Here is a 230,686-nt window from a genome sequence, read left to right as displayed (position 1 = left end):
GAACGCATGGCCGCGCTGGAATCGTTCAAGAAGGGCGAGATCGACATCCTGGTCGCCACCGACGTCGCCGCGCGCGGCCTCGACATCACCGACCTGCCGTGCGTGATCAACTACGACCTGCCGTACAACGCCGAAGACTATGTGCACCGCATCGGCCGCACCGGCCGCGCCGGCGCCTCGGGCGACGCGCTGTCGATCTATTCGGACAAGGATGAACGCCTGCTGGCCGACATCGAGAAACTGATCAAGCAAACCATCCGTCGCGGCGAACTGGACGGCTTCAACCCTGCCACTAGCTATGGCGGCGACGAGCGCGGCGAACGCCGTCCGCGTCGTGAAGAGGGTGGCCGTGGCGCCTCGTCGTCGGCGCCTGCCGGCCGTGGCGAACGCAGCGACCGCTCGTCGCCGCGCGCTCCGGGCGCACCGGCTTACGGCGCGCGCCGCGAGAAGGTCGATCCATGGTTCCTGAAACCGTACGAGCCGGCCAAGGCGCCGGCCCCGGCGCCGACCGCCGCGCTGGGCAGCGCGGCAGCGGCCAAGCCCAAGCAGAAGGTTGCCTTCCTGCTGGGCGGCGCACCGAAGCAGTAAAAAGCCTCAGCCCCGGCGCTCAGGGTTTGCGGTAGACGCAGACCACGATGTCGCTGGGGAAGGCGCGCAATACCGGTATCGTCATCATGACGGCGGCGTATTGCGCGTAGATGCTGAGCCAGGTTCCCTGGCCGGCACAGCGCAAGCGCTCCAGCATGCTCTTGGCGCGCACCGCGGGCAGCTCGGCCTTGAGCCGCAGCTCCAGTCCCTGACCACCGACCAGCTTGCTCAAATTCCCGGCTTCGAAATAGTGCACATGCGGCGACGGCAAGCCCTTCTGCCACAGCCGCTCGAACGGCGCCCGCCAGCCGACGCGCGCGAACAGCTTGGACAGGCGATAGAAGAAGCCCCGGCTGTTGGGCAGGTTGAGTATCAGGATGCCGCCCGGCGTCAGCCGCTCGCGGCAGGCCGCCAGCGCCGACTCGATGTCGGGGATATGCTCGATCACATCGTTGAACACAATCACATCGAAACGTTCGTCCGCCTCCAGCGCATCGGGGAAGAAGCCGTTGCGGACCGGCAGGCCGCGCGCGGCGGTCTTGAGCGCCACCGCCGTGTCGGGCTCCATGCCCAGCACGTCGAAATCGTCGCGGGCCGCTTCCAGGAACCAGCCGTGGGCGGCGCCCACGTCCAGCAGGCGGCGCGCGCCGGCCGGCGCCAGTTGTTTCGCATAGCCGACGATGGTCTTGAAATTTTCCTGGCGTATGGCCTTCAGGCCGGCTTCACGCTGGGCCTCGTCCACGTGCACATGGACTTCGGCGTCGTTGATGGTGGGCAGCAGCGCCGCGCTCTCGTAGCGGCAAGACGGACAGACACGGTGCCAGGCGGACAGCCCCGGCGCCGTTTGATGTTTGCAAACCAGACAATCCATGTAATCCCCTGTTTGAACCCGCAGGCTAGCGAGGGGTTAAATGTATAGCAAGATTGGGTGATAGGCCAGCGCTTTCAGGCCCGGCGCTTGATCGGCTGCGCGGGAGCGGCTTGCGTCGGCGCTTCGGCTCGCCGCGTCAGCAGCCGCAGCAACAGCTTGCGGACCTTGTTGGACAAGCCCTGCTCCAGGTAGTGGTGCGATAGCGCCGCCACCGACAGCGCGCACGCGGTCGACAGCAGCACCGACCACCAGCTGGACCACAAGCTGTTGAGGCCGGCCATCTGCAAGGCCTTCAGCTCCAGGCCCTGCGCGATCGGATGGGTCAGGTAGAGCGAATAGGAAATCGAGCCCAGCCAGATGAACAGCGCCGGCGCGCGTATCTCTACGGTCTTGCTGGCCAAGGCCATCGCCAGCACCATCAGCGCCAGCGGCCAGCCGTAGTGGGTCGGGCCGTGGCCATCCACCGCGCGGCTGTAGACGGCGAACACGGCGAACGCCACGCTCAGGCCCAGCACATGCCAGGCCAGCTGGCGGCCGGGGATGCGCAGCCACGGCTGGCGGTGCGCCCAGCCGATCAGCACGCCGGCCAGGAATTCCAGCACGAAGGGATTGGTGGCGATGCTCATGTAGCCGGCCGTGAAGCCGTGGTCGCGGACGACGCTCATGTCGAAGCCGGCATGGCCCAGCGGCAGCAGGATCACCGTCAGCAGCACCCACGACGCCAGCACGAACCAGCGCAGGCGTTTGAACAGCATGCTGGCGGCAAAGATCAGATAGAAATACATTTCGAATTCCAGCGTCCAGCCCACCGCCAGCGTCAGCCCGAAGTAGGGCGCCTGGTGCGGATCGGCCGGCAGCATGGCCAGCGTGTGCCAGAAGGCCAGCCGGTTGGCGGCCACGTGGAAATAAGCGGTGCCGCCGTTGAGCACGTACACCGCGGCCAGCGTGACCACCGCGTACGCCGGCCACACGCGCGCGAAGCGCTTGATGAGGAAGCGCGCCGCCTCGCCCGCGCCGCCGGGGTTGCCGGTGGTCGAGTAGTACATGATGAAGCCGCTGATGATGAAGAACAGGTCGACGCCCATGGCGCCGGGCGTCATCAGCTGGTCGGCCAGCGGCCAGGAGGGCGTGCCGAGCAGCGCATACCTGCCGTGGGTCAGTACCACCAGCAACGCGGCCACGCCGCGCAACAGCTGCACCCAGTGCAGGTTTTTTTCTTGGTTCATTACGGCGTACTGCTTTCGGTGTTGTGAGGGCGCCGCAATTCTAACCGTTTGCTAATGAAATAATCTCACCAAATTCCACCGGCGCGTGAAGCTCAGCGCGCCAGCCAGTGCGCCATGTCCTGCCGCATCGCCTCGTAGGTGTAGAAGCGGCGCTGCTCGTAGTACAGCGGGCCGGCGTGCGGGCGCTGCGCCAGCCGTTCCAGCGCCACCGGCTGCAGCTGCTGGCTGCCGTGGCGCAGGTAGTGCCACAGCACGAAGGGAAACAGGCCGACCCAGGTTTTCCACTGGCTCGGATAGCGCAGCAGCCGGCCCAGGTGGCGCAGCCGCGCGTCCCAGGCGATGGCCGTGCGTTCCACCGCGCCATTGGCCGCCAGCGGCGCCAGCACGTTGAACCACGGCGCCTTGCGCTGCCAGGCGTTGTACAGCGAGTACTGGCGCAGCCGGGGCAGCAGGCCCAGGCGCTGCGCCGTGTGGGCCGCCAGGAAGTGCAGGGCGTCATGGTCGTGATGGCCGCCTTCCCAGGCGGTCACGCAGACCAGCTCGACCTGGCCGAAGCCGGCCAGCCAGTCGTGCAGCCAGCGGCCGGCGCCGTCCATGTGCTGCGGCAGCTTGCCGTCGACGATGCCGAGGCCGTCGCCGGCGAACACGATGTCGCGCGCGTCCACGCCCATGCCGGCCAGCACCGCCAGCGATTCGGCGTTGCGGCGCGGGCCGGAGCCGGCCGCGCCCTCGGTCAGGTAGGCGCAGGCCACGCGGCGGCCGCGCCGCAGGCAGTCCTCGATGGTCTGGAACACGCCGTACTCGTCGTCCTGGTGGGCGAACAGGAACAGCGCGGCCGGGGCGTCGGGCTTAGTAGGCATCGAAGTCGAGGAAGCTGAAGCGGATCGCCGCCGGGTCGAGCCGGGCCACGCGCCCGGACAGCGAGCGGTAGATCAGGTTCAGCGGCGACGGCCGCAGGCGCTGCGGGATAGCTGGATAGCCGGTGTAGCGGCGTTCGCTGTCCGGCACCAGGCCCAGGTAGAGGCGCGCGGGCGCCCAGGCGCCGGCCACGTGGTTGTGGTCCGGCGTGCCGCCGCCGGCCGGCAGCGCCAGTTCGCCGTAGGCGCGCGCCACGCTCAGCGCGGCGGCGTCGAACTGCCACAGCGCGCCGCGCCGGCGCATGCGCACCGGATTGTCGGGATTGGCGCAGCGCCAGGCCAGCGCGGCCGGGCTGCGCTGGCGTTCGAAGCTGGCCGCCGCGCCCTGGCCGTGCAGCCGCGTGCCGACGCCGCCCCAGCCCAGCCGCGCCTCCAGCGGCCGCACCAGCTGGAAGCCCAGCTTGCGGATGAAGCCGGGCGTGCTGTTGGCGTTGGCCACGCCGTACACCGCGTCATAGCCCTGCTCGCGGGCCGTATCGTAGGTCAGCGCCGCCAGCCTGGTGAACAGGCCCTTGCCCTGGTAGTCCGGATGGGTGGCGGTGTTGAGCGACAGCAGCACGCGCACCTCCTCGCCGCCGATGCGCGCCACGCCGGGCACGCAGACGTAGTGGGCCGCCAGGCGCTCGCCGTCCCAGGCGTCGTAGCCGGCCGCCGCGCCGTCCGGATTGTCGGCGTACAGCCAGCGCAGATAGGCCGGCGTGAACTTGCTGGCGTCCGGGAAGCAGGCGGCGAACAGCGCGCCGTACTGGGCCAGCGCGGCCTCGTCGTAGCGCACCGGGGCGAAGGTCAGCGTGGGAGTGGCAATGTCAGCAGTCATTTGAATACCCAGAATTTACTCAACAGGAAACCGTTGGCGGCCACCACCGGCAGCGAGACCAGCTTGCCGGCCAGCGGATTGCCCAGCAGCGCCTGCGCCAGCGCCACCAGCAGCAGGGTCAGGCCGTAGTTGACGCCGACCACCACCAGGTAGCGCCACATGCTGTGGCTTTGGCTCAGGCGGGCAAAGGTGACGCGCGCGTGGAAGGCGTAGTTGACCGCCAGCCCGGCGACGAAGCCGATGCTGGCCGCCGTCAGCGAGGGCAGGCCGGCGCGCAGGGCCAGCTGCATCAGGCCGATGTCGATCAGCGCCGTCAGCAGGCCGCCGGCGACGAATACCAGGAACTGGCGTTGCAGGAACAGCCGCTTATACATGGGAGATCAGGTGTTTCATGCGGCAGGGTTGTCCTTGATGGTTGATGGCGCCGAAGGGCTGCCATTTTAGCAGCGTCCGCCGGCCACGGGGGCAAAGCGGGGGCGGCTGCGGTGTGCGGCGCGACCGGACTCCTGTACAATTTCGCCACCGACACTTACAGATGCTCAATTGAACACCTTTCCCCAGCACCGTATCGCCATCGTTGTCCCGTGCTACAACGAAGCCCTGACGATCGCCGCCATCGTACGCGACTTCAACGCCTGCCTGCCCGGTGTGCCGGTCTACGTGTTCGACAATAACTCCAGCGACGACACCCAGGCCGTGGCGCGCGCCGCCGGCGCCATCGTGCGCAGCGTGCGCCAGCAGGGCAAGGGCAATGTGATCCGCCGCATGTTCGCCGACGTCGACGCCGACGTCTACGTGATGGTCGACGGCGACGACACCTACGACGCCAGCGTGGCGCCGCAGATGGTGCGCCAGCTGCTCGACGACGGCCTGGACATGCTGGTCGGCACCCGCCATACCGACGAGCAGGAAGCCTACCGTTTCGGCCACCGCTTCGGCAACCGCCTGCTGACCGGCTGCGTGGCCGCGGTGTTCGGCAACACTTTCACCGACATGCTGTCGGGCTACCGCATCTTCTCGCGCCGCTACGCCAAGTCCTTCGCGGCGCACGCGGCCGGTTTCGAGACCGAGACCGAGCTGACCGTGCACGCGCTGGAACTGCGCATGCCGGTGGCCGAGGTGCCGACCCGCTACGGCGCGCGGCCGGAAGGCTCGGTCAGCAAGCTCAACACTTACCGCGACGGCATCCGCATCCTGTGGATGATCCTCAAGCTGTTCAAGAATGAAAAGCCGCTGCCGTTCTTCGCCATCGGCGCCGGCGTCAGCGCGCTGCTGGCGCTGGTGCTGGCCGAACCGCTGGTCGCCACCTATCTGCAGACCGGCCTGGTGCCGCGCCTGCCGACGGCCGTGCTGTGCACCGGGCTGGGCATGCTGAGCGTGCTGTCGCTGTCCTGCGGCCTGATACTCGACACCGTCACCAAGGGCCGCATCGAGCAGAAGCGCTTCGCCTACCTGGCGGTGCCGGCGCCGACGCCAGCCTCCGACGCCTGATGCATGCTTAAGCCGCACGTCCGCATCCAGCTGCTGCGCTTTGCCGTGGCCGGCGTCGCCGGCCTGGTGGTCGACGTGCTGGTGCTGTACCTGGCGCTGGCGCTGGGCACCGGCTTCCACGCCGGCCGCGTGCTGTCCTTCCTGTCGGCGGTGTGGGTCACGTGGCAGATCAACCGCCGCTACACCTTCGACGCCGCCGGCGACTCGGCGTGGCGCCAGTGGTGGCGCTATGTCGGCGCCATGGCCTTCGGCGGCGCCGTCAACTACGGCGTCTCGGCCGCCGTCATCGCGCTGATGGCCGGCTGGCCGGCGGCCGCGCCGCTGCTGCCCGCCGCGCCATTGCTGGCGGTGTGCTGCGGCACGCTGGCCGGCCTGGTGCTGAACTTCCTGAGCGCCAAATTCCTCGTCTTCCAACGCTGACCTACCGCCTATGATTAAGTTGTCGCGCCCGTTTGCCGCCTTGTCCGCCGTAATGGCGCGCTGCCTGACCCTGCTGGAAACCCGTCCGTGGCTGCTGCCGCTGCTGTTCGGCCTCCTGTCGCTGCTGCTGGGGCAGGACGACAACTGGGACTTGCGCAACTACCATCTGTACAACCCGTTCGCCCTGCTCAACGGCAAGCTCAACGTGGACCTGGCGCCGGGCCAGTGGCAAAGCTACTTCAACCCGACGCTGGACCTGGTCTACTACGGCCTGCTGCGCGCCTTGCCGGCGCCGCTGGCCGGCTTCGCCATGGGCGCCTTGCACGGCCTGAACGCGCTGCTGGTGCTGGCCATCGCGCGCCGCCTGCTGGCGCACTTGCCGCAGGCCGCTTCGCCGCGCCTGCCGCTGTCCTTGCCGCTGCTGCTGGCGCTGGCCGGCTGCATGGGTTGCGCCTTCTTCAGCCAGCTGGGCAATTCGATGGGCGACAACCTGACCGCGCTGTCCGTGCTGGGCGCGCTGGCGCTGGTGCTGCGCCACTGGGAGGCGCTGGCGCGCGCCGGCGGCCGCGGCCTGGCGCTGGCCTTGCTGGCCGGCCTGGTGATGGGCGCGGGCACCGGCCTCAAGCTGACCAACGCCACCTACGCGCTGGCGCTGTGCGCGGCGCTGCTGCTGCTGCCGGGCGGCTGGTGGCGGGCCGTGTCGCGCGCCTTCGTGTTCGGCGTCGGCGTGCTGTCCGGCATCGCGCTGACGGCGGGCCACTGGTTCTGGCGTATGTGGCTGGAGTTCGGCAATCCGCTGTACCCGCAATTCAACGACATCTTCCGCTCGCCGCTGGCGGCGCCGATCGGCATCGGCGACACCCACTGGCTGCCGCAGGGCTGGACCGAGAAGCTGCTGTGGCCGGTGATCTTCGCGCTGCATCCGGAGCGCGTCACCGAGATCCGCATGCGACTGCTGTTGTGGCCGTTGCTCTACCTGGGCTTCATCGTGCTGGCCGTGGCGGCGCTGCGGGCCTGGCGCCGGCCGCGCGCCGCGGGTCAGGCGGCCTTGCCGCCGCAGGCGCGCTTCGTGCTGGCGTTCTTTGTGCTGGCTTACCTGAGCTGGCAGGCGCTGTTCAGCATCTACCGCTACCTGGTGCCGCTGGAGCTGCTGGCGCCGCTGGTGCTGTGGCTGCTGGCGCATCGCTTGCTGGCGCCGCCGGCGGCCCGCCGCGTGGCGGGCGGCGCGGTGCTGCTGGCCGTGCTGCTGGCGCTGCCGACGCCGCACTGGGGCCGCGCGCGCTGGAGCAGCGAGGCTTTCCGCGTGACGGTGCCGGAGATGGCCCATCCCGAGCGCAGCCTGGTGCTGACCACGCAGGCGCCGGTGGGCTGGTACACGGCCGGCTTCCCGGCTTCGCTGGCGTTTGTGTCGATCAGTGGGGGATTCCCGGGCTCGCCGTTGTACGAGCAGCGCGTGGCGGCCATGATGGCCGAGCGCAGCGGGCCGTTCTATGTGTTGTTGACGTCGATCCAGCAAGACCCGGCGGAAAAGCCGCGCGCCGAGCGCCGCCGCCAGGGCGACGAAGCCGACAGCGCGGTGCGCAGCGACGCCGCCGCCATCCTCGACCGCCACGGCCTGCGGCTGGACCCGGCGTCGGGCTGCCGGGTGTATCCGGCCTACATCGGCCGCAACTACCTGCCTTACCAGTTCTGCGCCGTGGTGCGGAAGTAGCGCGGAAGTAGCTTAGGGGCGCGGCGCGGCCGCGTCGATGGTTTCCATGCTGTACAGGCCGATGCCCAGCTTGCGCTGGTCGCCGCCGAAGCCCAGTTCCTGCGGCGAGGTCGGCTTCGGTATCTTGATGGTGATCGCGCGCGCCGTGCCGTCGGTGCTGAAGCGCAGTTCCTTCACGCCGTGCGAGCCGTCCGCGCGCAGCGGCACGGTCTGGCCGCCGATCGTCACTTCGAAGTCCATGCCGGTGTTCGGTCCGTAGGCGGCCACGTCCAGGCGCAGCAGCAATTGCTTGGGCAGCGGCTGGGCAAAGGTCAGCGCGACCTGGCCGCCCTCGGACCAGCGGCCCCAATCTTCCATGAACGACAAACCGGTGCTGCGCATGCTGTCGTCCTCGGTCTCGGCGAAGCGGTGCAGCCTGGCCTCGGCCGGCGGCTTGACGCGCGCCAGCGTGTACTCGCGGAAGCCGCTGTGGCGCACCGCGCCTTCCGGCAGCGGATAGTCGCCCACCACCAGCAGCCAGCCGTTCGGATGCGCCAGCGAGGCCAGCGTGATCGGCTGGCCGGGCGCCAGCAGCAGCAGGCTGACGTCGACGTTGTCGACGAAGAAGCGGCTCTTGAACAGGTTGGCCATGTCGTTGCCGACGATGGTCAGGCGCTTGGCCTCTTCCTGGGTCAGGTACTGGTGGGCGAACAGGCCGGCCTTGACGTAGGCGTCCGGGCGCTGCGCGATGCGGGCATACAGGTTGACGTTGTCGCCGGAGATGATCAGCGTCACCGGGATCACAATGTAGACGAACCAGCGCGCCGCCAGGCGCGTGCTGGCGACCCACAGCAGCACCGCCGCCACGCTGAAGCCGATCAGCGCCTGGTAGCTGCCGCCGTCGTGCACCATGCCGAACAGGGTAGGGCTGTCGATGTGGTTGGGGGTGTAGCCCGGAATCAGGTAGCGGCTGGCCGCCCACATCGCCGCCAGCAGCGGCAGCGCCACCGCCAGGCGGCCGCGCCACGCCACGCCGGGACGCTGCGTCACCAGCTGCGCGCCGGCCAGGATCAGCAGCAGCGGCAGGGCGAAATCGTAGTAGCGCATGTGCAGGCGCACGCCGCTCTCATTGCCGCCGCCGGCCACCAGCGCCGTGAACAGCGCCGTCACCGCCACCAGCGACGGGATCATCAGCGCCGCGTAGGCCAGCAGCGTGCTGCTGCCGCGCGCGGCGCCGTGGCGCTGCTTGCGGCTGGCGCATTGCAGTGCGGCGGCGGCCAGCGGCATGCCGAACATCAGCACCAGCGCCATCAGGTGGCCTTGCAGGCTGACCAGCGCCAGGCGGATCAGCACGCCCAGCGCGGGACGGGCCTGGGCCTGGTTGGAATAGATGGTGCCCAGCAGGTAGAGGCCGTTGCGGCCGGCGTACAGATAGCCCACCGCCAGGCGCACCACGGCGGCCGTGGCCAGCGCCACCGCCACCAGCAGCAGCGCCTGGCGCAGCCAGCGCCAGTTGCCGCTGGCGCCGCGCTGGGCGAAGGTGGCGTAGGCCAGGTAGACCACGTAGCCGGGAATCAGGAACAGCGCGTGCACCTTGACCATGGCCAGCAAGCCCAGCACCGCCGAACTGAGCATCACGGAGCGGACATCGACCCGGCCCAGCCCGCGCAGCACGCTCCAGCTGAACACCCAGAAGCCCCAGAAGTACATGGCTTCCGGCATGAAGTAGCCGGTGTAGGTATTGCTCGGCGTGAGGATGGCCAGCACGGCGATCACAATCGCCATCTGGCGCGTCATGTACTGGCGCGCGATCAGGTAGATGAAGGGCGCGGCGCCGACGAAGAACACGGCGTTGATCAGCCGCGCGCACTCCAGGTAGCCGTCGCCGCAGAAGTTGGTCAGCCGGTACACCGTGTAGAACAGGTAGGACGGCACTTGCGTGTCGCGGAACGGCATCAGGCGGGTGAAGCTGCTGTACGACCATTCGTCGCCGAACACGGTCGGATACAGGCCGATGTTGCGCAAGGTGAAGTAGAGGAAGACGGCCAGCAGCGCGATCAGGAACAGGGCCGAATTGGACAGGCGGGGAGTGTAGCGTTGAAGTAGGCGCATGGACTATGGAGTAGGGTTGGGTGCCGTCAGCCGCGGGCGATGATGCTGCGCACCAGGCGGCCGCGGTTCTGCAGCGGGCGGCGCGGCACCGAGGCGATGTCGTAGGCCAGGAAGGCCAGCAGCAGCTGCATGCCCATCAGGATGGGCATGGCCGACAGCATGACGGTGCCGGCCGCGGTCGGCAGGCCGGCGCGCGCCGAGTCGATCCAGTGCAGGCCGCCGTAGACGCTGCCGCCCACCACCATCAGCAGGCCCAGCGGCAGCTCGATCGAGGCCAGCGACATATTGCGCAGATAGTAGTTGTAGAACACCCGCTTGCAGAAGTTGCGCACGTGCTTGGCCATGAACTCGGTGACGATCTTGGAAATCTTCAGGTTGCTGACCTCGTCGCCGTAGACCGCGTCCATCGGCACGTCGTGCACCACGGCGTTCAGGGTGTTGAGGCGGAACAGCATGTCGGTCTCGAAGAAATAGCGCTTGCTGATCTTGTGGAACGGCAGGTGGCGCGCGGCGTCGCGGTGGATCGCGGTGTAGCCGTTGGTCGGGTCGAACAAGTCCCAGTAGCCGGACGACAGCTTGGTCAGCAGCGACAGCATGGCGTTGCCGAACAGACGCATCGGCGGCATGCTGCCGATCTGCTCCAGGTCGAAGAAGCGGTTGCCCTTGGTGTAGTCGGCCTCGCCGGCCAGGATGGGGGCGATGAAGGCTGGGATCAGCGACGGATCCATCTGGCCGTCGCCGTCGACCTTGACCATGATGTCGGCGCCGTCGGCGATCGCGGCCTGGTAGCCGGTCATGACGGCGCCGCCCACGCCCTGGTTTTCCGCATGCTCGACCACCACCACGCGCGGGTCGGTGTTATGGGCCCGCACATAGGCGCCGGACTGGTCGGGGCAGCGGTCGTCGACCACGTAGATGCGGTCCACTTCAGGGCCGATCGCCGCCAGTACGCCGAGGATATGGCGCGTCACTTTGTAACTGGGAATGACGACGGCGACGGAAGGGGTTTTGGTCTGCTGCATATTCTTCGGTGGTTGTTGTTGCGCGAGCACGGGGGCGTGTAAGGTAAGCGGCGGTCATCGACGCGGCAAGTGCCGTTACAGCCAGTTACATATAAGGCAAGTATGCCGGCGTGATTATACGGCAGGTCTGAGATAATGTTCACTACAGCAATTTTTTTGTCCGGTTGGCGGTGCTGCGGGGGTTTTGGTTTATGATGCCCCCCTTCCGTTATATAAATGCCACTGCAGCGACACGGCCGGTCTCTTTGAGGTTATTCATGGTTTTCAGTTCCGCCACGTTCTTATTCTATTTTTTCCCCTTATTCCTGTTCTTATACTATGTGCTGCCGTGGAAAAACGGCGTACTCCTGATCGGCAGCCTGCTGTTCTATGCCTGGGGCGAGCCGCGCTTCGTGCCGCTGCTGCTGGCGTCGGCGCTGCTGAACTACGGCGTGGGCTGGCTGATCAACGCCGCCCGGGGCGAGCGCCGCCGCCAGGCCATGCTGGTGCTGGGCGTGCTGGCCAACCTGGCGTTCCTGATGTACTACAAATATATCGGCTTCTTCGCCGGCATCTACAACCAGCTGGCGCAGCCGCTCGGCCACGGCGTGACGGTGCCGGCCGTGGTGCTGCCGCTGGGGATCTCGTTCTTCACCTTCCAGGGGATTTCCTACCTGATCGACCTGTACCGCCGCGACATCGAAGTGCAGAGCAGCTTCTGGCGCTTCGCCATGTACAAGGCCATGTTCCCGCAGCTGATCGCCGGCCCCATCGTGCGCTACCGCCAGATCGCCCACGAGATCGAGCACCGCGACCTGCCGAACGCGCGCCTGTGGGCGGGCTTCCGCCAGTTCATCATCGGCCTCGCGCAGAAAATGTTGATCGCCAATACCGTGGCGCTGTCGGCCGACCGCCTGTTCGCGCAAGACCCGTCGCAGCTGACCACGGCCGGCGCCTGGATCGGCATCGCCTGCTACACCATCCAGATCCTGTTCGACTTCGGCGGTTACTCGAACATGGCGATCGGCATCGGCCACATGCTGGGCTTCACCTATCCGCCCAACTTCCAGCGCCCGTACGCCTCGCTGTCGATGACGGAATTCTGGCGCCGCTGGCACATCAGCCTGTCGTCCTGGTTCCGCGACTACCTGTACATCCCGCTGGGCGGCAACCGCCACGGCCCGCTGCGCACCTACCTGAACCTGGGCCTGGTGTTCCTGCTGTGCGGCCTGTGGCACGGCGCCGCCTGGACCTTCGTGATCTGGGGCCTGTGGCACGGCGCCTTGCTGGTGCTGGAGCGCCTGGGCCTGGGCGCGCTGCTGGCGCGGCTGCCGTCGCTGCTGTCGCAAGCCTACACGCTGCTGATGGTCATGCTGGGCTGGGTGTTCTTCCGCGCCGATAGCGTGCCGCACGCGCTGTCCTTCCTGCGCACCATGGCCGGCCTGCAGGGCGAGGCGGCCGTGCCGCATCCGTGGCAGATGGACTTCACCGCCTCGTCGGCGCTGGCGCTGGCGATCGGCACCTTGATCGCCACCGTGCGCCTGACGCCGGCCACGCTGCGCAGCCGCGCCGCGACGCTGCTGCAGGCGGCGCCGCTGCGCTCGGCCGCGCTGGCCGCCGCCTTCATGCTCTGCGTGCTGAACATGGCCGCCGGTACCTATAACCCGTTTATTTATTTCCGTTTCTGATGATGACGTCCGCTACCCCCGCCGGCCCGCTGCGCCGCCACGCGGCCAAGATCGCGCTGGTCGCGCTGCTGGCCATCCCCGCCATCGTCGGCGCCAACCGCGCCGTGGCCGACCGCCGCGGCGAAAACCGCGTGCTGGCCTCGCTGCCCGACCGTCCCACCGACTGGGCCACGGCGCTGGCGCTGCCGGCCAAGCTGGACGCCTGGATCAACGACAACTTCGGCTTCCGCGCGGCGCTGCTGCGCGTGCACAACCGGCTGCGCTACCGCCTGTTCCATGAATTCCCGTCGGTCCAGGTGACGGCCGGCCGCCACGGCCGCATGTTCCTGACCGCGCATGGCACCAATGTGCCGCCGTTCTCGGCGGTGACGTCGGTGTGCGCCGGCGACGCCGTGGTGCGCGCCGGTACGCCGGAATACATCAACCGCCTGTTCCGTGACTTCCACGCCCAGGGCCTGGACCCGCGGATGATGATCGTGCCGTCCGGCCCGGTGGTCGAGTACCAGGATTTGCCGCGCTGGATATCCGACCGCTGCGCCGCCACCGATACGCCGATGGGCAAGCTGTTGGCAGGCAATGAGCTCGACCCGCTGGTGCGCCAGTCGACCATTTATCCGCTCAAGGAAATGCGCGACATCCGCAGCCGCATGATGCTGTTCCCCAAGCACTGGTTCCACTGGAACGGTCCCGGCCTGGCCGAGGTGGCCGAGCTGACCTTGCCGATGTGGGGCAAGCCGCGCGGCACGCCGGCGCCGGCCTTCGGCATCGTCAGCACGCAGTTCCGCTCGGACGTGCATAACCTGTTCGAGGGGCTGGACATCAAGAACACGGTGGAGGAGGCCGACTTCGCGGCGGCCGGCGTCGAGTCCTGCTACGGCGGGCGCTGCTTCCCGGAGTTCAAGGAGTACGCGGAAACGCTGTACGATATCTCGCGCTTCCGCAATCCGAAGGCGCCCAAGCGCCGGCTGGTGATGTTGACCGATTCCTTCGGTTCCAAGATCTCGGGCTGGTATGCGCGCTACTATTCGGAAGTGGAGCAGGTGGCGACCAACAATATCTCGCAGCTGAGCACGGACCAGATCCGCCGCTTGAAAGAGTATCTGTTCCGCGACCGCGAGAATATGGATTTGCTGATCCTGTACCACGACGGCGGCGCCACCACGGGCACGTTGCAATACGGTCTGGAACGCTTCCACGAAAAGCCCTAGACCCAGGCATGTCGTTCCCGCGAAAGCGGGAATCCATACGGCGCATGCAAGCAAGCTCAGTATGGACTCCCGCCTTCGCGGGAGCGACGGGTTGCTAGCGTTCCCCGCGCAGCACGGCCAGCAGTTCGACTGCGTTGTCGGCCCAGGTCTGCCACGGCATGCCGGCCGATGAAGGCGCCTTGCCTTCCGCGTCCAGCGCCAGCCAGGCGCGCACGGCCCCGGCCAGCGCGGCGCCGTCGGCGCCATCGAAATACTGCGCATGCCCGCCCGCCACCTCGCGGAACACCGGCAGCGCGCGCGCCAGCAACGGCAGCCCGTGGCTGGCCGCTTCGATCAGCGGCAGGCCGAAACCTTCCCCCTCGCTCGGCACCAGCAGGCAGGCGCTGTCGCGATACAGCTGCTGCAGCGCGTCGTCGTCCAGGCCTTGCAGCCAGAACAGGCGCTTGCCCAGCTGCGGATGCTGCTGCAAACGCTGCACGATCTGCGGAATGGTGCGGCGTTCGTGCGCCGGCAGCGGCTTCCAGCCTTCCGCGCCGACGATGACCAGATTGGCTTGCACGCCATCCGCCCACAGCTGCTCGAAAGCGTCCAAGGCTTGCAGATGGCCTTTGCGCGGCTCGATCGTGCCCACCATCAGGAAGGCCGGCAGCTCGGTGCAGCGCGCCAGTTCGGCGTTCTGAACCTTGGTCGCGGACGGCGCGGCGGCAGCGCCGATGTCGGCGCCATGGTGCAGCACCGCCAGTTGCGGCAGCGACGCCTGGGCGTCCTGCTGTTGCAGCCACAGGCGCAGCTCCTGGCGCACCGCGTCGGAAATGCAGAGGATGCGGTCGGCCTCGGCGGCGATGCAGCGCAGCCAGGTGCCATGGCCCTGGGCGGCGCCGGACGGGAAGAATTCCGGACGCAGCACCGGCAGCAGGTCGTGCACCAGGAAGTTGACGTGCACGCCGCGCGCGCGCCAGTGCGCGTACAGGCCGGCCTGGGCGGCGGCAACCACCGCGCCCGGCGTGTAGTCGGCGCTGTAGAACACGTCGCCGGCACTGGTGTCGGCCACGCTGTCGTGCAGCTCGGCGCTGATGCCCAGCAGCTGCGCCGTGTAGCGGCGCGCATAGCGGTAGTGCCAACGGCCGCCTTCATCGCTCAGGTACACCGGCTCCACGCGCCAGCCCGGCAGCGGCGAACGCAGCAGCTCGGCCGCCTGGGTACGCACCACGCGCTCGATGCCGGTCTTCAAGTCGTGGCGGGCGATGGCGGTGACGTCGACCAGCAACTGGCGCGCTTGCGTCGCGTCCGGTGCGCGGGCGATGGCGGACGCCAGCTGCTGCAGCGAGGCTTCGTCGGCCGGCAGATCGTCGCGCGCGGCCAGCGCGTGCAGCAGCGCCGGACGGTCGCTGCGCGCATCGATGGCGGCTTCGGCGATCGCGTCGGCGTACAGCTGCGCGCACTGCACCGGGCTGTGCGCGGTATGCAGCAGATGCGCGGCGGCCGCGCCCAGCGTCTGGCGGCGGCCGGCGTCGTCGCGCAGGCCATCCAGCGCGGCGGTCAGCGCCGGCAGTTCGAAGTGGTCGGCCAACTGCCAGACGGTGTCGGTCGGCAGCGCCGCCATCGAGCCGTTGGCGTTAACGATGGTGGCCAAGCCGTAGTTCATGCAGTCGAGCACGGCGGCCGAAGTCTCGCCGCGCGATACGCTGCGCAGCTGCACGCCGATGTCGGCGGCCTGCAGATACTGGTGGTAGACGGCTTCGTCGGTCCAGCCGGCGATGCGGATGCGCTCGTGGCCGGCAATCGCGGCCGTCACCTCGGCGCCGTAGTCGCCGCCGTGGTTCTCGCCCACCAGCACCAGGATGCAGCGCGGGTCGGCGTGCAGGCGCGAGGCCAGCCAGGCCTGGATCAGTTCCAGCGTCAGCTTGGTCGGCGCGATGAAGCCGAAGCTGCACACCAGCAGCGCGTCATCGGCGACGCCCAGCGCCTTGCGGGCGGCGGCGCGGTCCTGCTGCGCCGGCAGCGCGCGCGGCAGCGGCACCACGTTCCAGTTGGCCGCCGCCTGCGCGCCGTACCACTGGCGTGCCAAGCTGCGCGCGTGCTCGGAATGGACGATGACGCGGGTGGCGTCCTGCAGCACCGCCAGGTTGCACGGATAGACGCGCATCGCTTCGGCGTTGTCGGGGTTCTGGCCGGCCAGCAGGGCAGGGTAGCCGTGGCTGTCGAACAGCGCCTGCGACCACACGCCCGGCATGTTGCCGGTGCGCTGTTCGTAGGCCAGCACGCCGCTCAGGAAGAAGTCGTGCAGCACCACCACGCCCGGATGGCGGCGCAGCAGACCGAACATGTGGCTGTGGAAGGGGCTGTTGCCGAACTGGTAGAGGATCTGGTCGTACTCGTCCGCGTGCTCGTCGAACCAGGCGACGCTGCGTTGCGGCAGCGCGGCCAGTTCCGGCGCCAGCGTCAGCTTGTCCTGTTGCAGCACCAGTTCGATGTCGAAATGGTCCAGCATGGCCGGCAGCAGTTGCGCGGCGTAGTCGGCGATGCCGGTGCGCTCGGGCGGCAGCGGCGAGACGAAGGCCAGCTTGGGTTTGCGTGCCGGCTTGGCTGGTGCAGCGACGGCGTCGGCCTGGCTGCGCCACGCTTCCAGCGCGCGCACGGTGCGCTGCGCCGTCACGTCCCACGAGAAGCGCCGTGCTTGCTGGCGGCCGTGCTCGCGCAGGCGCTGTTGCAGCGCGACGTCGGTCAGCACTTCGGCGATCTTGGCGGCGATGGCGGCCGGGTCGTCGGCGTTGAACATTGCCTCGTCGCAGCCGATCACTTCCGGGATGCTGGTGTTGTCGGCGCCGATCACCAGCGCGCCGCAAGCCATGGCTTCCAGCGCCGGCAGGCCGAAGCCTTCGTGGCGCGACGGGAAGACGAACAGCGCGGCATTGCGGTACAGCTCGATCAAGTCGGCGTCGCTGACGTAGCCGGTCAGCACCAGCTCGCCGGCGGCGATGCCGGCGCGTGCCGCATGCGCCAGCAGCTGGTCGCGGTCGTGCTGGCCCAGCTTGCTGGCGATCAGCAGTTGATGGCTGGCCCGCACCGCTTTCGGCAGCAGGCTGTAGGCGGTGATCAGGCCGTCGATATTCTTGCGGGCGTCGAAGCCGCCGGGCGCGTACATCAGCATCGCCCGCGTCAGGCCGAAGCGGCTGCGCAGCTCGCCCCAGCGCTGGGCGTCCGGCGCGGCCGGGTGGAAGCTGTCGTCGACCGCGGTGGAAATGGAGACCACCTGTTCCGGCGCCAGTTGCAGCGCGTCGACGGCTTCCTGGCGCGAGTAGTCGGAGATGGACAGCAGCAGGCCGGCGCGGCGCAGTGAGGCGATCTTGCGGTCGTAGTACTGGCGCTGCGCCGGCGTGCCGAGGTAGGCGTCCGGATTGAGGAAGGGGATCAGGTCGTACAGCACCACGGCGGTGCGCTCGGCGCCGGCGAAGCTGCCGACCGAGACCACGGCGTCGTCGACATAGCCTTCGAACAGGCTGGTGACGAGCACCGCGTCCGGCCGCAGCTGGGCGATCGCGTGTTCGCGCAGCAGCTCGGCGGCGCGGGTGCGGGCGCTGTTGTCGGTGTGCAGCTCGGCCAGCGGCACCGGCACCTCGAACACGCAGATGCGTTCGGGCGGCACCAGGCCGGCGAAGGCGGTGCGCAGGTCGGCGATGGCGTCGGCCAGCGCGCCGTTGAGCAGCAGCCAGACTTCATGCTGGCCGGCGTTGCGCGCCACGCCCAGCGCCAGCGCCAGCGAATAGCGGCCGATGCCGCGGAAGCGGCTTTCGGATTGGGCTCCCTGCAAATCGATGACGATACGCATCAATGTTTCCTTGTCTTCTTGAGCGCGGATTGAAGATCGCGGTAGGCGCGCAGCGCGCGCGGCGACATGTCGCCCAGCGGCGCCTGGGCTTCCGGCGGCATGGCCTGGCTGGCGGCGATGCTGGCCTGGTAGATCCGGGTCATGCCCGGTATGCGCAGCAGCAGCGGGCGCAGCAGGCGCTTGACGCGCGGCCAGCGTTGCAGCGTGCGGGCGGCGCCCAGCAGCGCGGCCTTGGCGCGTGCGCGCAATGCGGCGCGTGCGGCATGCGCCCAGCCGCCGACCATGCGCCACGGCGCGGTGATGCGCCACGAGCTGCTGGCCAGCAGCGCGGCGATCTGCCGGCGCGCTTCCTCGGCTTGCGCCTGCGCCACCTCGGTGGCGTGCACGCGGTTGCTGAGCTCGGCCAGCGCGTGCGCCAGTTCCTCGCTGCGGGCGGCGTTGGCCTGGCTCAGGCGGGTCACGCCTTGCAGGCCGGATTCGGCGCCGGCCAGGCGCAGCTTGCTGTCGATGGTGTGCTCTTCCAGCTGGGCCAGCGCGGCGCGCAGGGCGTCGTCGCGGTCGACCAGGCGCTGCTCGAAGCGTTGCGCCAGCTGGCCCAGCGCCAGGCCGTAGCCGGCGTGGAAGGCGGTTTCGAACGGCGCCAGCACGGCGGCCTCGCCATCCTTTTGCGCGACCACCGCGTAGTCCGGGCTGACGCCGTCGAGCACGTTGATCAGGGCGATCGGCGTGTCGCCGCGCAGGCCGGCTTCCTCCTGCAGGCGCACCACCTTGTGGCGGCCGAAGCCGCCGAACTCGGTGACGAAGGCCAGCAGCTGCGGCGGAATCGGCCGCAGGTGGGTGGGGTCGAGGTAGAAGCTGGAGGCGCCGACCACCAGGTTTTCCGGGTTCGGCGTTTCCATGATCAGCAGGCCGCCCGGCAGCAGCACGCGGCGGGTTTCCGCCACCAGCGTTTGCAGCAGGTCGAACGGGATGTGCTCGACCAGGTGGAAGGCCGACACCACGGCCAGGCTGTTGTCCGGCAGCGCGCGCAGGCAGGCGATGGCGTCGCCCAGTTCAACGTCCAGGCCGCGCTCGCGGCAGGCCGCCAGCATGCCGTCGTCGAGGTCGACGCCGTGGGCGCGGAAGCCCTGTTCGCCCAGCAGCTCCAGCCATTCGCCGCGGCCGCAGCCGAGGTCGAGCGCGGCGGGCGGGTCTTGCAGCGTGCGCAGCGGCGCGAAGAAGGGCTCGTAGGCGCGCAGGCGCTGCTTGATCAGCTCGCGCGAGCCGCGGTAGCGGTCCTCGAAGGCGCGGTAGAAGCCGGCGCTCATCGGGCGATCTCGATCGCCGGTTCCATCCAGCTGGTGCCGGCGAAGGGTTTGCGGTTCATATTCATGACGAGGAACAGCAGCGCCAGGTCGCGCCACTCGTAGTTGTCGGCCAGATGGGTTTCGCTGCTGGTCAGCGCGGTCGTCACCGAGTAGCTGCCTGGGCCGAGGTTAAGCGGGAAGCGGAAGCAATACTCGATCTGTTCGCCGGCGCGCAGATCGGTCAGCGGCTGCTCCATGTGGTGGGTGTTGGTGCCATAGATGTGCTGGCCCAGGCGGTCCTTGATCAGGTAGCCCAGCACCAGGCGCGGCAGGTCTGCGTGTATCCGCACCTTGATGCGCAGCGTGACCGGCACGCCGACGTTGACCGTCTCCACCGGATCGCCGTCGGCGTTCTCCAGGCTGATGGCGGTGACGGTGGCCTTGCCGTTGCCGGAGCTGGTCTGGGTGCGGCCGTCGGCGCCGGTGGTCTGTTCGATGTTGACGCCGTCGCGCTCGGCGATCAGGGCGTTGTAGTAGTCCATCACTTCTTCCGGCTTGCCCTGGAAGGCCAGGTGGCCGCGGTCGAGCAGCAGCGCGCGGTCGCAGATCGACTGGATCGCGGCGCGGTCGTGGCTGACGATCAGCAGCGTGGTGCCGAGCTTGCGGAACTGGCGGATGCGCTCGAAGCTCTTGTGCTGGAACCAGGCGTCGCCGACCGACAGCGCCTCGTCGACGATCAGCACGTCCGGGCGGCGCACGGTGGCCACGCTGAACGCCAGCCGCATCTGCATGCCGGACGAGTACACGCGCACCGGCTGGTCGATGTATTCGCCGATGTCGGCGAAGGCTTCGATCTCGGGCATCAGCGTGCTGATTTCCTCGACGGTCAGGCCCAGCAGCTGGCCCGCCATGTAGGCGTTCTGGCGGCCGCTGAATTCGGGATGGAAGCCCATGCCCAGTTCCAGCAGCGCGGCCACGCGGCCGGTGATCTGCACGCTGCCGGTGGTGGGCTGGGCGGTGCCGGTGATCAGCTTGAGCAGCGTGCTCTTGCCGGCGCCGTTGATGCCGATGATGCCGACCGCTTCGCCCGCCGTCAGTTCGAAGTTGATGTCCTGGATCACCCACTTGAGGCGGTGGCGCTTGCCGAGGGACGGCAAGACCCATTCCGCAAGGCGGCCCCAGCGGTTGCCGTATTGTTTGTAGGCCTTGCCCAGTTGTTTGACGCTTATGGTGCCCATGGTGTGCTTTCGGTGTGGCGCTTACAGTTCATCGACCATCTCGCCGGCGCGCTTGCGGAACAGTTGCAGTCCCAGCGTGCAGCAGACCAGGCCGGCGATGGCGACCGGCAGCAGGCTGCCCCATTGCGGCATCTGGCCGTTGACCAGGATTTGCTGGTAGGCGCCGATCACGGCCGCCATCGGGTTCCACACCAGCAGCTCGCGCACCGGCGCCGGCAGCGTGTTGGCCGGGTAGACGATGGGCGTGAACCAGAACCAGAATTGCAGCACGATGGTGAAGAACTGGCCGACGTCGCGGAAGAAGACGTTGAGCACGCCCAGCACCATGCCAAGGCCGATGGCGAAGGCGATCTGCAGCAGCAGCACCGGGAACACCGCGAAGTAGACCCAGCCGGGGAAGCTGCCGGAGATCACCAGGAAGGCGGTGAACAGGCCGAAGATGATGGTGAAGTTGACCAGCGCATTGAGCACCACGATGATGGGCAGGCAGATGCGCGGGAACTGGAGTTTTTTGATCAGGTTGGCGTGGTCGATGAAGACCGACTGGCTGCGCCCGGTGATCTCGGCGAACAGGCCCCAGGTCAGCGCGCCGGCGCACAGGTAGATGCTGTAGGCGAAGGTGGCGGTGCTGCCCTGCAGACGGCTGCCCATCACCTGCGAGAAGATCACGGTGTAGACCACGATCATGGCCAGCGGGTTGAGGATGGTCCAGGTGGCGCCCAGCAGGGAGTTGCGGTAGCGCGACTGGAACTCGCGCTGCACGCTGCCCAGCACGAAGCCGCGGTAGCGCCACAGGCCGCTGAACATTGCGCGCGAAATCATCGTGCCACTCCGCTCTGGCTGGTGGTCCGGCGCGGGGTGCGGCGGTGGAGCGGGCAGGTGATTTTCGTCATGGTGCGGTGGCGCGCGGGCCGGGTGGCAAAGCTGCGGATTATAACATGGGCAACTGTACGCCCGAGCGCGCCAAACGGGGCGGCGGCCCAGCAGGGACGGGGCGAACTGCTATATAATCCCCGTCATACAGATCGCGGATAGAATTTGTATCCAGATGTTTCCAGCCACCCGTCCCAGCCGCCTCCCATGATCAAAATCCATCTCCAAAACGACAGCGCCGCCGCCGCTCCACCGCTGCCCGTGACGGAAGCGCGGCCGGCGCCGGTCAACGACTGGGCGGTGCAGCCGGAGGTGTTCTTCCTGGAGCTGACCAACCACTGCAATATGCACTGCACCTTCTGCCCGTCGGACTACCTGAAGAAGGAACGCGGCAACGCGGACGACGAGCTGGCGGTGCGCTTCATCGAAGAGGTGCGCGACCTGGGCTTGAACAAGCCCATCCAGTTCAACGTGCTGGGCGAGCCGTTGCTGAACAAGAAGATCTACAAGTACATCGACCTGTGCGAGCAGTACGGCATCGAGGTCTACCTGATCAGCAATTTCGCCATCCTGGACGCCGAGCGCGCGAAGAAGATCTTCCAGCACGACAACGTTGCGCTGGTGCTCAGCCTGCAGACGCCGACCGAGGATTCGTACAAGCGCATGCGCGGCTACGACAAGCTGAACTTCGAGCAGTATTTCGACCGCATCTTCCCGGCGCTGCGCGAAAAGTTCGCCGCCGGCAGCGAATCGCGGGTGGAGGTGCATGTGACGTCGACCTCCAATATGCGCGCCGATTCGACCATCCAGTCCGACTTCGACCTGAATATGTGGGATCCGTTCGATGTCGAGGACAAGGATGCCTTCGTGCTGAACCTGCTAAATCGTTTTGATGGTTTCTCGGAGCAGTTGCGCGCGGAGTTCCCCGAGCAGTTCGAGGCCGAGCGCGTGCGCTCGCTGGAGCAGTATGCCGAGCAGTTGGGTCGCAACCACCTGGCCGCCAGCCGCGACACCATCCCCGATGGCGCGATCGACATGACCGAGGACCAGTTCTGGGGCTATATGTTCGCGCCGAACTGCTTCATCCGCTTCAAGACCTTCGGCCTGTGGACCAAGGAAGAAACGTTCATGAAGACCTTCCTGCCGAAGGAATCGGTGGTCTACGTCGAGGAGCGCGAGGAAGCGCTGGATTGCTCGATGGCGCACAATGTGTCGATGCTGGCGGACGGTCAGATGTCGCTGTGCTGCCTGGACTACGAGGGCGAGATGGGCTTGCCGAATATGCGCGACACCTCGATCGTCGAGCTGCTGCGCGCGCCCGAGCGCGAGGCCATCGCCAAGGATTCGATGAAGTCCGAGGTGTGCCGCCGCTGCCAGGGCAATATCTTCGTGTTCGACAGCGAAGCCAAGGACGAGCGCGCCACCAAATTCGACAAGTTCGGGCGCGGCTGGCATCCGTTCGAGCCGGACATGAACGGCGTCGGCGGGCGCTGGTCGAACGGCAACGGCTGGTTGTACTTCCTGGCGCGCCAGGACAGCAATCTCCTCAACCTGCGCATCATGAGCATCTACGACAGCGCGACGCCGCTGACGGTGCAGGTGCGCGAGCATGACGAGGCCAGCAAGCAATTCGGCGAGGTGTTGCAGCAGCAGGTGTTCTTCGGCGTGCAAAACCAGATGATCGATGCCCAGCTGCCGGTGAGCTTGAAGCAGGGGCAGCTTTATCGTGTCGACTTGCTGTCGCCGACCTTTGTGCCGGCCGAGGCCAACGGCGGCGACGACCGGCGTTCGCTGGGCATCATGCTGTTCGAGGCGGGCGTGCGGCAGGGGGAGTTGCAGGTGGCGGCGCCGGTGGCCGAGCCTGAGCCGGTACCGCAGCCTGAGCCGGTGGTTGTGGCGGAAGCCGGCGTCGCCAGCGGCGGCCGCTTCAAGCGCTGGCTGTCGGCATTGACCGGCAAGCCTTGAAATGTCGGCCCGGACTAGCTCTGGGCCAGTTTCTGCAGCGCGTCCGGGTCGACGATGATGAGCCGGTGCGTGCCTTTCTTGATGATGCCTTGCTGGGTCAGCGACAGCAGCGTGCGGGTCACGGTCTCGCGGCTGGTGTTGATCATGTTGGCGATATCCTGGTGGGTCGGCAGGTTCTCGACCACTTCTTCATCGTCCTTCTGTTCCTTGACCAGTTCCAGGAAGCTGTAGATGCGCTTGGCCGTGTTGTGAATGCTGAGCAGGGCGCGGAACTCCGAATCGCGCTGCACCTTGGCGGCCAGGAAGCGCAGCATCTGGTTGGCCACCGACGGCGAGTGCGAGAACAAATGCAGCGCCGTCGCGCGCGGCAGCAGCGCCACCAGCACCGGCGTGGTCGCCACCACCGAAGCCGAGCGCATGGTGCCGTTGATGACGGCGATTTCACCGAAGAAGTCGCCCGGCGCCAGCATGCGCAGGCCGATCGCGCGGCCATCCTCGGTGATGTCGACCACCTGCAGTTGGCCCTGCACCAGGAACAGCAGGCTGTCGCCGGTCGCGCCTTTTTGCAGCACCACGTCGCGCTTGGCGTAGTGGCGGACGCGGATGTCGGCGCGGACCTTGACCATCTCTTCGTCGGTCAGTTCCGACAGCAGCGGAATCTTGCGCAGATGGATTTGTACATCGATCGTGGCGCCAGCCTGCATGGCGGCCATTGCCTGATCGCCCGTCACCTTGATCACCGAGGTCTTCGAAGGCGTCGTCATGCCGTACCCGTGGCGCAGGCTGGAGCGGCGCCCGTGATGATCCCGCCAAATGTAATAGATTGATACGCCATATGCCTTGAGAGTGCGCCTGGCTCCGGCGTCGATGGCCGGAGGTCGGCGTTAAAAGTTGTCCCAGCGCCAATTGAGCTGGATAGCATGGCTATTATATTGAAACAGCGGGATGTTTTCCTGATTTCTTACCGCGCGCCATTCCAGCTGCAGGCTCTGGTGCGTACCCAGCGGCATCTGTATGGCCGCCCGCAACTGCCGCATGTTCTGGCGGCGGACGATGTCGATGATGTTCTCCGAGTACACCTCGCTGCTTTGCCAGACCTGGCGTGTCCAGCCCAGCTCCCCCTTGAGGTTGTAGGGCAGCGGCTGCGTCAGTTGCAGCGAACTGTACCAGCCGTGGCGGTCGCCGCCGAGACGGCCGTTCTGTCCCTGGTCCGACAATCCGCTCAGCGAGAACGATACCTGCTGCGCGCCGCGCCAGTACAGATTGGTGCCCAGCTCCAGCGTGTTGGAATCGTATTTGGTGCGGGTCGGGTAGCGCACATGGCTGACGCTGGCCAGCAGCGACCATTGCAGGTTTTCCGGCAAGTCCAGCGGCGGCGTGGCGCGGACCTGCAACTGCTCCTGGCGCTGGTAGAGCTGGCGTTCCAGTTGCAGCGCGCTGACCGCGACCGTGCCGTAGCCGCGCCAGCCGCCCCATTGCCACGGCCGCTCGTAGCCCAGCAGCAGCGAGCCGGTGTCCTGCGTGTGCACATTGTCGTTCTGGCGCATGCGCAGCTGGGCGATCAGCAGCGAGCCGGTCTCGTCGAGCTGCTGCAGATAGTCGACCCCGGCCGTCGTCAAGTGGTCGGGCTTGGGCCAGAATTCCGGGTCCAGTTCCCATTGCGTCTGCGTGCTGCCGCTGCCGATGAAGAACTGGTTGCTGCTGGCGCCCTGGTTGATGTTGTTGTCGTAGCCGCGGCCCAGCGACACCGCCCACAGCGGCCGCCACGACGGCTTGGTGTTGCAGCCGCGCGCGCGGTGCTGGTCGATCAGCTCCTGGATGGCCGGCGGCGGCTTGAAGCGGGTTTCGATCTCGCGGAACAGGCGCTCGGCCTCGGCGCCGTGGCCCAGCGTGCATTGGCTGAACGCCAGGTCCAGCCAGGCGCCGGCGTGGCGCGGTTCGCCTTCCAGGAAGCGCAGCAGCAGGGCGTTGGCGCGCTCGGGCTGGTCGGCCGCCAGCGCGCGCATCGCTTCCAGATACAGCTCTTCCTGCTGGATGGGCGCGTACGGCGCCGGCTCGGCATTGGCGCCGGCGTCGGACGAGGCGACCACGATGTCGCGCTGCGGCGCCGCGGCCTGCGCCTGGGCGGCCGCCGCCGCGCCGCTCCACAGCAGCGGCAGCAGCAGCGATAGCAGCAGCGGGGGGCTTACGGCGCGCATGGCGCGTCCTCAAGGGTGTACAGATTAATCGGGTGCTCCTTGCCGCGCAATACGCGCTGGCCCAGTTGGCGGAAACGGTGGCGGCTGGCGCGGCTCACCGTGCCTTCGCCGATGATGATGTCGTACGGGTAATCGCGCGCCGCCTGCTCCAGTCGTGATGCCGTGTTGACGCTGTCACCCACGGCAGTATAGATGCTGCGCATGGCGGTGCCAAAGTCGCCCGCCATCGCCAGCCCGCTTTCGATGCCGATGCGCACCCTGAGCGGCGGCAGGCCGTCGGCGGCGCGGCGCGTGTTCAAATGCTGCACCGCCTGCAGCATGGCGCGGGCGGCGTCCAGCGCCAGGTTGGCGTGGTCGGGATTGGGCAGCGGCGCTCCCCAGAACGCCACCATGCCGTCGCCGGTGTATTTGTCGAGGGTGCCGCGCATCGCCAGCACCGGGCGGGTCAGGCAGTCGAGGAATTCGGTGGTCAGGCGCGCGGCCTCCTCGACCGGCAGCGATTCGACATGGGTGGTGTAGCCTTCCATGTCGGCGATCAGCGTGGTCACGTCCAGCTGGCGCGGGGCCAGCGGGTCTTGCAGGTTGCTGCGCAACAGTTCGTCGACCACGTCGCCCGCCACGTACTGGCGCAGCGTGTCGAGCAGGCGGCGCGAGCGGGTCTGCGCCTGCTGCCAGTGGAAGGGCACGGCCACCATCAGCAGGAACAGATTCGACAGCAGCGGGCCGGACGGGCCGAAGCTGGCGTCGTGCGGGGCGATGGCGTAGGCCAGCAGCAGCCACAGCGCCGAGCTGGCGACCAGCAGCGTGACGTTGACGGCGGCCGTGCGGCGCGGCAGCGTGTAGCTGGCCAGCGCCGTCACGCCGAGGCAGAACAGCAGCGCGATCAGGCTGCCGGGCCAGGGCGCGGGGGCCAGGCCGGCCTGGCGGTCCAGCAGGCCGGTCAGCATGGAGGCGTGCACCATCAGCCCGGCGCTGAGCGCGCCCAGCGGCGTGGCGACGCGGTCGCCGATGCTCAGCGCGGACGAACCGATCAGCACCAGCCGGCCCTGGATGAACTCGGGCGGCACGCGCTGGTCCAACAGGTCGGCGGCCTTGGCCACTTCGTAGGCGGGCCAGTCGCGGGTGTAGGGAATGCGCACCCAGCCGGTGGCGGTGTCGGGCAGCGGGCGGCCGCCGGCGCAGCAGTCGAACAGCGCGCGCGACAGCGTCGGATAGCTGTGGCCGTTGAACACGGTTTGCATCGGCACGCGGCGCAGCACGCCGTCGGGGTCGGGGGCGACGCCGATGTTGCCGAAGTGGAGGGCCTGCGCCAGGCCGGCGTGGTTGGCGATGTAGCCGTAGGCCGGCACGCCGCCGGGCACGGCGCCCGGGGCGCCGCCGGCCAGCGTGCCGCTGTGCAGCGGATCTTCGCGCTGGCCGAAATCGAACAGCTGGGCCACCACCAGCGGCGCGTGCTGGGACAGCATCGTCATGCGGGCATCGCCGGCGGCGTCGGCCGGTTTTTCCTGCAGGATGTCGAGTGCGACGCCGCGGGCGCCATCGGCCAGCAGCGCTTCCACCATTTCCGCCATGCGGGTGCGCGGCCAGGGCCAGGGGTAGCGTTCCAGGCTGGTTTCGTCGATGTCCACCAGCAGCATGCGCTGTTCCGGCTGGGGGCTGGCGCGCAGCAGCGTGGAGCGGTCGCGCAGCCAGTTGTCCAGCCGCTGCGCCGCGCCGTCGTGGTCCCACTGGACCCAGGCGGTGATCAGCAGCGCGGCAACGGCGATGCAGCCGCGCGCGACAGTGGTGGAGGGGAACGGAATGCGCAAAATAGCCGGTGATCCAGGTGGGGCGGCCGCTGGTGGGCCGCGCAAAATAAAGTAGTTGCTGCGGTAAAATAATCGCCCAGTATAACGGCTTGTGCTGGGAAGGAATAGTGCGAATTATTTTTTTTATATTGTTTCCAAACGCACAGCGGCCGGTGTGGCGGCGGCCTCCACTCAATTGTATCCAAATGAAAGAATGTGACCCGAGTCACATACTTTCAAGGAGGATAGCGGAGAATGTAGGCTGAGGGAGAAACTTATTATGCGCAATCAATTTCACACCATATTAGCGGCCATGATGCTGGGCCTGGGACTGCTGGCATCCGCCGCCCAGGCCGGCGAAGCCGGGAAGGTCGTGTTCGTCGCTGGCCAGGCCAGCGTCGGCGCGCGTCCTGTCGCGCTCGACGCGGCCATCCAGGAGGGTGACGAATTGACCACCGGCGCCGACGGCTACGTCTACGTCAAGACCGTCGACCAGGGTTTCCTGGTGCTGCGCCCGAACAGCAAGGCGCGCATCGTCGCCTACCATATCGATGCGCAAAACCCGGCCAACACCCGCGTCAAGCTGGAGTTGCTGCAGGGCGTGGCGCGCAGCATTTCCGGCACCGGCGTCAAGCAGGCGCGGCAGAACTTCCGCTTCAACACGCCGGTCGCCGCGATCGGCGTGCGCGGCACCGACTTCGTCGTCTACACCGACCAGCAGACTTCGCGCGTGACCGTGGTGTCGGGGGGCGTGGTGGTCAGCGGCTTTGCCGGCGGCTGCGGCCCCGAAGGCGGCGGCCCTTGCGAGGGCGGCGCCAGCCGCGAGCTGTTCGCCGGCCAGGCCGGGCTGATGCTGCAGGTGCAGCGCGGCCAGACCAGCCCGCAACTGTTGCGCAGCCCGGTGATGTCGCCGGCTGATCAAGGTGCGCCGGCGCGTCCTGACGAGCCTGTGGGTAAAGTAGGTGCGACCAGCCCGAGCGGCGATGTCAATCTCGATGCGCAGAAGTCCAACAATGTACTGAATAACAGTAAGCAGATTACACCGAATAACGTCACCACTCCGGGCGGTGGTACGCCGCTGCCGCCGTTGGTGGATCAGAAGCCGGAAGTGCCGGTGGTGGTGCCGCCTATCGATGTGACGCCGCCCGTGGTGGCGCGTTCCGAGCCGGAAGTTTTCTGGGGCCGTTACCAGGCGATTGCCGGTACCACGGTGGATGCGGAGTTGCAGGCCAAACTGAAAAGCGGCAAATACGAGGCGCCGATGTTTGCTGGCGGCTATCAGATTACCCGTCCAAGCTCGTACACGCTGACGATGCCCAAAGAGGGGAATGTGTCGTTTGCCTTGACGGGCAGCGATGCGACGCTGCAACGAACCGGGAAAGAGGCGGTCATAGCATCCGTGGAAGATGCGCGCCTGAATGTGAACTTCGCTACCAAGACCTTTGATACCGGCCTGACCGTGGTCGGCGATGGCTTGCGGGTGCCGATTAATTCCACCGGCGTGGTAACGAATAAAGGCATGCTGACCAATCCGACACTGAGCGGCACTTTCGTTCGCGGTTATCTGGGAGGCGTCAACGCTACTGAGGCCGCTTATATCTTCCAGAATATCCAGCCTGCCGTAACGGTAACGGGCGGGACCAGCTGGTCGCGCTAGAAATGATGTGTATATATTAGGCGGCAGGGAAGAATTAATGGCCGCTGCTTAATTTGCTGTCAGTATTAATAATCGGGTAATATCGCATGCGCGACATTATCCGATTTTTTTTGTCTGATGGCGTCGTACTGCATGAGCGGATAGAATGATGCCCGCTGTCGGTTCAGCAGTAGTTTTTTTGACCTATTTGCATAATTATTGAGCAGTTGGATACAAATAGTTTCAAATTGGACGGAAAAACTTTTTGATTTGTGATGCCCGTCACAAACTTTGTGGCGTGGTGTGGCAATATACCCCCACCTCTGCAAGAAGTGTTCAGTGTGATACGGCGCTGTATGCTCTGAACAGCAGAATTTATGGTTTAAACCAAAACTTTTTAAGGAACTATCTATCATGGCGGCAACTGATTACGCAGCAGTAGTACAACAACTGTACATTTCCTACTTCGGTCGTCCAGCCGACTACTACGCTCTGCAGAGCTTCACCGCTCAACTGGCAGCAGCTGACACCGGCGGCACCCTGGTAACCACCCCACTGCTGAGCGCCTACGCTCAAGCCAACCCAACCTCCGCAGTTGGCAAACTGGTTGCCAGCTTCGCAGGCAAGCCAGAAGCAGTTGCTCTGTACGGCACGGGCACCGACATCCTGTCGATCTCGAAGTTCGTCAACGCCATCTACCAGAACGTTCTGCACCGCGATGCTGACACCGACGGCGGCACCTACTGGATCAACAACATCATGGCCGGCAACGTCAGCAAAGAAAACGCTGCCCTGGCAATCACCGAAGGCGCACTGGGTAACACCTCGCCACAAGGTCTGATCGACGCAGCCCTGGTGAAAAACACCGCAGCGATCGCTATCGACTTCACCAACTCGCTGGACACCATCCCTAAGATCAACGCTTTCTCGGGCGACGCTGCTGCTGCTGCTGCACGCACCCTGCTGTCGCAAGTGACCGCCACCACCGACCTGACCGCTTACCACGCAAGCGTGGTTGCAGCCATCACCGGCCTGATCACCCCACCATCGACCGTTACCGTTCTGACCGACGGCGTTGACAACCTGGTAGGTACCAGCGGCAACAACGTATTCAACGGTTCCGACAAGACCTTCACCGGTCTGGACACCATCGACGGCGGCGCAGGCAACGACACCCTGAACCTGTCCGACGTGACCGGCGACGCTATCGACGTTTCGATCGCTACCGTCAAGAACGTGGAAAACCTGGTTCTGACCTCGACCAAAGGCCTGAAAACCGCAGCTGCCGACGTATCCGGCTGGGCTGGTCTGACCTCGGCTACCTTCAGCCTGAACAAGATCGACACCGCTGACCAAACCATCACCGCTGCCGGCACCACCGCTCTGGCTGTTAACGCCACCGGCAAGATCCTGACCACCGCGCTGAACGTCAACGGCGGCTCGACCAGCGCTGTTACCCTGGCTAACGGCACCAACGACAACTCGGGTCGTTCGATCAACGTCAAAGGCGCTGCTGGTGCGACCACTACCGTGTCCGTCACCCAGACCGCAAGCACCGGCGGCAAAACCGCGGCTGTTGCTATCACCGACCCGAACGCAGCCGGCGCCAAGGCCAACACCATCGCCAACGTGACCATCGACGGTATCGTTGACGCTGCTGCAACCGTAACTTCCAATGCGCTGACCTCGCTGACCCTGGCGAACAGCTCCAAAGGCGTTACCGTTACCGCTGCTGCTGGTACCCGTGCCCTGGGCGTGACCCTGAACGGCGACACCGCCGGTGCAGCTGTGACCGACGCAACCGCAACCACCCTGAACGTTACCTCCTCGGGCACCAAATCGTCCAACGTGGTTCTGACGGCTGGCGCCGCTACCAAAGTTGGCATCACCGCTGGTGTTGATCTGTTGGTCGACACCCTGACCGTTGGCCAGGCAACTGCCGCGACCGTTGCTGGCGCTGGTAAAGTCACCGTGACCACCCTGACCGCTGGTTCGCTGGCTTCGATCGACGCATCGGCCAACACCGGTGGCGTGACCATCACTTCGGCTCTGGGTACTGGCGTAGCCTTCACCGGCGGCGCTGGCAAAGACAGCATCACCATCGGCGCAACCACCAAAGCAATCGCAATGGGCGCTGGCGACGATACCGTCACCATCACTGCTAGCGCAGGCGCTACCACCGTTGATGGCGGCGCAGGCATCGACACCCTGGCCGGCGCTACCGCTGTCCTGAGCACCCTGACCAGCGTTCCTGCCGACGCAGCCAAGTACACCGGCTTCGAAACCCTGAAAGTCACCGACGTGCTGACCAACGGTTCGTCGATCGACGTATCGAAGATCGCTGGCGTGGTTAACTTCACCTCGACCGGTGTTGCTACCGCCGGTACCTCGACCGTGAACGGCCTGGGTGCAAACGCCAACGTTTCGCTGGAAGGCGCAGTTGCCACCACCGCAGTGGTTGGCGTTGCTGAAGTCTTCACCATCGACGTAACCGGCACCACCGCTGTTGGCGCTGACACCTACGCATTCGACGGCACCACCATCACCCTGGCTGATGCCGACAATGCTGCTGCCATCGCTGGTAAGATCAATGCTGGTGTCTACGCCAACTGGACCACTTCGGTGACCGGCAATGTTGTTACCTTCACCGCTAAAGCTACCGGCGTTAAAACCGACGCTAGCTCGGCCAACTTCGTCTTCACCGACGTTGCTGGCGCAACCACCCACGTTGAAGCGTTCAACACCACCACCCAAGGCGTGACCGCAGTTTCGCTGCTGAATGGCGGTAAGCTGGCACTGGTTCAAGCAGTTGACACGGCTAACGACGTAATCAACCTGAAGCTGAACGCCAACTACACTGAAAGCAACGACGCTACCAGCACCATCACCGCTATCACCCACACCGTTGACGCCAGCCTGGTTGAGACCCTGAAAGTGAACAGCACTGGTAACGCCAGCGCCACCCTGTCGGCTGGTAACTCGGCTGACGGCGTGAACAACACCCTGGTTGTTACCGACGTAGCTCTGGTGAACCTGTCCGTGACCGGCGACCAAGCCTTCACGTTCGCATCGGCTGCTCTGCAGACCAAACTGGCAACCATCGACGCATCGGCTCTGACCGCCGGCGCAACCATCGACGGTTCCCTGTCGGCTGCTGGTTCGGCTGCTCTGACCATCAAAGGTTCGGCAACCGCAGCTAACAGCCTGACCGGCGGCGCAGCTAACGACACCATCACCGGTGGCGCTAAAGCTGACTTCATCAAAGGCGGCGCAGGCGGCGACACCCTGACCGGTGGTGCTGGCAACGACACCTTCGCTTACGCTACTGGCGATTCGTCGATCGGTACCGGCAAGTTCGATACCATCACCGACTTCAAAGCTAACACCTACGGCACCGGCACCGCTGGCGCTGCTGGTATCAGCGCAAACGCCTCCGCTTCGAAATGGACCGGCGACGTTCTGCAATTCGCTAAACTGGGTTCGGGCGCTGGCGGTGTTATCGTTGACGTGTTCACCTCGGCAGCTGATGCTTCGACCTACCTGGCTAACCACACCGGTACCGCAAACACCGTTGTAGCAGCTCTGGATTCGACCGGCAACAACCTGTACGTTGACAACACCGGCGACGGTATTGCTGACTTCTACATCCACCTGACCGGCGTGACCACCATCACCGCCGCTGCTTTCACCGTAATCTAAGAAAGCAACTGGTTGATGTAACTGCATCGGAATGCCCGGCGTAAGCCGGGTACTCCGAAGTCAGTCACCAGAACACCCCGCTAGCCTCGTGCTTGCGGGGTGTTTTTTTATTAACGGAATGTGCACTATGTTGTGCACGAGTTGTAAAAAATGTGACGAGGATCACATTTTTTGAGGAAATTCAGCGATAATGTCGGCTATCGTCGAAATTGCGGCGATCCCTTTTTTGTAAGGTCGTGCAGCGCACGAAATGACATGAAAAACAAATTACTCGATTCAAAGAACGAAATTGCTCAGGTGCTGCGCACCTTCAAGAGCACCTTTGTCACGGTCGGCGTGTTCAGCGCGATCAGCAACCTGCTGATGCTGGCGCCGTCGCTGTACATGCTGCAGGTCTACGACCGCGTACTGGCCAGCCGTAACGAAATCACCTTGCTGATGCTGTCGCTGATGATCGTCGGCGCCTATCTGTTTGTCGGCGCCCTGGAGCTGGTGCGTAGTTTCGTGCTGGTGCGCGTCGGCGCGCAGTTCGACATGAAGCTCAACAAGCGCATCTACAGCGCGGCCTTCGAGCAGAACCTCAAGCGCAGCGGCGGCAACGCCGGCCAGGCGCTGGCGGATCTGACCAATGTGCGCCAGTTCCTGACCGGTAACGCCTTGTTCGCCTTCTTCGACGCGCCATGGTTCCCGGTCTACCTGATCGTGATCTTCGTCTTCGAACCGTCGCTGGGCCTGTTCTCGCTGGTCGGCACCGTCCTGCTGGTGATCTGCGCCTACGTCAACGAACGCGTGTCGCACAAGCCGCTGAGCGAAGCCAACGCCATGGCGATCGCTTCCAACACGCTGGCGACCAACAATCTGCGCAACGCCGAAGTGATTGAATCGATGGGCATGCTGCCCAACCTGATGAACCGCTGGTTCAAGCTGCACGGCAAGTTCCTGCACCTGCAGGCGGAAGCCAGCGAGAAGGCCGGCGTGATCGGCGCCGTCACCAAGTTTGTCCAGGTGTCGCTGCAATCGCTGGTGCTGGGCTTTGGCGCGCTGCTGGTTCTTGAAAATAAAATCTCCCCGGGCATGATGATTGCCGCCTCCATCCTGGTCGGCCGCGCGCTGGCGCCGGTGCAGCAGGTGATCGGCGTATGGAAATCGTTCAGCTCGACCCGCAGCGCCTACGAGCGCCTGACCATGCTGCTGGCCGCCAATCCGGCCCGTGCCGCCGGCATGGAACTGCCTAAGCCGCTGGGCAATGTGTCGGTCGAAGGCGTGACGGCGGCGCCGCCGGGCTCGCAGGCGCCGGTGCTGCGCGGCGTGAATTTCTCCATCGCCGCCGGCGATGTGCTGGGCGTGATCGGCCCCAGCGGTTCGGGCAAATCGACGCTGGCGCGCTTGCTGGTCGGCGTGTGGCCGGCCGGGCTGGGCAAGGTAAGGCTGGACAGCGCCGATATCTATACCTGGAACAAGAGCGAGCTCGGGCCGAGCATCGGCTATCTGCCGCAGGATATCGAACTGTTCAGCGGCACCATCGGCGAGAACATCGCCCGCTTCGGCGACGTCGATCCGGAAAAGGTGGTGCAGGCTGCCAAGCGCGCCGGCATCCATGAACTGGTGCTGCATTTCCCCGACGGCTACAACACCATGCTGGGCGACGGCGGCGCCGGACTGTCCGGCGGCCAACGCCAGCGCCTCGGCCTGGCGCGCGCCATGTACGGCGATCCGTCGTTCCTGGTGCTCGATGAACCGAACTCCAACCTGGACGATGTCGGCGAGGCCGCATTGGTGCAAGCGATTAACGACCTGCGCGCGCGCGGCAAGACCATCGTCCTGATTACCCACCGCACCAGCATCATCGCCGCCACCAGCAAGCTGCTGATGTTGCGCGACGGCCAGGTGGCGGTGTTCGGTCCGACCAACCAGGTGCTGGCGCACCTGCAGGAGAACAACCAGAAGCAACTCGAAGCGCAGCAAGCGGCCCAGCAACAGCAGGCCGCGCAGCAGGCGGCCCAGCGTGCCGAGGTCGATGCACAGCAGGTTGCGCAACAACAGCAGGCAGCTGCTGCCGCTGACGCGACGGAACAGGAGTAATGCGATGAATATGATTAAAAAGCAGGAACCCGCGGCGGAGGTCATCACCCATGATGTGGCGCCGCTGACGGTCAATACGGATGCCTCGTCGTACGCGCGCATGGGCTGGATACTGGTGCTGGTCGGCTTTGTCGGCTTCCTGGTCTGGGCTACCTTCGCACCGCTCGACAAGGGCGTGCCGCTGTCCGGCACCGTGGTCAAGGAAAGCAACCGCAAGGCGATCCAGTATCAGGCGGAAGGCATCGTCCAGGATATCCTGGTCAACGATGGCGACCACGTCAAGCAAGGCCAGGTGCTGGTGCGCATGAACGGCACCCAGGTCAAGTCGAACATGGATGTGACGATCGCCCAGTACCTGGGCGGCCGCGCCGCCGAGGCGCGCTTGCAGGCCGAGCTGGCAGGCAAGTCGCAGATCCCGTTCCCGTCCAAGCTGCAGCCGTACAAAGACGATCCGCGCGTGCCCGGCATTATGATGCTGCAGGAACAGTTGCTGACGTCGCGCCAGTCGGCGCTGCGCAACGAGCTGGCCGGCTCCGATGAAAACATCGCCGGCATCACCTCCCAGGCGCGTGGCCTGGAAGAGTCGCGCAACGCCAAGAAGGAACAGCTGGCCATCGCCAAGGAACAAATGGACAGCACGCGCGAGCTGGCCGCCGAAGGTTATGTCGCCCGCAACCGTTTCCTCGATCTGCAGCGCACCTATTCGCAGCTGATCGGCCAGATTGCCGAGGACGTCGGCAACCTCGGACGTTCGCGCCGCCAGATCGCCGAACTGAATCTGCGCAAGATGCAGCGCACGCAGGAATACCAGAAGGAAGTGCGCACGCAGCTGGCTGAAACGCAGAAGGAAGCCGAGGCGCTGGAAGGCCGCCTGAAAGGCCAGGCCTTCGAAGTCGGCAGCATTGAAATCAAGTCGCCGGTCGATGGCACGGTGCTGGGTTCGACCGTCTTCACCCGCGGCGGCATCGTCAGCCCTGGCGCGAAAATGATGGAAATCGTGCCGACCGACGATTCGGTGGTGGTGGAAGGGCAGCTGGCTGTCAACCTGATCGACAAGGTGCATCCGGGCCTGCCGGTCGAACTGATCTTCGCCGCCTTCAATTCGAACAAAACGCCGCATATCCAGGGTACCGTGATCCAGGTGGCGGCCGACCGCGCCGTCGAGGAGCGCACCGGCAACCCGTACTACAAGGTACGCGCCAAGGTGACGCCGGAAGGCGCGAAAATGATCGCCGCCAAGAAGATGGCGGTCGTGCCAGGCATGCCGGTCGAGATCTTCGTGAAAACGGGCGAACGCAGCATGATGAGCTACCTGCTGAAGCCAGTGTTCGATCGTGCAAAAACCTCAATGTCGGAGGACTAACGTGGCACACATCCTGAAACGCGCGCAGCGCCTGACGGTGATGGCGTCCGCCGTGGCGGCTGCGGCGCTGCTGTACACCCCGGCGGCCGGCGCGCTGGGCCTGATGGAAGCGTACCGGGCCGCGCTGCAGAACGATGCGACCTATCGCTCGGCATACTATGCGAGCGAGGCCGGCAAGGAAAACCGTGCGCTGGGCCTCTCCAACCTGCTGCCCCAGGTCTCCGCCAACTATGGCTTGACCCAGGTACGCAATACGGTCACGCAAGCTCCGCCGCTGCCCGTGCTGCCGCAGCAGATCTATGCGCGCGATTACCTGAGCCGCTCGACCGGCATCCAGGTCCGCCAGAGCCTGTTCAATCTGGACGGCTATGCGCGCTACAAGCAAGGCGGCTATCAGGCCGACTACACGGCGGCGCAGTTCGAGAGCCAGCAGCAGGAAGTGGTGTCGCGCGTGATCAGCGCCTATCTGGACACGCTGTACAAGGGCGACCTGCTGATGCTGGCGAAAGTCGAGCGCGATGTGTACGTCGAGCAGCGCAAGGTCAATGACCGCCTGTTTGAAAAAGGCGAGGGTACCCGCACCGACATGCTGGAAAGCCAGGCACGCCTGGATTCGTCCGAAGCCGCCGTGCTGGAAGCGCAGGATGCGCTGGCACTGTCGCGCACCACGCTGGGCAGCATCATCGGCGGCGATGTCGGCGAGCTGGACAAGCTGGTGCCGGACTTCCAGACCCGCCCGCTCGACAGCGTCAGCTTCGAGGAATGGAAGCGCATCGCGCTGGAGCGCAATCCGGATATCAAGACGCTGGGCTACGGCGTCGATATCGCGCGCCTGGAGGTGCTGAAGGCACGCGCCGGCCATGCGCCGCGTATCGATCTGGTCGGTAACTACAGCCGCAGCGCTTCCGATTCGATCCAGACTTACGATCAAAGCACGGTCTCGCGCAGCATCGGCATTCAGGTCAACATTCCGCTGTACTCTGGCGGTTCGGTCAATGCGCAAAGCCGGATGGCCGTCGCGAACCAGGAAAAAGCCAAGGCCGACTTGCAGATCCAGATCGACAAGACCGTGGCCGAACTGCGCAAGGACTTTGACTTCATGCTGAGCGCGATCACGCGTGTCAATGCCTTGCAGAAGGCGGTGGCATCGTCCGAGCTGCTGATCAAGGCTACCCAGCAGAGCGTCAAGGGCGGCGTGCGCATCAACCTGGACGTGCTCAATGCGACCCAGCAGCTGTACGTCAACAAGCGCGACCTGGCCCAGGCGCGCTACAACTACCTGATCACCATGCTGCGCATGCGGGCGGCGGCGGGTACCTTGTCGGAAGCCGACGTGCGGGAAATCGCCCCGTATTTTCGCGGGTGAGCATGATGGACGGCAGGCAGTAACGGCCATCGCCATGAAAAAAAGCCGCGCATCGTTGGATGCGCGGCTTTTTTTTATGGGCGGTGCTTACGCCGCCTGGTCCTTGCCGTAGCAATGCGGGCACGATTTCTCGTACACGTATTCCGGCGCCAGTTGCTGGCGCGGCGTCACCACCGAGCGGCAGACGAAGCATTGCACGGTCTCGGTCGGTTCCAGTTTCGGATTGAGCGCGGTGCGGTAGTCGAACACGAAGCAGTCGCCGGTGTAGTGGGCGCCGCCGACTTCCTCGAAGTACTTGAGGATGCCGCCTTCGAGTTGGTAGACGTTGTCGTAGCCGATGTTCTGCATGTGGATCGCGGCCTTTTCGCAGCGGATGCCGCCGGTGCAGAAGGTCACCACGGTCTTGCCGGCGAAGTCGTCCTTGTGGGCGGCGATCACTTCCGGGAACTCGGTGAACTTCTTGATGCGGTAGTCGACCGTGTGGTCGAAGGTGCCGACGTCGACTTCGAAATCGTTGCGGGTGTCGACCATGACCACCGGGCGGCCGTTGTCGTCGACGCCGCTGTCGAGCCAGCGCTTGAGCGTGTGGGCTTCGACGAAGGGCGCGCGGCCTTCTTCCGGCTTGATCAGCGGCATGCGCATGGTGATGATTTCTTTTTTGATCTTGACCAGCATGCGCTTGTGCGATTGTTCGGCCGAATAGCTTTCCTTCACTTCCAGGTCGGCGAAGCGGGCGTCGCTGCGGACCCAGGCCAGGAACTCGTCGATGTGCGAGCGCGGGCCGGACAGGAACATATTGATGCCTTCCGGCGTCAGCAGGATGGTGCCTTTCAGTTCCAGCCGCTTGCAAATGTCCTGGTACAGCGGGCGCATCGCCTCGGTGTCGTCGAAGGTGACGAATTTGTAGGCGGCGATGTTGACGTGAGCGGCAGCGGCAGCGATGGCGGCGGCATGCGCTTCAGCTTGTAAAGCAGTATTAGCGTGCATGGTGGCAGGATCAAAAGAAGTAAGGAGCCGACATTATACGCAAGGTTGAGCAATTTAGCTCAAGATGTGCCTAAAAAACGAGCACACTGGTTGACGTTCTTAGTTGTCAATGTTGCTGGATCGATTGATATGACTGCCCAAATCCAACCGAAAAATTCAGGATTCACATGGTGCTCCGCGAAAGAGCGTGCCGGTGGGGCGCTACCGCCATCCTCTATCACCGTCGCTAGCCAGAGTTCTGCAGCTTCACGAGCATTGTCGATAGCCTCATCCAGGGTGTCGCCTGCGGAGAAACAACCTGGAAGATCAGGTATGACAACGCCAAATGCATGGGTTGCGTCACCAGGCTCAATTGCGATCGGATACCTCATGATGATGTCCTATTTCAGTCCAGCTTGCTTGAGTAGTTTTTGAACCAAGCCTACCCCGAGATCTTTTTTAGGATGCGGTACGCTGATGTGTCCGCCTCGCTCCGGGTGCGAGTAGATGTGGTGGGATCCCCTGACGTTGCGGAGTATCCAGCCGGCTCGTTCTAGTTGCTTGATCAGGTCGGCGCTATTCATTCGCCTATCGTACGTATAGCGTAACACCGCACGCCGAGCTGGCGCAAATGGGGCTGCAAATCAGATTCATCGCACCCGGCCGCCGCACGGTAAAATAGCTGGTTATTGAACCAGCATTGAGCGGCGTATGAACATGGTAGCAAACGAACAAGAAGTGGCGGCACCGGCAGCGGCTCTCCCGACCGGACCGGATTTCGTCCATCTGCGGGTGCACTCGGAATACTCCATCGTCGACGGCCTGGTCCGCATCGACGACCTGGTCGGCAGCGCCGCCAAGGACAAGCAGGCGGCGCTGGCCGTCACCGACCTGTCCAATATGTTCGGCATGGTCAAGTTCTACAAGGCCGCGCGCGGCAAGGGCATCAAGCCCGTGGTCGGCGTCGATGTCTGGATCACCAACGACGACAACCGCGACAAGCCGCACCGCCTGATGCTGTTCGCCAAGAACCACATGGGCTATCTGCAGCTGTGCGAACTGCTGTCGCAAGCCTGGCTCACCAACCAGTACAAGGGCCGCGCCGAGATCCGCACCGAGTGGCTGGCCGAGCTGACCGCCAAGACCTATCCGCTGCTGCCCGACGTCAATCCGGCCAACGGCCTGATCGTGCTGTCCGGCGCGCACTTCGGCGACGTCGGCATGGCGATTGAAAACGGCAATCCGGCGCTGGCCGAAAAGAACGCGCAGAAGTGGGCGCAGATCTTCCCCGGCCATTTCTACATCGAGATCCAGCGCGCCGGCCAGGCCAACCAGGAAGCCCAGGTGCGCCACGCGGTGGCGCTGGCCGCCAAGCTGGGCCTGCCGGTGGTGGCCACGCATCCGGTGCAGTTCATCAACAAGGACGAGTTCATCGCCCACGAGGCCCGCACCTGTATCGCCGAAGGCGAAATGCTGGCCAATAACAAGCGCGTGCGCAAGTTCAACGAGCAGATGCGCTTCCTGTCGCAAGCCGAGATGCGCGAGCTGTTCCACGACCTGCCGGCCGCGCTGCAGAACTCGGTGGAAATCGCCAAGCGCTGCAACCTGACGCTGACCCTGGGCAAGCCGCAACTGCCGAACTTCCCGACGCCGGGCATGACCATCGACGAGTTCCTGCGCGCGGAAACCCGCAAGGGCCTGGAAGAGCGCCTGGAGCAGCTGTATCCGGACCCGGTCAAGCGCGAGCAGCAACGGCCGCGCTACGAGGAGCGGCTGGAGTTCGAGAACAACACCATCATCAACATGAAGTTCCCGGGTTACTTCCTGATCGTGGCGGAGTTTATCCAGTGGGGCAAGAACAACGACGTGCCGATCGGGCCGGGCCGGGGTTCGGGCGCGGGCTCGCTGGTGGCGTATGCGCTGAAGATCACCGACCTCGATCCGCTGAAGTACAACCTGCTGTTCGAGCGTTTCCTGAATCCCGAACGCGTCTCGATGCCCGACTTCGACATCGACTTTTGCCAGGAAAAACGCGACCTGGTGATCCAGCACGTCAAGGACTTGTACGGCCGCGACGCGGTGTCGCAGATCGCGACGTTCGGTACCATGGCGGCCAAGGGCGCGATCCGCGACGTCGGCCGCGTGATGGACTTCGGCTACAACTTCTGCGACGGCGTCTCCAAGCTGATTCCGTTCAAGCCGGGCAAGCCGGTGTCGATCGCCGAGGCGATCGAAGAAGAACCGATGCTCAAGGAACGCCAGCAGAACGAGGAAGAAGTGGCGCAGCTGCTGGACCTGGCGCAACAGGTCGAAGGCATCACCCGCAACATCGGCATGCACGCCGGTGGCGTGCTGATCGCACCGGGCAAGTTGACCGACTTCTGCCCGCTGTACACGCAGGGCGGCGACGGCGGCGTGGTGTCGCAGTACGACAAGGATGACGTCGAGGCCGTGGGCCTGGTGAAGTTCGACTTTTTGGGCCTGACCACGCTGACCATCCTGGACCGCGCAGTCCGCTACATCAAGATGCTCGATCCGAAAGAGGCCGAGTTCGACCTGGCGCGCCTGCCGCTGAACGACCGCCCGTCCTACGAGCTGCTGACCAAGGCCAAGACCGTGGCCGTGTTCCAGCTGGAGTCGCGCGGCATGCAGGGCATGTTGAAAGATGCCCGTCCCGACCGCTTCGAAGACATTATCGCGCTGGTGGCGCTGTACCGTCCGGGCCCGATGGACCTGATCCCGGACTTCTGCAAACGTAAGCACGGCGAAAAATTCGACTATCCCGATCCGCGCACCGAATCGATTCTGTCCGAAACCTACGGCATCATGGTGTATCAGGAGCAGGTGATGCAGATGGCGCAGATCGTCGGCGGCTACTCGCTGGGCGGCGCCGACATGTTGCGCCGCGCGATGGGTAAGAAGAAGGCCGAGGAGATGGCCGAGCACCGCGAGATCTTCCGCGCCGGCGCCGCCAAGGATGGCCTGACCGCGCAGAAGGCCGACGAGATTTTCGACTTGATGGAAAAGTTCGCGGGCTACGGCTTCAACAAGTCGCACGCCGCCGCGTATGCGCTGCTGTCGTATCACACGGCTTACCTGAAGGCGCACCATCCGGCCGCGTTCATGGCAGCCAATATGTCGCTGGCGATGGAGGATACCGAGAAGGTCAAGATCCTGGTCGAGGATTCGATCGACATCTGCGGCCTGACCATCCTGCCGCCGGACATCAACAAGTCCGACTTCCGCTTCATGCCGGACGGCCCGCCGCCTTCGGTGACGGGCAAGAAGGTCACGCAGATCCGCTACGGCCTGGGCGCCTGCAAGGGCGCCGGCCAGAATGCGATCGAGGCCATCATCGCCGCGCGCACCGCCGGCGGCCCGTTCACCAGCCTGTTCGATTTCTGCAAGCGCGTGGACAAGAAGCAGATCAACCGCCGCACCATCGAATCGCTGATACGCGCGGGCGCCTTCGACTGCCTGGCGATCGACCGCGCCATCCTGCTGGCCTCGGTCAGCTTCGCGATGGAGTGCGCGGACCAGGAAGCCAAGGCGGCCAACCAGGTCAGCCTGTTCGGCGGCGACGATTCCGACCTGGTGGCGCCGCCGGAGTACGTGAAGGCCGCGCCGTTCACCGACCGCCAGAAGCTGGCCGAGGAAAAGATCGCGCTGGGCTTCTACCTGTCGGGCCACATGTTCGACTCGTTCGCGCCGGAAGCGCGCCGCTTCGCCCGCACCAAGCTGTCCGAGCTGGAGCCGTCGCGCGAGCCGCGCATGTTGTGCGGCGTAATCACCGGCATCCGTCCGCAGATGACGCAGCGCGGCAAGATCCTGATCGTCACGCTGGACGACAAGACGGCGGTGGTCGAAGTGACCGTGTATTCGGAAGTGTTCGAAGAGAACAAGCGCATGTTCAAGGACGACGAGTTCCTGGCCGTGGTCGGCAAGGTGTCGGAAGACCGCTTCTCCGGCGGCCTGCGCATCTCGGCCGAGAAGGTGTTCGACATCGTCACGGCGCGCATCAACTACGGCAAGCAGCTGGGCATGGCGCTGCCGGCCTCGGTGGACGTGCGCAAGATGGCGGAGGTGCTGGCGCCGCACCGCAACGCCGACGGCTTGCCTGTGTCGGCGCGCATCACGCCGCAGGGCGTGGGCTGCGTGGTGCAGCTGGGCGAAGCGTGGCGCGTGGCGCCGTCGGACGAGCTGCAACTGGCGCTCCAGCAGGTGCTGGGCGCCAAGGACGTGGCGATCGAGTACTAGCGTCACTCCCCCGGGGGGATGACGCTACATCTGTTCGCTGATGCTGGTGATGGCGTAACCCTTGGCGCCTATCTGCTCCAGAGGGTGGACGATGTGGTAGCGCGCCAGGTCGTCGCGCTCGTCGTCGACTTCCACCTGCCTGGCTTCGGGATGCCAGTCGGTATTGGTGGCTTCTTCGGGGATGGGCTTGCCCTCCGGCACGGCCAGATAGCTGTGCTTGCCCATTGCTTCATCTCGGCAATAAATATCCACACGCATGGTATTTCTCCTTGGACGAAAAAGCCATGGTACCGGATTTTTCAGGCCAGTGCGTATTCGTCGCCGTCGCGCGCACCCAACGGCAACGTCGTGTAGTGCTGGCCCAGAGAGGTCGGTACCGCTTCGAAGCGCGGCGCGTGCAGGCCGGCGCGTACTGCCACGATCAGGGCCGCCAGCGTTTCATGGCGCTTGCGTGCTTCCGAGCGTTTTTTCGAGGCGATCGCCGCCAGGTCGGGCGCGGCCAGCGCTTCGCACGGCAGGCGCCAGTCGCCGTCGGCGCGGCGGCTGGCGTCCAGCTCCTGCCACAGCGTGTCGTAGTCGGCGTGCACCTTGCCCTGGCGGGCCGCGCCGCAGACCACGCGGTTGGCGTTGCTGACCAGGCGCAGTTCGACGCAGCCGTAGTCGTGGCCGATCTGGCTCAGCAGCTTGACCATCAGATTCTTCGGCCGCAGGCCGTGCAGTTCGCGCGTGGCGTCCTTGATCACTTGCAGGCCGTGTTCGCTCTTCGATCCCTGCATGCAGCCTATGCCCAGCTGCATGCCGCGCACGCCCTGCAGGAAGCTGAACGCGCAGCTGTAGACCAGCTCGCCGTCCTGCTTGAGTTGCAGCACCAGTTCGCCCTCGCGTTCCATCGGCTCGATGGCGCGCAGCTCGATCTGGTATTGCACGCCGGACTTGCCCTCGACGCTGCCCAGCACCACGCCGCCGCGCGCGGCGCGCACCGTCAGCGGCCCCAGGCCCTGGCGGAAGATGAAGCGGTAATGCTGCTGCAACAGTTCGACGCGCTGGGCGCAGTCCATGGTGTTGCTCAGGTAAGGGCGGTATATCTTGTAGACCAGGCGCGGCTTGGCCTTGACCAGGTCCATGAACAGCGGGTGGGAGTTGAGCAGTTGCAGCCAGCCGTAGGTGGCCTGGCGGTGCAGGAAGGCGCGCAGCGACAGCTTGAACGTCTCGCGTACTTGCTTCAGGCCGTGGAAACCGGCGGCGCCGGAGCGGATGGTGATTAACTGCGACATCGGTCGTCTCTCAGGAAAAACGGGCTGCAAGGGGTTGGTGTGGCGGCAGCTGCACGGGAGACATCAGTCACTGGCCGACGAGGATGGGGGCGGCACACTTGCTTTAGTGTCTTCTCGTCAATGGTAGGTGCCATTACGACATGTGTGCATCGTAAATCCTGTGTAACGTATTGTAAATTGGGGTAAAGGCTTACGGTTTTCCCTTAATAATTGCTGCTTCGGAAAAGTAAGTGTTGTATAGAGGCGAAAGCGCCGGCATAAGGGGAACGCGTAGTAGCGAAAAGCAATGCGCGATGAATTATGGCAATGCATAATGCTACATAACGATACAAAGCCACCATGCCACTGACTCCTAAGCCGTCGCGCCTGTCCTACCTGGAATTCCCGGCGTTCATCGCGCTGTACCTGCTGTTCGATTGGGCCACCTATATCGATCCCTTGTACGGCTTGAACATCACGCCCTGGAATCCGGACCCGGCGCTGGGCCTGGTGTTCTGGCTGCGCCATGGCTGGCGCGCGGCGCTGCCGTGGCTGCTGGCCCTGATCGGCGGCGAACTGCTGGTGCGCGGCATGCCGGCCGGCTGGACCGTGAGCCTGCTCAGCTCCTTGTGGCTGGCGGCCGGTTACGGCTTGCTGGGCGCGGCGCTGCGGCGACGCTTCGGCGACGGCGGCGTGTTCGACAGCCGCGACCGCCTGTTCCAGTGGCTGCTGATCGTGGTGGTCGGCACCCTGGTCAACGATATCGGCTACATCACCGTGCTGTCGGCGGCCGGCTTGATCCCGGCCGGGCAGTGGGGCGAGGCGGTGCTGCGCTTCGGCATCGGCGACGTGGTCGGGGTGCTGGTGTCGATGCCGCTGATCTGGATGCTGTCCAGCCCCAGCGGCCGCCAGCGCCTGAAGGCGACCGTGTGGCGGGCCGAGACGCTGGCCTATCTGGGGCTGGCGATCTGCGTGCTGTACATGGTGTTCGGCACCATCGCCACCTCGGAGTTCAAGCATTTTTACTTCCTGTTCCTGCCGGTGATCTGGGCGGCTTTCCGCCAGGGCCTGTTCGGGACGGCGCTGATGGTGTTTGTGCTGCAGGCCGGCATTGGCGCGCTGGTCAAGTGGAACCATGCGGTCAACATCGCCGTGCATGAGTTGCAGATGCTGGACGCGGTGCTGGCGCTGGTGGGCTTTTCGATCGGCATCGCGGTCGACGAGCTGCGCAAGGTGGCCAGCGAGTTGAAACAGACGCTGCGCCTGGCGGCGGCCGGCGAGATGGCCGCCGCGCTGGCGCACGAGTTGAACCAGCCGCTGACGGCGCTGGGCGCCTACGGCAAGGCCTGCGAGTTCCTGCTGGAGCGGGGCGAGAGCGGCGAGGTGCTCAAGGGCGCGATCCAGCGCATGATCGCCGAATCGGGCCGGGCCGCCGACGTGGTGCGGCGGCTGCGCGATTTCTTCCGCACCGGCGCCATGAAGCTGGAGGCGGTCGACGCCGGCCAGCTGGTATCGGGCATCAGCCAGCAGTTCTTCGGCCAGATGCGCGAGCACGGCGTCGAGCTGAAGGTGGGCGAGATCCCGCCGCTGGCCATCCTGGCCGATCGATTGCAGCTGGAGCTGGTGCTGCGCAACCTGCTGGCCAACGCGCTGGAGGCGGTGCAGGAGCGGCCGGCCGGCGCGCGCCGCATCACGCTGTCGGCGCAGCGGCTGGACGGCAAGCGCCGCCCCGGCCAGGCGCCGCTGCGGGGCGGCTGTTTGCAGCTGTCGGTGGAGGATAGCGGCACGGGCGTGTCGGCGGCGCTGGCGGCGCGCTTGTTCGAGCCCTTCGTCTCGTCCAAGGCCAGCGGCCTGGGGCTGGGACTGGTGCTGAGCCGCGCCATCATGGAGGCGCACGGCGGTTCGCTGTGGGCCGAGGTGGGCGAGCACGGAATTTTCAGGTTGGCGCTGCCCTTGGCACGCCCGTTGGAGCAGGATGGAGAACACTATGCAGCATGATTTGACCGTATTCATCGTCGACGACGATCCCTCGGTGCGCGACGCGCTGGGCCTGCTGCTGGGCGTGCGCGGCTACCGCACCGCCATGTTCGCCAGCGGCGAAGCCTTCCTGCAATCGTGGCAGCCGGCCTGGAGCGGCTGCATGCTGATCGACATCCGCATGTCCGGCATGGACGGCCTGAGTCTGCAACTGGAGCTGCAGCGGCGCGGCTGCCCGATCCCGGTGATCATCATGAGCGGCCACGGCGACGTCAGCATGGCGCGCGCGGCCTTCAAGGCCGATGCGGTGGACTTCCTGGAAAAACCCTTCGACGACGCCAAGCTGATCGGCGCCATCGACGAGGCGCTGGCGCGCGCCCGCAGCGTGCACAGCGAGCAGCAAAAGCGCAGCCGCAACGTCACCCTGCTGAGCGAGCTGACGCCGCGCGAGCGCGAAGTGATGGAGTTGGTGGTCACGGGCCGCCACAACCGCGAGATCGGGCCGGCGCTGGGCATCAGCGTGCGCACCGTGGAAGTGCACAAGGCGCGGCTGATGGCCAAGCTGGGGGTCGACAATGTCGCCGACCTGGTACGGATTACGATGCAGGATTAAAGGACTGGCGCAGGCCCGGCCTGCGCCGTGTTTCAGGCAGGTACAGTCTCGACCAGCGCTTCCGCGCGCCATTCCATCACCACTGCCAATACCTGCTCCGGCGTGATCGCCAGCATGCAGGTGCACAGCGCCGGATCGGCGCACTGGCCGCAGGCCGGCGACGTCACCAGGCTGCGCGCGCGCGGACCCAGCGCGCCCCAGCGCACCGGATCGATAGGCTTGAGCGGCGGGAACAGCCCGGCCGCCGGCCGTCCCAGCGCCGAGGCCAGGTGCAGCGGCCCGGTGCCGCTGGCGATCAGGCCGCCGCAGCCGCCGATCAGCGCGGTGAAGCCATCCAGGTCCAGCTTGCCGCACAGGTTTTCCACATTCGGCAAGGCCAGCAGCGCCGGCGCCTGCTGCGCCAGCAGCTCGCCCTCGGCGGCGCTGCCCGTCACCAGCACGCGCACGCCGTCCACCTTGCCCAGCAGCGCGGCCAGCGCCGTGTAGTGCTGCAGCGGCCACTCGCGGCCGTTGCCGTTGGACTTGGGATGCAGGATCACGCTGAAGCCGGGCTGGGCCAGCACGGCGTCGGCGGCCGGGTGGCGCGGCGTGTTCAGGCCGTACATGGTCTTCAACTGTTCCAGCGGCGGCACGTGGTCTATGCCCAGCGGCAGCAGCAGCTTGAAGTTCAGCTGCGCCTCGTGCAGCGGCGAATCGGCGCGGCTGAAGGTGGCCAGGCGGTTGCAGTGGTACCAGTGGTGGATGCGGTGGCTGCTGCCGATGCGGCGGTTGATGCCGGCGCGGCGCGCGGCCGCCGCCAGCGTGCGCATCGGGAAGGTGAAGATCATGGTGTCGCAGCCGCTGCGCGCCAGGCCGTGGGCCCAGTCGTCGCCCAGTTCTTCCAGCGTCAGCACCTGGTCGACGTGGCGGCACTGCGCCACCACGGCGGCGGCGTAGCGGCGGCACAGGAACACCACCTCGGCCTGCGGATAGCGCTGCTTCAGGTAGCCGGCCAGCGGCAGCGTCAGCACGACGTCGCCGATATTGTCGGTGCGGGCGATCAGGATGCGGCGCGGCACCGGCGCCGGATACTGGGCCGCCAGGCACAGGCCGACCAGGCTGCACACCATCATCACGTAGAACACCTTGGGCATCATCAGCCAGAACATGACGTCGGTCAGGCCGAAGCCGAAGAAGGCCACCACCACGATCACGCCGGCCAGGGCCAGCGCGCGCTGGCCCTGGTCGGGACGGCGCAGCTGGCCGGAGAAGAAGCGCAGCGGCGCGATGTACATGGCCAGCAGCAGGCCGAAGTCCAGCAGGCCGCCGGTGGCCAGGCAGTGCAGCATGTCGTTGTGGCTGCTGCTGTAGATCAGCGCCGGCGATTGCTGCAGGCGGCCCTGGGCCGCCAGCGCGTGCAGCGCGACGTCGAACTGTTCGCGGCCCACGCCCAGCCATGGGTGTTCGGCGAACATCATCAGCGAGGCCTTCCACAGCTCCAGGCGGATGCCGACCGAGGTGGTGGCGTCGCCCAGCGTCAGATAGCTATGGATTTCAGCGAAAGCCTGTTCGATCCGCACCGCCACGCCGGTGGCCGGCACGGCGAAGGCCAGCACCACCACCGCCAGCAGCAGCACGCCCACCAGCAGCAGGCGGCGGCCGTAGATCTGCACGCCGTAGCGGGCCACCGGGATCAGCACCAGCGGCAGCGCCAGCCAGCCGCCGCGCGAGGCCGACAGCATCGAGGCCAGCAGGCCGCACACCAGGCCCAGGCCGGGCAGCCAGCTCATGCGCGTGTGGCGCAGGTCGGCCAGGCCGCACAGCGACATCAGGCCGCAGGCCAGCGCCAGGTCGCCGAAGGTGATTTCGTGGTGGGTGAAGCCGATCGCCCGCTCCATGCCGCCGAACGTGACCTGGTACAGCGCCACCACCGCCGACAGCACGGCGGCAAAGGACAGGCCCAGCCAGAAGTGGCGGGCGCGCGGACGCAGGTAGTAGACCACGCCGATGCAGCTGAGGCCGAACAGCAGGCGCGACGGGCCGTCCAGGGTGTGCAGGCTCTGGCGGTCCAGCAGCAGGCGCAGCAGCGACACCAGGAAGTAGCCGCCGAAGGCCAGCACCACGCCGCCGATGTCGCCCCAGTGGCGCCGGTACAGCGCCAGCAGCGGGCGGCCGCGGCGTATCAGCAGCAGCAAGATCATCAATTGCACCAGCCCGAGGCCGACCTTGCTCGACAGCGCCAGCGCCGGCAGCAGGAAGATCATCGTGGAGGAGAGCGGACCGCCATATTCAATTTGCGGCGTCGAGGGGCTGGCTGGAGTCATGGTCACGCGAGAGGGGCCTGGGGCCGGAGCAAAAGCCCCGATTATAGCAGCACGCCATAGCGCCAAGGCCGCGGTATTTCGGGCCGCCCGGCAGGGCGCCGCCGCTTGTCGCTGGGCCCGCGATGGGCGATAATCGGTCCGGCATGGGCCACCGGCCCGACGATGATGAAAGAATCCGTGTTGCCAGAAAAAAACGTCACCGCCGGGACCGCAGAGCGCATCCTGGTCATTTCCCCCAACTGGATCGGCGACGCCGTCATGGCGCAGCCCCTGCTGCAGCTGTTGCGCGCGGCCCATCCGGGGCGGCCGATCGACGTGCTGGCGCCGCCGGCGGTGTCGCCGGTGTGGCGGCAGATGGCCGAAGTCGACGAAGTGCTGGAAACCCCGTTCCGCCACGGCGCGCTGCAATTGCGCGAACGCTGGAAATACGCGCGCCTGCTGCGCCGGCGTGGTTACGCCGAAGCCTACGTGCTGCCCAACACCATCAAGTACGCCTTGATCCCCTGGCTGGCCGGCATCCGCCGCCGCGTCGGCTACAAGGGCGAAAGCCGGCACGGCCTGATCAACGTCATGCACCGCGACGAAACGCCGCCGCGGCCGATGGTGGCGTTCTACGCCGCGCTGGCGACGCCGCCGCAGGCCGTGCAGTCGGCGCCCGAGCGCGCCGCGCTGCCGCGCCCGCGCATGGCGGCTGGCGTGCAGCAGATCGCCGCCGTCTGCGCCCGCCTGGGCCTGGATCCGGCGCGGCCCATCGTCGCCTTCGCCCCCGGCGCCGAGTTCGGCGGCGCCAAGCGCTGGCCGGCCGCGCATTTCGCCGGCCTGGCGCGCGCCGTGCTCGAACGCGAGGGCGCGACGCAGATCGTGCTGCTCGGCTCACCCAAGGACAAGGACGCCTGCGCCGACGTCGCGCAAGGCGTGCCGGGCGATGCCGCCTTCAACCTGGCCGGCGCCACCAGCCTGGCCGACGCCGTCGCGCTGATCGCCGCCAGCGCCGCCGTGGTCGCCAACGATTCCGGCCTGCTGCACATTGCCTCGGCGCTGAACCGGCCGGTGGTGGCGCTGTACGGCCCCACCGATCCCGACCACGCGCCGCCGTTTGCCGACCTGGCCGCGTCGATCTCGCTGCGCCTCGATTGCTCGCCGTGCCGGCAACGCGAGTGCCCGCTGGGCCACCAGGACTGCATGGTCAAGCTGACGCCGGAACTGGTGTGGCGCAGCCTGCAGCCCATGCTGGCCGCGACGCCGGGCCATGCGCGGGGCCATGCTCAGGGCCATGTTTAAGCGCTACACCATCACCTTCTGGGCGACGCTGTTCGTCGGCGTGGTCTGCCTGTCGCTGATCGCGGTCGACGTCTGGCGCAGCCTGATCGCGCGCGACGCCCAGGTGCAGGAAATCCAGCGCCTCACGTCCAACGTCGCGCGCGCGATGGCGCAGCACGCCGACGACACCATCAAGGCGGCCGACACCTCGCTGGCCGACATCGTCGAGCGCATCGAGACCGATGGCCTGGGCGCCCCCGCGCTGGCGCGCGTGCACCGGCAGATGCAGGCCCAGGTGGCCAACCTGGCGCAGCTGGCCGGCCTGTTCGTGTACGACGAGGGCGGCCAGTGGCTGGTCAACTCGCGCGCGGTGCTGGGGCCGTCGCTCAACAACGCCGACCGCGAATACTTCGTCTACCACCGCACCCACGACGGGCGCGGGCCGCACGTCGGCGAGCCGGTGATCAGCCGCACCAGCGGCAAGTGGATCATCCCGGTGTCGCGCCGCCTGAACAAGGCCGACGGCAGCTTCGGCGGCGTGGTGCTGGCCACGCTGGACATCGATTACTTCAGCCGCTTCTACCAGAGCTTCGACATCGGCGCGCGCGGCGCGGTGGCGCTGATCTCCAACCAGGGCGTGCTGATGGTGCGCCGGCCGTTCGACGACAACCGCGTCGGCACCAGCCTGCGCGACAATCCGCTGTTCCAGGCCTACAGCGCGCGGCACGGCAGCGGCAGCGGCATGTTCGTCTCGCCCTACGACGACGAGCTGCGCTTCAATTCCTACCGCGCGCTGGAGCACTATCCGCTGTTCGTGACGGCCGCGCTGTCGCAGGAGGAAATGCTGGAGCACTGGCGGCGCGACAGCTTCACGCGCTCGATCGGCGTGATCGTGCTGGCCGCGCTGCTGGGCTTTTTCGGCAAGCGGCTGGTGGGGCAGATCAATCTGCGGGTGCAGGCCGAGGCCGAGCTGCGCCAGGCGCGCGACCAGCTGGAGGGCGCCAACCGCACGCTGGAACGGCTGGCCATGCAGGACGGCCTGACCGGGCTGGCCAACCGCCGCCAGCTCGACGTCACGCTGGGCAATGAGTTCAGCCGCGCCGTGCGCCATGCCGACACGCTGTCCTTCGTGATGATCGACGTCGACTACTTCAAGCAGTACAACGACCTGTACGGCCACGGCGCGGGCGACGATTGCCTGCGCACCGTCAGCAAGCTGATACGCGTGCTGACGCCCAAGCGCGCCGGCGACGTGGTGGCGCGCTACGGCGGCGAGGAGATCGGCATCCTGATGCCGAACACCGAACTGGCGGGGGCGCTGGCGGTGGCCGAGCGCATCCGCCAGGCGATCGAGCAGCTGCAGACCGCGCACCGCGGCAGCCCGTTCGGCGTGCTGACCATCAGCGCCGGCGTGGCGGCCATCACGCCGCGCCGCGGCGAGCACGCGGCCGGCATGCTGGTGGAAGCGGCCGACAAGGCCCTGTACGCCGCCAAGGCGGGCGGCCGCAACCAGGTGGTCGCCGCCGACGGCGTTTAGTCCGCTAGCGCGCCGCCAGCTGGCGCAAGGCCGCGTGGGCGATGGCCGGTTCGACCAGGTGGGCGCCGTTGAATTCCGCGTAGCGCACATCGTAGCCTTCGCCGGCCAGCTTCAGCGCGATGGCCTTGCCCCGTTCCACCGACAGCACCGGGTCTTGCGTGCCATGGGCGATGAACACGCGCGGCATGCCGCTGCGCCGCAGCGGCGCAATAAAGCCCGGCGAGAACGCCAGGATGTCGCCGAACAGCTCGCCGTTCATCAAGCCCACCGACAGCGCATACGAGGCGCCGTCGGAAAAGCCGCCGATGGTGACGGCGCCGGCGTCGACCGGGTAGCGCTGCATGGCCCACGCCAGCAGGCGGTCGATGAAGGCCAGGTCGGCGCCGTAGCCGCCGCGCAGCACGTCCCAGCTGGTCGATTGCGCTTCCGGCAGCAACAGCAGCGTGCCATGGCGGGTCGCATGCGCGAGCGCGATGGCGTCGCCGCCGCCGTGCTGGCCGCCGGCGCCGTGCAGCAGCACCAGCAGCGGCAGCGGCGCGGCGCCGTCATGCGGCGGCACGTACAGGCGCGCATGGCGGTGATTGGGGAAGGCCAGCATGTGGGAGCCGGCCGCCAGCGGCAGGGGGCGCGGCAGCACCGCCGGCCGCTGCCGCCAAAGCGCCGGCCGCGCATGCAGCCGGCCGTCGGCATAAGGCGACGGTGGCGCCGGCGGTGCGGGAGCGGCTGGCATCGTGGCTCCCGGTTGCGCGCCTACTTGCGCACGAAGGCGGTCAACTCCCAGCTGTCGCGGTTGAAGATGCGGCCGTTCCAGTCGGTGTCCCGGTAGTCGAGTTTGACGAAGTTGTTCACCGCCGGCGCGAACCACAGCGTCTCGGTCAGCTGGCCGCTGCCGCCGGGGCTGTTGGGCTCCTCGCCGTTGTACAGCGCCTGCACCTCCACCTTCAGCGCCTCGAACTCGCCGGCCGCCACCGTGATCTTTTCCCAGTTCAGCACCTTGCCCTTGATGCGGTAGCGCCAGTGCTTGCCGGACTTGGGATTGTCGCCGGTGGCGTCGGTGGTCCATTCCTTGCCGGGCGCCAGCGGGAAGGCGTAGCGCGCGAACGACGGCGCGAAGTGCATGGCGCCGCGGTCGATGGGATTCATCTCGGCGCTGAACAGCTGCCTGGTCAGCAGCGCACCGCTGGCCGCGCGCTTGATATCGACATGCACGCCGGCGGCGTCGACCCCGGTCACTTCCATGCGGTTGAGGTTGCCCTTGGCGCCTTTCCACACATCGGTGTATTGGTAGGTCCACGAATCGCCGACGGCGGGCGAGGGCGCCGCCACCGGGCTGTGGTCGTCCGCCAGCGTGCACGGCGCCGCCAATATCAGTCCGAGTACCGCCAGGTAATGCCGTGCAGCCATGTCGCCTCCGTATGCGTTGAATATTATCATTATGCTATCACGATACAAGGGGCGCGCGGCCGGAATCCGCCGCCCTGTGGCGTCGGCAAGACAGCGGCGGCGTTCAGCGCATGCCGGCGTCCAGCGTGGCCAGGATGCCGGCCAGGACGCCGGTGTCGGCCGCCGTCAGCGGCTGCAGCGGCGCGCGCGGCACGCCGGCGTCGAAGCCGCGCAGGCGCAGGCCGGCCTTGATGGTGGTCGGCAAGCCGCCCTTGACGATGAACTGCAGCAGCGGCAGCTGGCGGTAGAACAGCGCGCGCGCCGTCGCCAGGTCGCCGGCCGCCACCGCCTCGTACAGCGCCAGCGGCAGCTGCGCCTGCAGGTTGGGCGCGGCGGTGCACCAGCCGCTGGCGCCGGCCGCCAACGCCGCCAACGCCAGCGGATTGCTGCCGTTGAAGAAAGGCACGCTGCCCTCGGTCAATTGCACCAGGCGGTGCATGCGCTGGATGTCGCCGGTGCTTTCCTTCACCATCGTCACCGCCGGCACCTCGCGGCATATGCGGGCGATCAATTCCGGCGCCAGGTCGATGCCGCTGGTGGCGGGATTGTTGTACAACATGATGGGGATATCGACCGCGTCGCCGATGGTGGCGTAGTGCCTGACGATTTCATCCGGCGTCAGCTTCCAGTACGACACCGGCAGCACCATCAGCGCGTCGGCGCCGGCTTGGCTGGCGTAGCGTGCGCGCCGCACCGCGCCGCGCGTGGTCAGGTCGGAAATGCCGACCACGGTGGGCAGGCGCCGGTTCACCGCCTGCAGCGAGGCTTGCGCCACCGCGTCCCATTCCTTGTCGTCGAGGTAGGCGCTTTCGCCGGTGCTGCCCAGCGGCGCGATGCCGTGCACGCCTTGCCGGACCAGGTCGTCGATCAGACGCGCCAGCGTGGGCAGGTCGACGCGGTCGTCCTGGGTGAACGGCGTGACGGGATAAGCGATGATGCCTTTGAATGCAGTGGTCATGGAGAGCTCCGGTAAGGGTTAGATCAGACAGTCTTGATGGCTGCGCAATGCGCGGCGGGCGTAGTAGGCGAACGTCACCTGGTCGCGCCTGGCGGTGGAAATCCAGTCGTGCGCCTCGGCCGCCAGCCGGGGCGGCAGCGGCTGGATGGCGCCGGCGGCCATGGCCAGCAGCTGCAGCCGCGCGGCGCGCTCGATCAGGATGGCCAGCATGCAGGCTTCCTCGATGGTCGCGCCGACCACCAGCTGGCCGTGGTGGGCCAGCAGGATGGCGCGCTTGGCGCCCAGCGCGCCGGCGATGATTTCACCTTCCTCGTTGCCGACCGGGACGCCCGGCCAGTGCGCCAGGAAGGCGCAGTCGTCGAACAGCGGGCAGGTGTCCATGTGCGAGATCTGCAGCGGCGTTTCCAGCATCGACAACGCGGCCACGTGCAGCGGGTGGGTGTGGATGATGCAGTTCACGTCGGGACGCTGGCGGTAGATCCAGGTGTGGAAGCGGTTGGCCGGATTGGGGATGCCCTGGCCGTTCACCACCTGCAGGTCCTGGTCGACTTCGATCAGGCTGGCGGCGCTGATCTCGTCGAAGCCATAGCCCAGCTGCTGGGTGTAGAAGCGGCCCGGCTCGCCGGTGCGGCAGGTGATCTGTCCGGCCAGGCCGGAATCGTGGCCGCCGTCGTACAGGATGCGGCAAGTCAGCGCCAGTTTCTGGCGGTCGCTCCATTCGCCGGGCCGGACCTCGCGCTCCAGCCGCTGCTGCGCCAGCGTAATCAAATCCGCCTTGGACATGTCCAGTGTGTTCATCGTGTGGCCTCCTTGGGTGAGTGAATGACACAAAGTGAATTATAGGATACAAAGTGTCATGCGGTACAATTATTTTTATCCATGAACCGAGCGCCTATGACTATTCGCCTGAAACTACTGAGAAAACAAAAAGGATGGACGCTGGAGTTCCTGGCGGAGCAGACCGGGCTGACCAAGAGTTATCTGTCGAAGATAGAGCGCGGCATCAGCGTGCCGTCGATCGCGGTGGCCTTGAAGCTGGCCAAGGCCTTGCAGGTGAGCGTGGAGGAGCTGGTGTCCGACCGCCGCAACCAGGAATTGGTCAGCATCACCCGCGCCGCCGAACGGGCGTCGATGGATGGCGGCGGGCGGGCGGTGGAAAGCATCGCGGCCAATCTGGCGCCGAAGCAGATGCTGCCCTTCATGTTGCGGCCGCCGCTGGATTTCGTGGCGTCGGCGTTCAAGGAGCACGAAGGGGAGGAACTGCTGTTCGTCCACCAGGGCCGGATTGAAATCGAATTCCCCGACCAGCTGGTGCAGCTGGAGGCCGGCGATTCGCTCTACTTCAACGCCGTCATCCCGCACCGCATCCGCAGCCTGGACGGCAGCGAGGCGCAGGTGCTGGTCGTGGTCAGCGATCGCGACAGCGCAGCCTGATCGCCGGCCTGATCGCCGATTGGCCGCTGGGGTCAGTCTGCAACGGCACACCGCCGCGGCGGACGGTGCTAGCATGAGGCCATGGCTGCACTCAAGCTCAGGGACCTATGAACCTCACACGGATTTTCTCCAGCATGGCGCTGTTCGGCTCCCTGTTCGGCGCGCTGTCGTCGGCGCACGGCGATGACGCGGCGGCCAGGCTGCGCACCCTGAACGACGCCGAGCTGCGCGGCGTCTCGACGCCGATCCCGGCGCCGGTGGTGCGCCTGCCGCCGCGTTCGCTGCATCGCGGCCTGTTTCCCTTGCACGGCCTGTTCGGCGGCATGGGCGGCGCCGACGCCAAATCCGCCGAGATGGGCACGGCGCTGTTTCCGCTGCTGGGCGTATTGAGCGCCGATGTGACGGCGCGCGACGTGGTGTACGGGCCGAACGGCAGCGCGCCGCGCATGAACGCCGACGGCTCGATCAACCTGGCGCTGCCGGCATCGATAGGCGAGCTCGATCTGCAGAACATCCGCACCGGCGCCAGCGACAACGCCAACTTCGGCTCGGTTCAGATCCGCGGCATAGACCTGAGCCGCACCGTCATCACCGTCGCGCCGACGCGCTAGCTTGTTCCGCCTGCGGCTGGGCCAGGCGCACGGCGTTGCGGCCCTCGTGCTTGGCCGTGTACAGGGCGGCGTCGGCATCCGCCAGCAGGGCCTCCACGGTCGGCCCGCTGCCGTCGATGCAGGCGCAGCCGATGCTGGTGGTACAGGCCGGCAAGCCCGCCTCGACGATCTGCCGCTCGACGACATGGCGCACCCGTTCGGCGGCGACGGCGGCGCTCTGCAAATCATTGTCGGGCAACAGGACGACGAATTCCTCGCCGCCATAACGGCCCAGCGTATCGATGGAACGCAGCGCGGATTTGACGCTGTCGGCAAACCGCGCCAGCACCTGGTCGCCGACCGCGTGGCCGTGGCGGTCGTTGATGCGCTTGAAGTGGTCGATGTCGAGCAGCAGTATCGAAAACACCCGGCCGGTGCGCCGCCAGCGCTGCACTTCGCCGTCGAGCGACTGCATGATGGCCCGCCGCGACGCCGCGCCCGTCAGCGGATCGACGTTGGCCATGCGTTCGAATTCCGCGCGCACGCGTTCGCTCGCCAGCAGGACGAAGCCCAGGCAGGTGAGCATGCCGCCCACGCTGAACGAGCTCAGATACAGCATCTGGATCAAGGTCGGGCCGTAGCGGGTGGCGTCGGCGGCGTCGATGAAGGGCGCGCTGCCGGCGCGCAGCAGCAGGATCAGGCAGCGCAGCAGCAACAACGCCGCCAGCAGACGGCCGGCAAAGCTCAGGCCATGCCGCCAGTGCAGCGACGCGTGCATGCCGGTGTAGACCGTCATCGCCAGCGCAAACACCAGCACGCGCATCCGGTAGTCGGGCCAGACCAGCATGAAGCAGGCGATGACGCCCAGCACGGCCAGCGTGAAGGCCAGCCAGCGGCGGCCGTTCAGCGGCTGTTCATAGAACGCCGCCGTGCCGAACAGGTTCATCGCGGCGCTGGCGTAGGCCAGCGCATTGCCCAGCATGGCCGCCAGCGCGGCGGGCAGCACGCCGTCGAGGCCGTAGGCCAGCGAGGAGCAGCCGCCGACGATGGGCGACAGCGCCCACAACAGAGTCCCCTTGATGCGGCGCGGATAGTAATGGCGCATCCCCAGCAGCACGAAAGCCATAAGCAATGCCATCATGCCGGTGATGGAGTTGATGGTGCGGAGGTCGAGCATGACGCTGCCGGGGTTGTTGTGATAGCCGAGCATTATACGCAATTGACAACACTGGCCTCAGCGGGATGCTGCGCCCAGGCGCGGGGCTTCCTTCTCGTAGCCGTAGCGGGTATAGATGTGCTGGATGGTGCCGTCGCGGTACATGCCGTGCAGGACGTCGTTCAGGCGCGCGGCCTCGGTCGCATCCATGCTCTTGTTGCAGCTCAGGTACATATCGGCCTGGATGAAGGTCAGCACCGGTTCGACGTCCATGATGCCCATTTCGCGCAGCATGGACAGGCCAGGCAGCCGGCCTATCGACCATAACTGGATACGCCCCATCTGCAGCTTGGCGGGGTTCAGGCGCTCCGAGGAGGTGAGGGTGAATTGCAGCTGGTGTTCGCGCAAGACGGAGATCGAGGCGTCGTCGATGGAGGTGCCGATCTTGTAAGGTTTGGCGTCGTCCAGGTTGCGCAGGACGATGTGATCGCTGCGGCGGGCAAACAGGACCCAGTCATTGCGGTTGATCGGGCCGATCCACTGGAACTTTGCTTCGCGCTCCGGCGTGCGTGCCGTGATGTACAGGCAGGAGTTGGGGGTGATGGCGGTCTGCCTCAGCGCGCGAGCCCACGGCAGCAGGAATGGTCCGGCAGTCGCCACGCCAGCGCGCCGCATCAGTTCGGCGACGATGTCGACCGACAGCCCCGTCACCTTGCCGCTGGCTTTGTCGGCCCAATTAAAGGGCGGGTAATCCTCGGTGTACAGGGCAATCGGTTCCGCCGCGCAGGCCGATGCCTGCAGCAGGGTGGCGGCAAGCGCCATGGCTGAACGGACGCGGAACATCGTGGCTCCCCATACCTCACATCAAAATGACGTCGTACTGCTCCTGGTGATACGCGGTTTCCACTTGCAGCGAGATCTTCTTGCCGATGAAGTCGCCCAGCATCGCCAGATGCTGCGACTCTTCTTCCAGGAACATGTCCACCACTTCTTGCGAAGCGAGGATGCGGAACTCGCGCGGGTTGAACTGCTTGGCTTCGCGCAGCAGTTCGCGCAGGATTTCGTAGCAGATGGTGCGCGAGGTCTTGACCTGGCCCTTGCCGGCGCAGGCCGGGCAGGGTTCGCACAAAATGTGCGCCAGCGATTCGCGGGTGCGCTTGCGCGTCATCTCCACCAGCCCCAGCGCCGAGAAGCCCGACACCGACACCTTGGTGCGGTCGCGCGACAAGGTCTTCTTCAACTCCTGCAGCACGGCGTTGCGGTGCTCGGTGTTTTCCATGTCGATGAAGTCGAGGATGATGATGCCGCCCAGGTTGCGCAGCCGCAGCTGGCGGGCGATGGCGTGCGCCGCCTCCAGGTTGGTCTTGAAGATGGTGTCGGCGAAGTTGCGCCCGCCGACGAAGCCGCCGGTGTTGACGTCGATGGTGGTCATCGCCTCGGTCTGGTCGACGATCAGATAGCCGCCGGATTTGAGGTCCACGCGGCGGCCCAGCGCGCGCAGGATTTCCTCTTCCACGCCGTACAGGTCGAACAGCGGCCGCTCGCCCGTGTAGTGCTGCAGGCGCGGCAGCACGCCCGGCGTGTAGGCCAGGCCGAATTCCTGCAAGTTCACATAGTTCTCGCGCGAGTCGACCTGGATGGTGGCGGTGTCGTCGTGCACGAAGTCGCGCAGCACGCGCTGGGCCAGGCTCAAGTCCTGGTGCAGCAGCGTGGTGGCCGGCTTGGTCTTGGCGCCGTGCAGGATCGCGCCCCAGGTCTTGCGCAGGTACTCGACATCGGCGGCGATGTCGGAATCGGAGGCATCCTCGGCCTGCGTGCGCACGATGTAGCCGCCTTTTTCCTCGGCCGGCAGCAGGCTTTGCAGCCGCACGCGCAGCGCCTCGCGTTCCGATTCCTTTTCGATCTTCTGCGAGATGCCGATGTGGGTGTCCTGCGGCAGGTAGACCAGCATGCGGCCGGCGATCGAGATCTGCGTCGACAGGCGCGCGCCCTTGGTGCCGATCGGATCCTTGATCACCTGCACCGTCAGCACCTGGCCGTCGAACAGGATTTTCTCGATCGGCGTCGGCGCCGCGTTCTGGCCGCCGTCGTGCGGACGGGCTTCCCAGATGTCGGCCACGTGCAGGAAGGCCGCGCGTTCGAGGCCGATGTCGATGAAAGCGGACTGCATGCCCGGCAGCACCCGCACCACCTTGCCCGAATAGACGTTGCCGGCCAGGCCGCGCGTGAGCGTGCGTTCGATGTGCAGCTCCTGCACGGCGCCCTGCAGGATGAGGGCGACCCGGGTTTCTTGCGGGGTGATGTTGATGAGGATGTCTTCGTTCATTTGTCTCAGGGGCCGCTGGTTTTTGAAAACTGCGGCTTCTGTAATCGCTGTGGCTGAACGACGATCATACACGCCGCTCAGGGTAGCGGCAAACCCGCCTGCCGCAGCAGCTGTGCGGTCTCGTACAGCGGCAGGCCCATGATGCCCGAATGGCTGCCGGTGATGTGTTCGATAAACTGCGCGGCCGGACCCTGGATGCCGTAACCGCCGGCCTTGTCGTAGGGTTCCGAGGTGGCGCAGTAGGCGGCGATGGCGGCCGGCGACAGCACGCCGAAGCGCACGTCCGACACTTGCGTGATCTGGCCGGCGAAGTCGGGCGAGTGCACGGCGATCGCGGTCAGCACCTGGTGGGTGCGGCCGGACAGCTGTTGCAGCATGGCGATGGCTTCGTTGGGTGTGGCCGGCTTGCCGAGGATGGCGCCGTCGATGGTGACGGTGGTGTCGGCCGCCAGCACGGCGCGCGGCGCCATGCGGCGCTTGACCACCAGGTCGGCCGCAAAGGCGGCTTTTTCACGGGCCACGCGGGACACGTAGTCCAGCGGCGCTTCGCCCGGCAGCACCTCTTCGGTGACATCGGGGCCGCGCGGGCCGTCGCTGCGCAGCAGCAGCAGTTCGAAATCGATGCCCACCTGGCGCAGCAGTTCGCGCCGGCGCGGGCTTTTTGAAGCGAGGTAGATCTTTTTGTCGACCGGTTTCATATGATTTTGTTTTAAACGCGGTGATACGGGTGGTTTTGCGTGATGGACCACGCACGGTACAGCTGTTCAGCCAGCATTACCCGCACCATACCATGCGGCAGCGTCATGCTGGAAATACGTATCAAACCTTCGGCTCGGGCCTTCAGCTCGGGATCGAGGCCGTCGGCGCCGCCGATCAGGAAGGCCGTGTCGCGGCCATCCTGCTGCCAGGCTTCGAGCTGCTGCGACAGACCGACCGAAGTCAGATCCTTGCCGCGCTCGTCGAGTGCGATGATGCGGACGGATTTGGGCAGCGCCGCCTCGATGCGCTCGCGTTCGAGCGCCATCGCGGTGGCGGCGGTCTTGCTGCCCGAACGGTCGACCGGCTTGATTTCCTTCAGCACGATCTTCAGTTCAGGCGGCATGCGCTTCGCGTATTCGGCGAAACCCGTTTCTATCCAGGCCGGCATTTTATGGCCGACCGCAGCGATGATCAGCTGCATCCTCGATTACTCTTCGACTTTTTTGATACGCTTGATGACGGTCTTGACCGGCGCTTCGTCGGCCTTAGGCTTGGCGACCTTGCGCTTAGGCGGCAGGGCCTTCAGTGCATCGGCTGCGGCAACGGCGGACTTGGTCTTGCCGACCTTGATGGTTTTACCGGCTGGCACAGCGGCCTTCTTGGCGGCTGGCTTTTTGGCTGCGGTGGCGGCGGCCGGCTTGGCGGCAGCGGCTTTGCGCGCCGGGGCTTTCTTCTCGATGACCGGGGATGCGTCGACGGCTTTTTTGCCGGCGGCCAGGTGGCTGCTGACTTTCTTCGGCGCGTCGGCTTCTTCGCCTTCCTTGGTCGACTTGCGCTTGGCGGCGCCCAGCTTGACTGGCTTGTCGCCCCAGATTTCTTCCAGGCGGTAGTAGGCGCGGATCGGCGCCTGCATGATGTGGACGATCATGTCGCCCAGGTCGACCAGCACCCATTCACCGGTGTCCTCGCCTTCCATGCCGTAGACGTCGCCGCCGGCGGCCTTGACCTTGTCGCGCACCGAGGCGGCCAGCGCCTTGGTCTGGCGGTTGGAGGTACCGGACGCGATGGCGATCCGGTCGAACAGGCTGGTCAGGTGGGTGGTATCGAACAGGGCGATATCTTGGGCCTTGACGTCTTCGAGGGCGTCAACGACGAGGGATTGCAGTTTTTTGATGTCCATTTAGCTTTTGTATAGATTATGTTGTTCAATATAGTCTAGCACTAGCGGCGGGATAAGCGAGTTTGCGCTATCCCCCCGTTGTAATGCCGCACGTATTTCGGTGGCGGAGATATCCACCGCGAAGTCTTGTGCCAGATAAGTCAGACCGTGCGGCGTGTTGCGGATTTGTTCAGGCGTTCCCAAACGGCGGGAGAACGCCTCGGCCACTGCCGGCGGAAGGCCGGCGGCGGCCAGGTTAAAGCCAGGGCGGGCGGCTACGCAGATATGGGCGTAGTCGAACAGCGCCTGCCATTCATGCCAGGTATCGAGCCGTTGCAACTGGTCGGCGCCCATCAGGAAAGCGATGGAGGCCGACGGGCCCAGTTCGGCGCGCACCTGGCGCAGCGTGTCTATCGTGTAGGTGGCCAGACCCTGCGCGGCGCGTTCGATCTCCTGCAGATCGACCACGACGTCGTAGTCGGCGCCGGCAAACGCCAGTGCCGCCATCTCGGCGCGCTGCTGGGGCGTCGCCTTCAGGTTGGACTTCTGCCATGGCAGGCCGGCGGGGATCACGCGCAACTGGTCGACCTGCAGCAGGTGCGCAAAATGCGCGCCCAGTGCGACATGACCATGGTGCACCGGATCGTAGCTGCCTCCCAGCAGTGCGGTTCGGTATGCCATCAGCAGGCCATCGTCACGCGGCGAGCCAGTCGCGGTGCGGCAGGAAGTCGCTGTACAGCGCCGCTTCCGGGCTGCCCGCTTCGGGCTCCCAGCGATAGCGCCATTTGACGATGGGCGGCATCGACATCAGGATCGCCTCGGTGCGGCCGCCGGACTGCAGACCGAACAGCGTGCCGCGGTCGAACACCAGGTTGAACTCGACGTAGCGTCCACGGCGGTAAGCCTGGAAGTCGCGTTCGCGTTCGCCGTACGGCGTATCCTTGCGGCGTTCCAGGATGGGCTGGTAAGCCTTGAGGAAAGCATCGCCGGCGCTGCGCATCATGGCGAAGCTCTGGTCGAAACCCGCCTCGTTGTAGTCGTCGAAGAAAATGCCGCCGACGCCGCGCGCTTCCTGGCGGTGTTTCAGGTAAAAATATTCGTCGCACCACTTCTTGAAGCGCGGATGCAGCTCGTCGCCGAACGGCGCCAGCGCATCATGGCACACCTGGTGGAAGTGCTTCACGTCGGCGCGGTCGCCGTAGTAGGGCGTCAGGTCCATGCCGCCGCCGAACCACCACGCCGGTTCGCCGTCGGCGGTGGTCGTGGTGAAGAAGCGCACGTTCATGTGCACCGTCGGCGCATACGGATTACGCGGATGGATCACCAGCGACACGCCCATCGCTTCCCACGGCTGGCCGCCCAGATCAGGACGGTGCGCCGACGCCGATGGCGGCAGTTTCGCGCCCATCACATGCGAGAAGTTGACGCCGCCGCGTTCGATGACATTGCCTTCTTCGATCAGGCGCGAAATGCCGCCGCCGCCTTCGGGCCGGTCCCACGCGTCGCGCAGGAAAGGCTTGCCGTCGACGGACTCCAGCGCCTGCACGATGCGGTCTTGCAGATCGAGCAGGTAGGCCTTGACGGCTGCGGGATGCGGAACGGACGCCATCTTATCCTAATGCTTCAGGCCGCGCCAGCCGATATCGCGGCGGCACTGCATGCCGTCGAACGAAATCTGGTCGACCGTCTCGTAAGCCTGCTTCTGCGCCAGCTTGACGCTGTCGCCCAGGCCGACCACGCACAGCACGCGGCCGCCCGTGACCTGCAACTGGCCGCCCACTTCGGCGGTGCCGGCGTGGAAGGTCACGGATTCCGGCGTTTCGGCCGGGATGCCTTCGATCACGGCGCCCTTGAGCGGCGCGTCCGGATAGCCGGCGGCGGCCAGCACCACGCCAACGGCGGTGCGGCGGTCCCACTCCAGCTCGACCTGGTCCAGCGTGCCGTTGACGGCGTGTTCCATCACCGCCACCAGGTCGGTCTTCAGGCGCGACATGATAGGCTGCGTTTCAGGATCGCCCATGCGGCAGTTGAATTCCAGCGTGCGCGGATTGCCCTGGGCGTCGATCATCAGGCCGGCGTACAGGAAGCCGGTGAAGACGATGCCGTCCTTCGCCATGCCGGCGATGGTAGGGTTGATGATCTCGCGCATCACGCGGGCGTGCATGGCCGGCGTGACGATAGGGGCAGGGGAGTAGGCACCCATGCCGCCGGTGTTCGGGCCTTCGTCGTTGTCCTTCAGGCGCTTGTGGTCCTGGCTGGTGGCCAGCGGCAGGATGTTCTTGCCGTCGCACATGACGATGAAGCTGGCTTCTTCGCCTGCCAGGAATTCCTCGATGACGATGCGGGCGCCGGCGTCGCCGAAGCGGTTATCGGCCAGCATGTCGTCGACTGCCTGGTGCGCTTCTTCCAGCGACATCGCCACCACCACGCCCTTGCCGGCGGCCAGGCCGTCGGCCTTGATGACGATAGGTGCGCCGTTGGCGTCGATGTAGGCGTGCGCTTGCGCGACGTCCGAGAAGGTCTGGTACTTGGCGGTCGGGATGCCGTGGCGCTGCATGAAGGCCTTGGCGAAGTCTTTCGACGACTCCAGCTGTGCCGCTTCTTTCGTCGGGCCGAATACCTTCAGGCCGCGCGCGCGGAACAGGTTGACGATGCCGCCGGCCAGTGGCGTCTCAGGGCCGACCACGGTCAGGCTGATGTGCTCTTGCTCGACGAAGTTCGCCAGTTCATGCAGGTCCGTGATGTTGACGTTGACCAGGCGCGCATCGCGCGCCGTGCCGCCGTTGCCCGGAGCGACATACACCATCTGGATGCGTTCCGATTGCGCCAGTTTCCAAGCCAGCGCATGTTCACGGCCGCCGGAGCCGACTACCAATATTTTCATAATTCCTCAGTCTTCGATCAGCGTGTTGGAATAGACTTCCTGGACATCGTCCAGAGCTTCCAACGCGTCCAGCAGTTTTTGCATCTTGACGGCGTTATCGCCGGTGAACACGGTTTCGGTGGCTGGCTTCATGATGATCTCGGCCACTTCGGCCTTGAAGCCGGCGGCGTCCAGCGCATCCTTGACGGCGGCGAAGTCGTGCGGGCCGCACAGTACTTCGAAGCCGCCTTCTTCATCGGCCACCACGTCTTCGGCGCCGGCTTCCAGCGCCACTTCCATCAGCGCGTCCTCGTTGGTGCCGGGCGCGAACAGGAACTGGCCGCAGTGCTTGAACATGAAGGCGACCGAGCCTTCGTTGCCCATGTTGCCGCCGTTTTTGTTGAAGGCGTTGCGGACTTCGGCCACCGTGCGCACACGGTTGTCGGTCATGCAGTCGACGATGACGGCCGCGCCGCCCACGCCGTAGCCTTCGTAGCGTACTTCCTCGTAGGCTGCGCCGTCTTCGCCGCCGGTGCCGCGGGTGATCGCGCGCTGCACGTTGTCCTTCGGCATATTGGCGTCGGCTGCCTTGTCCACGGCCAGGCGCAGGCGCGGGTTGGAGGTCAGGTCGCCGCCGCCCATGCGCGCAGCAACGGTGATCTCCTTGATCAGGCGCGTCCAGATCTTGCCGCGTTTCGCGTCAGTTGCTGCTTTTTTGTGCTTGATGTTGGCCCATTTGCTGTGTCCAGCCATGTTCGATCTTCCTTCGGCGGTAAGTCATTGGTGTGCGGTGAGGGCGGTATTCTATCATAGGGGCCAACTCAAAACCTTTTCCATCACCTCTGGCAGCTCGATTTTCGTCACCCACGCGTCCATTTCCTTGACCAGGATGACGGCGCTGTTTTGTTGATCGATAGGCACCCATTCCGGGTTGTTTTGACGCATCAGGGCGATCACCGGCACGTGCACGGCGTTTGCCAGGTGCATGACCGCGGTTTCCACGGTGATGATCAGGCTGCACAGGGCGAGCACGGCCGGCAGCTGGAAGAAGCTCTCTTCCGCCGAGAACAGATGGGTATTGGGCGGCGCGGCGCTGGCATGCAGCGCGCGCGCGGCCTGCAGTTCTTCCGGAACAACGTTGACAACAAAGCCAGCCTCGCGCCACTGCGGGTGCTTGCGCATCTCCTTGATCAGCTCGAAGCCGCGCTCCAGCGGCCAGCAGCGCTCCTCGCCCTTGGAGTAGACATTGATGAAGACCACGTTTGCTGGCAATCCCCAGGCGGCGAACTGCTCGCGCGCGTAAGTGGTCCACTGGTCGGGAATGTGGATGGTCGGGTAGCGGTCCGCCTTGGGGATGTCGAGGCCGAAGGCGTGCGTGAACCATTGCGCGTAGATGTCGCTCACGTGCGGCACATTGTGTTCCTGCGACTCGTACAGCGGAATGGTGGCGTTGAATTTGAGGATGCTGAGCTTCTTGGACAATTCAAAGAAACGGTATTTCTGTTTTTTCAGGCCGACGATGAAGCCGCGCGGGCTGATCTCCCGCGTCAATCGCGCATAGCGGTGGCAAGCCATGTGCGTCAGCGACACCACCAGCGGGTAGTCCTCGCGCTGGGCCTTGGCGATGGATTGCGCATGCAGGGCGGGGCTGTAGTTCTGGGCGTAGACCTCGTCGATGTAGGGGCTGGCGGCGAGCCAGTCGTACAGCGAGTAGTTCTTCAGGTGCGGCCAGTCCGCCGGGTTGGCCGAGCGCCGGCGCTCATCGACCCACAGGTGGATTTCCAGATGCGGGTGGGCGCGCTTCAAAGCCTTGAAACACATTTGCATGTAAGTGAAGTCGCCGATCGCCATGTGCGTGACGACCAGGATTTTTTTGGCTTTTGCAAGCAGCGGAGCTGGGATCAGTTGGTTCAATTGGATGCGGTGCAGAAGTGGAAATTAAACTAAATGAACAGTTTAGCGTAAAGTCCACACTAGAGGCCTTCCTCCACTTTTTGTAGGGACGCTGTCATATCCTGCTGCTACGATTTATCTTTTAACATCATCGGCAACGCGGAGCAGACATGGACAGAAGGCAGTTTCTCAAGTACGGCAGCTTTATCACGGTATCGGTCGCCTCGGGCGCCGGACTGACAGCCTGTGGCGGCAGCAGCTCCGCATCCGCCGATGGCAGCGCCACCGATCTGCCGCTGGCCAGCGGCGCCTGGAAGTTCCCGCAGAGCGTAGCCTCCGGCGACCCGCGCAACGACAGCATCATGCTGTGGACCCGCGCCGTGCCGGCAGCGGCCGACGGCGTGGCCCCCGCGCCGACCGCATCGGACAGCGCGATCCGCCTGGTGATGACCGCCGCCGACAACAGCACGGCCCTGGGCAGCAGCACGGCCCTCAGCGGCGCCACCGTGGTCGACATCAAACTGCCTTTGCAGTCGCAATTTGACAACACCGTGCGCCACAAGGTCACGGGTCTGAATCCCAACACCGTCTACTTCTACCAGTTCGTCGCCGGCGACACGCGTTCCAACGTCGGCCGCTGCAAGACCGCGCCGGCCGCCGACGCCGACGTCTCGCAACTGCAGTTCGCCTACATGACCTGCCAGGACTGGAGCGTAAACCACTGGGGCGCGATGAGCAGCATCGTCGGCGAGAACCTCGACTTCATCGTCCATCTGGGCGACTACATCTACGAAACCGTAGGCGAAGACTTCCAGCTGGGCGCAGTGGAAACGCGCCACGACGCGCTCACGCTGCCGGACGGCGCCTTCAAGAGCGGCACTTCGGGCGCCAAGTACGCCACCACGCTGGCCGACTACCGCTACCTGTACAAAAAGTACCGCACCGATACGCGCCTGCAGGCGCTGCACGAGCGCTTCGCCTTCATCGCCATCTGGGACGACCACGAGTTCTCGGACGATGCCTGGCAGGATGCGCAGACCTACGACGGCACCTTCAGCATCACCGACGGCTCGGACCTGCACCAGACCGGCCGCCGCCGCAACGCCAACCAGGCGTGGTTCGAATACATGCCGGCCGACGTTAACCTCGACACCGCCACCACCAGCTTCCAGAACATCAAGATCTACCGCGACTTCCAGTTCGGTAAGCTGATGCAGCTGGTGATGACCGACGAGCGCCTGTACCGCAACGACCACGTGATTCCTGAGTCGGCGGTCAATCCGGCCACCGGTCTGCCGCTGGGCCGCATCGGCTCGCGCTACCTGGTGCCGCAGGACGTGTACAACACCGTGGAAGCGCAGAAGATGGCCGGCGCCACCACCATCGGCCTGGCCTCGCCGCTGGACACCGTGTCGATCCTGGGTTCGACCCAGCGCCAGTGGTGGATGGACAAGATGAAGACCGCCACCGCGACCTGGAAACTGTGGGGCAATGAAGTATCGCTGCTGCGCATGGGCCTGAGCGGCGTCGACGCCATCGCCACGCTGCTGGCGTTGAACGCGGTGCCGACCATCGCCGCATCGATCGGCAGCACCATCGCCGCGACCGGCGGCAACATCCCGCTGGCCGGCGCCATCGTCGCCGCTGCGACCGCTGGCGCCACGCCGGCGCTGGCGCAAGCCGGCGCCGTGGCTGCCTTCACCAGCTACTCGACCGGCGGCGACGCGGCGGCGCAAGGCGCGGCTGCAGTGGCGGCGGGCCTGAGCGCGGCGCAAGCCGGCATCGCAGTGGCCACCCTGAAGGCCATTATCGACGCCAATCGCGGCATCGCTGGCGCCACGCCGGCGCAGCTGGCGGCGGCCGGCGCGCAGACCATCGCCTTCGGCTACATCAAACCGGACATCCAGGCCAAGAAGGCTGATTCGGCCTTCGTCGCCGCGTCGGGCAAGAAGGCCCAGCTGGCGCCGTTCTTCGCGCGCTTCCTGCTCAACTGCGACCAGTGGGACGGCTACAACAGCGAACGCAAGGCGCTGATGGCTCACCTGAAAACCAACAGCATCGGCAACGTGGTGGCGATCACCGGCGACATCCACGCCTTCTTCGCCGGCACCGTCAACGACGACTTCGACGCCACCGGCGGCGGCACGCCGGTGATGGTGGACCTGGTCTCGGCGGGCATCAGCTCGGACTCGTTCTTCAGCTATCTGCGCGACGCCGCGTCGGCGCTGGGCGATATTGCGACGCTGGTGTCGTACCCGCTGGCGATCCCGGTCACGGGCCTGGGCACGTTGAGCATCTCGATCAACCTGCTGGACTACACCATGGGCAAGGCCGCGCCGACCGTGGCCAGCCTGCTGGAGCAGGTACGCGTGCAGGTGCGCGGCGCGCTGGGCGCCAAGGGCTTGCCGGAAGCGCAGCTGGATCCGACCACCAGCGCGGTGCTGGCCGGTTTGCAGGCCAACAGCGATTTCAACACTTCGCTGCTGGCGCTGGCGCAGCAGTTGTCCGGCCTGGGCAACAACCCGTGGATCAAGCATCTGAACACCGATGCGCAGGGCTTCACGCTGGTGACGCTCACCCCGGGCAAGCTGGTGGCGCAGTTCAAGCAGGTCAACAAGCTGGTAGGCGGCAACGCACCGACCAGCGTGGTAGCCCGCGTCACCACCGCCACCGTGACGGCTGGTGCGGCGGCTGTCGCTATCAGCTAGTCCCTAGTCATTCCCGCGAAAGCGGGAATCCATACGTCGCGTCCAGTCAAGCGCTCTATGGATTCCCGCCTGCGCGGGAAAGACGTTTTGAGCGCCGCCAGCGGCGCTGTCCGTTTGCCCGTACAATTCCGGTATGGACAAAAGCATCACGGACAGCGCGCCGGCGCGCGCCGCCTATTTGGGCGGCTTGGGTATCGCCATCGGCGGGGCGGTTCTGTTCTCCACCAAGGCGGTGGTGGCCAAGCTGCTGTACCGCTATCAGATCGACGCCGTCACCCTGATCGCCTTCCGCATGATCTTCTCGCTGCCGGTGTTCGCCGCCGTCGCGCTGTGGAAGATGCGCACCGAAGCGCCACTGTCCAACGCCGACCGCTGGCGGATTGTCGGCCTCGGACTGGTCGGCTACTACCTCTCCAGCTTCCTCGACTTCCTCGGCCTGCAATACATTTCGGTTGGCCTTGAACGGCTGATCCTGTTCCTGACGCCCACCTTCGTCCTGCTGATCTCTTCCACATTGCTCAAGCATCACATCAGCCGCAAGCAGTGGCTGGCGCTGCTGACCTCCTATTGCGGCATCGTCTTCGTCTTCCTGCATGACCTCAACAGCGGCAGCCGCAACGTGATGCTGGGCGCCACGCTGGTCACAGGTTCGGCCGCCGCCTACGCCGTCTACCTGCTGCTGTCGGGCGAAATGGTCAAGCGGCTCGGCGCGCTGCGGCTGGTGTCGTATGCGATGTGCGTCTCCAGCGCGGCCTGCATCGGCCAGTTCTTCCTGCTGCGGCCTGCGTCCGGCCTGGTCCAGCCGCTGCCGGTGTACGGCCTGTCGCTGGTCAACGGCATCCTGTGCACGGTGATGCCGGTGTTTATGACCATGGCCGCCGTCGAGCGCATCGGCCCCGGCACCGCCTCGCAGGCTGGTATGATCGGCCCCGTTTCCACACTGTTTTTGGGTGCGCTGCTGCTGGGCGAACCTGTCACCTCCTGGCAGTTGGGAGGCACCGTGCTGGTGCTGGCCGGGATATATCTGCTGTCAAAAAAATAGGATCAGAACATGAAAACCCGCATTGCCCTGATTGCCCACGACAAGAAAAAAGACGACATGATCGCGCTGGCCGGCGAGTACAAGGCCTTCCTCTCGACCTGCACGCTGACCGCCACCGGCACCACCGGCGGCCGCCTGGCCAATGAGCTGGGCCTGACGGTGGACCGCAAGCATTCGGGGCCCTTCGGCGGCGACCTGCAGATCGGCTCCATGCTGGTCGAAGGCGAGATCGATTGCGTGATCTTCCTGCGCGACCCGATGACGCCACAGCCGCACGAACCGGACATCAACGCCCTGGTGCGCGCCTGCGACGTGCACAACACGCCTTGCGCCACCAACGTCTCGTCGGCACACCTGGTGCTGTCGCAGCTGCAGTTGCGCGCCGCAGCGGCCTGACCAGCGCTACACTCTTCGCACACCGAATACAGCACACGCATACTGGAGGCAGACATGACCAAGGCAATCCGCATCAACCGCGTCGGCGGCCCGGAAGTGATGGAACTGGTGGACGTGGAACTGGGACCGCCCGGTCCCGGCGAAGCGCAGGTGCGCCATGAGGCGATAGGCCTGAACTTCATCGACGTCTACTTCCGCACCGGCCTGTATCCGCAGCCGCTGCCCGGTGGCCTGGGCATGGAAGGCGCGGGCGTGGTCGAAGCGGTGGGCGAGGGCGTGACCGAGGTGCAGGTGGGCGACCGCGTGGCCTACGCCGGCCGTCCTATCGGCGCCTATGCCGAGGCGCGCAATATGCCGGCCTCGCAGCTGCTGGTGCTGCCGGAGAAAATCGGCTTCGACACGGCGGCAGCGATGATGCTGCAAGGGCTGACGGTGCAGTACCTGTTCCACCGCACGGTGCCGCTGAAGGCCGGCGACACCATCCTGTTCCACGCGGCGGCCGGCGGTGTCGGGCTGATCGCCTGCCAGTGGGCCAAGGTGATGGGCGTGACGCTGATCGGCACCGTGGGCTCGGAAGAGAAGGCGGCGCTGGCCACCGAGAACGGCGCGCACCACGTCATCAACTACAACAAGGAAAACTTCACCGAGCGGGTGAAGGAGATCACCGGCGGCAAAGGCGTGTCGGCCGTATATGACTCGATCGGCAAGGACACCTTCATCGGTTCGCTCGATTGCTTGCAGCCGCTGGGCACGATGGTCAGCTTCGGCAATGCCTCCGGACCGGTGCCGCCGTTCAGCCTGGGCGAGCTGGCCAGCCGTGGTTCGCTGTTCATCACGCGGCCTTCGCTGATGTCCTACATGGCCAAGCGCGAAGATCTGGAAGCGGCGGCGAAATCGCTGTTCGGCGTGGTCGCCAGCGGCGAGGTCAAGATCGACATCCGCCAGCGCTACGCCTTGGCCGACGTGGCCCAGGCCCACACCGAGCTGGAAGCGCGCAAGACCACCGGCTCCTCCATCCTGCTGCCATAAAAACAAACCGGGGGCGCTGCCCCCGGAAGTTTAGCCTGCCGTCTTCGGCTCTATCGTCAGGTCGACCCTGCGCGGCACGCCGCTCTGGCCGGGGAAGCCGGTGAAGGCGCTCTGCACCAGTGCAGGCATCACGTGCGGCGTGGCTTGCACGCGGCTGGTGTTCTGCACCGTCACGTCGTACAGCTTGCGGCCGTCGGTGCCGTTGATGGTCACGCGCAGCTGGCGCTGGTATTCATGCTTGACGCGCTCTTCCACCACCAGCGGGCCGCCGTAGTAGCGGAACGGATCGTAGAAGTACGGACGATAACCCCAGCGCGAATAACCCCAGCCACCCCAGCCATAACGGCCGTAGCCCGGGCCCCAATACGGACCCATGAAGGGATCATCCGCCTCCAGCACCCGCACCGCATGGTCGATGGTGCTGAATTTCATGCTGACGAGCAACTTCGGCTGCTGGCCGTCGCCGGCCTGGCGGAAGCCCAGCTTGGCCAGTTCATTGCTCACGAGCACTTGATAGTTACGGTATTCCAGCGTGTCGTCCGCGCCCTGCGGGGCTTCGAACGCATAGGACTTGTCCTGGATGTCGGCAGGCCAGGCGTTGAAGGCGGTGACGTCGCTGTGGATGGTGGTGGCGCAGCCGCTCAGCAGCACCACGGCGGCAGTCGCCAGTATGGCAAGATATTTCATGATGTTGACCCTCTCGGTTCAGACGGTGTTTTCCAGTACTAAGTTTACGACGCTAGCCCCGGCCCTGCACGATTATTACAGATTGTTACGGCAAGGTGGAAACCAGCAACTTATCGGGCTTATTCCCGGCTTATCTGGCCCCCTTGCGGGCAATTCGCCCGTCCTCCTGCTGCCGGTATTGGTAAAATAGGCTTTTGCCTACGTCACCAGAGTCCACCAATGCGCACAGACAGCAGTCCACAGACGATATACCGCAAAGATTACACCGCTCCCGCCTATCTGGTCGAAACCGTTGAACTTGGCTTCGACCTCGACCCGGACCGCACCGTGGTCGCCAACCGCATCACGCTGCGACAGAACCCGGCCAGCCGGAGCCATGACATCGTGCTGCACGGCGAGGAGATCGAACTGGTGGCGCTGCGCATGAACGGCAAGCCGCTGGCGCCGACCGAATACCAGGTGGACGGCAGCACGCTGACCATCCGCAAGGCCCCGGCCAAGGTGGTGCTGGAAATCGAAACCCTGTGCGCGCCGGTGCAGAACACCACGCTGTCCGGCCTGTACGTCTCGAACGGCAATTTCTACACGCAGTGCGAGGCCGAAGGCTTCCGCCGCATCACCTATTTCCCCGACCGTCCGGACGTGATGGCCAAGTACACCGTGATGCTGCGTGCCGACAAGGCCGCCTATCCGGTGCTGCTGTCGAACGGTAACCTGATCGAGGAAGGTGAGCTGGGCGACGGCCGCCACTACGCCAAGTGGGAAGACCCGTTCAAGAAACCGTCCTACCTGTTCGCGCTGGTGGCCGCGCGCCTGGTGTGCCAGGAAGAGCGCTACACGCTGCAGTCCGGCCGCGAAGTGCTGCTGCAAGTGTGGGTGGAAGAGGGCAACCTCGACAAGACCGACTACGCCATGCAGTCGCTGAAGAATTCGATCCGCTGGGACGAGGAACGCTTCGGCCTGGAGCTGGACCTGGACCGCTTCATGATCGTCGCCGTCGGCGACTTCAACATGGGCGCGATGGAGAACAAGGGCCTGAACATCTTCAACACCAAGTTCGTGCTGGCCAACCCGCGCACCGCGACCGACATCGACTACGCCGGCATCGAAGCGGTGGTCGGCCACGAATACTTCCACAACTGGACCGGCAACCGCGTGACCTGCCGCGACTGGTTCCAGCTGTCGCTGAAGGAAGGCCTGACCGTGTTCCGCGACCAGGAGTTCAGCGCCGACATGATAGGCACCGACAGCGGCCGCGCCGTCACCCGCATCGACCAGGTGCGCACGCTGCGCCAGGCCCAGTTCCCTGAGGATGCAGGCCCGATGTCGCATCCGGTGCGTCCAGATTCCTTCGTCGAGATCAACAACTTCTACACCGTCACCGTGTACGAAAAGGGCGCCGAAGTCGTGCGCATGTACCAGACCCTGGTGGGCCGCGACGGCTTCCGCAAAGGCATGGACCTGTACTTCAAGCGCCACGACGGCCAGGCCGTTGAATGCGACGACTTCCGCGCCGCCATGGCCGACGCCAACGGCCGCGACCTGCGCCAGTTCGAGCGCTGGTACTCGCAGGCCGGCACGCCCATCGTCACGGCGCGCACGCGCTACGATGCCGTCAAGCGCCACTTCGACATCATCCTCAGCCAGCGCTGCCCGGCCTCCGCCGGCCAGGCCGACAAGCTGCCCTTCCACATTCCGGTGGCGGTTGGCCTGCTGAGCGCCAGCGGCAAGGATCTGCCACTGGTGCTGGAAGGCGGCAAGCACGCCAAGGGCGCGACCACGGTCGTGCTGGAGTTGACCGAGCAGGAGCAGATCTTCCGCTTCCGCCACGTCGACGAACGGCCGACGCCATCGATCCTGCGCGATTTTTCCGCGCCGGTGATACTCGAATACGATTACACCGACGACGAACTGCTGCACCTGTTCAGCCATGACAGCGACCCGGTCAACCGCTGGGAAGCGGGCCAGCGTCTGGCGATGGAACGCCTGTTGAAGCTGACCGCGCAAGTGGCGGCGGCCGGCGGCAGCGACGCCAACCTGAAACTGGATGCCACCTTCATCAACGCCCAGCGCGCCGTGCTGACCGACGAGACGCTCGACCCGGCCTTCCGCGAACTGGCGCTGATACTGCCGTCGGAAATCATCATCGCCGAGCAGATGGACGTGGTCGACCCGCAAGCGATCCACACCGCGCGCCAGTTCATGCGCCGCACCATCGGCGCGGCGCTCAAGCCCGAGCTGCTGGCGCAGTACCACGCCAACCAGACGCCCGGCGCCTACAGCCCGGACGCACTTTCGGCCGGCAAGCGCGCGTTGAAGAACCTGTGCCTGTCCTACCTGATGGTGGCGCCCGACATGGCGGAGCTGAAGCTCGCGCAGCAGCAGTTCGAAAAGGCCGGCAACATGACCGACCGTTCCGCCGCGCTGGTATCGATGATCCACAGCGGCGCGGAAGCGGGCCCGTACCTGAAGAACTTCTACGAAGACTTCGAAAGCGAAGCGCTGGTGATCGACAAATGGTTCGCCATGCAGGCCGCCGCACCGACCACCGACGTCGCCGCAGTACGCAAGCTGATGCAGCATCCGGCCTTCACGCTGAAGAACCCGAATCGCGCGCGCAGTTTGATCTTCAACTTCACCAGCAACAACCCGTCGCAGTTCCATGCGGCCGATGGCAGCGCGTATGAATTCTGGGCCGAGTTCGTGATCAAGCTCGATGCGATCAATCCGCAGGTAGCGGCACGCCTGGCGCGCGGCATGGACCGCTGGCGCCGTTACGCGCCGGCCCTGCAGGCGAAGATGAAACGCGCGCTGGAAAAAGTCGCCGGCCGCGCCAAGCTGTCGAACGACGTGCTGGAAGTGGTAACAAAAGCACTCGAAAACTAACGTCATTCCCGCGAAAGCGGGAATCCATGCTGACTATCCGCAGCCAATAAAAACAATCTAAACAGTTTATATTCACCTCAAGGGAAGCCATGAAACGCATCAGCCTCACACAATATCTGGTGGAAGAACAGCGCCAGAACAACTCGATCCCGGCCGAACTGCGCCTGCTGATCGAAGTGGTCGCGCGCGCCTGCAAAACCATCAGCCACTCGGTAGGCAAGGGCGCGCTGGGCGAAGTGCTCGGCACCGCCGACACCGAAAACATCCAGGGCGAAGTGCAGAAAAAGCTGGACATCATCTCCAACGAAATCCTGCTGGAAGCGAACGAATGGGGCGGCCACCTGGCGGCGATGGCGTCGGAAGAGATGGAATCCATCCACCCGATTCCGAACCGTTATCCAAAAGGCGAATACATGCTGCTGTTCGACCCATTGGACGGCTCGTCGAACATCGACGTCAACGTCTCCATCGGCACCATCTTCTCCGTGCTGAAGGCGCCGGATGGCATGGGCCAGCCGACCGAAGCGGACTTCATGCAGGCAGGTAGCAAGCAAGTGGCAGCAGGCTACGCCGTGTACGGCCCGCAGACCATGCTGGTGCTCACCACCGGCAACGGCGTCAACTGCTTTACCCTGGACCGCGAGATGGGTTCGTGGGTGCTCACCCAGCGCAACATGCAGATCCCGGCCAAGACCAAGGAATTCGCGATCAACATGTCGAACCAGCGCCACTGGCATCCGCCGGTGCAGCGCTACATCAGCGAACTGCTGGCCGGCGACACCGGCCCACGCGGCACCAACTTCAACATGCGCTGGATCGCCTCAATGGTAGCGGACGTGCACCGCATCCTGAACCGCGGCGGCATCTTCATGTACCCGGCCGACACGCGCGACACGTCGATGCCAGGCAAGCTGCGTTTGATGTATGAGGCGAATCCGATGGCCTTCATCGTCGAACAGGCAGGCGGCGCGGCCACCGACGGCCAGACCCGCATCATGGACATCCAGCCGCACAAGCTGCACCAGCGCGTGCCGGTGTTCCTGGGTTCGCGGGATGAAGTGGCGGTGGTGACGGGCTACCACGCAGGCTGAGAAGCTTCAAAATCGCACAAAGCAATGACATTTTTGCAGCATGGCTAAAATTTATCGTGTTGGGACTAGCGTGTAGCAAGAAATATTTGTTAGAATGTGCGACTTCGCCGCTTTAGCTCAGTTGGTAGAGCAGTTCATTCGTAATGAAAAGGTCGCCAGTTCGATTCCGGCAAGCGGCACCAGAACACAGCAGTAAGAAATACCAAGAAGTACCGAAACCCGCTTTCCTCATAGGAGAAGCGGGTTTTTTTGTTGTCCCAATTTTCCGAAGGGGTAGCATGAAATTTGGGAGAGATGTGGGAATTTTGCGGGCAACGACCTGTATTTCCTCTAGGTAAATCCCTCACAATGGGAGGTTTCCATGGTACTCACAGAGGCATTTTTCCGGAAGTCCAAGCACTCAGGCGCACCGAGCGGGGGAAAACACAGCGACGGTCGTGGTCTTTAGCCGCTGCCTCGAACGTAGCGCGGATCGACGCGCTGAGCCAGCAGGTTGAACGTTTACGGCAGACGAAGCTGAGCAGCGCGGAAGAACTGGCCGCGATCTTGGAGCCACTGGCGCAGGCCATGGCCGCGCTGACGGACGAGACGCGCGCAAGCCTGGTGCAGAGCAACCAGCGCAGCTTGCAGTGCTCAATATTCTTTGAGGAATCACAATTTTGACGCTAAGCGCTTGACATCACGCCGCGACCGGAAAATCTATACTGTTGTAGATTACAATATTCCAAGGGCATAGCGACCATTTTAATTCTCATGGATAGGTAACGCCTGAACCCATGCCCTACTGAACGGAGATAGTAATGCCACTAGTACAGGATAGCCCGCTGGTAATTTCAATCGCTACCAAGGTTCTCGATATCGAAACTAACGATGGCCGGTTTGAAAACTTCTGCCGTGAGGCTGTAAGCGCCATGGAGGGGGGGGCGTTAATTCTGAGTACGTCAGCGTCCTGGGATCTGGGGCGTGACGGGGTTGGCTACGGGCGAGCTGACGGGATCTACCTGTGTGCAAGTCTACGTGACGACGTGGACGCTAAGGCACTTAGCGACATCGAAAGAATTAGCTCAAAAGCGGCAAATATTAAGCGCGTATATTTTTGCTCTAGCCATGAACTTAGCGAACATAGGCGAAATGAGATAGCTGCAGCGCTTGAGGCCGAAGTTGAACATAAATTTTCAATTACCGTTTGCGGTAGTAGACAGTTAGTTGAAGCGGTTGCGTCTAACGTAGAAATCCTGAATCGGTTCTACGGCGCCGAGATTGAAGACTGCATTCGTGTTATCACTGAAAGAGATGAAAAAAACCATGATGTACGTGGGTTAAAGCTTGCCCTCATTTCATTGGACGAGGATTCAGTCGCAGTAAGATCGCACATCTATCGTTCCGTTATCCTTGAGATCTTAGGATCGGATGGTGCTATCACCATTGAAGGCCTTGCCAAGCGAATTTCTGATCGGTTGCATCTGTCTAGTGTAATCGCGAAAGAGGCTCTGGTAGCCCCTGTTTCAATGCTCTCTGCTGATGGTGTGATCTCAAATGATCAGCGATTAATTAAGATTACTGAGGCTGGGAAAAGCGAACTGGTGCAGAACACGGCAGACGCGGCTACGAGGCTGCTGGATGGTCGCGCAGTCATTCGAAGTGCTATAGAAAATGCGATTGGTGGTCGTCTTGCAGAAGACCACTACAGCAAAATCTGGAGCATCTTTCAGGACCGACTTGTCGCTTACTTTATTTCCCGAGGGGAGACGCTAGTCTTTGAGGTCAGTGAACTTCTTGGCTTAGACGCGACTGGTGAAAAGCCGGAATCAATCAGACCATTTTCGTTTGTTGAGGAGGTGGCTAAAGCAGTTGCGGATACGAGCTCGTCTTCGCAGCAGAGAATTGAACTGGATCAAGCGATAAAGGACATATTCTTAGAACGAACGGGCCCTGCAGCGGAGTGGTTAGTTCGTCTTTGCATGAGTTTTATCGCTGCTTGTACTTTGGGGATGGAACACTCCGCTGGTCAAGAGATCGAGCGCGTCTTGCGAAAGACGAGCCTGGTTCTGGACACCGATGTCGTCCTCTCGCTGTTGGGAGAGGGCGAAATTGACCATGAAGGCGTTACCGCAATTGTGGATCGTTGGCGAAGGATTGGTGGAAAAATTCTTGTTGCCGAGCCGGTCTTGGAAGAAACGGCGTATCACGCTTCCATTGCACACTTTGACTACGATCAGGTACGCCATTGGTTGCCAGGGGCCCCGCATGAGCGTCAGCAACTTATCGAGAATGTCTTTGTTCGCTCGTTTGCAGAAATGCTCACGAAGGATGCTAAACCGAGTCATTGGGGAAGATATATTGCCCAATATGTTGGAACTTCAAATTATGACTGGTCAAAGGTCTTCGATGATCTACGTGCAAATTACAACATAGAAAAGCTTCCCGCCCGGAGGACTACCGATGCTGCTCTAGAGGAGCGTGTTCGCAAGTTTCTAATCGAGCAGAAGCAGGCGGTGTCCATTACTGATACCGCCCTAAGAAACTTGCATGATAAAGCCCGTCGTGATGCTCAGCTTTATGCTGCAATGGTTTCTTATATTCGATATTTGAGGGATATGGATACATCTTCCACTTGCCTGCTCATGAGCTCTGCGCGAAGACTTGCTGTCGCGGAGAGCGAGTTCAAGGAGGCTGCGGAACCTGAGCTGGTTACATCTATTTCCACTGTGCTGCAGTTACTGACCTTGGCTCCGAATGTTCGGCTCGGAGCAACGGCTATGAAGGCGTTTCTTTTCGACGAACGCCCTATTGGTTTTACGTCCGCATTTGAGCGCACCGTGATGCGGATTCTTCACGCAAGTGATGAGGCGTCAGTTCCTTGGGCTAAACGTGGTGCCATGATGAGGGAAGTACGTCAAAAGCTGATGCAAAATGCTAAAAGCCAAGGCGAGAAAATGCGGCCTGATGAGTTGGAACGTCGCGCCCTTTATCCTGAAAATCAAGCCAACACCATTCAGATGATTAAGCAAGCCTTTGATGCAGTTGCTTTGGATACTGAGATGGCTAAACAAAACACGGATTTGAAGAAGCGCGTTGCCGAGCTTGAGGATAAGTTGCGGCGCACGACAGAATCTAACCGGAATGCAAAACCACCGAAGCGCAGATGAGCAGAATTTTGATGACCACATTTCTTTAAAGTACTGGTGTGGAATCGAACGGGCGAGCGTTTTTACAAGTGGGGGATTTGGTAGGGGTTTGACCTTTTTTCATAGAGAATTCGATCCCGGCAAGCGCACCAGAATTAGCAAAAAAACGCTTTTATCTCTGGGAGGAACGGGTTTTCTGTTGTCTTTGCGGGGGCTAGGGAGGTTGGCGTCACGCGATGAGGACTTGGGTCTGTCCTGGCGTGCGTCGAGTGTTCTTCCTCACCACTATATCGACATCGTAGCCGAGCCGGTTCAGGTACTCGATCATCTTGGCCTGGCTGATGCCACGGAACTTGCCGCGCAGCAGATCGGAGAGTTTAGGTTGCGATATGCCAAGTAGTTCGGCCGCGCGTTGCTGTGTCAGGCGCCGACTCTTCAGGGCCAGCGCGATCTCCAGCACGAGCCCCGCCTTTACAATCATTTCGCCGGCATCCGGGCGGCCGAGGTCGGCGTAGGCATGGTCACTGCCTGCTTCGATGGAAATTTTATCGATGATTTCGGGTGTATTCATGCTGAGGGATCATTTTCCAGGGCTACCACGGCCTTCAGACGAGCCGCGATCAGTTCCATGTCCTGTTATCGGAAGCTCCACTTACTTATCGCGACCAGGGCCGTATGGCATCTGTCTCGATATCTCCAACTTCTCGAATCCTCGCCCGCTCGGCAGCGTATCGCGCGCGGCTGGCTCCAGTGATTGCCCATCGGCGGCGGAGTAGCGGTAGACCAGATATCTTGAGGCCACCTCATGGCCAATGTTGGGAATGACTAACTGCATCTCCCTTGAGTTGACATACAGCCAGCGTGGCAGTGCCTTCTCGGAAAAGTCGATGCGTTCGAGACGATGGCTGACAGGGTTCTTCCGCACCACCGCTCCCTTGAGATAGGGCGGGCCGTAGCTGATGGCAAAGACGAGTGAACGATCGACGCATTTCGCCAGGGCGACGTTGCCGATAACGTCTGTGTCGGGCATATCGTCAAATGCCGTTCCAACGGCCCCGTCTATCTTCAGATGAAACCGATTACCCTCAACCGTAGGCTCCGCCAGCAAAGCCACTTGCGATCCGTCATCGAGCTGGCAGGAGCGCACTAGCGTGAGCTGCGTTGCGTTTGCCGTTGCAGCGAAGAGCAGCAGGCCGAGTGTCGTTAGACGCACTATCATTTCACCATATCGCGCAATATTTGCATGTTGGTGGGATCGTCATGCAGGCGTGCGGCGCTTGCGCTGATCTTCTTGTAGTAGATGCCATTTGAAAGGCCTCGATAGCGTGCATAGGCGGCCGCGACTGTCGGTGACGTGTCCAACCAGTATTGCATATATTCGCTGCCAAGTTGGATATTGGTCGCTTCGTCGAATATGGCGGCGCTGTCGTACATGGCAGATCCTTCGGCGAACGCGGCCTTGGTTTGGGCGTCACTGGGCATATGGCCTAGTTCTTTCTGCTTCCTGTACTTGAACACCTGTTGAACCCCTTGCCGTTGCATCTGCATGAGCCCGTGTGCATCTTGCCTGGCGCCGGCACGGGCGTCAAAGCGCGACTCCATGTAGATCTGGCAGATGATCAGGTCGGTGTTGAGCGTGGACTTGTTATTGGCTTCGACAAGCGAGCGAATCTGGGCCAGGCGCGCTGAGTCGTCTGTCGCCGGCGCAAGTTGTGCGGTTTGAGCTTTGGTTGCTGGTTTCGGTTCCATGTGATCGCTCCTGGAAGGGATGAGTCGAGAGCGCGGTGTGGCTGGAAGTCGAATTTAACAGCGCGCAAAGCGCGAGCTTTTGATCGCTCGCAAAGTTGGCGTGTTGTTGTGGCGGGGGCTTCAGAAGAGCTGGCTAAGAATTATATAAACGATATAAATCATACGAGATTAAGCTGGCGTAACTTGTGTATCAACTGGACCACGTTGTGCACCTGCAGTTTGCGCATGACGTTTTCCCTGTGCTTGTCGACGGTTTTGGCCGACAGGTTCAGCTGTGCCGCGACATCGGTGCTGGCGTAGCCCTGGTAAATCAGCTGTACCGTCTGCAGCTCGCGCGCCGTCAACAGCTCGTTGCAGGTGGCGATCTGCTGCTGCACCGCGTCGCTGAGCACCGTCCTGCCATCCATCACCTGCGCGATGCAGCGCAATAACTCCGGGCCGGAGCAATCCTTGAGCAACACCGCATCCGCCCGGGCATCCCGCAACTGCTTGAGAACAATCCCCGATTGCGTGCCGGTCAGCGCGATCACTTTCAACTCCGGATAGCGCTGCTTGCAATACCCCAGCATCGCCGACGACTCGCCCCCAGGCATGTGGTAGTCGAGTATCAGCAAGTCGATCGCCTGCTGTTGCAGCGCCGGCTGTACCTGATCCAGGCTGGCGACCTCGGCCACAACCCGCATCCCCTCCTGGCTCTGCAGCAGCAATTTCAGCCCTTGCCGGAATATGGTGTGATCGTCTGCCAGCAGGATGTTCATAAAGATGACTATCGGAAACGGTGATAGAATAATGATAACATCTTCGGGGGCGTCATTGTTTTCCAGATTCTTCACATCAGGCTTATTGGCGGTGCGCCTTCGTGCGCTCTGGATGGCCTTGCTGTTGTGCTGTTGCGCCGCCCCCACGCTGGCCCAGGTATGCGCCGAATCGGCGGACGGGCAGGCCAGCTTGCGCGGATGCGTGCACGCACTCCCGGATGCGGCCGCCGCGCAAGTCCTGACGGCCCTCGGCCTGCCTGTGCTGACTGGCGGTGAGTGGTACCGCATCGATTTATCCACCGCCGGCGGCAGGTATTTGCTCGACATCGGCCTTCCGGATGCCTACCGCGTGCAGGTCTATCAGCAGCAGGGCGGGCAGGTGCGCAGCGTGCTGGCCCTCGGCACCGCCAGCACCTACGCCGACCGTCCCGTTCAGCATCGCCGCCTGATGGCGCCGTTGTCGCTGGCGCCTGGCGCGGCCACGGTCTACGTTTATTATCACAGCCACGGCAAGATGTTGATGCAGGCACGTCTGTGGAATGCCGACCAGCTCAACGCCAGCGATACCGAAGAGCATCTGTTCAGCGGCCTGGTGGTTGGCATCATGCTGGCGATGGTGCCGGTGGCCGTGCTCGGGCTCGGCGGACAGCGCGCGCTTGGCTACCGCATGTATGGCGCCATCGTGCTGACGAATATACTTTTCGTCGGCCAGGTCGAGGGATATAACTTCGCCTTCCTGTGGCCCGGTGCGCCAGCCTGGAATATGCTGGCTCCGGGAGTGCTGGGTGGACTGTCGTTGATGGCGCATATCGGCTTCGCCATGGATTTCATGCAGATGCGAACGCGCATGCCACAGCTGCTCCGTTGGCACAGGGCGCTGCTCGCGGTTTGCGTATTGACGGTCGCCGCACACCTGATCTACGAGCTCGATACGCTGCTGACGATACAAATGCTGGCCTACTCTGGCTTCGGTTGCGCGGTTGCGTTCATCGGCGTGCGCCGGCGCATCGAGGCGGCGCGCTTTTATTTGCTGGGTACATCGATCTTGATGTTCATCCCGTTGATCCTGTTTATCTTCGTCGTTCTGGGCGTGCAGCTGGTGCCGTTTTTTTCCGTGCTGTCCTTCCCGAAATTCGGCGGCCTCGGCGAGACGCTGCTGTTCGGCGCGGCCGTTGTCAGTCAATTCCAGAAGTTCAATGCGCGCCAGGCCGAGAGCCGCCTGCTCCGTCTGGCCGAGGCCGAGCAACTGCTGCTGGCCGAACAAACCAAGCTGGCGGCCCTTGAGCAAGCCAACGAGCGCCTGCTGCGCCTGGCGACGGCCAGCCACGACATCGCCCAGCCGCTGGCCTCGCTGCGGCTGGCGTTCAGCGCGCTGGCGCCGCAGCACGGCCCCATCGCCGAGCATATCGATACCACGCTGGCCTATGCGCAGTCCCTGCTCAAAGACCTCATCGAGCAGGCGCGGCAGGACCAGCGCCTGCCCGAGCCCATCGTGCTCACTTCCATGTTCGGGCAGTTGGGGCAAGCCTTCCAGGCGGAGGCCAGCGTCAAGGGCCTGCGCCTGTCGGTGCGCGCCAGCGACGTGCGGGTGACAGGCTCGTCGCTGCTGCTGTACCGCATCCTTGCCAACCTGCTGGCCAATGCCGTGCGCCATACGTCCAGCGGACGCATCGTGCTCGGCACGCGGCGCCGTCCCGGCGGCGTCGAGATCCAGCTGTTCGACACCGGGCCCGGCATTCCCGCGCCGGCCCGCGAGCGGCTGTTGCAGCCGTTTGAGCAGGGCGGCCACAGCGAAGGCTTCGGCCTCGGCCTGTTCATCGTCAAGAACCTCTGCCAGCAGTGCGGCTATGCGCTGCGCATCGCGTCCACGCCGGGACGTGGCAGTTGCTTCGCAGTTTTCATCCCCTCAACGTTGATGTGTTGACAAAAAATACGGTGATTTCCGTATTTCCCCGCTGACCGGCGGTGACTACAGTGGCTGGGCCGATGGCGAACACCGCCATCCCACAACAACCACCGGGGAAACCGTCATGAAATCTTCCATCAAACCCATGTTGTCCGCGCTTGCCTTTGCCGCCGGCTGCAGCGCGCCGCTGGCATTTGCCGACACCATCACCTTCGACAACCCAGACCTGACCAGTGTCGCTGTGCGTCCGACCATCTTCACCACGCAGGGCTTCGTCTTCACCGCGATTGACTTCGAAATGGTCGCCGGCGGCGTCCAGCCGTATAGCAACGGCACCAATGTGCTGAAGTTCGCGCCGCACGACATCGTCTCCCACACCGAGACCAACGCGGTCACGTTCCGCCGCCAGGACGCCGCGCTGTTCAACCTCAACAGCCTGGAATTTTCGCCGGGCGACTTTGCCGGCAATGACGCCAGGATGGGCATCAAGGGCGTGTTTGCCGATGGCTCGACTGTTTCGGGCTTCGTGCAGGCGCACAACGGCGGCGGCTTGACACCGGTCGACTTCGAAGGCTGGACCAATCTGGCGTCGGTTGTCCTCACCGGCAATCTGCTGAGCCAAAGCTACGTCCAGGTGGACAACATCAATGTGACGGCGGTGCCGGAACCGGCCAGCTACGCGATGCTGTTCGCCGGCCTGGGCTTGCTCGGCATCGTAGGACGGCGCGCCAAGCGCGCATGAATTCATCACCGTGTACGCCCGGACTGGCGTCCTCATCTGCTGTTCCAACCTGGAGAATTTAAAATGAAGCACTACAAAAAACTGAGCACTATCGCTGCCGCATTGCTACTGGCCGCCACCGCCTTGCCAGCCATGGCCGGCACGCCCCTGGCCGGGCGCGACCAGTTCTTCCATGCGATCTCGGCCAACGATTCGAACGCCGTCTACCTGTATGACGCGGACTACGACATCACCTGGCTGCGCACCACCACGGGCGCCAATGTGATGACCTACACCCAGGCCAGCAGCTGGGCCAGCCTCAACTGGGGCGGTTTGACCGGATGGCATCTGCCGTCCGCAGGCAGCGTCTACGATTCCGATTACTATCCCAGCACCGTCAAGGGCATAGGTTCCGACGCGGCCCATTTGTACTACGATATTCTGGGCGCGCAGCCTGCGGTCGATCATGATGGCAATCCGCAGACGGGCACGCATCCTCAAGGACCGTTCGGCGGCGTCGACGGCCTTCCCGCGATGGTCTGGCTGGACGGCCCGCATGCGACGCACTGGGACTACGCCTACAACTTCAGCTTCTTCGCCGGCATCAATGGCGAGAGTCCGCAGACCGGGCTGATCGGCGCCATGGCTGTGCGTAACGGCGACGTGCTGGTTGCGGTGCCGGAGCCTGAAACCTACGCCATGCTGCTCGGCGGCCTGGCGCTGGTAGGCTGCGTGGCGCGCAAACGCAAGGCGCATACGCCCACGGCAGCTTGAACGCACTTGGTGAAGAAATCCGCTACTCCTCATGGGAGCAGCGGATTTTTTTTGTCCTCGACGGCGTTACTGCATCTCGCCAAATACTTTTGTCGAACTACTAGTCTTAAATCAAGGATTAGTCCCGAATTCAGACTTGGTCTTTGAACCTTACTGTGGAATTACACAATGTCGAGACAGGGAAGATCGAGGCAAAGTCCGCAGCTTTGACTGCGGCCCTGTATTCCATTCCGATAGGCTTGTCTTCTCGTAACGTCGCGATGTTCAGGTGCTGCCGCACTTGAAGAAACGCGCTGCGAACGATGAGTGCTTTGATGATGAGTTCAGGAAGCTGCGCGCCATCATCAGCAAGCAAATCGACGCGGCCCATCTCAAAGCTGACAGCACAAGTCTAAAGACTAAATGCTTCCAAGGAATGCTAAGCCTCAAATCGTTATGTTGGTGCACGGAATTCGCGATTTCGCTCTTGGCGACCCTTAATGTAATATTTGTCCATCCTTAATCAACCGGATAGCTTACGCGCCAGGCGCTCCAACCTCCGGTTATCGCACACGATAGATCTCATCAATGAAAATTGGGCAGTTCCTACAAGAGTTTCACCATGTACTTACGGAGTACGAACGCTGTGCTTTTCGCGATTTTTCATTTCCGTATGAAGTTACTCCGCACGGATATTTGAAAGAGGCAGAGGACTCTCTGACTCGCATGTCGCAGGGTGGAGATCGCGATGCCGTGGCAAATGCGAAACGAGGAATCGACTGTCAGATCGAGGCTGTCATTGAGACCCTTGGACTTCAGACTTCAGGAGGATTTCCATCGCGTGTATCGGCGATCAGAAAACTTGGATTGGTCGCTCCGCGCATCCTTGAAAAAATCAATAAGTTAAGAAATTCGATCGAGCACGACTTCGTTAACCCAAGTCGAGAACAAGCGGAAATGGCTGTTGATACTGCTCTTCTTTTCGTTGAGCTTACTCACAGGATCTTTCGGCAGATGGTCCTCCAGTGCGCTATCTACGATCCCACGCCGAAGATGGAGCACTGGATTGACTGGGGGCCAAACTATTTGGTGTTTGAATTAAAAGGCGAAGCAGAGGCGTTTGAGGTTCGGGGAAGCATCGAAGGAAGGGCGTCGATATTACAAGTGGTGAAACGCAGCGATCCTGAATTTGTCCCACTTCTCAGATTCTTTCTCGCTGGCGATTTTGCCTATTCTGATCTTCCAGACGGTGAGTTAATCGAACAGTTGCGACAAGACCTCAATGACATCTAGCACAACGTTCAGAGAAACGCGCCCGAATGGCTGCGCCGCAGCTTAGCTTAGATAGAGCCGTGGAAGACCAGTCTTGGTCAGCTGGTGTCAGGTCAAGTCTGAGCTAGTGCAATTGAGCCTCTTGCTTGGGTGGCGCTTGCTTGGTTCGTATAGATTGCAATTCACTTTTGAGCCATGCGCTGCTCGGCACTGGCTGCGCCGTGCCGCATCTCACCAGGTAGTCCTTGCCGGACATGCTGCTGGTGCTGGCCGCCAGGGCAATGAACTGCTCCGTTCCTTCAACCTTCTTCTTGTCGATGAGGTAGTTCAGCTTGCTTGTCAGATGCGCCTTGGCTTCGGCCGAGCTATACCAGCTGCCGTTGCGGTTGAACTGGCAGCCCGAACTCCCCAGCCGGTTCAACAGCGCGTCGATCTCCGCGCGTGATGTGGCTGGCAATTCGGCGGCCATGCTGGATGACATCGCTAGCATCAGCAGCGGGATGGCGAAACGTAATTTCATACTTCACTCCTTGGCTACACAAGATCCTCAATAGTACGCGGATCAAACCATCTGCTCTCGCACATAACGCGCCGGCGGCAGGCCGACATGGCGGCTGAAGGCGACGCTGAACGCGCTGGCAGATCCGTAGCCGACGCGCTCGGCAATCTCGGCGATGCCTGCCTCTTGCTGCCGCAGCAGGTTCTTCGCCAGTGCCATGCGCCAGGTGAGCAGATACGCCATCGGCGCCACACCCATTGCGCGGCTGAACCGCTCGAAGAAGGTCGAGCGCGAAAGGGCCGCTTCCTTCGCCAGTTGCGCGACCGTCCACGGCTTGGTCATGTCTTCATGCATGCGCCGTAACGCGACGGCGAGGCGCTCGTCGGCCAGGCCGCGCAGCAGGCCCGGCGACGCAGCCGTCCCCGCTGCGGATCGCAGCGCTTCGATCAGCAGCACCTCCAGCAGCCGCGCCAGTATCACTTCTCGCGCTGGCCGTGCCGCCCGCGATTCTTCTCCCACCAACTGCACGATGGTGGACAGCCGCGGCTCGCCGCGCACATGCACCAGTTGCGGCAGCAGTGAAACCAGCAAGGCCGCATCGGGCGAGCCGAAGGTGCAATAGCCCACCAGCAGTTGCGTGTCGGCCGGCACGTCTTGTGGGCCGTGGCGGAATTCGCCATTCGGCAACTGGACGGGCGGGGCATCCCGGTGCTTCGCTGCCGGCGGCTTCATGCTGGTCATCGTGAAGCCGTATGCCGACGGCACCAGGACGAAGTCGCCTTGCTGCAATGGGATCGGCTCCTGCCCATTGAGTTTAAGGCGGCACGCGCCTGCAAGGATCACGCAGTAGAACGGCTGCCCGGATTCCGAACGCCGCACGCGCCAGGAACCTGCGGCGCTGACGACCTTGGAGAACCGGGCTTGCGGCTGCAGCAGCGTGACGACCTCGGCAAGCGGATCTATCATATCTGGACTATTGCTCATTAAATGTGGACTGTTGATTGTAGCAAGTCCGAAGGGCGCGAACTATAGTTTGGCTACTGAAAACCACTCAACAGGAGTCGCCATGAAAACCGTCCTCATCACCGGATGCTCATCCGGTTTCGGCCTCGAAACCGCCCGCTACTTCCTCGACCGCGATTGGAAGGTCATCGCCACCATGCGTACACCGCGCGAGGACGTGCTGCCGCGTTCCGAACACCTGCGCGTGATCGCGCTCGATGTCACCGATGCCGACAGCATCCGCCGCGCGGTGGAGGCGGCGGGACCGGTCGACGTGCTGGTCAACAATGCGGGAATAGGCGTGCTGGGTGCGTTGGAGGGCATCCCGATGGCAACCGCACGCGATGTCTTCGAAACGAACACCCTCGGCACCATCGCGATGACGCAGGCTGTACTGCCGCAGTTCAGGCTGCGGCGGGCGGGTGTGGTCATCAACGTGACGTCGAGCGTGACCTTGGTGCCACTGCCTTTGCTGTCGGTGTACACGGCGAGCAAGGCGGCGGTCAATGCGTTCACCGAGTCGCTCGCGCTGGAGCTTCAGCAATTCAATGTGCGCGTGAACCTGGTGCTGCCGGGACGTGCGCCAACCACCAGGTTCGGCGAGAACGCTAAAGCGCGCATGCAGGATTCGATTCCCGAGGCCTACGCCGGTCTGGCGAAGAGCGTCTTCGAGGCGTGGGGCCTATCGTCGGAGGTTACGCACGCTGAGGACGTGGCGCAAGCGGTATGGCGCGCGGCGAACGATCCGTCCTGTCCGCTTCGCCAGGCCGCTGGTGTTGATGCTATCGCGTTGTCTTCGTTGGATTGAAGTGATCTTGTTGGCTTCGGGGTAGTATTGATATGAGCGCACCCTGTGGGGGCGCTGTGTCAACGTTAGGAGAAAAAAATTTCGTTTGTGATCCCGAATCTTCCCCGTAATATTGAAGCTCGGAGGTTCATATGACTAACCAAGCTATGATTGAAACTAAGCTGAAAGGACTGCCGTCGGAGGACGCAGCGACGCTCCTCATGGAGACCTTTCCGGTCGAGGCATCGAACTACAGCGAAGCGTTCAAAATGATGGCGCATCGCTCATGGAAGCGGCCTGATCAGATACGTTTGGCACGCTTTTACCTCAGGAAGATGCCATTCGCTAGTTCGAAGCCATATGAAGTGTTTGCTTCATTTATGTCCTTGCCGACGCTGATCGCGGTTGTCAAAGAGGCGTTGCCCAGCAAGCCCAATGATCGACAATTCATTGCATATCATGTCACTCCCGTCTTGAAGAAAAATATTAAGACGGAGAGTGATCGTGATGTTGTGAATCGCTTCATCATTGAATTGGATTCCGATCATGTCCAATTACCTGCGACCGGGATCTCCGGGCATACCTAGGCCGCAGCCGACCCGGCAGCTTCCTCATCCTGCCGGTACTTGATGCACCAATCGACAAAGCTGCGCAGCGCGGCCGACATGTGCTTGCGGCTTGGGTAGTACAAGTAGAACCCCGGCATGGCCGGGCACCAGTCCTCGAACAGGCGCACCAGTTTTCCTTGACGAATATCCTCGTCCGCATAGGACTCATGCACGAAGGCCATGCCGACGCCATCCCTTGCCGCATCCAGCATGATCTCATCATCATCCAGCACCAGCGGGCCGTCGACGCTGACGGTCAGGTTCTTGCCGTCGCGTTCGAACTCCCACGAGTAGATCACGCCGCTCGGGAAGCGGCGGCCGATGCAGGGCATGCCGCGCAAGTCGAGCGGGCTGGCCGGGCGTCCATGCACTTCCAAAAATTCCGGCGCCGCCACCACCGCGAAGCGCTGCGCCGCGCCGATCGGCACGGCGATCATGTCCAGCGCCAGGCTCTCGCCGAAGCGCACGCCGGCATCGTAGCCCTGGGCCACGATGTCGACCAGTTGGTCGTCGGTGATGACTTCGATCTTCACGCCCGGGTGCACCTTCAGGAAGCCGCTCAGCATCGGCGCCAGCAGCAGCCTGGCCGCCGGACGTGGCACGTTCAGCCGCAGCGTGCCCTGGATCGTATCCCTGAATCCGTTGATTTCGTCGAGCGCCTGTTCCAGGTCCTGGATCACGCGGCTTACCCGCGCGAACAAGTGCTTGCCCGCTTCGGTGGGTACGACGCTGCGCGTGGTGCGGTTCAGCAGGCGTATGCCCAGCCTGGCCTCCAGCGCGCGCATGGTGTGGCTTAGCGATGAGGCGGTGACGTTTCGTTCTTCGGCGGCTTTGCGGAAGCTGCGGTGGCGCGCGACGGCGATAAAAACTTCCAGGTCGTTGAGGTCATGGCGCATAGCGTTGATTCGAAAATATTAAGACGGCGGCCATACCGTAGATTTCATTTGCTTGCGGCAGCATTGATGAATTTCTTTCACTGGTTCAAGTGATTTGCCGCTAATTGTATAGATGATAAAGCAAATGTATCATTTTTTCTACTATTTGCAGATGGAGGAAAAAATGAAACAGCGGAAATTAGGTAGTGGTGGTTTGGAAGTTTCGGCCATCGGCCTGGGTTGCATGGGCATGAGTTTCGCCTACGGCGGCGGCGACGATGCGGCATCCATCCGGACCATGGAACGTGCCGTCGACCTGGGCGTGACCTTCTTCGACACGGCCGAAGTCTACGGCCCTTACACCAATGAGGAACTGGTCGGCAAGGCGCTGCGCAGCGTGCGCAACAAGGTGCAGATCGCCACCAAGTTCGGCTTCCGCATCCTGCCGCACGGCCACGGCGTGCAGCGCATGGCCGGCGTCGACAGCCGCCCCGAACATATCCGCGAAGCGGTGCACGGTTCGCTGCAACGCCTGGGGATCGAGACCATCGACCTGCTGTATCAGCACCGCCCCGACCCTGCGGTCCCGGTCGAAGACGTGGTCGGCGTAATGGCCGAGCTGGTTCGCGAAGGCAAGGTGCGCCACCTGGGCCTGTCCGAAGTGTCGGCCGCCACCATCCGTCGCGCCCATGCCGTGCATCCGATCGCCGCCGTGCAAAGCGAGTATTCGCTGTGGAGCCGCGATCCCGAGAGCAATGTGCTGCCGGTCTGCCGCGAACTGGGCATCGGCTTCGTGCCGTACAGCCCGCTGGGCCGTGGCTTCCTCACCGGCGCGATGACCTCCACCGAAGGCCTGGCGCAGGACGATTTCCGCCGCACGCTGCCGCGCTTCCAGGACGAGGCCATGCGCAGCAACCTGACGCTGATCGGCCAACTGCAGCAGCTGGCCGCAGGCCGCGGCATCACGCTGGCGCAACTGGCGCTGGCCTGGCTGCTGCAGCAGGACGAGCATATCGTGCCGATCCCGGGTGCCCGCCAGATCCGCCACCTGGAAGAGAACGCCGCAGCCGCCGCAGTGACGCTGGGCGCGGCCGAGCTGGCCGTCCTCGACGCCATCTTCCTTGGCGACAGCGTGCAGGGCGCGCGCTACGCCCAGGGCGACCTCGCTCTGCTGGACCGCTAAACCCGGCATCCTCCTCTCCCGCGACCGCGCCCGCGGTCGCCGACTAACCAAGGAATCAATGTGTCTGGAAGTAATGTGAATCAAAAGATGCCGATCGCCATCTATGCGCTCGCAGTGGGCGCGTTCGGAATCGGAACGACGGAATTTATCGTCATGGGCCTGCTGATGGAAATGGCGCGCGATTTCAACACCAGCATCAGCGGCGCCGGCTACATCATCACCGTCTACGCCCTGGGCGTGGTGCTCGGTGCACCGCTGCTGACGCCTTTCCTCAGCCGCCTGCCGCGCCGTCCCGCGCTGATCGGCCTGATGGCCCTGTTCACGCTGGGTAATGCGGCTTGCGCACTGGCCGGCTCGTTCTGGCAAATCCTGCTGGCCCGCTTGCTGACTTCGTTTGTCCATGCCTCGTACTTCGGCATCGGTTCCGTGGTGGCTGCCGACCTGGCGCCGGCGGGCAAGAAGTCCAGCGCGCTGTCGACGATGTTCCTGGGCGCCACGCTGGCCAATGTGATCGGCGTGCCGCTGGGTACGGTGATCGGACAAGCCTACGGCTGGCGTTCGAGCTTCTGCGCGGTGACGCTGGTCGGCTTGCTGGCCACGCTGGCGACTGCACTGTTCGTGCCCAAGCTGGCCCGTCCGACGGCCGCACCGAATCTGCGTGCCGAGCTGCGCGTGCTGCGCCAGCCGGACATGCTGCAAGCCTTCGCCGTCACCGTACTGGGCTTCGGCGGCACGTTCGCGGCCTTCACCTATATCGCGCCGTTCCTGACCCAGGTGACTGGCCTGTCGGAACAGTATGTGTCGCCGATGCTGGTGTTGTTCGGCCTGGGCATGGTGGTGGGCAATCCGATCGGCGGCAAGCTGGCCGACCGCAACACCGCGCTGGCCTTGCGCTGGACGCTGGGTGCGCTGGCTACCGTGCTGCTGCTGTTGGTGCCGTTTGCCCACAACCCGTATGTGGTGGCGGCCCTGATCTTCCTGTTCGGCGCGGCGATGTTCGCCACGATCTCGCCGCTGCAAACCCAGGTGCTGGAACGCGGCACCGGCGCACCGACGCTGGCGGCGGCCTGCAATATCGCCGCCTTCAACCTGGGCAATGCCGGCGGGGCCTGGGTCGGCGGAGTGGTGATCGCGTCCGGCATCGGCATCTCCATGGTGCCCGCGTTTGGCGCCCTGATCACGCTGGCCGGCCTGGCGGTGGTGTTCCTCTACGGCCGCAGCAACGCGGTGGCGGCCAACGGTTAATAGTTAGCGGTAATGGTTCTGGTTTTTTTGTTGATGTTAATTGAAAGGGTAGTTTGATGGCTTATTTGGTAGTCGTAGGAGATCGTTTCAAGAAATTTGCGAGCGACAAGAAGAACGTTTTCACCATCAGTGAACTGGAAAAGGCAATCTGGCAGGGCACCGTGCAGGAGCACGATCAGATCGTCATTGGCCAGGGTGTGGAGCACGACCGTTTCCTGGGTCTGGCCAATTTGATGGAACGCCAGCGCAAGGGCGGCGTTCAGGTGCAGAACATGATGCAGATCCTGGACCAGTGCGATCCATTGCACCAGCGCAGCGTGCACAAGCACAAGCGCGAGAACGTGCTGATCACCAAGCCGGTGGCGCAGGCCGACGGCAGCTACGTCGCCAACCTGTCGATCTGCGATTCGGGCGAGCTGCTCAACGATCACTCGACCGGCCAGCACATCCAGGGCATCGTGCTGACCGAAGCGGGCCGCCAGATGCTGATCTCGACTTCCGAGTACCACCTGCTCGACGATGCAGACCGCAACCGCTGCTACTTCGTGCTGAATTCGCTGAACACCGAATTCAAGCAGTTCGCCTTCCCGCTGCCGGTGACGGTGGTGTTCCGCGCGCTGTCGGAATCCCGCAAGACCGGCCGCTACCTGAAAGTCGATTGCGAGATTTCGTTCTACCAGAACGACCTGCTGGTGGCCGTGGTGCGCAGCAACTACTGCGCTTATTCGAGCCAATACATCGACGAGAAAGAATCGGAACTGGCCAACACGGCCTACGGCACCGGTTATCAGCAAGTCGACGCGGCTGAACCCGCGTTGGCGGCCTGAGCGGCGGGGGCAGCATCGTGGCTATCGCCTTTTTCGATGTCGATGAAACGCTGATCGCGATGAAGAGCATGTTCTCCTTCCTGCGCGTGTTTCTGGCGCGGGTGGAAGACCCGACGCACGGCAGCTACAACCGCATCATGGCCACCATCGACAAGCAGATCAGCCTGGGTGCGACGCGGGAAGACATCAACCGCTATTACTACTCGCTGTTCTGCGGCCACAGCCAGGCCGTGGTGCGCCGCCATGCGCAGGAATTTTTCGACGCCATGACCGTGCCTTACCAGGTGGACGTGGTGCGTCGCCTCAAGGCCCACCAGGCCGCCGGCGACGAAGTGGTGGCGGTGTCGGGCGCGATGCGCGACATCATCTATCCGGTGATGGACCAGCTGGGCGTGCACACCTATCTGTGCTCCGAGCCGGAGGTGATCGACGGCCGCTACACGGGCCGCCTGCTGGCGCAGGCCATCGGCGCGGGCAAGGGGCGGCTGGTGCGCCACTACTGCGAGGAGCGCGGCGTCGATGCCGCCACCTGCACCGCGTATGGCGACCACATCTCGGACGCCGATATGTTGCGCGCGGTGGGACGGGGCGTGGCTGTGTATCCGCAGGAACCCATGCGGCAGCTGGCCCAGGAGCAGCAATGGGAAGTGATGTGCCAGGCCTGAGGCCTGGCGAAAAAAACTCTATTAATTATTTAAACTAAAGCAAGGACAGGCATGAAATATCGTTATCTGGGCAATACGGGTTTATCGGTTTCGGAAGTATGTTTCGGCGCCATGACGTTTGGCGAACAAGGCGCGTTTCTGGGCGCACCGGACCGCAACTGGTCGGAGTTCGGCGTGGTGGGCGAATCGGAAGCGATCAATATGGTGCACCAGGCGCTGGACCACGGCGTCAACTTCTTCGACACGGCCGACGTCTACAAGAACGGCCAGGGCGAGGAGCTGCTGGGCGCGGCGCTGAAAGGCCGCCGCGATTCCACCATCATCGGCACCAAGGGCCGCTGGCGCACCGGCGAGGATCCGAACCAGGTCGGTTCGACCCGCCACCACCTGATCGCCGCCGTCGAGGACAGCCTGCGCCGCCTGCAAACGGACTACATCGATATCTACCACCTGCACGGTTTCGATCCGCGCACCTCGATCGAGGAAACCTTGCGCGTGCTGGACGACCTGGTCCGCAGCGGCAAGATCCGCTACCTGGGCGTGTCCAACTTCGCCGCGTGGCAGCTGGCCAAGGCGCTGGGCGTATCGGAGCGCCGCAACCTGGAACGCTTCGTCTGCTACCAGGGCTACTACAACCTGGCCGCGCGTGAACTGGAACACGAAATCGTGCCGCTGTGCGTGGACCAGAACGTCGGCCTGACCATCTGGAGCCCGCTGGCCGGCGGCTTCCTGACCGGCAAATACAAGCGCAACGAACCGCTGCCGGCGGGCAGCCGCCTGTCGCACGCCACGCCGTTCGAATCGGCCCCGGTGGCGGACCGCGAGCAAGCCTTCGACGTCATCGACGTGATGGCCCGCATCGCCGCCGAACGCGGCGTCACCGTGCCGCAGGTCGCGCTGAACTGGCTGCTGCGCAAGCCTGGCGTCACCTCGCTGGTGATCGGCGCCACCCGCGCATCCCAGCTGAGCGACAACCTGGCCGCGATCGAGTGGGAACTGTCGGCAGGCGAAGTGCAGGCGCTGGACAACGTCAGCGCGCGCGAGAAGCCGTATCCGTACTGGCATATGTGCAATGTGGCCGGCGACCGTCGCCTGCCGCACGACATCTATCCATAACCGCCGGCCGCAGCCGGACTTTTGAAGCATGGGCCGGCGCGCTGTCGCGCCGGCCAACCGAGGGTGGGAAATGAACGCACGTGTATTGATAGTGGGAGCGGGACCGGTCGGCTTGTTCGTCGGTACCGAGCTGGCCAAGTACGGCATCGCCGCCGATATCATCGAGAAGAACAATGGCGGCAACAGCTATTCGAAGGCGCTGAGCGTCAGCGCCGCCAGCCTGAAGGCGTTTCACGGCCTGGGTCTGCAGGAGGAATTCGCCGGGCGCGGCAAGCCTATCCAGGAGATCGCCGTGCATTTCAACGGCAAGCGCTGCGCCCGCATCGACAAGCGCAAGCTGGGCGGCCTGTATGACTACTACCTCAGCGTGCCGCAGCCGGAGACCGAATCGCTGATACGGCTGGCGCTGGAGCGCGCCAACGGCAAGGTCGACTACGGCCATGAACTGACGCAGCTGGAGCAGGACGCGAACGGGGTCTCGGTGGCCATCCGCGACGCGGCCAGCGGCCAGCTGGTCAACCGCCATTACGAAATGGTGATCGGCTGCGACGGCGCGCAGAGCAGCGTGCGCCAGTTGCTGAAGATGCCGTTCGAGGGCTACGACTACGATGTGCATTTCATCATGGGCGATGTGTACTTCGACGGCGCGGTCGAGTCGGAGATGACGTCCTACCATGTGTACGACGAAGGCTTCCTGATTTTCCTGCCGATGGATAACGGCCTGACGCGGCTGGTGGTCAGCAAGCCCGGCCCGCTGCCGGCGAACCGTCCGGCGCCCGATCAGGAAGAGCTGCAATTTTTCCTGGACAAATACTACCCGCGTCCCCTGCGCATCAAGCAGGTGATCTGGAGCTCCAGCGCGCGCTTCTTCAACCGCCTGGCGGCCAGCAACCATGTGGGCCGCGTGTTCCTGGCGGGCGACGCCTTCCACCTGTTCAGTCCGATTGGCGGGCAGGGCATGAACACCGGCATCCAGGATGCCGCCAACCTGGGCTGGAAGATCGCGTTCTACCTGAAGGGCGCGGCCAAGCCCGAGCTGTTGCAGAGCTATCGCCGCGAGCGCTACGTCGCGGTCGGCAAGGCGGCCGACCTGACCGGCGCCAATACCGAATTGATCTTGCGGCGCGGCGGCGCCGAGCACATGCGCTGGCGCTACACGCCGGCCATGTCCAACCGCGCTTTCTATCGCCGCCGCCTGTCGCATGATTTCTCCGGCTTGCTGGCGGACCACAACATCGAGAGCTCATCGCTGGTGGGCCGCCACGTGCCGTACTGTGCGCGCAGCGACGGCCTGCTCGGCTTGCAGAGCACCTACGATATTCCCAAGCTGGGCCGCAACGTCCTGTTCTGCAACGACGGCGTGGCCGACGCGGCGCGCGCAAGGCTGGAGCGCTACCTGCACGTGGTGGCGACCGGCGGTCTGGCGGACGACGACCACGCATGGCGCGCGGCCTTGCACCTGGACCGGCACGATGCCTGCCTGGTGCGGCCGGACGGCTACGTAGGTTTTTGCGGCAGCCTGGATGAGCTTGAGCAGTATCTGGATCGTCTTTACCACTGAGCACAGGAGCGAGCATGAATGAAGAAATGAAGCACGTCGCGGACGCCGGCCGGCGCCGCTTGCTGCAGCTGAGCGCGCTGGGTTTGCTGAGCCAGGGCCTGGCTTTGTCGCCGGCGCAGGCAGCTGCCGCTTTGCCGGCAACGCCGGCCGGCACGTCGCCGCTGCGCCGCTTGGGCGCGTCGGGCCCGTTGGTGCCGGCGGTCGGGCTCGGCTGCATGGGGATGTCGGAATTCTATGGCGCTCCCGATGCGCGCGCCGTGCAGCGCACGCTGGACGCGGCGCTGGAGCGTGGCGTGATGCTGCTCGACAGTGCCGACATGTACGGCAGCGGTGCGAATGAACAGCTGCTCGGGCAGTATCTGCGCGGCCGCCGTTCGCACGCCGTGGTCGCCACCAAGTTCGGCATCGTGCGCGAGCAGAAGGGCTGGCACGTGAACAACACGCCGGCCTACGTCAAGGCGGCGTGCGAAGCGTCGCTGCGCCGTCTCGGCACCGACTGCATCGACGTCTACTATGCGCACCGCATCGATCCCCAGCACCCGGTCGAAGACATGATCGGTGCGATGGCCGATCTGGTCCGCGCAGGCAAGGTGCGCGCCATCGGCCTGTCGGAAGCGGCGCCCGCTACCATCCGGCGCGCGCATGCGGTCCATCCGATCGCGGCGGTGGAGACGGAGTATTCGCTGTTCAGCCGCGAGCCGGAGCGTGAGCTGATTCCATTGTGCGCGGAAATCGGCGCGGCCTTCGTGCCGTATGCGCCGCTCAGCCGCGGCATGTTGGGCGGTCAGGTCGCGCCGGCCAACGCGCTGGGCGCGGATGATTTCCGCAAGAACTTGCCGCGTTTCCAGCCCGGGAACTTCCAGCGCAACCAGGCCATCGTGGCGGAGTTCGCCGAGATGGCGCAGCGTCGCCAGTGCAGCAGCGCGACGCTGGCGCTGGCGTGGTTGTTGGGCAAAGGCCAGCACCTGATTCCGATACCCGGCACGCGCAACGCCGCCCATCTGGCCGAGAACATGGCGGCGGCGACGTTGCAACTGTCCGGCGAGGAGCGCGCCGCCATCGAGCGCCTGTTCCCGGTCGGCGTGGCCCATGGCAAACGCTACACGGACAAGGAGCTGAAGACCGTCGAGCTGTGATTCCGTACTCGGGGGCATGATGGCGGCGTCTGCTATCATCGCCCGATGAACAAGAAACTCCTCTCCGTTGCCGCCATCGCGGGCGTGCTGGGCTTGCTTAATTTGATGAGCCACGCCGAGCAGCGCGGCCAGGTGCCGTTCAAGGCGCTGGTCAGCCCGGCCACCTGCGCGCAGCCGCAGTGGCCGAACGAGGCGCGGCGCTATGAGATCGAAGGCGTGACGACGATACGCTTCCAGATCGGCGAGGATGGCAAGGTCGTGCATCCTGAAGTGTCCAAGAGCAGCGGCTGGAAGATCCTCGACGATGCCGCCATCAGCGGCATTTCCCGCTGCGTGTTCCAGCCCAAGCTGGACGAGGCGAAGGATGGCACGTCGTTCCCGATGCAGTTCGTATGGCAGTTCAGCGACGGCCCGGTGATCCGTCCCTTGCTGGTGGCCGGCAGCTGCCAGCCGTCCGAACGCTTCCAGACATTCAAGGATGCGGATCGCCGGCCCAGCGGCAGCGACGGCATCCTGTTGCGCTTCCTGGTGAACAGCGACGGTGCGCCGATCCGCGTGGTTGCCGAGCCCAACGGCCAGGCGCCGGACGTGGTGGAGCAGGCGGCCGCCTATCTGCAGAGCTGCCGTTTCGCGATCGATCCCCAGCTGCCTGGCCAACATACGGATACGGCTTTCGGCCGCGTGCTGCTCAAGCTGTAATTGATGGTTGCATGACAATACTCTGTGCTATTCTTTGTGCATGATGCAATGTAGCCTTGGATGCAATTTTTTGAGCCTGGTGGCCGGCTGCGTGCTGGCTTTGTCCGCATGGGCGGCCCGCGCCGAACCCATGCGTGTCGCCTATCCCCAGCCGCAGATCGAGCTGGACCGGGGCTACTTCGTCAAGATGCTGGAACTGGCGATGAGCAAGTCCCGCGTCGAGTACAAATTGCAGTCCTGGGACGTGAAGGCGATCAAGGGCCGCGCCGTGCACGAGCTGGCCTACGGCAGCAATGTCGACGTGATCTGGGCCATGACGACCCGCGAGCGCGAACAGCAACTGCTGCCGGTGCGCATCCCGCTGGACATGGGCCTGGCCGGCTGGCGCATCGGCGCCATCAATGCACAGGACCGTGCCAAATTCGAGGCCGTGCGCACGCTCGACCAGCTGCGGCAATTCAAGATCGGGCAAGGCTACGACTGGGCCGACACCACGGTGCTCAAGGCCAGCGGCCTGGACGTGGTGACCGGCGCCACCGCTGAAAACCTGCATGCCATGCTGGCCGTGAAGCGCTTCGATTATTTCCCCCGTTCGATACGCCAGATCTGGGGCGAGGTGGAACAGCATGCGGCGCAAGGGGAGGTGGTGGAAATGACGCTGGCGCTGCACTATCCGGCGGCGGTCTACTTCTTCGTCAACAAGAACAATCCGGCCTTGGCGGCGGCGCTGGAGGCGGGCTTGCGGCAGGCGCGCAAGGACGGTTCGTTCGACAAACTGTTCCGCTCATATAACACCGACTTCATCCGCCGCGCCGACCTGAGCCATCGCGTGGTGCTGGAACTGCCCAACCCCGACCTGCCCGCCGAAACGCCGTTGCAGCAAAAGGATTTGTGGTATTCGCCGTCGCTGCGCTAGGCGGCGTCTAGCGCAGGTCGGCGGCGCGGCGCTTGTCCGGTTCCGACAGCACGCGGGCGATCACCGGCAGCGGCACGCCCGCATCTTCGAGGAACGTAGCAGCCGCCTCGCGGCCTGCGGTTTCCAGCAGGGCCAGGCCCGCATTGACGGCGATGGCCTTGGCGCGGTCTGGACGCGAACGACGTTCTATTTGCATGGGCGACTCCCGTTACGATAAACAGTAGCGCTCAAGCGTAGCACAAAAGCCCGCCGTGTACTCAATTTGACAACGTTCAGGCCGTCTTCTGGTGGAAGCCGCCGCGCATGGCGCTGGCGCTGTGGATGGCGTTGAGTATCTCGTCGAGGCTGGATGGCTTGGTGATATGCTGGTCGAAGCCCACGCTGCGGGTGCGCGCCAGCGTGGCCGGATCGTCCCAGGCGGTGAAGGCGATCAGCGCCACTTCCTGGAACGCCGGCATCGCCCGCAAAGCCGCCGCCACCTGGTAGCCGTCCATGCCGGGCATGCCCAGGTCCAGCAAGACCACATCGGGCATGAAGGCCATGGCCGTTTGCAAGCCTTCGGTGCCGGAGTAGGCTACCGCCGTCTTGTAGTTGTACAAACCGAGCAGCTCTGCTGCGATATCGGCCGCCGCGTCGTTGTCGTCGACGATCAGGATGCGTGGGGGGATGGTGGGCTGGTCCATGATGTTGAACGAAAAAGTAAGCAACGAAGACGGTTGCTGGTCGTTCGGCTGGGTCCGGGCCGGGGGACTAAGGGTGCCGTGGTTTCGGGCACTTAGTTGCAGAAGGCAAGTAGTAGTTCCTAAGATAAATTATAGCCCACTTGTGCGGCGATTGCGCGGCTTGAAGAAACGGCGAACGTCACTAAATTGACTGGATACACACAAAGGATGAACCATGACGACTACTGAAAAAGCAATCCTGGCCGGCGGATGTTTCTGGGGCGTGCAGGATCTGGTGCGCAAATACCCGGGCGTGCTGGCAACGCGGGTGGGCTACAGCGGCGGCGATGTGCCGAACGCCACCTATCGCAACCACGGCACCCATGCCGAGGCGCTGGAAATCATCTTCGATCCGGCCGTCATCAGCTACCGCAAGATCCTGGAATTCTTCTTCCAGATCCACGATCCGAGCACCCGCAACCGGCAGGGCAACGACATCGGCACGAGTTATCGGTCGGCAATCTACTACACTAGCGAGCAACAGAAAGCGACGGCCGAGGACACCATCGCCGACGTCAACGCTTCCGGCCTGTGGCCGGGTAAAGTCGTCACCGAAGTGGCGCCGGCGGGGCCGTTCTGGGAGGCCGAACCGGAGCACCAGGACTATCTGGAGCGCATTCCCAACGGCTACACCTGCCATTTCATCCGGCCGGACTGGCAGTTGCCCAAGCGCTGAGCTGAAATAAATCTGTCATGTAAACAATAACTTATCAACCGGAAGGTATTCGGAAGGCAGGTTTTGCGACCTGCCGCTACAGTGGGCTCATGTTTCATCTCTATTCGTTAGGACGTACCATGAGTCAATTATTTACAGCCGTGTATGAAGTTACCAGCGCCGTCGAAGGCCGTCCCACTTTGCTCCTGAACCTGGTCGTGAACGCCCACAACGATAGCGTGATCGGCCATGCGCGGGTAGCGTTCGACGGCGGCGAAAGCGCCGGCATTTCGGTGCGCGGACACCATACCGAGATCGAGGGCGAGCATCCTTTGCAAGCCATCGTGCTGGCCGGCCTGCCGGCGATTTTCCCGACCGTTGAAGAAGAGCCGAGCGCGTTCCAGTTGCTGATGGTGTTGCCCACCGCCGCGCGGGATGGGCAGGTTTGCTACAAGATGAGTTTTGGCGCACAGCAACAAGCACGCATCGTCGAGATACGCGACGGCGTCGCGCGCGCGGTTTTACCGGAGCTGGCCACCGGCACCTGACCCGTACCACTTCGCAGCAGCCGAAAATTGGTACTCGTCAAATAACACAATGTTCAATTTGAGACATTCGAAAGTCCGGTCCCGGGAGGCCGGATTTTGTGCGTGTGCTGGTTGGTGTGTGCTCACTATCTCTTTCAAGTTCCATATCTATTCTTGCTGCAATTACTCTTCCTATTTTGAAACTGGTATTTGATTGGATGTAATAAAACAAAACCACTTGACTACCACTTTTTTAAGCTCCATCCTGAAAAAATAATAAAAGCATAGATTCACCAACCCAGGAGGAGAAAGCATGGAACGTGCAGTCAAGGGAAATGCGGCCGTACTCGGCCTTATCGCCAGCATGCTGGCGGCTTGCGGCGGAGGGAGCGACGGCTCCACCACCGCCACACCACAAATGAAACTGCTGGGCGGCGTACAAACCGCCGCCGCAGCCGCCGATTGCCCGGCATGGTCGTCCAGCGCGATCTACACCGTCGGCATGTGCGTGACCTACAACGGCAACACCTACAAGGCCAAATGGTGGACGCAGAATAACGTCCCCGGCACCGAGGAATGGGGACCATGGGCGCTGCAAGCCGTGACCCCGACACCAACGCCTACCCCAACGCCGACACCAACGCCAACGCCAACGCCAACGCCGACGCCAACTCCGACGCCTACCCCAACTCCGACGCCAACACCTACACCTACTCCTACGCCAGTCGGCGGCCGCGAAATCGGCTCCTATTTTGCACAGTGGGGCGTCTACGGCCGCAGCTACGAAGTGGCCGACATCCACACCACCAAGACCCCGGTGAATGGCGTGCAGACCAGCGTGGCCGACCAGCTCACCTTCATCAACTACGCCTTCGGCAACACCTACGCCAAGAACGGCGGCTACGAATGCGACATGGTCACGCGCGCCGAAGTGGGCAACGACACGCCGACCTCGCCGCAAGCCGGCACCGGTGGCGACGCCTACGCCGACTACCAACGCCAGCCTGTCCGCACCGTGGACGGCAAGACCGTGCCGTGGGACGCTCCGCTGACCGGCAACTTCCTGCAACTGAAGCTGCTCAAAGCCGCGCACCCCAACCTGAAGGTGTTCATCTCGCTGGGCGGCTGGACCTGGTCGAAGAACTTCTCCGCCGCAGCCAAGACCGACGCGCTGCGCAAGCAGCTGGCCAAGTCCTGCGTGAAGATGTTCATCGCCGGCGACCTGCCGGTGCAGGATGGCCGTGGCGGCGCAGGCTCCGCCAAGGGCGTGTTTGACGGCATCGACATCGACTGGGAATACCCGGGCGGTGGTGGCCAGCCATACAACACGGTCGATGCGGTCAACGACAAGCATAACTTCACGCTGCTGATGGCCGAGTTCCGCGCACAGCTGGATGCGCAAGGCGCCATCGACGGCAAGCGTTATGCACTGACGGCCGCCATCGGCGCCGGCACCGAGAAGATCGCCCAGACCGAACCGGCCGTGTACTCGCAGTACATGGACTGGGTCAACCTGATGACCTACGACTTCCACGGCGGCTGGGAAAGCACCACCAACTTCCACTCGCCGCTGTACCACGATCCGGCCGATCCAGCGACCGGCGTCCTCGCCAAGTACAACACCAACGACGCTGTCACGGCGCTGGTGGCAGCCGGTATGCCGCGCAATAAGATCCTGCTCGGCGTGCCGTTCTACGGACGTGGATGGAAGGGCGTAGCCGCAGGCCCTAACGCCAACGGCCTGTATCAAACCACCACCGGCGGCGCGGCCGGCACCTACGAAGCCGGCATCGACGACTACAAGGTATTGGTCAACAAGTCCGGCACGCGCTGGTACCATCCGCAGACCAAGCAGCTGTTCCTGTACACCGGCACCGGCGAATGGTGGAGCTACGACGATCCGACCGTGATCGCCACCAAGATGCAGTACATGAAGGACCAGGGCCTGCGCGGCGCCTTCTCGTGGGAGCTGGACGGCGACGCCAACGGCGCGCTGACCAGCGCCGTCTGGAAAGGACGCTAAGCCATGAAGCGCCATGCCGCTGTCCAAACCATCGGCGTCAGCGACGCATGGCGCAGCTGGATCGCCGAGAACCTGATCCTCGGCAGCCGGCCGGATACACTGGCCGGCATCCTGATCCAGTCCGGCATCGGAGCGAGGGATGCGCACGCGGAGATCGCCTCCGCACTGCGCAGCCCTTACCTGCAGGGCGTATCGCGTTTGCATAACCGGCTGGCCAAGCGGGACTGGGTGCTGCGCATCCAGTCGCAATTGAACCGGCTGGCACCGGCCGTGGTGCCGCGACGGGAGCGCCTTTCCGCCGCGGAGTTCCTGGAGCAGCACTACCTGCGCAACCAGCCGGTGATCATCACCGGCATGCTGGAGGACTGCGCGGCCCGCAGCAAGTGGACGCTGGATTATCTCGGCAGCCAGCTTGGCGACCGCATGGTGGAAGTGCAGTTCGGCCGCAGCGCCGATCCGGACTACGAGATGAACAGCCTGTCCCACAAGCGCCGCATGCGTTTCGGCGAGTACGTGGCGCTGGTGCGCGACAGCGGCCATACCAATGACTTCTACATGACGGCCAATAACGACGGCCAGAATCGCGAGTCGCTGCAGGAGCTGATGGCCGACGCGCCGCCGTTGACGGACTATCTGACGCCGGAAGGGCGGGGCTTTTTCTGGTTTGGTCCGGCCGGCACCATCACGCCGTTCCATCACGACCTGACCAACAACTTCATGATCCAGATCGCGGGCCGCAAACGCGTGCGGCTGATCGCGCCTTGCGATACGCCCAAGCTGTACAACCAGCGTCACTGCTTTACACCGGTCGATGGACGCAACATCGACCTGCAGCGTTTTCCGATGATGGCAGACGTGCCGGTCATCGACTGCGTGCTGGAACCGGGAGAGATCCTGTTCCTGCCCGTCGGTTGGTGGCACTTCGTCGAAGCGCTGGACATCACCATCACCATCTCTGCCACCCACTTCAAGTGGGACAACGATTTCTACAGCCATTACCCGAACAATCACGATTTCTAAAATACGGGAGACAAAATGCGACATAACCTTTTGATGCTGGCGCTGATCGGCAGCGCCGTTGCTGCCTGCGGCGGCGGTTCCGATCCCCAGAGCGCAACGCCTGCGCCTAAACTGCTGGGCGGCGTGCACACCGCCGCTGCCGCCGCCGATTGCCCTGCATGGTCGTCCGGCGCGATCTACACCGCCGGCATGTGCGTGACCTATGGCGGCAATACCTACAAGGCCAAATGGTGGACCCAGAATAACGTGCCAGGCACCGAGGAGTGGGGACCATGGGCGCTGCAATCCGTGACGCCAACGCCAACGCCAACGCCAACTCCGACACCTACTCCAACCCCGACGCCTACGCCGACACCTACGCCGACACCAACTCCGACGCCAACGCCGGTCGCATGCCGTCCCGACGGCCTGACCTCGCCGGTGCCGAACGTGAACTACTGCGGCGTGTATGACGCCAACGGCCGCGAGAAGCTGGCCAATGGCCTGAACCGCCGCATCGTCGGCTACTTCACCAGCTGGCGCACGGGCGCGAACAACACGCCGGCCTACTTGGTCAACAACATCCCGTGGGACAAAGTCACCCACATCAACTACGCCTTCGCCTCGGTGGACGCGAGTGCCAAGGTCCAACTGGGCACCGGTGCCAACAACCCGGACACCGGCCTGACCTGGCCGACCATCCCCGCCGCCGCGATGGATCCATCGCTGCCGTACAAAGGCCACTTCAACCTGCTGGCGCAATACAAGAAGCGCTACCCCGGCGTGAAAGTGATGCTGTCGGTAGGCGGCTGGGCAGGCAGCGGCGGCTACTACACCGCCACCACCAACGCCGACGGCTCGCTCAACACCACCGGCATCAACACGCTGGCCGATTCGATGGTCGCCGTACTCCGTCAATACACCTTCTTCGACGGCATCGACATCGACTACGAGCACCCGACCACCAACAACGAAGCCGGCAACCCGCTCGATTTCGGCCTCTCCAAGCCTCGCCTGGCAGGCCTGATGAAGAGCTACAACGTGCTGCTGAAAACCGTGCGCCAGAAGCTCGACACCGCAGCCGTCGCCGACAACAAGTACTACATGCTGACCATCGCCGGCTCGGCATCGGGCTGGATCTTGCGCGGCGAGGAAAACCTCTCCGGCCTGCAGTACCTCGACTATGCCAGCCTGATGTCCTATGACCTGCACGGCGGCTGGAACCAGTACGTCGGCCCGAACGCCGCGCTGTTCGACGACGGCAACGACGCCGAACTCCGCGCCGGCAACGCCTACTCGTACGGCGGCATCGGCTACCTGAACGTCGACTGGGCTTACCGCTACTACCGTGGCGCATTGCAGGCCGGCCGCATCAACGTCGGCGTGCCGTACTACACGCGTGGCTGGAAGGATGTCACCGGCGGAACCAACGGCCTGTGGGGCACCACACCGCTGGTGAACGACACCGTCACCTGCGCCGGCGTCAAAACCTGCGGCACCGGCGCGGTCGGCATCGACAACGTCTGGTACGACCTCGATACCAACGGCAAGCCTGTACCTGGCGGCGGCAATCCGCTGTGGCATGCACTCAACCTGCAAAACGCCATCGTGCCGGACTACCTGGATGTCTACGGCGTCACCGAGAAAACCATCACCGGCACCTACACCGCCAACTACAGCGCCACGATGGCGGCGCCGTGGCTGTGGAACGCCACCCGCAAAGTCTTCATCTCCACCGAGACGGCGCAATCGATGGCAGCCAAGACCCAGTACGTGATCGACCAGGGCATCGGCGGCATCATGATCTGGGAACTGGCCGGCGACTACGCCTGGGACGCCAGCAAGAACGGTGGCAAAGGCGAGTACTTCATGGGCTACACGCTGACGACCAACATCTACAACGCCTTCAAGACCGCCAGCCCTTACGGCGCGGTGCGTGCGGAATCGCCGATCCCGGCCAGCAGCGCCAAGGTGTCCATCACTCTGGGCGGCTGGAAGCTCGGCGACAGCAACTACCCGATCAATCCTGTGATGACGCTGACGAACAACACCACCGTCACCATCCCGGGCGGCTCAGTGGTGGAGTTCGACTATCCGGTATCGGCGCCCGCCAACATGAGCGACCAATCGGGTTATGGCCTGACCGTCACCAAGGCTGGTTACACGGGGCCGAACAACATCGGCGGCTTCAAGGCCAACTTCAACCATGCCAAGTTCACCATTCCAACGTGGCAGTCGCTGGCACCTGGCGCTTCGGTGTCGATCACGTTGAACTACTCGCTGCCGATCTCGGGGCCGTCCGCCTACGTGATCACGGTGGGGGGCGTGCGCTACGCCTTGAGCGACGAGTATCCCGGCCTGCCGGTCGCGTTGAAATAAGGGGATGCGATGAAATCAGTTCACAGCATCGCTGTGCTGAGCGCCGTGCTGCTGTCCGCCTGTGGCGGCGGCAGTGGCGGTGATCAGGCCAGCAGCACCGCACCACGCGTGCTTTCCGGCGGCATTACCACCGCCGCCGCCAGCGCATGCCCGGCATGGACCGCCACCGCGGTCTACACCGCCGGCATGTGCGCGATCTACCAGGGCAAGCAGTACGAGGCCAAATGGTGGGTGCAGGGCACCGCGCCCAATCCTACCGATACCTGGGGGCCGTGGAAGTACATCGGCGAAGCCACCGATCCGCAACCGCCTGATCCAGGCACGCCGCAACCGGGCAGCGTGCCGACCAAGGCCCAGGCGGAAGCGCGCGAAGCGCAGCTGACCAACAACGACTTCTTCCGCACGGTGAAAGCGTCGATACGCACGCTGGACAACGCGGCGGTGGACGCGGTGTCGCCCGGCGCGGCGGCCAACCCGGCCAACGTCAAGCGGGTGGAGCGCTTGCTGACGTCGGCCAAGTGGGACTATTACTTCGGCATCCGTGAGCCCAGCTACACGTACGGCCGCTTCCTGCAGGCGGTGGCCAAGTTCCCGGCGGTGTGCGGCGACTACACCGACGGCCGCGACGCCGACGCCATCTGCCGCCATACGCTGGCGACGATGTTCGCTCACTTCGCGCAGGAGACGGGTGACCACAACGCCAGCATCCCGCTGCCGCAGTGGCGCCAGGGCTTGAAGTATCTGCGCGAGATGGGTTGCGACGAAACCGGCACCAACTGCGGCTACAACGTCGAATGCGCGGACCCGGTGTTCAACACTGTCTGGACCTGCGGTAAAAACGCCGACGGCAGCTTCAAGAAGTATTACGGGCGCGGCGCCAAGCAGCTCTCGTACAACTACAACTACGGCCCTTTCTCGCAGGTGATGTACAACGGCGACCAGTCGGTGCTGCTGAAGAATCCCGACCTGGTGGCGTCGACCTGGCTGAACCTCGCCTCGGCGACGTTCTTCTTCGTCTACCCGCAACCGCCCAAGCCATCGATGCTGCATGTGCTGGACGGGACGTGGGTGCCGAATGCGGCCGACAAGGCGGCTGGCGCGGGTAACAACTTCGCCACCACCATCATGATCATCAACGCCGAATGCGGCACCGGCACGGAGAAGGCGGCAGCGCAGAACCGCATCGACTACTACAAGCAGTTCGCGGCGGACATCGGCTGGAACGTCGGCAGCGAGCAGCTGTCGTGTGCGAACATGCAGCGCTTCACGGGTTCCAGTTCTGCGGCCTACAACATCTATTGGGAGAAGAACTGGAACAACGGCGGCGATTATCAGTGCCAGCTGGTGAGCTATCAAACGCCATACAGTGCTCTCATCGCCGGCAACTATACCAAGTGCGTGGAGAAGAACTGGAATGTGACGCTCAAATGATGTGATGGCATACAATGGTCGGGCCGACAGCAACAGGGAGGCCGACCATGCCTATGCACTACCTGCGGGCTTTAACCAGCCCGCAACGCACCGATATCAGCAACCGCCGCCTTGGCCGTTCGCTGGCCTTCGTGGCCGGCGCGGTCAATGCCGGCGGTTTTTTCGCAGTGGGACAGTACACATCGCACATGTCCGGCATCGTCTCCGCGCTGGCCGACAACGCCGCGCTGGGCGAGGTGCGCCTGTTGGCGGCGGGGCTGGTGTCGTTGCTGGCGTTTCTGTCTGGCGCAGCGGTTTCCGCGATCCTCATCAACTGGGGACGGCGGCGCGGCGCGCATAGCCAGTATGCGCTGCCGCTGATCGTGGAGGCCGCGCTGCTGCTGTGCTTTGGGCTGATGGGCGCCCGGCTGGACGCCTCCGGCCAGATATCGGCCATCGTCGCTTTGCTGTGCTTTGTCATGGGGCTGCAAAACGCCATCGTCACCAAGGTGTCGCGTGCCGAGATCCGCACCACACATGTCACCGGCCTGGTGACGGACATCGGCATCGAACTGGGGAAACTGTTTTTCTGGAATAGCAGCGCCTCGGCGGACAAGGTCATGGCAGACCGGGGCAAGTTGCGGCTACTGGGTTCCTTGCTGGCGATGTTCCTGTTGGGCGGCCTGGCTGGCGCCTTCGGCTTCAAATACCTGGGCTTCATCGTCACCGTGCCGCTGGCTTTGGCGCTGCTGTCGCTGGCGATTATTCCGGTGTTCGATGATCTGCACGCGCGCGGGCGAAATACTCCCTGACGTAGCGCTTGGGGACTTCGGTAAATCCATAGTGCTCATAAAACAGGTGCGCAAGCGGCCGGCGCATGCTGCTTGAGAGTTCCGTATGGCTGCAGCCGCGCGCCACCGCTTCCTGTTCCGCGCATCGAATGAGCGCCGTGCCGGCGCCGCTTCGGCGTATCGTTTCATCGACGACGAAAGCGGTGATCACCGCATACTGCGCCGTCGTGTTCATCGGCAGCACGTAGTTTTGCGTGACGACGCCGATGATCCCTTCATCGTTCGCGGCGACCCAGCAATTGGCATCGCGGCTGTTGAATTCATCCCAGCGCTGCTCAAGATCGGTGACGGTATTGGGATAGCCCAGCTGAAAAAACAGATCGGCAAGGCGGGGCAGGTCGGTGATGACGGCTTTTCGAATAATCATGGTGGCTGGCGTGTAGGCACGGGAACGGCGCCATCCCCGTGTTGGTAAAAAAATCAGAAGGCGTGGCGCAGGCCGACGTTGAACTCACGCGTGCCGCCCACGGCGCCGGGCTGGCCCGCTGTTGGCAGTGTCGCGCTGTAGGTATGGTACGCGGCGCCGTTCTTGTTGACCATGCGCGCCGCCGACATGTAGGCGATGGTGCGCTTGGACATATCGTAGGTCCAGGTCACGGCGATTTGATGCGCGTCCTTGTCGGCGCTGCTCTTGTCGTCTTTGCGGATATAGCTCGCCAGCAGCGTGTTGGCGCCGAACGGGATCGATGCGCCGAGCAGCAGGTCGCGATTGTCGGTGCTGCCGCTTCCCTTGTTGCTGCCGTAGATGACGATCGCCTTCAGCACCTGGAAGTTGTAGCTGCCGCTGAGGACATAGTTGGTCGACTTGTCGCTGGCGGTGGCGTTGTTCAGCGAGTTGTAGCCGGCCTTGAACAGCACAGGGCCGTCTGCGTACGTGACGGACGCGCCGATGTCGCGCGAGGCGGCGCTGTTGCCGGCCACTTCACCGAAACCATACAGCACGTCTGCGGTGACGCCGCCGACGGTGGGCGTCGTGTATTTCACTGCGTTGTTGATGCGCTTACCGTTGGTGGCGAACAGATTGCTGCCCGCGCCGGCAAAGCCGTCGTCCATCGGCTCCACCAGTTTCCACGCCAGGTATTCCGGCCCGTACTGGCGGCCCATCGTGATCGCGCCCAGCGTATTGCTCTTGATGCCGACGAAAGCCTGGCGGCCGAACAGCAGGCCGCCCTGGTCGGAGGCGCCGGTGTCGGCCAGGATGCCTGATTCCAGCGTGAAGATGGCCGACAGTCCGTTGCCCAGGTCTTCCGCGCCCTTGAAGCCGATACGGCTGCCTTGCAGCGTCCCGCTTTGCATCTTGGTGTCGTTGCCGTTGAAGCCCGAGCTGCCGGCGGTGGCGCCGGAGACGGTGGCGACGCCGACATCCAGCACGCCGTAGATGGCGACGTTCGATTGTGCCAGCGCGCCGCCGGTGCAGGCCGCGCACAACGCGGCGGCGAGGAGTTGTTTGTTCATTCCGTTGATTCCCGATGAAGAGTAGAAGAGGTGCCCATGCCAGGTCCGATGCCTGAGCGCCGAAGCTTAATCGCCGATTATTACAAGATCGTGACGTCTAGACGACTAAATATCGAGATCAAAATAAAAATACAGACATCTAGATGTCATTGAGCCGTCACATTCGATGGCTAAGATGGCGTTCTCGTTCAACTTTCTGGAGCTGCAGATGTCCGTCTCATATATTCGCAAGTCGCTCGCCGCCGTCCTGTCCATGGGCGCGCTGGCGGCGCATGCCGACACCACGCTGACCGTGTACACCGCATTGGAGGCGGACCAACTGAAAGCCTATCAAGCGAAATTCGAAGCCGACAATCCGGACATCAAGCTCAAATGGGTGCGTGATTCGCACGGCATCATCGCCGCCAGGCTGCTGGCCGAAAAAGCCGCACCGCAAGCCGACGTGGTGATGGGCGTGGCCGCCACCGCGCTGCTGTTGCTGGACAAGGAAGGCATGCTGCAGCCTTACTCGCCCAAGGATGTCGACAAGCTGTCCAAGCGCTATGTCGACAGCGCTGTGCCACCGAGCTGGGTGGGCATGGATGTGTGGGGCGCGGCGATCTGCTTCAACACGGTGGAAGCGGCCAAGCTGGGATTGAAGAAACCGGAATCGTGGAAGGATCTGCTCAAGCCCGAGTACAAGGGCAAGATCGTCATGCCGCATCCTGCTTCCAGCGGCACCGGCTATTTCGACGTGACCGCGTGGCTGTCGCTGTTCGGCGAAAAAGAGGGCTGGACCTTCATGGACAAGCTGCATGAGAACATCGCCCAGTACACGCACTCCGGCTCCAAGCCGTGCAAACAGGCGGCTGCCGGCGAGTTCCCCATCGGGATCTCGTTCGAGTACCGCGCCGCCAAGCTGAAGGAAGGCGGTGCGCCGCTGGACGTGGTGCTGCCGAAAGAAGGCCTGGGCTGGGACATCGAGGCGACCGCCATCCTCAAAGGCAGCAAGAACCAGGAAGCGGCGCGCAAGCTGGCCGATTGGTCGGCATCGCGGTCGGCCAATGAACTGTTTGCGAAAAACTTCGCCATCGTCGCGTATCCCGGCATTACCAAGCCGCACCCCGCCATCCCAGCCGGCTACGAAACGCTGCTGATCAAGCAGGATCTGAAATGGTCCGCGCGCGAGCGTGAACGCATCCTGGCCGAATGGACCCGGCGCTACGACGGCAAGGCAGAGCCGAAATAAGGGCAGGAACATGAAGCAGACCGATTTCCCGTTGTCCGTGCCAGAACTCGCATCGCCGCAGGCGGACTGGTTGCGCATTGAAGGCGTTAGCAAGCGTTTCGGTTCGACGCTGGTGCTGGACCAGATCGACCTGACGGTGCGGCGTGGCGAGTTCCTTTGCCTGCTTGGCCCATCCGGCTGCGGCAAGACGACGCTGCTGCGGGTGATCGCCGGACTGGAGGCGCAGGATGGCGGGGTGGTCGTGATGGGCGGGCGCGATATCGGCATCCTGCCGCCGGCCAAGCGCGATTACGGCATCGTCTTCCAATCGTATGCCCTGTTCCCCAACCTGACGGTGGCGGAGAACGTGGCATACGCATTGAAGCTGCCGCGCAAGGAGCGCAGCGCGCGCGTCGCGCAGCTGCTGCAGATGGTGGAGCTGGACGGCAAGCAGGAGCACTATCCGGCGCAGCTGTCGGGCGGGCAGCAGCAGCGCGTGGCGCTGGCGCGGGCCCTGGCGACGTCGCCCAGTCTTCTGCTGCTGGACGAACCCCTGTCCGCGCTGGATGCGCGGGTGCGCGACAATCTGCGGCAGGAGTTGCGCAGCTTGCAGCGCCGGCTGGGCATCACCGCCATCATGGTGACGCACGACCAGGAGGAAGCGCTGGCCATCGCCGACACCATCGCCGTCATGGCGCATGGCCGCATCGAGCAGGTCGGAACGCCGGAGCAGATCTATCGCGAACCCGCCACACGCTTTGTCGCCGATTTCGTCGGCTGCGCCAACTGGCTGCCGGTGCACCAGAACGAAGCCGGGCTTGTAACGGCGGGCGATATGTCGTTTGGACTCAGCCTGCCGGTGGGCGCGCGCGCCGCGACGGCGTTTTGCCGCCCGGAGGATATCTGCGTCGAGCCGCATTGGTCGGCCGGCGGCAGCATGACGATGGCGATCGTGGAACGCGTGGACTTTCTCGGCGGCGTGCGGCGCGCGGTGCTGACGCTGGCGGCCGAGCGCCATGTCGAGCTGACGGTCGATGTGGCGCGCAACGAGCCCGGATATGAACTGCTGGTGCCCGGCCAGCGCGTGCCCGTTTCGATCGCACCGCACAAGGTGCGTTATTTCGTCGATGGTGCGGCATGAGCGGATTGACGATGCCGCGTTTCATCCGCTTCGGCGCCGGCCTGCAAGGTATCGACGAGCGGATCGCCGGCCTGCTGCAATGGCTTTGCGTGGCGGCGTTGATGTTGTTTGTCGCGCTGCCGCTGGCGGCCATTTTTATCAAGGCGGGGCAGGACTCCAGCGGCGCGTTTGTCGGCCTGTCGCAGGTTGTGCGGACCGTCGCCGAGGAGCGCATCCAGGCCGCCGCCTGGAACAGCCTGAAGCTGGCTGCGATGACGTTGATGCTGGTGCTGCCTGCCGCCTTCGTATTCGCTTTCGCGCTGACACGTTCCCGCGTCCCCGGCAAGCCCTGGCTGCGCTTGATCGCCTTGTCGCCGCTGCTGGCGCCGTCGCTGATGCCGGCGATTTCGCTGGTCTACCTGTTTGGCAATCAGGGACTGATCAAGGGCTGGCTGGGCGGCGCAACGATCTATGGTCCGCTCGGCATTGTGCTGGGCGAAGCCTTCTACACTTTTCCGCACGCCTTGCTGATCCTGACCGCCGCGCTGTCGGTGGCGGATGCGCGTTTGTACGAAGCGGCGGTGGCGCTGGGCGCCGGACCGGTGCGGCGCTTCCTCACCATCACGTTGCCGAATGCCCGCTATGGCCTGGTGTCCGCCGCCACGCTGGTACTGACGATGGTGGTGACGGACTTCGGCGTGCCCAAGGTGATCGGCGGTCAGACCAATGTGCTGGCACTGGAGGCATACAAGCAGGTGCTGGGGCAGCAGAACTTCAATCGAGGATCCGTCATCGGCCTGCTGTTGCTGCTGCCGGCGCTGGCCAGCTTTGTCATCGAGCGCCGTGTCGCGAAGCGCGCGCAAGGCGCCATGAACGGCCGTTCGGTGCAATACCGCGCCGCGCCGAACGCATGGCGCGATACGGCGCTGTCGGCAGCCTGCTGCGCGGTAGCGCTGTTCCTGGTGGCGCTGACCGGCGTTGCGGTCGCGGCGGCGTTCATCAAGCTGTGGCCATACAACACTGAGCTGACTTTGGCGCACTTCGATTTCGAACATCAGGATGGCGGCGGCTGGCGTTCTTTCCTCAACAGCCTTTTGCTGTCCGGGACCAGTGCGCTGGCTGGCACGTTGCTGGTGTTCCTTAACGCTTATCTGATGGAGAAGATGCCACAGTCGCGCATCGCCGTGCCGCTGTCGCGTGCCATTGCCATCATACCGATGGCGGTGCCGGGCATGGTGCTGGGACTGGGCTACGTGCTGTTCTTCAGCGCTCCAGCCAATCCGTTGCATGGCCTGTATGGCGGCATGACGGTGCTGGTGGCTTCGTGCGTCAGCCACTTCTACACCACGGCGCACCTGACGTTGACGACATCGCTGCGCCAGATCGACGGTGAAATCGAAGCCGCCTCCCGTAGCCTTGGACGTCATTGGTGGGTCTGCTGCCTGCGCGTCACCTTGCCCATGGTGCTGCCGTCCATGTTGAACGTGTTCCGCTATCTGTTCGTCTCCTGCATGACGACGGTGAGCTGCGTGATCTTCCTCTATCGCCCGGATACCGAACTGGCGTCGCTGGCGGTGTTGAACATGGACGATTCTGGCGATACCGCCGCAGCCGCCGCCATGGCCACGCTGATTGTTGGCAGTTCCTGCCTCGTATCCCTGGTGCTGAATGCCCTGGGCTGGTGGTGCGAACGGCGCCTGCAAAGCTGGCGTGCTGCCTGAGTTTTTTTACATTTTTTTACCTCACTTGATATGACATCCATGCAAGCACCACTGCTGTTAACTCCTGGTCCCCTGACCACCACCGCCCGTACCAAGAACGCCATGCTGCACGACTGGGGTTCGTGGGACGGCGACTTCAATGCGCTGACCGCGCGCCTTGGCCGCCGTCTGCTTTCCATCATCGACGGCGGCGACAACTACGCTTGCGTGCCACTGCAGGGGTCCGGCACATTCGCCGTGGAAGCGGCCATCGGCACGCTGATGCCGCGTGACGGCAAGCTGCTGGTGCTGGTGAACGGCGCCTACGGCAAGCGCATGGCGCAGCTCACCGCCATGATGGGCCGCCGCGTCGACGTCGCCGATTTCGGCGAGACCTCGCCGGTCGATCCGGCTGTGGTGCGCGAACGTTTGGCCGCCGATCCCGATATCACCCACGTCGGTGTGATCTACTGCGAGACCAGCACCGGCATCCTCAATCCGCTGGCCGACATCGCCCACGAAGTCGCCGCCGCAGGCCGCAAGCTGGTGATCGACGCCATGAGCGCTTTCGGCGCATTGCCTTTGTCCTGCCGCGAACTGGCTTTCGAAGCGGTGGTCGGCTCCAGCAACAAGTGCCTGGAGGGCGTGCCGGGCATGGGCTTTGTGCTTGCGCGTACCGATGCGCTGGAGCAGGCGGAAGGCCGCTCGCATTCGCTGTCGCTGGACCTGCACGACCAATGGCGCTACATGAGCAGGACCGGCCAGTGGCGCTACACGCCGCCCACGCACGTGGTGGCGGCATTCGACTGCGCACTGGACCAGTATGAAGAGCAGGGCGGCCAGCCATCACGCCTGGCGCGCTACGAAGCCAATTGCGAAACACTGATCGATGGATTGGCCGCCATCGGACTGCGCTCCTTCCTGCCGTCGTCGATACAGGCGCCGATCATCGTTACCGTCCATGCGCCAGACCATCCGAACTGGAATTTCACCGAGTTCTATCGACGGGTGAAGGAGCACGGCGTGATCCTGTACCCGGGCAAGCTGACGGCGGTGGAGACCTTCCGCGTTGGCTGTATCGGCGCCATCGACTCCGGCGACATGGAGCGCGGCGTCGCGGCTATCGCCAGCGTGCTGGCGGACATGGGTATGCAGACCAACTAACCTGAGGATATCAAGCATGAACATCATTACAAACAGCCAGCGAGCGCCGGCCTACAAGGGCGGCGTGCAGGCGGTCATCTTCGACTGGGCCGGCACCCTGGTCGATTTCGGTTCGTTCGCGCCGACGCAGGTATTGATCGACGCCTTCGCCGGCTTCGGTGTGGACATCTCGCTGGCGGAGGCCCGCGTGCCGATGGGATTGGCCAAGTGGGACCACATACAGGCGCTGGGCCGCCAGGACGGCGTCTCCCAGCGCTGGCTGGAGCGCCTCGGCGCACCGATGGCGAATGCCGATGTCGATGCGCTGTACAGCGCCTTCCTGCCGTTGCAGGTGGAGCGCGTCGGGCAGTATTCCAGCCCGATCCGCGGCGCGGTTGAGGTGCTGTCCACGCTGCGTGCGCGTGGCGTGAAGATCGGCTCCTGTTCCGGTTATCCACGCGTGGTGATGGACAAGCTGCTGCCCAAGGCCGTCGCCGATGGCGTGGTGGTGGATCACGCCGTCGCCACCGATGACCTGCCGCCGGGCGGCCGCCCCGGCCCATGGATGGCGCTGGAAAACGTGATCGCGCTGGGCGTGAAGGACTTGCCGGCCTGCGTCAAGATCGACGATACCACTCCCGGCATCGCGGAAGGCCTGGCTGCGGGCATGTGGACGGTGGGCGTGGCCATGTCCGGCAATGAGGTCGGCCTGACGGAGCAGCAACTGGCGGCGCTGCCCGAATCCGAGCGCGAGCGCCTTGGCGCGGCGGCGGCGGACAAGCTGCTGTCGGCTGGCGCCCACTATGTCATCGACAGCATCGCCGGGCTGCCGGAGGCGATCGCGCTGATCGAGGCCAGGCTGCGTCTGGGGGAGCGGCCATAGGCGCGCGTACCACTTCCACGGCAAATATGCGACAATCGGCGCGGTCCCTTTTTCCGCCCGATGGAGTACTGCTGAATGTCTGAAAATATGATCGTCCGCCAGGCCGGCACCACCGTCTGGAAGCAGATCCAGGAGTCGCTGGGCAATGAGATCCTGGGCGGCCGCCTGCAAGGGCGCCTGCCGAACGAAACGGAACTGGCGGAACGTTACGCCGTCAACCGGCATACGGTGCGGCAGGCGGTGAAGGCCCTGGTCGAGCAAGGCATGGTGGAAGTGGTGCACGGCCGTGGCACCTTCGTGCGCGAGGACTTCATCGATTACCAGATAGGCCGTCGTACGCGCCTTGCGCACAGCGTCGTCAAAGCGCGCCGTGTCGGCAAGAGCGAGATACTCGACTGGGAAAGCCTGCGGCCTTCGGCGGAGATCGCCGGCCTGCTCGACCTGACTTCGCGCGCGAAGACGCTGGCGGTTAATTCGCTGGACGTGGTCGACGGCAAAGTGATCGGCGTATGCACCCAGTACTTTCCGCTGCCGCGCTTCGAAGGATTCGGCGAGGCGTATTCGAAGGCGGGCAAGACGCACCTGGCGCTGGCGCAGTTCGGCGTCGAGCAGTTCCAGCGCAAATTGAGCCGCATCACCGCGCGCCTGCCGACCAACGAAGTGGCGCAGCAACTGGGGCAACCGACCTCGCTGCCTATCCTGTATGTGGAAACCGTCTATGTCGACCAGGACGGCAAGCCGTTCGAATACGGCATCTCCAATTTCAGCAGCGCCGCCGTACAACTGGTGATCGAACCGGACTAAATGATGAAGACATACAACGGCAGCTGCCATTGCGGTGCGGTGCGCTTCGAGGCGGATATCGATTTGAGCCAGGGCAGCCTGCGCTGCAATTGTTCGTTCTGCCTGAAGATACGCTGTTGGGCCGTGATGGTGAAGCCGGAAGCCTTCCGCCTGCTGGCCGGCGAGGCCGAGATGAACGTCTACCAGTTCGGCGCAAAGAACGAGCATCACTACTTCTGCAAGCATTGCGGCGTGCGCCCTTACGGCATCGGCAATTCGCCGCGCTACGGCGTGTTCTACGGCGTGAACGTCGCCAGCCTCGATGGCGTCAGCGACGAGGTGCTGGCCAACGCCCCCATCACCTACGTCGATGGCCGTGCCGACAACTGGATATCGCCGCCCGCCGAAACCCGTTATCTTTGACACCGATGATCAGACCCGCCACGCCGGACGATGCCGCAGCCATCGTCGCCATCTACAACCACTACATCGCCACCACCACCATCAGCTTCGAGGAGCATGCCGTCACGCCGGATGAGATGGCGGGACGCATCCGCGACGTCACCGCCGGGTTGCCCTGGCTGGTATATGAGCGGGATGGCACGGTACTCGGCTACGCCTACGCCACCAAGTGGCGTGCCCGCAGCGCCTACCGCTTCGCCGCCGAGACCAGCGTCTACGTGGCATTCGGGCAGGGCGGCAAGGGCATCGGATCGGCGCTGTACAAGGTGCTGCTGGCAGAGCTGCGCGCCCGCGAGATCCACATGGCGATAGGCGGCATCGCCCAGCCCAACGAAGCCAGCGTGGCGCTGCACGAAAGCCTGGGCTTCGAGAAGGTCGCGCACTTCAAGCAGGTAGGCCGAAAATTCGACCGCTGGATCGATGTCGGCTACTGGGAGCTGCAGCTTTCCTAGACCTGCTTACTTCGGCCAGCGCTTTGAATAGCTCGACTTGATCAACTCCGACACTTTTTCGAGGTCGTCGTAGTTGTCGTTGTTTTGCCAGGTGGTGTACATGAAGCCGTCCACGCCGGTCACGCCGTCCTTCTCGGCGGCGTCGAGGCTGTCGAGCCATTGCCTGGTACGGTCCAGGGTGCGGTCGTCGTAGTAGAGCGCTATCATCTGGTGGAACTTTCTATCGCTGAAGAATTTCAGCGAGGGGACTTGGAGGTTCTCGTTCGTCCGGTTATGAATCCAGTTCATGATGGTCGTGTTGCTATGCAATCCCTTCCAACCGTCCAGCAGCGTGCCGTTGACCGCCAGATAATGGTCGACCGCGTTCGCGTAGGGATCGAACATGTCGTTCCAGACATACATGTCGATGTTCTGGTTCTCTCTCGACAGCATGTTTTGCATGGTCCTGGCGGTGTTGGCCAGGTATTCGCCCGCCGTCAGATTGCCGCAGGACAGATCCCAGTTCATGATGCGCCATTCGTCGTAGTTGATGAAGAATTTAGACGACGCGAACAGTTGCTTGATGTTCTGGTAGGCGGCTCTTTGGACGTCGTAGTATTTGCTGGAGCAGGAGTTGCCCGGCGGGTTCCAGACCGGTAGCATATTCGTCGCCTCCTGGTAGCCCGACACCAGCAGACGATCCTTGTCATGGATGTCGCTGCCGGCCAGAATGAGCAGCGACTCGACGCCGACCTCGTAATCCTTGCCTTCGGTGTAGACGGTGCGCCCGCCGTTGGCCTCGGCGCTGACCACCACCGGCAGCGATGGCCGGCGCACGGCGTGGGCCAGGCCGATCTCGCGGATGTCGATATCGTCGATCAAGGCGAAGCCGGTCTTGGTGGTGCCGTTGCCCCAGGCGCCGATGTAGAGGCGGAAGCCTGTGTAGTCTCGGGTGTTGAAGTCGATGTTGTAGCGCGTCCAGTCCTGGGTCGTGGCGATGGCGTTGGCCTTGGCGTTCCACTTGCCGTTGGTAGTGCCCCAGCCGAGGTAGTTGCGGCTCAGGTAGAGCGGTATGTCGGTCTTGGGGTCGTCCTCCGCCGGCGGGAAGATTTGTATGCGCAGCGGGGCGTCGTAGTTTTGGGTCTTCACCGAGAAGGAGAGGCGGTAGGCGGTGTGCGGGTTGAGTTTGGTGAAAGGCCGGTACAGACGCGCCCGGCCATTCGGATCGGTCTGGTCCAGCCTGACAGCGCCGTTTTGCCCGCTGGTGTCGTAGTGGACGCTGGTGTCGAACAAGTACCAGCCCTCGGTGCCCTTGTCGAAGCCGCCGTTGCTCACGATCGAGCCGCCCACCGGCGTCGCCTTGCTGCCCTCCACCACGAAAGGCGTATTGCTGACAGGTAGGGCCTCGGCCAGCGTGGAGTCGATTTTCGCCGCGACGTCGGGGCTGCCGCCGACCGGTATCAGTTCGATGTCGTTGTCGCTGGCCAGCTTCTTGATCTCGTCGAAATTCGCCTGGAATTCCGGCGCCTCTCTCGGGTTAAGCAAGGAGGTGTAGGAATCGTCGCCGCCGACGTTGAGCATGATGCCGTTGTAGCCCGCCTGTTTGGCCCGGCCGATCAGCTCGACGAGTTTTTTGTAGGAGGCGTTCTCGACGCCGCGCTTGTAGCCCAGGCCGCCGTAGTAATAGATCCAGCGTTTCTTGAAGCAGTTCTCGCAGGAGGGCGTCGCGTTGTCCGAGAAATGGGGCGTTGCCGGCGCCGTTTCGGCGTAGGCATGATTGCCGATGCCGGCGGCGCTGAGCAACAAGGCAAAGGGGAGGACGGGCAGCCGGGAGGTGAGTTGAAAGCGCATGGTCTGGGTTTTTGTGGTGGAGGTGTGTCAATAATAACAACATTTCTCCACTAGCGGGGGCACAAGACGAAACTGATTAGACCAACTGCGTCGCCTTGTCCTCGGGCGCCAGCACGCAGCGCTTGCCCCCTTCCGATCGGGCGCGGTACAGCGCCTGGTCGGCCGCCAGCACCAGATCCTCGGTGCTGCCGTCCTGCGCCGCCGGCAGCGAAGCCACGCCGATGCTGGCGCTCACGCCACCCGATGACGCTTTCGCATTCGGCAGGTTCAGCGCGGCGATGGCATCCTCCATGCGGCGCGCGATCAGCATCGCTTCTTCGCCGCTGGTGCCGGGGGCGAGGAAGGCAAACTGGCCGGCGCCGTAGCGCGCCACCAGATCGCCCGCACGCTGCACCGCGCCGCTCAACGCATCGGCCACGCGCCGCAGCACATCGTCCGCCGCCTGCTGGCCGTAGTGGTCGCGGTAGGCGCCCAGATGGTCGATCTCCACCAGGCCTACGGCCATCAGCTTTTCTTCCCGCGCAGCGCGCCGCCACTCGCGCGCCAGTTGGTCGTCGAAGCAGCGGCGGTTGGCGATGCCGGTCAGGCTGTCGGTGGCCGACAGGTTGGCCAGCTTGTGCTGCACTACGCGCAGCGCCTCCGTGCGCTCCTGCACCAGCGCTTCCAGTTCGCGCGCCCGCGCATTCAGGCGCCGCACCGCCCAGCGGAACAGCACCGCCATCGACGCCAGCACCAGCAGCACCACGGCGCTGCGCGCCCACCACGTCTCCCACACCGGCGGCGTGATGGTGATCGGCAGGATGATTTCGTCGCGGCTGGCCACGCCCTTGTTGTTGGTGCCCTGCAGGTGGAAGTGGTACTTGCCCGGCGCCAGATTGGTGTAGGTCGCCACCGGATGTCCTGCATCCGCCTGCACCGGCTGCTGGTCGAAGCCTTCCAGCCAGTAGGAGTAGGCGTTCCGGCGCGGCTCGGCGAAATGCAGCGCGGCGAATTCGATCGAGATGGTGTTGGCGATCCACGGCAGGCTCAGTGAACGCGGCTGCGTCAGGCTGCCCTCCAGCACCACGTCCGCAGGCGGGTTCTTGCCGCCCAGCGAACGATTGAGCACGCGGATGTCGGTGATCGCCAACTGCGGCGGCCGAGAGGCGCTGCTGTGGATCGCCGGATTGACGGCGGTGACGCCGCTGCTGCTGCCGAAGTAGAGCAAGCCGTTGCTGGTGTTGGCGGCGGAGTCCATGTAGAAGCCCTCGGTCAGGCCGTCCTCCACCGAGTATTCGGTGACGGAGCTGGAGACCGGATCGATCTTGCTCAGGCCCGCCGCCGTCGTCACCCAGATCATGCCGTTTTTATCCGAGCGTATCGCTTCGATCAGGCGCGTACCCAGTTCACCCTTCTCCTGGATGCGGGTGATGGTGAAGGCGCCGTTTTTTCCGGCCACCACGTGGTTCAAGCCTTTCGACGTGCCGACCCACATGCTGCCGTCGGCATCCTGGTGCAGGCTGCTGACACGGTCGCTGCTCAGGCTTGCGGGATTCTTCGGATCGAGGCGGAAGTGGCGGAACTTGCCGGTCGCCGGGTCCAGCATATCGAGGCCGCCGCCGCGATAGAACTCGCCGCTCCATACGCGGCCGGCGCTGTCCTCCACCACCGTGGTGGCGCCGTTGACGCTGCGGCTGTCCGGGTTCTTGTCGTCGTGCGCGTGGCTCTCCACCGCGCCGCTGGCCGGATCGTAGCGCAGCAGCGCGGTGCCGGTGGCCAGCCACAGCACGCCGCCGCTTCCGGGCGCGATGGAATTGATGAAGTCCGTGGTCTTGCTGCCGAAGTGGATCACCTTGAACTGTCCGTCCTGCTTGTCCAGGCGGTTCAGGCCTTCGGAGGTGCCTATCCACAGCGTGCCTTCCGGCGCCTGGTAGGTGCTGTAGATGACGTTGGAGCTGAGAGCGCCGGGGCGCTTGGGCGTGGCGCTCCAGGTGCGCACCATCTCGCGCTTGGCCGGATCGAACAGCGCCAGGCCGTCGTCCAGCGCGAGCCACAGCTGGTTGTTGGCGGCGGCGCCCACGCTGCGCACGAAATTGCTGGACTTGACGAAGTCCGGATCGACGTCGCGCGGGACGAAGCGTTCGAAGCCGTGGTTGCCCAGGTTGGCGCGGCTCACGCCATCGGTCAGCGAGCCTACCCACAAGGTGCCGCTGCGGTCGCGCATGGTGGTGTTGATGGCGTCGCTGTTGAGGCTATGCGCGTCCTCGGCGCGGTGACGGTAGGACTGGAACTGGCGCAGCTCGCGGTCCCAGCGCAGCAGGCCGCTGGTGCGGGTGCTGATCCACATGTCGCCGGCGCGGTCTTCGTCGATGTCGGTCACGCGCTTGGCCTGCACGGACAAGGCCTCGCGCTTGTCCCAGGGTTCTCCCGCCTTCCACGTCACCAGGCCGTCGGCCGAACCTATCCACAGCGTGGCGGCGCTGTCGAAGTACAGTGCGCGCACGTCGTTGGCCTTGGGATTGGGATGATCGGGGTCGTCGACGCGGAAGTGCTGGAAGCCGGTGGCGCCGGGCGCCATGTAATCGAGCCCGCCGGGCCAGGTGGCGGCCCAGACGCCGCCCTTGTTGTCGACGGCGACGGCGTTGATGTCGTTGTAGGTCAGGCTGTCCGGTTTGGCGTCGTCGTGCTGGTAGATGACGAAGCTGCCCTTGCGCGGGTCGAAGTGATGCAGGCCGCCCCAAGTCGCCACCCACATGCCGCCCTTGTAGTCGGAGACGATGCGGCGCACGATGCGCGCGTTGTTCGGCCCACCTTTGGGCAGATAGCGCGTGAAGTTGTTGGCCACCGGGTCGAAGCGCGCCAGGCCTTCGTCGGTGCCTACCCACAGCTTGCCGGTTTCGTCCTCGAACAGCGAGGTGACGCGGCCGCCCGGAAGGCTGTGCGGGTCGGACGGGTCGTTCATGTAGCGCACCTGCTTATGGCCGTCGTGGCGGAACAAGCCGCCCTCGATGGTGCCGATCCAGACGAAACCCTGCCGGTCCTGGAGGATGGCGAGGATGGCGCGGCTGTCGGCGCCCAGCGAATCGACCGCGGTGAAGGCCAGCGGGCGCGGCGCCGCCAGCGATGGCGCGGCGTGCAGGCAGGCCAGCGCGCCGCACAGCAGCAGGCGGAGGATGTGGCGTAAGGGCGTGCGCGGCATGGTGTGACCTTGGTATTTTGGCTGTCCAAGTAAAGCACATAAATGGCCGCCATGGAAGCGGTTGCGCAACACTTTTCCGCTATAATCGAAAGACAAACATTCATGCAACGCAAGGCGCCATGGACGGATCTTCAGACGGAGTACCCCAGCACCCGGCGCCGCCATCGGCCCGGAAGCCTTTGCACATATGGGCCGCTTTGCGGCAGCGCGGCCTGCCGGGCAGGCGTGCCATGCGCTGGGCCGCGCTGGCGCTGCTGCTGGCCGGCGGCGCGGTGCTGATCCAGCGCCAGGTGGTGTTCCAGCAGCACGCGCGCGAACTGAAGGCTGCGGCGGACGACATCGCGCGCCAGATCCAGATCGACAGTACCGACGGCCGCGTGATGGGCGGCGCGATTCTCATGGGATTGGTGGAGGACAGCGTCAAGCTGCTGCTGGCCGGCGAGCTGGCGGCGGACGCCTACCGCCTGCACGTGGACTTCGCCGCAGTCCTCGACCAGTACAGCGCCGACACCGTGTTCGTGCTGAACGGCGAGGGCACCACCGTCGCTTACCTGAACAAAGAGGGCAAGGCCATCGGCGTGGGCCGCAACCTGCGCTACCGGCCGTACAGCCGGCGCGCGCTGGGCGGACAGGCCAACGTCTACGCCGCCATCGGCAGCAATTCGCACGAGCGCGGACTGTATTTCGCCGCGCCCATCTACAGCGGCAATTCGCGCGATACGCCGATTGCCGGCGTCTACACCATCAAGATGCCGGCCGGTGAAATCGACCGCGTTCTCTCCCGCAGCAAGGATCCGGTGCTGCTGCTGTCGCCGGACGGCGTGGTGTTCGCCACCAACCGCAACGAGTGGCTGTTCACGCTGGCCGGGAAGGTCGCGCCTGCGCGCCTCGCCCAGCTGGAAAAGGAGAAGCAGTTCGGCGAGCTGTTCTCCGGCACCGGCCCGCTGCAGCTGCCGTTCGAACCGACCGGCAAACAGGTCGGCATCAACGGCCGCACGCACGCGCTGGCCGCCAGCAATTTGAACTGGCCGGACGACGGCGGCGCCTGGCGCGTGCTGGTCGTGCAGGACAAGGCCGAGTGGCTGCCGCTGTGGAACCAGCTGGCGCTGGCCGCCGCCTGCATCGCCGCCGTCTGGCTGTGCGCGATGGTGGTCACGGGCCGCACCCGCGCCGCCGAAAGCGCGCGCCGCCTGCGCTTCGAGAACGAGCGCCGCATGCGCGAGATCACCAACAACCTGCCGGTGGCCGTGTACCAGTTCCAGATGGACGCGTCGGGCCAGCCGCGCTTCCGCTTCATGAGCCCCGCGATCACCGCCATCACCGGCTTGCAGGCCAGCGATGTGCTGGACGACGGCGCCATGCTGTTTGCGCTGCTCGATCCGGATGGCCGCGCAGGCCTGCTGGCGCAGATCGCCGACAGCGCGCGGCAGCACTGGTCCATCCATCGCCGCGTGGAGTTTGGCGCGCAGGGGCTGGTGGCGGCGCGCTGGGTCGACATCCACTGCACCTGCGTGCACCAGCACGCGGACGAGGAAGTGTGGAACGGCTACCTGGCCGACGTCACCGCCGAGCACACGGCGGGGCAGGCGCTCAGCGCCGCCAAGCAGACCGCCGAAGACGCCACGCGCAGCAAGTCGCTGTTCCTGGCGAATATGAGCCACGAGATCCGCACGCCGATGAACGCCATCATCGGCATGAGCCACCTGGCGCTGAAGACCGGCCTGACGCCGCGCCAGCACGACTACGTGCAGAAGATCCAGCGCGCCGGCCAGCATCTGCTGGGCATCATCAACGACATCCTGGATTTCTCCAAGATCGAGGCCGACAAGCTGCAGGTGGAGAACCAGCCGTTCGAACTCGATCAGCTGCTGGAGAACCTGGCCACGCTGATCGGTGACAAGGTCAACGCCAAGGGCCTGGAGCTGGTGTTCGACGTCGCCCCCGACGTGCCGACCGCGCTGGTGGGCGATGCGCTGCGGCTGGGCCAGATCCTGATCAACTACGCCAACAACGCCGTCAAGTTCACCGAGCAGGGCGAGGTGGCGGTGACGGTGCGCGTGCGCGGCAGCGACGAGCACCGCGTGCTGCTGCACTTTGCCGTGCGCGACACCGGCATCGGCTTGAGCGAAGAGCAGATGCGACAGCTGTTCCAGAGCTTCCAGCAGAGCGACGCCTCCACCACGCGCAAATACGGCGGCACCGGCCTTGGCCTGGCGATCTCCAAGAAACTGGCGCAGCTGATGGGCGGCGAAGTCGGCGTCGAGAGCCAGCCGGGAGTTGGTTCGACCTTCTGGTTCACCGCCCGCCTGGAGATAGGCCAGAGCGCGCGGCCGTCGCTGCTGCCGTCGCCGGACCTGCGCGGCAAACGTCTGCTGGTGGTGGACGACAACGACAGCGCGCGCAGCGTGCTGGCCGAACTGCTGCGTGGCATGCGCTTCGATGTGCGGGTGGCGTCGTCCGGTGCCGAGGCGCTGGGCATGGTGCGTGATGCCGCCGTCGGCGGCGAGCCGCTGCACGTGGTGCTGCTGGACTGGCAGATGCCGGGCATGAGCGGCATCGACACGGCGGCCGCCATCAAGGCGCTGGCGCTGCAGGAGCCGCCGCGCATGATGATGGTGACTGCCTACGGCCGCGAGGAAGTGCAGCAGCAGGCGCACAGCGCCGGCATCGACGATGTGCTGATCAAGCCGGTCAACGCTTCGGTGCTGCTCAATACCCTGATCCGCTTGCTGGGTGGCGAAGTGGACGACAGCGCGCTGGCGCGTCCGGCGCCGGTCAGTACGCTGGCCGCGCTGGCGACCCTGCGCGGCGCCCGCGTGCTGCTGGCCGAGGACAATGAATTGAACCAGCAGGTGGCGGCGGAGCTGCTGGCCGACGCCGGCCTGGTGGTGGATATCGCCAACAATGGCGCGGAGGCGGTGGCGATGGCGCAGCGCGCGCAGTACGACATCGTCCTGATGGACATGCAGATGCCGGTGATGGACGGCGTCGAGGCCACCCGCGCGCTGCGCGCCTTGCCGGCGCTGGATGGCTTGCCGGTGGTGGCGATGACGGCCAACGCCATGCAGGCCGACCGCGAGTTGTGCATACAGGCGGGCATGGTGGACTTCGTCATCAAGCCGATCGAACCGGACGACTTGTGGCGCGCGCTGCTGCGCTGGGTGCCGCCGCGCCATGCGATGCCGGCGCCCGACAGCGTCCAGGACGACGCCTCGCCGCACGCACCTCCGCACGCGCCGGCCGCGCAGGAAGACGATTTCCCGCAAGCCATCACAGGCCTGGACATGGTGAGCGGCTTGCGCCGCGTGCTGGGCAAGCGGCCGCGTTATCTGGCCATGCTGCGCGGCTTTGTCGCCAACCAGGCGGGCGCCGTGCGGCAGATCTCCGCGCTGATCGCGGCGGGCGACCGCGCCGGCGCCGAACGCGGGGCGCATACGCTCAAAGGCCTGGCCGGCAATATCGGCGCGAGCGCCTTGCAGTTACTGGCGGGGGAAGCGGAACATGCGCTGTCGCCGGCGGCGGTGGGCGAAGCCGGCGCCGCCGAGCTGTCGGTGCGGTTGGCGCCGCAGTTGGCGCAGCTTGAATCGGTGCTGGCGGGGCAGGTGGCCGCCATCGTTGAATGCCTGCCGGCGGAAGCGGCGCTGGCCGCCGTGGAAGTCGACCCGGCTCAGCGCGACGCCGTCGTGCGCGAACTGGCCGAACTGCTGGCCGACGACGACGCCCGCGCCGAACGGGTGCTGGTGGAACATGGCGCGCTGCTGGCGGCGTCCTTCCCGCAGCATTACCGCAAGCTGGAACAGGCGGTCGGCGATTTCGACATGGAGCTGGCGCTGTCGGTGCTCAACAGCGCCACCGGGGCGGCCGCGATGGCCGACCCCAGCCTGCATCAATAGGTGGTCAGTGGAACCGGCTGGCCGCCCTTGAAGTTGAAGATCGTCACAGGCGACTGTTTCATGTCGCCGTGCTCGTCGAACGAGTAGGTGCCGGTCACGCCCTTGTACGCACCGGCGCTGATGGCCGCTCCCACTTTCTGCGGATCGAGCGAATTCGTTTTCTGCATCGCCTGCGCGTACATCATGGTCGCATCGTAGTAGGCGGCCGCGTAGACATCCGGCTCCTGCTTGAAGCGGGCCTTGAACTTGGCCTTGAAGGCCGGGCCGCTGGCTGCCTTGTCGAGGATTGCGCCGCCTTGCGAGCACAGGACGTTTTCGCCGACGGCGTCGCCACCCAGCTTGCCCATCTCCGCGGTGCAGATGGTGTCGCCGCCCAGCAGCTTGGCGTTGATGCCCAGCTGTTTCATCTGGCGTGCCATCGGTGCGCCCTGCGGTGCATAGCCGCCGAAGAAGATCGCTTCGACCTTCTTGTTTTTCAGCTTGGTCAGGATGGAGGTAAAGTCGAAGGCTTTATCGGTGGTGAACTCGTGGCCGGCCACGGTCATGCCGGCGGCCTTGGCCTGCTTCTTGAATTCTTCCGCCACGCCCTGGCCGAAGGCGGTGCGGTCGTCGATCACGGCCACGGTCTTCAGCTTCAGTTCATTGGCCGCGTACAGCGCCATCTTGGTGCCCAGCTGGGAGTCGCTGGCGTTCACGCGGAACAGGCCCTTGTAGCCTTGCTGGGTGAGCTTGGGATTGGTGGCGACGGATGCGATCAATACGCCGGCGTCGTTGTAGGCGCGCGAGGCGGGGATGGCGACGCCCGAGTTGTACGGGCCGACCACGTACTTGACGCCCTGGTCGATCAGCTTCTGTGCCGCCGCCACGCCGGCTTTCGGATCGCCCTGGTCGTCTTCCGATTGCAGTTCGAACTTGAGCTTCTTGCCTGCCACGGTGATCGGCTTGGCGTTCAGTTCCTCGACTGCCAGGCGCACGCCGTTTTCGTTGTCCTTGCCCGAAAACGCCTGCGCGCCGGACAGCGGGCCGCTATGGCCGATCTTGACGACGGTGTCCTGTGCCTGGACGCCGGCGGCGCCCAGCAGTGCGAGGGCGGCTGCAATATGCTTCAATTTCATGCGATCTCCTGATGTGTGTTGTAAGGCGATGACGAGATTATCGCCAAAAACGCAAAATATTATCGTGTGACTTGGGCTTTCGATTGGCCGGTTTTAAGCCATATCGCCTTTCAAACGGGCGGTGTTCAAAATTTAATTCGGTGGGCGTTGGCGCCTGGCGTCCTCCTCGCGCTTGCGGATGCGGGCCAGCGCGGCGTTGATGCGGTCGATGATGCCGTCGTCCTTGCTGCGGGCGATGGCGAAAAACTGGCCGCTGTCGGTGGTGAGCGGCTTGGGCAACACGCTGAAGCCGGCGTTGGCGGCGGTGCCGATGGCCGGCAGGCGCGGGGCCATGAAGGTGCGCAGGTCGTCCTCCAGGTCTTTTGCGGTCAGGCCGTCGGGCTGGAACAGCAGCACCACATCCACGCGCTTGAGCATCAGGCGGGTGAGGCGGGTGCCGCGCGAGGAGATGTCTTCGTCGGTGCGGAACAGCGTGCCGCGTGCCTTGTCGAAGTCTTCGCCGTAGCTGTAGCCGCGCACCGTGCCGACCGTCTTGCCGCGCAGGTCTTCCAGGCGGCTGAAGGGGAAGGTGGCGTCGCTGCGCGTCACCAGCCACAGGCTGTTGTGGGAAGCGGTGTCGGAGTAGTGCAGTGCGCGCAGGCGGTCTGCGGTTTTCGGCAATCCGAACACCAGGCCGACGCCGTCGAGCGCATAGCGTTCGGCGCGGGCCCAGGGATAGGTGCGCGGCTCGAAGGTGACGCCCAGTTCCTGCGCCACCGCATCGAGCACCTTGCGTTTGACTGCGGGCATGGGGCGGGGCTTGCCCTGTTCGTCGAGCGTATCGCCGATCAGCAGCGGCACCACCGGCACCACCGGCGGCGCGGCGGCATGCGCCTGCACGCCGCTGTACAGCACGGCGGCAAGAAAAATACCCGTCATTGGCAATCGTGTCATCGGCAATTGAGCAGTGAGCATCGGCCGATTATTGCACGCTTCCGGGAGCCGGTCCCTGAATTATGGTGCGTTGCCGATCGCGCGCGAGCGGGCGGCGGCTTCCACTGCCGGCACGCGGGGGATCGCCTCGGTGGCCGCTTGGGTGGCCGGGGCGTTGGCGCCCGTGGTGTTGATGTTGTAGGCGGCGATGGCCGACGCCAGCGCGGGGTTGGCGCGCAGCGGGTCGTTTTGCTGCGTGTTGGCCTGGACGGCGGCGACCTGCGCCGCTGCGTTCTGCGATGCCTGAACTTGCGCGGCCTGCGCCTGTGCCGCCGCGTTTTGCGCGGCACTTGCCTGTTGCGCCGCCGTCGCGGCTGCGGCATTGGCCGCTGCGAGGTTGGCCGCGGTGGCCTGGGCCGCACTAGCTTGCTGGGCGGCGATGGCCGCAGCGGCGTTGGCTGCTTCCGGCGTGGTGGCGGCGACCTGCGCAGCGCTGGCTTGTTGGGCGGCCGCATTCGCCGCTGCGTTCTGGGCGGCCAGTGACTCGACCGCGTTCTGCGCCGCCTGCGCTTGCGCCTCGGCGGCCGCCGCTGCCGCGTTGGCGCTTGCCAGGCTGGAGGCTGCGGTCTGCGCGGCGTTGGCCTGCTGGGCGGCTGTGGCGTTGGCGCTGTTGGCGGCGCTGGTCGAGGCGGCGGCAGCCGCGCTGCGCGCCGCCGCTGCCTGCGTGGCCGCCTGCGTGCTGGCGGCGTTGACCGCGCTCAGGGAGGCCGATGATTGCTGGCGCGCAGCCGCTGCAGTGGCTGCGGCATCTGCTGCCTGTCGGGCGGCCTGCGCATCGGCTGGCGCCGTAGTGCTCGGATTGACCTGCGCCGTATTGCCGGTATCGGTCGGCTGTGCCTGCGTATCGCTGGCTTGCCGGATGGCGGTCTGCTGTGCCGTGTTCGCCTGTTGCGCGGAGTTCGCTTGCTGCGTGGCGTTGGCGGCCTCGGCGTTTTGCTGGGCGATCACCTCGGCGGTCGATGCCTGGAGGGGATTGACGATGGGCGAGGGCGCGGCCGGCGGCTGCGTATCGGGCCGTTGCTCCAGGCTCGGCTGCTGCCGGGCCGTCAGCGTCTCCGCCGCGCTGGTGCCGGCGGCGCTCAGCTGTTCGGCAAAGCGCGTCGCCACCGCGCTGAAGGTGTTGAGCGTGTTTTGCAGCGTGTCCGTCGTGGCTTGCTGATTGCTGCGGAAGGCGGTCCGCAGCACCTCGTTATCGAGCGACAGACCGCCGGTCGCATCCGATAGCAGCGGCGGCTGCAAGGTGACGCCGATCCGCGCCAGGTTCTGTGCCGCCGACTGCTGCTGTTGGTTAGCATTGTTGAGGCTTTCCACCAGCCGGTTCAACAACGACGGCCCCTGCGGCTCAGTCTGGTTGAAGTCCACTGCGGGCAGCAAGTTGAATGCGTTCACCACATTCTGCGTGGTGTCGTTCAAGGTCGCGGCTTGCTCGGCGGTTTGCCGGGCGTCGGCGCCGTTGGCCGTCGCCGCTTGCAGCTGGGTCAGTTGTTGCTGCGATTGCGATACCGTCAGCAGGAAGTTCGCCACCGGCGACAGTTCGACCGATACCGAGGCGGGCGCCGGCGCGTCGGTGGCCGAGTCGGCGGCGCTCACCAGGTCGGCGCGTACCGGCGCCACGGCGGCGCTTTCAGCCACCGGTGAAATATCGGCCGGCGTGGTCAGCGCTGCGGATGAGATGGGAAACATGCCGCTCTCCTGTATCGTCTTTGTTGCAGCATCCTCCTCTCGGGCGCCGCCGTCCGTGTGCCAGTTCACATAGCAGGCTGATTACTGCAATGAAGCGCCCAGCTTGCCTCTCTGTTAGCTTCCGCACGGTTAAGCGCTGGCGATCGGCCTATCGTGTCCTTGGCAGTTTCAACATTCACACGAAAAAGGAAAGCATCATGGAAAACAGCATCGACAGCAAAATCAATGCCGCCCGCGACGGCGTCACCCAGATCGGCAACAACCTGCGCGCCGACGCGCATGCCGCCATCGACAAGGTCGCCGACAAGGTGCCACCGACCACCGACCGCCTGGCCAACAGCGCCCATAACGGTGTCGACAAGGTCGCCGATGGCGTCAACAAAGTGGCCGACACCGTGGAAAGCACCTCCGACCGCCTGATCGCGCGCGGCAAGCAAGTATCGGCCAGTTGCAAGGCGCTGACCGAATCGGGCCGCAGCCATGTGCGCGCCAGCCCTGCCATCTCCGTACTGCTGGCCGCCGCCGCAGGCTATGGCATCTCCAAGCTGCTGAGCTCACGCAGCCCCAAGTAGTCCCGGGCCGGCGCCAGCCGGCTTTATCCTTTGGTCTCTGCCTTTTGGCCTGACTGTAAATTATTCAACAATGGCGTGCATAGTGATATGCTCGTCATTACGCAGTTTACGCCCCGCCTAAGAACAGAATCAGGATAAGCTGAGCATGGACGTCTACGCCCCTCAAGTATGGCTTCCGCACGAGCGCCCCTCGTTGCCGGGATCGCCGTCCACACCCTTGCACACGGCCGAGCGCCGGCTGGCCTTCCTGGTGGTCGGCTTCATCGTCGCCGTCACCGGCGGCCTGGGTAACGCGCTGGTGTCGGTCAACCTGCCTTATCTTCAAGGCTCGCTCGGCGTCTACTCGGCGGAGATCCAGTGGCTGCCGGCCGCCTATGTGATGGCCAATGTGTCGATGAACCTCTTGCTGGTGAAGTTCCGCCAGCAGTACGGCCTGCGCCTGTTCACGGAACTGTTCCTGGTGCTGTATGCGCTGGCCACCGTGGCCCACCTGTTCGTGCACGGCCTGGCCTCGGCCATCGCGGTGCGCGCTGCGCACGGCATGAGCGGCGCCGCCCTGACCACGCTTGGGCTGTACTACACGCTGCAAGCCTTCCCGGCGCAGCACCGGCTCAAGGCGGTGGTGTTCGGCATCGGCTTCTCGCAGCTGGCGCTGCCGATGGCGCGCATGTTCTCGTCGGAGCTGATGGAGTTCGGCGAATGGCGCGGCCTGTACTTCTTCGAACTGGGACTGGCGCTGCTGTCGCTGGCCTGCGTGCTGGCGCTCAAGCTGCCGCCGGGCGACCGCGTCAAGGCCTTCGAGAAAATGGACTTCCTCACCTTCGGCCTGTTCGCGCCCGGCGTGGCGCTGCTGTCGGCGGTGCTGGCGCTGGGCCGCACCGTATGGTGGTTCGAATCGCGCTGGCTGGGCTTGTGCCTGGCCGGCGCCATCGTGCTGATTGCCGCCGCGCTGCTGGTCGAGCACAATCGTGCGCGGCCGCTGCTCAACACGCGCTGGCTCACCAACGGCAATATCGCGCGGCTGGCGATGTCGGTGCTGCTGATCCGCGTGGTGCAGTCGGAGGCCAACGGCACCGTGGGCTTCCTGCAAGCGCTGGGCCTGAACAACGACCAGATGCAGATGTTGTGGATCATCGTCATGATCGGCACCGTGGCCGGCCTGGTGGCCAGCGCGCTGACCATCACGCCGGCGCGCATCCCCTTGCAGCTGATGTTCTCGCTGGCGGTGATGGCGGCCGGCGCCTACATGGATTCCGACGCCACCAATTTGACACGGCCGGCCGACCTGTATGTGAGCCAGTTCCTGCTGGCCTTCGGCGGCGCCTTCTTCATCGGGCCGACGTTTGTCTCGGGCTTCGGCGCGGTGATCGCGGCGCCGAATAACCTGGTCAGCTTCTCGGTCATGTTCAGCATCACGCAGACGCTGGGCAGCCTGCTTGGCTCGGCGCTGGTCGGCACCTTCCAGGTGGTGCGCGAGAAGTTCCACTCCAGCATACTGGTCGAGCATCTGACGCTGCTCGATCCGATGGTGGCGGCGCGCATCCAGAGCGGCGGCGCCACGGTCGGCGCGGCGCTGGCCGATCCCGCAGCCCGCAGCGCGACCGGCGTGGCGGCGCTGGGCGCGGCCGCCACGCGCGAGGCCAACATCCTGGCCTACAACGATGTCTTCCTGATGATTACCCTGGTGGCGCTGCTGACACTGGCCTGGCTGCTGGGCCGCCATCTGTGGTCGGTGTGCGTCGTCTGCCAGGCCAGGCCTGCGCACAATGCGCAGACCGGCATGGCTAATGTCTCTCTCAACAATTCCGGATCGCGCTGACGCATATGGCTGACAATACTCCCGACAATTCCTCCTCATCCGAAACCCGCGTGGCGGCGGTGGCTGCCGCAGCTGCGGCGGCAGCGGTTGCAGCGGCCGCGCCGGTGGCGCCGGCGCCCGACCGGCGCGCGCAGATTATCTCGGCGATCGCGTTTTCCCTCGTGGCGCTGGTCGGCGTGCTGATCGTGCTGTATGCGTGGCGGCTGCCGCCGTTCAGCAGTGCCATCGTCTCCACCGAGAATGCGCTGGTGCGCGGCCAGGTCACGCTGATCGGCACCCAGCTGCCTGGCTATGTGATCGATGTGCGCGTGCAGGATTTCCAGCAGGTGAAGCAGGGCGATTTGCTGGTGCAGATCGACGACCGCATCTACCAGCAGCGCTACGAGCAGGCGGATGCCCAGCTGGCCGCGCAAAAGGCGGCGCTGGCCAACTGGGAACAGGCCCACCGCACGGCGGAAGCCGGCGTGGCGCTGAACCAGGCCGCGCTGGCCAACGCGGAGGCGCAGGCCGCCAAGGCGGTGGCCGATTTGAGCCGCGTGAATTCGCTGGCTGCCGATGGCTCGCTGTCGCTGCGCGAGCAGGATTCGTCCAAGGCAGCCAAGGCGCAAACGGCGGCTGCGGTGTCGCAGGCGCGCGCCAGCCTGGAGATCGCGCGCCAGCAGGTGCAGTCGGTGGTGGTGAACAAGCTGTCGCTGGCGGCGGCCGTGGCGAATGCGACGGCGGCGCTGAAGGCGGCCAAGGTGGACCTGGACAATACGCGCATCACTGCGCCGGAAGACGGCCAGCTGGGCCAGGTCACGGTGCGCAAGGGGGCGTACGTCAACACGGGCGCGCAGTTGATGGGGCTTGTGCCGCGCCAGCTGTGGGTGATCGCCAACCTGAAGGAGACGCAGATGAATGGCGTGCAGGTCGGGCAGAGCGCCACCTTCAAGGTCGATGCGCTGGATGGCGCGCAGCTGACCGGCCAGGTGGAGCGGATTTCGCCGGCCACCGGTTCGGAGTTCAGCGTGCTGCCGGCCGATAACGCGACCGGCAACTACGTGAAGATCGCGCAGCGCATTCCGGTGCGCATCCGCATCGATGCGGGGCAGGCCAAGGCGCATCGTTTGGCGCCGGGGATGTCGGTGGTGGTCAGCATCGATACGTCGGCGGTGCTGAACGATTCGGCCAAGACCGCCGGAGCCAAGCCATGAGACTGCGCGTCATATCGACGGCGCTCGTGCTGGCGCTGGCCGGCTGCGCGGCCAAGACGCCGGCTCCACCCGCATCGTCCTTGCAGACGCCGGCCGCCTGGCGCACTGCCGCCGAAACGGAGCAGGGCGCTGTCGTGCAGGCGCAATGGTGGCAAGCCTTTGGCGATCCGGCGCTGAGCGCGCTGGTGGCCGCAGCGCTTGAGCATAACGGCGACCTGCGCATCGCCCGCGCCCGCGTGGCGCAGTATCGCGCGCTGGTCGGCGTGGCCGCCGCCGGGCAGAAGGCCAACGTCTTCGTCGACACCGCGCCGACCCGCACGCGCCAGCTGGCCTACAACGGCGTGCCCTACGTGACCAATGTCTACCAGGCCGAGTTCCAGGCCAGTTATGAAGTCGATGTTTGGGGCCGGCTGGCTGCGGCCACCGACGCCGCCACCGCCACCTATCAGGCGGAGCAGGCCAACGCCGATGCGGCCGCGTTGTCGATCGCCGCCACAGTGGCCTCGGGCTATTTGAACTTGCGCGGCCTGGATGCCCAGCTGGCGCTGACCGAAGCCACATTGAAGCTGCGCGAGGAATCGCGCGACCTGGCCAAGCGCCAGTTCGATGTCGGCTACAGTTCGCGGCTGGAGTGGTTGCAGGCGCAGGCCGAATATCAAACCACGGCGGAGCAGGTGCCGCAGCTGAAGCGCTCCATCTTCGAACAGGAGAATGCGCTGTCCATCCTCACCGGCGGCAATCCGGGCCCGGTCGCGCGCGGCCTGGAGCTGGTGCAGCTGCAAGCGCCGCCTGTGCCTGCGGGCCTGCCGTCGGAACTGCTACGGCGCCGTCCCGACATCGCGCGCGCCGAATTCAACCTGATCGCCGTCAACGCCAACCTGGCCGCTACGCGCGACCAGCTGCTGCCGTCGTTCAAGCTGACGATGGTGGGCGGTGTGCAGAACCTGAAGTGGCACGATTTCGTCAACGCGCCGACCGCGTTGTGGCGCTTGACCGGCGCGATCGTCGCGCCGGTGTTCGAGGGCGACCGCGTGCAGCACCAGACCGACGCCGTTGCCGCGCAGCGCGACCAAACCGTTTATGCGTATGAAAATGCGGTGCGCACGGCGTTTGCCGAAACCGACAACAGCCTGGGGGCACTGGCGCGCTTGAAGGAGCAGGCGGTGCAGAACGACGCGCGCCGCGCCACGGCGGCCGAGACGCTGCGCATCGCGCACAACCGCTATCGCAACGGCTACGCTTCGTATCTGGAGGAGCTGGATGCCCAGCGCACGCTGTACAACGCCGACGTGGGACGCTTGCAGCTGAAGACGCGCACGCTGGTGGCGTCGGTGGATTTATACCGTGCCATGGGCGGCGGCTGGACGGCACGGCCCTGAGCGGGCCGCCACCGTCAGCCAGGACGGACGATTACTTGACCGGGATGCACAGCTCCGCTTCGAACACGCCGGTGGCCGGGTCCATCGCGTAGTCGGCCGGATAGCGTTCGAAGCAGGCGCCCGCGTCGGCCTTGCCTTCGGCGTGCAGCTGGCCGAAGAACTCGCCCCACATCTGCGGCACCTGGTCGCCAGTGCCCCTGAACTTGGCGACCGCGTAGCGGCCGGCCGGTATCGTCGCTTCCTTGGCCGGTTCCTTGATCGGATACTCGGCCGAGACTTCGACGCACGCGTCGTAACGGCACTGCTCCGGCGGCGTGGTGCTCGGATCGTCCTGCGCCACGCCGTAGGTGACTTTGTTCACCAGGCCGAAGGCTTTCTGCCACGGCGTGAACACTTCCTTCCAGAACTCGCCGATCGGCGCACCGAACGGACCCTTGTAGCGCAGGTAGGCTACGCGTACTGCGGGCAAATCCTTGACTTCATATTCCATATCGATCTCCTTGAGTTGGTGTTAGTGGCCGCCGCCTGCGACCTTGCGCAGCGGTGGGGCGCTTGCTTCGGGCGCCGGCGCCGGCTGGCGGCGCAGCATGCCCATCAGGCGTTTGAGCAGATGTTCCAGATCGTCGATGTAGGTGAACACGGCCGGTATCACCAGCAGGCTCAGTAACGTCGACGTGATCAGGCCACCGATCACCGTGATCGCCATCGGCGAACGGAAGCTCGGATCGGCGCCCCAGCCCAGCGCCAGCGGCATCATGCCGGCGCCCATGGCGATGGTGGTCATCAGAATCGGACGGCTGCGCTTGTGGCAGGCGTCGACCAATGCTTCGAAACGGCTCATGCCTTCCTGACGCGCCAGAATAGCATAATCAACCAACAAGATTGAGTTTTTCGTAACGATCCCCATCAGCATGATCAGGCCGATCATCGACGGCATCGACAGCGCGCGGCCGGTGATCAGCAGCGCCACGAAGGCGCCGCCGATCGACAGCGGCAGGGCGAACAGAATCGTCACCGGCTGCATGAAGTCCTTGAACAGCAGCACCAGCACGCAGTAGATGCAGACCACGCCGATCAGCATGGCCAGGCCGAAGCTGGCGAACAGCGACGCCATCTCCTGGGTGTCGCCCAGCTCCGCGATCTTCACCGACGGCGGCAGGTTCTTCATGGTCGGCAGCGCGCGCGCTTCCTCGTTCACTTCGCCCAGCGAGCGTTTGCCCAGCTCCACTTCCAGCGTGACGTTGCGGCTGCGGTTCAGGCGATTGATCTGCGCCGGGCCGCTTTCCATCGTGATGGTGGCGACGGTGGCCAACAGCACCGGACCGTTCTTGCCAGGCACCGTCAGGCGGCCGATGGCTTCCAGGTCGGCGCGCACGGCGTCCGGCAGCTTGACGCGGATCGGCACCTGGCGTTCCGGCAGGTTCATCTTGGTCAGGTCGGTGTCGTAGTCGCCTGCGGTGGCGACGCGCACCGTCTGGCCGATCGAAGCCGCGGTCACGCCCAGGTCGGCGGCCTTGGCGAAGTCCGGCGTGACGATGATCTCCGGACGCACCAGCGAGGCGCTGGAGCGCACGTTGCCCACGCCTTTGAGCGTGCGCATTTCGCGCTCCACTTTTTGCGCGGTTTCCTTCAGCGCCACCGGATCTTCACTGCGCAGCACCAGCTGCATCTTGACGCCGTTGTCCGGCGGGCCCACCTTGAAGCGGGCGCCGGGAATGGCGTCGAGCTTGTGGCGGATCTCCGCTTCCAGGTCGGGCATCGATTCCTTGCGGTCGTTGCGGTGCACGGTGGTCAGCGTCAGCACGGCGTTGCGGGCTTCGGCCGCGGTGCCGGGGGCGAAGGCGTCGCCGCTGGAGCCGCCGCCGATGGAACTGAACACGGCCTTGATGCCTTTGACTTCCATCGCTGCCTTGCGGGCGCGTTCGGCGATCACGCCGGTTTCCGCCAGCGTGGAGCCGGGCGGCAGTTCCAGGTTGATCTGGGTCTGCGAACGGTCGGCGGCCGGAACGAAGCCGGTCGGCAGCAGGCCCACCAGCATGATCGAACCGACGAAGAAGGCCAGCGAGGCGATCGCCGTCACCAGGCGGTGCTTCAGGCACCAGCGCATCACGCGGATGTAGCGCGTCATCAGCCAGCCGTCCTTTTCCTCGCCGTGCATGATGGGCTTGAGGATGTAGGCGGCCATCATCGGCGTCAGCAGACGCGCCACCACCAGCGATGCCAGCACCGCCACCACGGCGGTCCAGCCGAACTGCTTGAAGAACAGGCCGGGCACGCCGCCCATGAAGGCGGTCGGCAGGAACACCGCGACCAGCGCGAAGGTGGTGGCGATCACCGCCATGCCGATTTCGTCGGCCGCTTCCATCGCCGCTTCCATCGGGGTTTTACCCATGCGCAGGTGGCGCGCGATGTTTTCGATTTCGACGATGGCGTCGTCGACCAGCACGCCCACCACCAGCGCCATCGACAGCAGCGTGACCATGTTGAGCGTGTAGCCGAACAAATACAGGCCGAGGAAGGCCGGCATCACCGACAGCGGCAGCGCGGCCGCGGCCACCAGCGTTGCGCGCCAGTCGCGCAGGAACCACCACACCACCAGCACCGCCAGGATGGCGCCTTCGTACAGCAGCTCCATCGAGCCGTTGAAGTTTTCTTCGACCGGGAAGGCGTTGTCGATCACCTGTTTCAGTTCGACGCGCGGGTTGTTCTTGCCCAGTTCCTCGATGGCGGCGCGGGCGCCCTTGGCCACGGCCGTTTCGCTGGCGCCCTTGGTGCGGAAGATTTCAAAGCCGATCACCGGCACGCCGTCCTGCAGCGCGATGGCGCGCGGTTCGGAGACGGTGTCGGTGACGGTGGCCACCTGGTTGAGACGCACGCGGCGTCCATCCGTCAGCGGCAGTTCGACGGCCGACAGCTCGGCCGCGCTCTGCACGGTGGCGATGGTGCGCACCGATTGCTCGGCGCCGCTGACGTCGCCGCGTCCGCCCGGCGCTTCCTTCTGCACCAGGCGCAGTTGGCGCGACACGTCCAGCGCCGACACGCGCAATGCGGCCATGCGGGCGTCGTCCAGCTCCACGCGGATCTCGCGCTTCACGCCGCCGACGCGCTTGACCGCGCCCACGCCGGGCACCGCCAGCAGGCGTTTGGAGACGGCGTTGTCGACGAACCAGCTCAGTTCCTGGGTGTCCATCTTCTCGCCGGGCGCTTTGGAAGCGGCGGCGGTGAAGGTCATCACCACGCGGCCGGCGGTGGCGGCCTTGGTCACGGTCGGGTCGCGCAGCTCGGCCGGCATGTCGGCCTTGACGCGGGCGACGGCGTCGCGCACTTCGTTGACGGCGTCGGAGATCGGCTTCTCAAGGATGAACTCCACCACCGTGGTGGACACGCCGTCCAGCACCGTGGTCGAGATGTTCTTCACGCCTTGCAGCGTGGCGACCGAGTCTTCGATCTTGCGCGCCACTTCGGTTTCCAGCTGGGCCGGCGCGCTGCCGTCCAGCGTGGCGGTGATGGTGACGATAGGCAGTTCGATGTCCGGGAAGTCCTGCACCGGATTGGCCTTGAAGGCCAGCAGCCCGGCCAGCGTCAGCAGCGCGAACAGCATGATCGCCGGGATCGGATTCTTGATCGATAGGGAGGAAAAATTCATGGCGTGTCCTTACTTCGCGGCCAGCTTGGCGGCCGGCGCGGTCTCGGCGACGTTGCTGACCAAATCGCCGTCGTTGAGGAAGCCGGCGCCGCGCACCACCACTTGCGTGTCGGCGGTCAGGCCGCCCAGCACCTCGATGCGGTCGCCCAGGCGGCGGCCCGGCTGCACCTTGATCTGGCTGACGTGCTGGTTGGCGTTCAGGCGGAACACGAAGCTGAAGCCGTCGCGCACCACGATGGCTTGCTGCGGCACGGTCATCGCGTCCGAGGTGCCCAGTTCGAACTGGCCGCTGGCGAACATGCCGGCCTTGAACGGCGCGTCCTTGCTGGCGGCGGCCGGCGGCAGGTCGACGTAGACCAGCGCGGAGCGGGTCTGCATGTCGACGGTCGGCGCGATCATGCGCACCTTGCCCGTCACTTCGCTGCCGTTGGCGGCCTTGACGACGGCGCCGGTGCCGACCTTCAGGTTGCGCAGGTCGGCGGCCACCACTTCGGCGCGCCATTCAAGGCGGCCCTGGCGGATCATGCGGAACAGTTCCGTGCCGGAGCCGATCACCGCGCCGACGGTGGCGCCGCGTGCCGAGATGATGCCGCTGTCCGGCGCCACCACCTTGGTGTACTTCAGGCGCAGCTGCTGGCTCGCCAGCGCGGCCTTGGCCGAGGCGATGCGGGCGTTGGCGGTTTGTTCGGCCGTGGCGTACTGGCTCAGTTGCTGCGCGCTCAGCGCGCCGGAGTTTTGCAGCGTGCGTGCGCGGGCGGCGTTGGCGACGGCGTCGGCGGCATTGGCTTCAGCCTCCATCAGCGCGGCCTTGGATTGGGCCAGGTCGGCCTCCACGGTTTCGGCGGAGAACACGGCCAGCACATCGCCGGCCTTGACCACGTCGCCAACGTTGACGCGCACTTCGGCCAGGCGCAAACCGGTGGACTGGCTGCTGACGCTGGCCTCCTGCCATGCGGCGACGTTGCCGTTGGCGGCCAGCTTGATCGGCAGGCGCGCGGCGGACGGCTTGGTGGTGGTGACGGTCAGCGCCGGCTTGGCGGTTTCCGCTTTCTTGTCGTCGGCCGCTTGCGTGGACGACGGGTAGAGCGCCAGGCCGGCGCCGCCGATGACGAAGACGGCCAGCAGTGCGAAGGCGACAGGTTTCAGATGGGTTTTCAGATTTTTCATGATGGGCACAGGTTAGTTGGCGCTGACGACGGCGGGGGCGCCGTCGGCCGGGGCGGTCCAGCCGCCGCCGGCGGCGCGGTACAGCGCTACCCAGGCGGCGCTGCGGTCGCGTTGCAGGTTGATGACGGTTTGTTCGGCGGCCAGGCGCGTGCGGCGCGCGTCCTCCAGTTCGAACAGGCTGGCCAGCCCGTTCTTGTAGCGGTCTTCGACGGCGGTGAAGTTGACGCGGTAGCCGTCCAGCGCGGCCTGGGCGTCGCTGGTGCGCCGGCCGGTGGCGTCCAGGTTGACCAGCGCCTGTTCCACTTCGCTCACGGCCTGGCGCACGGCGGCGCGGTAGCTGGAGACGGCGGCGTCGTAGCGGGCGCTGGCCGCGTCGACGTTGGCGCGGCGCTTGCCGGCGTCGAACAGCGGCAGCGTCACTGCGACCGGGCCGATGGTCCAGGTGTCGGTGCCGGTGTTGACGCCGCCGGCGCGGAAGTTGCCGTAGCCGACGGAGCCGGACAGCGACAGGCGCGGATAGCGCTGCGCCTGGGCGTTGCCGACATCGGCGCTGGCGGCCGTCACTTCGCGCTCGGCGGTGAAGACGTCGGGACGCTGGCTCAGCGTGCGCGCCGGCAGTTCGGCGATGGCGATGGATGGCGCGCTGGCGGCCGCTCCGGCGGCCATCGACGCGCCGTCGGCAAGCTTGCGGCGCAGTTCCGGTTCGGCGATGGCGGTCAGCGCCACCAGCGATTTGACGTTGATGTCGCAGGCCGCGCGCTGGGCGAGGTAGCGGTTGTTGCCGTCGGCCGCGCTGGCGCGCGCCAGCGCCAGGCTGGCCGTCGACTGGAAGCCGGCCTTGGCGCTCAGCTCCGTGAGGCGCGCGGTATCGGTGCGGGAGGCGTTGTCCTGTTCGGCCACGGCCAGCAGTTGTTCGCAGGCGCGCAGGCCGTAGTATTGGTTGGCCACTTCGGCCGCCACCGAGACGCGGGCGTCGTGCCAGCCGGCGTGGGCGCTGTCGAGGCGCGCTTGTGCGGCGTCGCGCGCGGCGCGGTTGGCGCCGAACAGGTCGATCTCCCACGAGGCCTGCAAGGCCGCCTGCGAGGTGGTCCCGGTCGGCATCGACGATTGCTGGTTGCTGCGGCTGGCGCTGACCGATGCGTTCAGCGACGGCGCCAGCGCGGCGCCTGCGGCCACACGCTCGGCGCGCGATTGCGCGATGCGCGAACCGGCCGTGGCGATGGTCGGGCTGACCGTTTGCGCCGATTCGATCAGCTGCACCAGCAGGGCGTCTGCCTGGCGGCTCCACCAGCTGGCCAGGTCGGCCTGGCTGCCGTTATGCGGTAGCGGCGCCTGCCACTGCTGCGGCGCCAGCGCGGCCACGTGCGGCGCGGGCGCCTGCGTGGCGCAGGCGCTCAGCGACGCGGCGACGGCCAGTGCCGCCGCGCGTAGGATTATCTTCATGCTTTCCCTCGTTGAAGTTTGGATTTCTCGGCTAGCACCATGGCTTCGGCATAGCCGACCAGGTGCTGCGCCCAGCTGTCGATCGCCTCCGGCGTGGACAGCAGATGCGGTGTGATCGCGGTGATGATGTCGCGTCCCACCATGATCTGCACGGCCATGCCGGCGATGGCGTAAGTCAGCCGGTGTACGTCGTCGTTTGGCTGCTCAAGGCCCAGATGACGGCTCAATACCTGGGCCATCGCCATATGTTCCGGCTTGATGTTGTTGTTGATTTCCTGCTCCCACAGCCCGGTGGGTTCCAGCATTTCCCGGTAAAACAGACGCACGAGCAGCTGCGCGTCTTCGCCCGCTATCAGCGGCGCCAGCATGTGGCGGTAGAAGCCTTCCAGCGACTGCCGCAGCGTGAAATGCGGCTGGGCGAACATCTCGATCTGCTCCGGCTCCGGTTGGCACATGAAGCTGAAGCAGGCCTGGTACAGACCGGCCTTGTCGCCGAAGTAGTAGCTGATCGCGGCGACGTTGGCGCTGGCCGCCTGGGCGATCTCGCGCGTTGAGGTTTTGGAAAAGCCCTGCGCGGCGAACAGGCGCATGGCGGCTTGCAGCAGCCGCTCGCGCGATTGCTCGCCGTCCGAACGTGGCTTGCGGCCGTCTTCGGCGGGCTGGCTGGTATCGATGGAAGTGGGTTTAGCGTTCATGGGCGGCATTACATCACATAATTTAAACAAATGATATAACTAAATCGATTGTTTAATTTATTTGTGAAGCAACGCATTCCAGCCGCTTACAGCCGCTTACAACCGATACATGGCAGTCGTTTGAGGCAGGACAATATTGTTATATAAAGTAAATATATTTTTCGACCGGAGTTTAGCCATGAAGCTTTTCCGCTGGATCGCCCTGGCCGCCGTGGCCGCAAGCGCTGTCGCCACCGCCGCCGAGCCGTTGACGCCGGAGCAGGCCGCCGCCCATGTCCTCAACCGCATCGCCTACGGCCCCAAGCCGGGCGACGTCGAACGGGTGACGCAGATGGGCGTGCAGCGTTACATCGAGGCCCAGCTCAACGCCGGCGCGCCTCTGCCGCCGGCGCTGAGCGCGCGCCTGGCCGGCCTCGATGCGGTGCAGGAGCCGGCCGGCGCGGTGTTGCGGCGCTTCCTGGAAGTGCGCGGCATGGCGAAGAACGAGTCGGATGGCGACCAGGCCAAACGGCGCGAAGTGATCGCCGCCATCGGCCGGCAGACGGCGGAGGCGCGCATCGTCCGCGCCATCGACAGCCCGAACCAGCTGGAAGAGGTAATGGTCGATTTCTGGTTCAATCACTTCAACGTCTACGCCGGCAAGGGTGTGGACCGCGCGCTGATCGCCAGCTACGAGCGCGATGCGATCCGTCCTTACGCGCTGGGGAACTTCCGCGACCTGCTGGGCGCCACAGCGCACCATCCGGCGATGCTGTACTACCTGGACAACTGGGTCTCCACCGCAAACGGCTACGTCCCACGCGGGAAGAAGCAGGGCGGCCAGAAAGCCAAGAGTAGCGGCCTGAATGAAAACTATGCGCGCGAGTTGATGGAGCTGCACACCATGGGCGTGGACAGCGGCTACACGCAGAAGGATGTGACGGAACTGGCGCGCATGCTCACCGGCTGGACCTACGACAACCGCGAGCTGGTGGCGCGCAACCGCACCTTCAACTTCGACGCCGCGCGCCACGACCGCGACGACAAGGTCTGGCTGGGCCGCCGCATCAAGGCCGGCGGCCAGGAAGAGGGCGAGTATGCGCTGGACGTGCTGGCGATGCTGCCGGCCACCGCGCATCACCTGAGCTTCCAGCTGGCGCAGTACTTCGTGCAGGACCAGCCGCCGCCTGCGCTGGTGGACCGCATGGCCAAGACCTACATCGACAGCAAGGGCGATATCCGCAGCGTGTTGCGCACCTTGTTCGCCAGCGCGGAATTCATGGCGCCGGAAGCGGTGGGCGCGAAGTTCAAGACGCCTTACCAGTATGTGATCTCGGCCGCGCGCGCCGGCAACGCGGCGGCGCCGGACATCAAACAGACGCTGGGCGTGCTGACCCGTCTCGGCATGCCGCTGTACGGCTGCCAGACGCCGGACGGCTACAAGAACACGCAGGAGGCCTGGCTCAATCCAGATGCGCTGAGCCGCCGCATCGCCTTCGCTACGCAGATGGCGCCGGAGCTGGACGTGCAGGCCTTGCAGGCGACATTGGCCGGTTCGATCTCGGCCAAGACGCAGGGCGCGGCCGCCGCCAGCCCGGCGCCGCTGCGCGCGGCCATGCTGCTGGGCAGCCCCGATTTCATGCAGCGCTAATCATCCGACGGAGACCACCATGCAACGCAGAGACTTCCTCAACACGCTGGCCGCAGGCGCAGGTCTGGTGATACCGCTGGGCCGCCACGCGTGGGCCGCGACGTCCGCCGCGCCGGGCGCCGGCACGGATGCCGGCAAAAACAGCCGCAAGCTGATCGTCGTCATGCTGCGCGGCGCGGTCGACGGCTTGAACGTGGTGGCGCCGGTGGGCGACGCCAACTACGCGCGCCTGCGCCCGACCATCGCGCTGGCGCGGCCGGGCGACGACAACGGCGCGCTGAACCTGGACGGCTACTTCGGCCTGCACCCGGCGCTGGCGCCGCTGCTGCCTTTGTGGGAGCAGAAGAAGCTGGCCTTCGTCCACGCCAGCGGTTCGCCGGACGCCACGCGCTCGCACTTCGACGCGCAGGACTACATGGAATCGGCCACGCCCGGCGTCAAGAGCACGGCGGACGGCTGGATGAACCGGCTGGTGGCGGCGCTGCCCGGCGCCACCACGCCGACGCGCGCGCTGAGCATAGGCCCGACGATGCCGCGCATCCTGTCGGGGCGCGCGGCGGCGGTCAACCTGGCCAACGGCGCGGCCGGCACCAAGGCCAATGTGCTGGACCGGCCGGCGGTGGGCAAGGCCTTCGACCAGCTGTACGCGGACAACCCGCGCTTCGGCGCCGCCTACCAGCAGGGCCAGGACGCGCACAGGGAAGTGATGGACGCTGCGGCCGGCAAAATGAACGGCGGCATGGGCGGCATGATGTCGGCGGAGATGCAGGCTGCGAACGGCGGCGCACCGCTGCCCAACGGCTTCCCCGACGATGCGGCGCGGCTGGCGGGATTGATGCGCAACGACCCGAATATCCAGCTGGCCTTCGTGGCGCTGGGCGGCTGGGACACGCACGCCAGCCAGGGCGCGGCGCGCGGCCAGCTGGCCAATCGGCTGCAGCCTTTGGGGCAGGGACTGGCGGTGCTGGCGCAGCGACTGGGGCCGCTGTTCGAGCAGACCACGATCGTGGTGATGTCGGAGTTCGGCCGCACCGCGCGCGAGAACGGCAACGGCGGCACCGATCATGGACACGGCAATGTGATGTGGGTGCTGGGTGGAGGCGTCAGCGGCGGCAAGGTGCTGGGCGACTGGCGCGGCGTCGGCGACGCGGACTTGAACGAGGGCCGCGATCTGCCGGTGACGACCGACTTCCGCAGCGTGCTGGCCACCATCGCCGAGCGCCATCTGCTGTTGAGCGACAAGCAGCTGGTGCAGGTGTTCCCGTCGCTGCCACGCGGCGGCAGGCTCGATCTGCTGCGGGCGTAAAACGCGGGGCAAAAAAAACGCCCGCTACCTTGACGGTGCGGGCTGAATTCCAATGTTCAGCGAACGGTTGGAGGAGACAGTTCCAACTATATGTCAGTTCATGTTGCGGTGCAATACCGTAGAACTACGGTGTCTAAGCTTCTACAGTATAAAAAAGTCAAACTTCTATGCTGCACTGCGCTGCGGCAGCGCCAGCGTGAACGTGCTGCCGTGGCCGAAATCGCTGTGGAAGAACAGCGAACCGCCGATCAGGTTGGCCAGGTTCTGGCACAGGTACAGGCCCAGGCCCGCGCCTTCCGCGTGCCGCGTCGAGGTGGAGTCCAGCTGCGAGAAGGCCTGGAACAACTTGGCCTGGTCTTCCTCGCGGATGCCGGCGCCGCTGTCGGCCACCGAGAACTCGATGGTGTTATGGCCGTCGCCGGGCCGCTGCGTCAGCGAGACCTTGACCGTGCCGGTCTCGGTGAACTTGATCGCGTTGTTGGCCAGGTTGAGCAGGATCTGCGTCAGCGCGCGGCGGTCGGTCTCCAGCACGATGGCGTCGTCGGCCAGTTCCACTTCCAGCCCCAGTCCCTTTTGCAGCGCCAGTGGGCGCAGCGTGTCGACCACGTCGTTGACCAGGTGCTGGCACTGCACCGTCTCCAGCTCCAGCGTCACCTTGCCGGCTTCGATCTTGGCCACGTCCAGGATGTCGTTGATCAGCGAGAGCAGGTGGCGCGCGCTGGTGCGGATGGTGTTGAGCTGCTTGTCCTGCTCGGCCGTCAACGGGCCGGGTAGCTTCATCAGCAGCGCGCCGGTGAAGCCGATGATGGCGTTGAGCGGCGTGCGCAGCTCGTGCGACATGTTGGCGATGAAGGCCGACTTCATGCGGCTCGCTTCGGCCAGCTCCAGGTTCTTCAGCGCGATTTCGCGGTTGATGGTTTCCAGCTCGCCGGCGTGGTGCGCCAGCCGCATATTCAGTTCGATCACCTGGCGCTCGCGCGCCTGCAGCTCGCTGTTGACCTGCACCGCCTGTTCGTAGGTGGAGATCAGCAGGTCGAGGATCTGCTGGCGCTCGGCGTTGATGAAGTGCTTCTGATCGCCCAGGTAGAGGGCGATGCCGATCTCCATGTTCTGGTTCTTGCGCAGCTTCTGGTTCATCAGCATGTGGCCGATGCGGTTCAGCAGATAGTCTTCGGCGTAGGGCTTGCGGATGAAGTTGTCGGCGCCGCATTCGATGCCGCGGATGATGTCCTTGGGGTCCGTCAGCGACGTCACCAGGATCACCGGGATTTCGCGCAGTTCCGGGTCGGCCTTGATGGCGCGGCATAGCGCGTAGCCGTCCATCTCCGGCATCACGATATCGGACAGCACCAGGTGAGGCTTGCGTTCGCGGATAGCGTCCAGCGCCAGTTGGCCGTTGGCGGCGACACGGGCGCCGTAGCGCATCGACTGGATCAGGCGGCGCAGGCGCTCGGCCTGGGTCGGGCTGTCCTCGACGATGAGGATTTCGATCTCGTCGGGCTGAATTTCGTAGCTGGTGTCCACGGACCACCCTCCTGAATGCTGATATTTTCTGTTGTGACTATATCGGATTTAGTCTTTCAGGGGGGACTTTCCTGTCCCTGGAACCCACCCGCGCGCCAGGTCAGCACCAGCGTGTCGCGGTGGCCGTGCTCTCCCAGCGGCTGGATCGGCGTCGATTCATGGATCACCGTCGCATCGTCGAGCAGCAGCATGGTCCACGGTTCGGTCATCGTGAAGCGCTTGCCGTTCGGGCCATCGGCTTCGAAGATGCGAGTCTCGCCGCCCTTGATCTGCTCGCGGCCGATCAGCAGCACGGCGACGAAATCGACGCCGTCGCGGTGCGCGCCTTCCGGCGTCGGCCGGCCGATGCCGTCGGTGGTGTCGATGCGGAACTGGTGCGCTTCAACGTACCACGGGGCGGTGCTGCGGCGCGCTGCGCTGCACAGCTGGCCGATGCCGCGCACCAGCGCCTGCCATGCCGGCTGCGCCACGGTGGACGGCAGCATCGGTTCGAACAGGCGGTTCATGCCGCCGTGCAGGGCGTTGTATTCGAGCGGCTGCCAGTGGGCGCGGTGCGCGGTCTGCGTCAGCTCGGCGCCGTTCTGCACGAAGCAGGAATGGCGGCGGCGCCGATAGCGGCCGCCGTCCTTCAGGTAGTTGTCCAGTTCCAGCGCGTTCCAGCTGGGGACCAGCGCGTCCAGCTCCGCCAGCGTCACGCCGGCCAGCGCCGCCACGTCCTGCGGCGGCATGACCGCGTAACCGTCCTTGCGCAGCGCTTCGGCCACATGGCGGGGATGGGTGAAGATCGGATTGGAAGTCGTCATCGGCGCTCTCAGTTGGCGGACATCAGGCTGGCGCGCAGCGCGTCGAGCTGCTGCTTCATGCCCACCACTTCATCCAGCGTGCACTTGGTCGCTTGCAGGATGGACGGCGGCAGCTTGGCCGCTTCGTGGCGCAGCGCGTCGCCGTGCGGCGTCAGCGAGATGATGACCTGGCGCTCGTCGCTGGCGGCGCGGGTGCGGGTCAACAGCTCGGCCTGTTCCATGCGCTTGAGCAGGGGCGTCAGCGTGGCCGAGTCGAGGAACAGGCGTTCGCCGACTTCCGACACGGTCAGCTCGTTTTTCTCCCACAGCACCATCATCACCAGGTACTGGGAATAGGTCAGGCCGAGGCCGCGCAGCAGTTTGCGATACAGCTTGCTCATCGCCAGCGACGTCGAATACAGGGCAAAGCACAGCTGGCCGTCCAGTTGCGGCACGGCGGCGGAGGGAGCGGGGGTAGTTTTGGTATCCATGTCCATAGTATAGGTAGTGCACTATACAATTGCAAGCTAGCGGAGAAAAAATGTTTTGCGGGAAAATTCCCTCGGTTATGATGCTGGTAGAGACCAATATCGGGGAGTAGCGGCAGATGAACATCAAAAAGGCCATCGTGCTCATCGTCGATGAGGCGCCGGACAACCTGATCTTGATGAATGGGCTGCTGCAGGACCAGTACGAGGTCAAGCTGGCCAACAACGGCCGCGCCGCGCTGGCCATCATGCAGCAGGTGCCGCGCCCGCATCTGGTGGTGCTGGACACGGCGCTGCCGGAAGTGGACGGCTATGCCGTATGCCAGCAGCTCAAATCCAGCCCGGATACGGCCGACATCCCTGTCATTTTCCTGCAACAGCAGGCCGACGAGGCGCGCGCCTTCCTGGAGGGCGGCGCCGACGTCGTGCTCAAGCCGATCGCCGGCGAGGTGCTGCGCGCGCGGGTCGACACCCAGCTGCAGCTGCGCCATTCGCGCGAACTGCTCAAGCAGCAGCGCAATCTGCTGGAACACGTGGTCGAGGAAGTGACGGCGGAGTTGAGCCAGATGCTCGACGCCATGATCTGGGCGCTGGCCTCGCTGGCCGAGACCCGCGAATACGAAACCGCCAACCACCTGCGCCGCGTGCAGCACTACATCGCCGCGCTGGGCCGCCAGTTGCAGACGCATAGCCGCTTCAAGGAAGAGCTGAGCGACGCGAACATCAAGTCGCTGTTCAAGGCCGCGCCGCTGCACGACATCGGCAAGGTCTCGATCCCGGACGCCATCCTGCTCAAGCCTGACCGCCTGACCGACGAAGAATTCGCCATCATGAAGATGCACACCGTGTACGGGCGCGACGCCATCGCCAACGTCGAGCAGCACCTGGGCTACACCAACACCTTCCTGCGCTACGCGCGCGAGATCACCTACTCGCACCAGGAGAAGTACGACGGCTCCGGCTATCCGCAAGGGCTGGTGGGCGATGCGATCCCGATGTCGGCGCGGCTGATGGCGGTGGCCGACGTCTACGATGCGCTCATTTCCAAGCGCGTCTACAAGCCCGCCTTCACCCACGAAACGGCGATGGAGATGATACGCCAGGGCAGCGGCGAGCATTTCGATCCCGACGTGGTCGACGCCATGCTCACCGTCGAGGAGGAGTTCATGGCCATCGCCGAACGCTATAGCGACTTGCCGGCGCCCGCCACCACGCCGGATATCGTGGAGTAGGAGGCGCCGACCTATGATGCGATCGCGCGGTTATCTGGCTTTCATCATAGGCATCTGTCTCACGGCCGCGACCTGCTATGCGGTGGTCACGACGCAGCGCCAGCAGGCGCAGGACAACTTCCAGCGCGACGTGGAGAAGGTGGCGCGCGACACCGAGGTGCGGCTGCAAACCTATTTCGACATGCTGCTCGGGATAAAAGGCATGTACGCGCTGGAAGACCGCATCGACCGCCAGCGCTTCCACCGCTTCGTGACGGAGCTTAAGCTGGACCGCCGCTATCCCGGCTTCCAGGCGATCCAGTTCGTGCGCATGGTGCCGGAGACGGAGCTGGCGGCGTTCACCGCCGCCGTCAAGGGCGACACCGCCATCGATGCGCGCGGCTATCCGGACTTCCTCGTGCATCCGGCCAGCCGCCGCGACCTGCACTACATCATCGAATACACCGAACCGCTGAAGGGCAACGAGAACGCCTTCGGCCTGGACCTGGCCGCGCTGCCGCCGCATCTGCGGGCGCTGGAGCTGGGCCGCGACAGCGGCGAGATCGTCGCCACCGAGCGCATCACGCTGGTGCAGGATTCCAGCGGCGAGCCGGGCTTCGTGGCGCGGGCGCCGGTCTACCGCAGCGGTCCGCCGTTGCAGACGGTCGAGCAGCGGCGGGCGGCGCTGGTCGGCTTTGTCGCCATCGTCTTCCGCGTCAACACGCTGATGCGCGAGGTGATCGACGCCTCGCTGCTGGAGCACATACATGTGCGCATCGACGACGGCGGCTATCCCGGCGCCAGGGACGTGCAGCCGTCCAGCGTCGACACGCTGCTCTACGACAGCGCCGGCAAGGTGAGCACCCATCAGGCGCGCAGCGCGCCGCTGGATGGGATGGCGCAGCAAAAGGATTTGATGGTGGGCCAGCGCCGCTGGCTGATGCGCTTCGAGGGCTATGGCGGCACGCGCTACAGCCGTTCGCAGCTGCCGGTGCTGGTGATCGGCGTGGCAGGCTTCATCATCAGCGCGCTGATCGCGGCGCTGCTGGTGTCCACCCGGCGCGTGATCGACGCCAAGCACGGCCTGGAATACAGCCTGGCCGAGCTGGAACGGCAGAAGAGCAATGTGGAGCAGGCGCGCAGCGATCTGTCGGTGGTGGCGGAAACGCTGAAGCAGGCCCAGACCAATCTGCAGACGTCGGAGAAGATGGCGTCGCTGGGCGCTCTGGTGGCCGGCGTGGCGCATGAGCTGAATACGCCGATCGGCAACAGCCTGCTGACCGCCAGCGCCCTGAGCGACATGGTGCGCGATTTCGAACGGCGCCTGGCCGCCGACGGCGGCCTGAAACGCTCGGTGCTGGAGACGCACCTGGCCGACGCGCGCAAGGCCTGCGACATCATGAACAGCTCCCTGACGCGGGCCGCCGACTTGATCACCTCATTCAAGCAGGTGGCGGTGGACCAGGCCAGCGGCCAGCGGCGCCGCTTCCAGCTCGACGAGGTGGTGCACGACACGCTGGCGACCTACGCGGCCCAGCTGCGGCGGGCCGGCTGCGAGGTGAAGGTCGATGTGCCGGCGGGGCTGGAGTTCGATTCCTATCCGGGCAGCTTGAGCCAGGTGCTGAGCAATTTGATCGGCAACGCGCTGCTGCACGGCTTCGATGGCCGCGACGGTGGCGCCATCGTCATCGAGGCGCGGCGCGAAGGCGCGGACCTGGTGAAGCTGCGGTTTTCCGACAACGGCGCCGGCATGACGGCCGGCACGCTGCACAAGATCTTCGATCCCTTCTTCACCACCAAGCTGGGGCAGGGCGGCTCGGGGCTGGGGATGAATATCGTTTATAACATTGTCACCGGCGTGCTGCGCGGGACCATACGGGTCGAGTCCGAGCCTGGCGCCGGCACCACCGTCACGCTGGTGCTGCCGACGCGGGCACCGGAAGGTGCGGCGCCGGAGCCGGTGCACCGGCCTGCGCTTCAGCCGTAGCGTTGGCGCAGCAGTTCCAGCATCGCCAGGTTCAGTTCCCAGGCGTTCGACACTTCCTTCTGCGTGTAGGGCAGCGTTTGCGTGTACGGCACCGGGCCGAATTCCGGCGTCAGCGTCATGCGCTGCGCACCGGCGGCGCGGCGCAGCCGTATCACTTCGTCCCACCAACCCAGGTGCGCCGCCAGCGCGGCCTGCGATTCCGGCGCGCGGAAGTCGGCCACTTGCGGACCTTGCTGGTGGCCGATGCGGGCGTGGATGTGGCGCACATGCGGCAGCGTGGCGGCCAGCGTGTGCGGCTGGTCTTCCAGCAGCGATTCGCAGGCGCAGCACCAGTGCGACAGGTCGGCCGTCAGTTCCAGCCCGGGCATCTGCTCCAGGTAGGGCAGCAGCAGCATCGGGTGGCCGCTGAAACGGCTGCGGTGGATTTCGTGCACGATGGGCACGCCGTGCTGGCGCGAGATATCGGCCGCCAGTTCAAGCAGCTCGCGGTTCTGCGCCGACGTGAAGTAGTCCTTGCCGGTGTGCGAGTTCACGTGCAGCGGCCTGGCGGCGCAGGCGTTGTGCAGCAGTTCGGCCAGCGCCGCGCGGTGCGGTTCGAAGGTCGGATGGAACACGGTTTCCCACTGCGCGGCGATCAGTCCCAGGCCAGCGGCGGCGATGCGGCCGGTCCAGTCCTCGCGGGCGGCGGCGTCCAGCGGCAGCGACATTTCGATGCCGTCGAAGCCGGCCTGCTTGACGCGGTCGATGAAGACCTGCGGCGCCAGTTCGTTGTTGCCCCAGTGGGCGGCGAAAATCTGGATCTGCATTACAGGAAGCCTCGCACAGGGAAGGCGGCGTCGCGCTGTATCCAGTTCTGCGGCGAGTACTCGGTGGCGCCGTCGGTCACGTGCAGCGTGTAGGCGTGGCGCGAGACGGCCGAGCGGTTCGGCGCGCTGTAGTGCGGCAGCAGGCCGTGGAAGCATACCAGGCTGCCGGCCTTGCATTCGAGCGGCACGGCGGTGCTGTCGTCCGGCCATGGCAGGTCGCTGAGTTTTTCCATGCGCACGTCGTCGCCGTTGCGCAGGAAGCGCTCGCGCATCGGGCCGCGATGGCCGCCCGGTTCGGCCCACATGCAGCCGTTCTGCAGCGTGGCGTCTTCCAGCGCGAACCAGAAGGTGGTGACGCTGACCGGGTTGGTGTCGAAGTAGGTGGCGTCCTGGTGCCAGCGCACTTCGCCGCCGATGCCGGGCTGTTTGAAGATGTACATCGACTGCCAGACCTGGGCGTCGGCCAGGCCCAGGTCGCGCGCCACGGCGGCCAGCCGCACGTCGGTGGAGAAGGCGCGGAACACCGGATCGAGATCGTGCATGGCGTGGCCGATCTTGTTGATCGACAGGGACTTGTCCTGTTTCAGCTGGCCGTCCGGGCCGAAGGCCTCTTCCTCGAAGAAGCAGCGCACGGTGTTGTCGGAGCCGAGGAAGTAATCGTCGGTGGTCTTTTCCTGCTCGATGGTGCTGAAGATGCCGGTTTTGGCGTTGGGATCGAATTCGTTGACAATCTCCGCCGCCCGTGCGCGCAGCGTGGCGATCTCCTGCGGCGTCTTGAAGTTGGGCAGGACGATGTAGCCGTCGCGTTGATATTGTTGTTTTTGTGCGTCTGTCAGCATGGCGGGCTCCGATGGGGCAGGAAGGGGATAGCGCATTGTAGGGCGCACACCGTAGCCAGACAATCTGCAAAAGGTTGACACATTGTCGCCAAAATGAAGACAATGGCGCATGGATCAATTACGGGCGATGGAGATTTTTGTCGAGGTGGCGAAGCTGCGCAGCTTCAGCGAGGCGGGCCGCCGCCTGGGGCTGACGCGCGCCATGGTCAGCAAGCATATCCTGCAACTGGAGGAAAAGCTGCAAGCGCGCCTGCTGCACCGTTCGACCCGCGAAGTGAGTTTGACCGACGCCGGCCAGGCCTATCTGGCGCCGTGCATGGCGACGGTGGCGCAGTCGCAGGAGGCGGCGCGGGCGCTGAGCCAGGCCACCCAGGCCGGGGCCGAATTGGCGGGGCCTTTGCGGATACAGGCGCCGTCGAGTTTCGGCAGCGAGTGGCTGGCCGACGCGGTGGCCCGATTCAGCCTGCCGCACCCGCAGCTGGCGCCCATGCTGTACGTGGACGATGCGCTGCTCGATCCGATCGAGCATGGATTCGATTTGACGATACGGGTGGGCGGCATACCGGACGTGCATGCGCTGGCGATGCGGCCGCTGGCGCCGTGCCGCGGCGTGCTGTGCGCGTCGCCGGCTTATCTGGCGCGCTACGGCGTGCCGCAGACGCCGCAGGATTTGCGCGAGCACCGCTGCCTGCATTTCAGCCATCTGACCGATGGCACGCAGTGGCATTTCACACGCGGCGAGGAGCGGCAAACGGTACGGGTGCAGGCGGCGTTCACGGCCAACAACGGCGTGGTGCTGCAGCAGGCGGCGCAGCGCGGATTGGGCATCGTCTACAACACCACCTTCCTGGCCTGGCGCGCGCTGCTGGAGGGCACGCTGGTGCCGGTGCTGGCCGATTGGGAACTGCCGCTCAACCATCTGAGCGCGCTGTATCCGGCCAGCCGGCAGCCGTCGGCCAAGGTGCGGGCGCTGATCGATTTCCTGGTGGCCGAATACCAGCCGGTGCCGCCGTGGGACCGCGAACTGGCCGCTGCCGGGCTGTTGGAACTGGTATAAATGATGTTCAAATGCCGCTGCGCCGAAACCGTTCAACCGTAGATTGAGGAAGATAACGAATGCCGAATGACGATCGCACCAGGATAATTCACGGCAGGACGCCGGAGTCCGCGGCCATGGTGGCAAACATCAAGCGGGCGATGGCGATCACCGCCACGCTCAACCGCTTGACGTTCAACGATGCAGACCAAGTTCGGGCCTTGTTCAGCGAACTGACAGGCAAACAGGTAGACGAGAGTTTTTTGCTCATCCCTCCGTTTTATACTACGGGTGGAGATGAAATCCGCGTCGGGCGCAATGTCTTCATCAATCAGAACTGCACTTTTTACGACCTGGGCGGCCTCGACATCGGAGACGACGTGATGATCGGGCCGAACGTGAGTATCATCACCAGCGGCCACCCGCTTGCCCCCTCGCAGCGACGCGTTCAAACCATCGGCAAGCCTATCGTCATTGAAAGAGGGGTATGGATCGCGGCCGGCGCGACGATCATCGGTGGCGTAACCGTGGGCGAGAACGCGGTTGTCGCGGCGGGATCGGTCGTCACCAGGGACGTTCCGCCGAACACTCTGGTCGGCGGCAATCCGGCCAGGGTAATTCGTTCGATCGATGATGAATAGCCCCTGCACAAGGGGCTGCGATCGGCAAGATGTCAGTTGCCGGCCGCGTTGACCTGCCAGGCGCCGTCGCGGTAGACCAGTTCGTCGTCGAGGTAGACCGCTTCGGTGACGGCGAACACGTCGACGTGGTAGCGCGCTTCCTTGCGCTTGAACTGCGGCTTGGCGTACACGCCGTGCTTGGCGCCCAGCGACAGATGGATGCCGCACATGCGTTCGAAGGTGCCGATGTCGTTGACCATGCAGTCGCGTGAAAACGCGCGGTTCATGCCGAAGCCCAGTTCGCGCAGCCACACTTCACCCTCGTGCGCGCGGATGATGGACAGCATGTTGTCGAATTCCGGCGTGGCGTTTTCTGCGCCCACCACGCGGCCTTTTTCAACGATCAGCGTGACCGGCGTGGCAGGCTTGTTGACCATGAAGGCGGTGTCGCCGAAGACGAAGATCCGCACCCGGCCATTGACCGCTTCCAGGTCGCGCGCTTCGGTGAACACTTCGCCCAGCGGGAACTGGCCGCCGATGTTGTTCATGCCGCTGTAGTCGCCGATATTGAGCTTGGCCGATTCGAACGCCGAGCCGAACACCAGCCGTTCGCCGTTGCCGCTGTCGACCACGCCGTGCTGCGCGCTGTCGATGCGCGCCTTCAGCGCGTGGCCGACGCCGCGGTAGTAGGCCGGGTCGTAGGCCAGCGAGGCGATGTAGTGCAAGCCCTGCTCGCCCGGCATGCGCGACAGGTGCACATGCTCGATCACCTTCAGGCCGCGCTTGAACAGTTCGATGCGGATGCGGAAGGCTTCGAGGCGGAAGCTGGTCGACTGGATCAGCACCACCAGGTCGCCGGCGTTCATGCGCGCGAAGGCGGCCAGCACCTGTTCCGGCGTGGTGCTGTCGAAATCGACGAATTCGGCGTCCGGCACCACGCGGCGGTAGGCCTCGGTCAATGCGCGGTTGAGGTCGCTGCGGGTGTCGTAGACGATCAGCGCGCCCTGCGGCGCGGCGTGTTCGATGGCCACGGCCAGCGTGTCGCGCACGTTGCGTTCCGCCGTGTCGACCGCGTGTTCGGGGATGGCGCCGAAGCGGGAGGCGGCGGTTGCCGGGGCGGGGAGGGTGGACGACGTCATGGCGCAGCGGTGTAAATGGATCAGCCCGCATTATAAGGGCAGAACCACCCCCATTACCGGCCGCGCCACGGTGGCGCGGTTTCTCCTTGTATTGGACTGGTACGCGATATAGAATCACAAATATAGCCTAGCAGCAACTCCGGCGATAACAACAGGAAGCGTGATGAGCGTAATAATGGGACAGGATTTGCCGCTGGAGCGCCCGGACACCACCGGCCGCGCAGCGTTGTTCGTGCCAACCGCGAACATCAAGGACGACGTGCTGGAAACGGTGCGCAAGGGGGCGGCCATTGTCGGTTTCGGCAATCACGACCGCACCCTGACCATCTACTACGAAAGCAACCGTTTCAACGAAGCCAATCTGACCAAGTGGGAGCAGAAGGCGCGCAAGGCCTTCGAGCGCCTGGCGGAGAACCTGCCGACAGTGTCCAAGATGGTCAGCAAGCCTGAGAATTTCGAGCAGGTGGGCTACATCAGCAGCAAGGGCATCCTGATACGCCGCATGGAAAAACTGATGAAATGGCTGGAGGCTTCCGACGCGATGGATACAGCGCCGGAATCGGAAACCATCGTCTTCACGCCGCCGCCGCCGCCCAAGAAGATCACCTGATACGCCGCAGTATCGGCGACTATAACAACGGAGACGCATCACGATGAAAAATCTGTTCCAGTTTCTTTTAGCCGCCGCACTGACCCTGAGCCTGACCGGCGCCGCCACGGCGCAGGACGCGCCCCTCAAGCGCGGCACCGCCGACGAGGCGGTGGCGATGGTCAAGCGCGCCGGCGAGTATCTGCAGAAGAACGGCAAGGACAAGGCGGTGGCCGCCTTCAACGATCCCAAGGGCGACTTCATCCAGGGCGACCTGTACGTGTTCATGTTCGACAAGGCCGGCGTGGCGCTGGCGCACGGCCAGAACGCCAAGATGGTCAACAAGAACCTGATGGAGCTGAGCGCCGGCGGCGTCTATCCGATCAAGGAATTCCTCAAGATCGGCGCCAGCCCGGCCGGCAAGGGCTGGGTCAAATACATGTGGCCTAACTCGATCAGCAAAAACCTCGAAGAGAAAAACACCTACGTCGAAAAATCCGGCGATTACGTGATCGGCGTGGGCATCTACAAATAAGCCTTCAGCCGTGCGCTGCGCCGATGCTGGTCGTTGTATGCTGTCGGAAATGTTTCATTCCCCAAGGAGACGATGATGACGGCGATGACTACGGTGCGCGGCGCGGCTGCGGCTTTGATGGTGCTGGCGCTGCTGGGCGGCTGCCAGAAGAAGGATGACAGCGTCGCCGGTCCGGCGGAGACGGCGGGCCGCAAGCTCGACCAGGCCACCGACAAGGCCGGCCGCGAGCTGACCGAGGCCGCGAAACAGGCCAACCAGCAGATCACCGACGCCGCCAAGGAAACCAGCCAGCAAATCAACAAGGCCACCGACGCGGCGGGCGACAAGCTCAATCAGGCGACCGAGGAAGCCGGCAAGAAACTGGAGCAGGCCGGCACCAAGCTGCAGGAAAAAGCCCGCGAACGCGAAGCGTCCAGCCCAGCCAAATAAACACCTTTCAATGACCAGCCTTGTGGGCCGCGTGCTTGAGCGGCACCACATTGCTGTGCTCTGACGGCGATGGCGGCGGCGTCTCCGGATCGCCGCCCAGCACCACGCTCAAATCCACATAGCCGGCGCGCCAAGCGCTCTCCAGATCCTGCTCGATGGCCTCCATCGAGGTCTGCTCGAAGTTCTCGAAGCCGCGCACGCCGTAGGCGCGGTTGCGGCCGTGCGCCTTGGCCAGGTACAGCGCCATGTCCACCAGGTTGACCGCACGCTCCCACGGCAGCGGCACGTCGGCCGGCACCAGCGGGAAGGGCGCGAAGCCCACCGACACATTCACCGAAATCTCATGCTCCTGGTAGCGGATGGCCTGCGACGAGATGCCGACCAGGATGCGGCGCGCGATCTCGTCGACGCCGTGGCGCGGGATCGCCGGCAGGAAGGCCAGGAACTCCTCGCCGCCCCAGCGCACGATCATGTCGGTCTCGCGCAGCGCGACGCGCAGGTTTTCGGCGATCATCTTCAGCACGGCGTCGCCGGCGGCGTGGCCGTAGCGGTCGTTGATGTGCTTGAAGTGGTCGACATCCAGCAGGAACAAGGCGCCGACGATATCGTCGCCGTGCACCGTGCGCTTTTCCGGCAGCGTCGGATCGGGCGGCATCATGCCGCGCATGAAGTCCTGGAAGTGGCGGCGGTTGTACAGCGAGGTCAATGGATCGAGCGTGGACTGCGCCTTCAGCTCCAGGTTCTTCACCTCCAGCTGGGCGTTGGCGTGCCGCACCTTGCGGTACAACAGCCCGACCACCATCGACGCCAGCGCGAACACCAGGGCCAGCAGCCACCACACGCGCTGCTGCAGGCGGCGGTTGTCGATCTCCGTGCCCTTGACCTGGTTCTCGCGGCTGAGCAGCTGGATCTGGCGCTGCTTCTTCTCGGCCTCGTATTTTTCCTGCAGCTCCAGCACGGATTGCTGGCGCCGTTTTTCAAACAGTTCGTTCGAGATCGCCCGCTCGCGGTGGTAGGCCGACACCGCGCCGGCCAGGTCGCCCACGCGTTCCAGCGCTTCGCCATATTCGCGCAGGGCCGCTTGCAGATCGGGCTTGTTGTTCTCCTGCTCGTAGCGCGCCATGCCGGCCTCGTACTGCTTCTTGCCCTCGGCGATGCGGCCCATGCCCAGGTAGGCCTGGCCCAGGTTGACGCGCGCGGTCGCCTCCACCGATTTGTCGTTGGTCAGCTGGGTCGAGCGCAGCGACTCGTTCGCATACTGGGCCGCGCGCGGATAGTCGTGCTCCTTCAGGTAGCTGTCGGACAGGTTCACCAGCGTCATGCCTATCATGCGCTCGGCGCCCAGCTTGCGCTCCAGGTCCAGGCTTTGCAGCAGCGCGCGCAGGGCGCGCTTGGGCTGGCCGGAATCGATGGCCAGGCCGTACTCGGTGTTCTTGGCGATGGCCATGCGGCCCGGCGAGTGCAGCTTCTCGGTCTCGGTCAGCAGCTCGTCGAGCGCGGCCGAGGCCTTGTCGTATTCCTTCAGCTGCGTGTACAGGTTCACCAGCGCGTTGAGGGCGCCGAACAGCATCACCGGATCGTCCGTCACCTGGCGGGCGGTGTCGACGCCGTTCTGCAGCTTGACCAGCGCGGCGGGGAAGTTGCCCATTTCAGCGTAGGCCTGGCCGACCGTGACTTCGATCTGCGAACGCAGCGCCAGGTTGGTGCTGGTGGCCGCCAGCTTCTCGGCGTCGAAGGCCATCTGGTGCGAGGCGTCGACGTCGGCGCGGTCGAACAGCACATAGCTCTTGGCCATCAGGCCCTTGGCGGCGATGGAGTCGTCGTGCAGCGATTTGCCGTAGGCGATCAGGCGGTCGGCGGCGGCCATGGCGGCGTCGTTCTTCCCGGCGCGCATGTTCGCCACGCTCAGCTGGTTGAGCAGTTCGGCCTGGGTGGCGGGCGGTGCGCCGGCCGCTTCGGATTGCAGCTTGATCAATGCCGTCAGCGCCTGGTCCGGCACGAAGCGGCTTTGCTCGCGCACCTCGATGATGCGGGCGTACAGCGAAGAGGGATCGGCCTGCGCGCCGGCCAGCAGCGGCGACAGCGCGAGTGCCACGGCGACCGCGACGGCGCGCGGTTTTGCGCGGACCAGCCACCAGCCATTTCTGAAACCTGCCAACGGACGCTCCCGGTTGTCAATTGCACGTGCAAAGTGTCTAGACAATTATATTCTTGTTGCAGTCGAGAAAGCCCGTGAAAACGTGATTTTTGACGTCAAACCGCACATATTCTGTGGCGCGGATGTCAACAATCTGGTTGATATTGCCAGTCAGATAGCAATGTTTTTAGCAATGTTGTCGGATCGTGAATGCGGCTAGGCCGCCAGCTGCTGCAACAGGTAGAGGCGCTGGTACAGGCCGCCGTCTATCTGCATCAGTTGCTCGTGCGCGCCGGTCTCGGCGATGCGGCCGTGATTGAGCACGATGATGCGGTCGGCGTCGCGGATGGTCGACAGGCGGTGGGCGATGGCGATCACCGTCACCTTGCCGCGCAGTTCGTCGAGCGCGGTCTGCACGATCTGCTCGGTCTGCGAATCGATGTGCGAGGTGGCCTCGTCCAGCAGCAGGATGCGCGGCGTGCCGGCCAGCGCGCGGGCGATGGCCACCAGCTGCTTCTGCCCCACCGACAGGCGCGAACCGCCTTCGCCCAGCGCGGTGTCGTAGCCCTGGTCCAGCGCGGCGATGAAGTCGTGCGCGTGGGCGGCGCGGGCCGCCGCTTCGATCTGCGCCTGGCTCAGGCCGCGGCCCATGTCGATGTTCTCGCGGGCCGAGGCGGCCAGCAGGAAGGGGTCTTGCGGCACCAGGCCCACTTCGGCGCGGAAGCGGTCGTTGGGGATGGCGTCCAGCGGCACGCCGTGGATGGCGATGCTGCCGTGGCGCGCCGGGTAGAAGCGCAGCAGCAGCGACAGCAAGGTGGACTTGCCGCTGCCGGTGTGGCCGACGATGCCGATGAAGGCGCCCTGCGGGATCTCCAGCGACAGGTCGTGCAGCACCGGCTGGCCTTCGTTGTAGGCGAAGTCGAGGTGGCGGATGGCGACCGCCGGCGCATCACCGTTGCTGCCGTCGTTGGCGGCGGCGCGCTCGGCGGCCAGGCCTGCGGCGTGTTCCGGCGCGGCGTGTTCGGTGGCGGTGGCCTCGTCCAGCAGCGTGGCCACGCGCGCGGTGGCCACCACCGATTGCTGCAACTGGCTGAACTGCATGGTGATCTGGATCAGCGGCTCGATCACGCGCGCCAGGTAGCTGATGAAGGCGTACAGCACGCCCACTTCGGCGGCCGTCATCTCGCGCTGGCCGAACAGGTAGATCACGGCCGCCAGCAGGATGATGTTGAACATGTCCAGCGCCGGTCGCAGCAGCCAGGCGTTGGCGCGCAGCTCGGACAGGCGGGCCGTGTAGTGGTCCTGGTTGGTGGCGGCGAAGCGCTTGCCGAAGCGGGCCTCGGCGTTGTTCGCCTGGAGCACGCTCATGCCGCCTATCGATTCGGCCATCTGGCCGTTGATGTCGCTGCGCAGCGCGCGGGCGCGGGTGACGGCCGGCGCGCTCCAGCGCTGGTACAGCCAGACGATCAGCAGCACCGCCGGCAGCAGCGCCAGCACGATCAGCATCAGATGCCAGTCCAGCCAGGCCATCGCGGCCACGGTGCCGACCAGGACGATGGTGGAATCGAGCATCACGAACAGCACCTGGATGTACAGGGTCTTGACGGCTTCGGTGTCGTTGGTCACGCGCGAGACCAGCTGGCCGGTGATGGCGCGGTCGAAGAAGGCCATCGGCAGTAGCAGCACGTGGGTGTAGACCATCTCGCGCAGCCGCATCACCGAGCGCATCGCCAGGCCGGACAGGCGCACCAGTTGCAGGTAGCGCAGGCCGCTGGCGATCCAGCCGGTCAGCACCACGCCGGCCAGCAGGCCGGCCATGCGCGGCCAGTCGAGGTGGTGCGGCAGCAGGTGTTCGTCGATCAGCGCCTTGCCCATGATGGGGCCCATCACTTCCAGCAGCGCCGCCAGCACCAGCCACATGACGGCCCAGCCCAGGTGGTGCTGGTCGGGCAGGGCGGCGCGGCGCAGCAGGGAGAACGCCTGCCAGGTCTGGCGGCGCGCGGAAATCTGTTCAGGCTTAGTCGGCATCGAGACTGGCTTCCAATTGTTGATAGCGCCACTGGCTGGCGTACCAGCCATCCTGCTCAAGCAGTTGTTCGTGGCTGCCGGTTTCGCTGATGCGGCCGTCGCGCAGGACCACGATCAGGTCGGCGTCGACCACGGCGCTCAGGCGGTGGCTGGCGATGACGGCGCTGCGGCCGTGGCGGGCCTGGCGCAGCTCTTCCAGGTGCTGGAGGATGCGCGTTTCGGTGCCGGTGTCGACGGCGGACAGGGCGTCGTCCAGCAGCAGCAAGTCGTTATCGGCCAGCAGCGCGCGGGCGATGGCCACGCGCTGGCGCTGGCCGCCGGACAGCGTGATGCCCTTCTCGCCGACTTCGGTTTCATAGCCCTGCTGGAATTGCAGGATGTCGTCGTGGATGGCGGCCAGCGTGGCCGCGTGTTCGACCTGCGCGCGGGTGGCGCCGGGACGGGCCAGCGCGATGTTGTCGGCGATCGAGGCGGAGAACAGGAACGATTCCTGCGGCACCCAGCTGATGGCGGCGCGCAGCGCCTGCAAGCGGTAGTCGGCCAGCGCGTGGCCGCTCCAGCGCACGTCGCCCGATTGCGGCGTCAGCTGGCGCAGCAGCACGCGCAGCAGCGTCGACTTGCCGCAGCCGGTGGGGCCGACCAGGCCGAGGGTCTGGCCCGGCTTGAGCTCCAGCGTGATGCCGCTGAGCGCGGGCGCGCTCTGGCCGGCGTAGGCGTAGCTGACGTTGTGCAGCGTCAGCGCACCCGGCGCGATGCTGTCCAGCGTGCCGTGGTCGTCGATCGCCAGCGGCGCGTCCAGCATCGGTTGCAGGCGCTGCCAGGCCGCCTTGCCGCGCTCGATCAGCGACAGCACCCAGCCGGCCGCGAACATCGGCCAGATCAGCTGGCCGAGATACATCGTGAAGCTGGTCAGCGCGCCGATGGTCAGCTGCTGCTGCCAGACCAGGTAGCCGCCCAGGCCCAGCGTCAGGCCACCGGCGGCGGTCAGCGTCAGGCCGACGGCCGGTTCGTAGGCCGCTTCCCACACCTGGGCGCGCAGGCTGGCGTTGGAGGCTTGCTGCGCCAGCTCGCCGAACTGCGCGGCGCTGCGTTGTTCCAGTCCCAGCGCGCGCAGCGTGCGTACGCCGGACAGGGTTTCCTGCACATGGTCGTTGAGGGCGCTGAAGCGCTTGAGCGAATCGGTGGAGGCGGTGTGGATATGGCCGGAGATGTACCAGAACGCCCACGCCATCAGCGGGAACGGCAGCAGCGCGATGCAGGCCAGGCGCCAGTCTACGCCGAGCAGCATCACGCCCAGCACCATCACCAGGGTCAGCGCGCCGTCGAAGCCGGCCAGCATGGCTTCGCCGGCGGCCATTTCGATGGCGTCGATATCGTTGGTGGCCAGCGCCATCAGGTCGCCGGTGCGCTGGCGCTGGTAGAACGCGGGGCCTTGCAGGGTGAGGCGGGTGTACAGGCGGGTGCGCAGCGAGACGCCGAGCCGGTAGGCGGCGCCGTACAGGATCTGGCGCCAGCCGACGCGCAGGAAATAGATGCCGGCGCCGATCAGCAGCAGCGCGCCGATTTCCCGGAGCAGGGCATCGCCGCCGAGGGTGTGGCCGGCCAGGCCGTCGATCATGGCGCCGACCTTGCGCGGCACCCAGATGGTGAGGATGGCCACGCCGGCCAGCATGGCGCCGGACACGGCGTAGGCACGGCTGTGCTGGCGCACGAAGCCGCCGATCAATCCGGAAAGTTTAGACATGTTGCCTCGGAATAGCGCTTAGCCCGCTAGGATACAACATGCCGAGGAAGTCCGTAGTCCGTGCCCTTCCAATTCCTACATGGAAATAAAACGCCGCAGTCTTATTTCTTGGCTTTGTTGCTGCTCAGCATGTCGAGCTGTTTGCCGGTGGGCTTGGCCTTGGCCGACGGCACGGATTTCAGTTCGGGCTTGCTGTCGGCGACGGCGGCGACCGGCTTCGCTGGCGGCGCAGGGAAGGCAGGCTTGGCTGCGGCGGCTTTGACTTCCACCGGTGCCGGTGCTTCGTCCACAGGCGCGGCTTTTGGCTTGGCGACGACCTTGGCGGCCTTGGCTTCTTCTGCCACCGCTTCGTTGGCAGGCGCTTGGGCTGCGGCAATCACGACCGGCGGCTCAACCACCACCGGCGCGGCGGCAGCAACAGGAGGCTTGGCGACCGGCGCCGCAGCAACTGGCGCTGCTGGCGGCAAGGCCTTGACGGCAGTTTTCACCGCCGTCACCGGCGCGGTGGCCAGGTCGGACACTTGCTTGATGGTGTGCTGGGCCGACTGGATCAGCTCGCTCTGGACGTCGGAAGCGATGCTGTACAGCTGGCGGCCATAGGCCAGCAGGTTGTCGAAGCTGGCCGGCTCGGCCGTGCTCAGGCTGAAGAATTCGCGCGGATCTTTCGCTTCGAGCAGCTTTTTCGCGGCGGCCGACGATTTTTCCACCGAAGCCTTGGTGGTGCTGATGTTCAGCGCGATGACCTTTTCCGCACTGTCGACGGCGGTGCTGGCAAACGTGTTGAAGATCTTGAATTGGGCTTCCAACTGGGACTTCGTAGCTGCGGAAAACTGTTCGGTGATCGAAGACATGGTTTCTCCTGGGGCGATTAGAATGTCGGCAAAGCTGTGCACGCTGCGCGCATTATGATGCATTGCAATAAGCCCATTCTAGCGGCGAAAGTTGGGCTTGGAAAGTTATTTTTTCTGCCATGTCGCAAAGCCCGCAACAAGGAAAAATGCCGCATGGACATTATCTGCGTCGTTCTTGATGCAACGCAATACGCGGCGGCAGAAAAGTCTGAATTAGTGCGCCGCAACAAGATGCGCAATCAATTGAAAAAGGGAATACATGGCCATCAAACTGAACAAGGAAGTCGAACAACGCCTGCTGGGATCGATCCAGCGCTACTGCGCCGCGAACATGGACGAGGAGGTCGGCGAACTCAAGGCGAAGCTGCTGCTCGATTTTTGTTTGCGCGAAATCGGCCCGTCTGTCTACAATCAGGCCATCCTCGACGCCCAGGCGGCGATGCAGGACAAGATCGCGGAGATCGAAACGGTCTGCTACGAGTCGGAGTTTTCATACTGGAAGAAATAAGCCGGGAGCGCGGATGGATGCGGTGATCGAGACGGTAATACGGAACGCCAGCCTGGCCGACGGACAACGGGGCGTCGATGTCGCCATCGACCAAGGCCGCATCAGCGCCATCGGCCGGGCGCTGCCGCTCAAGGGCGCGCAGGAAATCGACGCCGGCGGCGACCTGCTCAGCGCGCCGTTTGTCGACGCCCATTTCCACATGGACGCCACGCTGAGCTACGGCCTGCCGCGCGTCAACGCCTCCGGCACGCTGCTCGAAGGCATCGCGCTGTGGGGCGAGCTGAAGCCCGACCTGACCCAGCAGGCGCTGGTCGAGCGCGCCATGCAGTACTGCGACTGGGCCGCCGCGCGCGGCTTGCAGGCGATCCGTTCCCATGTCGATATCTGCGACGACCGTCTGCTGGCGGTCGAGGCGCTGCTGGAGGTCAAACGCCTGGTCGCGCCTTACCTGGATCTGCAACTGGTGGCCTTTCCGCAGGACGGCCTGCTGCGCAGCCCGACCGCGCTGGCCAACCTCAAGCGAGCGATTGCCATGGGCGTGGACGTGGTCGGCGGCATCCCGCACTTCGAACGCACCATGGCCGACGGCGCCGAATCGGTGCGCATCCTGTGCGAGTTCGCCGCCGAACAGGGCCTGATGGTGGACATGCATTGCGACGAGTCGGACGATCCGCTGTCGCGCCACATCGAAACGCTGGCCTACCACAGCCACCGCCTCGGCCTGCACGGAAGGGTGGCAGGCTCGCACCTGACCTCGATGCATTCGATGGACAACTACTACGTCAGCAAGCTGCTGCCGCTGATACGCGAGGCGGGCGTGGCGGCGATCGCCAATCCGCTGATCAACATCACCCTGCAAGGCCGCCACGACAGCTATCCGAAACGGCGCGGCATGACGCGGGTGCCGGAACTGATGGCGGCCGGCGTCGAGGTCGCCTTCGGCCACGATTGCGTGATGGACCCGTGGTACAGCCTGGGCTCGGGCGACATGCTGGAGGTGGCGCATATGGGCCTGCACGTGGCGCAGATGACCGGGCAGGATGCGATGCGTGCCTGCTACCAGGCGGTGACGGCGGCGCCGGCCCGCATCCTGGGCCTGCAAGACTACGGCGTGGCGGTCGGCTGCCATGCCGACCTGGTGCTGCTGGACGCGGCCGATCCGGTGGAGGCGATCCGCCTGCGCGCGGCGCGGCGCATGGTGATGCGGCGCGGCCGGGTGATCGCCGAGTCGCCGCGCGCGCAAGCCCGGCTGAGTTTGCCTGGCCGGCCGCCGGCGGTGGATTTCCGGCTGGGCCGCTGAGCCCGGTGGCGGCAGCGCAAGCTGGACTTGCCATCGGAAATCCATGACAATTGAACATTGTTTAATCCGCCTGGAGCTGCCTTGAAAGAAATCGCCATCCGCCCCGCTACGGAAGCCGACTTCGGCGCCATGTGGGAAATCTTCCAGCAGCTGATCGCCAGCGGCGACACTTATTACTTCGCCGCCGACACCAGCCGCGAAGATTGCCATGCCTATTGGTTCGGCCCCGGCGTGCAATCGTATGTGGCCATCCTTAACAGCGAGCGGCTGGTCGGCATGTACCGGCTGATCGCCAACCAGCGCGACCGCGGTGCCCACGTGGCCAACGCCTCCTTCATGGTCAGCCCGGCCGCGCAGGGCATAGGCGTGGGCAAGCTGCTGGGCGGCGATTGCCTCGACCGCGCCCGTTCGCAAGGCTATCTGGCGATGCAGTTCAACTACGTGGTCAGCTCCAACGTGCCGGCCGTGCTGCTGTGGAAGAAGCTCGGCTTCTCCATTGTCGGCACGCTGCCGCGCGCCTACTATCACGCCCACCTCGGCTACGTCGACGTCTACGTCATGTACCAGTTGCTGGACGATCCTTCGCATTGGCCCGACGCATGAAAATACTCGACACCGAACGCCTGACGCTGCGCACCATCACCCCTGACGATGCCGTCTTTTATTACGACCTGGTCAACGACCCCACCTGGCTGGAGTTTATTGGCGACAAAGGCATCCGCAGCATCGAGGGCGCGCGCGACGCCATCCTCGAAGGCCCGTGTGCGATGCAGGAGCGGCTGGGGCATTCGCTGTACGTCATGGAACGCAAGAGCGACGGCGTGGCGCTGGGCTTGTGCGGCCTGATCAAGCGTGACGGACTGGACCACGTCGACATCGGCTACGCGATCCGGCCGGCCTGGTTCGGCATGGGCTACACCTACGAGGCCGCCGCCGCCGTGGTGGCCTATGCGCGCGATACGCTGCGCATGCGCTGCCTGCTGGGGCTGACCGATCCGGGCAACATCAATTCGATCCGCCTGCTGGAAAAACTCGGACTGGCGTTTGTCGAACTGCGCAATCTGCCGCCGCATGATCGTCCTACCAATATTTACCGCATCGATTTTCCGAACTAATCCCATCGACCTGTTGCAATGGTGGGAATTCGATAGAATTTCACCGGACTGCGCTTGGATTTTTTTGTGCCTTAGCGCATGATGGACCCAAAGAACTAGAAGTTGCTTGTTCCCTAGAAAACGGAAGCAATTCAAAAATATAAGCCACGTGATGGCGGTGAAGACGCCGCTGCGGTCATCTTGTACGTATTGAATTTTTACCGAAAGGGAAACCTATGAAACTCGCCAATCTCAAGATAGGCGTGCGGCTGGGCTTGTTGGGCGCTTTCTTCTTTGTGGCGCTGGCCATCGTCGCCACCGGCGGCTGGCGCGCGCTGGACGGCAGCAACGCACGCAGCGCCGACGCCATGCAGCGCATGCAGGCCATGACGGAGGCCGTCGACGTGGCGCGCGGCGCCCAGGTCGAATTCAAGATCCAGGTGCAGGAGTGGAAGAACACTCTGCTGCGCGGCAACGACCCCGCCAATTTCGATAAATACAGCAAGGCCTTCGTCAAAGGCGGCGAGACCACGCGCGCCGAGCTGCAAAAGCTGAAGGCGCTGCTGGCCAGGCTGGACCTCAAGACGCCGCTGGTCGACGAGGCCATCGCCACCCAGGGCGAGCTGGTGACGCGCTACATGGCGGCGCTGCAGAAATACGATAGCGCCAACCAGGAAAGCGCCCACGTGGTCGATGCGCTGGTCAAGGGCATGGACCGCGAACCCACCAAGAAAATCGACGAGATCGTTGCCTTCATCGGCAAGGAATCGCATCGCCTGATGGTCGAGATGGAGGAGGAGAACAAGGTGGCGCACGGACGCGCGATGATGGCCATGGGCGTCACGCTGCTGGTGACGCTGGTGGTCGGCGTCGCCACCATGCTGTGGCTGATCAAGAGCATCACCGTGCCGCTGAACGAGGCGGTCGAGATGGCCGAGACGGTGGCCGCCGGCGACCTGAGCAGCGAGGTGCGTGTCAGCAGCGCCGATGAGATCGGCGCGCTGCTGGGCGCGCTCAAGCGCATGCAGGGCAACCTGAGCAATATCGTCGGCAAGGTCCGCATCGGCACCGACGCCATCCACGGCGCGGCCAAGGATATCGCCGCCGGCAATCTCGACCTGTCCAGCCGCACCGAGGAGCAGGCCAGCTCGCTGGAAGAGACGGCCGCCGCGATGGTCGAACTGACCACCACCGTGCAGCAGAACAACGCCAACGCGGCCGAGGCCTGCAAGCTGGCCGACACCGCCTCCGCCGTGGCGGCCAAGGGCGGCGACGCGGTCGAGCAGATGGTGCGCACGATGGGCTCGATCAATGAATCGTCGCGCAAGATTGTGGACATCATCGGTGTGATCGACGGCATCGCTTTCCAGACCAACATCCTGGCGCTGAACGCGGCGGTGGAAGCGGCCCGGGCCGGCGAGCAGGGACGCGGCTTCGCGGTGGTCGCCAGCGAGGTGCGCAACCTGGCGCAACGCTCGGCGGCGGCGGCCAAGGAAATCAAGGAACTGATCGGCGATTCGGTCGGCCGGGTGGAGGCTGGCAGCAAGCTGGTCGGCCAGGCGGGCGAGACCATGGGCGAGGTGGTGGCCAGCGTGCAGCGCGTCACCGCCATCATCGGCGAAATTTCGATCGCCAGCGGCGAACAGCGCGACGGCATCGAGCAGATCAGCATCGCCATCAGCCAGATGGACAGCGTGACCCAGCAGAATGCCGCGCTGGTCGAGGAGGCCGCCGCCGCCGCCGACGCGATGGAACAACAGGCCGCCAGCCTGGCGGAGGCGGTCAGCGTGTTCAAATTGCAGGAGCATCGCCAGCCGGCCCATGTGGCGGCGCCGGCGCAGCGGCGCCTGTTGCCGATGGCGCGACACGCCTGACGGGCCGCAGCGCGGTTTTGATGCCGCTCAAGCGGCGGCGTGAACGGGCTTGGATCTGCCGGGCCATCTACTATGATTCCCTCTTCCCCGGTGCACCGGATGGAGAGGGACAGCATGAACAGCCTATTGCCGGTGCTGGCCGGCATCGCACTCAGTCTGCTGGCGCTGTGGTACGGCGAGGTGCGGGTGCGCGCCTTGCGTGCCCGCTGCGCGCAGTTGCAGTCCACGCTGGAATCCCACCGAGAAGCGGAAATACGGCTGGACTACATCGCCCACCACGACAGCCTGACCGGCCTGCCCAACCGCCTGCAATGCCAGCTGCAACTGGAGCACGGCATCGCCTACGCGCGCCGCCACGGCAGCCTGCTGGCGGTGCTGTTTGTCGACATCGACCACTTCAAGGCCATCAACGACAACCTCGGCCACGACGCCGGCGACCAGGTGCTGGTGCAGTTCGCCCAGCGCCTGCGGCGCTGCGTGCGCGAGGTCGACACCGTGGCCCGCCAGGGCGGCGACGAGTTCATCGTGCTGCTCACCGAGTTGCGCGCCGCCCAGGATGCGCAGCAGGTGGCCGACAAGATCGGCGCCGCCATCGCCGAGCCTTTCCTGGTCCATGGCGATACGCTGGCGGTGGCCGCCAGCATCGGCATCGCCGTCTATCCCGACGACGACGCCGACCTCGAAGCGTTGCTGGAGAAGGCCGACTTGGCGATGTACGCGGCCAAGCAGCGCGGCCGCGGCGCCGGGCTGCGCTTCGCGCCCAGCATGCAGGCCAAGGCGTATTCGCGGGTGGTGCTGGAGACGGCGCTGCGCCACGCGCTGGAGCACGGCGAGTTCGTGCTGAGCTACCAGCCCAAGCTGAACCTGAACGAACAGAAGATCACCGGCGTCCGGGCGCTGCTGCGCTGGCACCATCCGGAGCTGGGGCTGGTGATGCCGCCGGATTTCCTGCCTATCCTGGAGGAGAGCGCGCTGATCCTGCCGGTGGGCGAGTGGGCGATGGCGACCGCCGCCACGCAGGCGCGGCGCTGGATGGAGCTGGGCCATCCGCTGACGGTGTCGGTGCACCTGTCGCCGCGCCAGTTCTACCAGAAGGATATCGCCCGCACCTTTGCCGCCATCCTGCACGAGGCCGGCCTGCCGGGGCGCTACATCGAACTGGAAATCAGCGAGGGCATGTTGATCGACAAAAACCAGAACTGCGAGGCCGTGCTGCGCCAGTTCAAGCAGCTGGGCATGCGCATCTCGATCAGCGATTTCGGCACCGGTTATGCGTCGCTGAACTACCTGCGGCGCTTCCCGGTGGACCTGGTGAAGATCAACAAATCCTTCATCGACGACCTGCGCCGGGCCGCCCAGCAGCCGACCGACCGCCACGGCGACGGCCGGACGGCGGACGAGGGGGCGATGGTGCGCGCCATCATCGCCATGGCGCACACGCTGAACATGCAGGTGATCGCCGGCGGCGTCGAGACCGGCGACCAGCTGACCCAGCTGGCGGCGATGGGCTGCGACGAAGCGTTCGGCTTCTGCCTGAGCGCCGCCGTCTCGCCGGACGAGCTGGAGGCGCTGCTGCTGGGTCGGCGGCCGCAGCCGGCGCCGGTCAGGGCGGAGAGCTAGTGGGGAAGAACCACGCCAGCGGCCGCTGCACCCGCGCCGCCCACGAGCGTTCGTTGTGGATGGCGCCGTCGGCCGAGTAGAAGACCAGGTCTTCATTCAAGCGGTAGCCTTTGGCCAGCATGGCGTCGCGCATCTGCAGCGTCTGCTCGATGCCATCGTGGTCGGTGCCGGCGTCGAGGTAGAACTTGACCGGCTGGCGCGCCGGCACCTTGGCGATGAACTCGCCGCGATTCCACCAGAACGAACTCGACACGCCGGCGGCGCGGGAAAACACTTCCGGGTGGCGCTGCGCGATGTAGACCGAGGCGATGCCGCCCAGCGAGGAACCCATGATGGCGGTGTGCTCGCGGTCCGGCAGCGTGCGCAGGTTGGCGTCGGCCCACGGCTTGACGGTGTCGACGATGAAGGCCATGTAGGCATCGAGCTTGCCGCCGCCGTACTGCGGGTCGCAGCAGGGCGTGTACTCGGCCATGCGGTCGCCGGTGTTGTCGATGCCGACCACGATGGTTGGTGCGATGGTGTGGTCGGCGATCAGGCGGTCCATGGTCGTGCCGATTTCCCAGGCCGCGCCGTATGCGGCGGTGCGGGCGTCGAACAGGTTCTGGCCGTCGTGCATGTAGAGCACCGGGTAGCGCTGCTGCGGCTGGGCGTCATAGCCGGGCGGCAGATAGATGCGCAGGCTGCGGCTGTTGCCCAGCTGCGGCGAAGCGATCTGCTCGACGATGCGCACCGTGCCGGCCGGCGGCAGGGCAGGGATGAGCGCCGCGCTACCGCCGCCGTCCGCCGCCGCGCCACGGCCCGCCGCTGAACCGCGCGCCAGCGGCATGATGCGAGCGCCGTGAAGATCGAAGCGGTTCGAGGGTCCCTTGACGCCGCCAGCGTCGCCATAGCTGGCGTTACTTTGCAGGTAGCTCATGTTGTAGAAATCGCTGAGCTCCATGCGGTAGCTGCCCGCCTTGAGCTCCGCCTTCAACGGCGTCGACCACGATGGCCCTGCGCTTGCCGGCGAATGCGGCAACTGCACCACACCCTGCGCAGCGATGCCGCCCTGGCCGTCCTTGAGCACCATCCACTTCACGCCACCGCTGATGCCGAGGTTGATCTGGTGCGCGGTGTTGCGGTACTTGAGCTGCAAGGCATAGCTGCCGTCGCGCTCGACCTTGATGTCCCGCACCGCCAGCGTATCGGCCGGCGCACCCCAGCCAGCGATGCGGCCATCGGCCGCCGCCACGCTCGATTGCACGCGCGCGTCGGCGACGGCAATCTCCACACCGCCGTCCATGCATTGCGGCGCGCTGTGATGGCTGCGGTTGCCGGAGCCGGTGTACATCGCCTCGACGGCGTAGCACAGATTATCGCTGCTGCCTTTGCCCAGCGTCGGTGCGCGGCGGTCGGCCCAGGTCTTCGCGCTCACGCGCTGCGCCGCCAGCTGACCGTTGCGATAGATGTTGTAGACCACGCCCTTGGCCGCGCCTTCCAGATGCAGCGTCGGAAAACCATACGTGCCGCGTTCCAGCCTGGCGATGCGCGCCTCCGGCGGCGCGTACACCGACGGATCGGCCGCCAGCGGTTGCGCACTGACGCTGCGCATGGCCTGCTGCCCGGCCACCAGCTTGCCGAGGCGGATCTCGATGACATTGTCGTCGGCCAGCACCGACCAGGCCAGCGTGGCGGCGGCGGGCTTGCCGTTCAGTGTCACCGAGGCGACGTCGTAGTAACCGTCGCCGGACGAAGCGGGCGGCAGCGACAGGCGCACCTGCAAGCGCTTGCCGCGCAGGCCAAGGTTGCTGAGCATGACCGCATCGCTGCCCGCGAACGCCACGCGCCGCAGCTTGGCCGTCACGAAAGGATGCAGCGCGATTCCATCGTCGGTGGTCTGCACGCCGAACACGCCGCCGACCACCATGCCGAGATAAGCGCCGACCGACCAAAGCTGGCGGCGCGAATCCATCACCGGCCCGCTCAAGTCGCCCTGCGGCTGCTGGTCCTTCAGCATCGGCTGGCCGGACAGCCACTCCAGGTTTTCCATATTGGACAGGTTGAGCGCCGCGCCGCGCATCAGCGTATCGTAGGCCGCATCGGCGACGGCGACATTGCCTGTCATGGCGGCAGCCTTCAAACCGTAAGCCGTCACGAACGGCCAGAGGGCGCGGTTGTGATAGATCGCCACGCCCGGCTGCTGCGGATAAATCACAGGCGCCCCCATCGGACCATGCGGATAGTGCGCCAGTATGCTCTCGGCCTGCTTGCGGTCTGCGATGCCGGTGACGATCGCCAGAGACTGCCCCAGCCAGTCGTACTTGTACATCGCCGCGCCGTCGAAATGCCCGGCCGTCATGCTGCTGTACATGCCCGCGTCGGCCTGCCACAGACGCTGGTTGATGGCGCGCTTCAGGTCCACCGCCCACGCCGCGTAGCGCTCGGCCAGCGCCGCATTGCCTTGTTCCCGCGCCAGCTGCGCGGCCAGCGTCAGCGCCTTGTAGTGGCCCGCGTTGGTGGACAAGGCCTTCGACGACGCCATGCTGGCCAGGTCGTCCGGTATCCAGCGCGCGTAGCTTTGCTCGCGCCAGTCGAGGAAGGATTGTTCGCCGTTGTACAAGCCGTCGGCCGCATCGTAGGCGGCCAGCCTGTCGTTTTCCAGCGTGTTGGACAAGGCCCGCAGCGCCGTCGCCGCGAAGGCCTTGCGCTCATCGGGCGCCAGCGCTTTCAAGGCTTCGTCCGCGCCGAAGGCCCAGCTCACGCGGTCCGTGCTGACCGGCCAGCTGCCGCCGCTGCCGGTGTCCTGGATGATCTGCAAACCGTCGGCGCTGCCCGCGGCGTGCGCGCCGGGCCGCACGCCGTCGCGATAGCCGGACAGCTTGAACTCCAGCGAATTGCGCACGCGGCGCGGGTCCAGCATGCCCAGCCCCAGCGATGCGGCATAGGACAGGTCGCGCGTCCACACATAGTTCCACAGCTCGCCCGTCTCGAAGCAGTTGCAGGAGATGGGCTTGCCGCCGTTGTAGCTGCCGTCGCGGATCTCGCCGACCGAGTCCTGCTTCATCTCCAGCCCGGCCAGCGTGAACAGCGCGTCGAAGCCCAGATTGCCGCTGCGGACGCTCGGCTGTCCCTGCGCTTCCGCGTAACTGATCTCCTGCTTGCCGCCTTCGCGCACGCGCATGGTGGACGATTGCGTGTAGCTGCGCTGCGGCGCGTCGGCGTCCGGTGTGGAGTAGCGCACGGTTTCCTGCTTGCCGTCCCAGGTTGGATAGCTGGTGCTCAGCGTAGTGGCGGCCAGCGCGGGCAGCGTGAACAGCGCCAACGGCAAGGCGCCGAGGCGGCGACGGGGCAATCTCATTGTTCGATCTCCAGTATCAGCGCCGAGCGTGCCGGCAGGGTGACTTCACCATCGAGCGACACGCGCTTGCCGGTGGCGACGTCGACACCGGCGCGCACGCCGGCCAGCATCTCGTGGAAGCGCGCGGTTTTCAGCACGGTGTCGGTGCTGTTCTTGTTGAAGGCCACCATGACCTTGCGCTTGCCGTCGTAGCGGAAGTAGACGTAGGTGTTTTGCTCAGGACCGTAGTGCATCATCTTCCCGTGATGGATCACGGACGCACCCTTGCGCCAGTTGAGCAGCTTCTTCACATACGCCTGCGCGGCCGCCTGCTGCGCGCTCAGGCCCGCGCCGGTGAAGGCGTTGACGGCGTCGCCGGACCAGCCGCCGGGGAAGTCATGGCGGTAGGATGCATCGTCGCGGCCCTTGGTGGTGCTGGTCATCTGCACTTCGGTACCGGCGTAGAACTGCGGGATGCGCGGCGCCGTCGCCACGAAAGCCATCGCCATGCGGAACAAGCCGTCATCCGCATTCAGTTCGCTGTAGATGCGCGGCACATCGTGGTTGCCTTCGAATAGCACCAGGTTGCCCGCGTTCGGATACAGATAATCCTGCGACAGCGTCTCGTACAGATTCGTCAGGCTTTGCTCGCCGCCTTCCGGCGCGGCCAGCGCGCGGCGCATGGTGTAGGTCAGCGGGAAGTCCATCATGCTCGGCATGTGCGAGACGTAGCCGTTGAAGTTCTGCTTGCCCTCCTGCCAGAACGCGACCACCGGTATCAATGGGCTCCATTCCTCGCCCACCAGGTTCAGCTTCGGATACTCGGCCATCACGCTGCCGGACCAGCGGCTGAGGAAGCTGGTGTCCGAATAGCCGTAGGTGTCCACCCGCAGGCCGGACAAGCCCGCGTACTCGATCCACCAGATGTTGTTTTGAATGAGGTAGGTGGCCACGTAGGGATTGGCCTGGTTCAGGTCCGGCATGTCTTCGACAAACCAGCCGGCGGTGAAGTTGCGCTGGTCCTCGGCCGACGCGTACGGATCCTGCACCGCCACGCGGTGATGCTCGGTCGGCACGAACTTGCCCTGGTAGGTCAGCCAGTCCGGCGTCGGCATGTCCTGCATCCACCAGTGCTTGCTGCCGATATGGTTGAGCACCACGTCCTGGATCACGCCCAGGCCCTTGGCGCGCGCCTGCGCGACGAAGCTGCGGTACTCCTCATTGCTGCCGTAGCGCGGATCGATGCGGTAGTGGTTGGTGCTGGCGTAGCCGTGGTAGGAGTAGGCCGGCATGTTCGATTCCAGCAGCGGCGTCGGCCACACGGTGGTGAAGCCCATGGCGGCGATGTAGTCCAGATGGTCGGCGATGCCCTGCAGGTCGCCGCCGTGGCGGCCGGAGCCGTACGCGCGGTTGGCGCGCTCGGCCATGCCGGGCGCGTTGTCGTTGGCCGGATTGGCGTTGGCAAAACGATCCGGCATCACCTCATAGATCGCGTCGCCGCTGCCGAAGCCGGCGCGCTGGGCCGAGCCCGGGCTGCGCGCCAGCAGCTGATAGCCGTAGTGCAGGGCGCGGCTGCCGCGCCCGAAGGCCAGGTCCAGCTTGCCCGGCGCGGCGTCGGGCGCGATCTCCAGGTCGATGAACAGGTAATTACGGTTGGCCACCCGCGCCACCGAGGCGATGCGCACGCCGGGGTAGGCCAGCGTCGGCTGCAGGTCGGCGATCTGCGGTCCGTGCACCATCAGTTGCAGCTTGCTGTTGTGCATGCCGGTCCACCACAGCGGGGGCTCCATGTGGTCGATGCGGTAGTCCGGGGCGGCGTGCGCCCACACGGGTAGCAGGCTCGCCAGCAGCGCCGCCAGGATGGTGTTCTTCATGCAGTCTCCTTGTGATGGGCAAGTAGTCGTACTACAAACCCTTGTTTTTCCAGCCTGACGGCCGTTTCGCCTGATTTTGCTAGAGAATACTCTCAAACCTCCGCAGTATCAAACCACCATAATTTAGTCGAAATACAGGAATTTTGTAATTTTTCAGCCCATATTGTTTTTTCGGCCAAAAATAGCCAGCCCGACGCCCCGGATGGACGCGGCGGCGTGGCGTTTGGTTTCATAAACAAGTGGTTCTATCGTCAAATCTGTAGTTCTACTACAAGCCCATGGACACTACTCTGTAGCCGAAATACAACGAGAACCGCATGTTCACAGAGGGAGGCAGGCGTAGAGCGCCCTGGAAAGCGTAGGCGGGCTGAAGTTTAATTGACATGGAATCTAGTTTTAGTACAAAATTCTTCCTAGAACGTCTTTTAGAACGTCGAATTTCCTTGGAACCCGTGTAGTTTGAGACGCCCCGGCGAATACGGAGCGGCTGATGTTGGCGGGAATTGTGTTTTGTGTCGTGAGTGAGGGGACATTGAATGAAAATTTTTGCGAATAAGCGTAGTCATAGCGCTGCGTTTCAACTGAATCCGGTCGCAGCGGGTTGCGCTGTATTCCTGTCGATGATGGCAAGCTCGGCTGTTTATGCGCAGGAAGCCGCGCAAGCAGCCCCGGCTCAAGCCGCCGACGTAACGGCCGCCAAGGCCGATCCTAACGCGCCGGTCGTGCCGTCGGTCGTCGTGGCCGGTATCCGCCGCGGTATCGAAGCAGCGATCTCGATCAAAAAGAATTCCACCTCCATCGTCGAAGCGGTGTCGTCGGAAGACATCGGCAAACTGCCTGACTCCAGCGTGGCTGAATCCATCGCCCGCCTGCCAGGCGTGACCGCACAACGCAGCCGCGGTTCGGGCAAGGCCGCCGACATCAGCGTGCGCGGCCTGGCGCCTAGCTTCAACGGCACCCTGGTCAACGGCCGCGAACAAGCGTCCACCGGCAATGCCCGCAGCCCTGAATTCGATCTGTTCCCTGCCGAACTGATCGGCAGCGCAATGATCTACAAAACCCCTGACGCCACCGTGATCGGCCAGGGCCTGGCCGCGACCATCGACCTGCGCACCGTGCAGCCGCTGGACTTCGGCAAGCGCGTGCTGGCAGCCGGTGCGCGCACCGAGCGCAGCGGCGTGCGGTCCGGCTCGCCGGAAGGCGACGGCAAGCGCTACACCTTCAGCTACGTCGACCAGTTCGCCAACCGCACGATCGGTGTGGCGCTGGGCGTCACCAGCTACAAGGAAACCGGCGGCGGCCAGCAGAAGTTTGAAGGCGGCGGCACCGAGACCTACAGCTACAACGGCCAGAACGTCATCGTGCCGAGTGGCTTCAAGGCCGACACCGAGACTTCGACCTCCAAGCGTGACGGCGTGTCCGCCACCCTGCAATACCGTCCTAGCAAGGAATTCAAAACCTCGGTCGACCTGTTCTACTCGGCAGGCACCCAGACCCTGAAGAAAACCGGCCTGGAAGGCTCGATCGGCGGTTCGTGGGGCGGTTACGACCCAGTCGGCACCCTGAGCAACGCCACCATCCAGAACGGCGTGGCCACTGCCGGTACCTTCAGCAACTTCAAGGGCGACGTCCGCAACCACAAGGAATCGGCGGACGACAAGCTGACCTCGATCGGCTGGAACGCGCAATACAAGAAGGATGACTGGACCCTGAGCAGCGACCTGTCGCACTCGAAAGCCACCAAGAACGCATCGCGCTACGAAACCACCGCCGGTGTTGCGGGCAATACGCCTGCCAGCCAGCTGGGTTCGCTGTCGTGGACCGGCTTCGACGGCAAGAACCTGGCCGCCATGCACCTGACCTCGAGCTTCGATTACTCGAACCGCTCGCAGACCTTCCTGACCGATACCGACGGCTGGGGCGGCGGCGTGAACTCGCCACAGGCCGGCTATGTCGCCCTGCCTAACGTCGACGACAAAATCGACGCGATCCGCCTGACCGCGCGTCGCGAACTGAGCTGGGGTCCGGTTTCGGCCGCCCAGTTCGGCGTGAACTACACCAAGCGCGACAAGAAGCGCTACGGCGAAGAAGGCCGCCTGGTCGTCAAGGGCGCCAACGGCTACGCCACCGCGACCGTACCTGGCAGCGCTACCGCCACCGCCGGCACCACCGGCATTCCTATCGTCTCGTTCGACCCGGTCGGTACCCTGGGCCCGATCTACGACATGGTCAAGTGGGTGGACGCCAGCGTGCTGGCCAAGGACTGGTCGGTGTCGGAAAAAGTCACCACCGCCTACGCCATGGGTGAACTGGACGGCAAGCTGGCCGGCTTCGAATACCGCGGCAACTTCGGCGCGCAACTGGTGCACACCAACCAGTCGACCACCGGCAACAAGGTCGACCTGCTGACTTGCACCGGCATCACCGCCGCCACCTGCCCATCGGCTGTCATCGCCGACGGCACCTCGTACAACGACATCCTGCCTAGCGCGAACGTGTCGTTCGACCTGGGCAGCGAACAGCAGCTGCGCTTCGGCGCCGCCAAGGTACTGGCTCGCGCCAACCTGGACGACATGCGCGCCAGCTCGGCATTCGGCGTCAGCAAAGACAACACCGTGCCTATCCTGGTCGGCAGCGGCGGCAACGCCAAGCTGGAACCGTTCCGCGCCAAGGCGCTGGACGTATCGTACGAGAAGTACTTCGGCAACAAGGGCTACTTCAGCGCAGCGGCGTTCTACAAAAAGCTGGACACCTACATCCTGCGTGCGCCTCGCGCGTTCGACTTCAAGGACCAGGTCACGGCCAACACGCAGCTGCCACTGACCGGCCCATACAAAGGTTCGACGGTCGGCCTGCTGACCACCCCGACCAACGGCGACGGCGGCAACATCCACGGCTACGAGCTGTCGGTGAACATTCCGTTCTCGCTGGTCACGCCTTACCTGGACGGCTTCGGCGCGTCGGGTAACTTCTCGAACACCGAGAGCGGCATCGAACTGCCAGTGGTCGGTTTCGCGACCCAGGGTGTAGCCGGCGTCAAGATCCCGCTGCCAGGCCTGTCCAAGCGCGTCACCAACCTGCGCCTGTACTACGAGAAGTATGGCTTCCAGTTCGCCTGGGCTGCACGCCGCCGTTCCGACTTCCTCGGCGAGATCAGCGACTTCCAGGACAACGCCCAGCTGACCTTCGTCAAGGGCGAGACCATCATCGACCTGCAAGCGTCGTATGAATTCTCGCAGTCGTACCTGAAAGGTCTGTCGATCTACGTCCAGGCCAACAACTGGAACAACACGCCTTACCAAGAGTACAATGGCACCGATTCGACCGCCATTTCGTACAAGACCGTGTTTGGCCGTACCTACCAGTTTGGTCTGAGCTACAAGTTCTAAGCTTTCGTAGTTTCAGCTGATAACAACCCCGCTTCGTCGGGGTTGTTCCGTTTTGGAGCCTGACTTATGCAGCAAGCAGCTATCAAGAACATCGTGATCGTCGGCGGCGGCACCGCCGGCTGGATGACCGCCACCGCCTTGTCCACCATCCTGCGCGGGCAGTACAACATCCGCCTGGTGGAGTCCGACGAAATCGGCATCGTCGGCGTCGGCGAAGCCACCATACCGATGATCCAGCGCTTCAACCAGGTGGCCGGCATCGATGAAGCGGAATTCATGAAGGCCACCCAGGGCAGCTACAAACTGGGCATCGAGTTCGTCAACTGGGGCAGGGTGGGCGACCGCTACATCCACGGCTTCGGCGTCCTGGGGCAGGACTTGTGGACGGTGCGCTTCGACCAGTACTGGCAGCGCCTGCGCGGCCTGGGCAAGGCCCGCGAGCTGGATGAATACTCGATCACCCGCATGGCTGCGCGCCACAACAAGTTCATGCCGCCGCGCCGCGACCTGGCCAACTCGCCGCTGTCCGACATCGCCTACGCCTATCACTTCGACGCCAGCCTGTATGCGCGCTATCTGCGCACGGTGAGCGAGCAGCGCGGCGTGCGCCGCACCGAGGGCAAGATCGCGCAGGTATCGCAGCGCGCCGACGATGGTTATGTCGATGCGGTGGTGATGGAATCGGGCGAGCGTATCGAGGGCGACCTGTTCATCGACTGCTCCGGCTTCCGCGCCCTGCTGATCGAAGGCGCTCTGAAGACCGGCTACGAAGACTGGAACCACTGGCTGCCGTGCGACCGCGCACTGGCCGTGCCGTGCGAATCGGTCAGCCCGCTGACGCCTTATACCCGCGCCACCGCGCACCGCGCCGGCTGGCAGTGGCGCATACCGCTACAGCACCGTACCGGCAACGGCCATGTGTACAGCAGCGCCTTCATGGAGGATGAGGAAGCGCAGCGCATCCTGCTGGCCAACCTGGATGGCAAGCCGCTGGCCGAGCCGCGCATGGTCAAGTTCCGCACCGGCATGCGCAAGCTGGGTTGGAACAAGAACGTGGTGGCGATGGGTTTGGCGAGCGGCTTCCTGGAGCCGCTGGAATCGACCAGCATCCACCTGATCCAGTCGTCGATCGCGCGGCTGGTGCAGTTCTTTCCGGACCGCGGCTTCAACCAGCTGGAGGTGGACGAGTACAACCGCCAGAGCCGCTTCGAATATGAGCGCATCCGCGATTTCGTGATCCTGCACTACAAGCTGAATCAGCGCGACGATTCCGATTTCTGGAAGCAGTGCGCGGCGATGCCGGTGCCGGACTCGCTACAGCACAAGCTCGATCTGTTCCGGGCGCGTGGCCGTGTGGTGCGCTTCGATAACGAGTTGTTCGCGGAAGCCGGATGGCTGCAGGTCATGCACGGCCAGAACCTGAAGCCGGAAGGCTACGATCCGCTGGTGGACCTGCTGCCGGTGGAAGAGGCGGAGAAGTATTTGGAGAGCATCCGCGACGTTATCGGCCAGTGCGTGCAGCACATGCCGGACCACGCCGAGTACATCGCGCAGCACTGCGCGGCGACCCGGCGCTGATCGTTCCTACATCTTCGGCGCTGCGCAGCACGAGGCGATGTATTCCTCGTGCGTCGGCATGTGTTCGGCGCAGCGCAGCACCACATCCTTGACGTTGGCCAGGAAGGCGGCGATGTCCGCCTCCGAGCGCTGGTCCACCAGCGGGTGGTAGCCCTTGGCGCGCAGGCCCTGGCCGTGCATCACCTGTAGCCAGCTGGTTTCGGTGAACAGTTCATCGCTGGCGCGCACGATGCGGCCGTTGCTGCGGTACAGATCCATGCGCCGCTGCAGCGTCGCCGGAATCTCCATGTTGCGGCAGTAGTCCCAGAACGGCTTGCCTTCGCGCGTATTGAGCTTGTAGTGCAGGATCAGGAAGTCGCGGATGGCGGCGTATTCGTTGTCGGTGGCCTCGTTGAAGGAGTCGATGTCGGCCTGGTCGTAGCCCAGGTGCGGGAACATCATCAGCAAGCGCGTGATCCCGGTCTGCACCAGGTGGATGCTGGTCGATTCCAGCGGCTCCATGAAACCGCCGGCCAGGCCGATGGCGACCACGTTCCTGTTCCATGCGCGCTTGCGCTTCCCGGTGGTGAACTTCAGATGGCGCGGCTGCGCCAGCGGCTTGCCGTCCAGGTTATTCATCAGGATGGACTCGGCCTGTTCCGGCTCCATGAATTTGCTGCTGTAGACATGGCCGTTGCCGATGCGGTGCTGCAGCGGGATGCGCCATTGCCAGCCGGCGTCGTGCGCGGTGGCGCGGGTGTAGGGCAGCAGCGGGCTGACCGACTCGCAAGGCACGGCGATGGCGCGGTCGCACGGCAGCCAGTGCGACCAGTCCTCGTAGCCGGTTTTCAGCGCGCCTTCGATCAGCAGGCCACGGAAGCCCGAGCAGTCGACAAACAGATCGCCCTCGATACGCTCGCCGTTCTCCATGACGATGGCTTCGACGAAGCCGTCGTCCGCGCGCAGCACGGTATCGACGATGCGGCCTTCGGTGCGCTGCACGCCGCGTCCTTCGCTCAGGCCGCGCAGGTATTTGGCGTACAGTCCGGCGTCGAAGTGGAAGGCGTGGGAGATGTCGGACAGCGGGGAATCGCCGCTGTCGCTGGCGGCGCGCATGAATTTGTTCATGCTGGCGGCCATGGTGTTGATCGAGTAGTGCTCCACACCGGGCGCCTTGCCGGCCTGGTACAGCTTGAGCCAGTACTGGTAGAACTTGGCCAGCAGCTGATCGCGGCCGATCACGCCGAAGCCGTGGATGTAGGACTCGCCCTGCTTGCTCCAGTTGACGAACTCGATGCCGAGTTTGAAGGTGCCTTGCGTCTGGCGCAGGAACTCGTTTTCGTCGACGCCGATCAATTGGTTGAAGCCGCGTATGACGGGAATGGTGGCTTCGCCGACGCCGATGGTCGATATCTCGTCGGATTCGACCAGGCGTATCTTGCAGCCGTTTGAAATCAGCGCCGACATCGCGGCGGCGGTCATCCAGCCTGCGGTGCCGCCACCGACGATGACGATATTCTTAACCAGTCCCAGACTCATTTTCTCTCCAATGTCGTTATGATGTGCACCCTCTGGCGGGGTGCTTAATCATACACGGCGCATACACTTTGGAGCGTCTGTGAATCGTGGGACTGTGGCTTAAATACAGCGTTCCTGCTTACTTTTTCTCGGCCGCTGCGAAGGCTGCGTTCTGCGTATCGAGCCAGGTCTTGAGCGGCGCGAAGTAGTCCAGCAGCGCGCCGCCGTCGATCTTGTCCTCGCCCGAAATCGCCTTCAGTTCCTCAGGCCACGGCTTGCTCGTACCCATCGCCAGCATCTGCTGCAGCTTGGCGCCGGCCTTGGCGTTGTCGTACACCGAGCAGCGATGCAGCGGACCGGTGTAACCGGCTTCGCGGCACAGCGCGCGATGGAACTGGAACTGCAGCATGTCGGCCAGGAAGTAGCGCGCATACGGCACGTCCGCCGCCACGTGGTACTTGGCGCCGGCGTCGAAGCCTGCGCCGTTGGCGTCGGCGGCGACCGGGCGCTTCATGCCCATGTACTGCTCGCGCAGCTGCCACCAGCTCTTGTCGTAGTCGGCCGGCTTGGTCTTGCCGGAGTAGACGTCCCAGCGCCATTTGTCGACCGAGTAGGCGAACGGCAGGATCGCGACCTTGCTCAGCGCGCGCTCCAGCAACTGGCCGATGTCGGCGTTGGCGTCCGGCGCCTGGTCCATCAGGCCGACCTTCTGCAGATAGCTCGGCGTGATCGACAGCGCGATGGTGTCGCCGATGGCTTCATGGAAGCCGTCGTTGGCGCCGTTGCGGAACAGGTAGGGCTGCTTGGTGTAGCCGAGGAAGTAGTAGATGTGACCCAGCTCGTGGTGGATCGTGGTGAAGTCTTCCGCCGTCGGCGTGATGCACATCTTGATGCGGACATCATCCTTCTCGTTCAGCGGCCAGGCCGAGGCGTGGCACACCACGTCGCGGTCACGCGGCTTGGTCAGCAGCGAGCGCTCCCAGAACGTCTCCGGCAGCTTCTGCATGCCCAGCGAGGTGTAGAAGCGCTCCGCATACTGCGTCATCTGCTTGGCGTCGGTCTTGCGCTCTTCCAGCACTTTGCTCAGATCGAAGCTGCTGGCGCCGGTGGCGGGCTTCAGCAGCGGATACAGGTTGTTCCAGCTCTGGCTCCACATATTCCCGAACAGGTGGGCCGGAATAGGGCCGGTTAGCGGCACCACGTCCGGGCCGTAGGTCTGGCGCAGCTTGTAGCGGGTGTAGGTATGCAGCGCATCGTACAGCGGCTTGACCTGCTGCCACAGGCGCTCCATCTCGGCGGAGAAGGCTTCAGGCGGCATGTCGTACTGCGCGCGCCACATCGCGCCGGTATCGGCAAAGCCCATCTGCTTGGCGCCCTTGTTCGACAGCGCGACGTACTCGGTGTATTTCTGTTTGTAGGCCGGCGATTGCGCGTGCCAGCCGGTCCACATTTCCTTCAGCTTGGCCTCGTCGCGGCTGTTGGCCAGGACTTTTTCCATCTCGCCCAGCGGCATGCAGGCGCCGGCCGTGCCGTCCGCGTTTTTCGGGCAGTACTTGGCCTTGCCGTAGGCGCCGTTCATCGCCGCCTGCAACTGCGCGTACTGTTCGCGTTCCTTGGCGTCGGCGAAGACCAGCGTCTGCTGCAACAGCATCATCTTGCGCGCCGATGCCTCCGGCAGCTTCAAGCCGTTGAAGCGGCGGGCCGCGATCGCCGCTTCGCCGGCCGCCGTCAGATAGCGTTCGGCGAAGAAGGAGGCGATGGCTTCCGTGTCGTCGGTGATGAAGTTGGAACCGACCCAGGCGCCCTTGGCCTGTTCGTTGTTCAGCTTATTGAGGCGTTCCTCGGTGTCGGCCAGGAAGCGCTCGGCTTCGGCGACGGTGGGTTTTTTTGCGGGGGCTGCCAGCACGGTGGTGCTGGCAGCTGTCATGGCGCTGAGCGCGAACAGCGTGCTGATGATTTTTGATGACACAGGCATCTCCCTATCTCCGTATATGGTCTTGTCAGGCCATCGAACCGGTCGATTCGATGGCCGACAATGATACACGCTTACAGGGTGATGGCGACGCTTCGGCCAGGCTGGCTGCTGGCTGGCAGCGTGATGTTCAAAACCTTGGCCGCTTCGTCCCAGACGAAGATGACCGGCTTGCCGTCCACGCGCACCAGTGACGGGTGGGCCGTGATGTTATGCACTTGCAGCGCGATGCTGCGTTCCGGGCGCTGGTACTGCATGCCCACTGCCGATTCCACGCGCAGCGTCAGGCTGCGGCCCTGCAGCTTGCTGGTGAAGTTCAGCAGCTCGTACTTGCCCTGTTCGTAGGCTTGCGCGGTGGTGCCGTCGTCGTCATACAGCTTGCCCGCGCCGGCGCTGACCGAAGCGTCGTGGTAGTAGTGCAGGTCGATATGCTTGGTCGAATAATCGCGCGTGGTCTGCACCACCTTCGCCATCGGGATGAAGGCGCCTGCGCGCACGTAGACCGGCACATGGTCGGCGCTCAGCTTCACTGTTTCGGTGGCGCCGCCGGCGTGCTTCTCGCCGTTGTAGAAATCGAACCACGCACTGCGGGCAGGGAAGTAGACCTCGGCCGTGGTGGCGCCCTGCTTGAGCACCGGCGTCACCAGGAAGTCCTTGCCCCACAGGTAGGTCGAGGACATGGCGCGCACCTTGGCGTTGCCCGGTTCCTCGTACAGCATGGGGCGCATCAGCGGCAGGCCTTGCTGGTTGTTGTCGAAGCCCAGCGTGTAGTTATACGGCAGCAGGCGATAGCGCAGGCGGATCGCCTCGCGCGCCAGCGCCTTGGTGCGGTCTTCGCGGTAGACCGGTTCCGGCGGCACGTCGTCCTGCGCGTGCGGGCGGAAGATGGGCTGGAACACGCCGTACTGCAACCAGCGCGTGTAGAGCTCATTGTCCAGCACCGGATTGGCGAAGCCGCCCAGGTCCGAGTGCATATAGCCCAGGCCCTGCATGCCCATCTGCAGCGAGATCTCTGGCTGCGACTGCAAACCGCCCCAGCCCCGGTCGACATCGCCGGACCACGGGATGATGCCGTAGCGCTGCGTGCCCGAGTAACCGGCGCGCATCAGGATGAAGGGACGCTCGGTCGGGAAGTCCTGCTGGTAGCCTTCCGCCACCAGCCGCGCCCATTGGTGGCCGTAGATGTTGTGCACCTGGTCGGCGCTGCCGGTGGCGTGGCGCATGGCGGTCGGATGCACTTCCGGTTCGCCCAGGTCGCCCCACACGCCGGTCACGCCTTGCTGGCGCAGGCCTTTGTAGATGTTCCAGAACCAGTCCTTGCCAGGCTTGCCGAAGATATCGATCAGGCCCGTGTGGCCGAAGTAGAAGTCGTAGGCCAGCGGCTTGCCGTCGGGGTCCGTGCCCAGCACCTTCTTGTCGACCGCCTCCTGCCATTTGCTGGAAGTGTCGAGAACAAAGGGCTCGGTGATGAGCACCGTCTGCACGCCTTTTTTCTGGAAGTCGGCGATCATGCCGGTGGGGTTGGGGTAGCTGTCCTTGTCCCATTCCAGGTTGCCCATCGTGCCCTTGACCTCTTTGCCGAACCAGAACAGGTCGAACACGATGGCGTCGAGCGGAATATCCTCGGCGATGAATTTGTTGACGGTGTCGCGCGCGATGGCTTCATTGCGGTAGCCGAAGCGCATCGCGAAATTGCCGAAGGCCCAGCGCGGCGGCAATGGCTGCTTGCCGGTCAGGCTGGTGTAGTTGCCGATCACGTCTTCCCAGCTGTCGCCCGCGATCACCTGGTAGGTCTTGCGGCCGCCGATGGTTTCGTAGGTCAGGCTGCCGTTACGCTTGCTGTCGAAATCGAGGTAGCCGGTTTGCGGATTGTCGAAGTGGATCGCATACATCTTCGACGACAGCGCCACCGGAATCGCGTAGCCCATCTGCTCCGACTTGTCTCCGTAGCCGTAGTGCGCCTTGTTGTACAGCGTGAAGCGGTGGCCGCGCCGGTTCATGCCGACCGCGCGCTCGCCGGCGCCGTACAGCGCCTCGTCCTGCTCCAGCGCGAACTCGATGCCTTCCAGTTCGCGCGCTTCGCCCTTGTTGATATCCTTGCTGCCGCTGGCCGCATCGTCCTTGACCTTGATGTAGCCGAGTTTTTCGGCGACCAGGCGCTTGCCCCGGTAGGCATACGAAATCTGGAACGGCGACTTGGTAACGGTGACGACGATGCCGGGTGTGGCATATTCGATGCTGTTGGGTTTAGTCGCCAGCGTGGTTTTGACGGCGGCCGGCGCCAGCACCACCGCGTGCGAAGCCGGGTCCAGCTGCTCGCCGTTCGGCACAAAGGTGGTTTCGACGATGCGCGCCGAGTAGGGCTTGATGATGTAGCGGCCGTCGCTGGTGTGGACTTCCAGTGAGCCGTCGCGGCGAGTGGCGCTGTCGAAATGGCGGCTGGCGTTCTGCGCCTGGCCGGCCTGGCTGGCGAGCAGCAGCGGCAGTGCGGCAGCGAGTGTGACGATGGAGTTGCTTTTCATGTAAGTTCGCGGTCTCTGAGGTTGTTTTGATTTTGTTGTTTGGCTACATTTGACTACAAAATCATGCCCTTGGGATGGCTTGTTTCCTTTATTTTACTGGGAAACTCTTTCAATTGACATGTATTCAGCTGCGTGTTATTTTGCTACAAATTCAAAATAGTCGGGGACCAGCAGCATGCATTCTTCCAGCAACAAGCCCATACTGTCGTTCTGGCAGTTGTGGAATATGAGCTTCGGCTTTTTCGGCATCCAGTTCGGCTTCGCGCTGCAAAATGCCAACGTCAGCCGGATCTTCTCCACGCTGGGCGCCAATCCCGACGACCTTTCCCTGTTCTGGCTCGCAGCGCCGGTCACTGGCCTGCTGGTGCAACCGATTATCGGCTACCTGAGCGACAACACCTGGCATCCGACCTGGGGCCGCCGCCGTCCCTTCTTCTTCATCGGCGCCTTGCTGGCGTCGATCGCGCTGTTCCTGATGCCGAATTCCTCCGCGCTGTGGATGGCCGTCGTCGTCCTGTGGCTGCTCGACGGCGCCATCAACGTCTCGATGGAGCCGTTCCGCGCCTTCGTCGGCGACAAGCTGGGTTCCTCGCAGCAGACTGCCGGCTTCGCGATGCAGACCTTCTTCATCGGCTGGGGCGCGGTGATCGCCTCGCTGCTGCCGACCATCTTCACCCATCTGGGCGTGAGCAACCTGCCGGTGGGCGGCACCATTCCGGATACTGTACGCTACTCCTTCTACAGCGGCGGCGCGATCTACTTCCTGGCCGTGCTGTGGACCGTCCTCACCGCCAAGGAAACGCCGCCGGAAGACCTGGATGCATTCCGCGCCGACCAGCGCCGCGGCAAGGGCCTGGTCCACGCGCTGAAGGAAATCCTGGGCGGCTTCACCCGCATGCCGAAGACCATGGTGCAGCTGGCGGCCGTGCAGTTCTTCAGCTGGATCGCGCTGTTCGCGATGTGGATCTACACCACCAACGCCATCGGCGAAAACGTGTTCGGCACCACCGACGCGCAATCGGTGGCCTACCAGAACGCGGGCAACCACGTCGGCGTGATGTTTGCCGTGTATAGCGGCGTGTCCGCGCTGGCCGCCTTCGTGCTGCCGATGTTCGCGCGCCGCACCAGCCGCAAGTTCGTGCACATGAGCTGCCTGACCATCGGCGGCATAAGCCTGTTCAGCATCTACGCCATCCATGACCTGAATATGCTGTTTGTGCCGATGATCGGCGTGGGCATCGCGTGGGCCAGCATCCTGACCATGCCGTATGCGATCCTGGCCGGCGCGTTGCCTGCCAAGCGCATGGGCTACTACATGGGCGTGTTCAACTTCTTCATCACTATCCCGCAGATCGTCAGCGGCGTGCTGCTGGGCTTCGTCACCAAGTACTGGTTCGCCGGCCACCCGATCAAGACCCTGATGCTGGGCGGCGTATGCATGGCGGTGGCAGGTGTGCTGACGCTGGCCGTGCGCGACCAGGCAGACCCGGTCGGCCACTAAGGTAATATTGTTCGCGTGACCATGTATTCGCGCGCCGCTTTTTTGCCCGAACAGGTAAAACAGAGGCTGTGAATACAGCCCTTTACCTGTGCGGAGCGAACATGAGCATACATACCGTAGCGACCAAACCATTCCCTGGCCAGCGGCCGGGGACTTCCGGCTTGCGGAAAAAAGTCAGCGTCTTCCAGCAGCCTTCCTATCTCGAAAACTTCGTGCAGAGCGTGTTCGACACGCTGGGCGACTGCGCCGGCAAAACGCTGGTGCTGGGCGGCGATGGCCGCTTCCACAATCGCGAGGCGGTGCAGACCATCCTGCGCATGGCGGCGGCGCACGGCTTCGCCAAGGTGCTGGTGGGGCAGGGAGGTATCCTGTCCACGCCCGCCGTCAGCTGCGTGATCCGCAAGCATGGCGCGCTGGGTGGCCTCGTGCTGTCGGCCAGCCATAATCCCGGCGGTCCTGATGGCGATTTCGGCATCAAGTACAACATCGCCGCCGGCGGCCCCGCGCCGGAAGGCGTGACCGAAGCGATCTACCACCGCACCGAGGACATCTCTCGCTACCGTATCAGCGACGCCCCCGCCATCGACATCGACCGCATCGGCACCGCCACCATCGAGCAGATGGCGGTGGAGGTCATCGACCCTGTCGCCGATTATGCGGAACTGATGCAGCGCCTGTTCGACTTCGACGCCATCCGGGCGCTGTTCGGGCGCGGCTTCAGCATGTGCTTCGACGGCATGCACGCGGTCTCCGGCCCCTATGCCAAGGCGATCCTGGAAGGCATGCTGGGCGCACCGGCGGGCACCGTCATCAACGGCGTGCCACTGGAGGACTTCGGCGGCCTCCATCCCGACCCCAACCCCGTCAACGCCGCGCAGCTGATCGCCATCATGGCGGCGGACGATGCGCCGGACTTCGGCGCAGCCTCCGACGGCGACGGCGACCGCAACATGATCGTCGGCCGCAGGTTCGATGTCACGCCGTCCGACAGCCTGGCGGTGCTGGCCGCAAACGCCGCCGTGGCGCCGGGCTACCGCGCCGGCCTGAAAGGCATCGCCCGTTCGATGCCGACTTCGCAGGCGGCCGACCGCGTGGCGCAGGCACTGGGCATCCCGTGCCATGAAGCGCCGACCGGCTGGAAGTTCTTCGGCACGCTGCTGGACGCCGGCATGGCCACGCTGTGCGGCGAGGAGAGCTACGGCACTGGCTCCGACCACGTGCGCGAGAAGGACGGCGTATGGGCCGTGCTGTTCTGGCTTAACCTGCTGGCCGTCAGCGGCAAGACGGTGGAGCAGCTGCTCGGCGAGCACTGGGCGCGCTTCGGCCGCAACTACTACTCGCGCCACGACTACGAAGGCGTCGACCCCAAGGCCGCCAATGAACTCATGGCTTCCCTGCGCATCAAGCTGGCCACGCTGGCGGGGCAGGACCTGGGCCACTACGTGGTCGATTTCGCCGACGATTTCAGCTACACCGATCCGGTCGACGGCTCGGTGGCGACGCAGCAGGGCATACGCATCGTGATGACCAACGGCTCGCGCATCGTGTTCCGCCTGTCCGGCACCGGCACCGAGGGCGCGACCCTGCGCGTCTACCTGGAGCGCTACGAGGCCGATCCCGTGTACCACCACCTGCCGACGCAGCAGGCCTTATCCGCATTGATACTCATCGCCGAGCAGGTTGGCGGCATCACCGGATGGACAGGACGCGCGCGTCCGACCGTCACCACATAAAACCACGATAAAAGGACGACAGCATGAAATTGACACCCCTTGCAATGACCCTGGCGCTGGCGCTCGGTGCGGCCGCAAGCTGCACCGCCGCCACAGCCAATGCCGCGCCGGCCGCCGCCAAGCCCGCCGCGCGCAAGCCATTCCTGTGGGAGAACGCCACTGTCTATTTCCTGCTGACGGACCGTTTCAACAATGCTTATATCGGCAACGACCTGGCCTACGGTCGCAAGGCCGATGCCGCGCCGCTGCGCGGCTACATGGGCGGCGACCTGGCCGGCATCACCAACAAGATCAACGAAGGCTATTTCGACAGCCTGGGCGTGAATGCGATCTGGGTGTCGCCGCCGGTGGAGCAGATCCATGAAGGCACCGACGAAGGCACAGGCAAGTCCTACGGCTTCCACGGCTACTGGGCCGCCGACTTCACCGCCGTCGACGCCAACCTGGGCACGGAAAACGACTTCCGCAACTTCGTCGAAGCCGCGCACGCGCGCGGCATCCGTGTACTGCTGGACGTGGTGATGAACCAGACCGGCCCTGTCACGGAAACCGATTACGTATGGCCGGAAGACTGGGTGCGCACCGGCCCCCAGTGCACCTACAAGGACGCCAAGACCACCATCGAATGCACGCTGGTGAAAAACCTGCCGGACTTCCGTACCGACAGCGATACGCCGGTCGAACTGCCGGAAAACCTGGCCGCCAAATGGCAGCGCGAAGGCCGCTTCGAGCGCGAGGTGAAGGAGCTGAACGAGTTCTTCGCCCGCACCGGCTATCCGCGCGCACCGCGCTACTACCTGATGAAATGGCATTCGGACTGGGTGCGCAAGTACGGCGTCGACGGCTTCCGCGCCGACACCGTCAAGCACGTCGAAGCCAAGGCATGGAAGGAACTGGGCACCGTCGCCAGCGCGGCGTACGAAGACTGGAAGCGCGCGAATCCCGACAAGAAGCTCAGCGACGACAAGTTCTACATGACGGCGGAAGTCTTCAACTACAACATCGCGCAGGGCCAGGTGTTCGACCTGGGCGGCGGACAGACCGCCAACTACTACCAGAGCGGCTTCAATAGCCTGATCAACTTCGGCCTGGTGTACGATGCGGAGAAGGATTACGAAACGCTGTTCAGCAGCTATTCGAAGATCCTGCACGGCGGTGCGCTGGACGGTCTCTCTGTGCTGAACTACCTCGCCTCCCACGACTACGACAAGCCCTTCGATGCCGCGCGCAAGAAGCCTTTCGAAAGCGCGAACAAGCTGCTGCTGGCGCCCGGCGCGGCGCAGATCTACTACGGCGACGAAACCGCGCGCAGGCTCGATGTGGCGGAAGCGGTCGGCGACGCCAAGCTGCGTTCGTTCATGAACTGGGATGAGCTGGCGCAGAACGCGCAGCGCGACGGCTACAAGATCGCCGACGTGCGCGCGCACTGGGCCAAGGTGGGCTTGTTCCGCCAGGTCCACGTGGCGGTGGGTGCGGGCCTGCACCAGCAGCTGCAGGCCAAGCCTTATGTATTCAAGCGCACCTACGATCAGGGCGCGCTGCACGACAAGGTCGTCGTCGCGCTGGACCTGCCGACCGACAAACCCGCCAGCATCAAGCTGCACGGCGTGTTTGCCAACGGCCAGAAGGTGAAGGACTACTACTCCGGAAAAACCGCTGTCGTCAAAGGCGACAGCGTCAATTTCGGCACGAAGAACGCGATGGTGCTGATCGGCCAGGAGTAAGCGTTAGCGGTCTGTCGAGAGCGAGTAGGGCGCGTCGGCCGGTGCGGTGGCGCGCTGCTTGTTCGGCTTGTCGGACATGTCGAAGTCCAGCACCGCGCCCTGCATCAGGCCTGCGTGGCTCAGCCAGTTCTTCTCGTAGGCCTTGCCGTTGACCTTGAGCGCGTTCACATAGCGCTTGCTGTCGCTGTTGGCCGGCGCGTTGATGACGACCGATTTGCCGTTCTCCAGTTTCAGCGTGACCTTCTTGAACAGCGGCGCACCCACCACGTACTGCGGCACCACCGGCGTGACCGGGTAGAAGCCCAGCGCCGAGAACACATACCATGCCGAGGTCTGGCCGTTGTCCTCGTCGCCGCAGTAGCCGTCCGGAGTGGCTTTGTACAAGCGGTTCATGGTTTCGCGTGCCCAGTACTGGGTCTTCCATGGAGCGCCCGCGTAGCCGTACAGGTAGATCATGTGCTGGATGGGCTGGTTGCCGTGCGCGTACTGGCCCATGTTCGCGATCTGCATTTCGCGGATCTCGTGGATTACTTCACCGTAGTAGCTTTCGTCGAACGTCGGCGGCAGCGAGAACACCTGATCCAGCTTGGCGACAAACTTCTGGCGGCCGCCCATCAGGTCCACCAGGCCGTTCACGTCCTGGAATACCGACCAGGTGTAATGCCAGCTGTTCCCCTCGGTGAAAGCGTCGCCCCACTTGAATGGGTTGAATGGCGACTGGAAGCTGCCATCCTTGTTCTTGCCGCGCATGAGGCCCGTCTCCGGGTCGAACAGCTTCTTGTAGTTCATCGCCCGCTTTGCGTAGATGCCGATTTCCGACTGCGGCTTGCCGAGCGCCTTGCCCAGCTGGTAGATGGCGAAATCGTCGTACGCGTATTCCAGCGTACGCGCGGCGTTCTCGTTGATCTTGACGTCGTAGGGCACGTAGCCCAACTCGTTGTAGTACTTGACGCCGGCGCGGCCGACGGCGCTCATCGGCCCTTCGTTGTCCGCGCCGTGCTTCAGCGCCTGCCACAGCGTTTCGATGTCGTAGCCGCGCAGGCCTTTGATGTAGGCTTCCGCCACCACCGAGGCCGAGTTATTGCCGATCATGACATCGGCCAGGCCGGGGCTGGACCATTCGGGCAGCCAGCCGCCTTCCTTGTAGTCGTTCACCAGGCCGGCCTGCATCTCGCGGTTGATCGATGGGTACATCAGGTTCAGGAAGGGATACAGCGCGCGGAAGGTGTCCCAGAAGCCGGTGCCGGCGAACATATAGCCGGGCAGGATCTTGCCATTGTAGGGACTCCAGTGGACGATCTGGTTGTTGGCGTCGATCTCGTACAGTTTGTTCGGGAAGAACAGCGTGCGATACAGGCTGGAATAGAAGGTGCGCGTCTGATCGTCGCTGCCGCCTTCCACGCTGATGCGGCTCAGCGTCTTGTTCCATACGTCCTTGCCTTTTTGCGCGGTGGTGTCGAAGCTATCGTTCGCCAGCTCGCGCTTCAGGTTCAACTCCGCCTGTTCTTCGCTGATGAAGGAGGAGGCCACGCGCATGCCGACCTTCTCGCCTTTTTCGGTCTTGAAGCCGACCACCGCGCCGCTATGGTCGCTGGCCAGTTCCATCACGTCCGACACCAGCTTGTTGCCGCTCCAGATGCGGGTGGAGGTGAATGGTTTGTCGAAGTAGATGACAAACCAGTTCTTGAAGTTCTTCGGCAGCGGACCGCGCGCGTAGCGCGTGCTGTAGCCGACGATCTTGCGCTCTGATGGAATCACCTTGATGTAGGAGCCCTTGTCGTAGGCGTCGACTACCACGTAGGCCTCGTCGGTCTTGGGATAGGTGAAGCGGAATTGCGCTGCGCGTTCGGTCGGCGCGATCTCGGTGGTGACGTCGGCGTCCGCCAGGTAGACGCTGTAGTAGTAAGGCTTGGCCACTTCGGCCTTGTGCGAGAACCAGCTGGCGCGGTCGTCCTGCGTGAAGCGCAGCTTGCCCGTCACCGGCATGATGGCGAACTGGCCGTAGTCGTTCATCCACGGAGACGGCTGGTGCGTCTGTTTGAAGCCGCGGATCTTGTCGGCGTCGTAGGTGTAGGCCCAGCCGTTGCCCATCTTGCCGGTCTGCGGCGTCCAGAAGTTCATCCCCCACGGCAGCGCGATGGTCGGATAGGTATTGCCGTTCGAGAGTTCGGGCTTGCTGGCGGTGCCCATCAGGGGATTGATCCATTCGACGGGATCGGTGATGGGAGCGGCCGTAGCGGTCAGCGCAAAGAGGAGGGCGGGCAGTGCGAGCGTGAGTTTCATGTCCTGGGCGATGGTGGCGGGCGACAAACCAGTGTAGCAGCTATGCCATCGCCGGAAACCAGCTGCCCAGGCCGGGCGCCTTGTTTATTGTGCGCTTACTAAACAACCGCATCAGCTACTGCGCGGTGATGGTGACGGTGGACGGTGCGCTATCGAGTTTGCCGTCGTTGACGATCAGCGTGGCGGTGTACGCGCCTGGCAGGTCGGCGAAGAAGGTCGGCGAGGCGACGTGGTAGTTAAGCAGGGATGCTGCGCTGCCGGCCGGCTTGGCCAGCGTCCACGAATAGCCGAGGATATCCTGGTCGGCATCGGTGCCGCTGCCGGCCAGCTTGACCGAGCTGCCGACGGCGACGGTTTGCGCCGGCCCGGCGATGGCGACCGGCGCGCGGTTGGCCTGCGCGAGGTCGCTGCCGCCGCCACCGCAGGCGGCCAGCGTGAGCGATAGCAGCAGTGCTGCGGTGTGGTTGCGTCTCATCATGATCTCTTTCCGGATCGATAGGGAGCCGAAAAGATATCACGCGGTTTACTTCTTTTCTACGAATACGACGGCGCTGCGTGGCGGAATTGCAAACGTTCCCGAGGCGGCGTCGTATCTGGCTTCCAGGGCCACGCGTTTGTCCGCTGAGGCCATGCTGGTGTGGACCGGATGCAGCTGGTAGCGGCGGTTTTTTTCCTCGGCCACGGTGAGGCGCTGCGCGACTTTGTCGACGTTGATCAGGTAGGTGATGGACTTGAAGTTGGCGCCCGCGTAGCCCGCGCCGTCGATGTGGGCGACGATCACGGTCGGTACCTGGCCGCTGCCGGTGTTGTAGAAGCGCAGGCGCTGCTTGATGTCGGCGGCGGAGCGCAGGCGGAACAGCGTGCTGCTGGAGCGGATCGCCAGCAGGTCGCGGAAGGCGTCGCGTGCGTAGACGATATCCTTCGGCGATGGTTTGATGGCGGCGTCGCGCAGCAGCGGTTTGATGAGGGCGTAGTCCTTGCCGTTGTCTTCTTCGCGCGGCACGCCGGTGCCGTAGTAGTTGTCCTGGTAGCTCCAGTCCAGGCGATTGAACCAGTCGCCCGATTCGAAGCTGTTGCGGTCCAGCGATTTGGAGCGCAGGATGTCGAAGCCCGCGTGGAAGTAGGCCACGCCCTGGCTGAAGGCGTTGATGGCGGCGCCCAGCATCTGCACCTGTGCGCGTTCGGCGCTGGTGGTAGCGCGTGGCAGCTTGAAGGCGTTGATGTCGTACAGCGTCTGGTTGTCGTGGTTCTCGACGTAGTTGACCACTTCGCCCGGCTCGCTGGCATAGCCGGCCGGCTGATTGCCGCCGTAGACGATGTCCTGCAGCTGCTGCGTTTTGCCGTCGTGCGTTTGCAGCGGGTAGCTGCGGATCGAGCCGGCCAGGCCGACCTTGACCAGGTCTGATGCCTGCAGTAGATCGCTGACGGGGCGTGCGCCTGCCTGCGCGTTGGCGTTGTACACAAGACCGTTGATGTAGCCTTGTTGCGTGATCATTTGCAGGCCGCTGTCACCGGCGCCGCCACCGCGCACGGCGTCGCGTGCACGGTCGCTGAATGTGCCGATGCCGCTGCCGTTCAGCGACAGCTGGGAGGCTTGCACGAAGCGCGCGCCGTCGGCCACTTCTCCGAAGTTCCAGCCTTCGCCGATCAGGTTGATGTGACGGCCGGTGGCGCGGTCGGCGCGTGCTTGCAGCTGCTCCATCGCGGCGCGCGGCTGGTGGCCCATCAGGTCGAAGCGGAAGGAGTCGATCTTGTATTGCACGGCCCATTGTTCGACGGAGTCGATCATCAGCTTGGCCATCATCAGGTTTTCGGTGGCGGTGTTGTCGCAGCAGGTGGAGCGCTCGACCGCGCCCTTGGCGTTGAGGCGGTGGTAGTAGCCGGGGACTACGCGGTCCAGCACCGACTTCTCGTTCTGGCCGGCGATGAAGGTGTGGTTGTAGACCACGTCCATACCCACGCGCAGGCCGGTCTTGTGCAGCGCTTGCACCATCTGGCGGAATTCGATGATGCGTTTGGCGCCGTCGGCGGGATCGGTCGCGTAGCTACCTTCGGGGGCGTTGTAGTGGTAGGGATCGTAGCCCCAGTTGTAGCAATCGGTGGCCTGGGTCTTGGAGACCAGTGCCTGCTGTCCTTCGCTGTCCGGCGCCAAGACGGGCGGGATGGCTGGTGTGACGCAGCCTTGTTCCGGTACGCTGCCGATGTCGAAGACAGGCAGCAGGTGGATGTCGGTCATGCCGGCCTTGCTCAGCGCCGCGAGGTGCCTCATGCCGTTGGAGCCGGCTTCGGTGAAGGCGGTGTACTTGCCGCGGTTGGCGGCGCTGACGGTGCTGTCGTTGATCGAGAAGTCGCGCACGTGCAGTTCGTAGACTGTCATGTCGGATTGGGTGGCGACTTTTTTCGGGGTAGGGGTTTTGTCCCAGCCGGCTGGCTTCAGGTTGATGGCGTTCAGGTCGGCGATGTAGCTGCGCTTGGAGTCGGTGGTCAGGCTGATCGAGTAGGGATCGGTGACGAGGTTGCGCACCAGGCCTGCCGATGGCGCTACTACGTCCACCAGGTATTGGTAGTACTGGCCGGAGCGGTTGCCGTCCAGGCGGGCGGACCAGATGCCGGTGGTGGCGTCGCGCTGCATGGCGGTGATGGCGGTGGCTTTGCCGGAGCCGTTGGCGTAGGTGCACAGCGCCACGCGTTGCGCGGTCGGCGCCCACAGTTTGAAGCTGGATTGTTTGCCGACACTGACGCCCAGATCATGCGCGTTGGCGGCGCTGGCATATAAGTCGTCGAGCGCGCCGGCGATTTGCAGCGTGGTGGCATCACGCACCGTGCCGTCTTCGGCTTCGTGCACCAGCATGAGTTGCTGCGTCAGCAGGCCGCCGAGACGGGCCGCATCCGCAGACGCCAGTGCCAGCACCGCACCATTGCCGACGAATTTGAACCGCTGCGCGAGATCCGCAGGCAAGGCGCCATCAAACCGCGCCAAAGCCAGCGAGCCATCCGCGCCGGACACGCGCGCACCGGGCGCTGCATGCAGCGAGGCGGAAGCGGAGTGGTAGATTTTGAAAGCGCCACCGGCGGCATCTGCGCCCGGCCATTTGATCAGCTGGCGATTGAGCCAGTAAGCCCGCGCATCGGCGGCGGCATTTGCTTGAAGGACGGTCGCGAACGGACCGTCGCAAGCGGCAAGCGCCGCGTTATCGGCGGCCGAGGCGCCCCCGAAGGCCAGCGCAAGCGCACCACCGACAGAAACTCCAGCCACCCGCCGCCACGCCCCAAAATGCTTACCGCCCATAATTGCCGTCTCCAAAACTATAGATTTAGGTAGTGCGGCTACAAAAAACCGGCAAATACCCCTGAATTTGCCGGTTATGGTAATCCAAAATCTGTAGTTTTGATACTTCCGTGGGCGACTGGCGAATCCAGGGCTTTGAGATCACAATTTGTGACCTCAAAGCCTACGTCCGGATTTGGCTTACGGCTTGTCCTTCTCCGCCTCCGGATAGCAGAAGCTTGCCGGGCCTTCGCTGCGGTAGTTGTCCACCATCTTGTAGCGGATCGCGTACAGCGCGAAGACGGCGGCGACCAGCAGCGCGAAGGCGGCGAAGAAGAACATCTGGAACGCGATCACGCCCATGCCACTGGTGGCGATGTACGCGCTGACCGCATCGTTCTTCACGCCCGCATTGACGATCAACACCCACAGGTTGCCGACGGTGATGGCCAGATACCAGAAGCTCAAAATGATGCCCTTCATCGGCGCCGGCGCCTGGCTGTAGGCAAATTCCAAACCGGTGGCCGATACCAGCACCTCGCCCAGCGTCAGCAGCGCATACGGCAGCAGCTGCCACAGGATGGATACCTTGTCGCCCGCATCCATCTGCAGCTGGATCATGCCGATCACAATCCAGGAGATGCCGGCCATCGCAATACCCGTACCCATGCGGCGCAGCGGCGTCGGCGTGATGCCGATGAAGCGCATCAGCGGATACAGCGCGAGGTTATTAAACGGAATCAGCAGCATCACCAGAATCGGATTCACCGCCTGCATCTGCGCCGGCAGCAGCGTGAATTCCCAGCCGAAGATATTCAGCAGGGGACTGTTCATCGCATTGGCCTGCACGATCCAGGTCGAAGCCTTCTGGTCGAACAGCGAGTGGAACGGCGTCACCATCGCGAACACGATCAGGATGCGCAGCACGGCGCGCACGCCTTCCACCGCCTCTTCGCTATGCAGGCCGCGCGCGCGGTCCAGCTGCATCGATACGCCGATGCCGCCGAACGCCAGCACCAGCACCAGCGCCAGGCAGGCGGCGATGACGAAGCCCCATTGCGGCGTCATGCACAGCGACGCCACCGCGCCCAGCGCGCCAACACCGGCCATCATCAGGCCTGGACGGCCCAGGAGATCTCCTGGGCGGCCCGGCTGCTTGCTCATCAGCGCGGTGCGGGCCACGCTGCTGAAGGAGTTCGGATTTGGCGCGGCCGGCGGCACGTGGATGTATTTGCGCTTGCCGAGCCAGAACACCAGCGTGGCGACCGCCATCAGGATGCCGGGAATGCCGAAGGCGACGGCCGGGCCGTAGTCCCGCAGGAAGACAGGCATCAGCAGCGAAGCGAAGAAGGAGCCGAAGTTGATGATCCAGTAGAAGGCGTCGTACACCAGCTTGGCGCGGTTCTTGTTGGTCTGGTCGAACTGGTCGCCGACGAAGGCCGCCACCAGCGGCTTGATGCCGCCCGAGCCGAATGCGATCAGGAACAGGCCGAAGTAAAAGCCCTTGAGGTTGTCCTCGAAGATCGCCAGGCAGGCATGCCCGGCCACGTAGATCAGGCTGAACCAGAACACCGTGTTGTACTTGCCGAACCAGCGGTCGGCCAGCCAGCCGCCCAGCAGCGGGAAGAAATACACGCCGATGACGAAGGTGTGGAATACGTGCTTGGCCTCGCTGGCGCGGTCGGCCATCGGCACGAACAGCAGCAGGGTGCTGAGCAGGAACGGCGTCAGGATGTTGCGCATGCCGTAGAAGCTGAATCGTTCGCAGCCTTCGTTGGCGATGATGTAGGGGATTTGCCGAGGCATCGGCCCGTTGCCGTTGCTGGTAGTGGTACTGCTCACTGGTCTCTCTCCTGATTGTGTAGTTTGACTACTATTTTTTAGTTATGGTTCTTTGTAAAAACACATAACTAGTTGATTTAATAGGATTAATTGTATTAATCTGCTGTGGTTGTCTGGATTGATTGTTCTACTATCGTGATGTATATTGTCTACAAAACCCATCCTTGATCTGCCAACCCAGGATTTTCTTATGACTAAGCAACTTACACAAGTTTCCCCGCACGCCCAAGATTGGTACCGCGAAGCGATTATTTACCAGGTTTACCCGCGCAGCTTCAACGATACCAACGGTGACGGCATAGGAGATATACCTGGTATTACGGCAAAGCTGGACTATATCGCATCGCTGGGCGTAGACATCGTCTGGATCTCGCCTTATTTCAAATCGCCGATGAAGGATTTCGGCTACGACATCGCCGATTACTGCGACGTCGACCCGATGTTCGGCACGCTGGCCGACTTCGACGCCATGGTCGCCCGCGCCCACAGCCTGGGCCTGAAGATCATGATCGACCAGGTGATGGCGCACACGGCCGAGGAACACGCCTGGTTCAAGGAAAGCCGCGCCAGCCGCGACAACCCGAAAGCCGACTGGTATGTGTGGTCCGATCCCGCGCCGGACGGCAATCCGCCGAATAACTGGATGTCGGTGTTCGGCGGTTCGTCGTGGCAGTGGGATACGCGCCGTCGTCAATACTATTTACACAATTTCCTGGTCAGCCAGCCGCAGCTCAACTTCCACAACCCGGAAGTGCAGCAGGCGCACCTGGACGCGCTGCGTTTCTGGCTGGAGCGCGGCGTCGACGGCATCCGCCTGGACGCGTGCAACTTCCACTTCCACGACCTGGAACTGCGCAGCAATCCGCCGGCCGTCAACCGCGACACCGCCACCGTTTCCGACGTCAACCCGTACGGCATGCAGGCGCACGTCTACGACAAGAGCCGTCCGGAGAACCTGCCGTTCCTGCAAAAGCTGCGCGTGCTGCTGGATGAGTACAAGGCGGTCGCCATCGGCGAAGTGGGCGCCGACGATTCGCTGGCCGTGATGGCCGAGTACACCGCCGACGGCGACAAGCTGCAGATGGCCTACAGCTTCAACCTGCTGGTGCCGACCTGCTCGTCGCACTACATCCGCAAGCAGGTCGAGAATTTCGAAGCGCGCGTGAAGGGCGGCTGGGCTTCCTGGTCGGTCGGCAATCACGACGTGCAGCGCGTGGCGACCCGCTGGGGCGGACCGTCCGCGCCGGTGGCGTTTGCCAAGATGATCCTGGCGATGCAGCTGTCGCTGAAAGGCACGCCGTGCCTGTACCAGGGCGACGAGCTGGCCTTCGCCGAAGCGGACGTCCCGTTCGAGCTGCTGCAGGACCCGTATGGCATCACTTTCTGGCCGGAGTTCAAGGGCCGCGACGGCTGCCGCACGCCGATGGCCTGGACTGCCGGCGCCAATGGCGGCTTCACCGAAGGCAAGCCATGGCTGCCGGTATCGCCGGACCACCTGGCCAAGGCGGCCTCGGTGCAGGAAGGCGACGAGGGCTCGTCGCTGGAATTCACGCGTAAGTTCATCGCCTGGCGCCGCAAGCTGCCGCAGCTGACGCGCGGCGCCATCCAGTTCTTCGACGCGCCGGAACCGGTGCTGGCGCTGCGCCGCGATGCCGAGGGCGAGCGCGGCATCATCGCCGTGTTCAACCTGGGTTCGGAGCCGGTCAGCTGCACGCTGCCGCAGGCGGTGGGCGCCGAGCAGATGGAGGGCTACGGCCTGCCGGGCACGGTGGTGGACGGCCAGGTGCAGCTGCCGGCCTTCGGCGCGTGGTTCGGCTACGCCCGCTAAGGGAGGCGTAGTGAGAGGGAAGCGATACCTTTTCGCATCGTTTCCTTCTTAACATCTGGTATTTCGGGTATGCTTCCGCCTACTGTTTTGACTGAATCGATGATGAAACAAGCTGAAGTGGATCAAAAACTGAACCGTACCGCCTTTGCCGACGGCCCGCGCCTGCTGGCAGACATCGGCGCCACCCACGCCCGCTTCGCATTGCAGACCGCCCCCGGCGAGTTCCGCGCAGTGCGCGTGCTCAAGTGCGATGACTACACAGACATCGTCGCGATGTTGCGCTCCTACCTGTCGGACCATTCCGATATCACGCTGAACCACGCCGCGCTGGCGGTGGCCAATCCGGTCAGCGGCGACCACGTGCGCATGACCAATCGCGACTGGGAATTCTCCACCGACGAAGTGCGCCGCGCGCTGGGCCTGCACACGCTGCTGGTGGTGAACGACTTTACCGCGCTGGCGATGTCGCTGCCGGGCCTGAAGCCGTCCGACCTGATGCAGGTGGGCGGCGGCAAGCCGGCGTCCAATTCCGTGATCGGCGTGCTGGGGCCTGGTACCGGCCTCGGTGTGTCGGGCGTGATTCCGACCGTCGACGGTTTCGTCACGCTGGGTTCGGAAGGCGGCCACACCAACTTCGCGCCGGCCGACGAGCGCGAATATTCGATTTTGCAGTACGCCTGGCAGACCTGGTCGCACGTATCGACCGAGCGCCTGATTTCCGGCCCCGGCATGGAGATCATCTACCGCGCCATCGCCAAGCGCAACGGCCGCCAGGTGCGCGACCTGACGTCGCAGGAGATCATGGCCGGCGCGCTGACCGACAAGGATCCGCTGTGCCTGGAAGTGCTGGAATGCTTCTGCGCGATGCTGGGCGGCGCCACCGCCAACCTGGCCGTGACCTTGGGCGCTTTCGGCGGCATGTTTATCGGCGGCGGCATCGTGCCGCGCATGGGCGAGTGGTTCGCCTCGTCGCCGTTCCGCACGCGCTTTGAAGCCAAGGGCCGTTTCACCAGTTATCTGTCGGAGATTCCGACCTATGTGATTACCACGCCGAACCCGGCGTTTTATGGCGTGGCGACGATTCTGTCCGAGCACTTGCGTGGACGCAGCGGCGCCAATACCTTGATGGAGCGCGTGCAGCATTTGCAGCACGAGCTGACCCCGGCCGAGCAGCGCGTGGCGCAGCTGGTGCTGGAGCAGCCGCGCCTGGTGCTGAACGAGCCGATCGCCGACATCGCCCGCCTGGCCGAAGTGAGCCAGCCGACCGTGATCCGTTTCTGCCGTTCGCTGGGTTTCCTCGGTCTAGCCGATTTCAAGCTGAAGTTCGCCAGCAGCCTGACCGGTGCGATTCCCGTGCGCCACAGCCAGGTGCGCGTCAGCGACAGCACGCATGATCTGAGCGCCAAGGTTATCGATAATACTGTTTCCGCGATTCTGAAATTCCGCGACCAGCTGGACGTGCGTTCGCTGGACAAGGCGATTGCCCTGGTGGCCAAGGCCAAGCGGGTCGAGTTCTACGCGATGGGTAACTCGCGGGTGGTGGCGCTGGATGGCCAGCACAAATTCTTCCGCTTCCGTATTCCGACTTCGGCGTATGGCGATTCGCATCTGCTGACGCTGGCGGCCGAGCTGTTGAATCCGGGCGATGTGGTGATTGCCATTTCCAATTCCGGCAAGCTGCCGGATCTGCTGGCGGCCGTAGATGCGGCGCGCGCGGCGGGGGCGGATGTCATCGCCATCACGTCGAGCAACTCGCCGTTGGCCAAGAAGGCCAGCGTTTGCCTGGCGGTCGATCACAGCGAGGACAGCACGACCTTCCTGTCGATGATTTCGCGCATCCTGCAACTGCTGTTGATCGACATCCTGTCGGTCGGCATCTCGCTGGACAGCCAGAACTCGCGCCTGGTGGTCGAACACAAAGCCGCCACAGGCGACGACAATCGCCGCCTGCTGATCTCCCACCTCGACAGCTAAGTCCGCAGCTGGGCGACGTAGTGCTGCACCGCGTGCAGCATGAACGTCGCCAGCTCGGGATGGATCTTGTCGAAGTTGGCTTTGAAGCGCGGATCCTCGGAGTAGATGGCGGCCAGGCCGGTCAGCTGCTCCACCTGCGGCACCCAGAAATACTCCATATGATCCCGCCAGCGCTGCACGATGGCCTGCACCGCGGCGCTGTCCGCTCCCTGCGGCATGGCCGCGACCATATCGGTATAAACAGTATTCCCTTCCGCCATGATGGCGTCCTGCTTGGCCTTGCTGTACGCACCCCATTGTTTGTTGGACGCCTTGACGGTGGCGGCGTCGTAACGCTGCTCCGCTTCCTGCGCATATGCCTGCTGCTCCGGCTTGTTCAAGCCCGAGAATAAACCTTCGCTGTTCATGATCTGCTTTCCTTGCAAGTGGAGGATGGTGTTGTCCACAGTCGCAATCAGGCCTTGCAGCCGCTCGCTTTGATTGCGCAACGCTTCCTTGTGACTGAGCAGGGCCGCCATGACATCGAAATCGTCCCGGTCCATCAGCTTGCGTATCTCGGCCAGCGGCACGTCCAGCTCCCGGTAGAACAGGATCTGCTGCAAGCGCAACTGCGCCGCCTCGCCGTAGTAGCGATAACCGTTGTCGCCGACGCGCGATGGCTTCAGCAAGCCGATCTCGTCGTAGTAGTGCAGGGTCCGGGTGGTGACGCCGGTCAGCTTGGAAAGTTGTTTTACTGTGAGCATGGACGGATGGTGAACTCTGACGTGGCGTGAAGGTCAAGCACAAAAATTATACAAAAAAGTCCTTGAACTCTTCCGTAAACAAGTTAAGATATATCTCAATAAGTTATATCTTAACTTATCATATCGTAAGGAGTTCGAGAATGTTTAGATTTCTACATCACCAACACCGCCATCACGCCACGCATGGCGACCATCACCACCATCGCGGCGGTGGCGGCCGTGGCCGTGGTCCGAAGATGTTCGACGCCGGCGCCATGCGCTACATCGTGCTGCAGCTGATCGCCGAAAAGCCGCGCCACGGCTATGAAATCATCAAGGAGCTGGAGCAGCGTTCCGGCGGCGGCTACACGCCCAGCCCGGGCGCCATCTATCCGCTGCTGTCGATGCTGCTGGACATGGGCCATGTGGTCGCCACCGCCGACGGCAACAAGAAGCTGCACACCATCACGCCCGAAGGCGAGGCCTTCCTGGCCGAGAACCGCCAGTTCGTCGACGCCATCGTGGCCCGCATGAGCGATCCGGCCGAGTCGCGCGACGACCTGCGCACCATCATGCATGAGCTCAAGCACGCCGTGATCGCGCAGGGGCAGGAGAACCATCCCAGCGCAGCCAAGCTGGAGCTGATACGCGCCATCCTGCGCCGCACCACCGCCGAAATCCTGGCGCTGGATTAACCGGCGCACGAAGGGAGCACAATAATATGCAAGCAAATTCCCCTCTGACCCTGCCGCTGCCGGAAGCCCGCGAGCGCATCGTGCTGTGGCTGCTGGCGCTGACGCAGTTCACCGTCATCATGGACTTCATGGTGATGATGCCGCTGGCGCCGCAGTTGATGCGCGCCTTCTCCATCGAGCCTGCTGCCGTGTCCGGCGCGGTGTCGGCCTACGCGTGGTGCGCTGGCCTGTCCGGCCTGCTGGCCTCGATGTATATCGACCGCTTCGACCGCAAGCGCCTGCTGCTGGCGATGTTCGCGCTGTTCACCTTGTCCAACCTGGCTTGCGCGGTGGCGCCCAACTTCCATGTGCTGGTGCTGTCGCGCGCGTTTGCCGGGCTGACCGGCGGCGTGCTGGCCTCCATCATCATGGCCATCATCGGCGACCTGATTCCTGTCCACCGGCGCGGTGCAGCCACCGGCATCGTGATGACCTCGTTCAGCCTGGCCGCCGTGGCCGGCGTGCCGACCGGCGTGATGCTGGCCGCGCACTACGGCTGGGCTTCGCCGTTTTATCTGCTCGTGGTGTTCTCGCTGCTGATCTGGTTCGCCGCCTGGCGCGTGCTGCCATCGCTGAACGGCCATTTGACGCGGCGCGTGCCGCTGTCCGAAGTGCTGCCGAACCTGGTCGGCCTGTACCGCGTGCCCGGCCATCTGAAGGCCTTCCTGCTGTCTGGCATCAACATGATGACGGGCATGCTGGTGATTCCCTTCATCTCGCCTGTGCTGGTCAGTAACATCGGCGTGCAGCCGGCCGAGATCACCTTTGTGTATCTGGCCGGCGGCGTGGCCACGCTGTTCAGCGCGCGCATGATAGGCAAATGGTCGGACCGCGTCGGCGCGCACCGCGTGTATCGCTACATCGCGCTGTTCTCGATCCTGCCGATGATGTTCATGACGCACATGCCGGTGATGCCGCTGGTGGCTGTGATCCTGTTCTTCCCGTTCTTCATGACGGCCATTTCGGGACGTAACATCCCGATGCAAGCCCTGATGACGACGGTGCCGGATCCGGCCAAGCGTGGCGCCTTCCTCAGTTCCAACTCGGCGATACAGCAAGTGGGTAGTGGTGTCGGTGCGCTGCTGGGCGGCTTGACGCTGCATACCGATGCGGCCGGCCATATCGTCGGCTACGGCCTGAACGGCTGGATCGCAGCCGGACTGACCTTGTTCTCGGTACTGTGGATAGGGCAGGTGGGCGCAGCCGCGAAGGCCGCGCCGGTGGTGGAAGCTAAAGTCGCTTAACCGTCGATGCCGGTGCGCTTGGCGGGGTGTTTTTCACGGCGCCAGCGCGCCAGGCTGATGACTTCGTCGGTGCTGGCGTCTTCCACCAGGATTTCCTCGTCGCTCGACGAAACCAGGAAGCTTTCCCAGCGCTGCGCCGCATCGCTGCTGTTTTCCACAAAGCTGAACTGCCAGTAGCTCTTGCCGTTCAGCTTGCGCGGGGCCGGGTCGTATTCGATCAGAGCCCCGTGCGATTTTCCACCCGAGTTTTTCTCCACGATGGCCGACCAGGCTTGCAGTTCCGGCAGCGCCATCAAGGCAGCGGCGGCCTGTTCCTTGGTACGCAGATGCTGCACCTCGGCCGAAGCCGGCTGCGCCGCATTGACGGCGGCACGCGGCGCGGCCGTCGCCGCAGCGGGCGCCGAAGCCGACGCCGATCCGCTGGCGCTGGCCGGCAGCTTGGCCTGGGCCGGCAAGACCTGCGATTCAGCCGGCGTCATGTTGGCGAAATAGACACCCCCGCCCAGCAGCAACACACCGGCAACGGCGCCTGCAATGAACAGATTTCGGGTGGACGGGGTGCGAGATTCCATAAACGGGGAGGCCTGGGCAATTTTGTTGCGGTCATACTAAACCAAAGGCATCTAAGGGGCAACTTTTACCGGCCTCAGCGGCCTCTGGCTATATCTTTTTGATATTAGTCGGGCGAGATAATTCATTGGAGGCGGGGCCGGCTTTTTCGTACCATGACGGCAGTATCAGTTAAGGACTGCATAGTGGACAAAAAAATACTGGGGATAGACTGGGGCACGAGCAACCGTCGCGCCTATCTGATCGACGAACACGGCGCCTGCCTGGCCGAGCACGAGGATGGACAGGGCATGCTGGCGGTCGGCGGCCGCGAGCGTTTCGGCGCTTCGCTGGCCGGATTGCTGGCGACCATGGGCGTGGGCCCGGATGTGCCGGTGATCATGTCCGGCATGGTCGGCAGCGCTTCGGGCTGGCAGGAGGTTCCCTATCTGGACAGCGCCGTGCCCTTGCAGCGCCTGCCCGTCCATTTGGTACCGGTGGCTGATGCCGACTGGGCCGGCCGCTGCCGCATCGTCCCCGGCTATTGCTACCGCAGCGGCGACGCCGTCGATGTCATGCGCGGCGAGGAGACCCAGTTGCTGGGCGCTGTCGCGCTCGGCCATCGCGACGGCTGGCTGGTGCTGCCCGGCACCCACAGCAAATGGGTGCTGCTGCGCGACGGCTTGATCCAGTCGCTGTCCACCTACATGACCGGCGAACTGTTCGCCATGCTGTCGGCGGGCGGTACGCTGTCGTCCATGATGGGCGGCGATGCCTCGGACGCGGAAGGCTATGCCATCGGCCTGAGCCAGGCCGGCCGCAATGAACCCTTGTCGAATACGCTGTTCCGCGTGCGGGCCGGCGTGGTCTCGCGCAGCGCACCGGCCGCGCAGGCTCCGGCCGTGGTCAGCGGCTTGCTGATTGGCGCAGAATTCTCCGCCGCCGCCAGCGCGCTGAAACAGGCCGAGGCCGGCGGAGCTGCCCGCATCACCGTCATCGGCTCGCCGGCGCTGGCCGCCCGCTATGCCGTGGCCGCCGCACACTTCGGCTTGCAGTGCGAGGTGCTCGATCCCCATCGTGTGTATTGCACCGCGATTTCCCAATTCATCAACCAGGCTTGAACATGACTCCATCCCATCCAACCGTCCCGCTGGTCGCCATCCTGCGCGGCCTGCAACCTGCGGAGGCGGTCGCCGTCGGCAAGGTGTTGCACCAGGCCGGCTTCCGTGCGCTGGAAGTGCCGCTGAACCGGCCCGGCGCCATCGAATGCATCGCCGCGCTGGTCAAGGAACAACTGCCGGACACGCTGATCGGCGGCGGCACCATGCTCAACGTCGGCCACGTCGAGGCGGTGTATGAAGCGGGTGGCCGCCTGCTGGTTTCGCCGAACTGCAATCCCGCCGCGATCCGCCGCGCTGCCGACCTGGGCATGTATTGCGCGCCCGGCGTCGCCACGCCGACCGAAGCGTTTGCCGCGCTTGATGCCGGCGCCCATGCGCTCAAGCTGTTCCCGGCCGACATGGTCGGCCACAACGGCCTGAAGGCCTTCAACAGCGTGGTGCCCGCCGGTACGCCGATGTGGCCGGTCGGCGGCATCACGCCGGACAATATGGAAGGCTGGGTGCGCGCAGGCGCCACCGGCTTCGGCATCGGCGGCCAGTTGTACACGCCGGGCGTGAGCCTGGACGAACTGGGCCAGCGCGCCGCCGCTTACGTGAGCAAGTGGCGCGCATTGGCCGTATGATGGCGGATTCGACATTCGGAGTAAATTTGATGAGTCAGCATGAAGTGCAATGTATCTGGGAAGTCCGCGCGCAACTGGGCGAAGGCCCGCTGTGGGTGGCGGAACAAAATCGGCTGTACTTCGTCGACCTGAAAAGCCAGAACCTGCACGCGCTGGACGCGGCCAGCGGCCAGCGCCTCAGCTGGGCCATGCCGGATTACATCTGCTGGCTGATCGCGCGCCGCGACGGCGACGGCTTCATGGCCGGCCTGCGCGACGGCATCGCCCGCGTGTGGCTGGAACCCGAGCTGCGCATCGAATACCTGGCGCGTCCGTTCCCGGCCGACAGCGGCCTGCGCATGAACGACGCCAAGGTCGATCAGGCCGGCCGCATCTGGGCCGGTTCCATGCACAACACCGATTACGCGCAGGCCATCGGCAAGCTGTTCCGCCTGGACCACGACCTGTCGCTGACGGTTGCCGACGAGGACTACCACATCTGCAACGGCCCGGCCTTCAGCCATGACGGCGCCACCATGTACCACACCGACAGCTACGAAGGCCGCACCTACGCCTATCCGCTGGAGGCTGACGGTACGCTGGGCACGCCGCAGCTGTGGCGCCAGTTCGGCGACGGCGAAGGCTCGCCGGATGGCATGACGGTCGATAGTGAAGGCTGCGTCTGGATCGCGCAGTGGGGCGGTGGCCGCGTCTGCCGCTATTCGGCGGATGGCGAGTTGTTGCAGACGATACGCGTGCCGGTGCGTAATCCCGCCTCGTGCACCTTCGGCGGCGACGACCTGAAGACCTTGTACATCACCACCGCGCGCGAGGACAACACGCCGGAGCAGTTGCAAGAGTTCCCGCTGACCGGCGCGCTGTTTGCCGTGCGGGTGGACGTGGCCGGCGTGCACGCCGCGCGCTTCGGCTAGCAGTACTCCTGCCTGTTAAAATTCGGGACTCGATATCAATGGTCCCATCATGCAGAAACCAGTCCTCCGCTATTTACACCTTACTCCCGACAGCGATCTTCCCGCGCTGGAAGGCCTGTCGCAATTCAAAGCCGTGCTGGTGGTCGAGGCCGATGTGGCGGAGATGACGATGTGGGAGACCAGCCGCGCGCTGGTCGCCGCTGGTTGCGCGTATGCGCTGGCGTGGGGGAAGGAATGCGAGTCCTGGCGCGAAGCCATCGAGGACGCCAGCCTGGAAGCCGTCAACTACGAAGACGTGCCGGACGAGCAGCTCGTGGTCGTCACCGCGCACGAGGACGAAGAGCTGAGCGAAGCGTTCTGGTTCGCCCAGCACCGCGCCGTGCACCCCGCCCATGAACTGCGCGAAACGCTGATCCTGCACATCGCCGACACCCCGCGCCGCGAGGAACTGGAAGCGGAGTACCGCGACGCTTGAACAGGCGAGCGCACCTTTGAATGCGCTCAGACCGTATCCCTCCGCCCCATGCTACATCTGCCATCCAGGGATTGCGGAGCTCGATGGCGGAGGCGGCGAAATGAACAACAAGGACATTTATTATTCATGCGTGACATTGATCGCCTATGAGATCAGCCAGTGGTTTTATAACGAGATCCACTATGTCTGGTGTACGCCTTACTTCGACCCGCCGTCGAGATTAAATCCCTACAACTCGGTACCGCCAAGCTCAAATCCGCGTGCGCTTTATTGGAGCCTCATGAAAGATGTGGAGGCATTGGACTTGCATTCGTCCAGAATAAATACAGTCCGTGCTGGCATTCAGCGCGGCGCAGCCAGCCGGCTACATCAAGGTATGATTGGGGCTTCTCAGTACAGGGAAATATTAAAGTTGATACGGTTGGCTCAACCTGCCAATTTTAAGCCCCTCATGCTGGTGATTCCGGGGGCGCCAGTCACCGCCATGTTAAATGCTGTGACTGTGGCACAGCGAGCCAGTCTTTTCTCTGAAGAGTACATCATCGAGAGTTTGCCAAGAAATCTCTTTGATGCGATTGAACTATGAGTCGGAGTCAGTCATGGACATTCTTACTTATGTCGAGACAGCACCTGAGGATACGGCGTTCGCTGTAATTTATTATTGCATGCGAGCTTTGGACCAGGCCGGCTTACCCGAAGAGCAGCAGCGCGATATTTTCTTTGATGGACCGTCCAACCCACCCACAACGGAAAGCATCAATCTAACCCGGGCGATTCTGGCCGCCATCGAAGAAGCAGAGCATATGCCCATTGACGATCTGGACCGGAAGACTGCCGAAGCCTATATCCGCAACGCCGGGGCGGCAATGGATACGATGATCACGCGCATGGAAGGATACGACGAGGCCAGAGGCAAGGAACTATTGCGAAGAATGGAAGCCGCATCGCTGATTGCGTTGTAGCCTCCGCGGCTGGCTCACAACGACAGTCACATGTCCGCAGGAAGATCTTTCAATGCCTTGGGGGCATAGAGCGCACTCTGGAATTCTGGGACATATTCGTACTTCATCATCTTCCCCAGTTTGAGCGACTTGAGGTATGTCGAGAAGCTGCCGTCACTGAGTTTCAAATTCACCGCGTCGGAACTCGTACTGGACGCATGCGTAAGCTGTTTCGAAATCGCATAGCCAAATGTCAGTTGCCCATCCTGGTCGATGTTGGTGAAGCTGCTCTTCACCAGTTCAGCTGCATGCGACACGTCGCTTAACTTCTTGCCTTCAAAAATGAAATCTATTTCGCCCGAGTCGCTGTCCGTTACAGTGAAAGAAAATGATTTGTCCGTTTCCTTGAGTTCAATGCTCGTCCGCCATTTCGGCAGGTTATATCCGACGACCCCTCTCACTCTGGCGAGTTCGGTATTCACCGGGAGCTTCAGTACATAGCCCCAGAAATCGCCAGAGGATGCCTGGCTCATCAGCGTAAGCGGGCCAAAGCTCGATTTGCCTGGCTTGTTCGTGACGATGGAGAGCGAAATCTCGCTATAGCTGTCGTTGTCGCAGTAATCGTAGGTGTAAGCGGTCAACGCGACCACGCCACGCCCCGGCCAGATCTGCAGCGGTTGAACTTCCTGCAGGATCTTCTCCGGCATCAGCTCGCGCAAGCGGTCGAGATTTGCCGTGAACACAGCGGTAATCTTGCGGTTCTTGTAGTAGAAGTTTGGTGAATACGATTCGAAACCGATGTCGACCTTTTCCTTCTTGATGCCCTTGAACCAGCTGAGGTCGACGTCCGGAGCTTCCGAGGCGACCACGGACAATGGAGGGTTGGAGCGAAAACGGTCATACAGACCGCCCGCAACCACGGGCACATCATGACCGCCAATGTGAATGAGAACCTGCTTGGGTTCAGTTAAATTCTCAGCCCATGAAGGAGCTCCAACGGAACTCAAGATCAATCCCGAGACCGCTGCGGTTTTTTGGATATTCATGCTCTACACCTTAAAAGTGGAAAAAATTATTCGACGCGCCCGTTCACAGCACCGGAGAGCTGTTCATCCGGCGGCGATATTTTTTGTTTTGAATTCTGGTTTGCAGTCGCTGTTCGACCAGCGCCAAAACAGGCGGGATATTGGGATTGGAAGATTTCCCTCTGCTGAGGCGGCGCAGCTGGTGCTTCACCATCGCCATGTGGGCCGCGGAAGCCATGACCTTGTTTTTCCATGTGACGGCGCGCAGCATCGTGGTCGCCGTCTGGTCCGAGCGCCAGGCTTCAGGCAATTTCGGATTGAGCGCGAGGGCGGTTCCCATGCCTACCATATCGATGCCGCTGTTCAGGACTTCTTCCGCGATCGGGTAGCGGCGTATGCCACCAGTGACCATGATCGGCATTTCCGCCACGGTGGCTATGTCCTTGGCAAACTCCAGGAAGTACGCCTCACGGGCTAGCGTCTTCCCATCGCGAGCCAGTCCATTCATCGCCGGGGCCTCGTAGCTGCCACCGGAAAGTTCAATCAGATCCACCGCCAATGGGTTGAGCATGGCAACGACTTCTTTTGCGTCGTCGGTACTGAAGCCGCCGCGCTGAAAGTCCGCCGAGTTGATTTTGATGGCGACGGCGAATTCCTTGCCCACGGCTTGCCGAATTTCTTTGACAATATCGATCAGCAGCCTGGCTCGGTTTTCAAGGGAGCCACCCCAGTGGTCAGTGCGTTTATTGGTGATCGGAGACAGGAACTGGCTGATCAGATAGCCATGCGCGGCATGAACTTCCACGCCGTTGAATCCAAATTCCTTTGCCAATTGCGCGGTCCTGACGAATCTGCGCTTCACATCGGTAATGTCGTTTTCGCTCATCTCTCGCGGTGTGGAAAACTGACTGGACAGATTGCCAAGGTCCATTGCGATGGCCGATGGCGCCATCGTTTCTTGTCCAAGCGCTGCGGGCATCTGGCGCCCCGGGTGGTTAATCTGCATCCAGATTTGAGCGCCATGAGAACGCGCCGTGCTGGCCCATTCCTTGAAGCGGGGAGCAAATTTTTCCGACTCAAGAACCACGCCACCGGGCCCCGTCATTGCCCGGCGGTCTATCATCACATTGCCAGTGATGATCAAGCCGACGCCACCTTCCGCCCACGATTGATACAGCCGAATCAGCCCGTCCGAGGGGGCCTGGTTTGGGTCGGCCATGTTTTCCTCCATCGCCGCTTTGGCCAAGCGATTCTGAATGATGGTGCCGTTAGGTAAAGCAAGCTCACTAAAGGGATTCATTGCGACCTCCTGAATGACAATGACTCCACAATAAGCTTTAAGCTAACTTCAAGGTCAAGCCCCAATCCAAACAATTTTAGAATCGGGACCCGGTATCATGAATTGCTTGACCTTCAACTGGGCTTTAACCTTATAGTAGGCTGCGCCAGGAGCGCAAACCCCAGACACGGCAGTCCATATGAGGTAGGTAGCAATGAAAATCGGTGAACTAGCCAAACGCAGCGGAATAGCGGCATCAACCATTCGGTTCTATGAATCGAAAGGGCTGTTGAAGGCGGTCAACCGCCAGTCCAACGGTTATCGGGACTATCCACTTGAGGCTGTAGCTCTGCTTGCCATCATCAATGACGCGCAAAAGGCTGGTTTCTCGCTTGAAGAAATCAAGCAAGTTCTGCCAGAAGATATTTCTTCGTGGAGGCATGATGAACTGATGGCGGCGCTCAAAAAGAAGATTGCCGACATCGAGTCATTGGAAGTGCGGCTGGCTCAAAACAAAGCCCATCTCCGCTCGCTGATTCAGCTGATCGATTCCAGGCCTGCCGACATCGATTGCAAGGACAATGCGGCAAGAGTCATGGCCAGCATGGGAATCACGAGCAGCGACTAGGCCAGGCCCAGCTTGGCCGGGATCGCTTTATTGTTTCACCAGTTCGACCCGGCGATTCTTTTCACGTCCCGCTTCCGCATCGTTCGAGGCCGCCGGCGAGTACGAGGCCACGCCCTTGGCGCTCAGCCGCTTGGCATCGACCTTGTACTCCGCCGCCAGCACCTTGATCACCGACTCGGCCCGCTTCTGCGACAGCTCCAGGTTGTGCGCCAGTGCGCCCTGGCTGTCGGTATGGCCGACCACGTACAGCTTCAGCTTGGCATCCTGCTGCAACAGTTTGGCCATCTCGGCCAGCGCGTCTTTCGATTCCGGCTTGACGTCGGTCTTGTCGGTGTCGAAGAACACGCCGTACACGGCCACCTTGCCATCGGCCGCGATGCCCTTGGCCATGTCCGCCGCGTTCAGGTTGGCAGACACCTTGCCGCCTTCCATCGCCTTGGCTTCAACGATCTCGACATAGATGCCGCCGAGCTTGTCCTGCACCGGCGCCACCGAGTACACGCCGACATGGACCAGCGAACCGTCCGGCCGCGTGCCTTTGGCCAGCAGGTAGCGCTCGTCGTTGCGGCCATAGTTGAATGGATCCCAGCTGGCTTCGGCACCCTGGATGAAATGGTCGCCGACGCGCTTTTCAAGGAAGAAGTCGCCGAAGCCTCTGCCGCAGGTTTCCTTGGCGCAGGCGAACACCGTTTTCAGGCCGGCCTTTTCCAGCGCGGCCTGATAGTTGCGCATCACTTCCAGCGCCGAACGCTCGCGCGGGAAGTTGTAGGCCATGCGGGTGTATTTGCCCTCCAACAGCAGCTTGCTGTCGAATGCCATCTGGCCATCCTTGCTCTCGATGCGTTTGCCGGCGGGCAGCATCACTTCGTCGAACTCCTTGAGGCCGTAGCCAACCATCTTCGACCCTTCAAATCGCGACAACAGCGGATGATCCTTGCCGTTCTTGACGGTGTCCTTGGCCGGCATCTGGGCGTGAACGACGCCGGCGCACAGCAGCAATGGAAGAAGGCGATAAGCACGCATGTCGGTCCCGTCTGAAGATGGTTGAAGAACGTCGATTGTAGGGATAACTTGCATTTAGATCAATTTTAACTTTTCAATCGAACGGCCCCTGCGGGTGACAATTAGCGTATTTTCTATTTTGCTCAAATGATATTCTTGAGGCTCAAAATACCTTGGGAAGATCGCATGAATAAATTCAAAGTAATGGCTTTATTGGGAGCGTTGTCCATGGCCGGTTGCGGTGGCGGCGGCTCGACGGCGCCAGCAGCGCCGGCGACACCGAAATCGGCCACCATCTCCGGCAGTATCGCCGGCCTGTCGGCCAACAGCACTCTGCTGCTGGTCAATAGCAATGCGGAGACTATCGCCGTCAAGGCGACTACCAGCTTCAAGTTTGCCAATCCGGTGGCTGCGGGCACGCCGTACAGCGTCACGCTGTTTGCCAATCCGAACGGCAACGACTGCAAGGTCGCCAATGGCGCGGGCACGGTCGCCCAGGACGGAGGCGACATCAGCAATGTCGCCGTGACGTGCCAGCCTGCTGCGATCGGGCTGTTGAAATACAACGTGGGGGTGACGGTGTCGGGCCTGGCGGCCGGTGGTTCGGTCAGCTTCGCCGACGCCCAGGGCAATATCCTGAAAGCGAGCGCCAACGGCCTGAGCGTGTTTGCGCAGTCGTATTCGCCGCTGGCCGTTCCCGGCGCGAACTACAACGTGACGGTATCGTTCAACCCGACAGGACAGACCTGCACCCTGGCGAACAACGCGGGGACGAACGACACCACCCCGAGCTTTACCAACTTCATCAACGTGACTGCGACCTGCAAGTAAATAAAAAAAGCCAGCTTCCGAAGAAGCTGGCTTTCTTGTACAGCGAGGCTTATGCCGGCAATTACATCATGCCGTCCATACCGCCCATGCCGCCGGCAGCTTTGTCTTCGGTGACTTCAGTGATCATGCAGTTAGACCTTATCCCTCATCATAAATTCATCCAATTAACCTATTTTGATGAGTGTGAGGGATGGCAGCAGCAATCGAATAAGAGCTGAACTGTCGCGTTGCTTAGTCATGTCCCTCCGCGCTTACTTGCTTGAGCTATAAGTCATTTTTTTAGCAGCCGCTTGTAGATCGTTGTGATTTGTTCAAGCGCATAATAGCAGGCGCGGGATTTTCCCATAATTTCGGGTTTGCTTTTTGCCATATCCATATATACACGCTTTGCGCTTGCCACTAACTCCTCATCGTCAAGTTCCGCTGGTTGAACGATTTTCCAAACATTCCGTTTTTTTACTGCAAATTGTGATAATGCAGCAAGAATTGGGAAAATAATGCCATCAGGGACTTCTATGATTTCTGCGCCGTCACGTTCAATCGAGCGAAGGCCTGTGCCTTGGAATGCTTGGTTTTCTTTCCAATGTGTATAAATCTCCCAAGCTTGCGGAGCGATATCAAGGCTGAACTGATAGGCTTGCGCCATAATATCATCGCCATCATCACTCTTTGCTTCTTCGTAAACCCGTCGAAAGTCTTTTAAGCAAGTTGCTTTGGCGGAATAGGTATAAGTTTTACTATATTCCCCCTGTTTCCACCAAAGTTCTTGAGGGGTTAGCGCGGCAATGACCTGCAAGAGTTTTTCGGTTTGGATTATGTCATTCGTCTCAGATGGTCGTTCGCTTTCAGATTTTCGCAAACGGAGCGAAGAATTCGATTTTTTTAACCGAGCTTCAAGTTCATCTAACTCTCCCTTTCGGCCTGCAATACTCAAAAGTTGTACATCGTTTTGGAAGTTGCGAGCAATAGAAATATCGGCGATCAGGTCATCATCGTCGGTAACTATCAACTCAAACTTTACAAACACCTCATCAGCTTCAGATCCGTTGGATTTTAGGTATTCACGAATAACACCTTGAGTTTGAGAGCCGTTGATAATACTTGAATTGGTTAATGTCAAAAGGCGCGTTTTCTCATCCGCCGACGATGAGCGAGCAATGATAACGATCCCGCTATTCAGTACGCTGAAAACTGATGGTCGTTCTTTCAATGTCTCTCGAATAGCAAGATGGACTTGCGTCGGACTCTTTTTTAATTTCCCTTCTCCCTCGACAAGGTAACCTCGTACATTCTCATGTGTTGGAAGACCAATCACGGAAGTAATAGGCATTTGACCAGCATAAACCAAACGCTTTTCAGCATGGTCAGCCGGACTGGAGATATTGCGGATCGAATGAAAAGGAATAGAAATAATACTAGCGGCAGGGCGCTTTGCGGAAGTGCTCATTGTTTTTACTTTCTACATGAGCCGTTGGTTCGTATATCTCACCAAAAAATTTGATGGACTCCAACAGGCAGAGATAATTTATCATTTTAAGCTGGGTTGTGCAATATTTTTTATCTTTAAAACGAACATAGATGTTACCTCAAATAAAAAAGCCAGCTTCCGAAGAAGCTGGCTTTCTTGTACAGCGAGGCTTATGCCGGCAATTACATCATGCCGTCCATACCGCCCATGCCGCCCATGCCACCCATACCGCCCATGCCGCCGGCAGCTTTGTCTTCGGTGACTTCAGCGATCATGCAGTCGGTGGTCAGCATCAGGCCAGCGATCGATGCTGCGTTTTGCAGTGCCGAACGGGTGACTTTAGCTGGGTCCAGAACGCCCATTTCAACCATGTCGCCGTAGGTGCCGTTGGCAGCGTTGTAACCGTAGTTACCTTTGCCAGCCAGAACCGCTGCAACCACTACCGAAGCTTCTTCGCCGGCGTTTTGAACGATCATGCGCAGTGGCTCTTCCATGGCGCGCAGAACGATCTTGATACCTGCGTCCTGGTCTGGGTTGTCGCCTTTGACGTTCAGAGCAGCACGAGCGCGCAGCAGGGCTACGCCGCCGCCTGGTACGATGCCTTCTTCCACGGCAGCGCGGGTAGCGTGCAGTGCATCTTCAACGCGGGCCTTCTTCTCTTTCATTTCAACTTCGGTGGCTGCACCGACTTTGATCACTGCAACGCCGCCGGCCAGCTTGGCCACGCGTTCTTGCAGTTTTTCACGGTCGTAGTCCGAGGTCGCTTCTTCGATTTGCACGCGGATTTGCTTGACGCGGCCTTCGATGCCTTCAGCGCGGCCAGCACCGTCGATAACGATGGTGTTTTCCTTGCCGATTTCGATACGCTTGGCCTGGCCCAGTTCTTCCAGGGTGATTTTTTCCAGGGTCATGCCGACTTCTTCAGCAACCACTTGACCGCCGGTCAGGATTGCGATGTCTTCCAGCATGGCCTTGCGACGGTCGCCGAAGCCTGGGGCTTTGACTGCGCAGGTTTTCAGGATGCCGCGGATGTTGTTCACAACCAGGGTTGCCAGTGCTTCGCCTTCGATGTCTTCAGCGATGATCAGCAGTGGACGGCCGGCTTTAGCGACTTGTTCCAGTACCGGCAGCAGATCGCGGATGTTCGAGATTTTCTTGTCGCACAGCAGGACGAATGGATTGTCCAGGATGGCGACTTGCTTCTCTTGGTTGTTGATGAAGTATGGCGACAGGTAGCCGCGGTCGAACTGCATACCTTCAACGATGTCCAGCTCGTCGTTCAGCGACTTGCCGTCTTCCACGGTGATGACGCCTTCTTTGCCGACTTTTTCCATCGCTTCAGCGATGCGGTCGCCGATCGACGAATCCGAGTTGGCGGAGATCGAACCAACCTGGGCGATTTCCTTGGTGGTGGTGCATGGACGGGCGATGATGGCGATCTGCTCGACGGTGGCAGCAACTGCCTTGTCGATGCCGCGCTTCAGGTCCATCGGGTTCATGCCGGCGGCAACGAACTTCATGCCTTCGCGCACGATGGCTTGTGCCAGCACGGTGGCGGTGGTGGTGCCGTCGCCGGCGTTGTCGCTGGTGCGGGAAGCAACTTCCTTGACCATCTGCGCGCCCATGTTCTGCAGCTTGTCTTTCAGTTCGACTTCTTTAGCGACCGACACGCCGTCCTTGGTGACGGTAGGGGCGCCGAACGAACGTTCCAGCACAACGTTGCGGCCTTTAGGGCCCAGGGTGACTTTCACTGCGTTGGCCAGGACGTTGACGCCCTCAACCATTTTGGCGCGCGCTGCGTCGCCGAAAATTACTTCTTTAGCTGCCATGTTGTTTCTCCAGAATTAGGTGATGAGTGCAAACGTGGGTGTCAATTACTTGACGACGATTGCCATGATGTCTTCTTCGCGCATGACCATCAGTTCTTGACCGTCAACTTTGACGGTTTGGCCGGCGTATTTGCCGAACAGAACGCGGTCGCCCACTTTGACATCCAGAGGACGGACTTTGCCGTCTTCCAGGATCTTGCCATTGCCGACGGCGAGAACTTCGCCTTGATCCGGTTTTTCAGCGGCCGCATCAGGGATGATCAGGCCGGACGCAGTTTTGGTTTCCTGGTCGAGGCGTTTGACGATTACGCGATCGTTCAAAGGGCGAAGGTTCATACAAAACTCCTTAAAATTAACAATGGTACTGTTTGTTGCCGCATCAACAAGGTTGCTGCGGCGGAAAGTTTGGCCGAGAGCGCTGTTAGCACTCCCTTGGAACGAGTGCCAATTATAGGGACGGTATTAGGCTATTTCAAGACATACTTGCTGAATTGATGTGATTGGTCTGGCTCAGGCGGCGGGCAGGCTCAGCCGGAAACGCACTTGGCCCGGCTCCGCATCGGCCAGGGCGAGGCTGCCGCCGTGGGCCACGGCGATGTCGCGCGCCAGCGACAAACCCAGCCCGACGCCGTCCACCCGGCGCTGGTGGGCGTGGTCGGCCCGGTAGAAGCGGTCGAACAGGCGGTGGCGATGCTCTGGAGCAATGCCGTGCGACGCATTGGCGACGTCGATCCGCCATTGTTCGCCCTGGCGCCGGACCGACAGCGCGATCCAGCCGCCCGGCAGCCCGTATTTGACGGCGTTGCTGACCAGGTTTTGCAACACCTGGCGCAACAGGTCGGCGTCGCCGCGCACGGCGATCTGTTCGGGCAGGTTCAGGCGTACGGGCCGTTCCGCGTCCAGCAGGCCGATGTCTTCGGCCAGCTCGTCCAGTGTCGGCCGCAGGTCGAGCGGGCAAGGGGGGATGGCCAGCTGGCCGGCGTCGGCGCGCGCCAACAGCAGCAGCTTGCGCACGATGCTGTCCAGCCGCCGCACTTCATCCAGCATATTGGCCAGGCTTTCCTCCAGCACAGGATCGGCGCCGGCGCGGGCGAAGCTGCGTTCCAGCTCGCCCTGCAGGATGGTCAGCGGCGTGCGCAGTTCGTGGGCGGCGTCGCCGGAAAAGCGCGCCGATTGCAGGAAGCTGCGCTGCAGCCGCTCCAGCATGGCGTTGTAGACGCTGATCATCTGGGCGAATTCCAGGTCTTCCTCGGCGGCCGAGACCCGCTGGTCCAGCTCGCTCGCGGTCAGCCCCACCATGACGCCGGTCAGGTGCTCCACCGGCCGCATCGCGCGCCCGGCCAGATACCAGGCCAGCGCCCCCATGGCCACGGCCAGCACGCCGATGGCGGCCGCGAAACGGGTCAGGCTGGCGCGCACCTGGGCGTCCGACAGGCTGCGGTTGACGGCCACCCAGATCGTCACGGAGCCGTGTTCGGTACGGCCGATGCGCCAGCTCTGGCCGGCGCCCTCGACGGTGTGCAGGCCGGGGCCGCGCGGCAGTTCGGCGCCGCCTAGCCAGTGCTGCCAGGCGGGGCTGCGGTACAGCGGCTTGCTGCCGGCGTCTTCCACCAGCAGCAGGGCGTAGGTTTCCGGACCGCTGGCGGCCGGGGCGAAGCCGCTGAAGCTGGCGTTGAGCTGGGCGTCGGTGGCCGGCCACAGGGACAGCGGCGTGGCCTGGAAGCCGGGGCCGGCCAGGTGGGCCGACAGCATGCGGTCGATGATGTCGGCGCGGCGGTGGATGATGGTGTAGCTGGCCATCGCGTACAGCAGTACGATGGCGGCCAGCGCGGTGAGGGTGGAACCGAGGGCGATGCGCAGCCGGAACGAGCGCAGGCGCGGCCAGTGTGCTTTCACGCCGGCTCGTCCGGCTTGCGCAGGCGGTAGCCGACGCCGCGCACCGCTTCGATGGCCACGTGGTCGGGCAGTTCCAGCTTCTTGCGCAGGCGCTGGATGCACACATCGACCATATTGGTCTGCGGCTTGAAGTCGTAGCCCCACACATGTTCGAGGATCTGGGTGCGGGTGTAGACCCGGCCCGGCGAGCGCAGCAGGTATTCCAGCAGATTGATTTCGCGCGCGGTCAGGTCGACGGCGCGGCCGTCGACCTCGGCCACCCGGCTCAGGCGGTCCAGCCGCAGCGGTCCCAGCGTCAGCACATTCTGCCGTTCGCCGCTCACGCGCCGCAGCAGCGCATGGATGCGGGCCACCAGTTCTTCGACATAAAAGGGCTTGGCCAGGTAATCGTCGGCGCCCAGGTTGAGGCCGGTCAGGCGGTCGTCCAGCTCGTTGCGCGCGGTCAGCAGGATGACCGGCACGTTGCGCCCCTCGCGCCGCATGGCCTTGAGGATGGACAGGCCATCGCGGCCCGGCACCATCACGTCCAGCAAGACCACGTCGTAGTCGCGCGACAGCGCGTAATCGTAGCCGAGGTTGCCATCTTCGCAATGGTCGACCAGGAACCCGTGCTCGCGCAGGCCGGCGCACACAAAACTGGCGATGCGTTGTTCATCTTCTACTAAAAGCGCTTTCATGGCGGCATTGTCGGCGCTGGCCCGGCCGCCGTCAATCCTGGCCTTTGATTACAACTTTGTAATTTTCCCGTTTGCCGAGCTGTCATTTGGTCTTGATTTAATGCAAGTGTGTCAAACCATAAACAAGGGGTAGAGATGAGTATCGGCAGCTGGTTAAAGAAACACGTAGTGAAGCCCATCGTCAACGTGGTCGACAAGGTCGGCGACACCGTCAAGGACATCGGCGGCGATTTGAATGGCATCGGCGATGCGTTCGACGCGGTCGGCGATGACATCACGGCGGCGGCCAAGAAGATCAGCGAACTGGGCTATACCAAGAAAAGCCTGGGCAACGGCGACAACAATTACACGGCCAGCTCGCTGGGCGCCAACATCATCCACGGCGACGGCGGCAACGACACCATCACCGTCAATGCCGGCGCCTACAACAACCTGTACGGCGACGACGGCAACGACACCATCATCGTGCGCGTGGGCGGCTACAACCGCATCGACGGCGGCAACGGCGACGACACCATCCGCGTCGACGTCGGCGTCTACAACAAGATCAGCGGCGGCGCCGGCAACGACACGGTGACGGTGGCGGCCGGCGCGGCGGCCGACGTCGACCTGGGCGACGGCAACAACAGCCTGTCCATCAACAGCGCCTACAACGAGATCACCGGCGGCAACGGCAACGACCGCGTCACGGCCAACGGCGGCTGGAACAAGATCGACGTCGACGGCGGCGACAACACCATCACCGCCAACGGCGGTTCCAACACCGTCAGCACCGACGGCGGCAACGACAACATCACCGTCAATGGCGGCTCCAACACGGTCAACGCGGGCGACGGCTGGAACGTCATCAATGCCGGCGGCGCATCCAACGTCATCAACACCGGCAAGGACGCCGACGTGGTCACGGCCGACGGCGCCAGCAACGTCATCAACACCGGCGGCGGCGACGACCGCATCACGGTCAAGGCCGCCAGCAACGTGATCGACGCCGGCGAGGGCACCAACACGGTGAAGGCAGACGGCGGCAACAACCACATCACGGCCGGCGCCGGCGACGACACGATCACTGCCAACGGCGGCGCCAACGAAGTCAAGGCGGGCAACGGCAACAACAACGTCACGGTGAACGGCGCGGCCAACGTCGTGACCACGGGCACGGGCTGGGACACGGTCACCGCCGCCGGCGGCGCCAACATCATCAGCACCGGCGCCGGCAACGACAAGGTGCAGGCCGTGGGCGGCGCCAACGTCGTCAATGCCGGCAGCGGCAATGATGTAGTGGTCGCGCTGGGCGGCGCCAATGGCATTACCGCCAGCGACGGCAAGGACAACATCGTCGCCGGCGGCGGCGCCAACGTCGTCATCGATGACGGCGGCAATAGCAACATCGTGCTGGGCGGCCTGCTCAACATCGCCTACACCGGCGGCGCCGGCAACAAGGTGGCGGCGCTGGGCGACAGCAACGCGCTGGTCAGCAACCAGGGCGGCAACACCGAAGTGGCGGTCGGCGTCAACAACGTGCTGCTGGCTAACGGCAGCGGCAATACGCTGGTCGGCGCGGGCGGCGCCAACCTGGTGGCCACCACCGTCGGCGGCGACACCGTGGTGGCGCTGGGCGGCGCCAATGTGGTGCTGACCGAACTGGGCGGCATGGTCAAGACCGCCACCGGCGGGCTGGGCAAGGTGCTGGCCGACGCCATGCCGAGCAAGGCGGCCGCCACCGCCATCAACAACGCCAGCGCCAAGCTGGCGGCCGCGCTCAACAGCGGCGCCGGCAACGATACCGTGGTGGCGGTGGGCGGCAACAACGTCATCTACACCGGCGGCGGCAAGGACGTGGTGACGGCAGCCGGTGGCAACAACATCGTGCTGGCCAACGGCGGCGACAACATCACCACCGCGCTGGGCGCCAACAACATCATCGTCAACACGGCGGGCAACAACGTGGTGACGGCGGCCGGTTCGGTCAACGTCATCGTGACCGGCCTGGGCGATGGCCTGGCCGATGTCAGCGCCAAGCTGGGCAGCGCGGCCGGCGGCGCCACCAAGGCCGTGGCCGCTTTCATCGGCAGCAACCTGGCCCATGGCGACGGCAACGACGTGGTCAGCGCCATCGGCTCGACCAACGTGGTCTATACCGGCAGCGGCAACGATGTCGTCACCGGCATCGGCGCCAACAATGTGGTGTGGAGCGGCAGCGGCAACGATACCGTGACGGTGTTCGGCGCGCGCAACGTGGTGTGGGGCGACGCGGGTGCGGACACGGTCACGGCCGTCGGCGCCAACAACCTGCTGGCCACCGGCAATTACGCGGAAACCGCAGCCACCGCCGTCGGCCTGGTCGATTCCATCGCCGCCGGCGTGGCCGCCACCGATCTGGTGTCCAAGGCCGGCCTGTCGGGCGCGGCGTCCAGCCAGAGCAGCCCCGATGTGATGACCGCATTCGGCAAGAACAATGTGCTGATCGGCGGCAGCGCCGACACCGTGGCTACCGCGCTGGGCGTCAACAACCTGGTGGCGACCGGCGCCGGCAACGACGTGGTCAGCGCCATCGGCAGCAAATCCGGCATCGTCACCGGCGCCGGCAACGACGTCGTCACCGTGATCGGCACCTACAACGTGGTATCGGCCGGCAACGGCAACAACGTGGTGACGGCGCTGGGCAAGGGCAACCTGATCGAGGGCGGCAGCGGCGACGACGTGCTGACCGCGCTGGCCTTCGGCACGGCCGCCAAGGCCGTCAACGTCAACGGCAACCTGATCGTGGCCGGCGACGGCAACAACGTCGAAACCGTGGTCGGCAAGGACAACGGCGTCATCGGCGGCAGCGGCAAGGACGTGCTGGTCATGGTCAGCTACGGCGGCGGCAACACCAGCATCACCACCAACGAAGCCGAGGGCACCAACCAGACCACCACCAGCACCACCAAGGGCAGCACCCAGCTCAACGTGGCCTGGACCGGCGCCGGCAACGATACCGCCGTCGTCTACGGCGACCACAACGTGGTGCTGTCGGACGCGGGCGACGACTTCCTCGTCGTGCTCAACGGCGGCAGCAAGCTGAGCTATTCGAGCGTGACGAACGAAGCGATCGAAGGCTCGGACAAGGCGCAGACCACCAGCTCCACCAAGGTCAGCCTCGACACCGGCATGAACTTCGTCCACGCCGGCGACGGCAACGACACGCTGATCCTGGCCGGCACCACCACCATCGGCATGGGCGGCAACGGCAACGACCTGATCGTCTCGTCCGGCCAGAACAACATCGCCCTGGGCGGGGCCGGCAACGACACCATCATCGGCCTGGCCGAGATCACCGTGTTCAATGCGGCCGAAGCCATCGTCGAGAACGACTACGAGTCGGCTGGCGACTGGGTCAGCGCGGCCATGAACGCCAACTTCATCCGCTCGCAGTACGGCGCGCTGTCCAAGGGCGACTTGGGCAAGCTCAACCTGGTGGGCAATGTGATCATGGGCGGCGACGGCGACGACACCATCTTCGCCACCAACGCCGGCAGCTATGTCGGCGGCGGCAACGGCAACGACACCATGATGGGCCTGGGCTGGGGCGTGATCGACCACCTGCTGGTGGGCAAGGCCAACGCGCTGAACGCGGCCTGGAACGATGCGGGCAAGGGCTTCGACGCCATCACCAAGTACCTGAACACGACCTTCACGGACGAGATCAGCAAAGGGTGGGGCGGCGTGGCCGACAGCATCAAGGCCGAGCTCGCCAAGGCCACGGCCAGCGGCGGCAAACTGGCCGACGGCTTGAACAGCGTGGTCAACGATGCGCTGTCCGGCATCTCCGGCACCACCGGCCTGTCCACGTCCGGCATCGACGTCGCCACGCCGCTCAAGTCCGCGCTCGACGGCGGCAAGAGCGGCCTGACCACGGCCGTCAACGGCATCAGCAGCGGCGTCAACTACGTGGCCGATGCGGATGTCGGCACGGCGCTGGCCGACGCCACCGACTGGATGGGCAACGCGCTGAAGACGGCGTCCGACGCCAGCGGCGACGGCGTGAACTGGCTGGGCAAATACCTGGGCGTCAACCTGCACCTGAGCGAATTCAAAGGCGCCGACTTCTTCATCGCCGGCATGCTGGCCTACACGCTGGGCTACAAGTACGCGGGCAATAACCGTCTGTTCGGTGGCGCCGGCGACGACACCATGTACAGCGGCATGGGCAACGACGCCCTGTACGGCGGGGCGGGCAAGGATACCTATGTGATGTCCATGGGCGACGGCAAGGACACGGTGCATGAAGTGGTCGGCGGCAACGACGTGCTGAAGTTCACCGGCAACAAGCTGTTCAACGTCGCCATCTCGGCCGATCACGTCAAGGCCAATATCGACGGCAGCGACCTGATCATCAACTATGTCGATGGCGGCAAGTCCTACGCTCAGTTCACGGTGGCCGACTACGCCAAGGTCAACGTCACCGAGCTGGATCTGGTCGATGCCAGCGGCAAGCAGGTGGCCGCGATCAGCATCGCCGATCTGGTGGCGCATGCCGACCACGGCAGCAGCCCGTACGAGATGGCTGCCACGTGGACGGCGGATCGCATGCACACTTTCGCCGAATTGTTGACCGCGTCCATCACGGGCGGCAGCGCCGGAGTGCAGCTGGTGGGCCTGGCAAGCTAAGTCAGCGCAGCGCGATGCAAGGCTGAAGACGGGTGGCGCATGCCGCCGGTCTTCAGCTTTTTTTTGCGGCGTTAGGGACGCTGGTCAGCCATTTTGGTGTAAATTAAATAATATTCATTGGTTAAGTTTATTTTATTTGCAATACAATATGAGGGCCGAGCGACTACCAGGCTCGGTACTCTCATCTTGTAACCCAACCAACTGAAAGTGATCACTCTTATGATGAAGAAGCTAGTGTGCGGTGCTTTGTTGGCCGTCTGCAGTACCTTTACCCAAGTCGCCTGCGCAGCCCCCACCGAATGGGAATTCACCTGGACTGGTTTTAGATTTAGTTACAACGGCTACTACAGCGTAGATCATCCGGAATACCAAGTAAAAGGCACGTTCGCGGGCACGGATGCTAACCACGATGGCACTTTGTCGATGAACGAGTTGAGCTCGCTGAAAATCGACTTTGTCGATTATGCGGCGTGCAGCCCGAACACTAGCACTTATACCTGCAGGATAGATAATTTCTCCTACAGTCAGGCCGGGGGCTTGGAGTTCAGCGCAAGGCAGACGGTGTACAGCGACCCACCTGATGCTGGTATCCCATGGTGGACTGCGGACTCAATCAGTTATGACGAGCGTGGCATCACACAGACCCGCTTTGGCTATCAGATGCAACCAGAAGACATGGGCTACTACTTTGATTCGTATACAACCAAGACCGTCAAGCAAATTAGCGCGGTGCCGGAGCCAGAAACCTACGCAATGCTGCTGGCTGGCATGATGCTCCTGGGCGGTATTGCGCGCCGCCGCAAGTATCCGCAGTAAGGCTTTTTACGGCGCCGCGCTATGGCCTAGCGGCGCTCGCCGCGGGTCTTCAGCTGGTCCAGCAGCACGGCGGCGAGCAGGATCACGCCGCGCATCAAATACTGGTAGAAGGCGTCAACGTCCAGCAGGTTCATGACGTTTTCTACCGTCCCCATGATCAGCACACCAATCAGCACACCGAACATGCGCGCCTTGCCGCCCTGGAGCGACACGCCGCCCAGCACGCAGGCCGAAATCACATCCAGCTCAAAACCCTGCGCCGCATTCGGCTGGCCGCTGGTGATGCGCGACGCCAGTATCAGGCCGGCCATCGCCGTCACCAGGCCTTGCAGCAGGAAGATCCACACGCGCAGCCGCTCGACGCGCACGCCGGCCAGCCGCGCCGCTTCCGGATTGCCGCCGATGGCCAGCGTATTGCGGCCGAAGACGGTCTGGTTCAGCAGCACGCCGAACACCAGGAAGCAGCACGCGCACACCAGCACCGGCAGCGGCAGGCCGAAGATGCGGGTGTCGCCGAAGTTGATGAACGCGTCGTTGTTGATGCCGACCGCCTGGCCTTTCGACACGATGAACGCGAGGCCGCGCACCATCAGCATCGTCGCCAGCGTGGCGATCAGCGCGTTGACGCGCAGGTAGGCGATCAGCACGCCGTTGAAGGCGCCGATCAGCGCACCGGCAGCCAGGCCTGCGCCCACCGCCAGCAGCACGCTGCCGCTTTGCTCAAGCACGATGGCGCCAAGCACGCCGGCAAAGGCGATGGTCGAGCCGATCGACAGATCGAAATCGCGCGAGGCCAGGCAAAGCATCATGGTGCAGGCGACCATGCCGATCTGCGCCACCGACAGCATCAGGCCGACCACGTTGGTCAGCGAGAAGAAGTTTTCGACTGTGGCGGCCAGCACGGCGAACAGCACCACGTAAGCCAGCGGCATGCTGTATTCAACCAGCCATACGCGCTGGGCTTGGGACACCGCAGGCGCTGCGGCAGGATTCAATTGTGAGACGTTCATGCGATGCTCCGTGTTGGTAGTGCGGGCGTTTTAATGTAAGTGGCGGCGGGGGCGGCGGTGGAGTCGGGCAGGGCCAGGCGCAGCACCTCGGTTTCGCTGGCGTCGGCGCGCGACAGTTCGCCGCAGATTTCGCCTTCGCGCATGACGATCACGCGGTCCGAGATGCCCAGTACTTCCGGCAGCTCGCTCGACACCACGATCACGCAGCAGCCGCGCTCCGCGACTTCGTGGATGATGCGGTAGATATCGTTTTTGGCACCGACGTCGATGCCGCGCGTCGGCTCGTCGAGGATCAGCACTTTCAGGCCGGGTTCGGCCAGCCAGCGAGCCAGGATCACCTTCTGCTGGTTGCCGCCGGAGAGCAGGCGGATCTCCTGCTGGCGGTTGGGCGTCTTGATGCGCAGGCGGGCGATGAAGTCCTCGGCCAGCGCCGCTTCGCGCTTGTGGCGCAGGAACAGGCCGCCCAGCAGGTCGTTGCGGCGCACGCTGATGTTGATGTTCTCCGCAACCGAGGCCGTGGCCAGGATGCCTTGTTCCTTGCGGTCCTCCGGGCACAGTACGATGCCGGCCGCAATCGCGGCGGACGGGCCTGCGGTCGATACGGTTGCGCCGTCCAGCGTCACGCTGCCGGCGCTGCGCGTATCGGCGTTGTACAGGAGGCGCATCAATTCGCTGCGGCCTGCGCCGACCAGACCGAAGAAGCCCAGCACCTCGCCGCCGCGCACGGAAAAGCTTTGCGGGCCTTTCACGTGTTTGCCGTTGAGGCCTTGTATCTTCAGGCGTTCTTCGCCGAGCGGGCGGGTACGGTAGTCGTAGATGTCGCTCAGTTCACGGCCCACCATGTCGCTGATCAGGCGGTCGCGTGGCACGTCGGCCATCACGTCATGCGTGACGATCTTGCGACCGTCGCGGAAGATGGTGCAGGCGTCGCACAGTTCGTAAAGCTCTTCCAGCCGGTGCGAAATGTAGATCAGCGTGCGGCCGTCGGCGCGCAGTTCTTTCACGAGGCGGAACAGGATTTCGGTTTCGCGGTGAGACAGGCTCGATGTCGGTTCATCGAAGGCGATGACCTGCGCATCCTGCATGATGGCCTTGCAGATCTCGACCATCTGGCGCTGCGCGATCGACAGGTCGGCCAGCTTGGCGTCCGGCGCCAGGTCGACGCCGATGGCGGCCAGCTTCTCGGCCACCATCTTGTACGCCTTCGGCTTGTCCAGCAGGCCGAAACGGGTGGGCATGCGGCCCAGCAGCACGTTCTCCGCCACGGTCAGTTCGGGCACGTATTGCAGCTCCTGGTGGATCACGGCGATGCCGGCTCCGATGGCATCCTTGGCGCTGGTGAAGCGGCACTCCTTGCCGTCGACCAGCAAGCGTCCGCCGTCCGGTTTGTACTGGCCGCCGAGGATTTTCAGCAGCGTGGATTTGCCGGCGCCGTTCTCGCCCAGCAGGCCGTGCACCTGCCCGGCGTGCGCGGCGAAGCTGACGCCGTTGAGCGCCTTCACGCCCGGGAAGACCTTGCTGACCTGGTCGAATTGCAGATACGCGGTCATGTCACTGGCCCATCTGCTTGCGCACGTCGGCCTGGTTGGCGCGGGTCATCAGCATGCCCTTGGTCAGGACTTCGGCCGGCGGCACGGCTTTGCCGGTGATCCAGTTGTACATATTGACCGAGGTTTGATAGCCGTGCTCTTTGGCGCTGATCATCACGGAGCCGAAGAAGCCTGTGGCCGCAGGTTTGCTCAATTCGTTTTCTGCAGCCTTGGCGCCGCCGATGCCGACGCCGACCATGTTGTCCGCCTTGATGCCGCGGCCTTCTGCGGCGCGCACCGCGCCCAGCACCGCTTCGTCATTCAGGCCGACGGCGACCCAGTGCTTGAAGCGGGCGTTCTTGGTCAGCGCGATGTTGGCGGCGTTGAAGGCGCTTTCGGTATCGGTCTTCGCTTGCGGCGCATCGACGATGTTCGCGACCGGGAAGCCTGCGGCCTTCAGCGCATCGACCGCGCCCATGGTGCGCTCCTTGGCGGTCGGCAGCTGGTCGTAGGCGACGCGGATCGCGCCCACTTCGGCCATGTTCCATTTGCGCGCCTTGATTTCGGCGGCGATGCCTTCGCCTACCTGCTTGCCGATGGCGTAGCCGGAAATGCCCATGTGCGGAATCGAGGCGATAGGCTTGCCGCCGCCGTCGACCAGGCGGTCGTCGACCGAGATCACTTTCATGTTGTTGCGCTTGGCGGCGCGTTCGACGGCGGTGCCCAGTTTGACGTCCGGCGCGCAGATGACGAAGCCCTGCGCTTTTTGCGCGGCCAGGTTGTCGATGGCGGCGATCATCTTCTCGCCGTTCGGCACGCCGATCTTCACCAGCGCAAAGCCTTTTTCTTTCGCCGCCTGTTCGGCGTAGCGCCACTCGTCCTGGAACCATGGTTCCTCGGCCTGTTTGACAAGGAAGCCGATCTTGACAGGTTCGGCGGCGTAGGCGGCGGTCATCAGGAGCAGGCTTGCTGCGGCCAGTAAGGTACGTTTCATTGTGAATCTCCAGTGTTGATATTTTTATTTACGGCGTAACGCGCAGCTGATACACGGGTATCACGCTGACGCTGCGCACGGCGGCCATTTGGGCCTGTCCTGCAAAGTTTGGTCTCGCCTCTTTGGGCAAGTAGATTGGTGCGTCCGCCCGCAGCGGCAGTACGGATACGGTCAGCGGCTGGCCGAGCAGGGCGCCGGCCTGGAGCAGGCCGAACTGCCATTGGTAGCCGCTGTAGTACCAGTCGTCCAGCATGCGGGTGCCGGAGTACAGGCGGCCGATATCGCCGACGAAGTCGATCTGCAGCAGGGCGTCGTCCAGTCCGCGCAGCTGTTCGCGTGGGATGTTGATCTGCCATGTGCCGGCGGCCTTGAAGTCTTCCGGCAGCGGTTGGACTGCGGCCTTGGCGCTGCCGCCGATGACGACCGGTGCGGCTTCCTGCGCCGTGCGGGTCGGCGTGACGGTGGCTTTCAGATCGCGGGCGGGCAGTTCTGCTTCGAAGGACTGGAAGATGCCGTCGTTGCTGGCTGCGCGCAAAGCGGCCTGCGATCCGGCGGTGCTGGCTTTCGGCTGGCCGCTCATTGGCGGGTAGACGGCGAAGCGGAACTTGCTGCTTCCTGCTGAACGCATTTGCAGCGCGCCGTCGGCCACGTAAGTCTGTTGGCCGCTCAGAATCAGGCGGCGTTGGCCGCCCAGTTCCGCCACACTCAGTTGCTG

At 64.1% G+C, this 230,686-nt stretch carries 187 protein-coding genes and 1 tRNA gene (2 of these 188 running past the window's edge); 97 read left to right on the top strand and 91 right to left on the bottom strand.

Annotation, left to right across the window (positions count from 1 at the left end; translation table 11 throughout):
- Nucleotides 1-588, top strand: partial view of a DEAD/DEAH box helicase gene (locus GEV01_RS17020; protein WP_152806550.1) — the 3' end only. Its footprint begins 1,041 nt before the window's first position; only the last 588 of its 1,629 coding nucleotides appear in the window; its start codon lies beyond the left edge, outside the window; its stop codon occupies nucleotides 586-588.
- 19 nt (nucleotides 589-607) lie between these two features.
- Here GEV01_RS17020 and GEV01_RS17015 read toward each other — a convergent pair whose 3' ends face one another.
- The 5 genes from GEV01_RS17015 to GEV01_RS16995 all read right to left on the bottom strand — a co-directional run bounded on the left by GEV01_RS17015 (nucleotide 608) and on the right by GEV01_RS16995 (nucleotide 4,793).
- On the bottom strand, nucleotides 608-1,459 hold the full coding sequence (locus tag GEV01_RS17015; protein ID WP_152806548.1) for a class I SAM-dependent methyltransferase: 852 nt from the start codon (nucleotides 1,457-1,459) through the stop codon (nucleotides 608-610).
- Between the two features lie 74 nt (nucleotides 1,460-1,533).
- Nucleotides 1,534-2,685: an acyltransferase family protein gene (locus GEV01_RS17010; protein WP_152806545.1), complete on the bottom strand. Its 1,152-nt coding sequence runs from the start codon at nucleotides 2,683-2,685 to the stop codon at nucleotides 1,534-1,536.
- Between the two features lie 92 nt (nucleotides 2,686-2,777).
- Nucleotides 2,778-3,545 (bottom strand): PIG-L deacetylase family protein, encoded by a 768-nt coding sequence (locus GEV01_RS17005; protein ID WP_152806543.1) that lies wholly within the window; start codon nucleotides 3,543-3,545, stop codon nucleotides 2,778-2,780.
- A complete protein-coding gene (locus GEV01_RS17000; protein ID WP_152806541.1) occupies nucleotides 3,535-4,419 on the bottom strand; it encodes a GNAT family N-acetyltransferase in 885 nt (294 codons plus the stop codon). Before GEV01_RS17000 ends, GEV01_RS17005 begins: the two co-directional genes overlap by 11 nt.
- Nucleotides 4,416-4,793, bottom strand: a complete 378-nt coding sequence (locus GEV01_RS16995) for a GtrA family protein (protein WP_152806539.1) — start codon at nucleotides 4,791-4,793, stop codon at nucleotides 4,416-4,418. Before GEV01_RS16995 ends, GEV01_RS17000 begins: the two co-directional genes overlap by 4 nt.
- A 169-nt stretch (nucleotides 4,794-4,962) precedes the next feature.
- Between GEV01_RS16995 and GEV01_RS16990 the strand changes: the two genes are divergently transcribed.
- From GEV01_RS16990 to GEV01_RS16980, 3 genes are read left to right on the top strand one after another with little or no spacing between them, the layout of a single operon-like run.
- Nucleotides 4,963-5,910 carry a glycosyltransferase family 2 protein gene (locus tag GEV01_RS16990; RefSeq protein WP_152806537.1) on the top strand — a complete coding sequence of 316 codons (948 nt, stop codon included), beginning with the start codon at nucleotides 4,963-4,965 and terminating at the stop codon, nucleotides 5,908-5,910.
- 3 nt (nucleotides 5,911-5,913) lie between these two features.
- Entirely contained in the window at nucleotides 5,914-6,330 is a 417-nt protein-coding gene (locus GEV01_RS16985) for a GtrA family protein (RefSeq protein WP_152806535.1), read from the top strand.
- Between the two features lie 10 nt (nucleotides 6,331-6,340).
- A complete protein-coding gene (locus GEV01_RS16980; protein WP_152806533.1) occupies nucleotides 6,341-8,041 on the top strand; it encodes a glycosyltransferase 87 family protein in 1,701 nt (566 codons plus the stop codon).
- A 12-nt stretch (nucleotides 8,042-8,053) separates the two neighbouring features.
- On the opposite strand, the gene GEV01_RS16975 is transcribed toward GEV01_RS16980, so the two are convergent.
- Together GEV01_RS16975 and GEV01_RS16970 are read right to left on the bottom strand one after the other, a co-directional pair.
- Nucleotides 8,054-10,132, bottom strand: coding sequence for a DUF7024 domain-containing protein (locus GEV01_RS16975; protein WP_152806531.1), 2,079 nt, complete (start codon nucleotides 10,130-10,132; stop codon nucleotides 8,054-8,056).
- A gap of 26 nt (nucleotides 10,133-10,158) precedes the next feature.
- Nucleotides 10,159-11,154: a glycosyltransferase family 2 protein gene (locus tag GEV01_RS16970; RefSeq protein WP_152806529.1), complete on the bottom strand. Its 996-nt coding sequence runs from the start codon at nucleotides 11,152-11,154 to the stop codon at nucleotides 10,159-10,161.
- A gap of 320 nt (nucleotides 11,155-11,474) precedes the next feature.
- Here GEV01_RS16970 and GEV01_RS16965 point away from each other — a divergent pair, with 320 nt between their 5' ends.
- Together GEV01_RS16965 and GEV01_RS16960 are read left to right on the top strand one after the other, a co-directional pair.
- On the top strand, nucleotides 11,475-12,821 hold the full coding sequence (locus tag GEV01_RS16965; protein WP_217428425.1) for an MBOAT family O-acyltransferase: 1,347 nt from the start codon (nucleotides 11,475-11,477) through the stop codon (nucleotides 12,819-12,821).
- The gene (locus GEV01_RS16960) at nucleotides 12,821-14,029 is read left to right on the top strand and encodes a hypothetical protein (protein WP_152806525.1); all 1,209 of its coding nucleotides are present in this window, start codon (nucleotides 12,821-12,823) and stop codon (nucleotides 14,027-14,029) included. The genes GEV01_RS16965 and GEV01_RS16960 overlap by 1 nt, the downstream gene beginning before the upstream one ends.
- 94 nt (nucleotides 14,030-14,123) lie before the next feature.
- Here the strand turns inward: GEV01_RS16960 and GEV01_RS16955 are convergent, their stop codons facing one another.
- The 4 genes from GEV01_RS16955 to GEV01_RS16940 are packed head-to-tail and all read right to left on the bottom strand — an operon-like array spanning nucleotide 14,124 to nucleotide 21,204.
- Nucleotides 14,124-17,858: a glycosyltransferase gene (locus GEV01_RS16955; protein ID WP_152806523.1), complete on the bottom strand. Its 3,735-nt coding sequence runs from the start codon at nucleotides 17,856-17,858 to the stop codon at nucleotides 14,124-14,126.
- On the bottom strand, nucleotides 17,858-19,165 hold the full coding sequence (locus GEV01_RS16950; protein ID WP_152806521.1) for a class I SAM-dependent methyltransferase: 1,308 nt from the start codon (nucleotides 19,163-19,165) through the stop codon (nucleotides 17,858-17,860). The genes GEV01_RS16955 and GEV01_RS16950 overlap by 1 nt, the downstream gene beginning before the upstream one ends.
- Nucleotides 19,162-20,382: an ABC transporter ATP-binding protein gene (locus GEV01_RS16945; RefSeq protein ID WP_152806519.1), complete on the bottom strand. Its 1,221-nt coding sequence runs from the start codon at nucleotides 20,380-20,382 to the stop codon at nucleotides 19,162-19,164. The genes GEV01_RS16950 and GEV01_RS16945 overlap by 4 nt, the downstream gene beginning before the upstream one ends.
- A gap of 21 nt (nucleotides 20,383-20,403) precedes the next feature.
- A complete protein-coding gene (locus GEV01_RS16940) occupies nucleotides 20,404-21,204 on the bottom strand; it encodes an ABC transporter permease (protein ID WP_152806517.1) in 801 nt (266 codons plus the stop codon).
- Between the two features lie 258 nt (nucleotides 21,205-21,462).
- Here GEV01_RS16940 and GEV01_RS16935 point away from each other — a divergent pair, with 258 nt between their 5' ends.
- Nucleotides 21,463-23,220: a radical SAM/SPASM domain-containing protein gene (locus GEV01_RS16935; protein ID WP_152806515.1), complete on the top strand. Its 1,758-nt coding sequence runs from the start codon at nucleotides 21,463-21,465 to the stop codon at nucleotides 23,218-23,220.
- A gap of 14 nt (nucleotides 23,221-23,234) precedes the next feature.
- Here GEV01_RS16935 and GEV01_RS16930 read toward each other — a convergent pair whose 3' ends face one another.
- From GEV01_RS16930 to GEV01_RS16920, 3 genes are all read right to left on the bottom strand, one after another.
- Nucleotides 23,235-23,984, bottom strand: coding sequence for a Crp/Fnr family transcriptional regulator (locus GEV01_RS16930; RefSeq protein WP_235914398.1), 750 nt, complete (start codon nucleotides 23,982-23,984; stop codon nucleotides 23,235-23,237).
- A 120-nt stretch (nucleotides 23,985-24,104) separates the two neighbouring features.
- Nucleotides 24,105-25,418 carry a tetratricopeptide repeat protein gene (locus GEV01_RS16925; RefSeq protein WP_152806513.1) on the bottom strand — a complete coding sequence of 438 codons (1,314 nt, stop codon included), beginning with the start codon at nucleotides 25,416-25,418 and terminating at the stop codon, nucleotides 24,105-24,107.
- Nucleotides 25,406-27,226, bottom strand: coding sequence for a CHASE2 domain-containing protein (locus GEV01_RS16920; protein ID WP_152806511.1), 1,821 nt, complete (start codon nucleotides 27,224-27,226; stop codon nucleotides 25,406-25,408). Before GEV01_RS16920 ends, GEV01_RS16925 begins: the two co-directional genes overlap by 13 nt.
- A 259-nt stretch (nucleotides 27,227-27,485) precedes the next feature.
- Between GEV01_RS16920 and GEV01_RS16915 the strand changes: the two genes are divergently transcribed.
- The 5 genes from GEV01_RS16915 to GEV01_RS16895 all read left to right on the top strand — a co-directional run bounded on the left by GEV01_RS16915 (nucleotide 27,486) and on the right by GEV01_RS16895 (nucleotide 37,351).
- On the top strand, nucleotides 27,486-28,862 hold the full coding sequence (locus GEV01_RS16915; protein WP_152806509.1) for a FecR family protein: 1,377 nt from the start codon (nucleotides 27,486-27,488) through the stop codon (nucleotides 28,860-28,862).
- Nucleotides 28,863-29,255: 393 nt separating this feature from the next.
- Nucleotides 29,256-32,540: a beta strand repeat-containing protein gene (locus GEV01_RS16910; RefSeq protein WP_152806506.1), complete on the top strand. Its 3,285-nt coding sequence runs from the start codon at nucleotides 29,256-29,258 to the stop codon at nucleotides 32,538-32,540.
- 255 nt (nucleotides 32,541-32,795) lie between these two features.
- Nucleotides 32,796-34,622, top strand: a complete 1,827-nt coding sequence (locus GEV01_RS16905; RefSeq protein WP_152806503.1) for a type I secretion system permease/ATPase — start codon at nucleotides 32,796-32,798, stop codon at nucleotides 34,620-34,622.
- 4 nt (nucleotides 34,623-34,626) lie between these two features.
- Nucleotides 34,627-35,985: an HlyD family type I secretion periplasmic adaptor subunit gene (locus tag GEV01_RS16900; RefSeq protein WP_152806501.1), complete on the top strand. Its 1,359-nt coding sequence runs from the start codon at nucleotides 34,627-34,629 to the stop codon at nucleotides 35,983-35,985.
- A gap of 1 nt (nucleotide 35,986) precedes the next feature.
- Nucleotides 35,987-37,351 (top strand): TolC family outer membrane protein, encoded by a 1,365-nt coding sequence (locus GEV01_RS16895; RefSeq protein ID WP_328595535.1) that lies wholly within the window; start codon nucleotides 35,987-35,989, stop codon nucleotides 37,349-37,351.
- An 87-nt stretch (nucleotides 37,352-37,438) separates the two neighbouring features.
- On the opposite strand, the gene GEV01_RS16890 is transcribed toward GEV01_RS16895, so the two are convergent.
- The 3 genes from GEV01_RS16890 to GEV01_RS16880 are packed head-to-tail and all read right to left on the bottom strand — an operon-like array spanning nucleotide 37,439 to nucleotide 38,901.
- The gene (locus GEV01_RS16890) at nucleotides 37,439-38,338 is read right to left on the bottom strand and encodes a sulfurtransferase (RefSeq protein WP_152806499.1); all 900 of its coding nucleotides are present in this window, start codon (nucleotides 38,336-38,338) and stop codon (nucleotides 37,439-37,441) included.
- A 59-nt stretch (nucleotides 38,339-38,397) separates the two neighbouring features.
- Complete coding sequence (locus GEV01_RS16885; RefSeq protein ID WP_152806497.1) at nucleotides 38,398-38,709, bottom strand: type II toxin-antitoxin system HicB family antitoxin; 312 nt, start codon at nucleotides 38,707-38,709, stop codon at nucleotides 38,398-38,400.
- Between the two features lie 9 nt (nucleotides 38,710-38,718).
- Nucleotides 38,719-38,901 carry a type II toxin-antitoxin system HicA family toxin gene (locus GEV01_RS16880; protein WP_152806495.1) on the bottom strand — a complete coding sequence of 61 codons (183 nt, stop codon included), beginning with the start codon at nucleotides 38,899-38,901 and terminating at the stop codon, nucleotides 38,719-38,721.
- 127 nt (nucleotides 38,902-39,028) lie between these two features.
- Here GEV01_RS16880 and dnaE point away from each other — a divergent pair, with 127 nt between their 5' ends.
- Entirely contained in the window at nucleotides 39,029-42,574 is a 3,546-nt protein-coding gene (gene dnaE / locus GEV01_RS16875; RefSeq protein WP_152806493.1) for a DNA polymerase III subunit alpha, read from the top strand.
- Nucleotides 42,575-42,598: 24 nt separating this feature from the next.
- On the opposite strand, the gene GEV01_RS16870 is transcribed toward dnaE, so the two are convergent.
- Both GEV01_RS16870 and GEV01_RS16865 read right to left on the bottom strand, forming a co-directional pair.
- Entirely contained in the window at nucleotides 42,599-42,832 is a 234-nt protein-coding gene (locus GEV01_RS16870) for a DUF6139 family protein (protein ID WP_152806491.1), read from the bottom strand.
- 41 nt (nucleotides 42,833-42,873) lie between these two features.
- Nucleotides 42,874-43,848, bottom strand: coding sequence for a VirK/YbjX family protein (locus GEV01_RS16865; RefSeq protein WP_152806490.1), 975 nt, complete (start codon nucleotides 43,846-43,848; stop codon nucleotides 42,874-42,876).
- Nucleotides 43,849-44,187: 339 nt separating this feature from the next.
- On the opposite strand from GEV01_RS16865, the gene GEV01_RS16860 reads away from it, so the two are divergent.
- Nucleotides 44,188-45,825 carry a sensor histidine kinase gene (locus tag GEV01_RS16860; RefSeq protein ID WP_152806488.1) on the top strand — a complete coding sequence of 546 codons (1,638 nt, stop codon included), beginning with the start codon at nucleotides 44,188-44,190 and terminating at the stop codon, nucleotides 45,823-45,825.
- Complete coding sequence (locus tag GEV01_RS16855; protein ID WP_152806485.1) at nucleotides 45,815-46,417, top strand: response regulator transcription factor; 603 nt, start codon at nucleotides 45,815-45,817, stop codon at nucleotides 46,415-46,417. The genes GEV01_RS16860 and GEV01_RS16855 overlap by 11 nt, the downstream gene beginning before the upstream one ends.
- A 32-nt stretch (nucleotides 46,418-46,449) precedes the next feature.
- Here the strand turns inward: GEV01_RS16855 and GEV01_RS16850 are convergent, their stop codons facing one another.
- Nucleotides 46,450-48,720, bottom strand: a complete 2,271-nt coding sequence (locus GEV01_RS16850; RefSeq protein WP_152806483.1) for an O-antigen ligase family protein — start codon at nucleotides 48,718-48,720, stop codon at nucleotides 46,450-46,452.
- A gap of 165 nt (nucleotides 48,721-48,885) precedes the next feature.
- On the opposite strand from GEV01_RS16850, the gene waaF reads away from it, so the two are divergent.
- Both waaF and GEV01_RS16840 read left to right on the top strand, forming a co-directional pair.
- Complete coding sequence (waaF, locus tag GEV01_RS16845) at nucleotides 48,886-50,001, top strand: lipopolysaccharide heptosyltransferase II (RefSeq protein ID WP_152807076.1); 1,116 nt, start codon at nucleotides 48,886-48,888, stop codon at nucleotides 49,999-50,001.
- A complete protein-coding gene (locus GEV01_RS16840; protein ID WP_175023094.1) occupies nucleotides 49,994-51,517 on the top strand; it encodes a GGDEF domain-containing protein in 1,524 nt (507 codons plus the stop codon). Before waaF ends, GEV01_RS16840 begins: the two co-directional genes overlap by 8 nt.
- A 4-nt stretch (nucleotides 51,518-51,521) precedes the next feature.
- Here GEV01_RS16840 and GEV01_RS16835 read toward each other — a convergent pair whose 3' ends face one another.
- The 4 genes from GEV01_RS16835 to GEV01_RS16820 all read right to left on the bottom strand — a co-directional run bounded on the left by GEV01_RS16835 (nucleotide 51,522) and on the right by GEV01_RS16820 (nucleotide 54,716).
- Complete coding sequence (locus GEV01_RS16835; protein ID WP_152806479.1) at nucleotides 51,522-52,247, bottom strand: alpha/beta hydrolase; 726 nt, start codon at nucleotides 52,245-52,247, stop codon at nucleotides 51,522-51,524.
- Between the two features lie 20 nt (nucleotides 52,248-52,267).
- Entirely contained in the window at nucleotides 52,268-52,921 is a 654-nt protein-coding gene (locus GEV01_RS16830; RefSeq protein ID WP_152806477.1) for a hypothetical protein, read from the bottom strand.
- A gap of 103 nt (nucleotides 52,922-53,024) precedes the next feature.
- Nucleotides 53,025-53,918 (bottom strand): dihydrodipicolinate synthase family protein, encoded by an 894-nt coding sequence (locus GEV01_RS16825; protein ID WP_152806475.1) that lies wholly within the window; start codon nucleotides 53,916-53,918, stop codon nucleotides 53,025-53,027.
- An 18-nt stretch (nucleotides 53,919-53,936) separates the two neighbouring features.
- Nucleotides 53,937-54,716 (bottom strand): aldolase, encoded by a 780-nt coding sequence (locus GEV01_RS16820; RefSeq protein WP_152806473.1) that lies wholly within the window; start codon nucleotides 54,714-54,716, stop codon nucleotides 53,937-53,939.
- Between the two features lie 96 nt (nucleotides 54,717-54,812).
- Between GEV01_RS16820 and GEV01_RS16815 the strand changes: the two genes are divergently transcribed.
- Nucleotides 54,813-55,352, top strand: a complete 540-nt coding sequence (locus GEV01_RS16815; protein WP_152806471.1) for a helix-turn-helix domain-containing protein — start codon at nucleotides 54,813-54,815, stop codon at nucleotides 55,350-55,352.
- A 107-nt stretch (nucleotides 55,353-55,459) separates the two neighbouring features.
- Nucleotides 55,460-55,963, top strand: coding sequence for a hypothetical protein (locus GEV01_RS16810; protein WP_152806469.1), 504 nt, complete (start codon nucleotides 55,460-55,462; stop codon nucleotides 55,961-55,963).
- Here the strand turns inward: GEV01_RS16810 and GEV01_RS16805 are convergent.
- From GEV01_RS16805 to GEV01_RS16755, 11 genes are all read right to left on the bottom strand, one after another.
- Nucleotides 55,941-57,119, bottom strand: a complete 1,179-nt coding sequence (locus GEV01_RS16805) for a GGDEF domain-containing protein (RefSeq protein WP_175023092.1) — start codon at nucleotides 57,117-57,119, stop codon at nucleotides 55,941-55,943. The two genes, GEV01_RS16810 and GEV01_RS16805, sit on opposite strands and share 23 nt — an antisense overlap.
- 57 nt (nucleotides 57,120-57,176) lie before the next feature.
- The gene (locus GEV01_RS16800; protein ID WP_152806464.1) at nucleotides 57,177-57,941 is read right to left on the bottom strand and encodes a substrate-binding periplasmic protein; all 765 of its coding nucleotides are present in this window, start codon (nucleotides 57,939-57,941) and stop codon (nucleotides 57,177-57,179) included.
- Nucleotides 57,942-57,957: 16 nt separating this feature from the next.
- Nucleotides 57,958-59,424, bottom strand: coding sequence for a ribonuclease G (rng, locus tag GEV01_RS16795; protein WP_152806462.1), 1,467 nt, complete (start codon nucleotides 59,422-59,424; stop codon nucleotides 57,958-57,960).
- Between the two features lie 77 nt (nucleotides 59,425-59,501).
- A complete protein-coding gene (locus tag GEV01_RS16790) occupies nucleotides 59,502-60,122 on the bottom strand; it encodes a Maf family protein (protein WP_152806460.1) in 621 nt (206 codons plus the stop codon).
- A gap of 11 nt (nucleotides 60,123-60,133) precedes the next feature.
- Complete coding sequence (gene rlmH / locus GEV01_RS16785) at nucleotides 60,134-60,604, bottom strand: 23S rRNA (pseudouridine(1915)-N(3))-methyltransferase RlmH (protein ID WP_008451768.1); 471 nt, start codon at nucleotides 60,602-60,604, stop codon at nucleotides 60,134-60,136.
- 6 nt (nucleotides 60,605-60,610) lie between these two features.
- On the bottom strand, nucleotides 60,611-61,303 hold the full coding sequence (rsfS, locus tag GEV01_RS16780; RefSeq protein ID WP_008451767.1) for a ribosome silencing factor: 693 nt from the start codon (nucleotides 61,301-61,303) through the stop codon (nucleotides 60,611-60,613).
- Nucleotides 61,304-61,963 (bottom strand): nicotinate-nucleotide adenylyltransferase, encoded by a 660-nt coding sequence (locus GEV01_RS16775; protein ID WP_152806458.1) that lies wholly within the window; start codon nucleotides 61,961-61,963, stop codon nucleotides 61,304-61,306. It abuts the gene before it with no gap.
- A 13-nt stretch (nucleotides 61,964-61,976) separates the two neighbouring features.
- A complete protein-coding gene (gene hemF, locus GEV01_RS16770; protein WP_152806456.1) occupies nucleotides 61,977-62,891 on the bottom strand; it encodes an oxygen-dependent coproporphyrinogen oxidase in 915 nt (304 codons plus the stop codon).
- Between the two features lie 6 nt (nucleotides 62,892-62,897).
- Nucleotides 62,898-64,166: a phosphoribosylamine--glycine ligase gene (gene purD / locus GEV01_RS16765; protein ID WP_152806454.1), complete on the bottom strand. Its 1,269-nt coding sequence runs from the start codon at nucleotides 64,164-64,166 to the stop codon at nucleotides 62,898-62,900.
- A 6-nt stretch (nucleotides 64,167-64,172) separates the two neighbouring features.
- Entirely contained in the window at nucleotides 64,173-64,898 is a 726-nt protein-coding gene (locus tag GEV01_RS16760; RefSeq protein ID WP_008451763.1) for a YebC/PmpR family DNA-binding transcriptional regulator, read from the bottom strand.
- A gap of 54 nt (nucleotides 64,899-64,952) precedes the next feature.
- A complete protein-coding gene (locus GEV01_RS16755; protein WP_235914397.1) occupies nucleotides 64,953-66,059 on the bottom strand; it encodes a glycosyltransferase family 9 protein in 1,107 nt (368 codons plus the stop codon).
- Between the two features lie 149 nt (nucleotides 66,060-66,208).
- Here GEV01_RS16755 and GEV01_RS16750 point away from each other — a divergent pair, with 149 nt between their 5' ends.
- The 4 genes from GEV01_RS16750 (at nucleotide 66,209) to GEV01_RS16735 (ending at nucleotide 71,213) form a co-directional block, all read left to right on the top strand.
- On the top strand, nucleotides 66,209-68,746 hold the full coding sequence (locus tag GEV01_RS16750) for an alkaline phosphatase D family protein (protein ID WP_152806452.1): 2,538 nt from the start codon (nucleotides 66,209-66,211) through the stop codon (nucleotides 68,744-68,746).
- Between the two features lie 133 nt (nucleotides 68,747-68,879).
- Nucleotides 68,880-69,788 (top strand): DMT family transporter, encoded by a 909-nt coding sequence (locus GEV01_RS16745; RefSeq protein WP_008451759.1) that lies wholly within the window; start codon nucleotides 68,880-68,882, stop codon nucleotides 69,786-69,788.
- Nucleotides 69,789-69,797: 9 nt separating this feature from the next.
- On the top strand, nucleotides 69,798-70,184 hold the full coding sequence (locus GEV01_RS16740) for a methylglyoxal synthase (protein ID WP_152806450.1): 387 nt from the start codon (nucleotides 69,798-69,800) through the stop codon (nucleotides 70,182-70,184).
- A 54-nt stretch (nucleotides 70,185-70,238) separates the two neighbouring features.
- Nucleotides 70,239-71,213 (top strand): quinone oxidoreductase family protein, encoded by a 975-nt coding sequence (locus GEV01_RS16735; RefSeq protein WP_070360935.1) that lies wholly within the window; start codon nucleotides 70,239-70,241, stop codon nucleotides 71,211-71,213.
- A gap of 30 nt (nucleotides 71,214-71,243) precedes the next feature.
- Here GEV01_RS16735 and GEV01_RS16730 read toward each other — a convergent pair whose 3' ends face one another.
- The gene (locus GEV01_RS16730) at nucleotides 71,244-71,900 is read right to left on the bottom strand and encodes a DUF4136 domain-containing protein (protein WP_152806448.1); all 657 of its coding nucleotides are present in this window, start codon (nucleotides 71,898-71,900) and stop codon (nucleotides 71,244-71,246) included.
- Nucleotides 71,901-72,119: 219 nt separating this feature from the next.
- On the opposite strand from GEV01_RS16730, the gene pepN reads away from it, so the two are divergent.
- The 5 genes from pepN to GEV01_RS16705 all read left to right on the top strand — a co-directional run bounded on the left by pepN (nucleotide 72,120) and on the right by GEV01_RS16705 (nucleotide 79,026).
- Nucleotides 72,120-74,786: an aminopeptidase N gene (pepN, locus tag GEV01_RS16725; RefSeq protein WP_152806446.1), complete on the top strand. Its 2,667-nt coding sequence runs from the start codon at nucleotides 72,120-72,122 to the stop codon at nucleotides 74,784-74,786.
- Nucleotides 74,787-74,875: 89 nt separating this feature from the next.
- Entirely contained in the window at nucleotides 74,876-75,877 is a 1,002-nt protein-coding gene (locus GEV01_RS16720) for a class 1 fructose-bisphosphatase (protein WP_008451744.1), read from the top strand.
- A gap of 106 nt (nucleotides 75,878-75,983) precedes the next feature.
- Nucleotides 75,984-76,059: transfer RNA gene (locus GEV01_RS16715), tRNA-Thr, on the top strand.
- A 112-nt stretch (nucleotides 76,060-76,171) separates the two neighbouring features.
- Nucleotides 76,172-76,540, top strand: coding sequence for a hypothetical protein (locus GEV01_RS16710; protein ID WP_152806444.1), 369 nt, complete (start codon nucleotides 76,172-76,174; stop codon nucleotides 76,538-76,540).
- A 137-nt stretch (nucleotides 76,541-76,677) separates the two neighbouring features.
- Nucleotides 76,678-79,026, top strand: a complete 2,349-nt coding sequence (locus GEV01_RS16705) for a hypothetical protein (RefSeq protein WP_152806442.1) — start codon at nucleotides 76,678-76,680, stop codon at nucleotides 79,024-79,026.
- A gap of 208 nt (nucleotides 79,027-79,234) precedes the next feature.
- Here the strand turns inward: GEV01_RS16705 and GEV01_RS16700 are convergent, their stop codons facing one another.
- From GEV01_RS16700 to GEV01_RS16685, 4 genes are all read right to left on the bottom strand, one after another.
- Nucleotides 79,235-79,576 carry a helix-turn-helix domain-containing protein gene (locus tag GEV01_RS16700; RefSeq protein ID WP_152806440.1) on the bottom strand — a complete coding sequence of 114 codons (342 nt, stop codon included), beginning with the start codon at nucleotides 79,574-79,576 and terminating at the stop codon, nucleotides 79,235-79,237.
- Nucleotides 79,577-79,657: 81 nt separating this feature from the next.
- Nucleotides 79,658-80,224 carry a hypothetical protein gene (locus tag GEV01_RS16695; protein ID WP_152806438.1) on the bottom strand — a complete coding sequence of 189 codons (567 nt, stop codon included), beginning with the start codon at nucleotides 80,222-80,224 and terminating at the stop codon, nucleotides 79,658-79,660.
- The gene (locus GEV01_RS16690; RefSeq protein WP_152806436.1) at nucleotides 80,221-80,754 is read right to left on the bottom strand and encodes a transglycosylase SLT domain-containing protein; all 534 of its coding nucleotides are present in this window, start codon (nucleotides 80,752-80,754) and stop codon (nucleotides 80,221-80,223) included. The genes GEV01_RS16695 and GEV01_RS16690 overlap by 4 nt, the downstream gene beginning before the upstream one ends.
- Before the next feature lie 158 nt (nucleotides 80,755-80,912).
- The gene (locus GEV01_RS16685; protein WP_217428424.1) at nucleotides 80,913-81,512 is read right to left on the bottom strand and encodes a response regulator; all 600 of its coding nucleotides are present in this window, start codon (nucleotides 81,510-81,512) and stop codon (nucleotides 80,913-80,915) included.
- Nucleotides 81,513-81,624: 112 nt separating this feature from the next.
- Between GEV01_RS16685 and GEV01_RS16680 the strand changes: the two genes are divergently transcribed.
- The 3 genes from GEV01_RS16680 to GEV01_RS31135 all read left to right on the top strand — a co-directional run bounded on the left by GEV01_RS16680 (nucleotide 81,625) and on the right by GEV01_RS31135 (nucleotide 84,913).
- Nucleotides 81,625-83,436, top strand: a complete 1,812-nt coding sequence (locus GEV01_RS16680) for a sensor histidine kinase (RefSeq protein WP_175023088.1) — start codon at nucleotides 81,625-81,627, stop codon at nucleotides 83,434-83,436.
- A 106-nt stretch (nucleotides 83,437-83,542) separates the two neighbouring features.
- Nucleotides 83,543-84,160 (top strand): PEP-CTERM sorting domain-containing protein, encoded by a 618-nt coding sequence (locus GEV01_RS16675; protein WP_152806430.1) that lies wholly within the window; start codon nucleotides 83,543-83,545, stop codon nucleotides 84,158-84,160.
- 63 nt (nucleotides 84,161-84,223) lie between these two features.
- Nucleotides 84,224-84,913 (top strand): PEP-CTERM sorting domain-containing protein, encoded by a 690-nt coding sequence (locus GEV01_RS31135; protein WP_235914396.1) that lies wholly within the window; start codon nucleotides 84,224-84,226, stop codon nucleotides 84,911-84,913.
- A gap of 130 nt (nucleotides 84,914-85,043) precedes the next feature.
- On the opposite strand, the gene GEV01_RS16665 is transcribed toward GEV01_RS31135, so the two are convergent.
- Entirely contained in the window at nucleotides 85,044-85,283 is a 240-nt protein-coding gene (locus GEV01_RS16665; protein WP_152806428.1) for a hypothetical protein, read from the bottom strand.
- A 197-nt stretch (nucleotides 85,284-85,480) separates the two neighbouring features.
- On the opposite strand from GEV01_RS16665, the gene GEV01_RS16660 reads away from it, so the two are divergent.
- A complete protein-coding gene (locus tag GEV01_RS16660; RefSeq protein ID WP_152806426.1) occupies nucleotides 85,481-86,185 on the top strand; it encodes a hypothetical protein in 705 nt (234 codons plus the stop codon).
- A gap of 103 nt (nucleotides 86,186-86,288) precedes the next feature.
- Here GEV01_RS16660 and GEV01_RS16655 read toward each other — a convergent pair whose 3' ends face one another.
- A complete protein-coding gene (locus GEV01_RS16655; RefSeq protein WP_152806424.1) occupies nucleotides 86,289-86,684 on the bottom strand; it encodes a DUF5329 family protein in 396 nt (131 codons plus the stop codon).
- 42 nt (nucleotides 86,685-86,726) lie between these two features.
- The gene (locus tag GEV01_RS16650; protein WP_152806422.1) at nucleotides 86,727-87,629 is read right to left on the bottom strand and encodes an AraC family transcriptional regulator; all 903 of its coding nucleotides are present in this window, start codon (nucleotides 87,627-87,629) and stop codon (nucleotides 86,727-86,729) included.
- A gap of 100 nt (nucleotides 87,630-87,729) precedes the next feature.
- Here GEV01_RS16650 and GEV01_RS16645 point away from each other — a divergent pair, with 100 nt between their 5' ends.
- Nucleotides 87,730-88,473 (top strand): SDR family oxidoreductase, encoded by a 744-nt coding sequence (locus tag GEV01_RS16645; RefSeq protein WP_152806420.1) that lies wholly within the window; start codon nucleotides 87,730-87,732, stop codon nucleotides 88,471-88,473.
- A 131-nt stretch (nucleotides 88,474-88,604) separates the two neighbouring features.
- Complete coding sequence (locus tag GEV01_RS16640; protein ID WP_152806417.1) at nucleotides 88,605-89,039, top strand: hypothetical protein; 435 nt, start codon at nucleotides 88,605-88,607, stop codon at nucleotides 89,037-89,039.
- Here the strand turns inward: GEV01_RS16640 and GEV01_RS16635 are convergent.
- The gene (locus GEV01_RS16635) at nucleotides 89,036-89,956 is read right to left on the bottom strand and encodes a LysR family transcriptional regulator (protein WP_152806415.1); all 921 of its coding nucleotides are present in this window, start codon (nucleotides 89,954-89,956) and stop codon (nucleotides 89,036-89,038) included. The genes GEV01_RS16640 and GEV01_RS16635 overlap by 4 nt on opposite strands.
- Nucleotides 89,957-90,119: 163 nt before the next feature.
- Between GEV01_RS16635 and GEV01_RS16630 the strand changes: the two genes are divergently transcribed.
- From GEV01_RS16630 to GEV01_RS16590, 9 genes are all read left to right on the top strand, one after another.
- Nucleotides 90,120-91,118 (top strand): aldo/keto reductase, encoded by a 999-nt coding sequence (locus tag GEV01_RS16630; RefSeq protein ID WP_152806413.1) that lies wholly within the window; start codon nucleotides 90,120-90,122, stop codon nucleotides 91,116-91,118.
- Between the two features lie 75 nt (nucleotides 91,119-91,193).
- Complete coding sequence (locus tag GEV01_RS16625) at nucleotides 91,194-92,363, top strand: MFS transporter (RefSeq protein ID WP_328595534.1); 1,170 nt, start codon at nucleotides 91,194-91,196, stop codon at nucleotides 92,361-92,363.
- Nucleotides 92,364-92,419: 56 nt separating this feature from the next.
- Nucleotides 92,420-93,190 (top strand): AfsA-related hotdog domain-containing protein, encoded by a 771-nt coding sequence (locus GEV01_RS16620; RefSeq protein ID WP_152806411.1) that lies wholly within the window; start codon nucleotides 92,420-92,422, stop codon nucleotides 93,188-93,190.
- Between the two features lie 17 nt (nucleotides 93,191-93,207).
- Complete coding sequence (locus tag GEV01_RS16615; protein WP_152806409.1) at nucleotides 93,208-93,855, top strand: HAD family hydrolase; 648 nt, start codon at nucleotides 93,208-93,210, stop codon at nucleotides 93,853-93,855.
- 51 nt (nucleotides 93,856-93,906) lie between these two features.
- Nucleotides 93,907-94,971 carry an aldo/keto reductase gene (locus tag GEV01_RS16610; RefSeq protein WP_070360961.1) on the top strand — a complete coding sequence of 355 codons (1,065 nt, stop codon included), beginning with the start codon at nucleotides 93,907-93,909 and terminating at the stop codon, nucleotides 94,969-94,971.
- 70 nt (nucleotides 94,972-95,041) lie between these two features.
- Nucleotides 95,042-96,532 carry an FAD-dependent monooxygenase gene (locus GEV01_RS16605; RefSeq protein ID WP_175023087.1) on the top strand — a complete coding sequence of 497 codons (1,491 nt, stop codon included), beginning with the start codon at nucleotides 95,042-95,044 and terminating at the stop codon, nucleotides 96,530-96,532.
- A 14-nt stretch (nucleotides 96,533-96,546) separates the two neighbouring features.
- Nucleotides 96,547-97,668, top strand: a complete 1,122-nt coding sequence (locus GEV01_RS16600) for an aldo/keto reductase (protein ID WP_235914395.1) — start codon at nucleotides 96,547-96,549, stop codon at nucleotides 97,666-97,668.
- A gap of 45 nt (nucleotides 97,669-97,713) precedes the next feature.
- Nucleotides 97,714-98,367, top strand: coding sequence for an energy transducer TonB (locus tag GEV01_RS16595; protein ID WP_152806405.1), 654 nt, complete (start codon nucleotides 97,714-97,716; stop codon nucleotides 98,365-98,367).
- Nucleotides 98,368-98,407: 40 nt separating this feature from the next.
- Nucleotides 98,408-99,283: a type 2 periplasmic-binding domain-containing protein gene (locus tag GEV01_RS16590; protein ID WP_152806403.1), complete on the top strand. Its 876-nt coding sequence runs from the start codon at nucleotides 98,408-98,410 to the stop codon at nucleotides 99,281-99,283.
- A 7-nt stretch (nucleotides 99,284-99,290) separates the two neighbouring features.
- On the opposite strand, the gene GEV01_RS16585 is transcribed toward GEV01_RS16590, so the two are convergent.
- Together GEV01_RS16585 and GEV01_RS16580 are read right to left on the bottom strand one after the other, a co-directional pair.
- Nucleotides 99,291-99,479, bottom strand: coding sequence for a hypothetical protein (locus GEV01_RS16585; RefSeq protein WP_008451721.1), 189 nt, complete (start codon nucleotides 99,477-99,479; stop codon nucleotides 99,291-99,293).
- 76 nt (nucleotides 99,480-99,555) lie between these two features.
- The gene (locus tag GEV01_RS16580) at nucleotides 99,556-99,966 is read right to left on the bottom strand and encodes a response regulator (protein WP_152807072.1); all 411 of its coding nucleotides are present in this window, start codon (nucleotides 99,964-99,966) and stop codon (nucleotides 99,556-99,558) included.
- Between the two features lie 214 nt (nucleotides 99,967-100,180).
- On the opposite strand from GEV01_RS16580, the gene msrA reads away from it, so the two are divergent.
- The 7 genes from msrA (at nucleotide 100,181) to GEV01_RS16545 (ending at nucleotide 108,810) form a co-directional block, all read left to right on the top strand.
- On the top strand, nucleotides 100,181-100,681 hold the full coding sequence (gene msrA, locus GEV01_RS16575) for a peptide-methionine (S)-S-oxide reductase MsrA (RefSeq protein WP_008451718.1): 501 nt from the start codon (nucleotides 100,181-100,183) through the stop codon (nucleotides 100,679-100,681).
- Between the two features lie 119 nt (nucleotides 100,682-100,800).
- The gene (locus tag GEV01_RS16570) at nucleotides 100,801-101,208 is read left to right on the top strand and encodes a DUF1842 domain-containing protein (RefSeq protein WP_152806401.1); all 408 of its coding nucleotides are present in this window, start codon (nucleotides 100,801-100,803) and stop codon (nucleotides 101,206-101,208) included.
- A 292-nt stretch (nucleotides 101,209-101,500) separates the two neighbouring features.
- Entirely contained in the window at nucleotides 101,501-103,210 is a 1,710-nt protein-coding gene (locus GEV01_RS16565) for a glycosyl hydrolase family 18 protein (RefSeq protein WP_152806399.1), read from the top strand.
- Nucleotides 103,211-103,213: 3 nt separating this feature from the next.
- Nucleotides 103,214-104,230 (top strand): cupin-like domain-containing protein, encoded by a 1,017-nt coding sequence (locus tag GEV01_RS16560; RefSeq protein WP_008451715.1) that lies wholly within the window; start codon nucleotides 103,214-103,216, stop codon nucleotides 104,228-104,230.
- A gap of 15 nt (nucleotides 104,231-104,245) precedes the next feature.
- Complete coding sequence (locus GEV01_RS16555) at nucleotides 104,246-106,588, top strand: chitinase C-terminal domain-containing protein (RefSeq protein WP_152806397.1); 2,343 nt, start codon at nucleotides 104,246-104,248, stop codon at nucleotides 106,586-106,588.
- A gap of 9 nt (nucleotides 106,589-106,597) precedes the next feature.
- Nucleotides 106,598-108,019: a glycoside hydrolase family 19 protein gene (locus tag GEV01_RS16550; protein ID WP_152806395.1), complete on the top strand. Its 1,422-nt coding sequence runs from the start codon at nucleotides 106,598-106,600 to the stop codon at nucleotides 108,017-108,019.
- Between the two features lie 47 nt (nucleotides 108,020-108,066).
- Complete coding sequence (locus tag GEV01_RS16545; RefSeq protein ID WP_152806393.1) at nucleotides 108,067-108,810, top strand: YoaK family protein; 744 nt, start codon at nucleotides 108,067-108,069, stop codon at nucleotides 108,808-108,810.
- Here GEV01_RS16545 and GEV01_RS16540 read toward each other — a convergent pair.
- Both GEV01_RS16540 and GEV01_RS16535 read right to left on the bottom strand, forming a co-directional pair.
- Nucleotides 108,761-109,216 (bottom strand): GNAT family N-acetyltransferase, encoded by a 456-nt coding sequence (locus GEV01_RS16540; RefSeq protein ID WP_152806391.1) that lies wholly within the window; start codon nucleotides 109,214-109,216, stop codon nucleotides 108,761-108,763. The two genes, GEV01_RS16545 and GEV01_RS16540, sit on opposite strands and share 50 nt — an antisense overlap.
- A gap of 53 nt (nucleotides 109,217-109,269) precedes the next feature.
- Entirely contained in the window at nucleotides 109,270-110,304 is a 1,035-nt protein-coding gene (locus tag GEV01_RS16535) for a porin (protein ID WP_152806389.1), read from the bottom strand.
- A gap of 208 nt (nucleotides 110,305-110,512) precedes the next feature.
- Between GEV01_RS16535 and GEV01_RS16530 the strand changes: the two genes are divergently transcribed.
- The 8 genes from GEV01_RS16530 to GEV01_RS16495 all read left to right on the top strand — a co-directional run bounded on the left by GEV01_RS16530 (nucleotide 110,513) and on the right by GEV01_RS16495 (nucleotide 118,054).
- On the top strand, nucleotides 110,513-111,532 hold the full coding sequence (locus tag GEV01_RS16530) for a putative 2-aminoethylphosphonate ABC transporter substrate-binding protein (protein ID WP_152806387.1): 1,020 nt from the start codon (nucleotides 110,513-110,515) through the stop codon (nucleotides 111,530-111,532).
- Nucleotides 111,533-111,542: 10 nt separating this feature from the next.
- Complete coding sequence (locus GEV01_RS16525; RefSeq protein ID WP_152806385.1) at nucleotides 111,543-112,652, top strand: putative 2-aminoethylphosphonate ABC transporter ATP-binding protein; 1,110 nt, start codon at nucleotides 111,543-111,545, stop codon at nucleotides 112,650-112,652.
- Nucleotides 112,649-114,352, top strand: coding sequence for a putative 2-aminoethylphosphonate ABC transporter permease subunit (locus GEV01_RS16520; protein ID WP_235914394.1), 1,704 nt, complete (start codon nucleotides 112,649-112,651; stop codon nucleotides 114,350-114,352). The genes GEV01_RS16525 and GEV01_RS16520 overlap by 4 nt, the downstream gene beginning before the upstream one ends.
- Before the next feature lie 30 nt (nucleotides 114,353-114,382).
- On the top strand, nucleotides 114,383-115,495 hold the full coding sequence (locus tag GEV01_RS16515; RefSeq protein ID WP_152806383.1) for a 2-aminoethylphosphonate--pyruvate transaminase: 1,113 nt from the start codon (nucleotides 114,383-114,385) through the stop codon (nucleotides 115,493-115,495).
- A gap of 16 nt (nucleotides 115,496-115,511) precedes the next feature.
- Entirely contained in the window at nucleotides 115,512-116,357 is an 846-nt protein-coding gene (gene phnX / locus GEV01_RS16510; protein ID WP_152806381.1) for a phosphonoacetaldehyde hydrolase, read from the top strand.
- A 75-nt stretch (nucleotides 116,358-116,432) separates the two neighbouring features.
- A complete protein-coding gene (phnF, locus tag GEV01_RS16505; RefSeq protein ID WP_083296276.1) occupies nucleotides 116,433-117,161 on the top strand; it encodes a phosphonate metabolism transcriptional regulator PhnF in 729 nt (242 codons plus the stop codon).
- Nucleotides 117,162-117,563: a GFA family protein gene (locus tag GEV01_RS16500; RefSeq protein WP_152806379.1), complete on the top strand. Its 402-nt coding sequence runs from the start codon at nucleotides 117,162-117,164 to the stop codon at nucleotides 117,561-117,563.
- A gap of 5 nt (nucleotides 117,564-117,568) precedes the next feature.
- Nucleotides 117,569-118,054 carry an arsinothricin resistance N-acetyltransferase ArsN1 family B gene (locus tag GEV01_RS16495; protein ID WP_152806377.1) on the top strand — a complete coding sequence of 162 codons (486 nt, stop codon included), beginning with the start codon at nucleotides 117,569-117,571 and terminating at the stop codon, nucleotides 118,052-118,054.
- 6 nt (nucleotides 118,055-118,060) lie between these two features.
- Here the strand turns inward: GEV01_RS16495 and GEV01_RS16490 are convergent, their stop codons facing one another.
- Together GEV01_RS16490 and GEV01_RS16485 are read right to left on the bottom strand one after the other, a co-directional pair.
- Nucleotides 118,061-119,884 (bottom strand): carbohydrate binding domain-containing protein, encoded by a 1,824-nt coding sequence (locus GEV01_RS16490; protein ID WP_152806375.1) that lies wholly within the window; start codon nucleotides 119,882-119,884, stop codon nucleotides 118,061-118,063.
- Nucleotides 119,885-119,960: 76 nt separating this feature from the next.
- Nucleotides 119,961-123,062, bottom strand: a complete 3,102-nt coding sequence (locus GEV01_RS16485) for a ligand-binding sensor domain-containing diguanylate cyclase (RefSeq protein ID WP_152806373.1) — start codon at nucleotides 123,060-123,062, stop codon at nucleotides 119,961-119,963.
- Between the two features lie 230 nt (nucleotides 123,063-123,292).
- On the opposite strand from GEV01_RS16485, the gene GEV01_RS16480 reads away from it, so the two are divergent.
- Nucleotides 123,293-126,955 carry a response regulator gene (locus GEV01_RS16480; protein WP_152807070.1) on the top strand — a complete coding sequence of 1,221 codons (3,663 nt, stop codon included), beginning with the start codon at nucleotides 123,293-123,295 and terminating at the stop codon, nucleotides 126,953-126,955.
- Here GEV01_RS16480 and GEV01_RS16475 read toward each other — a convergent pair.
- From GEV01_RS16475 to GEV01_RS16465, 3 genes are all read right to left on the bottom strand, one after another.
- Nucleotides 126,949-128,070, bottom strand: coding sequence for a branched-chain amino acid ABC transporter substrate-binding protein (locus GEV01_RS16475; RefSeq protein ID WP_152806371.1), 1,122 nt, complete (start codon nucleotides 128,068-128,070; stop codon nucleotides 126,949-126,951). The genes GEV01_RS16480 and GEV01_RS16475 overlap by 7 nt on opposite strands.
- A gap of 132 nt (nucleotides 128,071-128,202) precedes the next feature.
- Nucleotides 128,203-129,003, bottom strand: a complete 801-nt coding sequence (locus GEV01_RS16470; RefSeq protein ID WP_235914393.1) for a substrate-binding periplasmic protein — start codon at nucleotides 129,001-129,003, stop codon at nucleotides 128,203-128,205.
- A 60-nt stretch (nucleotides 129,004-129,063) separates the two neighbouring features.
- A complete protein-coding gene (locus GEV01_RS16465) occupies nucleotides 129,064-130,725 on the bottom strand; it encodes a hypothetical protein (protein WP_152806367.1) in 1,662 nt (553 codons plus the stop codon).
- A 197-nt stretch (nucleotides 130,726-130,922) separates the two neighbouring features.
- Here GEV01_RS16465 and GEV01_RS16460 point away from each other — a divergent pair, with 197 nt between their 5' ends.
- The 4 genes from GEV01_RS16460 to GEV01_RS16445 all read left to right on the top strand — a co-directional run bounded on the left by GEV01_RS16460 (nucleotide 130,923) and on the right by GEV01_RS16445 (nucleotide 135,688).
- Entirely contained in the window at nucleotides 130,923-131,297 is a 375-nt protein-coding gene (locus tag GEV01_RS16460; protein ID WP_152806365.1) for a hypothetical protein, read from the top strand.
- Between the two features lie 145 nt (nucleotides 131,298-131,442).
- On the top strand, nucleotides 131,443-133,116 hold the full coding sequence (locus GEV01_RS16455; RefSeq protein WP_152806363.1) for an MFS transporter: 1,674 nt from the start codon (nucleotides 131,443-131,445) through the stop codon (nucleotides 133,114-133,116).
- Between the two features lie 5 nt (nucleotides 133,117-133,121).
- On the top strand, nucleotides 133,122-134,309 hold the full coding sequence (locus GEV01_RS16450; protein WP_152806361.1) for an HlyD family secretion protein: 1,188 nt from the start codon (nucleotides 133,122-133,124) through the stop codon (nucleotides 134,307-134,309).
- On the top strand, nucleotides 134,306-135,688 hold the full coding sequence (locus GEV01_RS16445; protein WP_152806359.1) for an efflux transporter outer membrane subunit: 1,383 nt from the start codon (nucleotides 134,306-134,308) through the stop codon (nucleotides 135,686-135,688). The genes GEV01_RS16450 and GEV01_RS16445 overlap by 4 nt, the downstream gene beginning before the upstream one ends.
- 31 nt (nucleotides 135,689-135,719) lie before the next feature.
- On the opposite strand, the gene GEV01_RS16440 is transcribed toward GEV01_RS16445, so the two are convergent.
- Genes GEV01_RS16440 through GEV01_RS16420 form a run of 5 tightly spaced genes read right to left on the bottom strand, consistent with a single transcriptional unit; the run spans nucleotide 135,720 to nucleotide 142,639 of the window.
- On the bottom strand, nucleotides 135,720-136,178 hold the full coding sequence (locus GEV01_RS16440; protein ID WP_152806357.1) for an AraC family transcriptional regulator: 459 nt from the start codon (nucleotides 136,176-136,178) through the stop codon (nucleotides 135,720-135,722).
- Between the two features lie 21 nt (nucleotides 136,179-136,199).
- Entirely contained in the window at nucleotides 136,200-139,334 is a 3,135-nt protein-coding gene (locus tag GEV01_RS16435) for an efflux RND transporter permease subunit (protein ID WP_152806355.1), read from the bottom strand.
- Between the two features lie 9 nt (nucleotides 139,335-139,343).
- Nucleotides 139,344-140,501 (bottom strand): efflux RND transporter periplasmic adaptor subunit, encoded by a 1,158-nt coding sequence (locus GEV01_RS16430; RefSeq protein ID WP_152806353.1) that lies wholly within the window; start codon nucleotides 140,499-140,501, stop codon nucleotides 139,344-139,346.
- Nucleotides 140,502-140,513: 12 nt separating this feature from the next.
- A complete protein-coding gene (locus GEV01_RS16425) occupies nucleotides 140,514-141,944 on the bottom strand; it encodes an efflux transporter outer membrane subunit (protein WP_152806351.1) in 1,431 nt (476 codons plus the stop codon).
- The gene (locus GEV01_RS16420) at nucleotides 141,941-142,639 is read right to left on the bottom strand and encodes a CerR family C-terminal domain-containing protein (RefSeq protein ID WP_152806350.1); all 699 of its coding nucleotides are present in this window, start codon (nucleotides 142,637-142,639) and stop codon (nucleotides 141,941-141,943) included. The genes GEV01_RS16425 and GEV01_RS16420 overlap by 4 nt, the downstream gene beginning before the upstream one ends.
- Nucleotides 142,640-142,817: 178 nt before the next feature.
- On the opposite strand from GEV01_RS16420, the gene GEV01_RS16415 reads away from it, so the two are divergent.
- Both GEV01_RS16415 and GEV01_RS16410 read left to right on the top strand, forming a co-directional pair.
- Entirely contained in the window at nucleotides 142,818-144,269 is a 1,452-nt protein-coding gene (locus tag GEV01_RS16415; protein ID WP_152806347.1) for a DUF1800 domain-containing protein, read from the top strand.
- Between the two features lie 19 nt (nucleotides 144,270-144,288).
- A complete protein-coding gene (locus GEV01_RS16410; protein ID WP_152806342.1) occupies nucleotides 144,289-145,575 on the top strand; it encodes a DUF1501 domain-containing protein in 1,287 nt (428 codons plus the stop codon).
- Nucleotides 145,576-145,740: 165 nt separating this feature from the next.
- On the opposite strand, the gene GEV01_RS16405 is transcribed toward GEV01_RS16410, so the two are convergent.
- The 3 genes from GEV01_RS16405 to GEV01_RS16395 are packed head-to-tail and all read right to left on the bottom strand — an operon-like array spanning nucleotide 145,741 to nucleotide 148,372.
- Nucleotides 145,741-147,099, bottom strand: coding sequence for a hybrid sensor histidine kinase/response regulator (locus tag GEV01_RS16405; protein WP_328595533.1), 1,359 nt, complete (start codon nucleotides 147,097-147,099; stop codon nucleotides 145,741-145,743).
- 56 nt (nucleotides 147,100-147,155) lie between these two features.
- Entirely contained in the window at nucleotides 147,156-147,902 is a 747-nt protein-coding gene (locus GEV01_RS16400; RefSeq protein WP_152806340.1) for a 2OG-Fe dioxygenase family protein, read from the bottom strand.
- An 8-nt stretch (nucleotides 147,903-147,910) separates the two neighbouring features.
- A complete protein-coding gene (locus GEV01_RS16395) occupies nucleotides 147,911-148,372 on the bottom strand; it encodes a MarR family winged helix-turn-helix transcriptional regulator (RefSeq protein WP_152806338.1) in 462 nt (153 codons plus the stop codon).
- Nucleotides 148,373-148,488: 116 nt separating this feature from the next.
- Between GEV01_RS16395 and GEV01_RS16390 the strand changes: the two genes are divergently transcribed.
- Nucleotides 148,489-149,601: an HD-GYP domain-containing protein gene (locus GEV01_RS16390; protein WP_152806336.1), complete on the top strand. Its 1,113-nt coding sequence runs from the start codon at nucleotides 148,489-148,491 to the stop codon at nucleotides 149,599-149,601.
- Between the two features lie 13 nt (nucleotides 149,602-149,614).
- Nucleotides 149,615-151,567: a CHASE domain-containing protein gene (locus GEV01_RS16385; RefSeq protein WP_152806334.1), complete on the top strand. Its 1,953-nt coding sequence runs from the start codon at nucleotides 149,615-149,617 to the stop codon at nucleotides 151,565-151,567.
- On the opposite strand, the gene GEV01_RS16380 is transcribed toward GEV01_RS16385, so the two are convergent.
- Together GEV01_RS16380 and GEV01_RS16375 are read right to left on the bottom strand one after the other, a co-directional pair.
- Nucleotides 151,558-152,373: a TIM barrel protein gene (locus tag GEV01_RS16380; protein ID WP_152806332.1), complete on the bottom strand. Its 816-nt coding sequence runs from the start codon at nucleotides 152,371-152,373 to the stop codon at nucleotides 151,558-151,560. The two genes, GEV01_RS16385 and GEV01_RS16380, sit on opposite strands and share 10 nt — an antisense overlap.
- Nucleotides 152,373-153,212: a phytanoyl-CoA dioxygenase family protein gene (locus GEV01_RS16375; RefSeq protein WP_070359894.1), complete on the bottom strand. Its 840-nt coding sequence runs from the start codon at nucleotides 153,210-153,212 to the stop codon at nucleotides 152,373-152,375. Before GEV01_RS16375 ends, GEV01_RS16380 begins: the two co-directional genes overlap by 1 nt.
- A gap of 109 nt (nucleotides 153,213-153,321) precedes the next feature.
- Here GEV01_RS16375 and GEV01_RS16370 point away from each other — a divergent pair, with 109 nt between their 5' ends.
- Together GEV01_RS16370 and GEV01_RS16365 are read left to right on the top strand one after the other, a co-directional pair.
- The gene (locus GEV01_RS16370) at nucleotides 153,322-154,269 is read left to right on the top strand and encodes a LysR family transcriptional regulator (RefSeq protein ID WP_235914392.1); all 948 of its coding nucleotides are present in this window, start codon (nucleotides 153,322-153,324) and stop codon (nucleotides 154,267-154,269) included.
- 59 nt (nucleotides 154,270-154,328) lie between these two features.
- Nucleotides 154,329-154,889: a sugar O-acetyltransferase gene (locus tag GEV01_RS16365; RefSeq protein WP_152806330.1), complete on the top strand. Its 561-nt coding sequence runs from the start codon at nucleotides 154,329-154,331 to the stop codon at nucleotides 154,887-154,889.
- A gap of 32 nt (nucleotides 154,890-154,921) precedes the next feature.
- Here the strand turns inward: GEV01_RS16365 and GEV01_RS16360 are convergent, their stop codons facing one another.
- Nucleotides 154,922-156,007, bottom strand: a complete 1,086-nt coding sequence (locus GEV01_RS16360) for a M29 family metallopeptidase (protein WP_152806328.1) — start codon at nucleotides 156,005-156,007, stop codon at nucleotides 154,922-154,924.
- Between the two features lie 163 nt (nucleotides 156,008-156,170).
- Here GEV01_RS16360 and GEV01_RS16355 point away from each other — a divergent pair, with 163 nt between their 5' ends.
- From GEV01_RS16355 to GEV01_RS16345, 3 genes are all read left to right on the top strand, one after another.
- The gene (locus tag GEV01_RS16355; RefSeq protein ID WP_152806326.1) at nucleotides 156,171-156,617 is read left to right on the top strand and encodes a hypothetical protein; all 447 of its coding nucleotides are present in this window, start codon (nucleotides 156,171-156,173) and stop codon (nucleotides 156,615-156,617) included.
- Between the two features lie 43 nt (nucleotides 156,618-156,660).
- The gene (locus GEV01_RS16350; RefSeq protein ID WP_152806324.1) at nucleotides 156,661-157,131 is read left to right on the top strand and encodes a cache domain-containing protein; all 471 of its coding nucleotides are present in this window, start codon (nucleotides 156,661-156,663) and stop codon (nucleotides 157,129-157,131) included.
- A gap of 75 nt (nucleotides 157,132-157,206) precedes the next feature.
- Complete coding sequence (locus GEV01_RS16345; protein ID WP_008451666.1) at nucleotides 157,207-157,560, top strand: hypothetical protein; 354 nt, start codon at nucleotides 157,207-157,209, stop codon at nucleotides 157,558-157,560.
- 7 nt (nucleotides 157,561-157,567) lie between these two features.
- Here GEV01_RS16345 and GEV01_RS16340 read toward each other — a convergent pair whose 3' ends face one another.
- From GEV01_RS16340 to GEV01_RS16325, 4 genes are all read right to left on the bottom strand, one after another.
- The gene (locus GEV01_RS16340) at nucleotides 157,568-159,718 is read right to left on the bottom strand and encodes a tetratricopeptide repeat-containing diguanylate cyclase (RefSeq protein WP_152806322.1); all 2,151 of its coding nucleotides are present in this window, start codon (nucleotides 159,716-159,718) and stop codon (nucleotides 157,568-157,570) included.
- Between the two features lie 195 nt (nucleotides 159,719-159,913).
- A complete protein-coding gene (locus GEV01_RS16335; RefSeq protein ID WP_152806320.1) occupies nucleotides 159,914-161,725 on the bottom strand; it encodes an ABC transporter ATP-binding protein in 1,812 nt (603 codons plus the stop codon).
- Nucleotides 161,715-163,469, bottom strand: coding sequence for an ABC transporter transmembrane domain-containing protein (locus GEV01_RS16330; protein WP_152806318.1), 1,755 nt, complete (start codon nucleotides 163,467-163,469; stop codon nucleotides 161,715-161,717). The genes GEV01_RS16335 and GEV01_RS16330 overlap by 11 nt, the downstream gene beginning before the upstream one ends.
- A gap of 101 nt (nucleotides 163,470-163,570) precedes the next feature.
- Nucleotides 163,571-164,320: a phasin family protein gene (locus tag GEV01_RS16325; protein ID WP_152806316.1), complete on the bottom strand. Its 750-nt coding sequence runs from the start codon at nucleotides 164,318-164,320 to the stop codon at nucleotides 163,571-163,573.
- 259 nt (nucleotides 164,321-164,579) lie between these two features.
- On the opposite strand from GEV01_RS16325, the gene GEV01_RS16320 reads away from it, so the two are divergent.
- The 6 genes from GEV01_RS16320 to GEV01_RS16295 all read left to right on the top strand — a co-directional run bounded on the left by GEV01_RS16320 (nucleotide 164,580) and on the right by GEV01_RS16295 (nucleotide 170,716).
- Nucleotides 164,580-164,828, top strand: coding sequence for a DUF2164 domain-containing protein (locus GEV01_RS16320; protein WP_008451660.1), 249 nt, complete (start codon nucleotides 164,580-164,582; stop codon nucleotides 164,826-164,828).
- Between the two features lie 25 nt (nucleotides 164,829-164,853).
- Complete coding sequence (locus tag GEV01_RS16315; protein ID WP_328595553.1) at nucleotides 164,854-166,128, top strand: amidohydrolase family protein; 1,275 nt, start codon at nucleotides 164,854-164,856, stop codon at nucleotides 166,126-166,128.
- An 81-nt stretch (nucleotides 166,129-166,209) separates the two neighbouring features.
- Nucleotides 166,210-166,731, top strand: a complete 522-nt coding sequence (locus tag GEV01_RS16310; RefSeq protein WP_152806312.1) for a GNAT family N-acetyltransferase — start codon at nucleotides 166,210-166,212, stop codon at nucleotides 166,729-166,731.
- Nucleotides 166,728-167,243, top strand: coding sequence for a GNAT family N-acetyltransferase (locus GEV01_RS16305; protein ID WP_152806310.1), 516 nt, complete (start codon nucleotides 166,728-166,730; stop codon nucleotides 167,241-167,243). The genes GEV01_RS16310 and GEV01_RS16305 overlap by 4 nt, the downstream gene beginning before the upstream one ends.
- A gap of 215 nt (nucleotides 167,244-167,458) precedes the next feature.
- Entirely contained in the window at nucleotides 167,459-169,096 is a 1,638-nt protein-coding gene (locus GEV01_RS16300) for a methyl-accepting chemotaxis protein (RefSeq protein WP_152806308.1), read from the top strand.
- A gap of 114 nt (nucleotides 169,097-169,210) precedes the next feature.
- Entirely contained in the window at nucleotides 169,211-170,716 is a 1,506-nt protein-coding gene (locus GEV01_RS16295; RefSeq protein ID WP_152806306.1) for a putative bifunctional diguanylate cyclase/phosphodiesterase, read from the top strand.
- On the opposite strand, the gene GEV01_RS16290 is transcribed toward GEV01_RS16295, so the two are convergent.
- Nucleotides 170,700-174,053, bottom strand: coding sequence for an alpha/beta hydrolase-fold protein (locus GEV01_RS16290; protein WP_152806304.1), 3,354 nt, complete (start codon nucleotides 174,051-174,053; stop codon nucleotides 170,700-170,702). The genes GEV01_RS16295 and GEV01_RS16290 overlap by 17 nt on opposite strands.
- Nucleotides 174,050-175,906: a glycoside hydrolase family 13 protein gene (locus tag GEV01_RS16285; RefSeq protein ID WP_152806302.1), complete on the bottom strand. Its 1,857-nt coding sequence runs from the start codon at nucleotides 175,904-175,906 to the stop codon at nucleotides 174,050-174,052. Before GEV01_RS16285 ends, GEV01_RS16290 begins: the two co-directional genes overlap by 4 nt.
- Before the next feature lie 620 nt (nucleotides 175,907-176,526).
- Between GEV01_RS16285 and GEV01_RS16280 the strand changes: the two genes are divergently transcribed.
- Both GEV01_RS16280 and GEV01_RS16275 read left to right on the top strand, forming a co-directional pair.
- Nucleotides 176,527-179,295: a TonB-dependent receptor gene (locus tag GEV01_RS16280; RefSeq protein WP_235914391.1), complete on the top strand. Its 2,769-nt coding sequence runs from the start codon at nucleotides 176,527-176,529 to the stop codon at nucleotides 179,293-179,295.
- Between the two features lie 66 nt (nucleotides 179,296-179,361).
- A complete protein-coding gene (locus GEV01_RS16275) occupies nucleotides 179,362-180,873 on the top strand; it encodes a tryptophan halogenase family protein (RefSeq protein ID WP_152806298.1) in 1,512 nt (503 codons plus the stop codon).
- A 6-nt stretch (nucleotides 180,874-180,879) separates the two neighbouring features.
- On the opposite strand, the gene GEV01_RS16270 is transcribed toward GEV01_RS16275, so the two are convergent.
- The 3 genes from GEV01_RS16270 to GEV01_RS16260 form a co-directional block, all read right to left on the bottom strand.
- Entirely contained in the window at nucleotides 180,880-182,391 is a 1,512-nt protein-coding gene (locus GEV01_RS16270) for a tryptophan halogenase family protein (RefSeq protein WP_152806296.1), read from the bottom strand.
- Between the two features lie 118 nt (nucleotides 182,392-182,509).
- Entirely contained in the window at nucleotides 182,510-184,345 is a 1,836-nt protein-coding gene (locus tag GEV01_RS16265) for a M2 family metallopeptidase (protein ID WP_152806294.1), read from the bottom strand.
- Nucleotides 184,346-184,416: 71 nt separating this feature from the next.
- Nucleotides 184,417-186,864, bottom strand: a complete 2,448-nt coding sequence (locus GEV01_RS16260) for a TIM-barrel domain-containing protein (RefSeq protein WP_152806292.1) — start codon at nucleotides 186,862-186,864, stop codon at nucleotides 184,417-184,419.
- A 175-nt stretch (nucleotides 186,865-187,039) separates the two neighbouring features.
- On the opposite strand from GEV01_RS16260, the gene GEV01_RS16255 reads away from it, so the two are divergent.
- From GEV01_RS16255 to GEV01_RS16245, 3 genes are all read left to right on the top strand, one after another.
- A complete protein-coding gene (locus GEV01_RS16255) occupies nucleotides 187,040-188,365 on the top strand; it encodes an MFS transporter (protein ID WP_152806290.1) in 1,326 nt (441 codons plus the stop codon).
- A gap of 101 nt (nucleotides 188,366-188,466) precedes the next feature.
- Entirely contained in the window at nucleotides 188,467-190,098 is a 1,632-nt protein-coding gene (locus tag GEV01_RS16250) for an alpha-D-glucose phosphate-specific phosphoglucomutase (protein ID WP_152806288.1), read from the top strand.
- A 23-nt stretch (nucleotides 190,099-190,121) separates the two neighbouring features.
- Nucleotides 190,122-191,822: an alpha-amylase family glycosyl hydrolase gene (locus GEV01_RS16245; protein ID WP_152806286.1), complete on the top strand. Its 1,701-nt coding sequence runs from the start codon at nucleotides 190,122-190,124 to the stop codon at nucleotides 191,820-191,822.
- A gap of 3 nt (nucleotides 191,823-191,825) precedes the next feature.
- Here the strand turns inward: GEV01_RS16245 and GEV01_RS16240 are convergent, their stop codons facing one another.
- The 4 genes from GEV01_RS16240 to GEV01_RS16225 all read right to left on the bottom strand — a co-directional run bounded on the left by GEV01_RS16240 (nucleotide 191,826) and on the right by GEV01_RS16225 (nucleotide 199,179).
- The gene (locus GEV01_RS16240) at nucleotides 191,826-194,105 is read right to left on the bottom strand and encodes a GH92 family glycosyl hydrolase (RefSeq protein WP_152806284.1); all 2,280 of its coding nucleotides are present in this window, start codon (nucleotides 194,103-194,105) and stop codon (nucleotides 191,826-191,828) included.
- Between the two features lie 115 nt (nucleotides 194,106-194,220).
- Entirely contained in the window at nucleotides 194,221-194,583 is a 363-nt protein-coding gene (locus GEV01_RS16235; protein WP_152806282.1) for a PKD domain-containing protein, read from the bottom strand.
- Nucleotides 194,584-194,628: 45 nt separating this feature from the next.
- Complete coding sequence (gene pulA / locus GEV01_RS16230; RefSeq protein ID WP_152806279.1) at nucleotides 194,629-197,394, bottom strand: pullulanase-type alpha-1,6-glucosidase; 2,766 nt, start codon at nucleotides 197,392-197,394, stop codon at nucleotides 194,629-194,631.
- Between the two features lie 180 nt (nucleotides 197,395-197,574).
- A complete protein-coding gene (locus GEV01_RS16225; protein WP_152807068.1) occupies nucleotides 197,575-199,179 on the bottom strand; it encodes a POT-type proton-dependent oligopeptide transporter in 1,605 nt (534 codons plus the stop codon).
- 226 nt (nucleotides 199,180-199,405) lie between these two features.
- Between GEV01_RS16225 and GEV01_RS16220 the strand changes: the two genes are divergently transcribed.
- Together GEV01_RS16220 and GEV01_RS16215 are read left to right on the top strand one after the other, a co-directional pair.
- Nucleotides 199,406-201,043 (top strand): alpha-glucosidase, encoded by a 1,638-nt coding sequence (locus GEV01_RS16220; protein ID WP_152806278.1) that lies wholly within the window; start codon nucleotides 199,406-199,408, stop codon nucleotides 201,041-201,043.
- 102 nt (nucleotides 201,044-201,145) lie between these two features.
- Nucleotides 201,146-203,017, top strand: a complete 1,872-nt coding sequence (locus GEV01_RS16215; RefSeq protein ID WP_043481341.1) for a glucokinase — start codon at nucleotides 201,146-201,148, stop codon at nucleotides 203,015-203,017.
- Here the strand turns inward: GEV01_RS16215 and GEV01_RS16210 are convergent.
- Nucleotides 203,014-203,760, bottom strand: coding sequence for a MerR family transcriptional regulator (locus GEV01_RS16210; RefSeq protein ID WP_152806276.1), 747 nt, complete (start codon nucleotides 203,758-203,760; stop codon nucleotides 203,014-203,016). The two genes, GEV01_RS16215 and GEV01_RS16210, sit on opposite strands and share 4 nt — an antisense overlap.
- Before the next feature lie 140 nt (nucleotides 203,761-203,900).
- Here GEV01_RS16210 and GEV01_RS16205 point away from each other — a divergent pair, with 140 nt between their 5' ends.
- Both GEV01_RS16205 and GEV01_RS16200 read left to right on the top strand, forming a co-directional pair.
- Nucleotides 203,901-204,434 (top strand): PadR family transcriptional regulator, encoded by a 534-nt coding sequence (locus GEV01_RS16205; RefSeq protein WP_152806274.1) that lies wholly within the window; start codon nucleotides 203,901-203,903, stop codon nucleotides 204,432-204,434.
- 26 nt (nucleotides 204,435-204,460) lie between these two features.
- Nucleotides 204,461-205,717 carry an MFS transporter gene (locus GEV01_RS16200; protein WP_152806272.1) on the top strand — a complete coding sequence of 419 codons (1,257 nt, stop codon included), beginning with the start codon at nucleotides 204,461-204,463 and terminating at the stop codon, nucleotides 205,715-205,717.
- Here the strand turns inward: GEV01_RS16200 and GEV01_RS31120 are convergent.
- A complete protein-coding gene (locus tag GEV01_RS31120; RefSeq protein WP_235914390.1) occupies nucleotides 205,714-206,289 on the bottom strand; it encodes a hypothetical protein in 576 nt (191 codons plus the stop codon). The genes GEV01_RS16200 and GEV01_RS31120 overlap by 4 nt on opposite strands.
- A gap of 183 nt (nucleotides 206,290-206,472) precedes the next feature.
- On the opposite strand from GEV01_RS31120, the gene GEV01_RS16190 reads away from it, so the two are divergent.
- The 6 genes from GEV01_RS16190 (at nucleotide 206,473) to GEV01_RS16165 (ending at nucleotide 210,358) form a co-directional block, all read left to right on the top strand.
- A complete protein-coding gene (locus tag GEV01_RS16190; protein WP_328595532.1) occupies nucleotides 206,473-207,387 on the top strand; it encodes a 2-dehydro-3-deoxygalactonokinase in 915 nt (304 codons plus the stop codon).
- 2 nt (nucleotides 207,388-207,389) lie between these two features.
- Complete coding sequence (locus GEV01_RS16185; protein WP_152806267.1) at nucleotides 207,390-208,010, top strand: 2-dehydro-3-deoxy-6-phosphogalactonate aldolase; 621 nt, start codon at nucleotides 207,390-207,392, stop codon at nucleotides 208,008-208,010.
- A gap of 29 nt (nucleotides 208,011-208,039) precedes the next feature.
- Nucleotides 208,040-208,921, top strand: a complete 882-nt coding sequence (locus GEV01_RS16180; protein ID WP_152806266.1) for an SMP-30/gluconolactonase/LRE family protein — start codon at nucleotides 208,040-208,042, stop codon at nucleotides 208,919-208,921.
- 49 nt (nucleotides 208,922-208,970) lie between these two features.
- Nucleotides 208,971-209,396: a DUF7684 family protein gene (locus GEV01_RS16175; RefSeq protein WP_152806264.1), complete on the top strand. Its 426-nt coding sequence runs from the start codon at nucleotides 208,971-208,973 to the stop codon at nucleotides 209,394-209,396.
- Between the two features lie 100 nt (nucleotides 209,397-209,496).
- Entirely contained in the window at nucleotides 209,497-209,982 is a 486-nt protein-coding gene (locus GEV01_RS16170; RefSeq protein WP_152806263.1) for a hypothetical protein, read from the top strand.
- Between the two features lie 13 nt (nucleotides 209,983-209,995).
- Nucleotides 209,996-210,358: a hypothetical protein gene (locus GEV01_RS16165; protein WP_152806261.1), complete on the top strand. Its 363-nt coding sequence runs from the start codon at nucleotides 209,996-209,998 to the stop codon at nucleotides 210,356-210,358.
- A 26-nt stretch (nucleotides 210,359-210,384) separates the two neighbouring features.
- Here the strand turns inward: GEV01_RS16165 and GEV01_RS16160 are convergent, their stop codons facing one another.
- Entirely contained in the window at nucleotides 210,385-211,383 is a 999-nt protein-coding gene (locus tag GEV01_RS16160; protein ID WP_152806259.1) for an acetoacetate decarboxylase (ADC), read from the bottom strand.
- Between the two features lie 43 nt (nucleotides 211,384-211,426).
- On the bottom strand, nucleotides 211,427-212,662 hold the full coding sequence (locus tag GEV01_RS16155) for an NADH:flavin oxidoreductase/NADH oxidase family protein (RefSeq protein WP_152806257.1): 1,236 nt from the start codon (nucleotides 212,660-212,662) through the stop codon (nucleotides 211,427-211,429).
- Between the two features lie 193 nt (nucleotides 212,663-212,855).
- On the opposite strand from GEV01_RS16155, the gene GEV01_RS16150 reads away from it, so the two are divergent.
- Nucleotides 212,856-213,269: a MerR family transcriptional regulator gene (locus GEV01_RS16150; RefSeq protein WP_152806255.1), complete on the top strand. Its 414-nt coding sequence runs from the start codon at nucleotides 212,856-212,858 to the stop codon at nucleotides 213,267-213,269.
- Nucleotides 213,270-213,296: 27 nt separating this feature from the next.
- Here the strand turns inward: GEV01_RS16150 and GEV01_RS16145 are convergent, their stop codons facing one another.
- Entirely contained in the window at nucleotides 213,297-214,292 is a 996-nt protein-coding gene (locus tag GEV01_RS16145; protein WP_152806253.1) for an OmpA family protein, read from the bottom strand.
- Nucleotides 214,293-214,457: 165 nt separating this feature from the next.
- Here GEV01_RS16145 and GEV01_RS16140 point away from each other — a divergent pair, with 165 nt between their 5' ends.
- The gene (locus tag GEV01_RS16140) at nucleotides 214,458-215,102 is read left to right on the top strand and encodes a hypothetical protein (RefSeq protein WP_152806251.1); all 645 of its coding nucleotides are present in this window, start codon (nucleotides 214,458-214,460) and stop codon (nucleotides 215,100-215,102) included.
- 271 nt (nucleotides 215,103-215,373) lie between these two features.
- On the opposite strand, the gene GEV01_RS16135 is transcribed toward GEV01_RS16140, so the two are convergent.
- The 5 genes from GEV01_RS16135 to GEV01_RS16115 form a co-directional block, all read right to left on the bottom strand.
- Nucleotides 215,374-216,549: an AIPR family protein gene (locus GEV01_RS16135; protein ID WP_152806249.1), complete on the bottom strand. Its 1,176-nt coding sequence runs from the start codon at nucleotides 216,547-216,549 to the stop codon at nucleotides 215,374-215,376.
- Nucleotides 216,550-216,752: 203 nt separating this feature from the next.
- Entirely contained in the window at nucleotides 216,753-218,399 is a 1,647-nt protein-coding gene (gene groL, locus GEV01_RS16130; protein ID WP_008451608.1) for a chaperonin GroEL, read from the bottom strand.
- A gap of 45 nt (nucleotides 218,400-218,444) precedes the next feature.
- A complete protein-coding gene (gene groES, locus GEV01_RS16125; RefSeq protein ID WP_008451606.1) occupies nucleotides 218,445-218,735 on the bottom strand; it encodes a co-chaperone GroES in 291 nt (96 codons plus the stop codon).
- Between the two features lie 174 nt (nucleotides 218,736-218,909).
- A complete protein-coding gene (locus GEV01_RS16120) occupies nucleotides 218,910-220,295 on the bottom strand; it encodes a sensor histidine kinase (protein ID WP_328595531.1) in 1,386 nt (461 codons plus the stop codon).
- On the bottom strand, nucleotides 220,292-220,972 hold the full coding sequence (locus tag GEV01_RS16115; RefSeq protein WP_152806247.1) for a response regulator transcription factor: 681 nt from the start codon (nucleotides 220,970-220,972) through the stop codon (nucleotides 220,292-220,294). The genes GEV01_RS16120 and GEV01_RS16115 overlap by 4 nt, the downstream gene beginning before the upstream one ends.
- A 135-nt stretch (nucleotides 220,973-221,107) precedes the next feature.
- On the opposite strand from GEV01_RS16115, the gene GEV01_RS16110 reads away from it, so the two are divergent.
- Together GEV01_RS16110 and GEV01_RS31115 are read left to right on the top strand one after the other, a co-directional pair.
- Nucleotides 221,108-225,622 (top strand): calcium-binding protein, encoded by a 4,515-nt coding sequence (locus tag GEV01_RS16110; RefSeq protein WP_152806245.1) that lies wholly within the window; start codon nucleotides 221,108-221,110, stop codon nucleotides 225,620-225,622.
- Between the two features lie 219 nt (nucleotides 225,623-225,841).
- Nucleotides 225,842-226,438 (top strand): PEP-CTERM sorting domain-containing protein, encoded by a 597-nt coding sequence (locus GEV01_RS31115; protein WP_235914389.1) that lies wholly within the window; start codon nucleotides 225,842-225,844, stop codon nucleotides 226,436-226,438.
- 26 nt (nucleotides 226,439-226,464) lie between these two features.
- Here the strand turns inward: GEV01_RS31115 and araH are convergent, their stop codons facing one another.
- The 4 genes in view from araH to GEV01_RS16085 are tightly spaced (at most 28 nt apart) and all read right to left on the bottom strand, a layout consistent with a single transcriptional unit that may run on beyond the window.
- Entirely contained in the window at nucleotides 226,465-227,448 is a 984-nt protein-coding gene (gene araH, locus GEV01_RS16100) for an L-arabinose ABC transporter permease AraH (RefSeq protein WP_070359858.1), read from the bottom strand.
- On the bottom strand, nucleotides 227,445-228,998 hold the full coding sequence (gene araG, locus GEV01_RS16095) for an L-arabinose ABC transporter ATP-binding protein AraG (protein WP_152806243.1): 1,554 nt from the start codon (nucleotides 228,996-228,998) through the stop codon (nucleotides 227,445-227,447). Before araG ends, araH begins: the two co-directional genes overlap by 4 nt.
- 1 nt (nucleotide 228,999) lies before the next feature.
- The gene (locus tag GEV01_RS16090; RefSeq protein WP_152806242.1) at nucleotides 229,000-229,971 is read right to left on the bottom strand and encodes an arabinose ABC transporter substrate-binding protein; all 972 of its coding nucleotides are present in this window, start codon (nucleotides 229,969-229,971) and stop codon (nucleotides 229,000-229,002) included.
- Nucleotides 229,972-229,999: 28 nt separating this feature from the next.
- Nucleotides 230,000-230,686: the end of a beta-galactosidase gene (locus GEV01_RS16085; RefSeq protein ID WP_152806240.1), read on the bottom strand. It continues 1,800 nt past the right edge of the window; only the last 687 of its 2,487 coding nucleotides appear in the window; the start codon falls outside the window, past its right edge; the stop codon is at nucleotides 230,000-230,002.

The organism is Rugamonas rivuli, from assembly GCF_009380165.1.
GTDB classification, from domain to species: domain Bacteria; phylum Pseudomonadota; class Gammaproteobacteria; order Burkholderiales; family Burkholderiaceae_D; genus Rugamonas; species Rugamonas rivuli.
This window is presented reverse-complemented; position numbering and strand designations above follow the sequence as displayed.

Excerpts from the sequence above, each read along its gene's own strand:
- GEV01_RS17015 (WP_152806548.1), bottom strand. The coding sequence starts at position 1,459 with ATGGATTGTCTGGTTTGCAAACATCAAACGGCGCCGGGGCTGTCCGCC.
- GEV01_RS17010 (WP_152806545.1), bottom strand. The coding sequence starts at position 2,685 with ATGAACCAAGAAAAAAACCTGCACTGGGTGCAGCTGTTGCGCGGCGTG.
- GEV01_RS17005 (WP_152806543.1), bottom strand. The coding sequence starts at position 3,545 with ATGCCTACTAAGCCCGACGCCCCGGCCGCGCTGTTCCTGTTCGCCCAC.
- GEV01_RS17000 (WP_152806541.1), bottom strand. The coding sequence starts at position 4,419 with ATGACTGCTGACATTGCCACTCCCACGCTGACCTTCGCCCCGGTGCGC.
- GEV01_RS16995 (WP_152806539.1), bottom strand. The coding sequence starts at position 4,793 with ATGTATAAGCGGCTGTTCCTGCAACGCCAGTTCCTGGTATTCGTCGCC.
- GEV01_RS16985 (WP_152806535.1), top strand. The coding sequence starts at position 5,914 with ATGCTTAAGCCGCACGTCCGCATCCAGCTGCTGCGCTTTGCCGTGGCC.
- GEV01_RS16980 (WP_152806533.1), top strand. The coding sequence starts at position 6,341 with ATGATTAAGTTGTCGCGCCCGTTTGCCGCCTTGTCCGCCGTAATGGCG.
- GEV01_RS16975 (WP_152806531.1), bottom strand. The coding sequence starts at position 10,132 with ATGCGCCTACTTCAACGCTACACTCCCCGCCTGTCCAATTCGGCCCTG.
- GEV01_RS16970 (WP_152806529.1), bottom strand. The coding sequence starts at position 11,154 with ATGCAGCAGACCAAAACCCCTTCCGTCGCCGTCGTCATTCCCAGTTAC.
- GEV01_RS16960 (WP_152806525.1), top strand. The coding sequence starts at position 12,821 with ATGATGACGTCCGCTACCCCCGCCGGCCCGCTGCGCCGCCACGCGGCC.
- GEV01_RS16955 (WP_152806523.1), bottom strand. The coding sequence starts at position 17,858 with ATGCGTATCGTCATCGATTTGCAGGGAGCCCAATCCGAAAGCCGCTTC.
- GEV01_RS16950 (WP_152806521.1), bottom strand. The coding sequence starts at position 19,165 with ATGAGCGCCGGCTTCTACCGCGCCTTCGAGGACCGCTACCGCGGCTCG.
- GEV01_RS16945 (WP_152806519.1), bottom strand. The coding sequence starts at position 20,382 with ATGGGCACCATAAGCGTCAAACAACTGGGCAAGGCCTACAAACAATAC.
- GEV01_RS16940 (WP_152806517.1), bottom strand. The coding sequence starts at position 21,204 with ATGATTTCGCGCGCAATGTTCAGCGGCCTGTGGCGCTACCGCGGCTTC.
- GEV01_RS16935 (WP_152806515.1), top strand. The coding sequence starts at position 21,463 with ATGATCAAAATCCATCTCCAAAACGACAGCGCCGCCGCCGCTCCACCG.
- GEV01_RS16930 (WP_235914398.1), bottom strand. The coding sequence starts at position 23,984 with ATGACGACGCCTTCGAAGACCTCGGTGATCAAGGTGACGGGCGATCAG.
- GEV01_RS16925 (WP_152806513.1), bottom strand. The coding sequence starts at position 25,418 with ATGCGCGCCGTAAGCCCCCCGCTGCTGCTATCGCTGCTGCTGCCGCTG.
- GEV01_RS16915 (WP_152806509.1), top strand. The coding sequence starts at position 27,486 with ATGCGCAATCAATTTCACACCATATTAGCGGCCATGATGCTGGGCCTG.
- GEV01_RS16910 (WP_152806506.1), top strand. The coding sequence starts at position 29,256 with ATGGCGGCAACTGATTACGCAGCAGTAGTACAACAACTGTACATTTCC.
- GEV01_RS16905 (WP_152806503.1), top strand. The coding sequence starts at position 32,796 with ATGAAAAACAAATTACTCGATTCAAAGAACGAAATTGCTCAGGTGCTG.
- GEV01_RS16900 (WP_152806501.1), top strand. The coding sequence starts at position 34,627 with ATGAATATGATTAAAAAGCAGGAACCCGCGGCGGAGGTCATCACCCAT.
- GEV01_RS16890 (WP_152806499.1), bottom strand. The coding sequence starts at position 38,338 with ATGCACGCTAATACTGCTTTACAAGCTGAAGCGCATGCCGCCGCCATC.
- GEV01_RS16885 (WP_152806497.1), bottom strand. The coding sequence starts at position 38,709 with ATGAGGTATCCGATCGCAATTGAGCCTGGTGACGCAACCCATGCATTT.
- GEV01_RS16880 (WP_152806495.1), bottom strand. The coding sequence starts at position 38,901 with ATGAATAGCGCCGACCTGATCAAGCAACTAGAACGAGCCGGCTGGATA.
- dnaE (WP_152806493.1), top strand. The coding sequence starts at position 39,029 with ATGAACATGGTAGCAAACGAACAAGAAGTGGCGGCACCGGCAGCGGCT.
- GEV01_RS16870 (WP_152806491.1), bottom strand. The coding sequence starts at position 42,832 with ATGCGTGTGGATATTTATTGCCGAGATGAAGCAATGGGCAAGCACAGC.
- GEV01_RS16865 (WP_152806490.1), bottom strand. The coding sequence starts at position 43,848 with ATGTCGCAGTTAATCACCATCCGCTCCGGCGCCGCCGGTTTCCACGGC.
- GEV01_RS16860 (WP_152806488.1), top strand. The coding sequence starts at position 44,188 with ATGCCACTGACTCCTAAGCCGTCGCGCCTGTCCTACCTGGAATTCCCG.
- GEV01_RS16855 (WP_152806485.1), top strand. The coding sequence starts at position 45,815 with ATGCAGCATGATTTGACCGTATTCATCGTCGACGACGATCCCTCGGTG.
- GEV01_RS16850 (WP_152806483.1), bottom strand. The coding sequence starts at position 48,720 with ATGACTCCAGCCAGCCCCTCGACGCCGCAAATTGAATATGGCGGTCCG.
- waaF (WP_152807076.1), top strand. The coding sequence starts at position 48,886 with ATGAAAGAATCCGTGTTGCCAGAAAAAAACGTCACCGCCGGGACCGCA.
- GEV01_RS16840 (WP_175023094.1), top strand. The coding sequence starts at position 49,994 with ATGTTTAAGCGCTACACCATCACCTTCTGGGCGACGCTGTTCGTCGGC.
- GEV01_RS16835 (WP_152806479.1), bottom strand. The coding sequence starts at position 52,247 with ATGCCAGCCGCTCCCGCACCGCCGGCGCCACCGTCGCCTTATGCCGAC.
- GEV01_RS16830 (WP_152806477.1), bottom strand. The coding sequence starts at position 52,921 with ATGGCTGCACGGCATTACCTGGCGGTACTCGGACTGATATTGGCGGCG.
- GEV01_RS16825 (WP_152806475.1), bottom strand. The coding sequence starts at position 53,918 with ATGACCACTGCATTCAAAGGCATCATCGCTTATCCCGTCACGCCGTTC.
- GEV01_RS16820 (WP_152806473.1), bottom strand. The coding sequence starts at position 54,716 with ATGAACACACTGGACATGTCCAAGGCGGATTTGATTACGCTGGCGCAG.
- GEV01_RS16815 (WP_152806471.1), top strand. The coding sequence starts at position 54,813 with ATGACTATTCGCCTGAAACTACTGAGAAAACAAAAAGGATGGACGCTG.
- GEV01_RS16810 (WP_152806469.1), top strand. The coding sequence starts at position 55,460 with ATGAACCTCACACGGATTTTCTCCAGCATGGCGCTGTTCGGCTCCCTG.
- GEV01_RS16805 (WP_175023092.1), bottom strand. The coding sequence starts at position 57,119 with ATGCTCGACCTCCGCACCATCAACTCCATCACCGGCATGATGGCATTG.
- GEV01_RS16800 (WP_152806464.1), bottom strand. The coding sequence starts at position 57,941 with ATGTTCCGCGTCCGTTCAGCCATGGCGCTTGCCGCCACCCTGCTGCAG.
- rng (WP_152806462.1), bottom strand. The coding sequence starts at position 59,424 with ATGAACGAAGACATCCTCATCAACATCACCCCGCAAGAAACCCGGGTC.
- GEV01_RS16790 (WP_152806460.1), bottom strand. The coding sequence starts at position 60,122 with ATGAAACCGGTCGACAAAAAGATCTACCTCGCTTCAAAAAGCCCGCGC.
- rlmH (WP_008451768.1), bottom strand. The coding sequence starts at position 60,604 with ATGCAGCTGATCATCGCTGCGGTCGGCCATAAAATGCCGGCCTGGATA.
- rsfS (WP_008451767.1), bottom strand. The coding sequence starts at position 61,303 with ATGGACATCAAAAAACTGCAATCCCTCGTCGTTGACGCCCTCGAAGAC.
- GEV01_RS16775 (WP_152806458.1), bottom strand. The coding sequence starts at position 61,963 with ATGGCATACCGAACCGCACTGCTGGGAGGCAGCTACGATCCGGTGCAC.
- hemF (WP_152806456.1), bottom strand. The coding sequence starts at position 62,891 with ATGGCGTCCGTTCCGCATCCCGCAGCCGTCAAGGCCTACCTGCTCGAT.
- purD (WP_152806454.1), bottom strand. The coding sequence starts at position 64,166 with ATGAAAATATTGGTAGTCGGCTCCGGCGGCCGTGAACATGCGCTGGCT.
- GEV01_RS16760 (WP_008451763.1), bottom strand. The coding sequence starts at position 64,898 with ATGGCTGGACACAGCAAATGGGCCAACATCAAGCACAAAAAAGCAGCA.
- GEV01_RS16750 (WP_152806452.1), top strand. The coding sequence starts at position 66,209 with ATGGACAGAAGGCAGTTTCTCAAGTACGGCAGCTTTATCACGGTATCG.
- GEV01_RS16745 (WP_008451759.1), top strand. The coding sequence starts at position 68,880 with ATGGACAAAAGCATCACGGACAGCGCGCCGGCGCGCGCCGCCTATTTG.
- GEV01_RS16740 (WP_152806450.1), top strand. The coding sequence starts at position 69,798 with ATGAAAACCCGCATTGCCCTGATTGCCCACGACAAGAAAAAAGACGAC.
- GEV01_RS16735 (WP_070360935.1), top strand. The coding sequence starts at position 70,239 with ATGACCAAGGCAATCCGCATCAACCGCGTCGGCGGCCCGGAAGTGATG.
- GEV01_RS16730 (WP_152806448.1), bottom strand. The coding sequence starts at position 71,900 with ATGAAATATCTTGCCATACTGGCGACTGCCGCCGTGGTGCTGCTGAGC.
- pepN (WP_152806446.1), top strand. The coding sequence starts at position 72,120 with ATGCGCACAGACAGCAGTCCACAGACGATATACCGCAAAGATTACACC.
- GEV01_RS16720 (WP_008451744.1), top strand. The coding sequence starts at position 74,876 with ATGAAACGCATCAGCCTCACACAATATCTGGTGGAAGAACAGCGCCAG.
- GEV01_RS16710 (WP_152806444.1), top strand. The coding sequence starts at position 76,172 with ATGTGGGAATTTTGCGGGCAACGACCTGTATTTCCTCTAGGTAAATCC.
- GEV01_RS16705 (WP_152806442.1), top strand. The coding sequence starts at position 76,678 with ATGCCACTAGTACAGGATAGCCCGCTGGTAATTTCAATCGCTACCAAG.
- GEV01_RS16700 (WP_152806440.1), bottom strand. The coding sequence starts at position 79,576 with ATGAATACACCCGAAATCATCGATAAAATTTCCATCGAAGCAGGCAGT.
- GEV01_RS16695 (WP_152806438.1), bottom strand. The coding sequence starts at position 80,224 with ATGATAGTGCGTCTAACGACACTCGGCCTGCTGCTCTTCGCTGCAACG.
- GEV01_RS16690 (WP_152806436.1), bottom strand. The coding sequence starts at position 80,754 with ATGGAACCGAAACCAGCAACCAAAGCTCAAACCGCACAACTTGCGCCG.
- GEV01_RS16685 (WP_217428424.1), bottom strand. The coding sequence starts at position 81,512 with ATGAACATCCTGCTGGCAGACGATCACACCATATTCCGGCAAGGGCTG.
- GEV01_RS16680 (WP_175023088.1), top strand. The coding sequence starts at position 81,625 with ATGGCCTTGCTGTTGTGCTGTTGCGCCGCCCCCACGCTGGCCCAGGTA.
- GEV01_RS16675 (WP_152806430.1), top strand. The coding sequence starts at position 83,543 with ATGAAATCTTCCATCAAACCCATGTTGTCCGCGCTTGCCTTTGCCGCC.
- GEV01_RS31135 (WP_235914396.1), top strand. The coding sequence starts at position 84,224 with ATGAAGCACTACAAAAAACTGAGCACTATCGCTGCCGCATTGCTACTG.
- GEV01_RS16665 (WP_152806428.1), bottom strand. The coding sequence starts at position 85,283 with ATGGGCCGCGTCGATTTGCTTGCTGATGATGGCGCGCAGCTTCCTGAA.
- GEV01_RS16660 (WP_152806426.1), top strand. The coding sequence starts at position 85,481 with ATGAAAATTGGGCAGTTCCTACAAGAGTTTCACCATGTACTTACGGAG.
- GEV01_RS16655 (WP_152806424.1), bottom strand. The coding sequence starts at position 86,684 with ATGAAATTACGTTTCGCCATCCCGCTGCTGATGCTAGCGATGTCATCC.
- GEV01_RS16650 (WP_152806422.1), bottom strand. The coding sequence starts at position 87,629 with ATGATAGATCCGCTTGCCGAGGTCGTCACGCTGCTGCAGCCGCAAGCC.
- GEV01_RS16645 (WP_152806420.1), top strand. The coding sequence starts at position 87,730 with ATGAAAACCGTCCTCATCACCGGATGCTCATCCGGTTTCGGCCTCGAA.
- GEV01_RS16640 (WP_152806417.1), top strand. The coding sequence starts at position 88,605 with ATGACTAACCAAGCTATGATTGAAACTAAGCTGAAAGGACTGCCGTCG.
- GEV01_RS16635 (WP_152806415.1), bottom strand. The coding sequence starts at position 89,956 with ATGCGCCATGACCTCAACGACCTGGAAGTTTTTATCGCCGTCGCGCGC.
- GEV01_RS16630 (WP_152806413.1), top strand. The coding sequence starts at position 90,120 with ATGAAACAGCGGAAATTAGGTAGTGGTGGTTTGGAAGTTTCGGCCATC.
- GEV01_RS16620 (WP_152806411.1), top strand. The coding sequence starts at position 92,420 with ATGGCTTATTTGGTAGTCGTAGGAGATCGTTTCAAGAAATTTGCGAGC.
- GEV01_RS16610 (WP_070360961.1), top strand. The coding sequence starts at position 93,907 with ATGAAATATCGTTATCTGGGCAATACGGGTTTATCGGTTTCGGAAGTA.
- GEV01_RS16605 (WP_175023087.1), top strand. The coding sequence starts at position 95,042 with ATGAACGCACGTGTATTGATAGTGGGAGCGGGACCGGTCGGCTTGTTC.
- GEV01_RS16600 (WP_235914395.1), top strand. The coding sequence starts at position 96,547 with ATGAATGAAGAAATGAAGCACGTCGCGGACGCCGGCCGGCGCCGCTTG.
- GEV01_RS16595 (WP_152806405.1), top strand. The coding sequence starts at position 97,714 with ATGAACAAGAAACTCCTCTCCGTTGCCGCCATCGCGGGCGTGCTGGGC.
- GEV01_RS16590 (WP_152806403.1), top strand. The coding sequence starts at position 98,408 with ATGATGCAATGTAGCCTTGGATGCAATTTTTTGAGCCTGGTGGCCGGC.
- GEV01_RS16585 (WP_008451721.1), bottom strand. The coding sequence starts at position 99,479 with ATGCAAATAGAACGTCGTTCGCGTCCAGACCGCGCCAAGGCCATCGCC.
- GEV01_RS16580 (WP_152807072.1), bottom strand. The coding sequence starts at position 99,966 with ATGGACCAGCCCACCATCCCCCCACGCATCCTGATCGTCGACGACAAC.
- msrA (WP_008451718.1), top strand. The coding sequence starts at position 100,181 with ATGACGACTACTGAAAAAGCAATCCTGGCCGGCGGATGTTTCTGGGGC.
- GEV01_RS16570 (WP_152806401.1), top strand. The coding sequence starts at position 100,801 with ATGAGTCAATTATTTACAGCCGTGTATGAAGTTACCAGCGCCGTCGAA.
- GEV01_RS16565 (WP_152806399.1), top strand. The coding sequence starts at position 101,501 with ATGGAACGTGCAGTCAAGGGAAATGCGGCCGTACTCGGCCTTATCGCC.
- GEV01_RS16560 (WP_008451715.1), top strand. The coding sequence starts at position 103,214 with ATGAAGCGCCATGCCGCTGTCCAAACCATCGGCGTCAGCGACGCATGG.
- GEV01_RS16555 (WP_152806397.1), top strand. The coding sequence starts at position 104,246 with ATGCGACATAACCTTTTGATGCTGGCGCTGATCGGCAGCGCCGTTGCT.
- GEV01_RS16550 (WP_152806395.1), top strand. The coding sequence starts at position 106,598 with ATGAAATCAGTTCACAGCATCGCTGTGCTGAGCGCCGTGCTGCTGTCC.
- GEV01_RS16545 (WP_152806393.1), top strand. The coding sequence starts at position 108,067 with ATGCCTATGCACTACCTGCGGGCTTTAACCAGCCCGCAACGCACCGAT.
- GEV01_RS16540 (WP_152806391.1), bottom strand. The coding sequence starts at position 109,216 with ATGATTATTCGAAAAGCCGTCATCACCGACCTGCCCCGCCTTGCCGAT.
- GEV01_RS16535 (WP_152806389.1), bottom strand. The coding sequence starts at position 110,304 with ATGAACAAACAACTCCTCGCCGCCGCGTTGTGCGCGGCCTGCACCGGC.
- GEV01_RS16530 (WP_152806387.1), top strand. The coding sequence starts at position 110,513 with ATGTCCGTCTCATATATTCGCAAGTCGCTCGCCGCCGTCCTGTCCATG.
- GEV01_RS16525 (WP_152806385.1), top strand. The coding sequence starts at position 111,543 with ATGAAGCAGACCGATTTCCCGTTGTCCGTGCCAGAACTCGCATCGCCG.
- GEV01_RS16520 (WP_235914394.1), top strand. The coding sequence starts at position 112,649 with ATGAGCGGATTGACGATGCCGCGTTTCATCCGCTTCGGCGCCGGCCTG.
- GEV01_RS16515 (WP_152806383.1), top strand. The coding sequence starts at position 114,383 with ATGACATCCATGCAAGCACCACTGCTGTTAACTCCTGGTCCCCTGACC.
- phnX (WP_152806381.1), top strand. The coding sequence starts at position 115,512 with ATGAACATCATTACAAACAGCCAGCGAGCGCCGGCCTACAAGGGCGGC.
- phnF (WP_083296276.1), top strand. The coding sequence starts at position 116,433 with ATGTCTGAAAATATGATCGTCCGCCAGGCCGGCACCACCGTCTGGAAG.
- GEV01_RS16500 (WP_152806379.1), top strand. The coding sequence starts at position 117,162 with ATGATGAAGACATACAACGGCAGCTGCCATTGCGGTGCGGTGCGCTTC.
- GEV01_RS16495 (WP_152806377.1), top strand. The coding sequence starts at position 117,569 with ATGATCAGACCCGCCACGCCGGACGATGCCGCAGCCATCGTCGCCATC.
- GEV01_RS16490 (WP_152806375.1), bottom strand. The coding sequence starts at position 119,884 with ATGCGCTTTCAACTCACCTCCCGGCTGCCCGTCCTCCCCTTTGCCTTG.
- GEV01_RS16485 (WP_152806373.1), bottom strand. The coding sequence starts at position 123,062 with ATGCCGCGCACGCCCTTACGCCACATCCTCCGCCTGCTGCTGTGCGGC.
- GEV01_RS16480 (WP_152807070.1), top strand. The coding sequence starts at position 123,293 with ATGCGCTGGGCCGCGCTGGCGCTGCTGCTGGCCGGCGGCGCGGTGCTG.
- GEV01_RS16475 (WP_152806371.1), bottom strand. The coding sequence starts at position 128,070 with ATGAAATTGAAGCATATTGCAGCCGCCCTCGCACTGCTGGGCGCCGCC.
- GEV01_RS16470 (WP_235914393.1), bottom strand. The coding sequence starts at position 129,003 with ATGACACGATTGCCAATGACGGGTATTTTTCTTGCCGCCGTGCTGTAC.
- GEV01_RS16465 (WP_152806367.1), bottom strand. The coding sequence starts at position 130,725 with ATGTTTCCCATCTCATCCGCAGCGCTGACCACGCCGGCCGATATTTCA.
- GEV01_RS16460 (WP_152806365.1), top strand. The coding sequence starts at position 130,923 with ATGGAAAACAGCATCGACAGCAAAATCAATGCCGCCCGCGACGGCGTC.
- GEV01_RS16455 (WP_152806363.1), top strand. The coding sequence starts at position 131,443 with ATGGACGTCTACGCCCCTCAAGTATGGCTTCCGCACGAGCGCCCCTCG.
- GEV01_RS16450 (WP_152806361.1), top strand. The coding sequence starts at position 133,122 with ATGGCTGACAATACTCCCGACAATTCCTCCTCATCCGAAACCCGCGTG.
- GEV01_RS16445 (WP_152806359.1), top strand. The coding sequence starts at position 134,306 with ATGAGACTGCGCGTCATATCGACGGCGCTCGTGCTGGCGCTGGCCGGC.
- GEV01_RS16440 (WP_152806357.1), bottom strand. The coding sequence starts at position 136,178 with ATGGAATATGAAGTCAAGGATTTGCCCGCAGTACGCGTAGCCTACCTG.
- GEV01_RS16435 (WP_152806355.1), bottom strand. The coding sequence starts at position 139,334 with ATGAATTTTTCCTCCCTATCGATCAAGAATCCGATCCCGGCGATCATG.
- GEV01_RS16430 (WP_152806353.1), bottom strand. The coding sequence starts at position 140,501 with ATGAAAAATCTGAAAACCCATCTGAAACCTGTCGCCTTCGCACTGCTG.
- GEV01_RS16425 (WP_152806351.1), bottom strand. The coding sequence starts at position 141,944 with ATGAAGATAATCCTACGCGCGGCGGCACTGGCCGTCGCCGCGTCGCTG.
- GEV01_RS16420 (WP_152806350.1), bottom strand. The coding sequence starts at position 142,639 with ATGAACGCTAAACCCACTTCCATCGATACCAGCCAGCCCGCCGAAGAC.
- GEV01_RS16415 (WP_152806347.1), top strand. The coding sequence starts at position 142,818 with ATGAAGCTTTTCCGCTGGATCGCCCTGGCCGCCGTGGCCGCAAGCGCT.
- GEV01_RS16410 (WP_152806342.1), top strand. The coding sequence starts at position 144,289 with ATGCAACGCAGAGACTTCCTCAACACGCTGGCCGCAGGCGCAGGTCTG.
- GEV01_RS16400 (WP_152806340.1), bottom strand. The coding sequence starts at position 147,902 with ATGACGACTTCCAATCCGATCTTCACCCATCCCCGCCATGTGGCCGAA.
- GEV01_RS16395 (WP_152806338.1), bottom strand. The coding sequence starts at position 148,372 with ATGGATACCAAAACTACCCCCGCTCCCTCCGCCGCCGTGCCGCAACTG.
- GEV01_RS16390 (WP_152806336.1), top strand. The coding sequence starts at position 148,489 with ATGAACATCAAAAAGGCCATCGTGCTCATCGTCGATGAGGCGCCGGAC.
- GEV01_RS16385 (WP_152806334.1), top strand. The coding sequence starts at position 149,615 with ATGATGCGATCGCGCGGTTATCTGGCTTTCATCATAGGCATCTGTCTC.
- GEV01_RS16380 (WP_152806332.1), bottom strand. The coding sequence starts at position 152,373 with ATGCAGATCCAGATTTTCGCCGCCCACTGGGGCAACAACGAACTGGCG.
- GEV01_RS16375 (WP_070359894.1), bottom strand. The coding sequence starts at position 153,212 with ATGCTGACAGACGCACAAAAACAACAATATCAACGCGACGGCTACATC.
- GEV01_RS16370 (WP_235914392.1), top strand. The coding sequence starts at position 153,322 with ATGGATCAATTACGGGCGATGGAGATTTTTGTCGAGGTGGCGAAGCTG.
- GEV01_RS16365 (WP_152806330.1), top strand. The coding sequence starts at position 154,329 with ATGCCGAATGACGATCGCACCAGGATAATTCACGGCAGGACGCCGGAG.
- GEV01_RS16360 (WP_152806328.1), bottom strand. The coding sequence starts at position 156,007 with ATGACGTCGTCCACCCTCCCCGCCCCGGCAACCGCCGCCTCCCGCTTC.
- GEV01_RS16355 (WP_152806326.1), top strand. The coding sequence starts at position 156,171 with ATGAGCGTAATAATGGGACAGGATTTGCCGCTGGAGCGCCCGGACACC.
- GEV01_RS16350 (WP_152806324.1), top strand. The coding sequence starts at position 156,661 with ATGAAAAATCTGTTCCAGTTTCTTTTAGCCGCCGCACTGACCCTGAGC.
- GEV01_RS16345 (WP_008451666.1), top strand. The coding sequence starts at position 157,207 with ATGACGGCGATGACTACGGTGCGCGGCGCGGCTGCGGCTTTGATGGTG.
- GEV01_RS16335 (WP_152806320.1), bottom strand. The coding sequence starts at position 161,725 with ATGCCGACTAAGCCTGAACAGATTTCCGCGCGCCGCCAGACCTGGCAG.
- GEV01_RS16330 (WP_152806318.1), bottom strand. The coding sequence starts at position 163,469 with ATGTCTAAACTTTCCGGATTGATCGGCGGCTTCGTGCGCCAGCACAGC.
- GEV01_RS16325 (WP_152806316.1), bottom strand. The coding sequence starts at position 164,320 with ATGTCTTCGATCACCGAACAGTTTTCCGCAGCTACGAAGTCCCAGTTG.
- GEV01_RS16320 (WP_008451660.1), top strand. The coding sequence starts at position 164,580 with ATGGCCATCAAACTGAACAAGGAAGTCGAACAACGCCTGCTGGGATCG.
- GEV01_RS16305 (WP_152806310.1), top strand. The coding sequence starts at position 166,728 with ATGAAAATACTCGACACCGAACGCCTGACGCTGCGCACCATCACCCCT.
- GEV01_RS16300 (WP_152806308.1), top strand. The coding sequence starts at position 167,459 with ATGAAACTCGCCAATCTCAAGATAGGCGTGCGGCTGGGCTTGTTGGGC.
- GEV01_RS16295 (WP_152806306.1), top strand. The coding sequence starts at position 169,211 with ATGAACAGCCTATTGCCGGTGCTGGCCGGCATCGCACTCAGTCTGCTG.
- GEV01_RS16290 (WP_152806304.1), bottom strand. The coding sequence starts at position 174,053 with ATGAGATTGCCCCGTCGCCGCCTCGGCGCCTTGCCGTTGGCGCTGTTC.
- GEV01_RS16285 (WP_152806302.1), bottom strand. The coding sequence starts at position 175,906 with ATGAAGAACACCATCCTGGCGGCGCTGCTGGCGAGCCTGCTACCCGTG.
- GEV01_RS16280 (WP_235914391.1), top strand. The coding sequence starts at position 176,527 with ATGATGGCAAGCTCGGCTGTTTATGCGCAGGAAGCCGCGCAAGCAGCC.
- GEV01_RS16275 (WP_152806298.1), top strand. The coding sequence starts at position 179,362 with ATGCAGCAAGCAGCTATCAAGAACATCGTGATCGTCGGCGGCGGCACC.
- GEV01_RS16270 (WP_152806296.1), bottom strand. The coding sequence starts at position 182,391 with ATGAGTCTGGGACTGGTTAAGAATATCGTCATCGTCGGTGGCGGCACC.
- GEV01_RS16265 (WP_152806294.1), bottom strand. The coding sequence starts at position 184,345 with ATGCCTGTGTCATCAAAAATCATCAGCACGCTGTTCGCGCTCAGCGCC.
- GEV01_RS16260 (WP_152806292.1), bottom strand. The coding sequence starts at position 186,864 with ATGAAAAGCAACTCCATCGTCACACTCGCTGCCGCACTGCCGCTGCTG.
- GEV01_RS16255 (WP_152806290.1), top strand. The coding sequence starts at position 187,040 with ATGCATTCTTCCAGCAACAAGCCCATACTGTCGTTCTGGCAGTTGTGG.
- GEV01_RS16250 (WP_152806288.1), top strand. The coding sequence starts at position 188,467 with ATGAGCATACATACCGTAGCGACCAAACCATTCCCTGGCCAGCGGCCG.
- GEV01_RS16245 (WP_152806286.1), top strand. The coding sequence starts at position 190,122 with ATGAAATTGACACCCCTTGCAATGACCCTGGCGCTGGCGCTCGGTGCG.
- GEV01_RS16240 (WP_152806284.1), bottom strand. The coding sequence starts at position 194,105 with ATGAAACTCACGCTCGCACTGCCCGCCCTCCTCTTTGCGCTGACCGCT.
- GEV01_RS16235 (WP_152806282.1), bottom strand. The coding sequence starts at position 194,583 with ATGATGAGACGCAACCACACCGCAGCACTGCTGCTATCGCTCACGCTG.
- pulA (WP_152806279.1), bottom strand. The coding sequence starts at position 197,394 with ATGGGCGGTAAGCATTTTGGGGCGTGGCGGCGGGTGGCTGGAGTTTCT.
- GEV01_RS16225 (WP_152807068.1), bottom strand. The coding sequence starts at position 199,179 with ATGCCTCGGCAAATCCCCTACATCATCGCCAACGAAGGCTGCGAACGA.
- GEV01_RS16220 (WP_152806278.1), top strand. The coding sequence starts at position 199,406 with ATGACTAAGCAACTTACACAAGTTTCCCCGCACGCCCAAGATTGGTAC.
- GEV01_RS16215 (WP_043481341.1), top strand. The coding sequence starts at position 201,146 with ATGAAACAAGCTGAAGTGGATCAAAAACTGAACCGTACCGCCTTTGCC.
- GEV01_RS16210 (WP_152806276.1), bottom strand. The coding sequence starts at position 203,760 with ATGCTCACAGTAAAACAACTTTCCAAGCTGACCGGCGTCACCACCCGG.
- GEV01_RS16205 (WP_152806274.1), top strand. The coding sequence starts at position 203,901 with ATGTTTAGATTTCTACATCACCAACACCGCCATCACGCCACGCATGGC.
- GEV01_RS16200 (WP_152806272.1), top strand. The coding sequence starts at position 204,461 with ATGCAAGCAAATTCCCCTCTGACCCTGCCGCTGCCGGAAGCCCGCGAG.
- GEV01_RS31120 (WP_235914390.1), bottom strand. The coding sequence starts at position 206,289 with ATGGAATCTCGCACCCCGTCCACCCGAAATCTGTTCATTGCAGGCGCC.
- GEV01_RS16185 (WP_152806267.1), top strand. The coding sequence starts at position 207,390 with ATGACTCCATCCCATCCAACCGTCCCGCTGGTCGCCATCCTGCGCGGC.
- GEV01_RS16180 (WP_152806266.1), top strand. The coding sequence starts at position 208,040 with ATGAGTCAGCATGAAGTGCAATGTATCTGGGAAGTCCGCGCGCAACTG.
- GEV01_RS16175 (WP_152806264.1), top strand. The coding sequence starts at position 208,971 with ATGCAGAAACCAGTCCTCCGCTATTTACACCTTACTCCCGACAGCGAT.
- GEV01_RS16170 (WP_152806263.1), top strand. The coding sequence starts at position 209,497 with ATGAACAACAAGGACATTTATTATTCATGCGTGACATTGATCGCCTAT.
- GEV01_RS16165 (WP_152806261.1), top strand. The coding sequence starts at position 209,996 with ATGGACATTCTTACTTATGTCGAGACAGCACCTGAGGATACGGCGTTC.
- GEV01_RS16160 (WP_152806259.1), bottom strand. The coding sequence starts at position 211,383 with ATGAATATCCAAAAAACCGCAGCGGTCTCGGGATTGATCTTGAGTTCC.
- GEV01_RS16155 (WP_152806257.1), bottom strand. The coding sequence starts at position 212,662 with ATGAATCCCTTTAGTGAGCTTGCTTTACCTAACGGCACCATCATTCAG.
- GEV01_RS16150 (WP_152806255.1), top strand. The coding sequence starts at position 212,856 with ATGAAAATCGGTGAACTAGCCAAACGCAGCGGAATAGCGGCATCAACC.
- GEV01_RS16145 (WP_152806253.1), bottom strand. The coding sequence starts at position 214,292 with ATGCGTGCTTATCGCCTTCTTCCATTGCTGCTGTGCGCCGGCGTCGTT.
- GEV01_RS16140 (WP_152806251.1), top strand. The coding sequence starts at position 214,458 with ATGAATAAATTCAAAGTAATGGCTTTATTGGGAGCGTTGTCCATGGCC.
- GEV01_RS16135 (WP_152806249.1), bottom strand. The coding sequence starts at position 216,549 with ATGAGCACTTCCGCAAAGCGCCCTGCCGCTAGTATTATTTCTATTCCT.
- groL (WP_008451608.1), bottom strand. The coding sequence starts at position 218,399 with ATGGCAGCTAAAGAAGTAATTTTCGGCGACGCAGCGCGCGCCAAAATG.
- groES (WP_008451606.1), bottom strand. The coding sequence starts at position 218,735 with ATGAACCTTCGCCCTTTGAACGATCGCGTAATCGTCAAACGCCTCGAC.
- GEV01_RS16115 (WP_152806247.1), bottom strand. The coding sequence starts at position 220,972 with ATGAAAGCGCTTTTAGTAGAAGATGAACAACGCATCGCCAGTTTTGTG.
- GEV01_RS16110 (WP_152806245.1), top strand. The coding sequence starts at position 221,108 with ATGAGTATCGGCAGCTGGTTAAAGAAACACGTAGTGAAGCCCATCGTC.
- GEV01_RS31115 (WP_235914389.1), top strand. The coding sequence starts at position 225,842 with ATGATGAAGAAGCTAGTGTGCGGTGCTTTGTTGGCCGTCTGCAGTACC.
- araH (WP_070359858.1), bottom strand. The coding sequence starts at position 227,448 with ATGAACGTCTCACAATTGAATCCTGCCGCAGCGCCTGCGGTGTCCCAA.
- araG (WP_152806243.1), bottom strand. The coding sequence starts at position 228,998 with ATGACCGCGTATCTGCAATTCGACCAGGTCAGCAAGGTCTTCCCGGGC.
- GEV01_RS16090 (WP_152806242.1), bottom strand. The coding sequence starts at position 229,971 with ATGAAACGTACCTTACTGGCCGCAGCAAGCCTGCTCCTGATGACCGCC.